The organism is Lentibacillus halophilus (assembly GCF_055395055.1).
Map to the genome: position 1 here is coordinate 1,439,964 of NZ_AP043750.1, position 230,686 is coordinate 1,670,649.

Annotated in this window: 214 protein-coding genes, 15 tRNA genes, 3 rRNA genes, 2 pseudogenes and 1 riboswitch (1 of these 235 running past the window's edge); of the genes and pseudogenes, 180 read left to right on the top strand and 54 right to left on the bottom strand. The window is 42.9% G+C overall.

Translation table 11 applies throughout. The annotated features are described in order from the left end of the window. Positions 1-191 precede the first annotated feature (191 nt). Together cyoE and ACZ5Q7_RS07025 are read left to right on the top strand one after the other, a co-directional pair. Positions 192-1,133, top strand: coding sequence for a heme o synthase (gene cyoE / locus ACZ5Q7_RS07020; RefSeq protein WP_343752544.1), 942 nt, complete (start codon positions 192-194; stop codon positions 1,131-1,133). 70 nt (positions 1,134-1,203) lie between these two features. Continuing rightward, complete coding sequence (locus ACZ5Q7_RS07025; RefSeq protein ID WP_343752543.1) at positions 1,204-1,485, top strand: GNAT family N-acetyltransferase; 282 nt, start codon at positions 1,204-1,206, stop codon at positions 1,483-1,485. Positions 1,486-1,569: 84 nt separating this feature from the next. Here the strand turns inward: ACZ5Q7_RS07025 and ACZ5Q7_RS07030 are convergent, their stop codons facing one another. Beyond that, positions 1,570-3,039, bottom strand: a complete 1,470-nt coding sequence (locus ACZ5Q7_RS07030; RefSeq protein ID WP_343752542.1) for a helix-turn-helix domain-containing protein — start codon at positions 3,037-3,039, stop codon at positions 1,570-1,572. 333 nt (positions 3,040-3,372) lie between these two features. Between ACZ5Q7_RS07030 and ACZ5Q7_RS07035 the strand changes: the two genes are divergently transcribed. The 9 genes from ACZ5Q7_RS07035 to ACZ5Q7_RS07075 all read left to right on the top strand — a co-directional run bounded on the left by ACZ5Q7_RS07035 (position 3,373) and on the right by ACZ5Q7_RS07075 (position 17,905). Continuing rightward, positions 3,373-10,365: a Cna B-type domain-containing protein gene (locus ACZ5Q7_RS07035; protein ID WP_343752541.1), complete on the top strand. Its 6,993-nt coding sequence runs from the start codon at positions 3,373-3,375 to the stop codon at positions 10,363-10,365. Positions 10,366-10,386: 21 nt separating this feature from the next. Further along, positions 10,387-10,968, top strand: coding sequence for a class D sortase (locus ACZ5Q7_RS07040; RefSeq protein ID WP_343752540.1), 582 nt, complete (start codon positions 10,387-10,389; stop codon positions 10,966-10,968). Between the two features lie 208 nt (positions 10,969-11,176). Next, a riboswitch (FMN riboswitch) is annotated at positions 11,177-11,328 on the top strand. 179 nt (positions 11,329-11,507) lie between these two features. Further along, complete coding sequence (gene ribD, locus ACZ5Q7_RS07045; RefSeq protein WP_343752539.1) at positions 11,508-12,614, top strand: bifunctional diaminohydroxyphosphoribosylaminopyrimidine deaminase/5-amino-6-(5-phosphoribosylamino)uracil reductase RibD; 1,107 nt, start codon at positions 11,508-11,510, stop codon at positions 12,612-12,614. Continuing rightward, positions 12,595-13,209 carry a riboflavin synthase gene (gene ribE / locus ACZ5Q7_RS07050; protein ID WP_343752538.1) on the top strand — a complete coding sequence of 205 codons (615 nt, stop codon included), beginning with the start codon at positions 12,595-12,597 and terminating at the stop codon, positions 13,207-13,209. The genes ribD and ribE overlap by 20 nt, the downstream gene beginning before the upstream one ends. 15 nt (positions 13,210-13,224) lie before the next feature. Further along, positions 13,225-14,418: a bifunctional 3,4-dihydroxy-2-butanone-4-phosphate synthase/GTP cyclohydrolase II gene (locus tag ACZ5Q7_RS07055; RefSeq protein ID WP_343752537.1), complete on the top strand. Its 1,194-nt coding sequence runs from the start codon at positions 13,225-13,227 to the stop codon at positions 14,416-14,418. A gap of 45 nt (positions 14,419-14,463) precedes the next feature. Then, a complete protein-coding gene (gene ribH, locus ACZ5Q7_RS07060; protein ID WP_343752536.1) occupies positions 14,464-14,946 on the top strand; it encodes a 6,7-dimethyl-8-ribityllumazine synthase in 483 nt (160 codons plus the stop codon). An 83-nt stretch (positions 14,947-15,029) separates the two neighbouring features. After that, entirely contained in the window at positions 15,030-15,227 is a 198-nt protein-coding gene (locus ACZ5Q7_RS07065; RefSeq protein ID WP_343752535.1) for a hypothetical protein, read from the top strand. A gap of 5 nt (positions 15,228-15,232) precedes the next feature. Beyond that, complete coding sequence (locus tag ACZ5Q7_RS07070) at positions 15,233-17,113, top strand: ABC-F family ATP-binding cassette domain-containing protein (RefSeq protein WP_343752534.1); 1,881 nt, start codon at positions 15,233-15,235, stop codon at positions 17,111-17,113. 120 nt (positions 17,114-17,233) lie between these two features. Beyond that, the gene (locus ACZ5Q7_RS07075) at positions 17,234-17,905 is read left to right on the top strand and encodes a hypothetical protein (protein WP_343752533.1); all 672 of its coding nucleotides are present in this window, start codon (positions 17,234-17,236) and stop codon (positions 17,903-17,905) included. Positions 17,906-18,372: 467 nt separating this feature from the next. Here the strand turns inward: ACZ5Q7_RS07075 and ACZ5Q7_RS07080 are convergent, their stop codons facing one another. Beyond that, entirely contained in the window at positions 18,373-19,713 is a 1,341-nt protein-coding gene (locus ACZ5Q7_RS07080) for a CoA-disulfide reductase (RefSeq protein WP_343752532.1), read from the bottom strand. Between the two features lie 297 nt (positions 19,714-20,010). Here ACZ5Q7_RS07080 and ACZ5Q7_RS07085 point away from each other — a divergent pair, with 297 nt between their 5' ends. The 11 genes and pseudogenes from ACZ5Q7_RS07085 (at position 20,011) to ACZ5Q7_RS07135 (ending at position 31,327) form a co-directional block, all read left to right on the top strand. Next, the gene (locus tag ACZ5Q7_RS07085) at positions 20,011-21,168 is read left to right on the top strand and encodes an aminotransferase class I/II-fold pyridoxal phosphate-dependent enzyme (RefSeq protein ID WP_343752531.1); all 1,158 of its coding nucleotides are present in this window, start codon (positions 20,011-20,013) and stop codon (positions 21,166-21,168) included. Between the two features lie 60 nt (positions 21,169-21,228). After that, positions 21,229-22,899: a thiamine pyrophosphate-dependent enzyme gene (locus ACZ5Q7_RS07090; RefSeq protein WP_343752530.1), complete on the top strand. Its 1,671-nt coding sequence runs from the start codon at positions 21,229-21,231 to the stop codon at positions 22,897-22,899. 26 nt (positions 22,900-22,925) lie between these two features. Then, the gene (locus ACZ5Q7_RS07095) at positions 22,926-24,422 is read left to right on the top strand and encodes an aldehyde dehydrogenase family protein (RefSeq protein ID WP_343752529.1); all 1,497 of its coding nucleotides are present in this window, start codon (positions 22,926-22,928) and stop codon (positions 24,420-24,422) included. Positions 24,423-24,426: 4 nt separating this feature from the next. Beyond that, positions 24,427-24,869: pseudogene (locus tag ACZ5Q7_RS07100) on the top strand (saccharopine dehydrogenase family protein); the annotation flags it as partial. A gap of 110 nt (positions 24,870-24,979) precedes the next feature. Beyond that, positions 24,980-25,768 carry an IclR family transcriptional regulator gene (locus tag ACZ5Q7_RS07105; protein WP_343752528.1) on the top strand — a complete coding sequence of 263 codons (789 nt, stop codon included), beginning with the start codon at positions 24,980-24,982 and terminating at the stop codon, positions 25,766-25,768. Beyond that, the gene (locus ACZ5Q7_RS07110; RefSeq protein WP_343752550.1) at positions 25,768-26,085 is read left to right on the top strand and encodes a DUF3870 domain-containing protein; all 318 of its coding nucleotides are present in this window, start codon (positions 25,768-25,770) and stop codon (positions 26,083-26,085) included. The genes ACZ5Q7_RS07105 and ACZ5Q7_RS07110 overlap by 1 nt, the downstream gene beginning before the upstream one ends. A gap of 177 nt (positions 26,086-26,262) precedes the next feature. Next, positions 26,263-26,946, top strand: coding sequence for a response regulator transcription factor (locus ACZ5Q7_RS07115; RefSeq protein WP_343752527.1), 684 nt, complete (start codon positions 26,263-26,265; stop codon positions 26,944-26,946). Positions 26,947-26,948: 2 nt separating this feature from the next. After that, entirely contained in the window at positions 26,949-27,950 is a 1,002-nt protein-coding gene (locus tag ACZ5Q7_RS07120; RefSeq protein ID WP_343752526.1) for a sensor histidine kinase, read from the top strand. Positions 27,951-28,085: 135 nt separating this feature from the next. Further along, positions 28,086-28,769 (top strand): ABC transporter ATP-binding protein, encoded by a 684-nt coding sequence (locus ACZ5Q7_RS07125; RefSeq protein ID WP_343752525.1) that lies wholly within the window; start codon positions 28,086-28,088, stop codon positions 28,767-28,769. Continuing rightward, the gene (locus ACZ5Q7_RS07130; RefSeq protein WP_343752524.1) at positions 28,766-28,972 is read left to right on the top strand and encodes an ABC transporter permease; all 207 of its coding nucleotides are present in this window, start codon (positions 28,766-28,768) and stop codon (positions 28,970-28,972) included. Before ACZ5Q7_RS07125 ends, ACZ5Q7_RS07130 begins: the two co-directional genes overlap by 4 nt. Then, positions 28,973-31,327 (top strand): ABC transporter permease, encoded by a 2,355-nt coding sequence (locus ACZ5Q7_RS07135; protein ID WP_343752523.1) that lies wholly within the window; start codon positions 28,973-28,975, stop codon positions 31,325-31,327. Positions 31,328-31,436: 109 nt separating this feature from the next. On the opposite strand, the gene ACZ5Q7_RS07140 is transcribed toward ACZ5Q7_RS07135, so the two are convergent. From ACZ5Q7_RS07140 to mreBH, 3 genes are all read right to left on the bottom strand, one after another. Then, the gene (locus tag ACZ5Q7_RS07140; RefSeq protein WP_343752522.1) at positions 31,437-32,639 is read right to left on the bottom strand and encodes an acyl-CoA dehydrogenase family protein; all 1,203 of its coding nucleotides are present in this window, start codon (positions 32,637-32,639) and stop codon (positions 31,437-31,439) included. An 87-nt stretch (positions 32,640-32,726) separates the two neighbouring features. Beyond that, positions 32,727-33,878: a CaiB/BaiF CoA transferase family protein gene (locus ACZ5Q7_RS07145; protein WP_343752521.1), complete on the bottom strand. Its 1,152-nt coding sequence runs from the start codon at positions 33,876-33,878 to the stop codon at positions 32,727-32,729. Positions 33,879-34,385: 507 nt separating this feature from the next. After that, positions 34,386-35,393 carry a rod-share determining protein MreBH gene (gene mreBH / locus ACZ5Q7_RS07150; protein ID WP_343752520.1) on the bottom strand — a complete coding sequence of 336 codons (1,008 nt, stop codon included), beginning with the start codon at positions 35,391-35,393 and terminating at the stop codon, positions 34,386-34,388. Between the two features lie 432 nt (positions 35,394-35,825). Between mreBH and ACZ5Q7_RS07155 the strand changes: the two genes are divergently transcribed. Beyond that, complete coding sequence (locus ACZ5Q7_RS07155) at positions 35,826-36,566, top strand: CAP domain-containing protein (RefSeq protein WP_343752519.1); 741 nt, start codon at positions 35,826-35,828, stop codon at positions 36,564-36,566. Positions 36,567-36,601: 35 nt separating this feature from the next. Here the strand turns inward: ACZ5Q7_RS07155 and ACZ5Q7_RS07160 are convergent, their stop codons facing one another. Next, a complete protein-coding gene (locus ACZ5Q7_RS07160; protein WP_343752518.1) occupies positions 36,602-37,771 on the bottom strand; it encodes an MFS transporter in 1,170 nt (389 codons plus the stop codon). Positions 37,772-37,972: 201 nt separating this feature from the next. Here ACZ5Q7_RS07160 and ACZ5Q7_RS07165 point away from each other — a divergent pair, with 201 nt between their 5' ends. The 5 genes from ACZ5Q7_RS07165 to ACZ5Q7_RS07185 all read left to right on the top strand — a co-directional run bounded on the left by ACZ5Q7_RS07165 (position 37,973) and on the right by ACZ5Q7_RS07185 (position 41,413). Beyond that, positions 37,973-38,968: a glutaminase gene (locus ACZ5Q7_RS07165; RefSeq protein WP_343752517.1), complete on the top strand. Its 996-nt coding sequence runs from the start codon at positions 37,973-37,975 to the stop codon at positions 38,966-38,968. Between the two features lie 47 nt (positions 38,969-39,015). Further along, positions 39,016-39,684, top strand: coding sequence for an SOS response-associated peptidase (locus ACZ5Q7_RS07170; protein WP_343752516.1), 669 nt, complete (start codon positions 39,016-39,018; stop codon positions 39,682-39,684). Positions 39,685-39,763: 79 nt separating this feature from the next. Continuing rightward, positions 39,764-40,234: a low molecular weight protein-tyrosine-phosphatase gene (locus tag ACZ5Q7_RS07175; protein ID WP_343752515.1), complete on the top strand. Its 471-nt coding sequence runs from the start codon at positions 39,764-39,766 to the stop codon at positions 40,232-40,234. Positions 40,235-40,253: 19 nt separating this feature from the next. Next, complete coding sequence (locus tag ACZ5Q7_RS07180) at positions 40,254-40,553, top strand: YtxH domain-containing protein (protein ID WP_343752514.1); 300 nt, start codon at positions 40,254-40,256, stop codon at positions 40,551-40,553. A 26-nt stretch (positions 40,554-40,579) separates the two neighbouring features. Then, complete coding sequence (locus tag ACZ5Q7_RS07185) at positions 40,580-41,413, top strand: YihY/virulence factor BrkB family protein (protein ID WP_343752513.1); 834 nt, start codon at positions 40,580-40,582, stop codon at positions 41,411-41,413. Between the two features lie 18 nt (positions 41,414-41,431). Here the strand turns inward: ACZ5Q7_RS07185 and ACZ5Q7_RS07190 are convergent, their stop codons facing one another. Continuing rightward, a complete protein-coding gene (locus ACZ5Q7_RS07190) occupies positions 41,432-43,369 on the bottom strand; it encodes a heavy metal translocating P-type ATPase (protein ID WP_343752512.1) in 1,938 nt (645 codons plus the stop codon). Positions 43,370-43,665: 296 nt separating this feature from the next. On the opposite strand from ACZ5Q7_RS07190, the gene ACZ5Q7_RS07195 reads away from it, so the two are divergent. The 10 genes from ACZ5Q7_RS07195 (at position 43,666) to ACZ5Q7_RS07240 (ending at position 53,862) form a co-directional block, all read left to right on the top strand. Continuing rightward, a complete protein-coding gene (locus ACZ5Q7_RS07195) occupies positions 43,666-44,529 on the top strand; it encodes a transporter substrate-binding domain-containing protein (protein WP_343752511.1) in 864 nt (287 codons plus the stop codon). Between the two features lie 3 nt (positions 44,530-44,532). Beyond that, on the top strand, positions 44,533-45,213 hold the full coding sequence (locus ACZ5Q7_RS07200; protein ID WP_343752510.1) for an amino acid ABC transporter permease: 681 nt from the start codon (positions 44,533-44,535) through the stop codon (positions 45,211-45,213). Between the two features lie 98 nt (positions 45,214-45,311). Continuing rightward, on the top strand, positions 45,312-45,704 hold the full coding sequence (locus ACZ5Q7_RS07205; RefSeq protein ID WP_464433191.1) for an OsmC family protein: 393 nt from the start codon (positions 45,312-45,314) through the stop codon (positions 45,702-45,704). Positions 45,705-45,818: 114 nt separating this feature from the next. Continuing rightward, positions 45,819-46,622, top strand: a complete 804-nt coding sequence (locus ACZ5Q7_RS07210; RefSeq protein WP_343752549.1) for a YfkD family protein — start codon at positions 45,819-45,821, stop codon at positions 46,620-46,622. A gap of 140 nt (positions 46,623-46,762) precedes the next feature. Further along, positions 46,763-48,073, top strand: a complete 1,311-nt coding sequence (locus ACZ5Q7_RS07215; RefSeq protein ID WP_343752508.1) for a Na+/H+ antiporter family protein — start codon at positions 46,763-46,765, stop codon at positions 48,071-48,073. Positions 48,074-48,131: 58 nt separating this feature from the next. After that, the gene (pdaA, locus tag ACZ5Q7_RS07220) at positions 48,132-48,929 is read left to right on the top strand and encodes a delta-lactam-biosynthetic de-N-acetylase (protein WP_343752507.1); all 798 of its coding nucleotides are present in this window, start codon (positions 48,132-48,134) and stop codon (positions 48,927-48,929) included. A gap of 687 nt (positions 48,930-49,616) precedes the next feature. After that, on the top strand, positions 49,617-51,749 hold the full coding sequence (locus tag ACZ5Q7_RS07225; RefSeq protein WP_343752506.1) for an ATP-dependent Clp protease ATP-binding subunit: 2,133 nt from the start codon (positions 49,617-49,619) through the stop codon (positions 51,747-51,749). A 141-nt stretch (positions 51,750-51,890) separates the two neighbouring features. After that, the gene (locus ACZ5Q7_RS07230; protein WP_343752505.1) at positions 51,891-52,751 is read left to right on the top strand and encodes a ComEC/Rec2 family competence protein; all 861 of its coding nucleotides are present in this window, start codon (positions 51,891-51,893) and stop codon (positions 52,749-52,751) included. A gap of 67 nt (positions 52,752-52,818) precedes the next feature. Continuing rightward, the gene (locus tag ACZ5Q7_RS07235) at positions 52,819-53,667 is read left to right on the top strand and encodes an SPFH domain-containing protein (protein WP_343752504.1); all 849 of its coding nucleotides are present in this window, start codon (positions 52,819-52,821) and stop codon (positions 53,665-53,667) included. 15 nt (positions 53,668-53,682) lie between these two features. Further along, the gene (locus ACZ5Q7_RS07240) at positions 53,683-53,862 is read left to right on the top strand and encodes a type II toxin-antitoxin system antitoxin (RefSeq protein ID WP_343752503.1); all 180 of its coding nucleotides are present in this window, start codon (positions 53,683-53,685) and stop codon (positions 53,860-53,862) included. A gap of 125 nt (positions 53,863-53,987) precedes the next feature. On the opposite strand, the gene ACZ5Q7_RS07245 is transcribed toward ACZ5Q7_RS07240, so the two are convergent. Further along, positions 53,988-54,404 (bottom strand): helix-turn-helix domain-containing protein, encoded by a 417-nt coding sequence (locus ACZ5Q7_RS07245; protein WP_343752502.1) that lies wholly within the window; start codon positions 54,402-54,404, stop codon positions 53,988-53,990. 108 nt (positions 54,405-54,512) lie between these two features. On the opposite strand from ACZ5Q7_RS07245, the gene ACZ5Q7_RS07250 reads away from it, so the two are divergent. After that, positions 54,513-54,716: a hypothetical protein gene (locus ACZ5Q7_RS07250; RefSeq protein WP_343752501.1), complete on the top strand. Its 204-nt coding sequence runs from the start codon at positions 54,513-54,515 to the stop codon at positions 54,714-54,716. 279 nt (positions 54,717-54,995) lie between these two features. Here ACZ5Q7_RS07250 and ACZ5Q7_RS07255 read toward each other — a convergent pair whose 3' ends face one another. Continuing rightward, positions 54,996-55,883, bottom strand: a complete 888-nt coding sequence (locus ACZ5Q7_RS07255; protein ID WP_343752500.1) for a TIGR01777 family oxidoreductase — start codon at positions 55,881-55,883, stop codon at positions 54,996-54,998. Positions 55,884-55,934: 51 nt separating this feature from the next. On the opposite strand from ACZ5Q7_RS07255, the gene recX reads away from it, so the two are divergent. After that, a complete protein-coding gene (gene recX / locus ACZ5Q7_RS07260; RefSeq protein WP_343752499.1) occupies positions 55,935-56,747 on the top strand; it encodes a recombination regulator RecX in 813 nt (270 codons plus the stop codon). 46 nt (positions 56,748-56,793) lie between these two features. On the opposite strand, the gene ACZ5Q7_RS07265 is transcribed toward recX, so the two are convergent. Further along, the gene (locus ACZ5Q7_RS07265) at positions 56,794-57,453 is read right to left on the bottom strand and encodes an SDR family NAD(P)-dependent oxidoreductase (protein ID WP_343752498.1); all 660 of its coding nucleotides are present in this window, start codon (positions 57,451-57,453) and stop codon (positions 56,794-56,796) included. A 91-nt stretch (positions 57,454-57,544) separates the two neighbouring features. On the opposite strand from ACZ5Q7_RS07265, the gene ACZ5Q7_RS07270 reads away from it, so the two are divergent. Beyond that, entirely contained in the window at positions 57,545-57,880 is a 336-nt protein-coding gene (locus ACZ5Q7_RS07270) for a YfhH family protein (protein ID WP_343752496.1), read from the top strand. A gap of 87 nt (positions 57,881-57,967) precedes the next feature. Here the strand turns inward: ACZ5Q7_RS07270 and ACZ5Q7_RS07275 are convergent, their stop codons facing one another. Then, positions 57,968-58,954: a metal-dependent hydrolase gene (locus ACZ5Q7_RS07275; RefSeq protein WP_343752495.1), complete on the bottom strand. Its 987-nt coding sequence runs from the start codon at positions 58,952-58,954 to the stop codon at positions 57,968-57,970. A gap of 146 nt (positions 58,955-59,100) precedes the next feature. Here ACZ5Q7_RS07275 and mutY point away from each other — a divergent pair, with 146 nt between their 5' ends. The 4 genes from mutY (at position 59,101) to ACZ5Q7_RS07295 (ending at position 63,019) form a co-directional block, all read left to right on the top strand. Beyond that, positions 59,101-60,171, top strand: a complete 1,071-nt coding sequence (gene mutY / locus ACZ5Q7_RS07280; RefSeq protein WP_343752494.1) for an A/G-specific adenine glycosylase — start codon at positions 59,101-59,103, stop codon at positions 60,169-60,171. A 160-nt stretch (positions 60,172-60,331) separates the two neighbouring features. Then, the gene (locus ACZ5Q7_RS07285; protein ID WP_343752493.1) at positions 60,332-60,508 is read left to right on the top strand and encodes a gamma-type small acid-soluble spore protein; all 177 of its coding nucleotides are present in this window, start codon (positions 60,332-60,334) and stop codon (positions 60,506-60,508) included. A gap of 126 nt (positions 60,509-60,634) precedes the next feature. Beyond that, positions 60,635-61,162, top strand: a complete 528-nt coding sequence (ntdP, locus tag ACZ5Q7_RS07290) for a nucleoside tri-diphosphate phosphatase (RefSeq protein ID WP_343752492.1) — start codon at positions 60,635-60,637, stop codon at positions 61,160-61,162. Positions 61,163-61,267: 105 nt separating this feature from the next. Continuing rightward, positions 61,268-63,019: an ABC transporter ATP-binding protein gene (locus ACZ5Q7_RS07295; protein ID WP_343752491.1), complete on the top strand. Its 1,752-nt coding sequence runs from the start codon at positions 61,268-61,270 to the stop codon at positions 63,017-63,019. Between the two features lie 103 nt (positions 63,020-63,122). On the opposite strand, the gene ACZ5Q7_RS07300 is transcribed toward ACZ5Q7_RS07295, so the two are convergent. Then, positions 63,123-64,418, bottom strand: a complete 1,296-nt coding sequence (locus ACZ5Q7_RS07300; protein WP_343752490.1) for a glutamate-1-semialdehyde 2,1-aminomutase — start codon at positions 64,416-64,418, stop codon at positions 63,123-63,125. 181 nt (positions 64,419-64,599) lie between these two features. Here ACZ5Q7_RS07300 and ACZ5Q7_RS07305 point away from each other — a divergent pair, with 181 nt between their 5' ends. The 5 genes from ACZ5Q7_RS07305 to perR all read left to right on the top strand — a co-directional run bounded on the left by ACZ5Q7_RS07305 (position 64,600) and on the right by perR (position 67,813). Continuing rightward, on the top strand, positions 64,600-65,043 hold the full coding sequence (locus tag ACZ5Q7_RS07305) for a potassium channel family protein (protein WP_464432682.1): 444 nt from the start codon (positions 64,600-64,602) through the stop codon (positions 65,041-65,043). Between the two features lie 32 nt (positions 65,044-65,075). Next, on the top strand, positions 65,076-65,543 hold the full coding sequence (gene bcp / locus ACZ5Q7_RS07310) for a thioredoxin-dependent thiol peroxidase (RefSeq protein ID WP_343752487.1): 468 nt from the start codon (positions 65,076-65,078) through the stop codon (positions 65,541-65,543). A 127-nt stretch (positions 65,544-65,670) separates the two neighbouring features. Then, on the top strand, positions 65,671-66,621 hold the full coding sequence (locus ACZ5Q7_RS07315) for a D-2-hydroxyacid dehydrogenase (protein WP_343752486.1): 951 nt from the start codon (positions 65,671-65,673) through the stop codon (positions 66,619-66,621). A 2-nt stretch (positions 66,622-66,623) separates the two neighbouring features. Continuing rightward, a complete protein-coding gene (locus ACZ5Q7_RS07320) occupies positions 66,624-67,184 on the top strand; it encodes a cob(I)yrinic acid a,c-diamide adenosyltransferase (RefSeq protein WP_343752485.1) in 561 nt (186 codons plus the stop codon). Between the two features lie 179 nt (positions 67,185-67,363). After that, positions 67,364-67,813: a peroxide-responsive transcriptional repressor PerR gene (gene perR / locus ACZ5Q7_RS07325; RefSeq protein ID WP_425542369.1), complete on the top strand. Its 450-nt coding sequence runs from the start codon at positions 67,364-67,366 to the stop codon at positions 67,811-67,813. Positions 67,814-67,926: 113 nt separating this feature from the next. On the opposite strand, the gene ACZ5Q7_RS07330 is transcribed toward perR, so the two are convergent. After that, positions 67,927-68,313, bottom strand: coding sequence for a DUF2614 family zinc ribbon-containing protein (locus ACZ5Q7_RS07330; RefSeq protein ID WP_343752483.1), 387 nt, complete (start codon positions 68,311-68,313; stop codon positions 67,927-67,929). A gap of 129 nt (positions 68,314-68,442) precedes the next feature. On the opposite strand from ACZ5Q7_RS07330, the gene ACZ5Q7_RS07335 reads away from it, so the two are divergent. From ACZ5Q7_RS07335 to ACZ5Q7_RS07430, 20 genes are all read left to right on the top strand, one after another. Further along, a complete protein-coding gene (locus ACZ5Q7_RS07335; RefSeq protein WP_343752482.1) occupies positions 68,443-69,309 on the top strand; it encodes a nucleotidyltransferase-like protein in 867 nt (288 codons plus the stop codon). A 516-nt stretch (positions 69,310-69,825) separates the two neighbouring features. Next, positions 69,826-71,394 (top strand): 16S ribosomal RNA (locus ACZ5Q7_RS07340). A gap of 149 nt (positions 71,395-71,543) precedes the next feature. Next, positions 71,544-74,468: ribosomal RNA gene (locus tag ACZ5Q7_RS07345) — 23S ribosomal RNA — on the top strand. 156 nt (positions 74,469-74,624) lie between these two features. Then, positions 74,625-74,740, top strand: a 5S ribosomal RNA gene (gene rrf / locus ACZ5Q7_RS07350). Together the 16S, 23S and 5S rRNA genes with 14 tRNA genes alongside form the textbook arrangement of a ribosomal RNA operon. Positions 74,741-74,757: 17 nt before the next feature. Further along, a tRNA-Asn gene (locus tag ACZ5Q7_RS07355) sits at positions 74,758-74,832 on the top strand. Between the two features lies 1 nt (position 74,833). Beyond that, positions 74,834-74,925: transfer RNA gene (locus ACZ5Q7_RS07360), tRNA-Ser, on the top strand. A gap of 15 nt (positions 74,926-74,940) precedes the next feature. Then, positions 74,941-75,012: transfer RNA gene (locus ACZ5Q7_RS07365), tRNA-Glu, on the top strand. A 63-nt stretch (positions 75,013-75,075) separates the two neighbouring features. After that, positions 75,076-75,151, top strand: a tRNA-Val gene (locus ACZ5Q7_RS07370). Between the two features lie 12 nt (positions 75,152-75,163). Next, positions 75,164-75,240 (top strand) — tRNA-Met (locus ACZ5Q7_RS07375). 14 nt (positions 75,241-75,254) lie between these two features. After that, positions 75,255-75,331 (top strand) — tRNA-Asp (locus tag ACZ5Q7_RS07380). Between the two features lie 36 nt (positions 75,332-75,367). Beyond that, a tRNA-Phe gene (locus ACZ5Q7_RS07385) sits at positions 75,368-75,440 on the top strand. A 16-nt stretch (positions 75,441-75,456) separates the two neighbouring features. Further along, positions 75,457-75,542, top strand: a tRNA-Tyr gene (locus ACZ5Q7_RS07390). A gap of 10 nt (positions 75,543-75,552) precedes the next feature. Beyond that, positions 75,553-75,626: transfer RNA gene (locus ACZ5Q7_RS07395), tRNA-Trp, on the top strand. Positions 75,627-75,640: 14 nt separating this feature from the next. Beyond that, a tRNA-His gene (locus tag ACZ5Q7_RS07400) sits at positions 75,641-75,713 on the top strand. A gap of 17 nt (positions 75,714-75,730) precedes the next feature. After that, positions 75,731-75,805, top strand: a tRNA-Gln gene (locus ACZ5Q7_RS07405). 6 nt (positions 75,806-75,811) lie between these two features. Continuing rightward, positions 75,812-75,886 (top strand) — tRNA-Gly (locus ACZ5Q7_RS07410). 22 nt (positions 75,887-75,908) lie between these two features. Then, a tRNA-Cys gene (locus ACZ5Q7_RS07415) sits at positions 75,909-75,982 on the top strand. 15 nt (positions 75,983-75,997) lie between these two features. Next, a tRNA-Leu gene (locus ACZ5Q7_RS07420) sits at positions 75,998-76,079 on the top strand. A 127-nt stretch (positions 76,080-76,206) separates the two neighbouring features. Then, a complete protein-coding gene (locus tag ACZ5Q7_RS07425) occupies positions 76,207-76,410 on the top strand; it encodes a phosphatase PAP2 family protein (RefSeq protein WP_425542364.1) in 204 nt (67 codons plus the stop codon). 17 nt (positions 76,411-76,427) lie between these two features. After that, positions 76,428-77,639 carry a DUF4317 domain-containing protein gene (locus tag ACZ5Q7_RS07430; protein ID WP_343752401.1) on the top strand — a complete coding sequence of 404 codons (1,212 nt, stop codon included), beginning with the start codon at positions 76,428-76,430 and terminating at the stop codon, positions 77,637-77,639. A gap of 262 nt (positions 77,640-77,901) precedes the next feature. Here the strand turns inward: ACZ5Q7_RS07430 and ACZ5Q7_RS07435 are convergent, their stop codons facing one another. Both ACZ5Q7_RS07435 and ACZ5Q7_RS07440 read right to left on the bottom strand, forming a co-directional pair. Then, on the bottom strand, positions 77,902-78,744 hold the full coding sequence (locus tag ACZ5Q7_RS07435) for an aldo/keto reductase (protein WP_343752400.1): 843 nt from the start codon (positions 78,742-78,744) through the stop codon (positions 77,902-77,904). Between the two features lie 77 nt (positions 78,745-78,821). Then, positions 78,822-79,694: a LysR family transcriptional regulator gene (locus ACZ5Q7_RS07440; protein ID WP_343752399.1), complete on the bottom strand. Its 873-nt coding sequence runs from the start codon at positions 79,692-79,694 to the stop codon at positions 78,822-78,824. Positions 79,695-79,944: 250 nt separating this feature from the next. Here ACZ5Q7_RS07440 and hpaI point away from each other — a divergent pair, with 250 nt between their 5' ends. The 14 genes from hpaI to nhaC (ACZ5Q7_RS07510) all read left to right on the top strand — a co-directional run bounded on the left by hpaI (position 79,945) and on the right by nhaC (ACZ5Q7_RS07510) (position 93,803). Then, complete coding sequence (gene hpaI, locus ACZ5Q7_RS07445; protein WP_343752398.1) at positions 79,945-80,877, top strand: 2,4-dihydroxyhept-2-ene-1,7-dioic acid aldolase; 933 nt, start codon at positions 79,945-79,947, stop codon at positions 80,875-80,877. 32 nt (positions 80,878-80,909) lie between these two features. Then, entirely contained in the window at positions 80,910-82,424 is a 1,515-nt protein-coding gene (hpaE, locus tag ACZ5Q7_RS07450) for a 5-carboxymethyl-2-hydroxymuconate semialdehyde dehydrogenase (protein ID WP_343752397.1), read from the top strand. A 28-nt stretch (positions 82,425-82,452) separates the two neighbouring features. Further along, complete coding sequence (gene hpaB, locus ACZ5Q7_RS07455) at positions 82,453-83,928, top strand: 4-hydroxyphenylacetate 3-monooxygenase, oxygenase component (protein ID WP_343752395.1); 1,476 nt, start codon at positions 82,453-82,455, stop codon at positions 83,926-83,928. A gap of 13 nt (positions 83,929-83,941) precedes the next feature. Beyond that, positions 83,942-84,931, top strand: a complete 990-nt coding sequence (hpaD, locus tag ACZ5Q7_RS07460; protein ID WP_343752394.1) for a 3,4-dihydroxyphenylacetate 2,3-dioxygenase — start codon at positions 83,942-83,944, stop codon at positions 84,929-84,931. 42 nt (positions 84,932-84,973) lie between these two features. Next, entirely contained in the window at positions 84,974-85,792 is an 819-nt protein-coding gene (locus ACZ5Q7_RS07465) for an FAD synthetase family protein (RefSeq protein ID WP_343752393.1), read from the top strand. A 22-nt stretch (positions 85,793-85,814) separates the two neighbouring features. Then, positions 85,815-86,288 (top strand): flavin reductase family protein, encoded by a 474-nt coding sequence (locus tag ACZ5Q7_RS07470; RefSeq protein ID WP_343752392.1) that lies wholly within the window; start codon positions 85,815-85,817, stop codon positions 86,286-86,288. Positions 86,289-86,394: 106 nt separating this feature from the next. Then, positions 86,395-87,183 (top strand): fumarylacetoacetate hydrolase family protein, encoded by a 789-nt coding sequence (locus ACZ5Q7_RS07475; RefSeq protein ID WP_343752391.1) that lies wholly within the window; start codon positions 86,395-86,397, stop codon positions 87,181-87,183. Beyond that, positions 87,183-87,941 carry a fumarylacetoacetate hydrolase family protein gene (locus ACZ5Q7_RS07480; RefSeq protein WP_343752390.1) on the top strand — a complete coding sequence of 253 codons (759 nt, stop codon included), beginning with the start codon at positions 87,183-87,185 and terminating at the stop codon, positions 87,939-87,941. Before ACZ5Q7_RS07475 ends, ACZ5Q7_RS07480 begins: the two co-directional genes overlap by 1 nt. 30 nt (positions 87,942-87,971) lie before the next feature. Next, the gene (locus tag ACZ5Q7_RS07485) at positions 87,972-88,352 is read left to right on the top strand and encodes a 5-carboxymethyl-2-hydroxymuconate Delta-isomerase (protein ID WP_343752389.1); all 381 of its coding nucleotides are present in this window, start codon (positions 87,972-87,974) and stop codon (positions 88,350-88,352) included. A gap of 246 nt (positions 88,353-88,598) precedes the next feature. Further along, complete coding sequence (locus ACZ5Q7_RS07490; RefSeq protein ID WP_343752388.1) at positions 88,599-89,246, top strand: GntR family transcriptional regulator; 648 nt, start codon at positions 88,599-88,601, stop codon at positions 89,244-89,246. 221 nt (positions 89,247-89,467) lie between these two features. Beyond that, positions 89,468-89,866 carry a thioesterase family protein gene (locus ACZ5Q7_RS07495; RefSeq protein WP_343752387.1) on the top strand — a complete coding sequence of 133 codons (399 nt, stop codon included), beginning with the start codon at positions 89,468-89,470 and terminating at the stop codon, positions 89,864-89,866. A gap of 360 nt (positions 89,867-90,226) precedes the next feature. Continuing rightward, the gene (locus ACZ5Q7_RS07500) at positions 90,227-91,234 is read left to right on the top strand and encodes a thiamine pyrophosphate-dependent dehydrogenase E1 component subunit alpha (RefSeq protein WP_343752386.1); all 1,008 of its coding nucleotides are present in this window, start codon (positions 90,227-90,229) and stop codon (positions 91,232-91,234) included. Then, a complete protein-coding gene (locus tag ACZ5Q7_RS07505; RefSeq protein WP_425542365.1) occupies positions 91,144-92,244 on the top strand; it encodes a dihydrolipoamide acetyltransferase family protein in 1,101 nt (366 codons plus the stop codon). The genes ACZ5Q7_RS07500 and ACZ5Q7_RS07505 overlap by 91 nt, the downstream gene beginning before the upstream one ends. Positions 92,245-92,390: 146 nt before the next feature. Then, positions 92,391-93,803, top strand: a complete 1,413-nt coding sequence (nhaC, locus tag ACZ5Q7_RS07510; RefSeq protein WP_343752384.1) for a Na+/H+ antiporter NhaC — start codon at positions 92,391-92,393, stop codon at positions 93,801-93,803. A gap of 270 nt (positions 93,804-94,073) precedes the next feature. Here nhaC (ACZ5Q7_RS07510) and ACZ5Q7_RS07515 read toward each other — a convergent pair whose 3' ends face one another. Genes ACZ5Q7_RS07515 through ACZ5Q7_RS07525 form a run of 3 tightly spaced genes read right to left on the bottom strand, consistent with a single transcriptional unit; the run spans position 94,074 to position 96,941 of the window. Next, complete coding sequence (locus tag ACZ5Q7_RS07515; protein WP_343752383.1) at positions 94,074-95,372, bottom strand: TRAP transporter large permease; 1,299 nt, start codon at positions 95,370-95,372, stop codon at positions 94,074-94,076. Then, positions 95,369-95,872, bottom strand: coding sequence for a TRAP transporter small permease (locus tag ACZ5Q7_RS07520; RefSeq protein ID WP_343752382.1), 504 nt, complete (start codon positions 95,870-95,872; stop codon positions 95,369-95,371). The genes ACZ5Q7_RS07515 and ACZ5Q7_RS07520 overlap by 4 nt, the downstream gene beginning before the upstream one ends. Positions 95,873-95,891: 19 nt before the next feature. Further along, positions 95,892-96,941: a TRAP transporter substrate-binding protein gene (locus tag ACZ5Q7_RS07525; RefSeq protein WP_343752381.1), complete on the bottom strand. Its 1,050-nt coding sequence runs from the start codon at positions 96,939-96,941 to the stop codon at positions 95,892-95,894. Between the two features lie 442 nt (positions 96,942-97,383). Between ACZ5Q7_RS07525 and ACZ5Q7_RS07530 the strand changes: the two genes are divergently transcribed. From ACZ5Q7_RS07530 to ACZ5Q7_RS07615, 18 genes are all read left to right on the top strand, one after another. Next, positions 97,384-97,962: a TetR/AcrR family transcriptional regulator gene (locus tag ACZ5Q7_RS07530; protein ID WP_343752380.1), complete on the top strand. Its 579-nt coding sequence runs from the start codon at positions 97,384-97,386 to the stop codon at positions 97,960-97,962. A gap of 334 nt (positions 97,963-98,296) precedes the next feature. Further along, the gene (locus ACZ5Q7_RS07535) at positions 98,297-99,667 is read left to right on the top strand and encodes an aminotransferase family protein (RefSeq protein WP_343752379.1); all 1,371 of its coding nucleotides are present in this window, start codon (positions 98,297-98,299) and stop codon (positions 99,665-99,667) included. A 158-nt stretch (positions 99,668-99,825) separates the two neighbouring features. Then, complete coding sequence (locus ACZ5Q7_RS07540; protein ID WP_464432688.1) at positions 99,826-100,743, top strand: DMT family transporter; 918 nt, start codon at positions 99,826-99,828, stop codon at positions 100,741-100,743. Between the two features lie 38 nt (positions 100,744-100,781). Continuing rightward, positions 100,782-102,260 carry an aldehyde dehydrogenase family protein gene (locus ACZ5Q7_RS07545; protein WP_343752377.1) on the top strand — a complete coding sequence of 493 codons (1,479 nt, stop codon included), beginning with the start codon at positions 100,782-100,784 and terminating at the stop codon, positions 102,258-102,260. 331 nt (positions 102,261-102,591) lie between these two features. Further along, positions 102,592-103,815 (top strand): ROK family protein, encoded by a 1,224-nt coding sequence (locus ACZ5Q7_RS07550; protein WP_343752376.1) that lies wholly within the window; start codon positions 102,592-102,594, stop codon positions 103,813-103,815. A gap of 93 nt (positions 103,816-103,908) precedes the next feature. Beyond that, positions 103,909-105,366 carry an NAD-dependent succinate-semialdehyde dehydrogenase gene (locus ACZ5Q7_RS07555; RefSeq protein ID WP_343752375.1) on the top strand — a complete coding sequence of 486 codons (1,458 nt, stop codon included), beginning with the start codon at positions 103,909-103,911 and terminating at the stop codon, positions 105,364-105,366. A 58-nt stretch (positions 105,367-105,424) separates the two neighbouring features. After that, on the top strand, positions 105,425-106,813 hold the full coding sequence (locus tag ACZ5Q7_RS07560) for an aminotransferase family protein (protein ID WP_343752374.1): 1,389 nt from the start codon (positions 105,425-105,427) through the stop codon (positions 106,811-106,813). A gap of 149 nt (positions 106,814-106,962) precedes the next feature. Beyond that, positions 106,963-108,411, top strand: coding sequence for a Na+/H+ antiporter NhaC (nhaC, locus tag ACZ5Q7_RS07565; protein ID WP_464432689.1), 1,449 nt, complete (start codon positions 106,963-106,965; stop codon positions 108,409-108,411). Positions 108,412-108,577: 166 nt separating this feature from the next. Beyond that, positions 108,578-109,414, top strand: a complete 837-nt coding sequence (locus ACZ5Q7_RS07570) for an MBL fold metallo-hydrolase (RefSeq protein WP_343752372.1) — start codon at positions 108,578-108,580, stop codon at positions 109,412-109,414. A gap of 92 nt (positions 109,415-109,506) precedes the next feature. Continuing rightward, complete coding sequence (locus ACZ5Q7_RS07575) at positions 109,507-110,601, top strand: TAXI family TRAP transporter solute-binding subunit (RefSeq protein WP_464432691.1); 1,095 nt, start codon at positions 109,507-109,509, stop codon at positions 110,599-110,601. Positions 110,602-110,677: 76 nt separating this feature from the next. Then, on the top strand, positions 110,678-112,648 hold the full coding sequence (locus ACZ5Q7_RS07580) for a TRAP transporter permease (RefSeq protein WP_343752370.1): 1,971 nt from the start codon (positions 110,678-110,680) through the stop codon (positions 112,646-112,648). Between the two features lie 115 nt (positions 112,649-112,763). Then, complete coding sequence (locus ACZ5Q7_RS07585; protein WP_343752369.1) at positions 112,764-113,987, top strand: ROK family protein; 1,224 nt, start codon at positions 112,764-112,766, stop codon at positions 113,985-113,987. Between the two features lie 157 nt (positions 113,988-114,144). Further along, positions 114,145-114,795 (top strand): YczE/YyaS/YitT family protein, encoded by a 651-nt coding sequence (locus tag ACZ5Q7_RS07590; RefSeq protein WP_343752368.1) that lies wholly within the window; start codon positions 114,145-114,147, stop codon positions 114,793-114,795. A gap of 82 nt (positions 114,796-114,877) precedes the next feature. Beyond that, the gene (locus tag ACZ5Q7_RS07595; RefSeq protein WP_343752367.1) at positions 114,878-116,278 is read left to right on the top strand and encodes a tetratricopeptide repeat protein; all 1,401 of its coding nucleotides are present in this window, start codon (positions 114,878-114,880) and stop codon (positions 116,276-116,278) included. Between the two features lie 183 nt (positions 116,279-116,461). Continuing rightward, positions 116,462-117,610, top strand: a complete 1,149-nt coding sequence (locus ACZ5Q7_RS07600; protein ID WP_343752366.1) for an NAD-dependent epimerase/dehydratase family protein — start codon at positions 116,462-116,464, stop codon at positions 117,608-117,610. A 68-nt stretch (positions 117,611-117,678) separates the two neighbouring features. Beyond that, the gene (locus ACZ5Q7_RS07605; RefSeq protein WP_343752365.1) at positions 117,679-118,833 is read left to right on the top strand and encodes a glycosyltransferase family 4 protein; all 1,155 of its coding nucleotides are present in this window, start codon (positions 117,679-117,681) and stop codon (positions 118,831-118,833) included. A 185-nt stretch (positions 118,834-119,018) separates the two neighbouring features. Beyond that, positions 119,019-119,480, top strand: a complete 462-nt coding sequence (locus ACZ5Q7_RS07610) for a GtrA family protein (protein WP_343752364.1) — start codon at positions 119,019-119,021, stop codon at positions 119,478-119,480. A gap of 110 nt (positions 119,481-119,590) precedes the next feature. Then, the gene (locus tag ACZ5Q7_RS07615) at positions 119,591-120,544 is read left to right on the top strand and encodes a cation diffusion facilitator family transporter (protein WP_343752363.1); all 954 of its coding nucleotides are present in this window, start codon (positions 119,591-119,593) and stop codon (positions 120,542-120,544) included. Positions 120,545-120,611: 67 nt separating this feature from the next. Here ACZ5Q7_RS07615 and ACZ5Q7_RS07620 read toward each other — a convergent pair whose 3' ends face one another. Further along, a complete protein-coding gene (locus ACZ5Q7_RS07620) occupies positions 120,612-120,776 on the bottom strand; it encodes a hypothetical protein (RefSeq protein ID WP_343752362.1) in 165 nt (54 codons plus the stop codon). Positions 120,777-120,808: 32 nt separating this feature from the next. Beyond that, entirely contained in the window at positions 120,809-121,924 is a 1,116-nt protein-coding gene (locus tag ACZ5Q7_RS07625; protein WP_343752361.1) for an NAD(P)/FAD-dependent oxidoreductase, read from the bottom strand. 107 nt (positions 121,925-122,031) lie between these two features. Between ACZ5Q7_RS07625 and ACZ5Q7_RS07630 the strand changes: the two genes are divergently transcribed. Continuing rightward, positions 122,032-122,532 (top strand): hypothetical protein, encoded by a 501-nt coding sequence (locus tag ACZ5Q7_RS07630; RefSeq protein WP_343752360.1) that lies wholly within the window; start codon positions 122,032-122,034, stop codon positions 122,530-122,532. 302 nt (positions 122,533-122,834) lie between these two features. Next, positions 122,835-123,779, top strand: a complete 945-nt coding sequence (locus ACZ5Q7_RS07635) for a manganese-dependent inorganic pyrophosphatase (protein ID WP_343752359.1) — start codon at positions 122,835-122,837, stop codon at positions 123,777-123,779. An 85-nt stretch (positions 123,780-123,864) separates the two neighbouring features. Here the strand turns inward: ACZ5Q7_RS07635 and menC are convergent, their stop codons facing one another. Continuing rightward, on the bottom strand, positions 123,865-124,974 hold the full coding sequence (gene menC / locus ACZ5Q7_RS07640) for an o-succinylbenzoate synthase (RefSeq protein WP_343752405.1): 1,110 nt from the start codon (positions 124,972-124,974) through the stop codon (positions 123,865-123,867). A 321-nt stretch (positions 124,975-125,295) separates the two neighbouring features. Between menC and ACZ5Q7_RS07645 the strand changes: the two genes are divergently transcribed. The 8 genes from ACZ5Q7_RS07645 (at position 125,296) to ACZ5Q7_RS07680 (ending at position 131,648) form a co-directional block, all read left to right on the top strand. After that, on the top strand, positions 125,296-126,081 hold the full coding sequence (locus ACZ5Q7_RS07645; RefSeq protein ID WP_343752358.1) for a TatD family hydrolase: 786 nt from the start codon (positions 125,296-125,298) through the stop codon (positions 126,079-126,081). A gap of 12 nt (positions 126,082-126,093) precedes the next feature. Then, positions 126,094-126,648, top strand: coding sequence for an SLOG family protein (locus ACZ5Q7_RS07650; protein ID WP_343752357.1), 555 nt, complete (start codon positions 126,094-126,096; stop codon positions 126,646-126,648). Between the two features lie 303 nt (positions 126,649-126,951). Beyond that, positions 126,952-127,587 (top strand): YczE/YyaS/YitT family protein, encoded by a 636-nt coding sequence (locus ACZ5Q7_RS07655; RefSeq protein WP_343752356.1) that lies wholly within the window; start codon positions 126,952-126,954, stop codon positions 127,585-127,587. A gap of 71 nt (positions 127,588-127,658) precedes the next feature. Next, on the top strand, positions 127,659-127,811 hold the full coding sequence (locus ACZ5Q7_RS07660; protein ID WP_343752355.1) for a small acid-soluble spore protein P: 153 nt from the start codon (positions 127,659-127,661) through the stop codon (positions 127,809-127,811). A gap of 159 nt (positions 127,812-127,970) precedes the next feature. Continuing rightward, on the top strand, positions 127,971-128,753 hold the full coding sequence (locus ACZ5Q7_RS07665; protein WP_343752354.1) for an ABC transporter ATP-binding protein: 783 nt from the start codon (positions 127,971-127,973) through the stop codon (positions 128,751-128,753). Between the two features lie 35 nt (positions 128,754-128,788). After that, a complete protein-coding gene (locus ACZ5Q7_RS07670; protein ID WP_343752353.1) occupies positions 128,789-130,504 on the top strand; it encodes a putative ABC transporter permease subunit in 1,716 nt (571 codons plus the stop codon). 61 nt (positions 130,505-130,565) lie between these two features. Continuing rightward, a complete protein-coding gene (locus tag ACZ5Q7_RS07675; RefSeq protein WP_343752352.1) occupies positions 130,566-130,757 on the top strand; it encodes a hypothetical protein in 192 nt (63 codons plus the stop codon). Between the two features lie 90 nt (positions 130,758-130,847). Then, positions 130,848-131,648, top strand: a complete 801-nt coding sequence (locus tag ACZ5Q7_RS07680; protein ID WP_343752350.1) for an HAD family hydrolase — start codon at positions 130,848-130,850, stop codon at positions 131,646-131,648. A gap of 74 nt (positions 131,649-131,722) precedes the next feature. Here the strand turns inward: ACZ5Q7_RS07680 and ACZ5Q7_RS07685 are convergent, their stop codons facing one another. The 5 genes from ACZ5Q7_RS07685 to ACZ5Q7_RS07705 all read right to left on the bottom strand — a co-directional run bounded on the left by ACZ5Q7_RS07685 (position 131,723) and on the right by ACZ5Q7_RS07705 (position 137,515). Further along, entirely contained in the window at positions 131,723-132,142 is a 420-nt protein-coding gene (locus ACZ5Q7_RS07685; RefSeq protein ID WP_343752349.1) for a universal stress protein, read from the bottom strand. Between the two features lie 18 nt (positions 132,143-132,160). After that, positions 132,161-133,198 (bottom strand): YeiH family protein, encoded by a 1,038-nt coding sequence (locus ACZ5Q7_RS07690; protein WP_343752347.1) that lies wholly within the window; start codon positions 133,196-133,198, stop codon positions 132,161-132,163. A 146-nt stretch (positions 133,199-133,344) separates the two neighbouring features. Continuing rightward, positions 133,345-134,928: a phosphoglycerate dehydrogenase gene (serA, locus tag ACZ5Q7_RS07695; RefSeq protein WP_343752346.1), complete on the bottom strand. Its 1,584-nt coding sequence runs from the start codon at positions 134,926-134,928 to the stop codon at positions 133,345-133,347. A 2-nt stretch (positions 134,929-134,930) separates the two neighbouring features. Next, a complete protein-coding gene (locus ACZ5Q7_RS07700) occupies positions 134,931-136,085 on the bottom strand; it encodes a pyridoxal-phosphate-dependent aminotransferase family protein (protein WP_343752345.1) in 1,155 nt (384 codons plus the stop codon). 257 nt (positions 136,086-136,342) lie between these two features. Next, the gene (locus ACZ5Q7_RS07705) at positions 136,343-137,515 is read right to left on the bottom strand and encodes a D-alanyl-D-alanine carboxypeptidase family protein (RefSeq protein WP_343752344.1); all 1,173 of its coding nucleotides are present in this window, start codon (positions 137,513-137,515) and stop codon (positions 136,343-136,345) included. A gap of 287 nt (positions 137,516-137,802) precedes the next feature. Here ACZ5Q7_RS07705 and ACZ5Q7_RS07710 point away from each other — a divergent pair, with 287 nt between their 5' ends. Continuing rightward, positions 137,803-138,405: a superoxide dismutase family protein gene (locus ACZ5Q7_RS07710; protein ID WP_343752343.1), complete on the top strand. Its 603-nt coding sequence runs from the start codon at positions 137,803-137,805 to the stop codon at positions 138,403-138,405. Between the two features lie 57 nt (positions 138,406-138,462). On the opposite strand, the gene ACZ5Q7_RS07715 is transcribed toward ACZ5Q7_RS07710, so the two are convergent. Then, positions 138,463-138,906, bottom strand: a complete 444-nt coding sequence (locus ACZ5Q7_RS07715; RefSeq protein WP_343752342.1) for a DUF5392 family protein — start codon at positions 138,904-138,906, stop codon at positions 138,463-138,465. 221 nt (positions 138,907-139,127) lie between these two features. Here ACZ5Q7_RS07715 and ACZ5Q7_RS07720 point away from each other — a divergent pair, with 221 nt between their 5' ends. The 10 genes from ACZ5Q7_RS07720 to ACZ5Q7_RS07765 all read left to right on the top strand — a co-directional run bounded on the left by ACZ5Q7_RS07720 (position 139,128) and on the right by ACZ5Q7_RS07765 (position 148,831). Further along, positions 139,128-139,460: a tRNA-binding protein gene (locus ACZ5Q7_RS07720; protein WP_343752341.1), complete on the top strand. Its 333-nt coding sequence runs from the start codon at positions 139,128-139,130 to the stop codon at positions 139,458-139,460. 69 nt (positions 139,461-139,529) lie between these two features. Continuing rightward, a complete protein-coding gene (locus ACZ5Q7_RS07725; RefSeq protein WP_343752340.1) occupies positions 139,530-140,894 on the top strand; it encodes a sigma-54 interaction domain-containing protein in 1,365 nt (454 codons plus the stop codon). A gap of 224 nt (positions 140,895-141,118) precedes the next feature. Next, the gene (locus ACZ5Q7_RS07730) at positions 141,119-141,814 is read left to right on the top strand and encodes a CoA transferase subunit A (RefSeq protein WP_464432701.1); all 696 of its coding nucleotides are present in this window, start codon (positions 141,119-141,121) and stop codon (positions 141,812-141,814) included. Positions 141,815-141,836: 22 nt separating this feature from the next. After that, positions 141,837-142,511 carry a 3-oxoacid CoA-transferase subunit B gene (locus ACZ5Q7_RS07735; RefSeq protein ID WP_343752337.1) on the top strand — a complete coding sequence of 225 codons (675 nt, stop codon included), beginning with the start codon at positions 141,837-141,839 and terminating at the stop codon, positions 142,509-142,511. A gap of 73 nt (positions 142,512-142,584) precedes the next feature. After that, a complete protein-coding gene (locus ACZ5Q7_RS07740) occupies positions 142,585-143,361 on the top strand; it encodes a 3-hydroxybutyrate dehydrogenase (protein ID WP_343752336.1) in 777 nt (258 codons plus the stop codon). Between the two features lie 22 nt (positions 143,362-143,383). Then, entirely contained in the window at positions 143,384-144,562 is a 1,179-nt protein-coding gene (locus ACZ5Q7_RS07745) for a thiolase family protein (RefSeq protein WP_343752335.1), read from the top strand. Positions 144,563-144,583: 21 nt separating this feature from the next. Next, positions 144,584-145,867 carry a GntP family permease gene (locus tag ACZ5Q7_RS07750; protein ID WP_343752334.1) on the top strand — a complete coding sequence of 428 codons (1,284 nt, stop codon included), beginning with the start codon at positions 144,584-144,586 and terminating at the stop codon, positions 145,865-145,867. A 174-nt stretch (positions 145,868-146,041) separates the two neighbouring features. Continuing rightward, positions 146,042-146,434 (top strand): VOC family protein, encoded by a 393-nt coding sequence (locus tag ACZ5Q7_RS07755; RefSeq protein WP_343752333.1) that lies wholly within the window; start codon positions 146,042-146,044, stop codon positions 146,432-146,434. A 29-nt stretch (positions 146,435-146,463) separates the two neighbouring features. Then, entirely contained in the window at positions 146,464-147,846 is a 1,383-nt protein-coding gene (locus ACZ5Q7_RS07760; protein ID WP_343752332.1) for an FAD-binding oxidoreductase, read from the top strand. Between the two features lie 109 nt (positions 147,847-147,955). Next, positions 147,956-148,831, top strand: coding sequence for a cytochrome c oxidase assembly protein (locus tag ACZ5Q7_RS07765; RefSeq protein ID WP_343752331.1), 876 nt, complete (start codon positions 147,956-147,958; stop codon positions 148,829-148,831). Positions 148,832-148,917: 86 nt separating this feature from the next. Here the strand turns inward: ACZ5Q7_RS07765 and ACZ5Q7_RS07770 are convergent, their stop codons facing one another. The 4 genes from ACZ5Q7_RS07770 to ACZ5Q7_RS07785 all read right to left on the bottom strand — a co-directional run bounded on the left by ACZ5Q7_RS07770 (position 148,918) and on the right by ACZ5Q7_RS07785 (position 152,875). Further along, positions 148,918-149,136 (bottom strand): Spo0E family sporulation regulatory protein-aspartic acid phosphatase, encoded by a 219-nt coding sequence (locus tag ACZ5Q7_RS07770; RefSeq protein WP_425542363.1) that lies wholly within the window; start codon positions 149,134-149,136, stop codon positions 148,918-148,920. A gap of 325 nt (positions 149,137-149,461) precedes the next feature. Further along, complete coding sequence (ald, locus tag ACZ5Q7_RS07775) at positions 149,462-150,580, bottom strand: alanine dehydrogenase (protein WP_343752330.1); 1,119 nt, start codon at positions 150,578-150,580, stop codon at positions 149,462-149,464. A gap of 108 nt (positions 150,581-150,688) precedes the next feature. Then, the gene (locus tag ACZ5Q7_RS07780; protein WP_343752329.1) at positions 150,689-151,933 is read right to left on the bottom strand and encodes a PucR family transcriptional regulator; all 1,245 of its coding nucleotides are present in this window, start codon (positions 151,931-151,933) and stop codon (positions 150,689-150,691) included. Positions 151,934-152,167: 234 nt separating this feature from the next. Beyond that, on the bottom strand, positions 152,168-152,875 hold the full coding sequence (locus ACZ5Q7_RS07785) for an NAD-dependent deacylase (protein ID WP_343752328.1): 708 nt from the start codon (positions 152,873-152,875) through the stop codon (positions 152,168-152,170). A gap of 175 nt (positions 152,876-153,050) precedes the next feature. Between ACZ5Q7_RS07785 and ACZ5Q7_RS07790 the strand changes: the two genes are divergently transcribed. Then, positions 153,051-153,977 carry a DUF4349 domain-containing protein gene (locus tag ACZ5Q7_RS07790; protein ID WP_343752327.1) on the top strand — a complete coding sequence of 309 codons (927 nt, stop codon included), beginning with the start codon at positions 153,051-153,053 and terminating at the stop codon, positions 153,975-153,977. A gap of 231 nt (positions 153,978-154,208) precedes the next feature. Continuing rightward, positions 154,209-155,615, top strand: a complete 1,407-nt coding sequence (locus ACZ5Q7_RS07795; RefSeq protein ID WP_343752326.1) for a hypothetical protein — start codon at positions 154,209-154,211, stop codon at positions 155,613-155,615. A gap of 138 nt (positions 155,616-155,753) precedes the next feature. Here ACZ5Q7_RS07795 and ACZ5Q7_RS07800 read toward each other — a convergent pair whose 3' ends face one another. Beyond that, the gene (locus ACZ5Q7_RS07800) at positions 155,754-156,374 is read right to left on the bottom strand and encodes a DUF3298 and DUF4163 domain-containing protein (protein ID WP_343752325.1); all 621 of its coding nucleotides are present in this window, start codon (positions 156,372-156,374) and stop codon (positions 155,754-155,756) included. A gap of 232 nt (positions 156,375-156,606) precedes the next feature. Between ACZ5Q7_RS07800 and ACZ5Q7_RS07805 the strand changes: the two genes are divergently transcribed. Further along, the gene (locus ACZ5Q7_RS07805) at positions 156,607-157,773 is read left to right on the top strand and encodes a hydroxymethylglutaryl-CoA synthase (RefSeq protein ID WP_343752403.1); all 1,167 of its coding nucleotides are present in this window, start codon (positions 156,607-156,609) and stop codon (positions 157,771-157,773) included. Positions 157,774-157,842: 69 nt separating this feature from the next. On the opposite strand, the gene ACZ5Q7_RS07810 is transcribed toward ACZ5Q7_RS07805, so the two are convergent. Together ACZ5Q7_RS07810 and ACZ5Q7_RS07815 are read right to left on the bottom strand one after the other, a co-directional pair. Next, on the bottom strand, positions 157,843-158,802 hold the full coding sequence (locus tag ACZ5Q7_RS07810; RefSeq protein WP_343752324.1) for an SCO family protein: 960 nt from the start codon (positions 158,800-158,802) through the stop codon (positions 157,843-157,845). 238 nt (positions 158,803-159,040) lie between these two features. Next, positions 159,041-160,435 (bottom strand): alanine/glycine:cation symporter family protein, encoded by a 1,395-nt coding sequence (locus ACZ5Q7_RS07815; RefSeq protein WP_343752323.1) that lies wholly within the window; start codon positions 160,433-160,435, stop codon positions 159,041-159,043. Positions 160,436-160,737: 302 nt separating this feature from the next. Between ACZ5Q7_RS07815 and ACZ5Q7_RS07820 the strand changes: the two genes are divergently transcribed. Both ACZ5Q7_RS07820 and ACZ5Q7_RS07825 read left to right on the top strand, forming a co-directional pair. Continuing rightward, positions 160,738-161,109 carry an ArsR/SmtB family transcription factor gene (locus ACZ5Q7_RS07820; protein WP_343752322.1) on the top strand — a complete coding sequence of 124 codons (372 nt, stop codon included), beginning with the start codon at positions 160,738-160,740 and terminating at the stop codon, positions 161,107-161,109. A gap of 33 nt (positions 161,110-161,142) precedes the next feature. After that, the gene (locus ACZ5Q7_RS07825) at positions 161,143-163,584 is read left to right on the top strand and encodes a heavy metal translocating P-type ATPase (protein ID WP_343752321.1); all 2,442 of its coding nucleotides are present in this window, start codon (positions 161,143-161,145) and stop codon (positions 163,582-163,584) included. Between the two features lie 182 nt (positions 163,585-163,766). On the opposite strand, the gene ACZ5Q7_RS07830 is transcribed toward ACZ5Q7_RS07825, so the two are convergent. Then, positions 163,767-164,093: a hypothetical protein gene (locus ACZ5Q7_RS07830; protein ID WP_343752320.1), complete on the bottom strand. Its 327-nt coding sequence runs from the start codon at positions 164,091-164,093 to the stop codon at positions 163,767-163,769. Between the two features lie 289 nt (positions 164,094-164,382). On the opposite strand from ACZ5Q7_RS07830, the gene ACZ5Q7_RS07835 reads away from it, so the two are divergent. The 3 genes from ACZ5Q7_RS07835 to ACZ5Q7_RS07845 all read left to right on the top strand — a co-directional run bounded on the left by ACZ5Q7_RS07835 (position 164,383) and on the right by ACZ5Q7_RS07845 (position 165,478). Then, positions 164,383-164,514: a hypothetical protein gene (locus ACZ5Q7_RS07835; RefSeq protein WP_343752406.1), complete on the top strand. Its 132-nt coding sequence runs from the start codon at positions 164,383-164,385 to the stop codon at positions 164,512-164,514. 49 nt (positions 164,515-164,563) lie between these two features. Continuing rightward, positions 164,564-164,758 carry a YwbE family protein gene (locus ACZ5Q7_RS07840; RefSeq protein WP_343752319.1) on the top strand — a complete coding sequence of 65 codons (195 nt, stop codon included), beginning with the start codon at positions 164,564-164,566 and terminating at the stop codon, positions 164,756-164,758. 285 nt (positions 164,759-165,043) lie between these two features. After that, positions 165,044-165,478, top strand: a complete 435-nt coding sequence (locus ACZ5Q7_RS07845) for a universal stress protein (protein WP_343752318.1) — start codon at positions 165,044-165,046, stop codon at positions 165,476-165,478. A gap of 211 nt (positions 165,479-165,689) precedes the next feature. Here ACZ5Q7_RS07845 and helD read toward each other — a convergent pair whose 3' ends face one another. The 3 genes and pseudogenes from helD to ACZ5Q7_RS07860 form a co-directional block, all read right to left on the bottom strand. Further along, positions 165,690-168,005: an RNA polymerase recycling motor HelD gene (gene helD / locus ACZ5Q7_RS07850; protein WP_343752317.1), complete on the bottom strand. Its 2,316-nt coding sequence runs from the start codon at positions 168,003-168,005 to the stop codon at positions 165,690-165,692. A 194-nt stretch (positions 168,006-168,199) separates the two neighbouring features. Beyond that, positions 168,200-168,346, bottom strand: a pseudogene (locus ACZ5Q7_RS07855) (NRDE family protein); the annotation flags it as partial. Between the two features lie 145 nt (positions 168,347-168,491). Beyond that, positions 168,492-168,914 carry a general stress protein gene (locus tag ACZ5Q7_RS07860; protein ID WP_343752316.1) on the bottom strand — a complete coding sequence of 141 codons (423 nt, stop codon included), beginning with the start codon at positions 168,912-168,914 and terminating at the stop codon, positions 168,492-168,494. Between the two features lie 303 nt (positions 168,915-169,217). Here ACZ5Q7_RS07860 and ACZ5Q7_RS07865 point away from each other — a divergent pair, with 303 nt between their 5' ends. The 9 genes from ACZ5Q7_RS07865 to ACZ5Q7_RS07905 all read left to right on the top strand — a co-directional run bounded on the left by ACZ5Q7_RS07865 (position 169,218) and on the right by ACZ5Q7_RS07905 (position 176,228). Next, positions 169,218-169,820, top strand: a complete 603-nt coding sequence (locus tag ACZ5Q7_RS07865; RefSeq protein ID WP_343752315.1) for a short chain dehydrogenase — start codon at positions 169,218-169,220, stop codon at positions 169,818-169,820. Between the two features lie 75 nt (positions 169,821-169,895). After that, positions 169,896-170,888, top strand: coding sequence for a signal peptide peptidase SppA (gene sppA / locus ACZ5Q7_RS07870; RefSeq protein ID WP_343752314.1), 993 nt, complete (start codon positions 169,896-169,898; stop codon positions 170,886-170,888). 12 nt (positions 170,889-170,900) lie between these two features. Beyond that, on the top strand, positions 170,901-171,365 hold the full coding sequence (locus ACZ5Q7_RS07875) for an RDD family protein (RefSeq protein WP_343752313.1): 465 nt from the start codon (positions 170,901-170,903) through the stop codon (positions 171,363-171,365). 89 nt (positions 171,366-171,454) lie between these two features. Beyond that, positions 171,455-171,595 carry a small, acid-soluble spore protein L gene (locus tag ACZ5Q7_RS07880; RefSeq protein ID WP_343752312.1) on the top strand — a complete coding sequence of 47 codons (141 nt, stop codon included), beginning with the start codon at positions 171,455-171,457 and terminating at the stop codon, positions 171,593-171,595. A gap of 63 nt (positions 171,596-171,658) precedes the next feature. Beyond that, positions 171,659-171,919, top strand: coding sequence for a sporulation protein (locus tag ACZ5Q7_RS07885; RefSeq protein WP_464432708.1), 261 nt, complete (start codon positions 171,659-171,661; stop codon positions 171,917-171,919). 388 nt (positions 171,920-172,307) lie between these two features. Beyond that, on the top strand, positions 172,308-173,453 hold the full coding sequence (locus ACZ5Q7_RS07890) for an AI-2E family transporter (RefSeq protein ID WP_343752309.1): 1,146 nt from the start codon (positions 172,308-172,310) through the stop codon (positions 173,451-173,453). 95 nt (positions 173,454-173,548) lie between these two features. After that, a complete protein-coding gene (locus ACZ5Q7_RS07895; RefSeq protein WP_343752307.1) occupies positions 173,549-174,100 on the top strand; it encodes a GNAT family N-acetyltransferase in 552 nt (183 codons plus the stop codon). 36 nt (positions 174,101-174,136) lie between these two features. After that, positions 174,137-175,138, top strand: coding sequence for a phosphotransferase enzyme family protein (locus ACZ5Q7_RS07900; RefSeq protein WP_343752305.1), 1,002 nt, complete (start codon positions 174,137-174,139; stop codon positions 175,136-175,138). 127 nt (positions 175,139-175,265) lie between these two features. Then, on the top strand, positions 175,266-176,228 hold the full coding sequence (locus ACZ5Q7_RS07905; protein ID WP_343752304.1) for an alpha/beta hydrolase: 963 nt from the start codon (positions 175,266-175,268) through the stop codon (positions 176,226-176,228). Between the two features lie 79 nt (positions 176,229-176,307). Here the strand turns inward: ACZ5Q7_RS07905 and dat are convergent, their stop codons facing one another. Further along, complete coding sequence (gene dat / locus ACZ5Q7_RS07910) at positions 176,308-177,171, bottom strand: D-amino-acid transaminase (protein WP_343752302.1); 864 nt, start codon at positions 177,169-177,171, stop codon at positions 176,308-176,310. Between the two features lie 150 nt (positions 177,172-177,321). Here dat and ACZ5Q7_RS07915 point away from each other — a divergent pair, with 150 nt between their 5' ends. From ACZ5Q7_RS07915 to ACZ5Q7_RS07960, 10 genes are all read left to right on the top strand, one after another. Further along, positions 177,322-178,011, top strand: coding sequence for a Crp/Fnr family transcriptional regulator (locus ACZ5Q7_RS07915; RefSeq protein WP_343752300.1), 690 nt, complete (start codon positions 177,322-177,324; stop codon positions 178,009-178,011). 255 nt (positions 178,012-178,266) lie between these two features. Further along, positions 178,267-178,340, top strand: a tRNA-Gly gene (locus tag ACZ5Q7_RS07920). A gap of 149 nt (positions 178,341-178,489) precedes the next feature. Then, the gene (locus ACZ5Q7_RS07925; protein WP_343752298.1) at positions 178,490-180,196 is read left to right on the top strand and encodes an ABC-ATPase domain-containing protein; all 1,707 of its coding nucleotides are present in this window, start codon (positions 178,490-178,492) and stop codon (positions 180,194-180,196) included. 24 nt (positions 180,197-180,220) lie between these two features. Further along, positions 180,221-181,363, top strand: a complete 1,143-nt coding sequence (gene queG, locus ACZ5Q7_RS07930) for a tRNA epoxyqueuosine(34) reductase QueG (protein WP_343752296.1) — start codon at positions 180,221-180,223, stop codon at positions 181,361-181,363. 27 nt (positions 181,364-181,390) lie between these two features. After that, on the top strand, positions 181,391-181,903 hold the full coding sequence (locus tag ACZ5Q7_RS07935) for a methylated-DNA--[protein]-cysteine S-methyltransferase (protein WP_343752295.1): 513 nt from the start codon (positions 181,391-181,393) through the stop codon (positions 181,901-181,903). 62 nt (positions 181,904-181,965) lie between these two features. Then, positions 181,966-182,814: an amidase domain-containing protein gene (locus ACZ5Q7_RS07940; protein ID WP_343752294.1), complete on the top strand. Its 849-nt coding sequence runs from the start codon at positions 181,966-181,968 to the stop codon at positions 182,812-182,814. Positions 182,815-182,868: 54 nt separating this feature from the next. Next, positions 182,869-183,342 carry a tRNA (cytidine(34)-2'-O)-methyltransferase gene (locus tag ACZ5Q7_RS07945; RefSeq protein ID WP_343752293.1) on the top strand — a complete coding sequence of 158 codons (474 nt, stop codon included), beginning with the start codon at positions 182,869-182,871 and terminating at the stop codon, positions 183,340-183,342. A gap of 458 nt (positions 183,343-183,800) precedes the next feature. Beyond that, a complete protein-coding gene (locus ACZ5Q7_RS07950; RefSeq protein ID WP_343752292.1) occupies positions 183,801-186,668 on the top strand; it encodes a 2-oxoglutarate dehydrogenase E1 component in 2,868 nt (955 codons plus the stop codon). Next, positions 186,655-187,941, top strand: a complete 1,287-nt coding sequence (gene odhB, locus ACZ5Q7_RS07955; protein ID WP_343752291.1) for a 2-oxoglutarate dehydrogenase complex dihydrolipoyllysine-residue succinyltransferase — start codon at positions 186,655-186,657, stop codon at positions 187,939-187,941. The genes ACZ5Q7_RS07950 and odhB overlap by 14 nt, the downstream gene beginning before the upstream one ends. Positions 187,942-188,257: 316 nt before the next feature. After that, positions 188,258-189,340 carry an undecaprenyldiphospho-muramoylpentapeptide beta-N-acetylglucosaminyltransferase gene (locus tag ACZ5Q7_RS07960; protein WP_343752290.1) on the top strand — a complete coding sequence of 361 codons (1,083 nt, stop codon included), beginning with the start codon at positions 188,258-188,260 and terminating at the stop codon, positions 189,338-189,340. Positions 189,341-189,496: 156 nt separating this feature from the next. Here ACZ5Q7_RS07960 and ACZ5Q7_RS07965 read toward each other — a convergent pair whose 3' ends face one another. Together ACZ5Q7_RS07965 and ACZ5Q7_RS07970 are read right to left on the bottom strand one after the other, a co-directional pair. Next, the gene (locus ACZ5Q7_RS07965) at positions 189,497-190,057 is read right to left on the bottom strand and encodes a beta-class carbonic anhydrase (RefSeq protein ID WP_343752289.1); all 561 of its coding nucleotides are present in this window, start codon (positions 190,055-190,057) and stop codon (positions 189,497-189,499) included. 23 nt (positions 190,058-190,080) lie between these two features. Further along, the gene (locus ACZ5Q7_RS07970) at positions 190,081-191,121 is read right to left on the bottom strand and encodes a TDT family transporter (RefSeq protein ID WP_343752288.1); all 1,041 of its coding nucleotides are present in this window, start codon (positions 191,119-191,121) and stop codon (positions 190,081-190,083) included. 254 nt (positions 191,122-191,375) lie between these two features. Here ACZ5Q7_RS07970 and ACZ5Q7_RS07975 point away from each other — a divergent pair, with 254 nt between their 5' ends. Beyond that, a complete protein-coding gene (locus tag ACZ5Q7_RS07975; protein ID WP_343752286.1) occupies positions 191,376-192,185 on the top strand; it encodes a S1C family serine protease in 810 nt (269 codons plus the stop codon). 187 nt (positions 192,186-192,372) lie between these two features. Next, on the top strand, positions 192,373-193,125 hold the full coding sequence (gene sigI, locus ACZ5Q7_RS07980) for an RNA polymerase sigma-I factor (RefSeq protein ID WP_343752402.1): 753 nt from the start codon (positions 192,373-192,375) through the stop codon (positions 193,123-193,125). Between the two features lie 16 nt (positions 193,126-193,141). Here sigI and ACZ5Q7_RS07985 read toward each other — a convergent pair whose 3' ends face one another. Continuing rightward, a complete protein-coding gene (locus ACZ5Q7_RS07985; protein WP_343752284.1) occupies positions 193,142-193,378 on the bottom strand; it encodes a YhdB family protein in 237 nt (78 codons plus the stop codon). A gap of 160 nt (positions 193,379-193,538) precedes the next feature. Here ACZ5Q7_RS07985 and ACZ5Q7_RS07990 point away from each other — a divergent pair, with 160 nt between their 5' ends. The 12 genes from ACZ5Q7_RS07990 (at position 193,539) to ACZ5Q7_RS08045 (ending at position 203,961) form a co-directional block, all read left to right on the top strand. Next, entirely contained in the window at positions 193,539-194,252 is a 714-nt protein-coding gene (locus ACZ5Q7_RS07990; protein ID WP_343752282.1) for a YhcN/YlaJ family sporulation lipoprotein, read from the top strand. A gap of 135 nt (positions 194,253-194,387) precedes the next feature. Further along, positions 194,388-194,861 carry an S-ribosylhomocysteine lyase gene (locus ACZ5Q7_RS07995; protein ID WP_343752281.1) on the top strand — a complete coding sequence of 158 codons (474 nt, stop codon included), beginning with the start codon at positions 194,388-194,390 and terminating at the stop codon, positions 194,859-194,861. Between the two features lie 135 nt (positions 194,862-194,996). Then, positions 194,997-196,367 carry a dipeptidase gene (locus ACZ5Q7_RS08000; protein WP_343752279.1) on the top strand — a complete coding sequence of 457 codons (1,371 nt, stop codon included), beginning with the start codon at positions 194,997-194,999 and terminating at the stop codon, positions 196,365-196,367. Positions 196,368-196,454: 87 nt separating this feature from the next. Beyond that, entirely contained in the window at positions 196,455-197,213 is a 759-nt protein-coding gene (locus tag ACZ5Q7_RS08005) for a (S)-benzoin forming benzil reductase (RefSeq protein ID WP_343752277.1), read from the top strand. Between the two features lie 84 nt (positions 197,214-197,297). Continuing rightward, on the top strand, positions 197,298-198,050 hold the full coding sequence (gene map, locus ACZ5Q7_RS08010) for a type I methionyl aminopeptidase (protein ID WP_343752275.1): 753 nt from the start codon (positions 197,298-197,300) through the stop codon (positions 198,048-198,050). A gap of 408 nt (positions 198,051-198,458) precedes the next feature. After that, positions 198,459-199,364 (top strand): DMT family transporter, encoded by a 906-nt coding sequence (locus tag ACZ5Q7_RS08015; RefSeq protein WP_343752273.1) that lies wholly within the window; start codon positions 198,459-198,461, stop codon positions 199,362-199,364. Between the two features lie 46 nt (positions 199,365-199,410). Next, entirely contained in the window at positions 199,411-200,127 is a 717-nt protein-coding gene (locus ACZ5Q7_RS08020) for an AzlC family ABC transporter permease (protein ID WP_343752272.1), read from the top strand. After that, the gene (locus tag ACZ5Q7_RS08025; RefSeq protein WP_343752271.1) at positions 200,124-200,417 is read left to right on the top strand and encodes an AzlD domain-containing protein; all 294 of its coding nucleotides are present in this window, start codon (positions 200,124-200,126) and stop codon (positions 200,415-200,417) included. Before ACZ5Q7_RS08020 ends, ACZ5Q7_RS08025 begins: the two co-directional genes overlap by 4 nt. A 112-nt stretch (positions 200,418-200,529) precedes the next feature. After that, a complete protein-coding gene (locus tag ACZ5Q7_RS08030) occupies positions 200,530-201,729 on the top strand; it encodes an MFS transporter (RefSeq protein WP_343752270.1) in 1,200 nt (399 codons plus the stop codon). Between the two features lie 84 nt (positions 201,730-201,813). Beyond that, positions 201,814-202,047, top strand: a complete 234-nt coding sequence (locus ACZ5Q7_RS08035) for an IDEAL domain-containing protein (protein ID WP_343752269.1) — start codon at positions 201,814-201,816, stop codon at positions 202,045-202,047. 160 nt (positions 202,048-202,207) lie between these two features. Further along, positions 202,208-203,593, top strand: a complete 1,386-nt coding sequence (gene fumC / locus ACZ5Q7_RS08040) for a class II fumarate hydratase (protein WP_343752267.1) — start codon at positions 202,208-202,210, stop codon at positions 203,591-203,593. A gap of 158 nt (positions 203,594-203,751) precedes the next feature. Further along, positions 203,752-203,961: an alpha/beta-type small acid-soluble spore protein gene (locus ACZ5Q7_RS08045; RefSeq protein WP_343752266.1), complete on the top strand. Its 210-nt coding sequence runs from the start codon at positions 203,752-203,754 to the stop codon at positions 203,959-203,961. A 192-nt stretch (positions 203,962-204,153) separates the two neighbouring features. Here ACZ5Q7_RS08045 and ACZ5Q7_RS08050 read toward each other — a convergent pair whose 3' ends face one another. After that, entirely contained in the window at positions 204,154-205,560 is a 1,407-nt protein-coding gene (locus tag ACZ5Q7_RS08050) for an IS4 family transposase (protein WP_464432720.1), read from the bottom strand. Positions 205,561-206,048: 488 nt separating this feature from the next. On the opposite strand from ACZ5Q7_RS08050, the gene ACZ5Q7_RS08055 reads away from it, so the two are divergent. After that, complete coding sequence (locus ACZ5Q7_RS08055) at positions 206,049-206,411, top strand: YlbF/YmcA family competence regulator (protein WP_343752066.1); 363 nt, start codon at positions 206,049-206,051, stop codon at positions 206,409-206,411. Between the two features lie 128 nt (positions 206,412-206,539). Here the strand turns inward: ACZ5Q7_RS08055 and ACZ5Q7_RS08060 are convergent, their stop codons facing one another. After that, the gene (locus ACZ5Q7_RS08060) at positions 206,540-206,725 is read right to left on the bottom strand and encodes a YhzD family protein (RefSeq protein ID WP_343752064.1); all 186 of its coding nucleotides are present in this window, start codon (positions 206,723-206,725) and stop codon (positions 206,540-206,542) included. 121 nt (positions 206,726-206,846) lie between these two features. On the opposite strand from ACZ5Q7_RS08060, the gene ACZ5Q7_RS08065 reads away from it, so the two are divergent. The 7 genes from ACZ5Q7_RS08065 (at position 206,847) to ACZ5Q7_RS08095 (ending at position 215,224) form a co-directional block, all read left to right on the top strand. Continuing rightward, positions 206,847-207,746: an ABC transporter ATP-binding protein gene (locus ACZ5Q7_RS08065; RefSeq protein ID WP_343752063.1), complete on the top strand. Its 900-nt coding sequence runs from the start codon at positions 206,847-206,849 to the stop codon at positions 207,744-207,746. Continuing rightward, positions 207,739-208,989: an ABC transporter permease gene (locus ACZ5Q7_RS08070; protein ID WP_343752062.1), complete on the top strand. Its 1,251-nt coding sequence runs from the start codon at positions 207,739-207,741 to the stop codon at positions 208,987-208,989. Before ACZ5Q7_RS08065 ends, ACZ5Q7_RS08070 begins: the two co-directional genes overlap by 8 nt. Before the next feature lie 122 nt (positions 208,990-209,111). Beyond that, positions 209,112-210,338 (top strand): metallophosphoesterase family protein, encoded by a 1,227-nt coding sequence (locus ACZ5Q7_RS08075; protein ID WP_343752060.1) that lies wholly within the window; start codon positions 209,112-209,114, stop codon positions 210,336-210,338. Between the two features lies 1 nt (position 210,339). Further along, positions 210,340-213,291, top strand: coding sequence for an ATP-binding protein (locus tag ACZ5Q7_RS08080; protein ID WP_343752059.1), 2,952 nt, complete (start codon positions 210,340-210,342; stop codon positions 213,289-213,291). Between the two features lie 103 nt (positions 213,292-213,394). Beyond that, positions 213,395-213,955, top strand: coding sequence for a GbsR/MarR family transcriptional regulator (locus ACZ5Q7_RS08085; protein WP_343752068.1), 561 nt, complete (start codon positions 213,395-213,397; stop codon positions 213,953-213,955). 47 nt (positions 213,956-214,002) lie between these two features. Then, positions 214,003-214,950, top strand: coding sequence for a 3'-5' exoribonuclease YhaM (gene yhaM, locus ACZ5Q7_RS08090; RefSeq protein WP_343752058.1), 948 nt, complete (start codon positions 214,003-214,005; stop codon positions 214,948-214,950). A gap of 73 nt (positions 214,951-215,023) precedes the next feature. Further along, the gene (locus ACZ5Q7_RS08095) at positions 215,024-215,224 is read left to right on the top strand and encodes a sporulation YhaL family protein (protein ID WP_343752056.1); all 201 of its coding nucleotides are present in this window, start codon (positions 215,024-215,026) and stop codon (positions 215,222-215,224) included. A 64-nt stretch (positions 215,225-215,288) separates the two neighbouring features. Here the strand turns inward: ACZ5Q7_RS08095 and ACZ5Q7_RS08100 are convergent, their stop codons facing one another. The 4 genes from ACZ5Q7_RS08100 to ACZ5Q7_RS08115 all read right to left on the bottom strand — a co-directional run bounded on the left by ACZ5Q7_RS08100 (position 215,289) and on the right by ACZ5Q7_RS08115 (position 218,128). Beyond that, a complete protein-coding gene (locus tag ACZ5Q7_RS08100; RefSeq protein ID WP_343752054.1) occupies positions 215,289-216,212 on the bottom strand; it encodes a peptidylprolyl isomerase in 924 nt (307 codons plus the stop codon). A 97-nt stretch (positions 216,213-216,309) separates the two neighbouring features. Then, positions 216,310-216,501: a hypothetical protein gene (locus ACZ5Q7_RS08105; RefSeq protein WP_343752052.1), complete on the bottom strand. Its 192-nt coding sequence runs from the start codon at positions 216,499-216,501 to the stop codon at positions 216,310-216,312. Positions 216,502-216,810: 309 nt separating this feature from the next. After that, positions 216,811-217,353 carry a DUF3267 domain-containing protein gene (locus tag ACZ5Q7_RS08110; protein ID WP_343752051.1) on the bottom strand — a complete coding sequence of 181 codons (543 nt, stop codon included), beginning with the start codon at positions 217,351-217,353 and terminating at the stop codon, positions 216,811-216,813. Between the two features lie 304 nt (positions 217,354-217,657). Next, positions 217,658-218,128 (bottom strand): GbsR/MarR family transcriptional regulator, encoded by a 471-nt coding sequence (locus ACZ5Q7_RS08115; RefSeq protein ID WP_343752050.1) that lies wholly within the window; start codon positions 218,126-218,128, stop codon positions 217,658-217,660. Between the two features lie 431 nt (positions 218,129-218,559). On the opposite strand from ACZ5Q7_RS08115, the gene ACZ5Q7_RS08120 reads away from it, so the two are divergent. From ACZ5Q7_RS08120 to ACZ5Q7_RS08130, 3 genes are all read left to right on the top strand, one after another. Then, the gene (locus tag ACZ5Q7_RS08120; RefSeq protein ID WP_343752049.1) at positions 218,560-219,777 is read left to right on the top strand and encodes a quaternary amine ABC transporter ATP-binding protein; all 1,218 of its coding nucleotides are present in this window, start codon (positions 218,560-218,562) and stop codon (positions 219,775-219,777) included. Further along, positions 219,770-220,609, top strand: a complete 840-nt coding sequence (locus ACZ5Q7_RS08125) for an ABC transporter permease (protein WP_343752047.1) — start codon at positions 219,770-219,772, stop codon at positions 220,607-220,609. The genes ACZ5Q7_RS08120 and ACZ5Q7_RS08125 overlap by 8 nt, the downstream gene beginning before the upstream one ends. Positions 220,610-220,694: 85 nt before the next feature. Continuing rightward, positions 220,695-221,654: a glycine betaine ABC transporter substrate-binding protein gene (locus ACZ5Q7_RS08130; RefSeq protein WP_343752046.1), complete on the top strand. Its 960-nt coding sequence runs from the start codon at positions 220,695-220,697 to the stop codon at positions 221,652-221,654. A gap of 135 nt (positions 221,655-221,789) precedes the next feature. Here the strand turns inward: ACZ5Q7_RS08130 and ACZ5Q7_RS08135 are convergent, their stop codons facing one another. From ACZ5Q7_RS08135 to ACZ5Q7_RS08145, 3 genes are all read right to left on the bottom strand, one after another. After that, the gene (locus ACZ5Q7_RS08135; RefSeq protein ID WP_343752045.1) at positions 221,790-222,155 is read right to left on the bottom strand and encodes a YtxH domain-containing protein; all 366 of its coding nucleotides are present in this window, start codon (positions 222,153-222,155) and stop codon (positions 221,790-221,792) included. Between the two features lie 131 nt (positions 222,156-222,286). Beyond that, positions 222,287-222,808 carry a tryptophan transporter gene (locus tag ACZ5Q7_RS08140; protein ID WP_343752044.1) on the bottom strand — a complete coding sequence of 174 codons (522 nt, stop codon included), beginning with the start codon at positions 222,806-222,808 and terminating at the stop codon, positions 222,287-222,289. Between the two features lie 126 nt (positions 222,809-222,934). Then, positions 222,935-223,360 carry an HIT family protein gene (locus ACZ5Q7_RS08145; protein ID WP_343752067.1) on the bottom strand — a complete coding sequence of 142 codons (426 nt, stop codon included), beginning with the start codon at positions 223,358-223,360 and terminating at the stop codon, positions 222,935-222,937. A 620-nt stretch (positions 223,361-223,980) separates the two neighbouring features. Here ACZ5Q7_RS08145 and ACZ5Q7_RS08150 point away from each other — a divergent pair. Further along, positions 223,981-224,724, top strand: a complete 744-nt coding sequence (locus tag ACZ5Q7_RS08150; protein ID WP_343752043.1) for an ABC transporter ATP-binding protein — start codon at positions 223,981-223,983, stop codon at positions 224,722-224,724. Beyond that, on the top strand, positions 224,717-225,931 hold the full coding sequence (locus ACZ5Q7_RS08155) for an ABC transporter permease (RefSeq protein WP_343752041.1): 1,215 nt from the start codon (positions 224,717-224,719) through the stop codon (positions 225,929-225,931). The genes ACZ5Q7_RS08150 and ACZ5Q7_RS08155 overlap by 8 nt, the downstream gene beginning before the upstream one ends. A gap of 80 nt (positions 225,932-226,011) precedes the next feature. Here ACZ5Q7_RS08155 and ACZ5Q7_RS08160 read toward each other — a convergent pair whose 3' ends face one another. Both ACZ5Q7_RS08160 and ACZ5Q7_RS08165 read right to left on the bottom strand, forming a co-directional pair. Continuing rightward, positions 226,012-227,181, bottom strand: a complete 1,170-nt coding sequence (locus ACZ5Q7_RS08160; protein ID WP_343752040.1) for a M20 family metallopeptidase — start codon at positions 227,179-227,181, stop codon at positions 226,012-226,014. A gap of 132 nt (positions 227,182-227,313) precedes the next feature. Continuing rightward, the gene (locus tag ACZ5Q7_RS08165) at positions 227,314-227,751 is read right to left on the bottom strand and encodes a ferritin-like domain-containing protein (protein ID WP_343752039.1); all 438 of its coding nucleotides are present in this window, start codon (positions 227,749-227,751) and stop codon (positions 227,314-227,316) included. A gap of 152 nt (positions 227,752-227,903) precedes the next feature. Here ACZ5Q7_RS08165 and ACZ5Q7_RS08170 point away from each other — a divergent pair, with 152 nt between their 5' ends. Continuing rightward, complete coding sequence (locus ACZ5Q7_RS08170; protein WP_343752037.1) at positions 227,904-228,548, top strand: phosphatase PAP2 family protein; 645 nt, start codon at positions 227,904-227,906, stop codon at positions 228,546-228,548. 82 nt (positions 228,549-228,630) lie between these two features. After that, positions 228,631-229,137: a thioredoxin family protein gene (locus ACZ5Q7_RS08175; RefSeq protein ID WP_343752036.1), complete on the top strand. Its 507-nt coding sequence runs from the start codon at positions 228,631-228,633 to the stop codon at positions 229,135-229,137. Between the two features lie 88 nt (positions 229,138-229,225). On the opposite strand, the gene ACZ5Q7_RS08180 is transcribed toward ACZ5Q7_RS08175, so the two are convergent. Further along, entirely contained in the window at positions 229,226-229,723 is a 498-nt protein-coding gene (locus ACZ5Q7_RS08180) for an antibiotic biosynthesis monooxygenase family protein (RefSeq protein WP_343752035.1), read from the bottom strand. Between the two features lie 164 nt (positions 229,724-229,887). Between ACZ5Q7_RS08180 and ACZ5Q7_RS08185 the strand changes: the two genes are divergently transcribed. Next, positions 229,888-230,686 carry the beginning of a transglycosylase domain-containing protein gene (locus ACZ5Q7_RS08185; protein WP_343752033.1) on the top strand. Its footprint extends 1,355 nt past the window's final position, so the window shows 799 of its 2,154 coding nt (coding positions 1-799); it begins with the start codon at positions 229,888-229,890; its stop codon lies off the right edge, out of view.

Consider the following 230,686-nt stretch of genomic DNA (forward strand, 5'->3'; position numbering starts at 1 on the left):
CAAACGACGTAAATACTCATGTTCATGGTCGTTTCATCAAAACGACGTATGGTATGAAAGAAAAAGGATATATTAAAACGGAATACCCTGTTTAGGCATTAACAATTCTTTCTGCTTACATAAACGGATGAAACGGTCTATAATAGACGGTAGTGTGTTTATTAGCAACGAAAATTAAAGGGATGAATCAAATGAGCAAACAAATGATGACGTCATCAACCATGAATCAAGCCGAATGGGTGCCTGATAAAGATAGTGAAACATCACTCGCTGCTGATTTAAAATCTTTGTTTAAAATCACGGTTTTGGTAGCGAATGTCGTTCCTGTTTTTGCTGGTTTCTGGCTGGCTGCGTATTTTACCGAAGCCTCTTTTGCTGCAAATATTGATATATTTCTGCTCGTCATGATTGGGAGCACACTGGTTATGGGCGGGGCCCTTGTTATTAATAATTGGTACGATGCCGATATTGATTTGATTATGTCCCGAACACAATCCCGGCCAACCGTGACCGGGAATATACCTCCCCGAACCGCTCTGCGGATTGGTGTTGCAACCAGTATTGCCGGATTTATTTTGTTGATGTTTACGACGGCTGAGGCAGTGCAATTTGCTTTTATAGGCTGGTTTGTGTACGTCGTGTTATACACGATGTGGTCCAAACGCAAATATACGCTGAACACAGTTATTGGCAGCATTTCCGGTGCTGTGACACCGCTAATTGGCTGGGCCGCACTCGCTCCGGTTTCGCATTTTGCTCCCATTGCTCTGGCACTCATCATTTTCATTTGGCAAATGCCGCACACGTTTGCCATCGCCATTCGTAAATATGATGAATACAAAGCAGCGGATGTGAAAATGTTGCCGGTCGTTCACGGTATTGAAATAACGAAGCGGCAAATGATTATTTATACCGCCTGCCTCTTGCCGCTGCCGTTTTACTTGTTTTCACTCGGAACCGCTTTTGTCGTCATCACAAGCGTTCTTAATGTTGCCTATATCGTCCTGGCTATCAGTGGGTTGTTCGCTAAAGATAATGTGAAATGGGCGCGCAATATGTTTCTTGTCTCGGTTAACTATTTATTGATTATTTTTGTGATGGCGATTGTTGCCACGCTTCCTTGGTCAGGATGATGGGCTGAATGATTATGTTTTGGCCGGAACGGGAATACTTATTTCAAGTGATAATCTATAAAGGAGGCCGATGTTGGTGGAAATTAAAAAAGGCGACGGCAAATTTTATATCGGGGATAATGAGCAAAACCCGACGGCAGAGATTACGTTTAAGCCAATCGGGGATGATAAGCTGGATGTGGATCATACGTATGTAGCTGAAGAACTGCGTGGGGAGGGAATTGCCGGAAAACTGACGGAAAAAATGGTGTCCCACGCAAGAGATGAAGGAAAGACAATTAAACCAACATGTCCGTACGTAGCGGATAAAATGGAACAAACACCGGAATATCAAGACATGTTGGCTGACTGACAGCTGTGCGCCAGGGTTGAACCACCTTGGCGTCTGTTCGTATCGGATGAAAGCGCAAGATTGTAGAACCAAAACGCCAATTGTCTAATGAAAAACGCCAAATTCACGATCATGAAGCGACTGTGAAATTCGGGAAAGAAATTGACCTTTTTTCCGTTGAATGACATCATCAATGGCCTGTGCTATTTTTTGAATGGTTTTATCCGAAATGATTGGCGTGATCAATATAACCTCCTTATCAGGTGTGTTTAATGAATGGGGTGAATCGGTAATAATTATATCCGTTTCGGCAGGTATATCGTCGTCACTTGTTATACGAGATGCATCCCTTGTTTTAAAATAGGCTTTGCCCTCAAAATGTGTTTTTAATATCCCGTTATTATCCTTAACAAAGAACGACCGTGACGTTAATACTAAAATGTTGGCTTTTAACGCTTCTAAATTGTGGAGGTGACGATTTAATAAAATAGCCAACGAAATCATATTGCTTTCATGAAAAACGAAACCTGCTTCCTTGGACCATTCATGACATAAGCAATGCACCATTGTGTAAACGTGTTTTGCGTTATTCTTTGCTGAGCGCAAAATGGATTCCTGTGGTACATATTGAATATCAGGAGCTACGCTTCGCAATAGGGAAACTTGGTATAAGTTAAAAATGTCAAACAACAGATCTTTATCATCCCATATCGCAATTCCTAAATGCTCCTCCAAAAACTGTATGAACGTTTTGAAAGCATCGTGATCTTTATGGGTTTGAAGGATCTCGTTTCTGTTTTCGGCAAAGACAATCGTGAATTGAAATTCCGTATAAAGAAGACCAAGGTAAATATAGATTCTTTCATGCAGAGGAAATGCAGCATTCATTAATTCCTCCAGATAATCAAAAAAATCCTGCATATCGATGAACAACGATTCTTGTTGGACGTTGCTGCTGATGGAGAAGGGGAGTTCATCTGCGGGAAAGCCGTCTTCAGAACGGTTTATGCATAACATCAAAAAATTATAAAATGCATTCAAACCGTAATTCGTTAAACGGATACCGTAATGGTTTTCCAAATAATCTTTAGCGGGTTGTATGTGCGAATAGTGAGAATGAATAGTGTAGTGATCAGAAATTCCTTTCCTTGATAAGTTAATTTCAAATAATAATAATCGTTTCATTCCTTCACTTCCAATAATTTGATAAGGATTGCGTTTCATCCTCAGAAAAAACGACTGAACAAATGACTCGGCGGAAGAGATCAATTGTAATGCAGTGTTTCGACTTACATACATGTCCTCGCATATCGCTTCCAATGAATAGGATTGATATGTAAGCAACAATTCCATAAAGTTAAATAACGTATCGTTCTCATCATGCGAAAAAATACTGGAAACGGTTTCGCTTGATGGTTGAATTAAATAAATGCCAATGCCTTTTTCGGTCGGTATTGACCAGCCGTTCGGCAATTCCTCTCGTAGCGTAATCAACTCATTTTGGACGGTTTTGTACGAACAATCAATTGTTTCTCCAACCTCCTTTAACGCTATAGCGTTAATGCTCTCCTCCAAGCATTTTAAAATATCATATTGTCTTTGAGAAATAGCAATCTTTTCAGTAATAGAACCACCCCTTATGGGTCATGACACATATGCATCATGGCAATCGTTTTATAGGAATATGGTTTGAATGAATAGGTAAAATCTATTATAGCACATTTCCATTACAGTGGAAAAAATAAATATTGTTGTCGTTATCATTGCAGGTTAAAATAATAGATTGAAGGAATGAAAATTGTGCAATTGGGGGTGTGAAGCATGTTTCGTTTATCCGATATTGCTTACTGCTCTGTATAGATTCTATTTTATTTTGAAATTTTGAAGGTAGAGGGAGGTTAAAGGAAGTTGCAGCGAAAACTATCAATCTTATTTACTGGCATGCTATTGTTTCAAGTGATCTTTGGTAATTTACCAATGATGGCCCAGGTCAACGCGCAATCTGAGGATTCTAATTTATTCAAATCAGTAACGCTCGTTGATAGTAAGGAAAACTCTAAGGATGCAGACGTCAGCCCTCCCTATTTAAACATTGAATGGGGAACGAAGGACGTTAACCTTGAAGACAACCCATCCTTTTCAACAACAAATGTTGTCCCGGACGGTTATCAAATTGCTGAAAAGCAAGAGGGAACGCTGACAGATGAGGAAAACTTGGGCACATATACAGCTGCGAAAGATAATTCGATAACTGCTGAAGTGAATGCCGACGCTAAAGATGCCAGTGGTGCGTTCAAGGTAAAGGTGCAAGCGACTGACACCAAGCAAGAGTCAAATCCTACCAGTAATGAAGACAACACGTCTGGCACAGATGAAACAACGGGTGAAGGATCTGACGACGGGTCAGCCACGAATAACAGCCAAGATAAAAACCCGGACAAAGGGCAATCTGAGGAACAGCCAACAGGTGATTCATCAGCTGGCGATGACCCCAATAAATTTGATGAAAACAATCCATCAGACAATTCGTCAACAAACGGACCGAAGAATGAAGGATCATCCTCTGAGGGTGGCAATCAAGACACAGCAACTGAGGAGCCAGGTGGGTCTGGAGATGGTAGCGGATCTAACTCACCGGGAGATAAGACAAAAGAAGATGACAGTAATACTGATGGAAACAATCAATCAGGTAATGCGCCATCAACCGATACAGGGAATGAAGAGCAAACTGACACAGGAAATAAAAATACTGATATAAAAGAAAATATTATTGATACATTCACTCTAGAGACCAAAGATGGTAAAGCTGTTGAGGATATCGAAGGAATTGATTTAGAAGAAGTTGGAAAACTGGAATTAGCCCTTGATTGGTCATTAGACAATAACCATGGATATACGAATGGTGCGCAATTTGAATTTCAATTGCCAGAACAATTTGCGGAACTTAGTTTACCAGACGGAAAATTAGATGGCTATGGAGATTATTCCGTAAACAGTGATGGATTAGTTACCTTTACATTTAATGAGAAAATCGAACAGGAATCAAACATCGAGGGATACTTCGACATTGAAGTGGAACTGGACGAACAAACTATCACGGTAACTGAGGATGAACTACAGTTTATTGTGAACGATGAGGTTGTTAAAAGAATTCCAGTTAACTATGAACCCACAGGCGGTCAGGCGATCAATAAAAGGGGATCGCATGGCGAAGGTGGCAAATTCAATACAAAATCCATTGATTGGGAAGTTGATATTAATACGACCTTGGAGTCATTGAAAGGTGCTACTATTAAAGACGCGATCAATGAGAATCAATCTTTAGATATGGATTCTATTGAACTTTATGAAGCTGACGTTGATATTGAGGGTAATATTACCAGTCTTGATGATACGCCAGTAACTCTCGGTGATGATAATAAATCAAGCGAAAATGAACTGAAATTAGATCTGGGAGACACGGATAAGGCTTATCGGCTAGTATATACCACCGATATCACAGATGATGAGGGCACTGAGTATTCGAATGAAGCCGTTCTGTCATCTGATGGAAAAGACAATGCTTCGTCTGGTGCTACTGTCTCGGTTCAACGTCAAGATCATTTGAATAAGTCATCTGAGGATTTCAACAAAGATAATCACAGTGTTGATTGGGAAGTCGAATACAACTTTGATGAAAAACAGCTGGATAAGGGGAACAAATTGACTGATGAGTTTACCTTTACATCTAAAGGCGACGACTTGAGTGAAAGATTTGAAGTGACAGACATTCAAATCGAACAAGTTGATTCATTTAATGGGGATGGTTCGGTTAATGAAACGACTCCAGCTAATGATGCGTTCGATAAAAACATCGATGGTAATAAAGTCACTTATACACTTAACGAAGACACAAATAAACCATTTAACATCGAATATACGACACAATTAAAAGACGATAAATACATCACGCATGATGGCGAGATTTCCAATACTGTTACCGTAGACGGTGAGACTAAGAAAAGCAGTCAAGGTGTCTATCAACAAGTTGGAGATAAGAGTCATTCTGATATTAACTATGAAGACAAAACCATTGAATGGACGATCAAAATCAACCAGGATAATCGTACTTTAAATAACTTCAATCTGGAAGATGATTTCAGTGGTTCTGGTCAGAAGCTGGATGGCTCAATCAATATTTCACCGGAAAAGTCTGACGCAACAATAACCAAGAAAACAGATTCAGATGGCCTTGTTGATGGATTTGATATTGACTTCGGAACTATCTCAGAATCATACACAATCTCCTATACAACGAAATTCACGTATGATTTTGCCAATAAGGATCCAGAATTAGCGAACAAATTGGATTTGATATATGAAACAAGTAATGGAACAGAGTATACTTATGAAAAGCAGATAGGCGATACACCAAATGACGAAACAACAAGTAATGGAGCAAAAAGCGGTAACGTTGATAACGATTCAAAAGTAATCACTTGGAAAACGGACATTAACTATAATCAGCTCGACTTAAAGAATGCTAGTTTTACAGACCCCATTGAAGATAATCAATCCTTAATAGATGGTTCGGTTGAAATCTATAAAACATCAGTTGATAGCAGTGGAGATATTTCAAAAGGTGAAAATGTAACAGATGACTACACGATTAAAACTAACGATGGCGAAAAAATTAGTATAAACTTTGGTGAGATTAATCAAAGTTACCGTATTGAATTCAAAACAAAAGATAAAGATGATATCTACAATGATGATGAGACATATGGAAATACGGCTACCTTTGAACCCAGAAATGGTGAATCACACGAACTTAAAGCACACGTGACAATCCCTCATCAAGGCGAATTCGTGGGCAAAAATGGAACTCACAATAAAGACGAGTGGACCGTTGATTGGGAAGTCGATATTAACAAGTCAGAGTCTGCGTTAACGGACGTTATAGTAACAGATGATCTAGGAAGTGAAGATGCTCAAAAACTATTGGAAGACTCATTTGAGCTAACAAAGAATGGCGAACGGTTAGAGGAAGGAACAGATTATAATCTCGATATAGCAGACAACGGGTTTACCCTAGATGGACTCGGGGACATCAATGAACATTATGTACTAACCTATTCGTCTTATATCCTGACAGAGGAAACGGCGAATCTAACCAATAACGCACATATAAAATCAAATGAGGAAGTTACAGGTACAACTGAAAAAGAAAAATCCATCGAAGTGAAAATTGGCTCAGCATCAGGCGGTGCCACGGGAGAAACAGCAACACTCGCTGTGAACAAAGAAGAAAAAAGAACTAACACACCTGTAGAAGGCGTTCAATTCCAGCTTGAAAAAACTGTTCAAGGTCAAGACATCATTGTCCGGGAAGGAAAGACCGATGAAAATGGAGAGCTTAACTGGTCGGGCTTGAAATATGGTGACTACACCCTGCACGAAAAAGTGCTTGATAACTACTTTGCAGACCCGGATTATTCAGAAGGTTCTAAGGATGGCTATGTTTCTAAGGATATAACAATTGATAGCGAAAATATGACAGATAACAATGTTCAAACAGAAGAAGTGAAGAACGAACGCAAGACAGGAACAGTTAAACTAATCAAAAAAGATTCCGTTACCAATGAATCTTTGGGTAAAGCAAAGTTTAAGATTACGAACCAGGAAACCAGGCAAACATTTGATTTAGAAACGAACAGCAATGGAGTTACCGGGGAAGGTGTACCATTTGGTACGTATTCTATTGAGGAAATCAATGCACCCGATGGATACAAATTGACTTCAAATATTGATGATTTCAAAATTGAACCAGCAAAACTTAAAGAAGTAGAAGTTCCAAATGATGCTGTTATTAACGTAACAGTTGATAAGATATGGGTTGAGGTCAATGATAAATATCGCCCGGATGCCGTTACAGTTCAAGTGAAAGATGATGATGGCGTTGTTAAAGAAAAAGAATTAACAACAGACAATGACTGGCAGCATACGTTTAATGGCCTTAGGAAGTATGATGATAATGGCAATGAAATAGAATATAAGGTAGCAGAGAAAAATCTCGAAGGTTATGAATCAGAAATCAAAGAGCCAGAAGACAATAGCTACGAGATTACAAACACACAAAAGACAACGGATATAAGCGTAAAGAAGACATGGTATGATAACAATGATGCAACAGGGGATCGTCCGGAGTCTATCACGATTAAATTAATGAATGATGGTGAATTTGTTGAAGAGCAAGAGATCACAACAAATGGTGACTGGGAATATACGTTTAAAGACTTAGCCAAGTATAACAAAAATGGCGATAAGATAAACTATACAGTCGAAGAAGTAGATGAGGACTACTCAGACAAGTATAAAACGGACATAAACAAAGCTGAGGATAATGAGAACATTGATTTTTATATCAATAATACACGAGTCGGTGAAACGTCCGTTAATGGCGAAAAGATTTGGAAGGACAACGATGACGAAACAGGCGATCGTCCAGACTCCATCACAGTTAAATTACTGCAGAATGGTAAAGAAGAAGCTTCCAAAGAAGTAACTGCTGAAGACAATTGGGAGTATAGCTTCAAGGACCTGGAACGTTTCGATAACAGCGGTACCGAATACGGATATACCATCGATGAGGAACCTGTTGACAATTATGAAAAATCACTTGACGGAAATAACCTTATTAACGTTCGTACAGGTAAAACGAGTGTATCTGGCACGAAGACCTGGAAAGACAATGAAAATGCACAAGGCGACCGTCCGGATTCTATCAAAGTGAATCTGATGCAAAACGATACAGTTTTCACCGCTCAGGAAGTCACAAAAGAAGATGGCTGGGACTACGAGTTCACTCATTTGCCTAAGTACGATGATAAAGGTAATTCCTATGAATATAAAATCAAAGAACAAAACGTCCCAGGGTATGATTCAGAGGTAAATGATTTTGATCTTACTAATACACGTTCTGAAACGACATCGTTTGAAGTTACTAAATCATGGCTAGATGATGATTCCAGCGACAGACCTGAATCAGTTGAAGTTGAATTATTCAGAACTCCTGCAGACGGAGAAAAAGAATCTGTTAAGACATTCCAACTTTCAGACAGTAATAACTGGTCACGAGAGTTTGAAGATTTGCCAGCCTTCACTGATGATGGTAAAGCTTACAAGTATAGTATTGTTGAGGAACCAGTCGATGGTTATGACACTACGGTGAATGGTTTTGACATCACAAACACGCGTACTGGACTAACTGAAGTTAATGGTGAGAAGACATGGGAAAATGATTCATCTTCAGACAGACCAGAAACCATCACGGTCAATCTGCTGCAAGATGGTGAGGAAATTGATTCTCAAGATGTAACGGCTGAAGACAACTGGTCCTACAGCTTCACAGGATTGGCTGAATTTGATGAACAAGGATCACCTTACAACTATACGGTCGAAGAAGAAGCAGTCGATGGTTATGAAACAACTGTTGACGGTTATGACATTACCAACACGTATGACGACTCCTCATCCGAAGACGACGATTCCGGTGGTTCTAACGGCGGAGGAAATTCCGGCGAACCAACCGGCTCAGGTGATTCTGATGACGATCGCGTTGACGTAACAGGAACCAAGACATGGTTGAATGATGAAGCGTCCAACCGCCCGGATTCCATTACCGTTAATCTTCTTCAGAACGGAGAAACGATTGATTCGGTCGAGGTTTCAGCTGAGGATGATTGGGAATACAGCTTCACCGACCTTGATGAATTTGACGATGAGAATGATGCGTACGACTATACCGTCGAAGAAGAAAAGGTCGCTGGCTATGACACAACCATTGACGGTTACGACATTACGAACCAGCGTGTCGAAACAACCGACGTCACGGGAACAAAAACGTGGGAAAACGACGAAGCATCCGATCGTCCAGAAACGATTAAGGTCAATCTGCTACAAAATGGCACCGTTATTGACGGAAAAGAAATCAGTGCAGACGATGATTGGACGTACAGCTTCACTGATCTGGAGACATATGATAATCAAGGTGAAACGTATGATTACTCGGTGAAAGAACAGGATGTGCCAGGATATGATTCTGAAGTCAATGGCTATGACATCACCAACACGAAAGTCGAGACTAAATCGATTAACGTAACGAAATCGTGGTTAGATGATAATGCCAACGACCGTCCGGAATCTGTAACCGTTGATTTGCTGCAAAATGGCAATGTTCTTGACACTGTTGACGTCACAGCCGATGATGATTGGAGTTACACTTTCAATAATCTGGAAGCTTATGACGACAATGGCATTGCGTATGAATACAGCATTCAGGAAAATAATATCGACGGCTACAAAACAACAATCGATGGTTATGATATTACCAACACGCGTGTAGGTACAACGACCATCGATGTATCCAAACAGTGGGAAAATGATGCGCCAGAAGATCGTCCGGAATCCATCACGGTCGAATTGCTGCAAAACGGCAACGTGATCGACACAGTGGATATGACGGCTGATCAGAACTGGACGCACACATTCACAGAATTGGATCAATACAATGATAAAGGTATTGCTTATAACTATACCGTTCGCGAACAGGATGCAGCCGATTATCAATCGAGCATCAATAAAACGGATAATGGCTATACCATCATTAACACGCTAGAAGATACGCCAGAAGAAGACGAATCTGGCGAGCCGGGAGGTTCCGATGAGTCGGACGAACCAACAACTCCCGACGATTCTGATGGTACGGACGATCCCAGTGATGATAGCGGCCAAGGCAACTCGGATGACACCCTTCCACAAACTGGTGAAGAGTGGATGAGATATCTGCTGATCGCTGGATTGTTAGCCATAGTTACAGGCGGTGTGCTTCTGTTCAGCAGCCGTAAGAGAAAATTGGACTAATGACACGAAAGGGTGAGTTCAATGAGAAAAACTAAAAAAACAGCAGGTATATCGTTTATTATCATTGGACTCACTCTCTTGGCTATCCCGTTGTATTATGAATGGGATAAACAACAGGAGACTAAGGCGATGGAAGAGGCAATGACGCTGATATCCGAATCGGACAACGGTGATGTAGATTTGTCCTCTGTTGACAATTTAACGGTTCCGAAAGAGCAATTGGAAAAAACGTTGAAACTGGAAATACCAGCGATTGATCTGAAGCAAAAGGTGCTTCCTAAGACAACGGAAGAAAACTTGAGTATTGCACTGACCCAGATCAAATCAGAACAAACTCCCGGGGATGGCAATTTTACCATAGCCGGGCATCGGGGATATCGCGGCGACCGCCATTTTCGGAATCTGCCGGATGCCCCGGTTGGGTCTGAAGTGATTTTGCATCAAGGTAATGAGGAATTCACGTATACCATTACAAGCTCGAATGTTATTGAACCAACCGATGTTGACATTTTAAAAAGTCAACAAGATCAAGATCAAATCACGCTAATCACCTGTACGATCGATGGAAAACAGCGAATTGCCGTTCAAGGCACTTTAAATTAAAGTCGTATAAAAACCCGGAGCACTCAGCGTCTTCCGGGTTTTTTTACGTATGAGTGGGTGTTTTGTTTTATTTTAATGATAAATTTTTGACGACAACCGTCCGTAACGAGTAGAATAAGTGATAATAGGATTAACATTCGTCTTCCGAAAGCTGATTGTTTGCGCTCATTTCGGAATTCCGTTATACCTAAACGATCATAAGGCATTCATATTCCTTCGGGGCAGGGTGAAAGTCCCGACCGACGGTGATAAGGTACAACCTTAAAGTCCGTGACCCGTGCGGTTAGAAACCATAACCAAGCGGTGGACCCGGTGTGAGTCCGGGACCGACAGTGACAGTCTGGATGGGAGAAGGAATTTTTCAGGTCATAAGCAAGCAGGTAAGCGGTATCATATCATGCTTGTGTTGTTTATATATAGAACACACCTGTAAAATTCAGCTCATCCACCTCTGAAGGGACATTCAGGGGTTTTTTTATGTGTTGAAAACAAATGAAGCCAAACCATAAAGCTGTTTTGGCTTGCGGAGGTATACAGCGATGGACGATGAATACTATATGACATTGGCCTTGAACTTGGCCAAATCAGCGTCAGGGCAGACCAGTCCGAACCCTCCTGTTGGAGCCGTTGTCGTCAAAGACGGTGAAATCCTGGGGATGGGAGCTCATCTTCAGGCCGGGGAGGCTCATGCGGAAGTACACGCGCTCCAGATGGCCGGGGAAAAAGCGAAGGGTGCAGACATTTACGTCACGCTTGAGCCGTGCAGTCATCATGGAAAGACGTCGCCGTGTGCTGATCTCATCGTGGGAAAAGGCATCAAACGTGCCATCGTTGCTGTTATGGATCCAAATAAAAAGGTCGCTGGACGCGGATTGGAAGCATTGCGTGCAGCAGGCATTGACGTGAAAACCGGCGTTTTGGAAGAGGAAGCCGCAAACGTCAATCGCGCATTTTTTCATTATACACAGACCTCGACGCCATTTGTAACAGTGAAGACGGCCGTCAGTCTTGATGGAAAAACAGCGACAAAGACAGGGAAAAGTAAATGGATCACCGGTGAAGAAGCTCGTATGGATGTGCACCGGCATCGCCACAGTCACGATGCGATTTTAGTGGGTGTGAATACGGTAATAGCTGACAACCCAAGTCTGACTGCTCGCCTGCCCAACGGTGCGAAAAATCCACTCCGCATTATTCTTGATTCCAACTTGCGCACGCCGCTTGAATCGTTGGTTGTAACCGATCAAGAAGCGACGACATGGATCATCACCGGCAATCAAGTGAGCGATGAAGTGATTAAGCCTTATAATGAATGTGGTGTAAGGGTTATCCCGCTACGTGCCACAGAACCCGACACCGTTCTTCCCTATTTGGGACGTCACGGTGTCATGTCGCTGTTTGTGGAAGGTGGTGCAACTGTCGCGGGATCCTTTTTGCTGAGCAGACGGATCAACCAGCTCGTGCAGTATATGGCCCCCAAATTGATTGGCGGGGTGGAAGCCCCCGCATCCGTGGGTGGACAAGGGTTTGAGTCCATCCAGAATAGCATGCCAATGACAATAACATCTATGGAAAAGATAGGGGACGATATGAAACTTATTGCGGAACCACAGGAGGACGATGCCAATGTTCACCGGAATTGTTGAAGAAATGGGGCGAATCGGTCAACGGGATGTTATTTCTGAAAAAGCAGTACGGCTGACCATCGAAGCAAAGGTTGTTATTGAGGATGTGCATATCGGTGACAGCATCGCGGTCAACGGTATTTGTCTGACGGTAACAGATGTCGACAACAACTCGTTTGGCGTGGATGTCATGCCGGAGACGATCAACGCGACGTCCCTTCGCACGCTGGACGAAGGGTCACCTGTCAATCTGGAACGATCGATGCCTGCTGATGGCCGGTTTGGCGGACACTTTGTCACCGGTCACGTGGATGATACAGGTACCATTATTCAGACATCCAAGCAGGAGAATGCGATTTACTATACGGTTTCCATCCCGCCGGAACTCACCGCTTACGTTATTATGAAAGGCGCGGTCGCTATTGATGGGGTAAGTTTAACCGTTTTCGGCATTCAGAATCGACAAATAACGCTGTCTCTCATTCCCCACACGGTATCGCAAACAGTGTTGGGTTCCAAAGGTGAAGGCGACAACGTTAACGTGGAATGCGATATGCTGGCGAAACATGTCCACAACCTATTGAATCATCAGCAAAAGCCAGACGAAACTAGATGAAAGGGAGCGAGTCGCGTGTTTCATACCATTGAGGAAGCAATAGATGACTTGAAAGCTGGAAAACCAATCATTGTCGTGGATGATGAGGAGAGGGAAAACGAAGGAGATTTGGTTGCACTGTCGGAAAAGATAACACCGGATACAATTAATTTTATGATTACACATGGGAAAGGGCTTGTGTGCACATCCATCACATCGGATCAGGCATATCAAGTAAATCTTCCATTTATGTCCGATGACAGCAGTGACCCATTTGAGACAGCCTTTACCATCAGTGTTGATCATCGAGAAACCATGACAGGCATCAGTACACAGGATCGGGCCAAAACCATACATGCATTGATTCAATCAAACGCAGAAGGGGCGGACTTTAAAAAACCCGGCCATGTTTTCCCGTTGATTGCCAAAGATGGTGGTGTACTGGAACGTCCGGGTCACACAGAAGCATCCCTTGATTTGGCAGAATTGTGCGGGGCTAATCCGTCCGGTGTGATTTGTGAAATCATTAAAAACGATGGAACGATGGCACGGGTGCCTGATTTGCAACAAATGGCTCAAACGTTTGATTTAAAACTGATAACCATTGCTGATTTGATCGCATACCGGAAAATGAATGAGGTGCATGTAACCAGGGAGGTAGAGACGAATGTGCCGACGGAATACGGATCGTTTCGCGTGTACGGATATACCAACGATCTGGATGGAGAGGAACATATCGCGCTTGTCAAAGGAGACATTCACTCGGGAGAACCGGTGCTCACCCGAATACATTCGGAGTGCCTGACCGGTGATATATTCGGGTCTTACCGTTGTGACTGCGGATCGCAGCTGCATGAAGCACTCGATCAAATCAATGCAGCAGGCGCAGGTGTACTCATTTATATGCGCCAGGAAGGCCGGGGTATCGGACTTTTAAACAAATTGCGCGCCTATAAGTTGCAGGATAACGGGATGGATACCGTGGAAGCGAATGAACAACTTGGATTTCCCCCGGATATGCGGGACTACGTTCTAAGTGCTCATATTTTGAAAGACTTGGGCATCACCCATGTGAAACTGTTGACCAACAATCCGGAAAAAATGGATGAGTTGCAGTCTGATGGGATTCAAGTGTACGAACGAATACCGATTGAGACGAATGTCCGGAAAGAAAATGAACATTATATTCATACAAAAATAAATAAAATGGGACATATGCATCAAAGGTGAGAAACCATACCGTATGGGAAACCACGGTTTAATAAGGAGATGGTAATGGTGGGAAACGTTTTTGAAGGAAACCTTGTTGGAACGAATTTAAAAATCGGTATCGTGGTGGCGCGGTTCAATGACTTCATAACTGAAAAATTGCTTGATGGAGCGGTAACCACCTTCAAACAGCACGGTGTGAAAGAAGCCGATGTGGATATAGCCTGGGTGCCGGGAGCCTTTGAAATTCCGGTCATTGCTCAAAAAATGGCATTGAACGCGGACTATGATGCGGTTGTGGCGCTCGGGGCGGTCATCCGCGGATCAACGCCTCATTTTGATTATGTCTGCAGTGAGGCAGCGAAAGGGGTATCCGCCGCTTCGTTGGCATCCGGCAAGCCGGTTATTTTTGGGGTTTTAACGACGGAAACCATTGAGCAGGCTATCGAGAGAGCAGGAACGAAAGCCGGCAATAAAGGCGCGGAAGCAGCAGCGGCCGCTATTGAAACGGCGAACGTTGCTGGCGAACTGAATGCATCATCTCAATGATGGTGAGGGTTTATAATGGAAAAGGGACGGCTATATAAGATAGACTATAAGGACAGTATGCCTATGTCTGGAGGAAACGGAACATGAAAATCATGGTTTATCAAATTATCGGAATAGGTATTATTTGGACTGGTATGGCCTTCTTTTTCCAGGATATGGACCAATTGAGCAAAATTATATTTTACGTCGTCACATCATGGCTGTTGTTTTTAATTGTTCTTCTGATAAAACAGTTTATAAAAGGGAATGAGGACGATGATGAATCCTCAATAGGAAGGTAATCGATATGCTGACAGTTGATCATTTATATAAATCTTACGGCGACAAGACATTGCTGAACGGGGTAAGTTGCCTTATTAAACCACATGACCGCATTGGTTTGATCGGTGTCAACGGAACAGGGAAATCGACGTTTCTAAAAATTCTCGCCGGTATTGACACTGCAGAGCGTGGCTCCGTCAGTCATGCCAAGGATTATTGGGTGGAATATTTGGAGCAAGAGCCTGATCTTAATCCGGAACTGACGGTTATGGAACAAATTTATTATGGTGAAACCCCCATCATGAAAGTGATGCGGGAATATGAACAGACGCTTCTTGACTTACAGGAGTCCCCTAATAACGAACAGGTTCAGGAACGGCTGCTCACCAAACAACAACGGATGGATGAATACGAAGCTTGGGAAGCCAATACAGCCGCTAAAACTATCCTCACCAAACTGGGGATCACCGGCTTCACCCGTCCGGTGCGGGAGCTATCCGGTGGTCAACGCAAAAGGGTGGCCATTGCCAAGGCATTGATCCAGCCGGCCGATTTGCTAATTCTGGATGAGCCGACCAACCATCTCGATAACGATACGGTCGAATGGCTGGAACAATATTTGGCATCGTATAAAGGCGCCCTATTGCTTGTCACACACGACCGTTATTTTTTAAACCGTGTCACCAACCAGATTTTCGAACTTGATGACGGGAACTTGTACACATATGAAGGCAATTATGAGTTGTTTCAGGAGAAAAAAGCCGAACGGGAAGCATTGGAGGAACGTTATCAAGAGAAACACCAGAGCATGCTGAAAAAAGAAATCGCTTGGATGAAAAAGGGACCGAAAGCGCGCGGAACGAAACAAAAAGCACGCATTGACCGAATTGAACAAATGAAAGAAAAGCAATTCACTTCCGAGTCCCATGATGTATCCATTGATGCAGGGTCCGTCCGACTCGGGAAAAAAGTCATGGAACTGGAGAATATCACGAAATCGTATGACGACAAACAACTGCTCGATGATTTTCATTTTCTGATCGTCCCGGGTGACCGTCTCGGAATCGTTGGCCCTAACGGCTCAGGCAAATCAACACTCTTGAATATTATGGCGGGATTTGTTGAACCGGATAACGGGCATGTGGAAACCGGTCCGACCGTCAAAGTCGGTTATTACACACAAACCGATGAAAATTTGGATGACAACAAGCGTATCATTGAAGATATTCGCGAAGTAGCCGAAGTTATTCGGACGAAAAATGGAGACGAAATAACAGCGGAACAGATGCTGGAACAATTTTTGTTTTCCCGGTCCCAACAGTGGAATTATATTCGCAAACTGTCAGGCGGTGAAAAGCGGCGTCTGTATTTGCTGAAAATCCTGATGACCGAGCCGAATGTGTTGCTTCTCGATGAGCCCACCAATGATCTGGATACACAGACGTTAAGTGTCCTAGAGGCGTACCTTGATCAGTTTCCGGGCGTTGTCATTACAGCTTCACACGATCGTTATTTCCTCGACCGGGTCGTTGATCACATGCTTGTCTTTAAAGAAAATGCCCAGGTGGACCATTTCCATGGCAATTATCATGATTGGCTTGAACGGGAAAAACAACAGGCGCAGGAGCAAAAGGAGACAAAGTCGAAACCGGCTTCCAAAAAATCTGCCCCCAAAAAAATGTCCTATCATGATAAAAAGGAATGGGAAACGATTGAGGATGATATAACGGAATTGGAGTCACACATTGATGAACTTCAAGAACGTATCGCCAATGCCGGTAGTGATGCGGGTGCTGTCCATGATCTATACGAAGAACAAAAAGAACGGGAACAGGAATTGGAAGCCAAATTGGAGCGCTGGGAAGAGCTGTCATTACTAGTGGAAGAAACCGAAACCAAACCCTGATTGGTAAACGAGAAACAAACAATAGAGAAACATTTGTGTTTTTGTGGAAATTATGTTTAATTTATATGGTATGAAGGAAACTAAAAAAGATATAATGATGGTAAAGAAGGAGGTATTACTGTGAAGTTATTTCAAGTCAGGAAGGGACAGTTCGTCTATTATAAAAATGAACTTCATAAAGTATATTCCGTTAAGCCGGTTTTTAAACAATCCATCCACTTGTACCGTATGAAAGACATGCAGCAGGATTTAACAAGTGCGAATAACATCGAACCATGCCGACCGAAACATAATGATACATTTATATTTTACGGACGGCGTTATACGATTGATAAGAATAAAAAGCCGGAAACAGGCGACTATATTCTCATTACGAAACCGACACCCGATTTTCTCGACCATTATTCGCTAAATGAAATTGAAAAAGTGGACAGCGTGGAAGACGGAAACGTGGTGACGACAAGAGATAATGGTGTGAAACATAGTGAATATGTCGTCATGGTCCCTGGCAAAACCGAGGACAGCGACGATATAGCTTACTTTGACAAAGCGCTTGTATCGGATGCTCAGTTGCAGGAAGATGAATCACCCGGACTGCCGGAAGAAACGGATAACTTTGATGGCCCGGTCGTCGGTGATATTTACTATGATGTCGAGAATGACTTGAAGGCCATGATTGTTGCTATGACAGATGATGAGGTCATCTTTGGTCATCAAGTTCGAGTGCACATGAAAGATTTAATGGACGAGAACAAATACCGAATGATCTATCGATTTGAAGAAGGCTTTTAAGTATAGCTCCTGAAGGTTTTGCTTTCGGGAGTATTTTTTGCGAAACGTGAATGCAAGCTGTCATACAGAATAAACCGGGGCTGGGACAAGACTGAACAAATTAATTCTAAATACGAACGATATATTTAAGGCGTGGCCATCGCTCCGGAAAAACACTGCGCTTTCACCTTGCCAGGCACAAGCGCGACATCTGTTCAAGCTTCCTTTGGTCGCTTTCACAGTGTCTTCTTTGCCGCGGGCGCTGATAAGCCTCCTCGTGTTCGTCGCGTTGCATTCTTATTCGTCGAAGCCTACTCATGGAAGCTTTGCCTTGTGCTTATCGCACTGTGGGGTCTTATCTAGGCTTTTCATCCCGCAGGAGTCTCCGTGTTTTTCCTACGCTAAACGAAAAATCCGAACTTATTCAGATCTTTAGCGAATCATAGTTCGGATTTTTATTTAACCAAACGTCTTTTGTCCCAGCCCCATCACTCAAGCATGCTGGAAGCTTTGTACCCAATAATATTGACGGGGTCTTTCGGTGACGAGTACGGCGGTGCGTAAGCAAGCTCCAGGTCAGGCAAGTCATGAACGGTCAAACGCCCCTTCATGGCGGTTGTCAGGACAGCGAGCCGTTTATCAGCACCGTCTTCGCCGATGACCTGTGCTCCGTACAATGTTCCATCCTGTGGGCTGACTAGAAGCTTTATGGACACTTTTTCCGAACCTGGATAATAACCAGCATGGGAGCGCGATTTGTGAGTTACTTCCTTGTACGTCATGCCCAATGCATCGAGTGATGTTTTATTCAAGCCGGTTGCCCCGACCGTCAGATCAAAGACTTTAAAAATGGCTGACCCTTGTGTGCCATTATACGTGTCATTGGCTCCTTGCAGGTGGCTGGCGATAATGAACGCCTGGCGATGAGCCGGCCAAGCCAGTGCAATGTGTCGCGGTGTCCGGACAAGGCGATCATGGGTCTCCACGGCATCCCCTAAGGCGTATATATCCGGATCGGTTGTCTGCATAACATCATTAACCTGAATAGCGCCTGTATCCCCAATGGCCAGTGAGCTGTCGACAGCCAGTTCCGTGTTGGGTTTGATCCCAGCGGCCATTAATGTCATATCAGCCTTGACTGTTTTCCCGCTGGACAAATGCAAGAGAGATCCATTTTCTGAAAACGACGCAAGTTCTTCATCGAGCATAATCGAAACCCCTTGCTCCTGCATATGCTGTTCGATCACGGTTGCCATGTCACTGTCAACCATTTTGGAGACGTGTTCGGATCGGTCAATGACTGTACAGTCGATGCCAATCGCCTTAAGATTTTCCACCATCTCCATACCAATAAATCCGGCTCCGACAATGGCGCACGTTTGGGGCTTATGGGTTTGAATGTATGTGTGTATCAGATCCATATCCGGAATGGTATGCAAGGTGAATGTCCGGTCTTTATTCATTCCTTCAAATGGAGGCATAACGGCCGAAGCCCCAGGTGAAAGGATCAGTTTATCATATGGTTCATGGTACGTGCCTGTTGTGTGTCGACACATAACCTGTTTTTGTTCGCGGTCAATGGATGTAACCATTGTGTTGGTTTGAACCTGCACGTGATACGTTTGGGCAAAAGATTCTGTATCGACAAGCAAATCATCCCGCTTGTTGACGATGCCGCCAATATAGTAAGGCATTCCACAGTTGGAAAATGCAATATGTTCCCCTTTGTCTATGATAAGAATATCAGCATCCTTATCCTGGCGTCTCAGTTGTGCTGCAACCGTGGCACCACCGCCGACCCCGCCGACAATAACCACTTTTCTTGACATTCAAATCGTCCTCCTTCTCTTGTTACTTATTCCCTTTTCCTTACGTTTTTAACCTGTATGCTGACGAACCTTTTCTAAAACGTTACAAGAGTCCAAGAAAGTATAGGAACACAACAATAATGCTGACAGGGGTCGGCCAACGCATCATGTGAAAGCAGATTTTAAAGAAATAATAGCAATACATCATTTTTACAAAAATCTATTGATTAAAAACAATTGAAATTTTTTAACGTTTATTTTATACTTGTAACTGAAAGATGAAATGCCGTTTTAATTAATGAAATGGGAGGAGATGGAATGGTCTTTACCTCGGATAAGGTGAACCAGTTGCCGCCTTATTTGTTTGCTTCGTTTCAGCAAAAAAAGAAGCAGATGGAAGCCGATGGTGTGGATGTCATTGATTTAGGGATTGGTGCCCCTGATCTGCCGACACCGTCATTTATTGTTGAGGAGTTGGCGGAGGAAGTGAAACATCCGTCCAACCATCGTTATTCCACGTACAGCGGATGTGCGGCATTCAGAGAAGCCGTCGCTCATTTTTATAAAAACCAATATGGGGTTAACGTGGATCCCGAGACAGACGTTCTTGCCCTTATTGGGTCTAAAGAAGGGATAGCCAATCTGATGCATGCGGTTATCAATCCCGGCGACAAAGTGCTGGTTCCGGATCCGGGTTACCCGGTTTACAAGACGGCAGTCCATCTGGCCGGTGGTGAAAGTTCCTGTCTGCCACTGGACGCTGAAAATGGCTATGTTCCGTTATATGAGCAGGCAGATCTGGATCAGGCAAAGGTGATGTTTTTGAATTATCCAGCCAATCCGACGGCGGCGACCGTAAATTACGACACTTTCTTGCAAGCGGTTACAAAATCTGCGGAACATGACATGCTGCTTGTGCACGATGCGGCTTATGACATGGTTACGTTTAACGGCTATCAATCACCAAGTGTGTTGCAGGTGCCGGATGCCAAAAAGCATGCTGTTGAATTTGGCTCTTTGTCGAAAAGTTTTAGCATGGCCGGGTGGCGGATCGGCTATGCGGTCGGTCATCCAGACGTTATTCAGTCTCTGGCTACGCTCAAGAGCAATATGGATACAAGTCAATTTTTGCCGATTCAAAAGGCTGCTGCTGCGGCGTTAAAGAGTGACTTTGCGGTTGTTCATGAGTATAACCATATTTATCAGAACCGAATGGAAACGTTGTACACAGGCTTTCAACAATTAGGCATTCATGCAGATAAACCGAATGGCACTATTTTTCTTTGGGCAGAAGTTCCTGAGGGGTACTCGTCCATGGAATTTGCCGACAAATTGCTGTATGAGGCAGGGATCATTGTGACGCCCGGCCATGCATTCGGTTCCCGCGGCGAAGGTTTTTTCCGCATAGCGCTAACGGTTCCGGAAGAACGTCTGGATGAGGCGATCAACCGAATGAAACAGCTGGATATAACATAAACGTCTTTAATTGGGACGATTACTATCCCATTAATGCGCGAGAAAAGGAGGCCATTCGTAATGGATACAACAAAAGCAACACAAACATCAAGCACGATGACAGCGGCACAGGCGATTGTTGAATGTATGAAACGGGAAGACATACCTTTCGCGTTCGGTGTCCCTGGGGAAAGTTACTTGCCCTTATTGGATGCTATTGGTGATGAGCCATCGATTCATTTCATTTCTGCAAGGCATGAAAGCGGTGCATCGTTTATGGCGGAAGGATACGCCAAATCAACGTTGAAGCCGGGTGTTGTAATGGCGACCAGGGGGGTTGGCGCGTCCAATCTATCCATTGGCGTGCATACAGCTTTTCAGGATTCAACGCCAATGGTTGTTTTTCTTGGTCAGGTGCACAGCAAGTTTCGCAACCGGGAAGGATTTCAGGAAGTCGATCTGGACCGTTACTTTGGTCATATTGCTAAATGGGCGGTGGAAGTCCAGGATGCTGATCGGATCCCGGAATTGGTACAGCGGGCATTCCTCACGGCGCAGTCCGGGCGTCCAGGACCTGTCGTTGTTTCATTGCCGGAAGATGTTCTCCCCGCAGAGTCGGATATGGTGTTCGGTCCGGCTACGGTTAAACCAAAACCGGCACCATCACCAGAAGATGCTGATGAGGTTGAGCAACTGCTTGCAGAAGCGGAAAAGCCGCTTATTATAGCAGGAGGAGGTGTGAAAAGTTCTCAAGCAGAAGACACACTCGTGACGTTTGCCAATCGATATCACGTGCCGGTCATGGCTGCATTTCGCAGACATGATGTCTTTCCGAATGATCATCCATTGTACGCGGGCCACTTAGGACTTGGCACCAATCCGGCTATCCTTGAAACTGTAAAAGAAGCCGACCTGATTATCGCTCTGGGAACCCGTCTATCAGAGGTGACGACGCAGGATTACACCATTATCACAACGAATAAACAGCTGGTTCACATTGATATCAACATGGACACCATTGGCAAGGTTTACCGTCCGAATGTCGGCATTGCGGCGGATGCGAACGAAACGTTGAGGACGTTGTTGACAATGGACATCCATCCTCGCTGGAAAGGATGGGCCGACACACGCCATCAAGAATACGAACGTGTTAGCCGTTTGAACGTTTCGCATAATGATGGAATTCATCAACATATAATGGCAATGTTGAACCGAACATTACCAGCAGATGCGCTTCTGACAAATGATGCCGGCAATTTCGCAGGATGGCTGCATGCGCATTACCCTTTCACGAAAAAACATACGTATGTCGGACCGACGTCAGGGGCGATGGGGTACGGCATGCCGGCAGCGCTTGGGGCAAAACTGGCTTTTCCGAATAAACCGGTCGTCGCCCTTTCCGGTGATGGCGGTTTCATGATGACCGTGCAGGAACTGGAGACGGCTGTTCGGAATCACATTCCCGTTATATGCGTCGTTTTTAACAACAACATGTACGGAACGATCCGTATGCATCAAGAACTGCAATACCCGGAAAAAGTCGTTGGTACGGATTTAGGAAGTGTTGCGTTTGCTGATTTGGCAGCCAGCGTCGGAGCGGATGGGTATACCGCAGAATCATCCGAGGCGTTTGCCGAATCACTTGAGACAGCGATGCAAGCTGATCGTCCGACCGTTATTGAGGTGTTTACAGATAAGGAACAAATCTCTGTTTCGTCCACGATTACGCAAATTCGTAACCGTGCTAAGTAAATAAACAAATTTAGGAGGTATGCTGTATGGCTAGTACATTGCTTAATGCAACAACATTGAACCATTTCATTGGTGGAAACTGGGTTGGGGATAATAAGTCTGCTGACGTAACGAATCCGGCGAATGGGGAAACGATCGTCCATGTTCCCCTTTCCGATGGTGGTGCTGTAGATACGGCGGTTGAAGCGGCGAAAAAAGCTCAAAAAGAATGGGCAAAGGTTCCAGCACCGCAGCGGGCGGAAGTGCTGTTTGAAGCCGGCAATAAGATGAAAGCACGAAAAGAACGGCTTGCACAATTGTTAACGATGGAAAACGGAAAAGTGTTGGAAGAAGCGCGTGGAGAAGTACAGGAAGGCATCGATATGGCTTTTTACATGGCCGGAGAAGGGCGACGCTTGTTCGGTCATACGACGCCGGCAGAACTTCCGAATAAATTTTCCATGAGCCAGCGCTGTCCGGTTGGTGTGGTTGGCATTATTACGCCATGGAATTTCCCGATTGCCATTGCTACTTGGAAGTCATTCCCAGCTATTATTGGAGGTAATGCTGTTATTTGGAAACCGGCAACAGAAACGCCGATTATGGCGCATGAACTGGCTAAGATCTTGGAAGAATCTGGTCTGCCAAAAGGCGTCTTGAACGTCGTATACGGAAAAGGATCAACGGTCGGGGATGCGATGGTGCATCATGATGATATTCGTGTCATGTCGTTCACCGGATCCAATGACACTGGGCGCAATATTGCTAGTGAATGCGGAAAACAACTGAAAAAAGTGTCCCTTGAAATGGGGGGGAAGAACGCCATCATTGTTATGGATGATGCCGATCTTGACCTGGCCGCAGAAGGCATTGTCTGGAGTGCATATGGCACAAGCGGTCAGCGTTGTACAGCGGCTAGCAGGGTGATTGTACATGACGATGTAAAAGAGCGTTTGGAAGAGCGGCTGCTTGCTAAAATCGAGGAATTGACAATCGGTGATGGGCTGGATGAAACGAACAACGTCGGTCCTATTATTAATCAAGCCGGCATGGAAAAAATTCAATCGTATATCCAAATTGGCCAGGACGAAGGAGCCAACCTGATTGCCGGTGGATATGTGTTAAACGATGGTGATTTAGGCAAGGGGCATTATGTTGCACCGACATTGTTCACAGATGCCAAACCGGAAATGCGTATTTCACAGGAAGAAATTTTTGGACCAGTTGTCTCTTTGATTCCTGTAAAAAGTTTTGATGAGGCCATTGAGGTGAACAATGGCGTATCGTATGGGTTGTCGAGTTCCATTTTTACGACGGATGCCAACCGTGTGTTCCAGGCACAGCGCGACCTTGACACGGGTATTGTTTACGTAAATGCCGGTACAACCGGGGCAGAAATCCATCTCCCATTCGGTGGCACGAAAGGTACAGGCAATGGTCACCGCGATTCTGGTGTGCAGGCATTGGACGTGTTCACTGAATGGAAAGCTGTATATATTGATTACAGTGGTAAACTGCAACGCGCACAAATCGATACGGAATAAGAGAGCAAACCAATTAGATAAATGTGATTCTATTAAATTGTATGTCGGTGGTAATCCGTTCGTCCGGAACCACCGTTGGCATACAATTATATTTTTCCATGGAGGGGTTTTTGATCATTACACTGACCCGGCGTTGATTATCCGTAATGGTGTTAAACAAAAATGACGTCATTAATTGAAGTGGAACAGGTTCGTTTTGCAAATTTCGGCCCGTTTAAGGCCTTACACATATCGGGCGGTCCATCAACTCTATCCTTAACCTATCCCTATCTGAAAACACTTGAGTATAAAACAAACCGTTATCCGAGCCATGCAGAAAAATGTACTTGTTGATTTGAATTTGACACGGACAGATTATACGGTAGACTTAAATGGAGAACAGGTTAACCCGCGTGAGGTATGATTAAGGTGCTTGATCCGATTGTGGATCTTGGTGACAAAGATGATGGCTCGATGTAGTGTCACCATTCATGACGATCTATCAATCTGAAATTTGACACGTCCCCGCACCCTTTTAGTTCTATTGAGCGGCTGAGGCAGGCAGAGGAGAAATAGGGATGAATCAAAGTGTATTAAAAGCATTGCAACTACTGAATTACTTTTCGACAGAGACACCGGAGTTGACATTGAAGGAACTCACCCAAAAGTCAGGGATGCCTAAACCAACTGTGTATCGCTTGTTGACGGCGATGGAGCATCAACATGTATTATCCAAAACAAAAGAAAATGAACACGACAGCAAGTATCAATTAGGACTCAAATTACTGGAACTCGGTCAGCTGGTTTCCGATCAATTAGAGGTGCGCACGATTGCATTGCCTGATATGGAACGTTTGGGTACGGACATTAATGAAGCTGTCCATTTGGTTATTGCTGATCAAGGTGAGGCTGTATACATTGAAAAAGTGGATAGTTCGCGAGCGCTTAGATTGAATACACGCATCGGAAAACGGTCTCCGCTCCATCTTGGTTCCGGTCCTAAGATGCTACTGGCAAATATGGCTCGGGAACAGCAGCAAGACATGGTGAATAAAGCTGAACGGTTTTACGCTGCGGATCATCAGCCCATTAATAAAGACCGATTGCTTCAGGAGCTCGGGGCGATTTATAAAAACGGTTATGCATACAGTATTGGCGAACAGGACCCTGACACAACAGGGATTTCTTACCCTATTCATGATTACAATAACCAAGTCATTGCTGCACTCGCTGTAAGCGGCCTGTCCAGTCATTTTGACGGGGAAAACCTGGACGTACTGAAAGCCAAAACACGTCAAACAGCCGGGGCGATATCCAGAAAGCTGGGTTATCGCGGACCGACATGGCAACAGGGGGATGATGATTGATGAACACGGTTTTTATCGCCGGTCATGCCAGACTTCCATCCGGAATGGCCGCCAAAAGCATCTATGAAACATTGACGATTACTGCGGAAATCGACAAAACGTATGGCGTTATTGTAACTGCCAATTGCACGCTGGCAACCGAACACGGCAGGGATTTCGTCCATCATCTATTGAAGGGGCACAGTCTCCAGGACGGTATTGATACGCCGGAACACATAATGAAAGAACACTACTTAGGAAAAGCCGGCAATGCTCTTGTGTCTGCTTTAAACGATTTATACCGGCAGTATGAACATTATCAGGAGAATCACGGGTAGAGCCGTTCCGTTGGTTTTGCTCTGGGCTCCTTTAAGTAAATCGATTTAATAGGTGCGTTGGATATCCGAATGGTTAAGGAAATTTGGATATCTATGAAGAAAAGCTTATAATCCTTACAGTACGGGGCAAAGGACATCCTCTGTGCCCCGGATTTTTGTTGCTTCGGAGGATGAGTTATGCGTATTTTATTTGTTGAAGATGATAAAACGATTGCATCGGGACTTGAGTATTCGTTGCAGCAGGAAGGGTATGACACAGTCGTGTGCCACGACGCGCAATGTGCCAGAGACGTTCTCTCCGGACAGCTCGACACCATTACTCTCTGCCTATTTGATCTATCTCTTCCCGACGGCAACGGCTATGATTTATGCGAACGCGTTAAACAGCAACGTGACATACCGGTCATTTTTTTAACTGTCGTTGATGATGAAGGCAATGTTGTTAAGGGACTTGATATGGGTGCAGACGATTATATTACGAAACCATTCAGACTTCGTGAGCTGATGTCTCGGATCAAATCGGTCCTGCGCCGGTACCAGCAGAAGGAGCCGACGAAGTCTGTCCTGACAATCGGAAATATACATATCAAAACCGCTCAGGCTACGGTATATAAGGATGGAGACGAGATCCAGCTCACAGGTTTGGAATACCGGCTCTTACTGACGTTTGCTAATCACCCCGACCAGGTGCTTTCAAGAGATCAACTGCTTGACCATATTTGGGATGTCGCGGGTGACTTCGTGAACGATAATACACTGACCGTCTATATCAAGCGGCTGCGGGACAAGCTGGAAGATGACCCACAACAACCACGACTGATTAAAACGGTCCGCGGTTTGGGTTACAAGGCTGGTGATTAACCATGTTCCGAAACCGTGAAATGAGACGCTTGTTCATGACTATGGTGACTGTTGGAATCGTTGCCGTCGCCATTGCTGCTTTTCTATCTACCATGGCCATAATACTTGTTACCGTCCTGACGCTCCTTTTGATCGGCACCACACTTTGGGCAACCATGTGGCGCTACCGGGAAATCGGGAAGCTTTCTGGGTATTTACGTGATATCTCCAGTGGCAACTATTCAATGGATGTGCGCGATAATGAAGAAGGGGAGCTGAGCATTTTAAAAAATGAAATTTATAAGGTTACAAGTATGCTGGCCGAACATAAAAGCTCGCTGCAGGCAGACAAAACCCATTTGACTGATGCTATTTCTGACATTTCCCACCAGTTAAAAACACCGCTCACATCGATGCGGGTGATGACCGATCTCTTGGAGGATCCCAACTTGCCGGAGTCAAAACGGATAGAATTCACACATAATATCCATGTCCAACTTGAGCGTCTGGATTGGCTCGTCACATCGCTTTTAAAACTGTCCAAAATCGACGCTGGTACTGTGCAGTTCAAGCAGGATGTGATTCTGGTCAGGGACCTTATTGAAAAGGCCTTAGAATCGCTCCATGCCCCAATCGATGTAAAAAATCAACGCGTATCCATACAAGGGGAAGATACTGTCTCGTTTACCGGTGACCTCAACTGGACAGCAGAAGCACTGGTTAACATTCTGAAAAATGGTATTGAGCATACACCGGAAGAAGGCAGCATGTCGATCCGTTTTTCCGAAAATACCCTGTTCACCGACATCGTTATTACTGACAACGGACCAGGCATCCCAAAAGAAGACCTTCCATATATTTTCAACCGGTTCCATAAAGGCAAGCATAACAGCGAAGAAAGTGTCGGTATTGGCCTGGCAATGGCTCACGGCATCATTGCTAACCAAGGGGGGACCATCGATGTTGACAGCGCGGAAGGTCAGGGCACCCAATTCCATGTCAAATTCTATAAACACAATATTTAACATGTAAAGGAGTAGAGTTAGATGTGGGTGAATGCTGTGCCTTCCCTTAAGTGACTAAATTGTCATGAAGTCAATCACTTGTCTGTCACTTTGGATGTTTAGACTGGAATTAAGAACCGACATGGAGGTATTCATATGGAGATATTAAATGCCAGCAATTTATCCAAAGTTTATGGACAAGGCGCAACAGCTGTTAATGCACTTGATGACGTCTCCTTTGCCGTCAATAAAGGGGAGTTTGTTGTTATTATTGGTCCGTCCGGTTCCGGGAAATCGACGCTACTGCATTTACTCGGTGGGGTGGATAGGCCAACGGATGGAAGCCTGTCTGTTGAACATACGTCTATTTTTGATTTGAATGAAACGCAATTGGCGATTTTTCGGCGCCGTCAGATTGGGCTTATTTATCAGTTCTACAATCTGATTCCCGTTCTGACTGTGGAAGAAAATATGACGTTGCCACTTCTTCTGGACGGGCATAAAGTAAACAAGAAGCAATTTAATGACATTGTGACGGCATTGGGTTTAAACGAACGTTTGAACTATTTACCTAATCAGCTCTCAGGTGGGCAGCAGCAACGGGTATCCATCGGCAGGGCACTCATTAGTAACCCGGCGTTAATGCTTGCCGATGAGCCAACAGGGAACCTCGACAGTAAAAACAGCAATGATATTATGGACCTACTCAAGATGTTTAACAAAACGTATAACCAAACACTTATTGTGATTACCCACGATGAGCGGATTGCCCTGCAGGCGGATCGGGTCATTTCCATTGAAGATGGCCGGATTGCCAAAGACGAGGTGACCCGTCCATGAACATCATCAACAAACTGACGCTGCGCAATTTGAAGAAGAACAAAAGCCGAACGCTCGTGACCATTATTGGCGTCATTATCTCTGTTGCCATGCTGACAGCGGTGTCGACACTAACCGTTTCATTCATGAATTTGCTGCAAAAACAGGAAATGGCCAACAACGGTGAGTGGCATGTGTTATATAAAGATGTCAACGCTGAATAGGTGGAGGCTATACAAAGTGATGAGGAAACGGAAGATGTCGTCCTGTCCAACAATCTTGGCTATGCCCGGTTGGAGGGCAGTGACAACGACTATAAACCCTATGTATTCGTCAAAGCGTTTAATGACCAGGCTGAACGAACATTTCCGACCGAACTGACGAAGGGTGAACGCCCGGAAAATTCCAATGAAGTGGTTGTTTCGAAGCATATAGCAACGGACGCAAATGTGTCTTTAAACATTGGAGATACGCTGAAACTTGGGATCGGTAAACGTGTTGCCGGTAAAAGTGCGCAGCCTCTGGATCAAACAAATCCTCTCCAAACAACAGAAGCTGGAAAAAACATCGAAACGCTGAAAAATAAACAAACGAAAACATTCACTGTTGTTGGTGTCATGGAACGGCCGTCGTGGGAACCACTTTCCGCACCCGGCTACACCGTGATGACTCATCTGGATAAAACCAGCATGGAAGATAATGAAACAGTTAATGCTTCTGTTATTTTGAAGGACGTTAACCAGTCACTGTTTGACCATGCACATGAATTGGCAGCCAATCAAAATATTAAGGACGTTCAATTTAACAATGGCCTACTCCGTTATTATGGCGTAACAGACAATCAGGGTCTTCAAACAACGCTTTATTCGCTCGCTGCCATTATTATCACGATTATTGTTGTCGGGTCCGTCTCACTGATTTATAACGCATTTGCCATTTCAGTGGCTGAACGTTCGCGGCATTTGGGCATGCTGTCCAGTGTCGGCGCCACAAAAAAGCAAAAACGGAATTCTGTCTTTTTTGAAGGTGCCATTATTGGCGCGATTGGGATTCCGCTCGGCGTTGTCAGCGGAATAGTAGGCATTGGCATAACGTTTCACTTTATCAACTCACTTATTCAAAATGTGTTTGATTTCGATCAGAATATGACCGTAGTTGTGACGCCATGGTCGATTATCACGGCCTGTCTGGTGTCGATTTTGACTATTTTCATATCAACGTATATTCCGGCAAGGCGCGCATCAAAAGTGTCAGCCATTGATGCGATCCGGCAGGCAGCCGATGTGAAATTGTCCCGCAAAAAGGTTAAAACATCCAAGCTGACACGTAAGCTTTTCGGGATTGAGGCGGAGATTGGCCTAAAGAACCTGAAGCGCAATCGCCGGCGTTATCGGGCAACCATCTTTTCACTTGCCATCAGCATCGTACTGTTTTTGTCAGTGTCATATTTCACGGAAAATTTGCAGAAGTCATACGATCTATCGCAGGCAGATATTGATTACGATATTAAAATGTTTACAAGCAACGGATTTTCCGAGCCGTTTGTTGATGGCGTGAAAGCGTTGGACACGGTATCAGAATACACTCGCGTCAAGGAATTGAAAACCCGGTCTATGGTGGCTAAAGAAAAAACAGGTGAAGAGCTCCAAGGGGGTAACCATGCATTTGAAGATGGCAAGTATGAGTATATCATCAGACTTCACGCCTTGGATGATGACAGTCTCAAAGCCTATGCCAAAAAAACCAAAGCAGATTTTGCCCAGTTAACAGATCCTGACAGCCGCTCAGGTATTGTCATTGATACGATTGACTACCGTGATCCGGACACAGGCAAATTCAAAGTCACAAAGGTCATTCATGCTGACATCGGACAGACACTTGAATTGACATCAGAAAATAACGATGATCTGGGCGATATTCAAATTGCAGCATTAACCAATACCGCACCAACAGGCATTAAACCATCGAATGCCGGTGTGCTTAATATTGTTGTCAGTCAACAAACGATGAATCAGATACTCGAACATGATTCCGTGGGTAATGTCGATACAAATATCTATTTGTCAAGCGATGATCCACTCAAAACCCAGAAACAGCTTGAGAAAATAAAGAAAAGTAACTTTCCGATTTATAATGTTTATCAGCGTAGACAGCGGATGGAACAAATGACTCTGCTCATGTCGGTGTTTGTATACGGCTTTATCGCTTTGATTACCGCGATTTCCGTCGCCAACATTTTCAATACGATTTCCACGAGCATATCGCTTAGAAAACGGGAATTTGCCATGCTGAAATCAGTCGGCATGACACCGAAAAGCTTTAACAAAATGATCAACTATGAAAGCTTGTTCTACGGCATCAAATCGCTGCTGTATGGACTGCCTATCAGCATCGGTATCATGTATTTGATTCACCAGTCACTTATGAACACATTTGACTACGCTTTTTCACTGCCGTGGATGGATATACTGTTCGTTACCATCGGCGTCTTCATCATCGTTGGATCGGCCATGCTCTACTCAAGTGCCAAAGTGAAAAAGGAAAATATCATTGATGCACTGAAGCAGGAAAATGTTTAGAAAGATATGAAAAAAAGCCGCATGGTTTCCTTTAAATGCGGCTTTTTCATGTCTTAGTGTCGATATTCGTTGATATCGATGCTAAGCTCAGTACCTTTTTGTAACTTTTTTATACTGTGGCATGATTGCCTTCCCAAGCCGGAAGCATGTTGTTTAATGGTTTATCCTGACGATAGCCGAGTGCATAGTCCGCTTGCATAAGGGTGTGAATTTCTCGCGTTCCTTCGTAAATAACCGGAGCTTTTGAGTTCCGCAAATAGCGTTCGACTGGATATTCATCGGAATAGCCATTGGCACCGTGAACTTGGACGGCATCATCGGCCGCCTTATTGGCAAAATCACATGCTTGCCACTTGGCCATTGACGTTTCTTCGGTGTTACGTTTTCCTTCGTTCTTCAGCTCGCCGGCCCGATAAACCAGCAGGCTGCTCATTTCCAATCCTGCTTTCATGTTGGCGATCATCTGTTGAACAAGCTGGTGTTGGCCGATTGGTTTGCCGAATGTTTCCCGTTCGTGGGCATAGTTGACACTCGCTTCCAAGCATGCTCGGATTTGTCCGACGGCGCCAGCAGCAACCGTGAACCGACCGTTGTCGAGGGCGGACATAGCGATTTTAAATCCTTCCCCTTCGTCGCCCAGCATGTTTTCTTCCGGTACTTTGACGCTGTCGAAAAATATTTCACCAGTGTTGCCGGAGCGTATGCCGAGTTTTCCTTTCGTTGCCTTGGAGTCAAAACCTTCCCACTCCCGTTCCACAATGAATGCTGATATGCCTTTGTGTTCGTTTTTCTTATTGGTATAAGCGAAAACAAGGAAGTGATCGGCGGAATCACACAGGGATATCCATGATTTGGATCCATTCAGTATATAATGATCGCCCTGTTTGACCGCTGTGGTTTGCAGGGATGTGACGTCGGAACCGGCGGCAGGCTCCGTCAGTCCGTAAGCACCGATTTTCTCTCCCTTTGCTTGAGGAACAAGGTATTTTTGTTTCTGTTCTTCGGTGGCCCATTGCAGAAGAGTCATGCTGTTTAAGCCGGTATGGACAGAGACGGCTGTGCGGAAAGCCGTGTCCCCACGTTCGAGTTCTTCACAGACAATGGCCAGCGCGTTATAGTCCATACCGCTTCCTCCGTATTCTTCCGGGATGCAGACACCCATCAGTCCAAGATCGGATAGTTTCTGCATGATGGATGGGTCAAATTTGCCTTCCCGATCCCATTCGGCAATGTAGGGAATAATTTCGTTGTCCACGAAGTTCCTGACGGTTGTTCGCAGCATATTTTGTTCTTCTGAAAAATGAAAATTCATTTATTCAACGCCTCCTGTAATAGATGAAATTTTTGGATGACAGCGATTTTATGGCTTTTGCACTCAAATCAGAATGTCCGTCACGGATCATTTGATCATGCCGAGTTGCTTAAGCAATTCCTCATTATGTTCGCCGGCATCGGGCGGATGGTGTTTGGTTTGAACAGGTGTCCGTGACAATTTCAGCGGACTGCCGATCATACGGATGTTACCCGCGGTTGGGTGTTCGGCGTCGACAAACATTTCCCGCTCGTTCAACTGCGGGTCATCGGCCACGTCGTTCATAGACTGAATTGGCCCGCACGGAATGTTATTTTGTTCACATTGCTGTTGCCAATAGGCGGTGGACCCGGTCAAAAAGATGCCCTGAAGTAGTGGAATCAGGTCGTTCCGGTTGGCCACACGGTCCGGATTTGTTCGGAATCGCTCATCGGATGCATACGCCGGTTTTTCCAAAATTTTGCATAAGTTTTGGAACTGATGATCGTTGCCTACTGCAATCACCATCTCCCCATCGCTGGTTGTAAATGTCTGGTATGGGACAATATTGGCATGCTGATTCCCGAGTGCTTCGGGAATTTTCCCTGCCATTAGATAGTTGCTTCCGACATTCACGAGAGCGCTGACAGCTGAATCATACAGAGAAAGGTCAAGCTTTTGGCCTTTACCTGACTGTGTCCGCTCCAACAGGGCACCCTGGATGCCAATACAGGCGTACAGCCCCGTCAAAATATCCGTAATGGCGACTCCGACTTTTTGCGGACCGGATTCCTGATCACCGGTAATGCTCATCAGGCCGCTCATCGCTTGAATGATAAAGTCATAGCCGGGCATGTTCTTGTATGGACCCGTTTCACCGAACCCTGTAATCGAGCAGTAGACCAAACCGGGGTTGATCTCGGACAGCGTTTCATAATCAAGCCCGAGCCGTTCCATGGTTCCGGATTTAAAATTATTAATGACGACGTCGCTGTCACGGATGAGATTTTTAATGGCTTCATTGCCTTCCTCGGACTTTAAATCAAGCGTAATGCTTTTTTTGTTCCGATTGGCACACAAATAGTACGCACTGACCCCGTTTTGAAAAGGCGGTCCCCATTTCCGTGTCTCGTCACTGCCGCCTGGTGCTTCTACTTTTATGATTTCAGCACCAAGGTCTCCGAGAATCATAGTTGCATAGGGACCGGCTAGGACTCTGGATAAGTCAAGAATTCGAATATTTTCAAGTGCTCCAGCCATCATGTCACCCCTTTCTAAATTAAAATAAGCCACTCCAAAAAGACGACAGATTCACTGTGGCAGTTGAGATAACCAACTGCATAAGTGCAACTAAGGCAATCGCCTGCACCTAAAAGGCTTGGCGCTTACCAAGTTTTCTTTACTGTTCGTCGATTTGAACTGGCTTTTATCTGTTGAAGCAGAACTGGAATGGAACTGCAAACAGATTGAACAGTTATAAACGGATTTGTCATGATTTCAGGCACCTGTGAGGCAATGATATGTGTTATTCACCCCTGAGGTGTCCTCATTCTATCATGCGGTGCAGCGTGGAAGCGCTTCAACATGATTAAGGTCATTATATACTATTCTGAACAATTTGTAAACCATTTTTTTCACTATTCATGGGCTGTCCTATCCTTATTTCCAAACGTGGATCAGTACATGCGTGAAGGTGGGCTACAAACGGAAAAAAACCGCGCCCATCATAGGAATGGATCGCGGTTGGGATAGCTGTGTCATTTATACTTATTTAGCCGCTTTCTGCAGTTTGGTGATCATTTTCAATGAACGACCGGTTCCGATCGCAACGGATTCCAGTGGATTGGGTGCGATATGAACGGGGACGAACAGTTCGTCGGAAAGCCAGTCCTTCAATCCGTTCAGCAATGCCCCGCCGCCGGTCAGTACGATGCCGTGGTCAACGATGTCACCGCTCAGTTCCGGCGGGCAGTTTTCCAGCGTGGCACGAATGTTTTCAAGAATTTGATCAAGCGATTCTTTCAAGGCAGAGTAAACTTCCTTGGAAGAAACCGTGACCGTTTGCGGCAAGCCGGAAACCATATCACGGCCGCGGATATCCAATGATTCTTCAGGATGGTTTTCATCGGCATGTCCAATTTCCATCTTAATATTTTCGGCTGTTCGTTCACCGATTAATATGTTGTACTTCTTACGGATGAAATTGACGATTTCGTCATCCATAGTGTCGCCGCCGGTGCGGATGGAACTGCACGAGACAACGCCACCGAATGAAATGATGCCCACCTCGGACGTGCCGCCTCCGATATCAACGGTGACGTTGGCAATGGGTTCATCGACCGGTAAATCAGCACCGATGGCAGCTGCCACAGGTTCTTCAATCAAATGAACATGTTTGGCCCCGTAGCTGCTGACAGCATTATGAATCGCACGCCGCTCAACCGTTGTGCTTCCGGATGGGGTGCAGACGACCACCGTTGGCTTACGCATGGACATTCCGATGGTCTTACTTACTTTTTTTAAAAATTCCTTCAGCATTTGTGCCGTTACATCATAGTCGGCGATCACACCATCTTTTAATGGTCGGATCGGGACAATGTTTTGCGGGGTTTTGCCAACCATTTCTTTTGCCTCAGACCCAACAGCGACGACATTTTTTGAGTTCAAGTCAATGGCAACGACGGATGGCTCGTTGAGAACAACCCCTTTTGTTTTGGAATATATCAGTATATTTGCGGTACCAAGGTCAATTCCGATTTCTGCAGTTGATAACATCCTATGTTCCTCCAATGATGATAAATTAAACATCTATGTGATAAATGTTACATACAAATTCTCTTATACCATTATTCTACTATAGCACAGTTTACAGGGGTTATAAATAACGAGAAAATAATGGTTTATACTCGAATTTTCTCCATTATTGGAGGGGATTTCAAGTAACATTTTGATTACATATTATCAGTATATGTAACATAATCGAAGGGTGTAGAAAGCTGTCAATATGTCATCTTGTTCAATTATTTCCAGTATAAAATATACCTTCCAGTGATGGTACTGAATAAAAGTAAGCCAATCCTATGATGAGGCGGTTTTCCTGAAAAGCATATAAGCTTGTCACGGCTTATGGAAATATATTGCATAAATATTACACTAATCGTATGCTACGATAATGACGAAACAAAAAACACAGGAGAGGTGCTATACATGCGGAATAAATTAATGACGGGGACGTTAACGATCGCACTATTGTTTGGCGGAGCTTTTCAAATGACAGCGGATGTCTCGGCAAATTCAGCTGATGTACCAAAACAGAACAATCAGGAAATAGTTTATTCTACCATTGAGGATGATGGTTGGAGTGAATTGTCATCAAGTAATTTCCAGGATGTTATAAAGCAATATTTCCCGCAAGCCAATTTTGACTCAAACAATCAACAGGATACCAACGAAAACGATCAAGAACAGAAAAAACAGGATCCGAACAAGCAGACCAACCAACCGGCTGAACAACAGCCAACGGAACAACAGCAAAAGCAGCACCAGCAAAACGCTTCCCAATCACAGCAACTTAGTGAATTTGAACAGCAAGTGGTGGAGCTGACAAATCAGGAACGGACGTCACAAGGTCTCGATCCGCTGAAAGTGGACACCGAGCTCAGCAAAGTAGCACGAAAAAAATCACAGGACATGGCGGACAATGGCTATTTCGCACATAATAGCCCAAATTATGGATCACCGTTTGATATGATGGAACAATTCGGTATTTCTTATCAGACAGCCGGTGAAAACATTGCAAAAGGGCAAAGTACCCCGCAACAGGTCGTGGATGGATGGATGAACAGTGAAGGTCACCGTGAAAACATTATGAATCCTGATTTCACACATATTGGTGTTGGCTATGTCGAACAAGGCAACCACTGGACACAACAATTTATTGGGAAGTAAATAGGATGATACCAATGGACTGATCTTGCGTAAGGTCAGTCCATTTGTTTTTCGATTATGCTGGAACGATCATCTCCGTATATTGACACAATCGCCGCACCAACAGCTAAGACAATCATTGACCCGCCGACAACGGCATTCATCTCAACCGAAGCCCGTTCAATAACCAAACCGCCAACCAGTGACCCGACCGCGATACCAAGATGAAGCGCCGAGTTATTCAAGCTTTGCTGGATGTCGGATGTTTCCGGAGATAGTCCCATCAAATAGCTTTGAGTGGCCGGTGCCAACGTCCAACTCAGCATGCCCCAAATGACAACGATAGCCAGGAAAGCCGGCCATGCAACGGTTGCCCCTGGTATGCTGAACATAATGAGGGTGAATAGCAAGGTTGTCAGCAGGATGGTCCGTTTAGAACCAATGGTGTCGGATAAAAAGCCACCAACGCCACCACCGCTGACGGCAGCCGCCCCGAAAATTAAATAAATAACACTGACCCATGTTCCACTGGCATCCAATGTTGTTTTAGCAAACGGGGTTAAGTAAGCATAAAGCGTTGTATGTCCCGCTAAAAATAGAAAGGTCACCGTTTGCCCAAAAAATATTTTCCGGTTTTTCAAGGTCGCCAGTTGCTTCCGGAGTGGGTAGGACGGATTTGGTTGCACACGGTCCATTAACATAGACACACCGACTGCTGAAAGGACCGTCAGAAACGTAATCAGCACAAAGGGAGCGCGCCAGCCAAATGCGTTTCCCATAAGCAGTCCCACAGGCAACCCCAGAACAATGGATGCGCTGATGCCCATGGACACAATTCCGATCGCCCGTCCGCGGTATTTCGGATGAACGATGGATGGTGCGATGGTCAGACATAAAATGACTAACAGTGAACCGCTCAATGCCAAAATGACACGTCCGATAAATACGACCGCATACGATAAGCTGAATACGGTTACGACGTTGCCTGTAAAAAACACAGCAAGGGATATAAGCATCAGCCGCTTTCGTTCCATGGATGCTGTCCATACAAGAAGCAACGGTGAGCCGATAGCAAAGATAAGGGAAAATATCGTAATCAGGAATCCAACTTTTCCAAGCCCCACGTTCAGATCATCGGCTATTAAATCAAGTATGCCACCAATAATCAATTCAACCATTCCGACGACGAATGCGACAACAGTTAAAAAGTATACTTGTTTATTCATAACAGGACGCCTTCCTCATAATAGTGATATCATTTGTCTATCATTAATGGTAAATCCGTCCATAATAAAATACAAGGTCATGGTTCACCCTAAAAAGCAATCATAATATCTATTTCTATATAATGGAACAATTTATGAATGGAAAAACAATAGTCAAACATATCAACATCATAGGTATACGATTTACAAAGGGGTGATAAGATGGTTCAAGGGATGGCAAACTGGAATACGGGACAGACGCAGAAATGGCTGCAACAGTACGTGGATGACTGGGTTGCGTTTTACCGGAAGCGTACGAACGACGGGGACGTTGCCTCCTATATTCCGGCTTTGGCGCAGGCGGATCCAGATGATTTAGGTATTTCAATTATTGGTAAAAGCGGTATGACCGTTCGTTCCGGTGATACCGACATGTCGTTTACCCTGCAGAGTATTTCCAAAGTCATCAGTTTCATTGTTGCCTGCATGGAATGCGGTGTATCTTATATGCTGGACAGAGTTGATGTGGAGCCGTCCGGTGAAGCGTTTAATTCCATCATGCATTTGGAGATGCAGCAAGTGGAAAAGCCGTTTAATCCATTGATCAACGCCGGAGCGATTACGGTGGGATCTATTTTACCAGGAAAAACGTCGGACCAACGTCTGGAGCCAATATTTCAACTGCTTGAAAACATGGTGGGATACCGGCCGAAACTGAATGTGGATGTGTATGAGTCGGAGAGGGATTCATCGATGCGGAACAGGGCGATAGGCTACTATTTACTGGAAACCGGCTTTTTGGAATCGGATTTGAATGTCACACTGGAGACGTATTTCAAGCAATGTTCCATCGAGGTGACGATAGATGACCTTGCCAACATAGGCATGGTGCTTGCCAATGATGGAATGAATATAAAAACAGGTGAAGCGATTATCCCGAGACAAATTGCCCGGATTGCTAAAGTGCTCATGCTGACGTGTGGTATGTACGATGCATCAGGAAAATTTGCCACCTATGTCGGCATTCCGGCTAAAAGCGGGGTTTCAGGCGGGATCGTTGCAGCAGTGCCGCCGAGGGTCAGAGATGAGCCTATGCCATTTACGGACGGTTGTGGTATCGGGGTTTACGGGCCGGCGCTGGGGGATGAAGGAAACAGCATTGCCGGCATTCGTTTGTTGCGGCATATTGCCAACCAGTGGGATTTGAGTATTTTTTAGTTGGGAATGTGTAGGGTTATTTTTTCAAAGAGGAGAGGAGTGGCATTATGTGTGGACGATATACATTGCTGGCGGATGAAGCGGAGATTTTGGACAAGTTTAGCATTGAACAGTCCATTCCCGATTATGAACCCAGCTATAATATTGCACCGGGACAGCAAGTACTGGCGGTGATTCATGATGGGGACAAAAAACGGGCAGGCTATTTACGCTGGGGGCTTATTCCTTCATGGGCAACGGATGAAAAAATTGGCTATAAGATGATCAATGCCCGCAGTGAAACAGCTCATGAAAAGCCCAGCTTCAAACACCTCATGACCCGGAAACGTTGTTTAATTGTCGCTGATAGTTTTTACGAATGGAAACGGGTCGGAAACGAAAAACAACCGAAGCGCATTCAGTTGAACGATAGGAAATTATTTGCGTTTGCCGGTTTGTGGGATAAATGGGAATACGGTGATCAGAAACGGTTCACGTGCACGATTCTGACTAAAGCAGCTAATCGATTTATGCAGACCATTCATCATCGCATGCCGATTATTTTACCTAAAAGTCATGAGGATGCGTGGATTACAACAACCAATCAGTCGGCGGATGAGGTGCATCAATTTCTGCAAGAGGTGGAAACAGAACCGTTTCAGGCGTACGATGTGGCCAGCTACGTGAATGCAGCGAAAAATAATGATGCAGGGTGTATTGCTCCGTTGCATAAATAGAAGATAGTGGCCTTTCCAACTGTTGGATAGTATAATAAACTCAGCTATACGAATTCATACATCGGACAGGGGTGAGCGGATGATACGTGTGTTATTTATATGTCTCGGTAATATTTGCCGGTCACCGATGGCGGAGGCTATTTTCCGGGATTTGGTGAAAAAAGAAGAATTATCTGATAAAATAGCAGTGGATTCGGCTGGAATTGGTTCATGGTACAGTGGGAAAATGCCCCACGAGGGGACCATGCACATTTTGGACAGAGAACACATCCCTTATAGTGGCATAGCATCCCGGCAAATACATACGGATGACTGGCACAGGTTTGATTATATGATTGCCATGGATGACGAGAATATAAGCGCTTTACAAGACATGGCAGGTTTTGGGGATGGTGTCGAGCCTCGCAAACTTATGGATTACGTTGATGGAGCAGACACCTCCAATGTAACGGATCCGTTCTTTACGGGTCATTTTAACGATACGTATGATTTGGTTTCAGAGGGTTGCAAACAGTTTCTTCAGCATATCAAGGAAACGAATAACATATAACGAAAAAGGAGCGATTTAAATGGGTAAACAAAAATTATGTTTAGGAATGATTATTGGAACCATAGCGGGTGGGCTTTTGTCTTTGTTGGACCGTGATGCGAGAAACTATACCAAAGAGAAATTGGCAGATGCTAAATACGAATCATCGTATTATGTCAAACACCCGTCAGCAGCAGTGAAGCGTACGAAAAATAAATTCGACCGATTAAATACGCAACTATCGGCAAGTACAAACAACGCCATTAATGCGCTGGAGCAGGTGGAAAACACATTGGATCAGTTCACTGATGATAGAGGAACGAAAAGACTGGGGCAATAAGTTAATAATAACGTGGGGTTGATAGAATGTGGGAGGAGATCAAGGATTTTATCCAAAAATTGTACAGGCAAATCACGAATCATGACATTTTTGGACTGGGTGCACAGCTGGCTTATTTTTTCCTTCTTTCTTTATTCCCCTTTCTATTGTTTCTGATGACTTTGGTAGGCTATTTGCCGCTCAATGACTTGGATATTATAGGCTTTATCGAAACATACGCACCCGGTCAAATAGCGGATATGATTCAACAAAACGTTCATCAGCTAGTCAATAATCAAAATGGGCAACTGTTGTCCATCGGCATTATTGGGACGCTGTGGTCTGCATCCAATGGAATAAATGCAATTATGCGCGGTTTTAACCGGGCGTATGACGTGGATGAAAATCGTTCGTTTATTGTTACGCGGTTGATTGCCATCGTTTTGACGATTGCTATGATTCTTGTCATTTTTATCGCATTTCTACTGCCTATTTTCGGAAAAGCCATTGGTGCCTACATTTTCACATTCTTTGGTGGGTCCCAACAATTTTTGCAAATATGGGAAGGTATGCGTTGGGCCATATCGTCAGCCGTTTTCTTTATCGTACTTGTGGCATTGTATAAAATGGCTCCCAATAAACGGATTTATTTTAAAAATGTGGTGTGGGGGGCCTTGTTTGCGACCGTTGGCTGGCAATTGACGTCGCTGGCATTCTCCTTCTATGTCAACTCTATTGGTGATTACTCGGCAACGTATGGAAGTCTGGGAACCGTTATTGTGTTGATGATCTGGTTTTATTTATCCGGTATTATCATTATGATCGGCGGTGTCATCAATGCCACATTGCGGCAAGAAACAATTACAGACGAAGAAAAATAGCTGTCACTCGGGTGACAGCTATTTTAGTAATCGGAGTCCGTTCAGGATAACAAGTATCGTGCTTCCTTCATGCCCAATGACACCAAGCGGCATATCGAGCAACTGTGTGAAATTGGAAATAATCAGGACAGCGATAACCGTTAAAGAAAAGATAATATTTTGCTTAATAACGCGGTTCATACGACTGGAAAGACGTAAAGCTTTCGTGATTTTAGGCAATTCGTTTTTCATCAGAACGACATCGGCTGTTTCCAATGCGACATCTGTTCCTTCTCCCATAGCAATCCCGGAATCGGCCGATGCCAACGCCGGAGCATCATTGATACCATCTCCGACCATCGCGACGTACTTATACGTTTGGCGAAGGTCTTTGATATGATCCACTTTTTCCCCGGGCAAACATTCTGATCTGAATTCATCGACGCCTGATTCGTTCGCGACCGCACTGGCCGTCTGCTCGTTGTCACCGGTCAGCATAATGGTGTGAATACCCTGGCGTTTTAATGCTTGAATCATTTTTTTGGTGTCGGTACGAATCGTGTCTTTCAGGGCATAGAGTCCCACAATTTTTTCGTTCGCTTTCACGAAAATGACGGTTTTTCCTTCGCCGGCTAAACGCTCAGCGACACCATTATGAAACAGGGATGCTTGTTCATCGCCGACAAACGATGCTTTACCGATTGTCCATGTTATACCGTTAATAACGGCTGTGACGCCTTTTCCACTTTTTGTCGTCGCTTCCTGAACACGAATGGATGACATATCCGTTTGTTTTTTGGCATGTTCGGTAATAGCCAGTGCCAGTGGGTGAGTGGATTCATTTTCAATCGCTGCCGCGGCTGTCATGATGTCTTCGCGGTTGTCGCCCGGCAGAGTCAAAAATTCTGTGACGACCGGTTTTCCGTTTGTTAGTGTACCGGTCTTATCAAAGGCGACAGTATTCATGTTGCTGAGATTTTCCAAGTGGACGCCACCTTTAAACAAAACCCCCCGTTTGGCGCTGTTGGAAATAGCAGATAACGTTGCAGGCATAATGGATGCAACGAGTGCGCATGGTGATGCTACAACCAATAAAATCATGGCCCGGTAGATGCTTTCAGAAAGCGGCCATCCGAATATGAGCGTTGGTAAAAACATCATGGCTGCCACGACGGCCAGAACGACTTTGACATAAATCCCTTCAAACCGCTCAATAAACAGCTGGGAAGGGGATTTTTCGTCCTGTGCATCCTGGACGAGTTGAATGATTTTTTGGAACAGGGTTTCGCTGGCCGGTTTCGTGATTTGGACCGTGATGGATCCATCAAGTGCCATCGTACCGGCAAAAACGTCATGGTTATTCGTTTTGCTGACAGGCACTGATTCTCCTGATATGGCACTTTCGTCGATGGCAGTGGCCCCTTTGACAATTCTGCCGTCTGCAGGGATTCGTTCGCTAGCACGGACGAAAATGGAATCCCCCGGTTGCAGCTCGGAAACAGGAACCAATTCTTCATTGCCCCCGGTGATACGAACGGCTTCTTCCGGCTGTATTTGCATCAGCGACGATATTTCACGGCTGCTTTTGTTCATCGTATACGTTTCCAGCGCCCCTGACAAAGCAAAGATAAATATAAGAATGGCGCCCTCTGTCCAGTAGCCGATAGCAGCTGCCCCGATAGCCGCAATAATCATTAATAATTCTACATTCAAATCTTTATGATGAATGGTTTCCAGAATGCCTTCCTTCGCTTTCGCATATCCGCCGATGATAAATGCGGATAAGTGAAGCGTAACCCACCATCCATTACTGATATTATTTTCAAGTAGCCATGCAGTTAAAATGAGCAATCCACTGAAAAGGGCTGCTATTATTTCAATATGCTCATGGATGCTTCTCATCTTGTCAGTGATGGCCTGTTGTTGTTTTTTTGGCGTCGATTGCTCGCATCCAAGTGTTTTTGCCTCCATTTTCATCCTCCCCGAGTAATTGATAACAATAGTCAATTTCATTAGACGGATACGATGTTTTAAAATTCATCAGTACAAATACTAAATAACAATTTAAAATAATTATTATTTAATATTAATTTTAATTATAATGTTGTTGTTATTTAAATGTCAATGATTAAGTCATAAATTCCGCTACTGATTAATGCAAAAACTTATCACATTCATACAACAATTCGTAATATTGAAGTGGGCTTGTTGCACTGTTATAATCAAGTTGAATTTTTGAAATATAACAACAGTCGGGGAAGGAGAGCAGAGTTATGTGCGTCAGGAAATGGACTGTCATACTGCTGACAGTCATGTTTGTCTTAAGTGCGTGCGGTAATAATGAGGCAGAGAGCGGAGACAAGGATAAAGAGGGTAAGAAATGGAAGGAAATCCAGGACGCCGATGAAATCGTTGTCGGCACACCGGGCACGTTAGTCGCTTCCTCATACTATGAAGGAGAAGGCAAAAGCAAAGAACAGCTGACAGGGTATGAAGTGGAAGTGATGCGGGAAATCGGCAAAAGGCTGAATTTGGATATTACATTTGAAATCATCGGCTTTGACAGTGTGCTGTCTGCTATCAAGAGTGGACGAATTGATATGGCAGGGATGGGCATTACAGATAAGCGAAAAAAGACATTTAATTTCACGAATCCTATAAAATATTCGTATACGACCATGGTGGTTAGAGACGATAACTACTCCGGCATACATAAACTGGAGGATTTAGAAGGAAAAGTAGCCGGGGGAGCGTCTTCCACCGTTTACAGTCAAATTGCCCGGAAATTCGGCGCAAAGGTGAAAACCTATGGCAATGCACCCAATGAAGCTTACCTCCGGGATGTGAATAATGGTAGAACCGATGTCGTTATTAACGATTATTACCTTTCCAAATTCGGTGTTGCTGCTTTTCCGGAATTCGATATCACGCTGCACCCGGAACTGAAATTTCACCCGACAAGGAAAGGGATCGTTATGAAGGATGGTGCCGATAAACTTCAGGAAAAAGTGAATCAAGCCATAGCGGATATGCGGGGGGATGGGACCCTGACAGAATTGGCCAAAAAATTCTATGACGAAGATGCTTCAAAAAAACCTGAAGGCAATATCCGGGAAATAGAAGGATTGGATTTTTAAACGATGAACGGATTGGATTTTGGCGGTGTTTTTGACGTACAATTGGCATGGGAAAGCCTGCCATTTATACTGCGAGGATTGCCAGCAACAATTGGTATTGCAATGGCCGGGATGGCACTTGGCATGGTTTTGGGACTGTTTCTCGCTTTAGCCCACAGCTCCAGACACATCGTTTTACGGTGGCCGGCACGCCTTTACATTTCGTTTATGCGCGGAACGCCGATTTTAGTGTTTTTGTTTATCCTTTATTTTGGTCTTCCGTATCTTGGAATAGAGTTGGGAGCGATAATGGCGGCATCGCTCGGTTTTGGATTGAACAGTGCTGCCTATATTGCAGAGATTGATCGTTCCTCCTTGAATAGTATTGATGATGGCCAATGGGAGGCAGCGACATCTCTTAATATAGGATACTGGAAAACGTTATGGTTTATTATATTGCCACAAGCTGCCCGAATCGCCATTCCTCCATTGACCAACGTGTTTATGGATTTAATGAAAGCAACGTCACTGGCGGCGGTTATTACGGTTCCGGAGTTGTTTCAACGGACACAGATTGTCGTCGGCAGAGAATTTGATGCCATGACACTGTATATAGTTGTTGCCTTAATTTATTGGCCGATCTGTGTGCTTATATCGTTTGTGCAAGATCGCCTGGAAGCCAAGTATAGCAAGTTTGTTTCGTGAAGGTATGGCGGTCAATACAAAACGTTTTTAGAAAACAAGAATGTCGTGTACGATAAGAAAAAGAGAACATAAAATTGGTTGATAAAGGAGCGAAAACTATGGAACTTTATTCAAAAGACGAGGGTATGCGCATTGATCTTGGTTACGGACAATTGGACATATCCGGTGATGAAACATATGGATTCCGCCCATTTCAGTTGATGGTTGCATCCATTGCCGGGTGCAGTGCGTCCGTTTTCCGTAAGATACTGGATAAACAACGGGTAGACGTTGAGGAACTGGTCATTCAGACTGACGTGGAACGCAACCCGGATGAAGCGGATCGGATCGAGAGAATTGATCTGCACTTTGTTATTAAGGGGCAGCATTTGGATGACGACAAACTGTATAAAAATCTAGCTCTCGCAAGGAAAAACTGCTCCATGGCACGTTCGGTTGAAGATAGCATCACCATCAATGAAACGCTGGAGACCATTGAACTGAGCCGCTGATAATAATGAAGTATAATAGTCATGTGTCCGTAAAAACTACCATTATCATGTCAATCGTCTGAATCCGTGCACAAGGCAATCATTGAGAAAGGGATGAGACACATAATGGGACACATGAAACCATGGACATACGTCATCATGGCATTAACTGTTGTACTTGTATGTCCTATTAGCAGCGCAGCCGAAGAAAAAAATGATGAAACGTCGGAAGAAAAATCGGAAGTCGACGTGCCCAGCCACGTGTTGACCATTTCCAAGGAAAATACACACCCGAACGTGATTGAAGAGCAAAAAGTCGTGGAACCGAGTAGTCTGACAAAAGAATTAATTGAAGACTCGGACGTGACGATTACCAATCCTGACTTGATCAAAATGGTGAATGAAACATCGATCAATCCTTCCCCATTGGCTTTCGGCTATCGGGGAATGGTGTATATCGGTCGGTGGCCGCTGCACTACAAGTCAACAGATACAACTATGAATTGGGAGTACCAGCCCATTAATACGAATGAATTAAACAATCTGAGCGGCGATTCGGAAAAAACATTGCATTATAATCAAAAGGAACAGAAGAAAGTAAACGGCGCCCTGACGAACAAAATAGCCAACCCGCACGATATTAAGAAAATGATGCTGCTGAAGGCGAAAGAAAAGGTGGAGCTTCCGCTGGCTTTTTCCACAGTCATCGGACAAAACACGAAGAAAGATGACCCGTACCGTGTTCCATCGAAAAAATTGGGTAAATTGCAGGCTTATGCACCGGCCGTAAGTGAAAAGGGACAAGTAACATTCGGCGAGGTGTACGTTCAATTGAAAGGGCATGACAAATCGATTGTCGTTAAAAATGTGACCAAGCAGGATATAGGTGCCTGGGTGCCGGTTCAGGATTATATTTCTCTCTCTTTTCAGTTGCAATAAGTATGAAACCCCTCGGGTAACACATCCTGTGGGGTTTTTTCGATTCAAAAATGAAAAAATCGACAGATGGGTTGATTTTGCCACTTCAATACTTTATCATGATAAAGTATTAGAGAAAAGACTGGAGAGGGGAAATACAGATGGCGTGGGTTGTTGTTATAGCCGTATTAGTGCTAACGTTTCTTAGTTTGCTGAGAGTGAATGTCATTATTTCTATTATTATGTCTGCCATAACAGCAGGACTGCTATCCGGGCTTAATGTGATTGACTCGATTGAGTTGATGGTAAACGGTATGGGGGATCAAGCGAAAACAGCCCTAAGTTATATTTTGCTTGGCGCGTTTGCTGTCGCCATTAGTTATACAGGAATTACAACTATATTAGTCAATTTTATCATCAGAGTGTTAACTGGTAAGAAAACGATGATGGTGTTGGCTATCGCTGGAATTGCGTCATTATCACAAAATCTCGTTCCGGTGCACATCGCATTTGTGCCAATTTTAATTCCACCGTTATTAAAACTGTTTGATGAAATGAAAGTGGATCGCCGGGGTGTGGCGACGGCATTGGCGTTTGGGTTGAAAGCGCCCTATGTCATGATTCCATACGGGTTTGGCCTGCTTTTCCATGAAACAATGGTGGAAGGAATGACTGAAAATGGGGTCAATATAACGACTAGCGAAACGGCACTTGCCATGTTGATCCCGGGATCCGGTATGGTCGTTGGTCTCTTAATTGCCATTTTTATTACATATCGAAAAGACCGCGAAGCGATCCCTGGAGCAGGTGGCTCTGAATCGAATGTTGCTGTTCCACAGGCAGAAAATGTCACGTTTAATAGAAAACATGGCTTGACACTGGTGGCCATTGTCGGGGCGCTGGCTGTGCAGATTGTTGTTAAAAATTTAGTTGCTGGCGCACTGACAGGACTGATTCTCATGTTCGTGCTGGTCGCTGTTCCATTCCGAAAAGGTGAGCAAGTCATGGCTGACGGAATTGCCATGATGGGGCAAATCGCTTTTGTTATGTTGGTCGCTGCAGGGTTCGGCAATGTTTTAACTGAGACCGGTGCGGTGGATGCACTTGTGAAAGCGACATCCGGATTTTTGGACGACAACCAGGCGTTAATCGCCATTATATTACTTCTCGTTGGACTGATCGTCACAATTGGTATCGGTTCGTCGTTTGGAACGATTCCGGTTATAGCTGCGCTTTATGTGCCTATCTGTTTGGCAGCCGGATTTTCCACGATGGCAACAGCCGCACTGATTGGCACAGCTGGCGCGCTTGGCGATGCTGGTTCACCCGCTTCGGACAGCACACTCGGACCGACATCGGGTCTAAACGCCGACGGAAAACATCATCACATATGGGATACATGTGTTCCGACATTCATTCATTTTAACATTCCATTAATTCTGTTCGGCTGGGTTGCTGCAATGGTTTTATAGGAAGAATAAAAACGATTGTTTCAGGTGAAAGTAAGGAAAAAGTGAAATGGGGTGCGCTATGCAAAACTGGATGGCTGCGATTATAACCATTATGGTTTTCCTTGCCTTTTCGCCTTATCAACCCGGTGTCCATGCCCAGAGTGGGTATGGATGGGGGTTTAATAAAAATGATGATCATGAACTTCCTGATATCGGAAAATACAAACAGATGCTCGAGGGAAATGATGCGTATTATGCGGATGAATCCGGAGAAAAGAATATATATCTCACGTTTGACAACGGATATGAAGAAGGCTACACCGATGATATTCTTGATGTATTAAACAAACATCATGTCCCAGCAACATTTTTCGTAACCGGACAGTATGTGGACAGTGAGCCGAACCTTGTTAAACGAATGGCGAACGAGGGCCATATTATCGGAAACCATTCTTATCATCACCCGGATTTCACGACTGTCACCAAAAAGACGATGCGCAAGGAACTCGAATCAGTGGAAAAGGAAGTGGCGAACGTTTCCAACCAGGAGGAGATCAAATACTTGCGTCCACCTCAAGGGACGTTCAATGAAAAGACGCTCAAGTGGTCAAACGAACTGGGTTACATTAACATATTTTGGTCATTGGCATTTACAGATTGGGATACCGATGATCAACAAGGATGGAAATACGCGTATGACAAGATTATGGAACAAATACACCCGGGAGCGCTCATCCTTCTTCATACCGTATCGTCGGATAATGCCAAGGCTTTGGATAAACTGATCACCGATTTAAAAAATGAGGGATATCAATTTAGAAGTCTTGATCATTTGGTGTTAAAAACGATGCTTCCACGTCCCATTTATGGTTATTGATTTTTTAAGAGGAAAACCAAAAATGGTCGAATCGATGATCAAACAGAAATGAAGAAATAACAGAGGGGTTGGGACAAAAGACGTTTAGTCAAATAAAAATCCGAACTATGATTCGCAAAAAAATCTGAATCAGTTCGGATTTTTCGTTTAGCGTAGGAAAAAACACGGAGACTCCTGCGGGATGAAAAAGCCTAGATGAGACCCCGCAGTGCGATAAGCACAAAGCAAAGCTTCCATGAGTAGGCTTCGACCTGCGAGGAGCGTAGGCTTCGACGAATAAGCTTGCAACGCGACGAGCACGAGGAGGCTTATCAGCGCCCGCGGCAAAGAAGACACTGTGAAAGCGACCAAAGGAAGCTTGAACAGATGTCGCGCTTGTGCCTGGCAAGGTGAAAGCGCAGTGTTTTTCCGGAGCGGTGACTACGTCTTAACTATATTGTTCGTGTTTAGAAGTGATTTGTTTAATTATGTCCTATCCCCATATCCGCTCTATGTTTTAATTCGCGTGAAGAAAGGGAAACATGAAATACAGCACTTCTCAACATGTAGCAAAATTTTTTTATAAAAAATAAGCAAAACCTCTTGAAAGTCAAAGAAGGTCAGAGTACAATAACAATTGAAAGGTCAAAGAAAGTCAAAGTCAAAGTTTCATATAATGACCTTTATACCATAAGGGAGGAATCAGATATGCAATGTCAAAATTGCGGTATTCGCCCAGCAACAATAAATATGTCTATGCAAATGAATCAACAACGTATGACGATGCATCTATGTGAACAATGCTTTCAGGAGATACAAAATAGTATGATGAGCGGTGACTTTAGTCAAGGTCAGCAAGGAAATAATGCGGCAAACTTCTTCCAGGGCAATGGCAATCAAGGTCAAGGATTCACTGGAACGAAAACGAAACAGCAATCCGGTAACGAGGACAGTCTACTGGAACAAATGGGGAAAAATGTTACCCATGAAGCCAGACAAGGCATGATTGACCCGGTCATCGGGCGCGATAATGAAGTGAAACGTGTGATTGAAACATTGAATCGCCGCAATAAGAACAACCCGGTTCTGATCGGTGAGCCTGGCGTAGGTAAAACCGCTATTGCGGAAGGACTTGCACGACAAATTACCGAGGGCCAAGTTCCAGCCAAATTAATGAACAAAGAAATTTATTTGCTGGATGTGGCATCTCTTGTTGCTAACACGAGCATGCGCGGACAATTTGAAGAACGCATGAAGCAACTCGTTTCAGAATTGCAGGAGCGTGACGATGCTATTGTGTTTGTCGATGAAGTACATCTGCTGGTCGGCGCAGGCACAGCGGAAAGCTCCCAAATGGATGCCGGCAACATTTTGAAACCAGCCCTTGCACGTGGTGATTTGCAGCTGATCGGTGCAACGACATTGAAAGAATATCGTGAAATCGAAAAAGATGCCGCTCTTGAACGTCGCTTTCAACCGGTAATGGTGCACGAACCATCCGAAGACGATACGGTTGCCATCCTTAACGGTATTAAAGATCGTTACGAGCAATTTCATGAGGTGCGCTATTCCGACGAGGCTATCCGTTCATTCGTCATTTTGTCCAAGCGTTACATTCAAGACCGCTATCTGCCGGATAAGGCGATTGACTTGATGGATGAAGTCGGCTCACGATTGAACCTGGACAATGCGGAGAAAGATTCGGACTCCATTCAGAACCGGATGAACGAGATTGTCCGTGAAAAAGAACAAGCAGCAGAACAAGAAGATTATGAACGGGCTGCCCATTTACGTTATCAGGAAATTCAGCTACAGAAACAGCTTGATAAAGCAAAAGACGAACAGCAGGATATCGATGTCGACATTTCTGATATTGAATTGATTGTGGAAGAAAAAACGGGCATCCCGGTCACCAAACTGCAAGCGGATGAACAGAAGAAAATGCGTGATCTGGCAGAACAACTTGGGTCAAAAGTTATCGGTCAGGACGAGGCTGTACAGAAAGTAGCCAAGGCCGTTCGTCGCAGCCGTGCTGGACTGAAATCAGCATACCGTCCTATCGGTTCGTTCCTGTTCGTTGGACCAACCGGTGTCGGAAAAACCGAATTGACCAAAGCTCTTGCTGAGGAACTGTTCGGCACCCGCGACAGCCTTCTCAGACTTGACATGAGTGAGTATATGGAAAAACATGCCGTCTCGAAAATCATTGGTTCGCCACCCGGATATGTAGGACACGAAGAAGCCGGTCAATTAACGGAAAAAGTTCGCCGCAATCCGTACTCCATTATTTTGCTAGATGAAATTGAAAAAGCCCATCCGGACGTACAAAACATGTTCCTGCAAATTATGGAAGACGGACAACTGACCGACTCGCAAGGTCGTACGGTAAGCTTTAAAGAAACCGTGCTTATCATGACAAGCAATGCCGGAACCGGCGAAAAACAAGTGAACGTTGGCTTCAATCGGGATGAGCATGACGCTGTTTCAACAATGGAAAACTTAAGTGCATACTTTAAACCAGAATTTTTGAACAGGTTCGACAGTATCATTCAATTCAACGAACTGGAAGAAGACAGCTTGCTGCATATTGTAGATCTGATGCTTGCCGATCTTGAAAAAACAATCGAAGAAAATAACATCTCCATTACCATCACGGATGAAGCGAAACACGAACTCGTCAACCTTGGCTATGATCGCCGTTTTGGAGCACGTCCATTGCGTCGTGTCATCCAGGATAAAATTGAGGATCAGCTAACAGATTTGATTCTGGAAAACGATGACATCAGTTCTGTTGAAGCATACGTTGATAATGGTGACATTGTTGTTGCGAATAACACCTAATAGGTTACAACATGGAAAGCCGCTGACTCGTTCAGCGGCTTTTTGTATAGCCTGTTTAAAAATCTTATATGACTGCGTTGGTTATATAATACGCAAATCGTGAAAAAATAAACGAAACAGCTATTAAAGGATGCCTCTATCATGCAGCGAAACGTATTCATGATCATTGTTATTATCGTGTCAACGATAACCATACCTATCCCTTTGCACGCACAAGAATCAGATTTGGATGTCCATTTCATTGATGTGGGTCAGGGAGATAGTATACTGATTGAAACGCCATCCGGTAAAAACATTCTCATAGATGGTGGGCGTCCCAAAGCCGGCAAAAAGGTCGTGACCTTCCTAAAGAAACAAGGTGTCGGCAAAATCGACTTAATGGTTGCAACCCACCCGGACATTGATCATATTGGCGGACTGATTACGGTTATGAAAACATTTGAAGTCAAGCGAATGTTGGATATCGGGAAAATAAATTCAACCAAAACCTATGCTAGATACGTCAGCCAAATCATCAGACAGCAAATTCCCATCGAAATTGCCGAACGGGATGATCTTATAAAAGTCGATTCGGAGCTGAAAGTCCGCATTTTAAACAGCCATACCGGATCGAAAACAGCAAATCAATCATCTATTGTTATGAAAATGACATTCGAGGAAACTGACTTTCTGCTTATGAGTGATGTGGAAAAAAAGCAGGAAAAAAAATTAATGAAAAACTATAATCTCGATTCAGACATATTAAAAGTAGCGCATCACGGTTCCCATACAAGCACAGGATTAAAATTTTTGCGTGAGGTGACACCAGAAGCAGCCATTCTCACTTATGGTCAAAAAAATAAGTTCGGCCATCCGGTGGACCGTGTTATGGACAACTTACGCAAAGTGAATACAGCTATTTACCCGACGGCGATGTTTGGAACCATCACGATTCGCACTGATGAAAAAGGATTTGTCATTATAAACGAAAAAAGCCCGACTAACTGGTTAGAGACCGGTTGATCAAGCATTTACAAAAATAGACAAATCTGATATCATTTTTATATTAAAAATGGAAAGGTGTGTCGGGATGGTTCGTGAAAAAGAAGCGTGGATGATGAATGGGTTTGTGGGGATTTTGGCTATTATAGTTCTGCTCGTTGTTACGGTTTTGAGTTTTTTTGAGACGTTTTTTATTCTGGGTGCTATCAGTTTGATCATTGCCATTGTACTAGCCAGTGGTATAACACTCATTCAGCCGAATCAGTCTGTGGTTGTTATTTTCTTGGGGCGATACATGGGAAGTATCCGTCGGGAAGGTATGGTCATTACTGTACCCTTCTCTTTAAGGCGGACGGTTTCGTTGCGCGTCCGGAATTTTAACAGTAAACTTCTTAAAGTCAATGATGTGAATGGCAATCCGATTGAAATCGCTGCTGTCACCGTGTTTAAAGTGGTCGATGCTGCCAAAGCTGTTTTTGATGTGGAGAATTACGAAAGCTTTGTCGAAATTCAGAGTGAGACAGCGGTTCGTGCTGTTGCCACGAATTACCCCTATGATACCTTTACAGAGGACGAAATGTCGCTGCGTGGCAATGCGGATGAAGTGTCCCATCAACTGGCCAAAGAACTGCAGGAACGACTGACGGTTGCAGGGGTTGAAGTGATGGAAACCCGCTTGACACATCTTGCGTATTCAACCGAAATCGCCCAAGCGATGCTGCAACGTCAGCAGGCAAGTGCCATTATAGCGGCACGAAAACAAATCGTCGACGGGGCTGTTGGCATGGTGGCGGATGCCATTGCACAGCTGGAGAAAGATGGCGTGGTTGATTTGGATGAAGAGCGGCGTGCGACCATGGTCAATAATTTGATGGTATCGATTGTTTCTGACAATGGTACACAGCCGGTTATCAATACGGGATCTCTGTACCAATAATGAATGAGGGTTTGGATGGCTAAAAAAAAGAATTTCCCATTAAGAATCGATCCGAAACTGTACGACATTTTACAAACGTGGGCGAAAGATGAATTTCGGAGCGTTAATAGCCACGTGGAGTTTTTATTGCGGGAATCGGCCAAACAAGCAGGCCGCCTCCCTGAATCACAAGATAAAAAAATAGGCGAAGATTAGAGAACCCCCGCACATAATAAACGTACGGGGGTTCTCTGCGTGTGTTGAATTTTAATAGCAAAAATCATTTCACCGGCATGAACGTACTGTGGTTATCGTCATTTATCGTTGAGAGCATTAATCGATTACATTCGTTCCAGCTCATCAATGAAGGTTCCGAGCATATTATGTACGGAATGCTGTTTCTGGACAGGCAAGGTTCGCATTCGAAACAAGTATTGTTTTAATCGGGGATTTTCCATTATATATTGAACAAGCTCCACAGCTTCTTCATCGAATGATTCTGTTTTTGAGCTGTACATGCGCTTGAAGTCTCTCAACAAATCGTCCCGAAAAGAATGATGTCCGACAAGATGATCAATCGTCACTCCAAAAAGGTTACTCAGTTTCAACAATGATTCCAAATCCGGGGTGACTTTGTGCGACTCCCAGCGAATAATGACGTAACGGGAAATGTGGAGCTGATCAGCCAGATATTCCTGTGTCCATCCATTCTGTTCGCGTAAATATTTAATATTATAAGCAATCTTTTCCAAATTCATAGTATCACACTCTATAACATGATGAACCAATAGTCCACATCATGGTGGATACATAAATCCTATCATGATTGAGAGGCGGAAAAGTCTGGTGGAGACGTGGTAAGCTGCTTGCTTTTGTATCATCAAACGGTGACATGCCTAACAAAAGTAATGATCCTTCGGGCTATGTTTTATGAAGAAGACTTTGAAATTGAGATTCTATTGGAAAATACCGTGATTATTTATGTCTGGAATATTGGAAAAAAACAAATTTGGCAGGCTGCACTGGAATTTGAAACAGCTCGTATACGAGTGGGATACGGGTTTGGGTAAGTACAAAAATGACGTAAGAACAAAGGCATATGAGGTATTAAGTTATACACAGGATTATGAACATAATTAAGGTGCGCCGTATAAGTCATCAACAAACTTGTACACATTATCCACAGAATTACCGATATTCACCCACATAAACATTGTGTATAATTCGAACTGATACATACCTATTCATGGCATTAATCCACAGTTGCACACAAGTTTGTGGATAAATTGTGTATAAAACAAACAAGGGAGTCACAAAACACCATGTGACTCCCTTGTTAAGAGGCCTGGTTATGCTTCTGTTTCCCGCAGTGCTTCTTCCAGGTGTGGATAGGAAAAGTGGTATCCATGTATTTCAGCTTTTGACGGCAGCACGTATTGTCCATGCGTGATCAACATGCTCATGTCACCAAGTATGGTGCGAATGGCTGGCGCGGGAGTCGGTAGCCAATAGGGACGTCGCATCACATGGGCAAGTGTACTCGAGAAATCCTTATTGCGTTTGGGATTCGGAGCTGTAACATTGATCGGACCATTAATGGATGTGTTTTCCAAACAAAATTGAATCATGCCGACGACATCGTCTATATGAACCCAGGATAGCCATTGATCACCGCTGCCAATTTTCCCACCGGCAAATAATCGGACCGGAAGCTTCATAAGTGGCAGAGATCCTTCTTGGCCAAGCACAATCCCAAACCTGGTATATACTGTGCGTATGCCAAGCTGCTCTGCTTGCTTCGCGGTTTCCTCCCATTCATGAACCACCCCGGCGAGAAAATCGTCGCCCGGTTGATCCGTTGCTTCGGTAAAAATCATCTTTTGTGACGTTCCGTAAAACCCAACCGCCGAACCGTTAATAAAAACGTCAGGCTTTTGTTCCATTTGTCCCATCATGTGGATAACGTTTTGCGTCGTGTTGATACGGCTCTTGTGGATGGCCGCTTTTTTCGCTTTGGTCCAGTAACCGAACAGGGAATCACCAGCAAGATTAATAACAGCGTGAATAATCGGCAATTTATCCACAGGGTTGTCATAGTTGATAAAAGACACCATCATCGTATTTGTGTGCTTATCCGGAGATCTAGAGACAATATAGACAGCGTGTCCCTTACGTGTTAATGCTTCGGTTAAATGTCGTCCGACAAAACCAGTTCCCCCGGCAATTAGAATATTCAAATCCATCACCCCATTCATGATATAATATGTCGGGAAAGGAGAGAGACACTCTTGGCGAAAATTTCCCGTATTACGACGCAAAAAAAACATACAGACCGTTATAATATTTTTCTGGACGATGGGCAAAAGGAGACGTATGGCTTCAGTGTTCATGAATCAGTACTGGTCGAACACCGTCTGCATAAAGACATGGAATTGAGTGAAGCACTCATGACAACACTCATCAAACAAGATACGTTCCATAAAGCCTATTCCCTAGCAATCCATTATTTAAGCTACCGGATGCGGACAAAACAAGAAATCCGGGACTATCTGGCAAGAAAGGAAACCGATGATGATCATATCGATGCCATTATGGAAAAACTTGAATCCCATGGTTTGACAGATGACAAGCAGTTCGCTGATGCGTTTGTCCGTACCCGTATGAACACGTCCAACAAAGGGCCCGGGCTTCTGAGGCAGGAACTGTTGGAAAAAGGGGTGGAAGGTGCCATTGCATTAGATGCCGTCGGTCAATATACGTATGAACAGCAATTCGACAAAGCTATGAAACTGGCAACGAAAAAGCGGAAGACCACTGGCAGTAAATCGTTTAGCAGCCAGCTCCTCCAGCTTAAGGGAACGCTGATTCAAAAAGGATTTTCCCACGATGTTGCTCACGACGTCATAAGTGAAATTCAGGATGACAAAGACGATGACGCTGAATGGCAGGCACTGGTAACGCAAGGTGAAAAACTGCTCAACAAGCATCGAATCAAGCTGGACGGGTTCGCCCTTCGTAATAAAATGAAGGAAGCGTTATATCGAAAAGGTTTTACAATTGATATGATTAATCAATTTATCGAGCAGGAACTGGACGGATGAACGATGATGATTCAGCTGCATAAAAAAGCGTCTGCCCTGTCTTATGTTATGAGTCAATCGTGATGTCTTTTCTGCCGTTATCTTCATTAAAAATTTGTCTGGCAACAACATTCGGGTCTTTTAAACGTGACGGGTCGTCCACATGGCTGGAGTTATTCCAGAATGGTGTGTTCATGCCGCCCACGTAAACTGCTGTAATGGCGATCGGGTCATTTTTCCATTCGTTTTGCAGGCTTTCCGTGAAGCCTTTAATCGCAAATTCACTGGCACTGTAAATGGATTCATGATTTTTTCCGGTCAGTCCGGCAGTGGAGATAATCGACAGAATACGACCTTGGCTGGCGCGAATGAGCGGCAATGCTGATTGAACACACAAAATGGTGCCTTTCACATTCGTTTTCAACGTTTTGTCGATATCATTAATGGTGTAATTTTCAACAGGTCCGAAAAGACCGATGCCCGCATTGTTAATCAATATATCCAGCTCACCGATCTGCTGAAAAGCAATGCTGACGGATGCAGGTTCCTGCACATCGCAAAGGATTACTTCCGCATGTCCGCCTTGTCTGATAATTTCAGTCCTGACTAAGTGTAAATTGGTATCGTTGCGACCCAGCAAAAACACTTTGCAGCCGTTCGTGCTGTATTTTAGGGCTAGCGCCCGTCCCAAACCGCTTCCGGCTCCGGAAATGGCTACTGTTGTCATGTTTTTTCCCCTCCTTGAGCAAAGTGTTATTATTTTTATTTTGCTGGATAATTGCTAAAATGTAAACTGAAAATGGAAGGAGAATACGTAAATGGATGTACGATATAGTGATTATACAATTGAACAGCTGCGTGCGGAAGTTGGGAGACTGAAAGAGAAAGCGCAAAAAGCAGAACAATTTGGAAATATAAGTGAAGTGGCGATTAATGAACGGAAAATGCAAATGGCCTTGGCGTATATGCTGAATCCGGATGACTTTAAGCCATACCACGTTTATGAATTACAAGGAGATCCGGGTCATTCTTTTAAAATTAATTATATTAATGGTGTGTTCGCGTGGGGGCATCGGGTTAATTTGCTGAATGACGTATATGAAAAGGAAGAGGCATTACCGATTTCCCTGCTTGGAGACGAGGTGACGGAATAAACGTCCGCAGCATTGGAAAACAAATGAAAAACCGGCCATACAGCCGGTTTTTCAGTCGTCATCCTCTGAAGAAGATGACCGATCGTTTCAAACGGGATAGTCACCAACGTCCAGTTTGTTCTGTAGTTTTTGTTCGGAAAAAATCCATCCTGTATAGGAATTTAAGACACGCGAGTTATCATCAATTTGTACGACGGCAACAAATGGATAGCGTTCATTGGACCGGTAGCGCAGATCAATAAAGCGAACTTCTGTATAGTCGTCATACTCATTGACCTCCCATCGATATACCGGGGAAAATGACAGGAAAGCCGCAATGTTTTTATCATTTTGGGCTAGCCGGAAGAGTTGAGTGTCCGGCAGTGGAATCCGTTTGAACTCATCGAGTATTTCAATATGGCCATCCTGCACGGTCCCGACGTAAAAGTCGTTTGTCGTGGTGATGGCAACCCGCCAATGGTTTTGTTTAATGGTGGGTGATGTGACAATTTGTATGCTGTCCGGAAAGTGATCCTGAATTTTTTTGACAATTTCCCGTTTATCCATATACCGCTTCACATAGTACAAAATAATGACCGCATAAATGATGGCCCAAGTATAACCGGGATTGGACCCGAGCAGCCACGCAACGATTCCGCCGATGTGAAGAAGAAAAATGTATGGATCGAATGTGTTGATGGCACCGTGAGCCACCCATTTTCTTGTAAAAGGTCGATACGCTTGGGTTCCATATGCGTTGGGGATATCGACAAGGACATGCAATACGACAGCCAGCGCTGTCCACGCCCATAAGTGAAGCAGGCTGACACTAGGTGTAAACAAATGAATGATGCTTGCGAGAACGATTCCCCACATGATCACAGCGGGAATGGAATGGGTAACGCCGCGATGATGCCTTATATACGTCGCATTATTTTTAAGCTTTAAAACAGTGTCAAAATCAGGGGCATGGGAGCCTATGATGGTTCCAGCCAATACAGCCTGAAATAGTATAGGATCTTGCTGCACGGTGGGGTCTAATGTTGCCAGACCGCCCAGCGCCACTCCCATGACGATATGGGTTGCTGTGTCCATGAGCGGCAGCCCTCCTTGTTCTGCGTCGGAATAGCAAGTACGTTCGATGTATGGAAAAATTGATAACTGACATATCATTCAGTGGGGATTCTTTTCATCCCCTTGGTCAAGGAATATTTTAATTGTAACATAGAGGATGTATCAAAATGACTGATAAAACTTTACTATATTTTAACATATCCGGTTTTCAAAAAGCATTGATTGAATGGTATCGCGCCAATAAACGGGATCTGCCGTGGCATGCAGACAGGGATCCATATAAGATTTGGGTTTCAGAAATTATGTTGCAGCAGACTCAAGTCGATACCGTTATTCCTTATTTTCAACGGTTTATGTCGAAATATCCGACGGTCCAGGATTTAGCAGAGGCGGACCAACAGGATGTGTTAAAAACGTGGGAAGGTCTGGGATATTATTCCCGTGCCCGTCATCTGCAAAACGCTGTTCGTGATATTGTCACAAATTATAATGGCAGAGTTCCAGATGATCCGAAAGAATTGGGATCGCTGCAAGGTATTGGACCATACACAAAAGGAGCTATTTTGTCGATTGCATTTCATCAACCCATACCTGCTGTGGACGGAAATGTCATGCGTGTTTTGGCACGCATCCTTAATCTGGACGATAATATAGCCAAATCAGGAACCAAAAAGAAAATGGAACAATATGTCGAACCCCTTATTTCTCACGAGGATCCATCGTCCTTTAACCAAGGAATGATGGAACTGGGAGCCCTTGTATGCACACCGAAAGAACCGTTGTGCATGTTCTGCCCGGTGCAGGAGTATTGTCGCAGCTTTCATGCAGGCACCCAACACGAATTGCCTGTCAAATCCAAACAAAAAAGCAAGAAAACCATTCCTTATGTTGTGCTTCTTATTCAAAATGGCAATGGTGAATATGTGATTGAAAAGCGCCCCGATCATGGATTGCTTGCCAACATGTGGCAATTTCCCATGGTACCGATGAATGATGTTGGATATGATCATATTGAGCAATGGTTCCGTATGGAGTATGGTATGGACTTGACACTGCATAGGAAAAAAGGGGCACAGAGTCATGTGTTCTCGCATCGTATTTGGCAGATGGAAGCGTACACGGCTTCAACAGGCGATTTGCAAACAGCAGATAAACGGATTCAATTTATCAGCCATCAAGCGCTGAGTGACTACCCGATTCCTGTACCACATCAAAAAATGATGGCATATATGGATTAATGTAGGAACCAGGAGCCTGTCCAAAATTTTTTATATTATATGCGGCGATTCGGTTGTTCATTCGATTCCATCTGATTCCTCCGACAGTTAATTTTAACAATATGATTGACGGATAGTACGTTCAGTTACGGGCAAATTAATGGACGTGGAGGTGATACAAATGGCTCAAAATCAACAGCCAAACAAAACGGTTTCTGGCACAAACGTACAGCAAGTAAAAAAGCAGAATCAAAAAGCACAACAAGGACAAAGCCAGTACGGTACTGAATTTGCTTCCGAGACGGACGTACAGGAAGTAAAGAAACAAAATCAACAATCTCAGCAGAAGAAAAAATAACGCAGCCACCCCCCAAATTTTTAGAGCTTCCTTTTCAGGGAGCTCTTTTTTCATATCTCTTTCTTATATGTTGCATGAAACGTATAATAGGGCATAGCAATGGAACGGAATGAAGGAGCGATATGGATGGACGGACCTCACGCAGGAGAAACAATACAGATACATAGCTATAAGCATAATGGTCAATTGCATCGAGTTTGGGAACAGACGCTTGTATTAAAAAGTACAGATATGGTTGTCATTGGGGCTAATGACAAGACAACCGTACGAGAGGGTGATGGGCGCTCATGGATAACGAGAGAACCTGCTATTTGTTATTTTCACTCGAATTATTGGTTTAACGTGATCGGTATGTTGCGAACAGACGGCGTTTATTATTATTGCAATATCAGCTCCCCTTTTGTTTATGATACCGAAGCATTGAAATACATTGATTATGACCTTGATGTCAAAGTGTATCCGGACATGACGTTCGATTTATTGGATGAGGATGAGTATGCTGAACATAAGGAGCAAATGAATTATCCCGTTGTCCTGGATCGCATTCTTAAACGAAATGTTGACCATTTATTACGGTGGATCCGGCAACGGCATGGGCCATTTGATCCCGATTTCATCGATCAATGGTATGAACGATATTTAACCTACCGTTGATGAGTTCAATTGATTGAACAACATTGATTAAGGACTTATAATGCATGAATGGCCTAGTTACGATGGCAGCAAGGTTTTAACCATAGATGTAAGGAATTGACGTGTATGAGCAATATTAAACAATATTTGCAGTTTGTATGGCCCTATAAGTGGAAGATTTTGATTACCGTTCTCGTTGGTATTGTAAAGTTTGGCATTCCCCTTCTTATGCCGCTCATTTTGAGATATGTTATTGACAACATTATCAATGCGGAAAATATGACGGATGCAGCTAAGCTAGAACAATTGTTCTGGCTCATGGGCGGAGCGTTTGTTATATTTATTATCGTACGTCCGCCGGTTGAATACTTTCGACAATATTTGGCGCAATGGATAGGTAACACAATCCTTTATGACATCAGGGATAAACTGTTTGACCACATACAAAAATTGAGTCTCAGGTTCTATTCTCAGACAAAAACCGGCGAAATTATTTCCCGGGTAATACATGATGTCGAACAAACGAAAACATTTGTCGTAACTGGACTAATGAATGTTTGGCTGGATATGATCACAATTTTGATTGCTGTCGGTATCATGCTTACAATGGATGTTAGTCTAACCATTGTCGCCATTATTTTGTTTCCATTTTACGGCTTTTCGGTCAAGTTTTTTTACGGAAAACTCAGGCGTCTGACACGAGAACGCTCCCAGTCACTGGCTGAAGTACAAGGGCATTTGCATGAACGTGTGCAGGGCATTCCAGTGACGAGAAGCTTTGCACTTGAAGATTATGAACAGGATCAATTCGATTCACGAAATGAAAATTTCCTGCAAAAAGCATTAAATCATACCGATTGGAACGCAAAGACATTCGCAGTTATGAACACGATTACCGATTTGGCGCCATTATTAGTAATCGCGTTCGGCGGGTATCAAGTGATCAACGGACATATCTCCGTTGGTGACATGAGTGCATTCGTCCTCTTTATGGAAAGGGTGTATAGTCCGCTTCGCAGGTTGATTAGTTCGTCCACGGTATTGACACAATCCGTGGCCTCAATTGATCGTGTCTTTGACTTAATGAATGAATCGTATGATATTGTCGATAAACCGAATGCTGAAAAGCTTGACACGGTTGAAGGTCAAATTGATGTGGATCATGTATCATTTAAGTACGAAGACGAAGATGCTGATGTATTAAAAGATATATCCCTTCATATTAAGAGCGGTGAAACGATAGCCTTCGTCGGTATCAGTGGCGGTGGGAAATCAACACTTGTGAGCCTGATTCCCCGATTTTATGATGTGAGCAGCGGCTCCATTAAAGTGGATGGAACCGATATTCGTGACGTGCAGGCACGTTCGTTGCGTAACAATGTTGGGATGGTTTTACAAGACAACATCCTTTTTAGTGAATCAATTGCTATGAATATCCGCATGGGGAATCCTGATGCAACCGATGATGACGTTGTCACTGCAGCAAAAGCAGCCAATGCGCATACGTTTATCAAAGAGCTTCAGGATGGCTATGACACACAGGTTGGCGAACGTGGAGTCAAGCTCTCCGGTGGTCAGAAACAGCGTATTGCGATTGCCCGCGTGTTCTTGAAAAATCCGCCAATTTTGATTTTTGATGAGGCAACATCCGCCCTTGATCTGGAAAGTGAGCATATTATCCAGGAAGCTCTCGAGCGGCTTGCCTCGGACCGGACGACCTTTATTGTGGCACACCGGCTGGCAACGATCACCCATGCTGACCGGATTGTCGTCATTGAAGAAGGTGAAATCAAGGAAATGGGCTCTCATTCGGAATTGATGGGCCAAAAAGGTCATTATTATAATTTGTATCAGGTTCAGAATTTGGATGACCAATGATAAGGACACACAAGACAAATGTATGAAATCAAAAAATCCGAACGATGATTCGTCTTGAATCAGTTCGGATTTTTCTTGTTGTAACGCATTGACGATGTTACGTTTATCTTTTTGCCATGGCCCTGAATGCTTTCCCAGCTGCTTCAATCGTCTGATCAATATCGCTTTCGGTATGTTCGGTCGTAAGAAACCACGCCTCAAATTTAGAAGGAGCCAGATTGATCCCCTGCTCCAGCATTAGATGGAAAAATTGTGAAAAGGCTTCACCGTTACTGGCGTCAGCCTGTTCGTAATTTTCAACCGTTTCATCACCGAAATAAACGGTCAACGCTCCACATTTCCTATTTATGGAAACAGGAATCTTTGACTCGGATGCTTTATCCAATAGACCGTTTTCCAAGCGCTCACCAAGCCGATCAAGTTCGTCGTAAACGCCATCTTCCTGGAGTACTTCCAGACAGGCGATACCAGCCGCAATGGATGCAGGATTCCCGGACATGGTTCCTGCTTGATAGGCTGCACCGAGCGGGGCGACGTGCTCCATGATGTCCGCCCGACCACCATAAGCACCAATCGGCAGCCCGCCGCCAATAATTTTACCCATTGCTGTCATGTCCGGCTCGACGCCGTATAGCTGCTGTGCGTTGCCATAAGTGAAGCGGAAGGACGTAATGACTTCATCGTAAATAACTAAAGACCCGGCATCATGCGCTACCGTGTTGATCCCTTCCAGGAATCCTTCTTTTGGCTCCACGATGCCAAAGTTGCCGACAAGTGGTTCAACGAGGACGGCAGCAATCTGGTCGCCCCAGTGCTCCATCGCCTGTTTGAACGATGCCAAGTCGTTGAATGGAATGGTGATGACATTTTCAGCAACTGTCTCAGGAATGCCCGCAGAGTCTGGTGTTCCCAGCGTCGCCGGCCCGGAACCAGCTTCCACCAGAACGGAGTCAAAATGACCGTGATAGCATCCGGAAAATTTAATGACCTTATCCCTTCCTGTATAAGCACGAGCGACCCGAACCGTTGTCATGACAGCTTCTGTGCCGGAATTGACAAACCGAATTTTTTCCAGGGACGGGATGGCCTCTTTCAACATTTTAGCAAACGTGTTTTCCAGTTTCGTCGGTGTCCCGTACAGAACACCGTTATATGCTGCGTGACTGATGGCCTCAGCAATATGCGGGTGAGCGTGTCCAGTAATGATAGGTCCGTACGCACCCAAAAAATCAATATACTTATTGCCATCAACATCCCAAAAATAAGCCCCTTTTCCTTGTTTCATGTAAACCGGTGTGCCGCCTCCAACACCTTTGTAAGCCCGTGATGGGGAGTTTACACCGCCGACAATATGGTCTTTGGCTTCATTGTGCAGCTTTTTTGATGTAGTAAAATTCATTGAAAATGCCTCCTCCTACATGACTTCCCCTCGCATGCATCAAATGGTTGGAAAAGTCATGCTATCTGTCTAACCACTCCACTATATCAAACATAAGAAACAAGTGGCATCATACGCAATTTGAAATTGGAAGCAATTTAAAATGTGTTTAAGCATAGAATATGGACAGGCGGGGGATATTATGGATATTATTTCGTGGATTATGATGATAGCCGTTATTATAATTATTGCAGGCAGTATAGGTGCCTTTATTCACAGTGGAAAGCTCCGCAATATGCGTGACAGCCGCTTTTCAGCAGAGGTTTTTTATACGCTTCTCATTATTTACTTGATTGTCATTGTCGGTTTTGCGCTCATTTATTTTGTGTTATCGATGAATCATGTTTTGTTAGTTGAGAACGGAGAGTTGAGGGAAGTCAGTGTCATCGGATCCCTCGTTCATTCCGTTTATTTCAGTGGAGTCACGCTTCTGACAATCGGGTATGGTGACATTGCGCCGGTTGGTATTGGACGTTTGATCGCACTGATACAGGCATTAATCGGCTATATTTTACCAGCGGCGTTCGTTTTAAAATTAGTGCAGTCTAATCATAAAGATGGAGACAGGCATTCGGATATGCTATAATAAAAAAACAGAGTCTTTTGAGGAGGGTTAGAATGAGTACAGAGGTAGGCAAACAAGCACCGGATTTCACACTTCCAGATCAAAATGGAAATAAAGTAAGTTTATCTGACTTCAGAGGAAAACATGTTGTCCTCTATTTTTACCCGAAAGACATGACCCCGGGTTGTACGAATGAAGCCTGTGACTTCCGAGATGCTGAGGAGTCGTTCAGTGAACTGGATGCGGTTATCATCGGTGTAAGCCCGGATGCGGAAGAAAGCCATCAAAAATTCATCGATAAGCATGATTTGCCGTTCACACTGCTGGCGGATGAAGATCATCAAGCAGCAAAGGCTTACGACGTGTGGAAGTTGAAGGAGAACTTTGGCAATGAATTTCACGGCATGGAACGGTCCACGTTTATTATTGATAAGGAAGGCCAATTACAAAAAGAATTCCGTGATGTGAAAGTGGACGGCCATGTTGACGAAGCTCTCAACTTTTTGCGTGAAAACAGCTGAATTAAAAAAGGCAGTCCAGCAGGGGCTGTCTTTTTTATTCAGAGGGTAATAAAGGGTTATGTATGAATGGCGTTCTTAGCCAAAACCATTTACGATAGACATAGTTGCAAGGCAGAGGAGGATCCTGATGGTTATTTTGTCATCGGCAAAAATTTCGGAAAAGCATCGGATGAGACTTCGCGAGCATTACCCGGATGAAACATTTATTTTTTGCACAAATATGGATGAAGCGAAACCAAATATAGACCGAGCAGACATTTTAGTAACCTACGGAGAAGATGTGACAGCTGAGTTAATTGATGAGGCTGCACAGCTGCAATGGATAATGGTGCTCTCGGCGGGAATAGAAGCCATGCCGCTTGCCGCGATCCAGGAGCGGGGGATCTTTGTAACGAATGCAAGCGGGATCCATGGAGTGCCTATGGCTGAATATGCTATGTCCATGTTGCTGCAGGTCCTCCGCCAGCAAGAACAGATAATGGCGAATGAATCTGTACATAAGTGGGACCGGTCCGTACGAATGGATGAATTGGCCGGAAAGACACTTGTCATTGCAGGCACAGGAGCGATCGGGCAGGAGGTGGCCCGTCTGGCTCAAGCATTTCGTATGTCGGTCTATGGTGTATCAAGAAGCGGCCGGGATGTGGATTATTTTGACCGAAATGTCACGAATGACCAACTTGGAGATTTGTTGTCCACTGCGGATGTTGTCGTTTCCGTTTTGCCCAGCACCCCGGAGACACAAGGTTTTTTTACATATGAACAGTTCCAACGAATGCCGGATCATGTCATCTTTTTGAACATGGGACGAGGGGATGCTGTTCCTGAAGAAGATATGTTGAAAGCACTTCAGGAAAGTGAAATTGCCCATGCCGTTCTGGACGTGTTTGACCAGGAACCATTGCCGGAGGACCACTCATTCTGGGAAATGGATAATGTGACGGTTACACCCCATATATCTGGTGTCTCACCGCATTATCAAAAGCGAGCTCTGGCCATATTTGAAGAAAATCTGCAACGGTATCGGGAAAAACAGCAGAACTTTGTAAACATGATTGATGTCAATAGGGGGTATTAATGATGCGCATTTATACTAAAAAGGGTGATAAAGGGCAGACGTCGCTTATTTCAGGCAAACGTGTCGCGAAAAATGATCTTCGCGTGGAAGCATATGGAACGTGTGATGAAGCTAATTCCATGATCGGTCTGGCAATCAGTTTTCTTTCGGATGAAAATCGGTTGGAGAAGGAAGCCTTTTTGAATAAAATGCACCGGGTTCAGACCATTTTGTTTCATGTCGGTGCTGAATTGGCGACACCGGATGATAAAGACGTAACATGGGAATTGAAGAACGATCATATTCAGGAGTTGGAGGACCAGATGGATGCATGGGATGAAGAGCTGACGCCATTGCGCAACTTCATCCTCCCGTCCGGACATAGAGCGTCGAGCGCGTTGCATACAGCAAGAACCATTATACGACGAGCAGAACGTCAAGTTATCACATTAAATGAACAGGAGAACGTCAATCCATTGGTCGTGACTTATTTAAATCGATTGTCTGACTTTTTGTTTGTTGCCGCCCGCTATATCAATCGAATCCAGAATGTTGACGAAATACCTTTGAAAGCTGATTTGTAGACATTGCAAGGCGTAGTTATTCCTTTATGATGAATACTCATTTTTCGTGGGTTAATATTATCGTCACATTTATAATATACGTATATTGACAGAACAGTGCTTATACAGGTACACTTTAATTATAAGAATTATAATATAAGAATATTATCAAACGCCGAATATATGGGAAAGTGGGGTGCATGACGGTGTCTGACGAAAGATTACAGGAAGCCATTAATACACTTAAGGAATCTGGCGTGCGTATAACACCACAACGTCATGCGGTTCTTGAATACCTTCTTCATTCAACGATTCATCCAACAGCTGATGATATTTATAAAGCCCTTGAAAGTAAATTTCCGAACATGAGTGTCGCTACTGTTTACAATAACTTGCGCGTACTTCGGGAAACGGGGCTTGTCCGAGAGTTGACATATGGTGATTCATCAAGCCGTTATGACTACAATTCAAGCGAGCATTATCATATTATCTGTGAAACGTGCGGAAAAATCGTGGATTTTCATTATCCGACCTTGGATGAAGTGGAGTCTCTCGCGGAGAAGATGACCGGATTTAATGTTACGCACCATCGAATGGAAATTTACGGTAAATGTGAAAACTGTCAACATGCTACTACAGCGAAACAGTAATCATGCAAAAAATCCAGCCTTTTTAAGCAGGGCTGGATTTTTTCTTCAGGGTCAGCAATATTTTGTTATGTTCAAAGTTGCCTGAGCGAATCCTATTTTCCTTATTCACGTTGTTACTCCTCGTTGTCGGCTTTTGCTTGTCTACGAAACTTTCGGTTGTTGTATCGTTCATCAAATATTTTTCCTTCCAAATCTTTATCAAGGGTTAGCGGTTGTTTGCAATGCATGCACGCATCAACACGACCGAGCATTTTTGTTCGCTTCTCACAGCTCGGACATACAATGGGAACAGCCCTGGTGGATAGCATGCCGATCCACAAATAAATCACGCAACTTAATAAAATGAACATAAGTCCCAGCAAAAATAATGCGAGCATCAGCCATTCGATTTTTTTAGCCAGGATCCCTCCATACATAACAGCAAATCCGACAAAAATCAGAATAAGAGCAAATGAGCGGATTTTGTTTATTTTACTGGTATAAGCCAGTTTGCCAGCCATTGCTATGACCTCCTTAACGTCCTTCATAAGGTAGTATAGCATATTTTAAAGGATTTTTTGATCCGGAAAAAAGGATTTTACATCATCATAACGAAATAGACAGTATTCACGTTTATGGAGGATCAAGCAATGGAAAAGTTATTCAAACCGATATACGAAGAATACGTAAACCATGTCGATACATTAGGGGTTATTTTAATAGAAAAAACAAAACCGTACAGTCCGATTACCGCTAATTTTGATGTTATCATACTTGTTATTGTCAAAACGCCGGATAAAGACTGGCATGAAAGACATTATGAATGGCATGATAAGATAGCGGCCACGTTTACTATTTCAGAACTTTCACTGAATAAATGGATTGATACAAACATCAACCGTAAAGTAATTGAATGGATTTTTGCTGGCACGGTAGTGTTCGATCGGGATGATCATATAAAAGCATTAAAAAATCGACTAAGATGTTTTCCATATGAAAAGAGAGATTTACGTAAAACAATGGAGTTTGGTAAGTTGTTAAGAAGCTTCAATGAGGGCAAAGATCTTTATGCATCTGAACAATATAAGGATGCTTTCATTAGAATGGTGCACACTCTACACTATTTAGCAAGACTTGCCGTGGTGGAAAACGGATACTATCCGGAAGTGACGTTGTGGAATCAGGTGAAACGGATCGATCCGGAAATATATAAATTGTATGACGAGTTGATGGAAAGCGATGAATCGATTGCGAAGCGTATACAGTTGATGATCCTGGCTTCCGATGTGGCGATCAGTAAAAGAGCAACGGTTTCCGCGAAGCATCTTTTGGATATCATTAATGAAAAAAATGATGCATGGGCTTATGATGAACTTAAGACTCATCCGGAAATCGCTCCGTACGCCATGAATTTGACCGCAATATTGTCTTATCTAACGAAAAAGAATATATTAAAAACAGAAAAAGGGAAAACAAAGGTTGCCGATGTATACAAGCGAAAATATCGGATAACGTGAAGATATGAATGATTGGAAACGTATGTGATCCGAGCATAAATGGCAACTGTATATTGTATTGAATGGCCACTTTTCGCTATACCGTGCTTGCGATAAAAAAGTTATTGACGCATGATTTTACGCATGGTATATTAAATCTTGTCGCAAAAATTCCTTTTGAATTGAACCGACAAAAATTCATTTAAAATTATCCCTTGTTTAATTGAGGGAGCCATGTTATATTAGTGAGCGTCGCTTTAAAGGCGATGCACACTTCTTTCCGAAAAAAGTACAAAAAAGTTATTGACTTTAATCTTGGAAGATGGTACACTTCCTTAGTCGCCATTTGAGAGGCGGCAGGAAATAAACATTCGTTGCTCCTTGAAAACTGAACAAAACAGCCAGTATGACAGATGGATGTCATAGGCAGGAAGTCGGAATGCTGATGTGTATATCAGCTGGATGGCTTACCCCTTGAAATCCACAAAATAAGCGAAGCCAATGAACGGCTGATCGGTGTCAGTCGTATTCCAAACTTTTTTGGAGAGTTTGATCTTGGCTCAGGACGAACGCTGGCGGCGTGCCTAATACATGCAAGTCGAGCGCGGGAAGCAGACAATCGCCCTTCGGGGCGTGCGTCTGTGGAACGAGCGGCGGACGGGTGAGTAACACGTGGGCAACCTGCCCGAAAGACCGGGATAACTTGCGGAAACGTGAGCTAATACCGGATAATGCCTTTCCCCGCATGGGGGAGGGCTGAAAGACGGCCTTTGTGCTGTCACTTACGGATGGGCCCGCGGCGCATTAGTTAGTTGGTGAGGTAAGAGCTCACCAAGGCGACGATGCGTAGCCGACCTGAGAGGGTGATCGGCCACACTGGGACTGAGACACGGCCCAGACTCCTACGGGAGGCAGCAGTAGGGAATCTTCCGCAATGGACGAAAGTCTGACGGAGCAACGCCGCGTGAGTGATGAAGGTCTTCGGATCGTAAAACTCTGTTGTCAGGGAAGAACAGGCGTGGTTCGAACAGGGCCATGGTTTGACGGTACCTGACCAGAAAGCCCCGGCAAACTACGTGCCAGCAGCCGCGGTAATACGTAGGGGGCGAGCGTTGTCCGGAATTATTGGGCGTAAAGGGCGCGCAGGCGGTCTTTTAAGTCTGATGTGACATCTCGCGGCTCAACCGCGAGCGGTCATTGGAAACTGGGAGACTTGAGTACAGAAGAGGAGAGTGGAATTCCACGTGTAGCGGTGAAATGCGTAGAGATGTGGAGGAACACCAGTGGCGAAGGCGACTCTCTGGTCTGTTACTGACGCTGAGGCGCGAAAGCGTGGGTAGCGAACAGGATTAGATACCCTGGTAGTCCACGCCGTAAACGTTGAGTGCTAGGTGTTAGGGGGTTTCCGCCCCTTTGTGCTGAAGTTAACGCATTAAGCACTCCGCCTGGGGAGTACGGCCGCAAGGCTGAAACTCAAAAGAATTGACGGGGGCCCGCACAAGCGGTGGAGCATGTGGTTTAATTCGAAGCAACGCGAAGAACCTTACCAGGTCTTGACATCCTCTGACAGCGGCAGAGATGCCGTGTTCCCTTCGGGGACAGAGTGACAGGTGGTGCATGGTTGTCGTCAGCTCGTGTCGTGAGATGTTGGGTTAAGTCCCGTAACGAGCGCAACCCTTAATCTTAGTTGCCAGCATTAAGTTGGGCACTCTAAGGTGACTGCCGGTGACAAACCGGAGGAAGGCGGGGATGACGTCAAATCATCATGCCCCTTATGACCTGGGCTACACACGTGCTACAATGGATGGAACAAAGGGACGCGAAGCGGCGACGTGATAGCCAATCCCACAAAACCATTCCCAGTTCGGATTGCAGGCTGCAACTCGCCTGTATGAAGCCGGAATCGCTAGTAATCGCGGATCAGAATGCCGCGGTGAATACGTTCCCGGGCCTTGTACACACCGCCCGTCACACCACGAGAGTTGGCAACACCCGAAGTCGGTGAGGCAACCATTTTGGAGCCAGCCGCCGAAGGTGGGGCCAATGATTGGGGTGAAGTCGTAACAAGGTAGCCGTATCGGAAGGTGCGGCTGGATCACCTCCTTTCTAAGGACGAATGAGAAAACGGATGTCATACATGGCTGTTTGGTTCAGTTTTGAGGGAGCAACCCTCATGAATCAGCCACCTTTGGTGGTTGTTGCACCTTGAAAACGGAATAAGAGCCATCCATTTCAATGATTAATAATGAAACGATGGTTAAGTGACCAAGGGCGCACGGTGGATGCCTTGGCACCGGGAGCCGATGAAGGACGGGACCAACACCGATATGCCCTGGGGAGTCGTAAGCAGACGTTGATCCGGGGATTTCCGAATGGGGGAACCCGCTGTCCGTAATGGGACAGCATGCGTATCTGAATTCATAGGATGCGCACGGCACACCCGGGGAACTGAAACATCTCAGTACCCGGAGGAAAAGAAAGCAAACGCGATTTCCCGAGTAGCGGCGAGCGAAACGGAACCAGCCCAAACCGGAAAGATAGCTTTCCGGGGTTGATAGGACACTCCATGGGAGTCATCAAGAAATGACTTAGACGAAACGGTCTGGAATGACCGGCCGGAGAAGGTAAGAGCCCTGTAGTCGACAAGCCATTTCCTCCGGAGTGGATCCTGAGTACGGCGGAACACGAGAAATTCCGTCGGAATCTGGGAGGACCATCTCCCAAGGCTAAATACTCCCCGGTGACCGATAGTGAACCAGTACCGTGAGGGAAAGGTGAAAAGCACCCCGGAAGGGGAGTGAAAAAGACCCTGAAACCGTGTGCCTACAAGTAGTCGGAGCCCGTTAATGGGTGACGGCGTACCTTTTGTAGAATGGACCGGCGAGTTGCGTTCGTATGCAAGGTTAAGTGGCCAACACGGAGCCGTAGCGAAAGCGAGTCTGAAGCAGGGCGCATAAGTATACGGGCGCAGACCCGAAACCGTGTGATCTACCCATGTCCAGGGTGAAGGTCAGGTAACACTGACAGGAGGCCCGAACCCACGTATGTTGAAAAATGCGGGGATGAGGTGTGGGTAGAGGTGAAATGCCAATCGAACACGGAGATAGCTGGTTCTCTCCGAAATAGCTTTAGGGCTAGCCTCAAGGCATGCGTTCCGGAGGTAGAGCACTGATTGAACGAGGGGCCCTCATCGGGTTACCGAATTCAGTCAAACTCCGAATGCCGGCAACGTAACACCTTGGGAGTCAGACCATGGGTGATAAGGTTCATGGTCGAGAGGGAAACAGCCCAGACCGCCAGCTAAGGTCCCCAAGTATACGTTAAGTGGAAAAGGATGTGGCGTTGCCCGGACAACCAGTATGTTGGCTTAGAAGCAGCCATCATTTAAAGAGTGCGTAATAGCTCACTGGTCGAGTGACGCTGCGCCGATAATGTAGCGGGGCTAAACGTATCACCGAAGCTGCGGATTGTTCATGCGAACAATGGTAGGAGAGCGTTCCGGGTGCTGCGAAGTCGGACCGTGAGGACCGGTGGAGCGTCTGGAAGTGAGAATGCCGGTATGAGTAGCGAAAAAAGAGTGAGAATCTCTTTCACCGAATGCCTAAGGGTTCCTGAGGAAGGTTCGTCCGCTCAGGGTAAGTCGGGACCTAAGCCGAGGCCGAAAGGCGTAGGCGATGGCTAACAGGTCGATAATCCTGTACCACCTCGTGAGCGTTGGAACGATGGGGGGACGCAGAAGGATACGGAAAGCGCACCGATGGATGTGTGCGTCCAAGCAGCAAGGGTGTTGGGCAGGCAAATCCGCTCAACGCATCCTGAGCTGTGACGGGGAGGGAAATCAAGTACCGAAGTTCCGGATTTCACACTGCCGAGAAAAGCCTCTAGTGAGTTCACAGGTGCCCGTACCGCAAACCGACACAGGTAGGCACGGAGAGTATCCGAAGGTGTTCGGGAGACCTCTCGTTAAGGAACTCGGCAAAATGACCCCGTAACCTCGGGAGAAGGGGTGCTCACTTACGTGAGCCGCAGTGACCAGGCCCAAGCGACTGTTTACCAAAAACACAGGTCTCTGCAAAGCCGAAAGGCGATGTATAGGGACTGACACCTGCCCGGTGCTGGAAGGTTAAGGGGATGCGTTAGCGCGCTCGGCGCGCGAAGCGTTGAACCGAAGCCCCAGTAAACGGCGGCCGTAACTATAACGGTCCTAAGGTAGCGAAATTCCTTGTCGGGTAAGTTCCGACCCGCACGAAAGGTGCAACGACTTGGGCACTGTCTCAACGAGAGACCCGGTGAAATTATACTATGCGTGAAGATGCGCATTACCCGCGACAGGACGGAAAGACCCCGTGGAGCTTTACTGCATCTTGATATTGAATGTTGGTGCAGCTTGTACAGGATAGGTGGGAGCCGTCGAAGCGTGAGCGCCAGCTTACGTGGAGGCATCCGTGGGATACCACCCCGGCTGTACGAACATTCTAACCCAGGGCCGTGATCCGGTCCGGAGACAGTGTCAGGCAGGCAGTTTGACTGGGGCGGTCGCCTCCCAAAAGGTAACGGAGGCGCCCAAAGGTTCCCTCCGAATGGTTGGAAATCATTCACAGCGTGCAAAGGCATAAGGGAGCTTGACTGCGAGACTGACACGTCGAGCAGGGACGAAAGTCGGGCTTAGTGATCCGGTGGTTCCGCATGGAAGGGCCATCGCTCAACGGATAAAAGCTACCCCGGGGATAACAGGCTTATCTCCCCCAAGAGTTCACATCGACGGGGAGGTTTGGCACCTCGATGTCGGCTCATCGCATCCTGGGGCTGTAGTCGGTCCCAAGGGTTGGGCTGTTCGCCCATTAAAGCGGTACGCGAGCTGGGTTCAGAACGTCGTGAGACAGTTCGGTCCCTATCCGTCGTGGGCGCTGGAAGTTTGAGAGGCGCTGTCCTTAGTACGAGAGGACCGGGATGGACACACCGCTGGTGCACCAGTTGTTCCGCCAGGAGCACGGCTGGGTGGCTACGTGTGGTCAGGATAAGTGCTGAAAGCATCTAAGCATGAAGCCCCCCTCAAGATGAAACTTCCCATCACGTTCAGTGAGTAAGATCCCTCCAAGACGAGGAGGTAGATAGGTCCGGGGTGGAAGCGTGGCAACACGTGAAGCTGACGGATACTAATCGATCGAGGACTTAACCACACATTTCACATTGGAATGGCCTAATGTTCTTATTCCGTTTTCAGGGTGCAATTGAAAAAAACCCTTGCATTTTTCGACGATAACGGCTATAATGATCCTTGGCCTTGATAAATATCGGGTTTGGGCATCCATTATCGTTGATTGTCACAACTTAGGTCTGGCGGTATTAGCGGAGAGGACACACCTGTTCCCATGCCGAACACAGCCGTTAAGCTCTCCAGCGCCGATGGTAGTTGGGGCTTTGCCCCCGCGAGAGTAGGACGCCGCCAGGCGATACCATTTGGATTATTCCACAGTAGCTCAGCGGTAGAGCTATCGGCTGTTAACCGATCGGTCGCAGGTTCGAATCCTGCCTGTGGAGCCATGGAGAGCTGTCCGAGTGGTTGAAGGAGCACGATTGGAAATCGTGTAGGCCGTTATCACGGTCTCGAGGGTTCGAATCCCTCGCTCTCCGCCATTACAATTTAATTATGGCCCGTTGGTCAAGTGGTTAAGACACCGCCCTTTCACGGCGGTAACACGGGTTCGAATCCCGTACGGGTCATCTTTCACTTAAATGTTTTAGATGAAGGCATAAGTCTTGTAACATTTGCACTTATCGTGCATCGGAGGATTAGCTCAGCTGGGAGAGCACTTGCCTTACAAGCAAGGGGTCGCAGGTTCGAGACCTGCATCCTCCACCATAGTTCATACATCGCGGGGTGGAGCAGTCTGGAAGCTCGTCGGGCTCATAACCCGAAGGTCGCAAGTTCAAATCTTGCCCCCGCAACCAAAGTTATTCAAACTGGTCCGGTAGTTCAGTTGGTTAGAATGCCTGCCTGTCACGCAGGAGGTCGCGGGTTCGAGTCCCGTCCGGACCGCCATTTAAATAATTATTATTACATAAAATTGTTGTTTGCGGCTCGATAGCTCAGTCGGTAGAGCAACGGACTGAAAATCCGTGTGTCGGCGGTTCGATTCCGTCTCGAGCCACCTTCTTAATCAGTATGGAGGGGTAGCGAAGTTGGCCAAACGCGGCGGACTGTAAATCCGCTCCCTCAGGGTTCGGGGGTTCGAGTCCCTCCCCCTCCACCATATATTTAATAGGGGTATAGTTTAATGGCAAAACGAAGGTCTCCAAAACCTTTGATGCGGGTTCGACTCCTGCTACCCCTGCCATAATATACATTATGGCGGTCGTGGCGAAGTGGTTAACGCACCGGATTGTGGCTCCGGCATTCGTGGGTTCGATCCCCACCGGTCGCCCCTTCACTTTATAATATTGGGCTATAGCCAAGCGGTAAGGCATCGGGTTTTGATCCCGTGATTCGCTGGTTCGAATCCAGCTAGCCCAGCCATTATATGCGGAAGTAGTTCAGTGGTAGAACACCACCTTGCCAAGGTGGGGGTCGCGGGTTCGAATCCCGTCTTCCGCTCCATTTTTTCTTTTATTTCCCTTTTGGCGGTATAGCCAAGTGGTAAGGCAGAGGTCTGCAAAACCTCTATCACCGGTTCGAATCCGGTTACCGCCTCCATGAATTGACCCATATGCCGGTGTGGCGGAATTGGCAGACGCGCACGACTCAAAATCGTGTTCCTACGGGAGTGTGGGTTCGAGCCCCACCACCGGTATCGATATAAAGGCTTACTGACGGTATTTAGGCGACTAGATACCGTCTTTTTTACGTTCAATTATGGGTAGACGTCAGGAGGCTAGTCGTTTAACCACCCGCGCTTCCCACGAAGGAAGTGCTTTTTTATGGGGATAAACCGACGGGAACACCAACTAAACCCGCGAAAAACAGAAAAGCAATTCAGATTGTACGTGGGGCATCATTATCCAACAGACGTCATAGCTGGAATTATTGTTGGAATTGTATCGACTTATCTTTGTCCAGGAGTATATAATAGAATTTCACATAACAAACATCAGCGTACTTCTGCAATATATATTGATCACTAGCTTAGGAGTGAACACTATTGAACAAAAATGATATCGCACACTTTCGAAAACAATTCAAAGTGAATAATGACTTATTAAAAATTAGCGAAATATTTAATGTGTACATTATGAAAGAATCGAGTGACATTTATCACCAGGAAAGTTCATCATTTGATTTGCTGGAAGATGAACAGAAAGAGTTATTTTTAGACAACTTTAAAAAAGTACTATCAGGCCAGTTGGATCAAAAGTTATTTGAATTGAAGTTCCAAAGCGATGTGGAAAATAACAGTCAGCTCATTCTCCACCACGGTCTCTTAAGTAATGATACGGAAGAATGGAAGCGTCATATGCTTCAACTGGTCGAGAAAATGCTGAAAGACAAGCAATATGAAATGGATGTTGTTGTAACCTTTATACGAGGGGAATATATGAAACCAATGAAACGAAATGAAGAGGCGGAAGAAAATGAGCGCGACACGGTTTATTCCCATCCCTTTATTTTATGTAGCATGAATAAAACACAAGATCCGAAAAAGGAATTACTGTTTGATTATGTTGAAAAGGAGTTCAAATATAATGTCGTCGTAGATCCCATTATTAACCTGAAGGCTCCTATATCAGGATTTCTATTTCCCAGTTTTACGGATAATGCTACGGATGTTAATCACGTACTTTATTCGGCAGGGAAAGCGAATGAACCGAATTATCATTTCATAGAAGACGTCTTAAATGCGGAAGAGGTCGTAACTGCCGAAGAGGATAAGCTTGTTTTTGAGGAAGTTGTCAAAAAGGTAGCGGGTGACCAAATTAATACATCAACACTTTCAAATGTCTATGAAGAGATTCATCGGGCTGTGGAAGAAAATGAAGAGGAAGATGATGTAGCGAAATTAGACTACAAAGATGTAGAAAATGTTTTAAAAGTGAGTGGCGTAGAAGATGTCAATACAGAAAAAGTGGAGTCAGCATTTAAAACAGTGATTGATGATGAGTCGTATGAGTTAAAAGCAAGTAACATTGTCCCAAAATATTCTTCCAAGTCGATTAAAATAAAGACAAAAGTAGCGGATATCTCCATTGGTCCGCAAGACTTAAGCTATGTACGTCAAGTTGAATGGAATGGGAAACGCTGTTTAATGATTGAAGTGGAAGAAAACACGGTGATTGAGGGTTTCGAAATGATTCCGGAAGCTTTATTCCAGAAAGCCAATGAGAACGAAGAAGAAGATGGGACCGATAATAAATAATTAAAGCCTTTTGAGGTAATATGCCCACCTTTTTAGGTGAGCATATTACAATGAAACAGGTTCTACTAAACACTTGCCCTGAGTTAAGAACGATTCCGGCGGTGTCGTTCTTTACCGCCTTTCATATCATTTAATTCTTCTTTGCTTTTATTTTTTTTCTTCTTGCCTTTATCAGTACTCATCTTATTCCTCCTTTACTCATAGTCTGGCTTAAATGCCGAATATCATGTAAAGGTGGAACAGTTTGTTTGAATCCATTGGCTTAAAACTCTTCGTACACAGCTGGATTTTGGTCATTCATGCGGCCATCTTCACGTGTCAATTTGTCCAATGCCGTCATATCAACATCATCCAACACAAAGTCAAAAATAGCGATGTTTTCCAATTGCCGGCTGATTGATGCTGATTTCGGGATGGCAACAGCACCATGCTGAAAGTGCCAGCGCAAAATAATTTGTGAAGCGGACTTGCTGTGTTTGGCCGCAATATCGTTAATGGTTTTGTTATTAAATATGTTATTCGTCCGGGCTAAAGGACTCCATGATTCTGTTACAACACCATGTTGTTCATGCCATGTCCTCTGTTCTCTTTGATTAAAGAAAGGGTGTAATTCAACTTGATTGATACTTGGCAGCACGCCTGTTTCCTTTTCAAGCCGTTCAAGATGCTCCGGAAGAAAATTGCAAACACCAATGGAGCGGATCAATCCCCATTTTTTTGCATCAATCAAAGCTTGCCACGCCTCCACGTACTGATCTTGTATTGGGTTGGGCCAGTGAATTAAGTATAAATCATAATAATCAAGGTTTGCTCGATAGAGTGATTCCTGAATCGTCTTGATTGCTTGATCGTAAGTGTGATAACGACCAGGAAGCTTTGATGTAATGCGTAATTCCTCACGAGGTATAGATGTCCGCTGAAGCGCCGCACCTACTGTTCCCTCATTTTCATAATTGTAGGCTGAATCAATTAAACGGTATCCATGATTGATGGCGCTTGCGACGGCAGCCGCACCATCATTGCCTCTCAATCTGAAGGTGCCGAACCCAATCGAAGGTATTTGAAAGCCATCATGCAAGGTGATTTCTGGTATTACTTTAGACAATATACCACTCCTTATAAGGTTTGTTGGAAAATTCCCTATCCCGAAGTTCGTTAAACATTAGAAAATGGAATTCGAAATTAAAATAGGTCAATAAAGCTTCTGACACTTTTTGAAATATAGCGATCTTTTAACCAAATGATGGAGGACTTAGAAATGATCGTTGTATCCTTAATTTGTAACTTTCTTATGTTGTCCTGATGTCGTTCCTTAATAGCGGACTCCGGAATAATGGTTGCACCAATTGCCTCATGGACCAGTCCTAAAATCATATCAACATCAGGACATTCACCAACAATATTTGGTTCTAGTCCTTTATTTTCAAATTGGTTCATAATGACTTCGTATTGCCCTACACCAGTAATTCGATGAAGGAGTAAAAGTGGTAAACCGGCCAGTTCATTCAATGAAATCTCATTTTCGTAATTACCTAAATGCCAAGACTCGGGAGCAATAACGACGTAATCTTCATCAGATAAATCGTGCGATGAAAACGATTTCATTTCTAACGGATGTCGCACAACAGCAAGATCGATCTCTCGATTATGAAGCAATTCCGTAAGCCGGGACGTATCTCCTTCCCGTAAATCGATATTAACTTCCGGGAACTGACTCCGAAATTCTTTTATGGGGTGAACTACTTTTGAAAAACAAGATTTTACACAGCCAATGGAAAGTTTTCCTTTAAAGCCTTTGCCTGTTTCTTTTACTTCCATTGCCGTTTCATCCAAAAAATGAAATATATTTTCCGCCTTTTCATAAAGAACCATCCCAGCCTTTGTCAATTCCATTTGTCGCCCATTTCGTTCAAGAAGTGTAACCCCCAATTCATCTTCCAATGATTTTAACGTTTGGCTGAGCGGTGGTTGTGCCATATGGAGCTTCTTTGCTGCACGGGTAATTTGACCTTCATTTGCAATGGTATAAAAATAATTCAATTGACGTATATCCATGGATGACACCTCATTGTATATGAAAAATATATAAAATAATATCATCAGATATTTATAACATTATATAAAACATCTTTTATTTTTTCAATGTTCACATGCAAAGACGAACATATGATACTAAAAATCAAAACATTATGTATACTTTTTTTATATGTTAGAATAATATTTTAGATATTTTTAATATATTTTCTAATGTGGTATTATTAACTCAGAAATAAAAATTCTAATTATTTCAAAGGAGGCAAATCGAATGGAGAATATTGACGCTGTGAAACAACGTATTCGGGGAGCTTCTGTTGTTCCTGTTATTACACCTTTTCATGAAAGCGGATCCATCGACTTTGATGCATTGAAAAATATGATAGATTGGCAAATTAAAAGCGGTAGTCATGCTATATCCGTTACAGGGACAAGTGGTGAACCGAGCTCTTTAACCACCGAAGAACGGGTGCAGGTTATGGAAACAGCGATAAAAGCAATCGACGGCAGAGTTCCATTTTTACCGGGCACAGGTTCCACTAACCACGATGAAACAATGTATTTAACGAAAAAAGCTTATGAAATTGGAGCAGATGCGGCACTCGTTATCGTTCCATATTACAATAAACCAAACCAAGAAGCCTTGTTTAAACATTATAAAACGGTTGCGGATTCAGTAGACCTTCCGATTATCGTTTATAATATTCCGGGTAGAACTGCGGTGAACTTGCACGTGGATACGCTGGCTAAATTAAGTCAGGAATGCCCGAACATTATTGGTGTTAAAGAGTCCAATAAAGACTTTGAACATGTCAACCGTGTATTGCTCAAATGCGGTCGGGACTTCCTGCTGTACTCTGGTATCGAACTGTTATGCTATCCAATGTTAGCTATTGGTGGGGCGGGGTCGATTAGTGCAACCGCTAACGTTGCCCCGACAAAAGTTGCCGAAATGCATAATGCATGGAATGAAGGCGATATCAAACGAGCGCAAGACTTGCACTATGATTTGATGCCATTAAATGATGTCCTGTTCAAGGATACAAATCCGGCACCGGCCAAGGCAGCGTTGGGCATGTTAGGAAAGATCAACCCGACATTGAGAATGCCGATGGATGTTCCGCCAAAAGAAGTACAAGACGAGATCAAGAGTGTACTGGACAGCTATGGTTCCGAACTAAAAGATGCCGCCGCAAACAAATAAACGAATTACCTGATTAAGGAGTGAATGTGCACATGACACAACAACCAGTCAAACAAAAACTACCTGAAAACGTGGATATTAAGGATATCAAACTTTATATCAATGGTTCATTTGTGGATGCGGAATCGAAAAAACAATTTGAAAACGTCAGTCCTTACTCGAATGAAAAAATTAACCAGGTAGCTGAAGGTGACAAATCGGATATTGACAAAGCAGCGGCAGCCGCTGATGCAGCATTTAAAGGTGAATGGGGCAAGATGAAAGTGGCTGATCGGCTGGAGTATATCAAAAAAATTGCTGATGTTATTGATGAAAATATCGAGGATATTGCTCCGTTGGAATCTTATGATACAGGATTGCCGATTAGTCAAACGAAAAAAATGGTTGCCCGGGCCGCCCGGAACTTTCGCTTTTATGCAGAAATGGTCGCAAGTCGTTTGAACGGGGAAGCCTATCAAGTGGATGACCAATTTATTAACTATACGATTCATAAACCGATTGGTGTCGCAGGTTTAATCACACCATGGAATGCTCCATTTATGTTGGAAACATGGAAACTTGCTCCAGCACTGGCAACTGGAAATACCGTTGTATTAAAGCCGGCGGAATGGTCTCCGCTAACAGCTAATAGATTAGCAGAATTAATCGACTCAGCCGGGCTTCCGGACGGTGTATTCAATGTTGTTCATGGCTTTGGCGAAACGGCCGGAGCGTCTCTGGTATCCAATGAAGATGTCAAACTGATTTCGTTCACTGGTGAAACAGCCACTGGTTCCGAAATTACCAAAAACGGAGCAGACACATTAAAACGGTATTCCATGGAGCTGGGCGGTAAATCCCCGATAATCGTTTTTGACGATGCAAACTTTGAACGTGCATTGGACGCTTGCACATGGGGGATATTCTCATTCAATGGGGAACGTTGCACGGCCAACTCGCGCTTGTTCCTGCATGAGTCCATTTACGAGGATTTTGTATCAGCGTTGAAGGAACGTATTGAAAATATTGTGGTTGGAGACCCAATGGATGAAACAACACAGGTTGGACCGCTAATTTCAACAACACATTATCAGAATGTTAAACGTTATTTGGAAATCGCTGAAGAAGAAGGAGCGGAAGTCGTGAGTGGAAACGTTCCCGAAAGCATGAAAAGTGGCAACTTTATTCCACCAACCATGATTTTGAATGCAACAAATGATAAAACTGTTGCTCAGGAAGAAATATTTGGACCGATTTTAACGGTAATGACATTTAAAGATGAAGATGAAGTGATCGAGTTGGCTAATGATATTGACTATGGCTTGGCAGGTTATGTATGGACACAGGATATTCAGCGTGGTCATCGGGTTGCTCAGGGGGTTGACGCCGGAATGCTTTGGATTAATTCCCAAAACGTCCGTGACTTGCGTGTTCCATTTGGAGGCTCCAAATCAAGTGGTATTGGCCGAGAAGGCGGGCATTATGCATTTGATTTTTATACAGAAGCACAAGTTGTTCATGTGGCGCTGACTGATCATCATATACCCCAATTCGGCAAGAAACAATAATGAAGAACATTAAAAGGAGGAAAAATATATGCCAGCAAAGACAGGACAGCAATATATTGATCGGCTAAAGAAAGCGAATAACAATGTGTACATTCATGGTGAAAGAGTAAACGATGTCACTGAGCATCCTGCATTTAAAAATGCTATTCAATCAATGGCTAAATTATATGATTTGCAACATGAAAAACCGGAAAAAATGCTTTACACTAATCCAAATACTGGAAATAGCGTTGGCAAAACCTTCATGACACCAAAGACAATTGATGATTTAATCCAGAGACGTGAAGCAATTATGGAATGGCAAAGCTTGTCTAACGGATTAATGGGTCGCTCACCAGATTACTTGAATGCTGATGTAATGGCCATGGGTGAAGCTAATGAATTTTTTGCTGAGGGCGATCCGATGTTTGCGGAGAACGCTAAAAACTATGCGGAATATGCACGTGAGAATGATATCAGTTTGACGCACACACTGATCCATCCGCAAGTTAATAGAGCTAAAATGCAAGCTGAGCAAAATGATGCGAATGTGGCGCTTCATCTTGAAGAGAAAACTGACGAAGGAATTATTGTTGATGGTATCAGACTATTGGCAACGCAAGGCGGTATTACGGATGAAATTCTCGTCTTCCCGTCTACTGTTAAAAAGTCAGGCGAACTCGATGACCCGTATTCCCTTGCCTTTGCGATTCCTAATAATGCGCCAGGACTGAAATTCTTGTCACGTGAGTCATTTGACCAAGATAAAAATAACTTTGATCATCCATTAAGCTCGAATTTTGAAGAAGGCGACACCATTGTATCTTTTGATCATGTATTAGTACCTTGGGACCGTGTATTTATATGTGAAAACTCGTCCATTTGCAACCGTGCCTTTGGCGAAACAAATGCTGTTGCTCATATGTCTCATCAGGTTGTTGCAAAAGGCGTTAAGAAAACAGAATTCTTGCTTGGTGTTGTCCTGACACTGATGGATTCCATAGGCATTGATGGATTCCAGCACGTAAAAGACAAAGGCACAGAAATCATGCTTAATCTTGAAATTATGAAATCACACCTGTATCGTGCTGAGCATAATGCTCAAATCGATAAGTGGGGTATGATGACACCTGACTTTGAAGCACTGGATGCAGCACGTAATTGGTATCCACGTATTTATCCACGGATGGCTGAAATCATTCGAATTCTCGGCGCATCGGGATTAATGAGTTTACCGACGTATGACGATTTTAATAATGATGAGATTGGTCCAATTCTTCACAGAGCCATGCAAGGTAAGAATGTGGAAGGGTATGAGCGTGTACAAATCTTCCGTCTGGCATGGGACTTGACCATGAGTGCTTTCGGAAATCGTCAAACGCATTATGAGTATTATTTCTTTGGTGATCCAATCAAAATGGGTATGACCTACTTTGATAACTATGATAAACAACCGTATAAAGATAGAGTTCAAGAATTCCTAAATAGCATGAACGTCTCAAAGCCGGGAACGGTTCAATCGTAAAGGAGGGAAATGAATGAGCCACTCATTTAACATCGTCCGTGCAGCACGTGCGATTATCAATGTAACAGATTTGGATGCTTCAAGAGATTTTTACGTCAATGGACTGGGGTTTATTGAAACTGAAGCGGACGAACGGCATATCTATTTAAGAGGATTGGAAGAACGGGGACACCATAGCTATGTTTTACAAAAGTCGAATGAGCCAGGTGTCGAAGTCATTAGTTATAAAGTTTCCCAAGAAAACGATCTTGATGAATTGGCCGCCTTCTTTGAGACTAAAGGAATGGAGCCTGTATGGATGGAAGAAGGAAGTCAGCATGCGGTGGGCCGCGCCCTCCGTGTGCAGGATGTTTCCGGTATTCCGGTTGAATTCTTTTATAAAATGGATAAAGTTGAACGCATGCTGCAACACTTTGATAAATATCAAGGCTCCAAGATGCAGCGGATTGACCATTTTAATTGCATGGTTCCGGATGTGCAAAAAGCGTATGATTTTTATACCAACGAATTAAACTATCGTTGTTCAGAATATACGGCAACCAATGACGATTCCGTTTGGGCAGCTTGGTTATATCGAAAACCAACTGTTCACGATGTAGCTTTTATGAATGGAAAAGGACCACGCCTGCACCATACTGGCTTTTGGCTAAGTGATCCTATGTGTGTTATTAATACGTGTGATGTGCTCGGATCACTGGGATATGCGTCTAATATTGAGCGCGGACCCGGTCGTCACGGTCTATCAAATGCCTTTTTCCTTTATTTACGGGATCCTGATGGCAACCGTGTGGAACTTTATACGGGAGACTATTTCACAGGAGATCCTGATTTTGACCCTATTCGCTGGGATTTGGATGACCCGCAGCGTGCCACATTCTGGGGACATGAACCACCGGAAAGCTGGTTTAACGAAGCGATGCAATTTCTTGACGTGAAAACGGGCGAGAAAATGAAAGTTGATGAAGGCACATTGTCACAAAGAATGCCGAGCTTTATGAATTAAATCATGACACAGTACCAGTACTGACTTAGGAGGAAAACAAGGATGCAAATCGTTTATTTATCACACCCGATAGAGCAAGCATTTACAAATGAGCAAGTCATGGCAATTGGTTTTTTTGATGGGATTCATCTGGGACATCAGGAATTGCTTCATCACGCAAAGCAGGTGGCGGAAGAAAAGAAGATTTTGTTTACAGCAATGACATTCAGCCCGCATCCGGATGAAATCATTAAAGGAGACAAAAATCGAAAATATTTAACGCCTTTGCCCCAAAAAATTAAAAAAATGGCTGAATACGGTGTGGAAAAATTATATGTTGTTACATTTGATAAACGATTTGCATCATTGCCTCCAATAGAATTTATTAATCATTATATTATAGGGACCCATTCAAAACATGTTGTCGTTGGATTTGATTTCACTTTTGGATTTAAGGCACGAGGTGACACACAATTTTTGAGAGATAAGTCACAATCTTGTGGTTATGAATTGAGTGTTATTGATAAAAAAACCTATATGGGTGAAAAAATAAGTTCCACACTTTTAAGAGAACTTTTAATGGAAGGAAAAGTTGCCAGTATTCCCCATTATTTGGGTGAAAATTACTGCGTGAATGCCAACGTAACAAGGGAAAACGGCGACTTTGTAACAGTTGCTGCTTCCGAACGTTACTTGCTCCCCAGCCACGGTGAGTATTATGTGAATATTATAGTGGGAGAAAGCGTTTACAATGGTGTGTTTTACCGAAATAAGCTTACTGAAAATGAATGTTTAGTAAATGATTCAGGGATTAAACAGGGAACAGAACTGACAATTGAATTTCTGGAAAAAGTGCATGTTGAGAGTATGGTTTCTTCATGAAAAACAAGAAAGGAGAATGGTGATGGATAAAAGAACATTTCGGAATGCAATGGGAAAGTTTGCGACGGGCGTTACGGTGATTACAACGAAAGTAGAGACAGAGACTCGTGGGATGACCGCCAATGCATTTATGTCTGTATCAATGGATCCTGAATTGATCACGATATCTGTGGATAATAATGCAGTTATGCTTGATAAAATTAAAGAATCCGGAAAATTCGCCGTTAATGTGCTGTCTAATGAACAACAAAAGATCTCGATGCATTTTGCCGGTCAAAAAGAATCGAACGAAGAAATTGATTTCGATACGATTAACGATGTGCCAGTCATAAAGAATGCTTTATCTTCTGTTGTATGTGATGTTGATCGAACCTATGTGGTTGGTGATCACACGCTGTTTATTGGAAAGGTCATGGACCTGCAACTTGAGGAAGGCGATCCATTGACATTTTACTGTGGAAAATATGGAAGCCATCAACCAGTAGAATATGCATAATAGAAGTCAGTTTAATAGAATTCCGTTTTTTTGGACCAGTTTAACTGCTGGTCTGTTTTTCTTGCATGTTACGAATAAATGGTTGCATATGAGGGAGTGATTTTTGGTGAGTAATGTTACAACGAAATTAAAAGGGATTCAGCAATGGTATGATGGAAGTGTATCATGGAAAGATAACACGATTAATATAAAAAACAAAACATACAACGTGGATGAGCTTCCATTGGATGTACCATTAAATGGCACAGTTTACGGCGCACTGCTTAATGATAAAGGAATGTACGACAAATTTGAACCGTCAATGAATCAAGATCCATATAAAGCTCCTCCCAAAGCTCCTGTTTTATATATAAAACCTGCTAATACCATTATTGGTTCTAAAACTGAGATACCACTGCCCAGCCATGTTTCTCAATTGCAAATGGGGGCTGCCTTGGCTGTTGTTATGGGAGAGCAGGCAACCAAAGTCAAGGAGCAGGACGCGTTTGATTATATAAAAGGCTATACTATTGTCAATGACGTAAGCATTCCGCATGAAAGTGTTTATCGTCCGGCTATAAAGGAAAAAGCACGCGATGGCTTCTGTCCCGTTGGTCCTTGGGTGGTTGATCGGGACTGTATTGACAACCCAAATGATTTAAATATACAAGTTTATGTCAATGGCCAATTAAAACAAGAAAATAACACTAATAACCTTATCAGGGATATCGGAAAACTTATTGCTGACGTCACATCGTTTATGACCCTTTATGCCGGTGATGCACTATTGGTTGGTATTTCAGACGAAGCCCCGCTTGCAGAAGAGGGTGATACCGTCACCATCACTATACCCGGTGTCGGAACATTGGAAAACTCGATACAAAAAGAAGAACTCGCGCTGGGAGGGACAACGTAATGAAACATGCCCGTGTCGTTTATAAGGGAACGATGTATCACGCTTTTGAAAAAAATGGTTCCGTTCAATTGAATGACGGCAGACTTGTGAATGAACATGATGTTGAATGGTTACCACCACTGACGCCAAGGACTGTATTTACGCTGGGGTTGAACTACGAAGATCATGCAAAAGAACTTTCCTTTAATTCTTCGCCAAGAGAACCCTTAGTATTTCTGAAAGGTCCTAATACGTTTACAGGCCATTTTGGTCAAGCGTATCGCCCGGAAGATGTCACATTTATGCATTATGAATGTGAGCTGGCGGTGGTCATTGGAGGTACAGCAAGAAATATTGATAAAAAAGATGCTTATCAATATGTAGCAGGTTATACCGTGGCCAATGATTATGTTATTAGGGATTATCTGGAAAATTATTATCGTCCCAATCTTTGTGCCAAAAACCGTGATTCACTTACCCCATTGGGCCCATGGTTTGTGGATGCTGAAGACATCGAGGATCCGATGCATTTGCCATTACGAACATATATAAATGGTGAATTAAAACAGGAAGGAAATACATGTGATATGATTCTTGGTGTACCTGAACTAATCGAGTATTTAAGCAGTTTTATGACGTTAAACACTGGAGATATTATTCTTACAGGGACGCCGAAAGGATCGGTTGACACAAACGTTGGCGATGAAGTGGTGACAGAAGTAGAAGGCGTTGGCAGACTGGTTAGTACCATTATTGGTGACGAAGCTTTTGTGAAATAATAGGCTGAAACACAAAAGGAGGCATAGACATTGCCACATTTTTATTTAGAGTATTCCGATAACATAAAAAATGAAACAAATATATCTGATCTGCTTCAGAAATTAAATGATGTATTCCTTTCCCATCATCATATTATTCCTGCTGGTGGTTTAAAAATGCGGGCAATGGAGTTTTCGGAATACGTTATTGCTGATGGTAAAGCAGATGATGCATTTGTCCATGCAACTCTGAAACTTGCCAAAGGGCGCACAGAAGAAGATAAAAAAGCGCTTTGTGAGGATCTTTTTGAAACAATGGAAACCCATTTTGACGAATTGCTTCAAAAACGTTATATAGGATTGTCTATGGAGTTTTACGAATTTGCCACACCCACGTACAAAAAAAGCAATATCCATACCCGTTTTAAGTAAGGACAAGGCGTTATTAAAATAAAACAGATTATTATAATACTAGGGCTAAAGAAGGGATCAACACCTTTTTAAGCCCTTTTTTTACTTCTTCATAAACAAAGTTATATACGTGTATTGTTATCCTCATTTTTAAAATCCAAGTTTGCTTGATTTCAACTAACTGAGGATTTTTCTTTTGGTATTTATATGATACAATAAATCCTCAATAGATAGAGTTTTTAATATTCGTAACTCTTGGAGGTTACTATGGATAAAATTGTTAAAAATGAGTCACTTCATCTACAAGCATACAATATCATAAAAGAAGGAATTTTAAAGGGCGATTATGAACCTTCGAAACGTGTGATCGAGGCAAAATTGGCTGACCGGATGGGGATAAGCAGAGGTCCTGTCAGAGAGGCTATTCGAATGCTCATTCAAGACGGCTTGCTCATCTATAACAATGGCTTCGTCCGTGTATACGAACCTACTATGCGGGATGTCGTAGAAATTTTTCAATGCCGCGAAAATCTTGAGACTTTATCGATTTCTTTGGCGATAAAAAACATAACAGATAATCAAAAAGACCAGATTGCAGATAATTTGGAGGAAACAAATAAAGCATTTGAACAGAATGATGGTGTTGAGTTAGGTAGATTGGATCAGCAATTTCATGACATTATTATGCAATCATCAAATAATAATCAACTTATCCAGTTATTAGGAGCTATTCGGACAAAAATACATTATATGCGAAACAGTATGGTGAACGGTGACTTTTATCCCTCATTTGTTGAGGAGCATAATCGAATATATGAATTAATATTGAAAGGGGAGGAAGAAACAGCAGAAAAAATAATGAAAGAGCATATAAGAAAAGGGTTGGAAGGGGTGTTAATGCACATTAACCATTAGCCATCCATTTTTTAAGCAGGTGCTGGTTTGTTTCATTCATCTGCTTATTTTTATTCATTATAAAGTCAACAGTTAACTGTTGACTTATATTTTAGGAGAGTGTATTATCCATTGTAGACAGAATATTTGATTTAAATATAATATTATTATTCTTAGGATTTATTTTTTTGTTCTGTCTTTGAAAGCGCTTTATAGACATGTTGGAATATGGAGAGGATTTGATGAAAAAAGGCTTGCATATGGGGAGTTCGACTTTTTTAACCGATACCGTAACACAGGATATGGTCGCTCAATTTGGCGGGGAGGTCGTTCATCCGGTCTATTCAACCGTGGCTATGGTCTATCACATGGAATGGACATCACGATTACTGGTTTTACCATTTCTGGATGAAAACGAGGAGGGTATGGGAGCGGAAGTATCCGTGAAACACATCGCCCCAACCGGACTGGGAACACAAGTCAATATAACCGCTACGGTAACTGATATGACAGATCATAAAGTTATAACGGAAGTACTGATAGAGAACGAACAAGGTCTGATTGGAAGGGGGGAAGTTAAACAAGCCATTCTTCCTAAAAAAACAGTTGAACTAAAAGTGAAAAAAAGTATGAATGAATGATTTAATGATGTTTAGCGAATGTGCCAATAGTGCGAAAGTGGAGGAAGGAATGATACTTATATAACATATCTTGAAAAAACACAACCTTTGGAACAGGACTTATTTCAAAAAAATGGCTAATCATGAACAGGTTATGTTCTGCAATGACCCATATTCCGGATTACATGCTATTATAGCAATTCACGATACAACACTTGGTCCGGCGCTAGGTGGCATATGAATGTACATTGGAAGCTGCCAAACAAAAAAAGTGAATTGAAGTTAAATGAACAATGTCATCTTAATAATTTCTTTTCACGAAAATGCAGGCCAAAAATGGGTCGTTAAAGATTAATAATGATCGGAAAGGTGAGGTGTTAAATGATGGAAAAGTACCCTTTGTTTCAAATAATTGATAAAAACGGCCATATCAGCAGTGATGACTATCAGACTGAAATAACAGAAGAAAACGTAAAATGGTTATATTATCACATGTTACGAATCCGGACGTATGATCGAAAGGGTGTATCGTTGCAACGTCAAGGACGAATTGGAACGTATGTACCGTTCTATGGCCAGGAAGCTTCGCAGGTCGGCAGTGCAGTTGCAATGAATGATGGGGATTGGTTGTTCCCAACATATCGGGATCATGGTGCATCACTGGCGTTCGGTGCTGATATGGATAGAATGCTTATGCATTGGAATGGTCGGCTTGAAGGATGCCTGCCCTCCAGAAATAAGCATATCATGCCGGGGTCGATACCGATAGCTACGCATCTTCCCCATGCCGTCGGTGTAGCTATGGCGGAAACATATAAGAACGCTGGAAATGTCTCCATTGCGTATTTTGGTGATGGTGCAACCTCGGAAGGAGACTTTCATGAGGGTCTAAATATGGGAAGTACGTTTAGCGCACCTGTCGTATTTTTTAACCAAAATAATGGATTTGCTATTTCCATGCCTGTGGAAAAACAAATGAATTCCGAAACGATTGCTCAAAAAGCAGAGGCCTATGACATTCCTGGAATCCGAGTTGATGGGATGGATGTATTTGCTGTATACATCGCTGTAAAAGAAGCCATTAACCGGGCGCGCAATGGTAAGGGTCCAACCCTGATTGAATCCGTAACATGGCGATTTGGTGCACATACGACAGCAGATGATCCATCAAAATACCGTGATCAAGAACAAATGGAACAGATTCAAAATAGTCTGGATCCGGTTTCACGATTGGAACGTTATATGCAAAATCATGACTTATGGGATAACGAGCGCTTATTGAAGTGCAAACAGATAAAATGGTTGCTGAAATCCCTGCACCAGCAGGAGGAACAATACAATTCATTCATTTCGATACCGGTAATACAGTGTCAGTCGGAGAGGTATTAATGGAAATCAATACGGGGGAGGAAAAAAAGGAGCCATCTTATACAGAGGAATCAAAACAGGTAGAAACAGGCGTTTCTTCGAATAAAACCGAAACAAGTAAGAACACAGCAGCTGTTTCTTCACCGCCCCGACGCATCAGAGCAGCACCGCATACAAGACGAATCGCCCGTGAAATGGGGGTTAATATTGAAAAAATTGATGGAACTGGACCATCTGGGCGAGTCATTGATGATGATGTTTATCGCTTTGCACAAGGAGGCGATTCCGTTAATGACACGTTTCCGGACAGCGATGCAGCTGTAAATAGTACGTCACAAGAAAAAGAAAGCGTTCCATTGACAGGTGTCAGAAAACAAATTGCTAAAAAGATGAGTGACTCTTGGAACACCATTCCACATGTTACCCATTTCGATGAAGCTGATATCACAAACCTGCTTAATTTTCGAGATGAGTTAAAGCAATCCGATGAAACTATTTCCGTCACATCCTTTTTTATTAAGGCTATAGTTATTTCATTACAGGATTATAAAGTCTTTAACGCTCGTTTGGATGAGGAAAATGAGATGATTGAACTGTTCAAAAGCTGTCATATAGGATTTGCGGCTGATACAAAAGAAGGTGTCATGGTTCCAGCTATACAGAATGCTGATAAGAAGACGATTAAAACAATCAATAAAGAAATGAAAGCACTGACTGAAAAAGCTCAGGAGGGAAATTTGTCCCCTTCTGATATGAAAAATAGCACATTCACCGTCAATAATGTTGGACCATTGGGAGGAACAGCAGCAACGCCGATCATCAACAAACCGCATACGGGTATTATTTCCTTCCATAAAACTAAAAAAAAGCCTGCCGTGATTGAAAATGATGAAATAGCGATACGATCTATTATGACGATTTCTTTCTCATTTGATCATCGTGTAGCAGATGGAGCACGCGCTATTGAATTTATCAATCGGTTTATAGACCTGATTGAAAATCCCAAAAAGCTGTTTTTGGAACTAGCCTAAAGAAACTGTCTTTATGGAAGAGGAAGGCGAATCATTATATAGAAAAAGTATCTTAAATTCCTAACTTGGACTGGAAAAAAGCGTGGCAAGGTAATATAGTTAATGTGGGGTTAATGAACGTAAAAATTGAGTAAGGGAGCGTTTACATGTATCGGATTCAGCCTGTTCAAAAGCCTTCTTTCATAGAGGCATTTCTTTTAACCGTTGCCATTATAGCGGTTATTAGCGCTAGTATTATATTTTTGGACGCAGCCCCACATGTTCCTTTGGCGATTGTGCTTTTGGCACTTGTGCTTTATGGACTTATGAAGAATGTATCTTATAAAATACTTGAAGGAGGTATTGTCGAAGGAGCTAAAAGTGGCATGGGAGCCGTATTTATTTTCTTTTTCATTGGTATTCTCGTGGCGTCCTGGATGTTGGGCGGGACGATTCCAACTTTGGTTTATGCAGGATTTAATTTAGTTACGCCAAATTTTTATTACGTCGTTGTTTTTGTTGTGACATCGTTTATTGGTTTCTTTATTGGCAGTTCGCTTACAACCATAGCTACTGTCGGTGTAGCATTTATCAGTATTTCAGGTGCTGTTGATGTATCATTAGCAATTACTGCGGGAGCTATTGTATCAGGTGCTCTCTTTAGTGATAAAATGTCACCGATATCGGATACAACCAACATGGCTTCAACGACATTAAATGTAGATTTGTTTACGCATATTAGAAATATGATGTGGACAACGGTTCCCGCATTTATTGTTACATTGATTATATTTGCTATTATCTCGCCGCAATTGCAAAATGCAAATTTTGAGCAAATGAAACATTTTCAAGCTGGCCTTTTGGACACGGGTCTGATTCATTGGACTAACGCTGTCATCCCTCTTGCCGTGTTGTTTATATGCTCGATTATCAGAATGCCGGCTATTCTTACACTTGCCGCGGGCTCATTAAGTGCAATTATCCTCTCATTTATTAATGGCTCCACATCGATTCAACATTTGTTTGATGTTCTTATGGGAGGCTTTGTGTCGGATACAGGGGTGGAACAAATTGACTCATTGCTAACCCGGGGCGGAATTGAAAGCATGCTATTTACTATTGGTATTATTCTGCTGGCATTGAGTATGGGTGGTTTGCTGTTTTTATTGGGCATTATTCCAACATTGCTTGAATCCATTGAACATCTACTGAGGAAAACGTATCAAGTTATTACGGCATCAGCTCTTACAGCCATCGCTGTCAACGTATTAATCGGTGAACAATATCTATCAATTTTGTTAACAGGTGAAACATACCAGAATCAATATGAAAAAGTCGGCCTTGCCAATAAAAACTTATCAAGGGTGGCAGAAGATGCTGGTACAGTGATTAACCCATTGGTTCCCTGGAGTGTGATCGGTGTTTTTACGGCAACGACGTTAGATGTTTCCACTCTGGCTTATTTACCTTTTTCCTTTTTCTGTTTAATTTCTCCGATTTTAACAGTATTTTTTGGGTATACAGGATGGACATTGACATATAATTCCTCGAGCGATACGGAAAACGGATTAACTAAATAAAGGTAGTATGTATGAATCCGGAACAGTCAACTTTTTTCAGGCATCATTCCGTTGTTTGTTTTAATACTTGCAGCGGCACTCTCGATAGTTGCTTTTGCAATGGAATTCTATCAATTTAATAACATAACGAGCATTATATTTAAATAAAATAAGAACTAGAAAAGAGCCACATACGGAAAAATCGCATGTGGCTCTTTGAAATAATCGGTCGGTAATAGCAGTATGTTATTCGCTTTATTTGCATTGTTGTTTTCAACCTTTTTCCGTTTTTTACATCAATTTGGGCAGGAATGTGACAATCTCTGGAAAGATGAGAACCAAAGCAAGGCATAGAATCATCATAAATAGCATAGGAATGACACCTCGGAAAATACGCTGAATGGGTACGTCTTTCGCGACACCACTAATAATATAAACACTTAATCCGAGTGGAGGCGTGATCAATCCAATGTTCATGACCAAAATCATAACAACCCCAAACCAGACGCCATCAAAACCAAGTGTTGTTATTAATGGATAAACGACTGGCAAGGTAAGTACAAAAATCGCAATCCCCTCTAAAAACAGTCCCAATACAAAATAAATCAGTAAAATAAATATCATAATGAGAACGGCCGGCATATCCAAATTCGCAACAAATTGTGTAGTGGCTGAGGGAATCCGGCTCAGTGCCAAAAATTTACTGAAAACATCCGCACCAATTAAGATAAAAAAGATGGTTGCCGTTAAATGGGTCGTTTCATTTAGTGATTTTTTAAAATCACTCCAGCTTAATCGTCTTGTCAGAATAGCTAGGACGAGCGCACCGAATGCACCTACGCCTCCAGCTTCGGTCGGTGTAAAAAATCCAAAATAGATGCCGCCGATACTGAGTGCAAACAATGCAAAAAAAGGCCATACACTTTTCAGTGACTTTATTTTCACCATCAAACCTTTTTTATCACTTACTGGGGCCAGTTCCGGATTTCGCATAACCATGACGTAAATAACAATCATAAATAAGCCCATCTGTAATAGTCCAGGAACAAGCCCTGCAATCAAAAGTTCTCCAATCGGCTCCATTGTCAAAATGCCGTATAATACGAGGATAACACTTGGAGGAATTAGAATCCCCAATGTTCCACCGGCAGCTACACAGGACGTCGATAATGCATCGTCATAGCGATATTTTTTCATCTCCGGAAGGGAAATACGGGCCATTGTTGCCGTCGTGGCATTAACCGATCCTGAGATGGCTGAAAATAATGCACTGGTACCAATCGTGGTCATAGCCAGTCCGCCTTTAATGTGTCCAATCCAAGCATCAACGGCTTTGTATAAGTCATGGCCGAAACCACTATAAGACAAAAACATTCCCATTAAAATAAACAGTGGGATAACACTTAATGAGTAAGAACTTGCAGTGGAAAACGGCGTTGTCCCCAATTGAACAAGTGCCGAATCCCAATCACGTATCATAGCAAGTCCAATGACCCCGACAAATACCAAAGAAATACTGACAGGAACCCGCAATAAAAACATGGCAAATAATACGATGATTCCAAGTAATCCGATCATTTCTGGGCTCATTTTTTATTCACCGCCAATCCGAAGTACGTTAATGCTTTGAATATCGCAGTTAAGGCAAAGATGATAAGCGCGAACGTAATGACAAAGATAAACGGGTGAATAGAAATAGCCAAATCAGTCGTTGTCGCTTTTCGTTCCATTGTGCGGACACCATTTTCATACATATAGAAGGACATGAAAAACACAATACAGGCTATCAGTATTTCCACTAAGCCATTAATAACATTCCGAACTTTTTCAGAAAAGCGATCCACAAGAAAATCAATTGTAATATGATCGTCTTGTTTATGTGTTACGGCTAAAGCAAAAAATACTAGTAAAGCTGCCCCGAGTTCTGTCATTTCAAATGTTCCTTTTAATGGTTGATTGAAGATATTACGACCGAGTACATCAATTGTAATAATGGACATAATAAAAACTAGAAATATATTTGAAATGAACTGCTGTATACGTACAATTTTTTGTACGAACCTTTCCGATTTCTCGATCATTTTCGACATATTGTATTCCCTTCTCTATCTATTTGTTACTCAATTCGACAGCACGGTCATAAACTTTCTGACCGGGCAGACCACGATCTTCTACATCGTCAATCCAATTTTGGATGGTTGGTTCAATATACTCTTTCCAATTATTCAGCTCGTCGTCGCTCAGCTCGTATATTTCAACACCTTTATCTTTTGCTTGCTTAACAGCATCTTTGCCGAATTGGTCGAAACGCTCACCTGTTTTTTCCGCCATTCGTTTGCCGGTCAGTTCATTGATTGCTTCTTGATTTTTTTTGCTCAGATCATCCCAGACTCCTTGGTTCATAACAACAAACATGGTCGTGGAATAAAAATTTCCAATTGTAGCATAATCGACAACTTCATCCAATCCCCATGTTTTGACAGCTTCCCAAGGTGCGATGGTGCCATCGACAACGCCTCTTTCCAATGCTTCAAAGTTTTCATTCATCGGCATGGAAACCGGTGTTGCTCCCAGCGCCTCAAGCCATTCACTTGTTTCCGGGGAAGGGGAGCGAATTTTCATACCTTCCAGATCCTCTACACTTTTCACTTGTTTTCCAACAGTGAAGAGTTGCCCTGGATCGGTGGTGTATAGCCATAAAGGTTTGGTGCCAGCGTATTCATCATCAAATTCATCAAATTCATTGTAAATTTTCCATAAATTTTTGGAACCTTCAACCGCATTTTCCGACATAAACGGCAATTCCATGACAGAGGTCAACGGAAACTGATTCGGCGTATACCCATGAACACTCAAGGCTATATCAACAGATCCTGTTGCTGCAGCGTCATAATGTTTATCCGGTTCAGCCAAAGAAGCTCCTGGATACGATGTGATGCTGACGTCTCCATCGGTTTTATCCTTAAGATCCTTGCTGAATTGCTTTATTTCTTCTTCCATAAAGTGCGAGGAAGGGAAAAAATGGGAGAAATCCAAATTCTTTGCCGCATCACCACTTGCTTCCGACGTATCATCGCCTCCACACGCAGTGAGTGCAATCAGTATTCCAGTTAACAGTAGACTGAAAAATAGATTGGTTTTAGAAAACACATGTCGCATTTTGTCATGACTCTCCTTTTCTATTGGGATTGTAGGTGAAGCGGAACCACACGTCGTCATGTGCAAACGCTTACTGTTACAGAAACATTAACAAAATTATATAAGATTTCTTATAGGATGACAAGTACTTTTGATTCTATTATTAACTTTTTAAATTGATAAATATATGTTAATAGTGCTAATAAATCGATGACACCCCTGACTCAAATGTAATCTAGTCCTCTTTTTTGTTATTTGCCTAATATTCTTTTCACTATTATACTTTCAATGCTGCGTTTCTATTGTTTAAGGATGTGATATGTAATTCGATCCTTGTAAAATTCAATAGATTATTTAAGAAGCAAACCATCGAATGCTGCATACATTGGAATAGCATGTCGAAATGAAACACCAGTTGTAAGATATACATAAAAGTCATTTACCGTCTGGAAGGAGTTCAGAAATGAAATTAACAGAAACAAAAATTAGGGAAAATGCATTGAAACTTTTTATTCAAAAAGGCATTAATGATACGTCACTCAGTGATATAGGGGAAGAGGTTGGAATAAAAAAACAATCGATATATACACACTTTAAAAATAAAAATGAATTGATTTTGACTGTTATGAATCAGGTTGTTCAAGAAGAGGTTACCTTTTTAAATGATTATTTTGATAAATCTAAGGATCACTCATTATATGAAATATTGTACAATTTTATCAACAAATTAAAGAGCCGGTTTATATCACATGGTGAAGAAAATATTAAATTTTTATTAAGAATGATGTTTTTACCGCCGAATAATATTGAAAACACTGTTATTGTAAAAGCATTTACTTTCTACAATCAGATACAAAGTCATATAGAGGAAACCATTACAAGTCATCAACAAACAATAAATATAGAAGCAGAAAAGGCTAAGTTATCTTATATGAACTTATTTGATGGCCTTCTTGTCGAACTTGTGTATGTAAATATAGAAAACTTTGAGTATAGGTTTCAGCATTCATGGGATATCTATTGGAGAGGGATAACGCAATAGTTGATAGCTACTTTCAGGACACACGTATTTTACGACACGATTTTTTAATAATTCCGACTTGCGTTAATTAGTTGAATTGGTTATAATATCAATAACTTACGAACGTTCGTAAGGATAAATGGAGGTGATTATTTAAAACAGTTATCAAGCTACTAAAAGATGGATATTAAAAATCATTGTATCATAAAGGAAAAATGAGGATATCAAATTAGACTCTTGAAGTTTCATTTTGCCAAGTAGATAAGTAATGTGAGCGCACTGAATGGTAAGATTTTATTCCATTCTTTGAACGTTATGACATTAAAAAATACCACTACGCACGGAGGTTTTATTAATGAAAAATTTGGAATCTAAAGTTAATGAACTTACTGAATTGGATAAAGAACACTATTTACACCCTTTAACACCACCGAAAATGCAATATGAGCAAGGACCGCCGATCATTGTTTCGGAAGGTAACGGAGTTTATGTTAAAAATGAAAGCGGTGACACTTTCATTGATGGCATGTCCATGCTTTGGAATGTGAATCTGGGACATGGTCAAGAAGAGCTTGGAGATGCGGCAAAAGAGCAAATGAAAACGCTGGCATTCAGTTCTTCCTTTAATGGTTATTCCCATGAGCCGGCCATTCGTTTATCCCAAAAGATCGCTTCGATGGCGCCTGAAGATATGAATGTAGTATTTTTTACATCTGGTGGATCCGAGGCTAATGATACCGCCTTCAAACTAGCGAAATATTACTGGAAGCTTAAAGGGCAGTCAAGCCGTAATAAAGTCATTAGTTTAAGCAGGGGTTATCACGGTGTTGCACAAGGTTCGACAAGTGCCACCGGAATAACGGAGTTCAATAGTTTGGTCGGTCCCAAATCTCCGGACTACCTTCATGCTGAGCCGCATCTTCTTGATTGCGAACTTGGCGATAGAAGTCATGAAGATTACCATAAAAGTGTCAGAGGTATTATTGAACAGGAAGGGCCAGAAAATATAGCCGCCATTATTCTGGAACCGATCATGGGAGCGGGCGGTGTATTCACGCCTCCTGAAGGATATTTACAGGCACTTCGGGACTTATGCGATGAGAAAGACGTTTTAATGATTACAGATGAAATCATTTGTGGATTCGGCCGTACAGGTAAAAACTTTGGCGTGGATAATTGGAATGTCACACCGGATATGCTGACATTCGCAAAAGGAAGCACAAGTGGATATATCCCTCTTGGTGGTGTTGTGATGCGTGAGAAAATTCGTGATGAGATGGTTAAAACAGATGATGTTTTATTCCACGGATTTACGTATAGCGGTCATCCAACGTCCTGTGCCGTCGCTCTAAAGAACCTCGAAATTATTGAACGTGACAATGTTATGGATAATGTCAATAACATGGAACAAGTATTCAAAGCGGAGTTACAAAAATTAGAAGATAATCATCCGCATGTAACCAAGTCAAGAGCTGTTGGATTGCTTGGGGCGTTCGAATTATATGCAGACCGTGATAAAGAAAAACCTTTTGATCCGGAAACAGGAGCTTCTTTTCAAGTAGTTGATGAGTGTTTTAAACGAAACTTGATTTTGCGGTCTATTGATTGGAATGGATCAAATATCGTGGCCATTGCCCCCCCATTAATTGCCAATAAAGAAGAAATAGAAGAGATCTTCAAAATTATTGATGAAGGCTTAACGGCATTTGAACAATCTTTAAAATAGTACTTTAGTATGAAAAAGAGCTGGGCAGGTAAACACATGTAAAGAAAAATTTGTTTCAATAACCTGTTTGCCTTCCTGGCTTTTCTCATAAACAATAATCTGAATGTTATGTATTTATAACAAAACTGGAGGTTATCATTCATATGCGTCAAGGGGTTTTGCTTTTTGTTATTAGCATGATGTCTATTGGTATGAGTATCCCAATCGGAGACGTCATGATGGTCGATTTTCCAGTTCTTTTATTCACGTTCATAACGATATTGATAGCCAGTATTATTCTGATTCCTTTCGCGACTATAGTTGAAAAAACAAAATGGAGTCACATAAGCTGGAAAAACTATTTCGGTATATTTATGCAGGCTTTACTTACAGTGACATTGTATACCGTTTTTCAATTATACGGATTGACTTATGCGGGGCCTGTATCTGTTGGGATTATTACTAGTATAACGCCTGCTGTTGTATTGGTGCTGTCATTGTTTTTATTACGGGAACGGTTAAATCTAAAGAAAATTTCTGCTGTTGCATTAGCAATCCTTGCAGTCCTGATCATGGAAATTGCCGGTGTTGATCCCGAAGGTGGAGGATCCAGTATTGGTATTCTCTTTATGCTTCTTGCGGTGATTTCACTATCCTTATTTTTTATTTATGCAAAGAAATTTACTGTGGAACTTCCACCATACACATTAGCAGCAGGTTTGTGTTTTTTTGGGATGTTGCAAACGCTTCCAATAGCTATCTATCAGTTCAACACAATTGATGTATCGGTGTTTAGTGGTATGGAGACCTGGTTGGGGATTTTAGGATTTGCGTTTACAGCTTGGATATTTGCTTATACGTTCACATATTTAGGGTTAGCAAAAATAAATGCAAGTACAGCAGGCATGGCATCAGCTGTTATACCAATTGTCGCAACTACTTTTGCAGTTGTCTTTTTCGGTGCGGCACTCCGGATTGTTGACATGGTAGCACTAGTTTTGGTCATTGCGTCAATCGTTATCGCAGAATACCAGGAGAGGACGAAAGAACCGACGGATGACACATTATGGGATTCTGAAGATGTTAAAGCGAAATAAAAGACGAAAAAAATATGATAAGTGAGGAGAGTTTTAGCATGCAAAAGACAGAGGATAGGACATGGATCAATCGATTAAATAAGAGTTACGTAGGTGGTCAATGGGTAAATGGTCAAAGTGGAAGAGATTATGACATAAAAGACCCGTATGATGATTCAACTTTATCCACGGTAAGCTTGGCAACCGACGAACAAATCCATGAAGCATTTGAAACAGCAAGAGTAGCACAGAAAAAGTGGGCAAAAACGACTGCTGAAGAAAGAAAAACTGTACTGACGAAAGCTTTAAATTATTTGGAAAAAGAAAAAGAAAATATTTTACAATTAATTATGCGGGAAACTGGAGGCACACGCTTAAAAGCCGAAGTGGAATTTGGTTTTGGCATCAATGATATTAAAGATGCTATTACAATGGTGAATGAAGTGTACACACCCAGAGAATATTCGTCTGTAACACCCAATAAAGTCAACCGGGTTTATCGATTGCCGCTTGGTGTTATTACGTCCATCACACCATTTAATTTCCCATTTAATATGGCCACAAGAACGATTTTTCCCGCAATTGCTTTAGGAAATAGTGTTGTGCATAAACCGGATGTCCAAGTTGGGCTCATTGGTGGACAACTGTTTGCAAAAGCTTTTGAAGAAGCGGGACTTCCGGCTGGTGTATTCAATTCATTATTGACGGATTTGGAGGAATCCGGTGATGCGTTTATAACCAATCCAAACGTTGATTTTATCAGCTTTACCGGATCCAACGCTGCCGGCAGACATATAAAAGAAACAACGGCTTCATCGATGAAACAATTAGCATTGGAGTTGGGCGGAAACAATCCCTTGGTACTATTAAATGATGCCGATGTGGATTATGCTGTGGATATTGCTACATTTGGCAAATTCATGCATAACGGACAAATTTGCGCGATAACAAACCGTATTATTGCTAACAAAACTATTTATGATGAATTTGTCGAGAAATATGCTGAACGCGTAAATTCACTTAAAGTCGGTGATCCAAAAGATCCGGATACCATAATAGGACCAGTCATCAATGAAAAACAAGCCGATAAAATCATGGGCATTGTTGAAAAAGCGAAAGAGGAGGGACTAAAAACAGTTGTTGAGGGCGAACGTAACGGAAATGTTATTTCGCCGTATGTTTTCGTTAATGTTCCCAATAGTTCAACACTTGCTTCAACAGAGGTTTTTGGCCCGGTTGCTCAAGTTATTCCTGCTGAAGACGATGAAGAAGCCATTCGTATCGCAAATGACACAGATTTCGGTTTGTCAGCAGCTATTATTACGGACGACCTTGAAAAAGGGGAACGACTGGCACTTGATATTGAATCAGGCACAACACACGTCAATGATATGCCCGCCGTTTTGGAAAGCAACGTTCCATTTGGTGGGATGAAGAATAGTGGTATTGGACGTTTTGGCCATGATTGGGCTATTGAAGAGTTGACTACCACAAAGTGGGTGTCGGTCCAGAAAGAGAAAATGGAGTATCCATTTTAATAACAGCGACCATAACAAATTACACGAGTAAATAAAATTGTCGGTCAATTACGTATTACGTGTTTTAAAAGTATATTCCCTATGGTTGTTCAGTGAGAACCTTTCGAATAATTTTCGAGAGGTTCATTTTTGTTATAAAGCAAATATGCATATTAGAATTTTCTATCTAGACAGAAATGGTTCATTCTAACCAAAATGAATTCAACTTCTGTTTTTAACCCTGATAAAGAATGGATTATTTTTCTTATAAAATAAAATATAAAAATCTTTTGACTAAATTGAATAGATGTTTTAAACTAAAAATTACATTATTTAAAAGAGGGAAGCACAAATGCTTAAAGATCTCTTCCAAGTGACAACACAGAAAGGGATTAATTTAAAAGAAGTCTATAAGGCTGTTAAAAATGAAAACGGTTTAACAAAAGTGGAAATAGCTGAGAAAACAAATTTAAAATTCAGCACATGTGCCAGATTGATTGAAGAGTTATCCGAAAATGGGCTTTTATATGAAAGCGGGGAGGCTCATTCAAGTGGTGGAAGAAAAGCGAAAGAATACAGCATTACGCCAGATGCAAATTATGTCGTTGGAATAGATATATCTCGTACATTCTCTAAAGTACTTTTAATGACTCTGGATTTAAAACCAGTTGAAGAAAAACGCTTTGATATGGATGGAAAAAGTACTCCTGACGTTATGATTGAAGCCTATGTTAATGCAATTAGAGCGATGTTGGAGAAGCAATGTTTGAAAGAGTCGTCTTTGCTTGGAATAGGTATCAGTGCAATAGGCCCTCTTGATACAATAAAAGGCATTATTAACAAACCATTATCTTTCCCGGCCTCCGGTTGGGAAGATGTCCCGATTGTAGATAGGATAAAAGAACACATTGAAACTGAAGTTGTACTGGATTATGGAGAAAACACAGCATTAAGTGCTGAACATAGGCGGGGAGCGGCGCAAGAGGACCGGGACACCTTTTACATTAACAAAGGAATTGGTATCAGAGTGGGAATTATGTTAAATGGTGAGATACTTCGACCGCGTGGTGGGAGTAGTGGGGGTGCATTCGGTCAGGGACATATGGTTGTGGATCTCCATGGAAGAAAATGCATATGCGGCAATTATGGTTGCTTGAATGCATACTCAACTATACCGGCATTGGTAAATGAAATGCAAAAACATTTAAAAAGAGGAAATGATTCTTTACTGAATGATCAAGTTAGTGACTTGTCGGACATTACTTTTTCCCACATTGTGTCAGCACTGGAGTCGGGCGATCAGTTATGTGAGCAGGTTGTTAAAGACACAGCATATTATTCAGGAACTGGTCTTGCCAATTTGGTTACGATTTTTCAACCCAGTAAAATCATCTTAAATGGTCCAATGTATAGAAAGCTTAACCTATTTTATAATACGTCCATTGACACAGCGATAAACAGATATAAAAAGCTTTTTCCTGATTTGGATGTGACATTCACACAAGGTGATTTAGGAGAAAATGCTGCGGCTACCGGAGCAGGGGATCTTGTATTGGATTGGCTGTTATCATCTTGACGATTGATGATACGTTTACTTGGTATTGGTTGATCTATCCACTTATTAAGCAATTAAAATACCTATTTAACACACAAGGGAGGATCTATTGGTATGACAGTTTTAAAATCGAAGAAGTCTTGCAAACTTTATATAGACGGCAAATGGCTGGAGGCAAAGGGTGATTCCACAATTGAGGTTATTAATCCAGCGACGAATGAAAATATTGCACAAATAAGCAGTGGTGGTCAGGAAGAAGCGGAATTGGCAGTAAACGCCGCGGCAAGTGCTTTTCATGATTGGTCAAATAAACCAGCGAAAGAAAGAGCTGATTTATTGTGGGCATTATATAATAAAGTATTGGAGAATCAAGAGGAACTTGCAAAGGTGATGACACTGGAAGCAGGAAAACCATTAGCGCAAGCACGAGGCGAAGTGAGAAACGGAGCCGAATATATTCGTTGGAATGCGGAAGAAGCCAGGCGCATTTACGGAACAACAGTGGAATCAACGGATGCACAAAAAAGACTGCAGGTCAAAAAAGGGGCGGTGGGGCCCGTAGCCGCCATTACACCATGGAATTTCCCCTTTGCCATGGTTGCGCGTAAACTAAGCCCCGCTCTTGCAGCAGGGTGTACCGTTGTTCTGAAACCGTCTGAAGAAACACCGATTTCAGCTATGAAATTTTTTGAGCTCGCTGAAGAAGTTGGTTTTCCAAAAGGCGTTATGAACTTGGTGATCGGTAATCCTCAGACGATTGGTGACGTATGGTTGACAGATAAACGAATAAAAAAGATTACATTTACCGGTTCAACGAATGTAGGGAAAATGCTTTATCAAAAAGCCGCAAACCAAGTGAAACGTATTTCGATGGAATTGGGCGGGCATGCACCTATTATTGTTTTTGACGATTGTGATATTGACAAAGCCGTTCAACAAATTCTGAGGAGTAAACTTAACAATAGTGGACAGACATGTGTTTCGCCCAATCGTATTTATGTTCAAGAATCAATTGTTGATCAATTCACGGAGAAATTAGGTCAAATGGCGAAAAATGTCAAAGTTGGAGACGGGAACAAAAATGACAGTGAAATGGGTCCTGTCATAAACCAAGTAGGTCTTCAAAAAATTGAATCCCATGTGAAAGATGCGATTGATAAAGGTGCTGAAGTAGTGGCAGGTGCAAAGAAATATGAGGAAGACGGCTGTGAAAATGGATTTTTCTACTCCCCCACTGTGCTTAAGCATGTTGATGAGTCAATGACCATAGCCAACGAAGAAACATTCGGTCCTGTTGCACCAATTCTTTCATTTACGTCTGATGAAGAAGTTATTGAAAAGGCAAATGACACCGATTACGGTCTTGCGGCTTATATATTCACTACTGATTTGTCTCGTTCACACCGTGTTACTGAAGGTCTTGAATATGGAATGGTCGGTGTGAATGATACCGTATTGGCGCAGGTGGAAGGCGCTTTTGGCGGCGTGAAAGAAAGTGGGTTCGGAAGAGAAGGCGGTCCGGATGCATTAGACGATTTCTTGGAGGAGAAGTTTATTACCACTATTATATAGGGTTTATTTCTATTTTGATTTGCAGCATAAGTAAAGACTAACAAGGAGGAAGCGCTTTATGGTTATGGATGAAGTGAAAAATCAAACGTCGATAGAACAATTAAAAGAATGGGACCGGAATCACTTTATGCATCCGACGTCCTCTGTCCGTGATCACCAAGAAAACGGAGCTGCGTATACATTCACGAAGGGTGAAGGTATCTATTTAACGGATATTGATGGGAGGGAATACGTGGATGGATTATCCTCTTTGTGGAATGTGAATTTAGGGCATGGACGAAGTGAGTTGGCAGAAGCAGCAAAGGAACAAATGGAAACACTACCATTTTCTTCTTCCTTTAATAATTATTCAAATGAACCTGCTATTAAACTATCCCGTAAAATAGCTGAATTGACACCTGGAAACTTAAATGTAACATTTTTCACTTCTGGTGGATCGGAATCAAATGAAAGTACCTTTAAAATTATTCGGGAATATTGGAAATTAAAAGGACAGCCCCAACGTACGAAAATTGTCAGTCTGCAAAAAGGTTATCATGGGGTGACATTAGCAGCTACTAGAGCAACAGGAATGGATAACTTTAATTCCTTTGGAACGTCGTATGCACCTGGTTTCTTGAATGCAGAACCATATTTAACCGGATGTGAACAGGGGGATAAAACGCATCCAAACTATGAAAATTCAATTCGTGGTGTGATCGAACGTGAAGGTGCCGATACAATTGCTGCAGTTATTATGGAACCCATTCAGGGAGCCGGGGGGCTAAATGTTCCACCTGAAGGTTATTTACAATCGGTCCGCGACTTGTGTGATGAATTTGGTATTTTTATGATTGCTGATGAAATTGTTTGTGGATTTGGACGGACAGGTAAGATGTTTGGTGTCGAAAATGACGGTATCATTCCTGATTTTATGACAGTAGCTAAAGGTATTACAAGTGGCTACATTCCGTTGGGGGCTGTCATTATGAAAGACTCATTCAGAGATGAACTGGCTGAACTGACAGGTGGTGTATTGTTTCATGGTTTTACGTATAGCGGACACCCCACTTCCTGTGCCGTAGGATTAAAAACGCTGGAAATCATTGAAAAAGAAAACATTGTTCCCCATGTAAAGAAGATGGAAACAGTTGTTGAAAATGAATTCAGCAAATTAAAAGAAAAACATCCTCATGTTACAAACGAGCGATGTGCAGGCCTTCTTGGTGCATTTGACGTATTCAAAGATCCTGAAGAAAATATACCATTTAAGCCCGAAGAAGCTGCAGCTCCGACATTAAGTAAATTATGCGGTGACCTCGGACTGATAGTTCGGCCAATCATGTATAAGGGTGCTAATACAATTGCTTTCGCACCACCGCTTATCAGTTCAAAATCTGATATAGAGGAAATATTTAATATATTCTCCCAAGCTTTAACCAGATTTGAAAGACAAGTGAACAGCTGAATTTTCATGGAAGAATGGGATGCAGGAACGTGAATAAGCCTGTATTCCATTAACCAAATAAACGTTATGTAAGCGATTACCCCCAATCAGATGCTTATATGAATTTAATTCACATATCCCGGTAAGAAGTTCCTTAATGAAAGGATGTTATGATGCATAAAAAACCGACATTCACACAAGCCCTTCTGCCACTGTTTGCATTGATTATCACAACTTTTTTCTCCATCTCATTCTGGGATACAGGAATGCAAATCCCACTAATTGTTGGAATTACGGTTGCTTGTCTGCTTGCTAAATATTTAGGGTTTTCATGGTCTGAACTTGAAGAACATATGGTTTCTGGTGTTAAACTTATTATTCCGGTAGTGTTTATTTTATTTCTAATTGGATGTCTTGTAGGAGCTTGGGTTGTTAGTGGAGTTATACCTACACTGATTTATTATGGATTGGACCTTCTAAACCCTTCCATTTTTGTGCCAACGGTTGCGTTAATAACAGGTATCTTGACGATTGTACTGGGAAACAGTTTAACAGCACTGGCAACAATAGGTGTTGCATTTATGGCGGTTGGACATGGATTAGGGTTCCCTGGTCCTTTGGTTGCAGGTGCTATTATTTCTGGAGCAGTAATGGGCGATAAAATAACACCATTATCGGATACAACAGTCACCGCACCAGCAATCGTTGATACGGATCTATTCAGCCACATTAAACATATGATGTGGGATACAATACCAGCATTTTTAATCGCTTTGATTCTTTTTTGGATAGTCGGGAATCAATATGCAGGAGATGCATCTGATATTGGTCGAATTGACAGTATATTAAGCTCTTTGCAACAACAATTTAATATTCATCCTCTATTATTAGCGTTACCAATCTTGACGGTCATTTTTATGATGAAAAAACTTCCAGTTATTCCAACACTTGTGATGCTATCTGCTTTAGGAGGTATCGCCGCTTTTATTTTCCAAGGCAGTAATCTTGCTGAAGTGGTAGAAGTTATGACCAGTGGTTTCAGTGTCAATACAGGTCAGGAATTAATGGATTCTCTTTTATCGCAGGGTGGTATAACGTCCATGACCGGGATTGTTATTATTGTTGTTTTAGCGACAGCTCTGGGCGGACTTTTTGACGGAGTAGGCCTATTTGATTCATTAGTTAGTTCCATGTTAGAGCGTGCGAATTCCACTGGAAAATTGATGCTTACAACTGCATCTTCGTCATTCTTGGTGGCTGCTGCAAGTGGTGCTTTGTACCTTGCCATTATTTTACCAGGGCAGGCCCTGGTAGGGAACTTTAAGGAGAGAGGGTTGGATACCAAAAACCTTTCCCGTTGTTTGGAAGCTTGTGGAACTGTTGGAACATTTTTGATTCCATGGGGTGTACCAGCTGTTTTTGCTGCATCCGTTCTTGGTGTTAGTGCATACCAGTTTGTTCCTTTTATTTTCTTTGCCTTCTTGGTTCCTATCATTAATGTCATATATGGATTCACAGGCATTTCAATTGCAAAGAAAGACTATTCTGGAACCATCAAAGTCAAGCCGGTAGATTATGAAAATAGTCAAAAGGATGCTGTGATGACTAATACAAACTGAGTATAAAACCAAAATTGTCTGAATATAGGTCATATAAAAATGATTGACATCATATAAAATATTATATAAAATTTAATAATCAAAAATATCTATTAACTATGGATTATTTTTAATAACTTCTAACAAAAGTGGTTAAAAGTTAAACTAATATAGGGAGTGACTAATAATGAGTGAGATCAAGAATGGAATTACCATGTTGGGAACAGGCAGTCCGAGACCGGATTTAGAAAGATCAGGCCCTGCACAGGTGTTACACATAAATGGAATGCCTATTTTAATTGATTGTGGTGAGGGCACGACTGCACAGTTGCTGAAAGCTAATATTCCACCAGAAAATGTAAACGTTTTAATGTTTACGCACCTGCACTCTGATCACTTTTTTGGATATGGACAGTTTTTATTAGGTGGCTGGGGAAGAGGGCGTAGAGAACTTACTGTCGTTGGCCCTAAAGGTATTAAAGAATTTCATGAAACCGTGATAAATATGTTCAAAGATGACATCGCTTACAGAGTTTCGCTTGGTAGACCGGAAAATGGTGTTTTGGATGTCAATATTATTGAATTTGATGAACCTGGTGAAGTCTCTGTCGATATTCCGGCAAAAGTCTCCATAGATGAAATGGTTCATAATGTACCGACTTTTGGATTCCGTTTTGAAATGGATAATAACGTTATTGTTTTTTCTGGCGATACAGCGCCTACTCCGAATATCGTCAACTTGGCTCAAGGGGCGGATATTCTTGTACAAGATGGATGTCTTGCCAAAACAGGAATTTATCGAAATACGACTGATCCCGAGTTATTAAAGATTTGGGAGAACTTGCAAAAAGAGCACTGTACACCGGGGCAAGCAGGCGATATAGCTCAGGAGGCAGGTGTTAAAAAGTTAGTAATGACGCATTTCCTGCCCAATGTAATTCCGGAAGAAGTGAAAGAAGAAGCAGAGGAACAATTTGATGGTGAATCGATTGTTGGGGAAGATTTGATGGAAATATCTGTATAATATTTAACACTCATTATCTGGGTTAACATTGGTAAAATAGATATATTCAAAGGAGATCAAAAAAGATGAAACGAAAAAAACAGTTTATGATATTGTTGTTTTTCATTCCTTTTATTCTAGCATTAGTTGCATGTGGAGCGGGAAATACGGGAGGACAGTCTTCGGGAGATTCCAGTGATAAAAAAGAAGCAGGATTGGACTCAATTAAGAACGATAGTAACAGTAATCCCGATGGGGACTCTATTAATTTTGGTGCGCATCAGCCTGGGATTGCTTATCATAGCGCAGCATCTGGTATCTCAAGTGTCGTTAGTGAAAACATCGACGGAAATTTAACAGTTAAGCCTTATTCTGGTCCAAATGCTTGGATGCCTGCTTTAAACAGCGGCGAACTGGATATGGGGATACTGTCTTATGCTGATATGGCATGGGCTAAAGACGGAAAAAATGGCTATCCCAAAAAAAATCCTAACATAAGGATGCTAGTAAGAGGCAATACCATTGTAACGACAGGTTTAACTGTTAGAGTGGAAGATGATATACAAAATGTTGCCGATTTAAAAGGAAAAAGAGTTGCATCCGAATACTCTGGTAATCAAATTTTACAGCAAATCACAACAGCTCAGCTGCAAGCATCAGGTCTGTCATGGGATGATGTGGAGAAAGTGCCAGTGACAGATGTGGATTCCGGAGTGGAAGCGTTACGTGACGGAAGAGTGGATGCTGTATTCACTGGAACTCCTACTGTGGCCACATTTACAGAAGTGGATACAACAAAAGATATTAATGGATTAAATTGGGCCGGGGTTCCACCGGAAGACATTGATCAATATCCGGAAGAGACAGTGAAAAAAATGGAATCTTTCGTTCCAGGCATTCAACCTGCTACGTTTAAAGACGGTTTTTTGAATAAAGAAAAAACATTGGTTTCCTACCCAATTGGGTTGGCTGCGAATGCTGATTTATCAAATGAAGAAGCTTATACCATTGTAGAAGTATTGTGGAATAACTATGAGGATTTGCACGCCCAGTTTAGCTGGCTGGAGACTTGGGCGCCTGAGCAAATGTTTGACCCTGAACCTCCTATTCCTTATCATCCTGGTGTTGTCGAATTTTTTGAAGATGAGGAGATTTGGACCGAAAAAGCTGAGAAACATCAAGAAGAATTATTAAATGAAATGGAATAAAAGATTGTCCGGTTGAAGAAATGCGGATTCTTCTAGGCTTTGGAATCCGCTTGTATGCCGGAGGGAGGGGGAAATAATGGCCGAAAAAAAGAATGAACGATTTCGACAACTGCAAGGTTTTTCGTCTGTTGTTTGGAAAATCGGGTTGCTCCTAATTCCCATTTCTGGAGTTCTCTATATATTAGGCATTCATCAAAAACTGGGTTTTTCCGTTTTTAAGGAACAATATTCTGGTTTGTTTTTGGGATTGGTATTAGCCGGAATTTTTATCGGAGTGCCTTCTTCCAAAAATGAAGATGGAACAAAGGTACCGTGGTATGATTGGATAATGGCGTTAATGGGCTTATTCGCCGGCTTATTTATAGCAGTATATTATCCGGTTATAGTTAATTATTTCGGATACGTGACACCGGATAGGGTTGTTATCAGTATAATGGCAATCCTTTTAATCCTTGAAGCGTTACGGCGTACATTTGGTTGGTCTTTAGTCTGTGTCGTTGGGGTTTTTTTAATCTATGCTTTTTTCCCTTCTATCTTCCCGGGTCCTCTCCAAGGTGAACGAAGTGCAATTGATGACCTGTTCAATTATTTATATTTAGATACAAACAGTCTTTTATATATGTTGAATATTGCGGCCACAGTTGCCCTCGCTTTTATTTTATTTGGACAGATATTGTTAAAGTTTGGTGGCGGAGACATTTTTAATGATTTAGCCTTTTCATTTTTCGGTAAATTTCGCGGCGGCCCGGCAAAAGCATCGGTAGCTGGTTCAAGTTTGGCAGGGAGCATTTCCGGCGGGCCGGTTTCCAATGTTATGCTCACAGGAAGTATGACGATCCCTTTGATGATACGGAATGGATATACCCGCAAGCAGGCTGGAGCGATTGAATCCGTAGCATCGACTGGTGGAATGATTATGCCACCTGTCATGGGGATTGCTGCCTTTATTATTGCAGAAAATCTTGGGGTTCCATACGGGGAAGTTGTTATAGCGGGAATCATTCCAGCGGTACTTTATTATTTGTGTGTATTTGTACAAGTGGATTTAAAAGCTGCAAAACAAGGAATCTACGGAATAGATAAATCGGATTTGCCCAATGCGAAAGAAATTTTAAAAATTGGGTGGATTATTATTCCAATTTTCGGGGCGTTACTTTACTTCTTGTTTGTTGTCGGTTATTCACCAACAACAAGTGGTGTATATGCGGCTGTTGTAGCAATTCCTTTTCTATTGATTCAACGATCGGTTTGGAAAAGTGTTGGAAATCGACTTATGAATGCGCTTCTTGGCACTGGTCAAAGCTTGTTGGATATTGGAATAATCTTAGCAGCAGCGGGAATTGTTACAGGAATCGTTAGTATTACCGGTTTAGGATTTAATTTGGCATTGGCACTTACTCAAATCGGAGAGACTAATTTGTTGTTGCTTTTAATTACAAGTGCAGCTGTCTGTATTATTTTAGGAATGGGTATGCCTGCTGTTGCCGCCTATGCACTTGTTGCTACTTTAATAGCACCCGCTTTGGTCGAATTGGGTATCCATCCTATGGCAGCACATTTATTTGTATTCTACTTTGCTAATATGTCCAGTTTCACGCCTCCGATAGCAGTTGCCAGTTTTGCAGCCGCAACGATTGCAAAAGAAAACCCTTACAAAATTGGATTTTCTGCAATGGCCTTTGGAGTTGTCGGTTTAATCGTTCCATTTGTATTCGTTTATTCTCCGCATCTGTTGTTAGGTGTAGGAGAGAACAACATTGGTACAGCAATGATAATGAATTTTGCAGCAATACTGGGATTTATTATGTTATCGATAAGTTTCGTGGGTTATTTATTTAATGATTTAAAGGTTGGAACACGATTGTTGTTTGCAGTTGCCGCGTTTCTTCTATTGTTCCCGATTAATCAAGGTTTCGCCTTTCTCTGGTCTTTAAAAGGAATTGGGCTCATCCTTAGTGCAGCTTTGGTTTTTTGGGAAATTAAATTCAAACATAAATCTGGAGAAAATAAAACATTTTATTCATCGGAAACTATGAAAAGTTTATAATGAAAGGTGTTGATCAATTAAATTTGTTCATTCTGACATATATACTTAATTGACAGCCACTTTTATCAAGAAAAGTCAAAAGCTTTATAAGTGGAAAAACCAAAGAGGGAATACAATGATAAAACGATTTAGATTCAGCGAGTCGGCTTCCTCCAAAATGAAAAGCATGAAATATCTATATAAACTTATTCGTAAACAAGGTCCTGTTACAAAAGGTATTCTAGTTGAACAAACCGGATTTAAACAAACAACCTGTGCAAGGATTATTGATGACCTTCTGCGGGAAGGGTTAATCATTGAAAGTGGCGTTGGGACATCAAGCGGTGGCCGTAAACCGATTATGTATACTATTAACCATCAGCTTTATTACAGTATCGGCATTGATATATCACGTACGTTTACGAAAGTGTTGTTGTTGGATCTTCAACTTAATGTGATAAGTGAAATTAGATTTTCAATGGATAAAACAAGTACCCCACAAAAGACGCTAACCTTCATTCAACATGCGATCGAGCAGATGTTGGCCGAGCATCAAATCGGGCAGGAACAGTTGCTGGGAATAGGGATTGGAGCGGTGGGGCCACTCGACAGACATAACGGGATTATGGTTAACCCCGTTAACTTCCCAGCTGATTATTGGAATAATGTGCCGATAGTCGATGAGCTGGAGAAGACATTTTCCACGAAAATATTATTGGATAAAGGTATCAATGCAGCGGTGGTTGCAGAGCACCAGCTGGGATTAAATGAAATAGTGGGAAATTTATCGTATATGATAGCAGGTGTCGGAATTCGTTTGGGTATCATGACAGACCATCGTCTTTTAAAAAGTGATGCCGAACGCTTTGGGAAATTTGGTAGTGGCCATATGATCATTGATACAAACGGAAAAAAATGTATATGCGGTGATTATGGTTGTTTTCATACATGCTCCACGATTTTATACTTGCAGGAAGAAATTGTCCATCAATTGAAACGGGGGTACGCTTCCATACTGACTGAAAAAGTCGATGATCCGGATGATGTTTCATTTGAGGATATTTGCGCTGCAGTAGAAGCAGGAGACAGTATGTGCATTCAAGTTGTGAAAGATTTTGGTTTTTTTACTGGTGTTGCTGTATCAAATATTATAACACTGCTTCATTCTGATTATTGGGTGTTGAGTGGACCGATGTTCAACCGTTTGAACTTGTTTTATGAAACGGTGGTTTCGACCGCTGCCAACCGTATTAGTAGGCTTTATCCCGGATATGATGTGAAATTCAGAAAAGCGCAGCTCGGGGAAAATGCTGGAGCAATTGGTGCAGGTGGTATGATTGTTGACTATTATCTTGGTTAGGCGGATTTCGTACCAGGTTGATTTCCTTTATATTTATTGCAAATGTTCTAGGATGAATCAGTTTCAAACAGTTCAAAAGGGTTTTCATGCCATGTCCCCAATCATTGTATGATATAATGACATTTCCGAAAGTTTTAATGGAAAGAAGGATGATGGCATGGTCCACGTATTTCGCTGGTGTATTTATTTGCTTGGAGTGTTGTTTTTTAGCCTTGGCATTACAATCGCCGTGAATATGCAGTATTTAGGTATTCACCCGTGGGATGTGCTAAATGTTGCTCTGTTTGACTTGGTGGGATTGTCGATTGGATCATGGCAAATAATAGTCTCATTTGCCCTGATCGGTATTTCATGGGTACTTGACAAGTCATACATTAGAATTGGAACGTTTTTAAATGCTGTGTTAATTGGGGTGTTTGTCGATATATACATGTGGCTTGATTTTTTACCAACAGCGACAAACACATGGACAGATATTGTTGTCATTATTGTTGGTATTGTCATTATGGGATTAGGTGGCGGCATCTATAATTCAGCGGGAATCGGATCAGGACCGCGTGATGGGTTTATGCTTTCCATTTCTGATAAAACAGGAGCTTCCATTGGGAAGGTGCGCATTATTACGGAAAGTGGTGTGTTGGTTGTCGGGTTGCTATTGGGCGGTCCGGTTTTTATTTTCACGTTTGTTTTTACATTTATTCAAAGTCCGTTGTTCCAGTTCAGTTATCATCAGATGAGCCGTGTTGTGGACACCTTCTTGCTGTCTCGTATGAATAAGCAATACTCCAGGTTCAACAGCATGGGATGAAGTGTTCCCATGGCTCGCTCGTGTATCGCGAACCCCAAATGTGATATAGTGATAGTGAATGAAAAAGCAAGGGGGCTCATGTATGACTGAAGACCAATTTCTTATATATAATAGTCAGCAAAAGCCAATACGCGTAAAGCCTGAAAGAATGGTGTTCTATCGACAAGCGGAAATAATCGAAGCTGTTAATGAAAGCCAAGAGATGTATTATTTGTTCTTCTATAACTATCATTTTCTAACTGCAGCCAAGGCAAAAAAGCTGAAACGCGGTTCATTTATTGCATCGGCCTTTAAACATGGTATGGTGTTCCATGCGCCGCATCCATTTATTAATCTTTTGTTCTCATTTAATCATTCACCAATCATCAGACATTTTGATACGTTAATGAGCACGTTGAAGAAACGCTACACCCTTCCAGAAAATGCGTTTATCCTCACATTTTTTGAATCATTTGTCTCCAAGAAAAGACTTTTTCAAGAAATAAAGGCAATGTTTTATGTTTACCGTCGCAGCGGACAAACGTTTCAAGGTTATCGTATTATCCGCATCCTCATGGAATTTGCACCCGAACACCGTTTTGTCAGGGAAATGTCCGATGACAAAAGTTTCACCCCTTATCCGGATCGTTATAATAGTTATGATAACGAAATAATTCAAGCAGACAGCATCTTTGCGGAAAGAACATACTATGCCCACAGACATGACACTTCCTATTATCAACCGCTCATCACCTACTTGGAATCGTATTCTCGATGGATGGATCTGCTGGCGCTATACAGCGAGCAATTAGCCATAAACCCTTCGACTGCTCTCTATCAATCGTTTATTAGTCTAGCTGAACACCACTTGGATACCTGTCAGATCATACAAATTCTTGAAGGATTATATTATTATATATTGGATTTTCCTCCCCTTACATCGGATTTATTAAAACGTTATGCGGATTCACAGCGTGTGGAAAAAACATTAATACTGTTGAACAGACTTGATATGGTCCCACAAGATGCACCAATTGACGCGATTAGGAAGATGCTGTCACATTTGGATTTAACGTCCCATTCATTGCGGGTGGAATTGCTTCATACACTTATTCAAACTGTCGCTCGTTTCTGTGCTGAAGAAGAAGCAAGAAACATATTTCATCATATTTTATCCGTCTTGCTGGTCACCCACGAACCTGAATTTATCAAATCTCTTCTGAAACCGTTTATGGATAATCGGAGTGTCCACCCATTTTATGTCAAAATGGATCGAATGGAGACATTCTCTGATGATGTTGAGCAAATGCAGCCACTTGGAGAACTGTATGAAGAATTTGATCAACTTCCCAAAGCAATGGAATGTTTCAGCTGGGAGATGGAGCTGAATCCATATAACCCGACACCTGTTAAAAATGTATCCAATATCTATAAGAAATGGGGGTATGAAAAGGAAGCAAAAGCCTATCGGGAACTTTTAAAAACCATGCAGAAACAATCCTGACCCATGTCTTCGTTAAGAATGAAAATTTGGCTGTTTGACACCGGAATGGTTGTAAAATAGCACGTAACATGATAATTTTTGTAAGAGGAATATGCTCGCTGCAAATGCGTGTATCGACGTACTTGGTTTATTATGGTAGATGGTTGGCATAATAAGCTGAAAAACAAAATGGGAGGTAGAGACGTGAATATAATAGTAGCAGGGGGAGACGGCTTTTGTGGATGGCCGACTGCTTTGTATTTATCAAAGCAAGGTCATGATGTTTCCATTATTGATAATATGATAAGAAGAGAGATGGACAATGAACTACATTCCAATTCGCTCACACCCATCGCATCACTTAAAGAGCGTGTAGCAAAATGGAAGGAATTAACGGGTAAAGAAATTCGGACATATGAAGGCGATTTGAACCATTATGACTTTTTGCGTCAGGTTCTTATGACGGAGGAACCCGATGCGTTTGTGCATTTTGCTGAACAACGCTCGGCTCCTTATTCCATGATCGACCGAGAACATGCTGTATTTACGCAAACCAATAATGTTGCAGGAAATTTGAATGTTCTTTATGGTATAAAGGAAATCGTACCGGATTGCCACTTAATCAAGCTTGGCACAATGGGTGAATACGGAACTCCGAATATTCCTATTGAAGAAGGGTATATTGAGATTGAGCACAAAGGAAGAAAAGATGTTCTTCCATATCCGAAACAACCGGGATCGTTTTATCACCTTTCCAAAGTGCATGACAGTCACAACATTACCTTTGCCTGCAAAATCTGGGGCATACGGGCAACTGATTTGAATCAAGGTGTTGTTTACGGTCTTGACACGGATGAAACAAAAATGGACCCGATTCTTGCCAATCGATTGGATTATGATGGTGTGTTCGGCACGGCTTTGAATCGTTTTATTATCCAATCCGCCACTGGACACGATGTAACCGTTTATGGCAAAGGTGGTCAGACTCGCGGCTTTTTAAACATTAAAGACACAGTTCGCTGTATTGAAATTGCTGCGGAAAACCCTGCCGATAAAGGGGAATTCCAAGTGTTCAACCAGTTTACGGAGGAATTTTCTGTTGGCGAGCTCGCTGACAAGGTGAAAAAGGTTGCACAGGAAGAAGGTCTTACCCCCAATGTGGCTTATCTTGACAATCCGAGGGTTGAACAGGAGGAACATTTTTTTGAGGCGGTTAACACGAAGCTTAGAGACCTCGGTCTTGAACCGCATTTGTTGGACGATGGTGTGATCAGAGAGATCCTGCATACCGTCATGCAGCATAATGACCGTGTCATCCAGGAAAATGTCATGCCACAAGTATCGTGGAAGTAACAATCAGGTTTTTAAAAGACTTGCTTGCGGCAAGTTGTTGCTATATGGATGAAGAGGAAGTGTCGTAATTGAAAATTGCCATTATAACAGAGACATTCGTACCTTCCACTGATGGGGTGGTCACCCGTTTAAAAGCGTGTATTCGCTATTTTAAGAAGCAAGGTCATGACGTTCGGGTTATCGCTCCGGATCTTGGTGTTCATGAATTCGAAGGAGTGGAAATAAAGGGTGTTCCAGCCAGAACACTACTGCTCTATCGCTCGAAAAAATTTGCGCTGCCCACCAGGAAAGTGAAAAAGCTGCTTGAGGAATATGATCCGGATGTCGTCCATGTGGTCAATCCGGCTTTGGTTGGCATGTCCGGCGTGCGTTATGCCGAAAAACTCGGTTATCCTTTGCTTGCTTCCTTCCATACGCAGGTTCCCAAATATGCGGATTATTATAATGTTCCAATGTTTAAAGGCTTCCTGTGGTGGTATTTTCGCAAGTTGCACAACAAAGCGGATCTGAACTTATGCACGTCTGAGGCTGTAAAGGAAGAGTTACTGGAGCAGAATTTTCACAATGTGCATGTATGGAAACGTGGTGTGGATACAGAATTGTTTGATCCGGATAAGTATGACAAAGACATGCGGGACAAACTTTCGAATGGACAACCGGATAAAAAACTGCTTCTGTTCGTCGGGCGTCTTGCTCCGGAGAAAGAAATTGAAAAAATCAAATCCGTATTGGACACGTCCGATGAGTTTGCACTGGCTATCGCCGGCGACGGTCCGCATCGTCAATCGCTTGAGAAACATTTTGCCGGGACAAATACGGTGTTTACCGGATTTTTGCATGGCGAGGAGTTGGCTAAAGCGTATGCATCCTCTGATGTGTTTGTTTTTCCATCAACTTCCGAAACACTCGGACTTGTTATTACTGAAGCGATGGCATCGGGACTTCCACTTGTCGCTGCCAAAAGCGGCCCGACGTGTGAACAGATTGAGGACAACCGGACTGGATTGCTTTATGACAAGGATAAACGGAATGATTTCACCAATACTGTTTTGCGCTTTGGCGATGAAACATTACGTAAACGGATGGCGAAAAATGCCCGTCGTGACATCGCGGAAATGAGCTGGGAGGCACAGTCAAAGCAAGTACTTGATTATTATAAGGCTATCGCGGGAATAGAAGGCATGACTTTGAGGCAGGATAGTGCCAATCATTCCAGCCTGTAAACTGAAAATGAAAGAAGAGAGCTAATAATGAATAATCTGCTTGCAATTAAAGGACGGTTCATTAACAACCTTTAAAAGGTCAGCGTTCCGGCTGTTCTTGTTTCACCTGGGATCAGCGTGTACACGTGACTGATTTAACTCGCCGGAACAACCTGACAAGACAGGCATATGAAAAGGATTATATCATGGCACAGAATAAACAAAAACGAGGTCCCATGCAATTTTTGCAGTTTGGTGTTATCGGTTTTGCCAACGCAGCTATTGATATTGGGACACTGAATCTGTTACTGCTTTTATTTCATACGGACGCTAAAGGGTTGCTTTTATTGTATAACACCATCGCTTATACGTTAGCTGTGGCAAACAGTTATTACTGGAATGTCATTATAACGTTTAAGCGTTCGGCTGAAGGAAGCAATCGTCAACGAATATTGTTTATCGTTCAAGGGTTGGTCAGTCTCGGTGTGAATAATTTGATTTTTCTTGGTGTTAACGAATTATTGCAGTTAATTGGCATTAATAATTGGCTTCAATATAATGTTGCCAAAGGGATGGCCATGTTCCTTTCATTTTTGGCAAGTTTCTTCATGGTGAAGTACGTTGTGTTTCGGGATTACGGGAAGCGCTATATCGATGAAAAGAACTGAGCTATTTTGGCTTGGTTTTTTTTGTTGTTTATGCAACGATGACACGTATAGAATCCTGTTATAAACGAATCCTACGTGGTAAGAATATCATCGTCTCAGGAGGAACAGTTATGGGATGGTTAGAACGTGTCAAAAAAGGGAACACATCTTCAGGTGTCGCTGCTATTGGCAATACATTTCTGGCTGCTATTAAAGGAGTGGCGGCTTTTTTCAGCGGGAGTGGGTCCATGTTTGCAACGACGATGCATTCATTGGCCGATGCCGTTAATCAGGGATTTGTGTTTTTTGGAAGTGTTTTGGCGGAGACACCGCCGTCCGAGCGGTTTCCGACAGGCTTCGGGCGGGTCATTAACATATTTTGTATGATTGCCGTTGTGGTTGTGACCATTATGGCGTATGAAACATTCAAAGAAGGCTGGCACCTGTTTTGGAATCCATCCAGTTCAGGAAATATTTGGTTGAACATTGGGGTGTTGGTTACGTCACTCGTCGTTGATGGTTATGTTCTGATAAAAGCAATGAAAGAAATCACAAAAGAAACTGATCAAAATCATGACGGATTTTTATTAACACGGGCTTTTAAAAGTGCGCAAAAGTCGGCACCCGCAACACGTCTTGTGTTTTATGAGGATCTTGTTGCTACATCCGGTGCGGTATTTGCTCTGTTTGGTGTGCTTTTGGCACAAGTATTTGGCATTCTTCGGGCGGACGGTATTTTTACCATGTTGATTGGTATCCTCATGTCTTTTGTCGCTTTCCGTGTCGGTTATGACAATATGGTCGGGCTAATTGGCGTTTCAGCGCCAGACGAAATTAGGAAGAAAATTACTGATATGCTGCTGGAAGACGAAAAAGTCGTCGATATTGATGAGATACGCGTCGTTCAGGAGGGCCGAAGCTATCATGTAGAAGGTACGATTGAACTGGAGAAAGGGCTGTCATTGGCCACAGCGGATGATATAAAAGCGCGGTTAAGTGATAAACTCTTGCGTTCGTCCGAGGTGGATGATGTCGTGCTCGGAATTATAGAAGATGATGATAAGCAGGAAAAGAAACAGCAATAATCGTTATAACGACCGGCCCGGGGACCTAGACAAAAGGGAATCAGCGACGTACTGATTCCCTTGTTTTTTAAATGGTATCCGTAATAATGGTTTCTGCTTCAGACTGAATATGCCGGGATGCATCCTTATCCACGTCAAAGTTGATCATCACATTTTTCAAAAAGAACCAGCCGAAAATCAGTACAGCCAATGTAAAGACAATAACAAGGATAGCCGCTTTTTTGCCGCTCACAACGATCCCCCCATTATTCTGATTTTGTTTGTTTAATCAGCGATGGCACCAGCTACGTCATAATCAGTCAGCTGGATTTCCGTCTCTTCACCAAGGGCAAGCTTTGCTAATTGTTGTCCGATGAATGGACCGGTTGTCATTCCGGATGACCCCAAGCCATTAGCAGTCAGCAGGCCATCTACACCAGGGACTGGACCGATAACCGGCAAAAATCCTGGAGTATACGGGCGGAATCCGGCACGCGCTTCCAAATATGTGCTGTCGGTCAAGCCAGGTGCAACCTGCAATGCTTTTGTTAGAATTTCATGCATTCCACCGGCCGTAATACGATTGTCAAATCCGGCTTCATGTTCATGTGTTGCACCAATCAGGGTCCGGTCATTCCACGTCAGCATGAATTGATCATTGGGTGGCATGACGACGGGCCAACTGGATGTATCTCTGTCAGGTGTCTGCAAATGTAAAATTTGCGCTTTGGACGGCGTCACATTAAACTTGATATGGAATGGTTTCAAAAGTTCACTCATCCATGCACCGCATGCAGCGATGACTTGATCGGCTTCAAATGTTTCGCCATGAACGATGGCACCGGTTACGACGGATTTGCTGTGCAACAAAAGAGCGTGGCCATATATTATTTTTGCACCATGTTTTTGTGCACCGCGCAGAAGAGCGTTCCGAATGGCTCGCCCATTCACCCGTGCTCCGCCACTGACATAGACCGCTCCATAGTCATGATGCAGGTGGGGGAACATGGTTTTCGTTTCCTGAGGTGTCAAAAGGTTGATTTCCCCGATTTCAGGTGCATTTTCCCGGCGTTTCAGCGCCCGTTCTTTCATAGCAGCCAATTTTTCCTGACTGGTATGGATACTGATGGCACCGGTTTGCGCATAGCCTGTTTGAGTTTCACCATCCGCAGCCAGTTCTTCAATAAGGGATTGATAGATCCGTGCTCCGCCTTTAGCAAGTTGATACCAAGCTTTGTTTCGACGTTGGGACAACCAAGGGCAGATAATACCTGCCGCAGCATCAGTCGCTTGGCCAGTATGGAACTGATCGATAATGGTCACATCGGCTCCGGCTTTAGCTAATTGGTACGCTGTGGATGTACCGAGGATGCCTCCTCCGATAACGATATATTTTTTCATGAAAAAATCCTTTCTGTGCTCTTCCTCAACTATATAAAAAAAAGATTTGAAAATAAAGGGATACTTCGTTATATCATCGAATCACCAATGAAAAGGAGACGATAAGTATGTATAACAATCAAATAGCAAAAATATTGTTTGTGATTGGGTTAGCGTTAATGGGGGCCGGAGTGATCAGCGGACTGCTTCTTATCAATATGCCCGGCACAAATTGGTCGACCTTTTTTAGCTCTGCCTTGGGCGGTTTCGTGTCTGGGATGCTATTTATCGGTTTTGCTGAAAATATCCGCTTGCTTCAAAGCATTCATGATCGACTAACCCCGGAAACAGAAACCCGGGAATCGGAAACTCTAGAGAAGCAAAACATAAATGATCGTGTTGTTCAATGGACACTGGAGGATAGTGAGAAGGAAAAAATATCCGACTATTACCGGGATGAAGTCGTTGACATTATCCCATCCCCGAAAACTCACTATTGTTTGGTTCAATTAAGAAATGAACAGGAATACTATGTAAAAGTTGTTTATATTGGAGGCTTTGGAGTGCAGGAAACAGAAAATGCCGCAATCAGGCACGACGTTATTGCGTGGTACAATGCAAACGACTGATAGTTTATCGGCATTTAGAGCACGGGAAATGGTCAGCAAGGAATACAACAATACTGACGCATTTATTTATACAAAGGTTAGTTGACACAACGGCTGGTGAAAAAGGTAACAGGTCATGTCCACGATCTTTATCGCATGTTTCATGATTGGGATATTGCCTTAAATAACTACGGCGCATATGATAAAATATGGAATATGACAGAAACACTAAAAACGACAAATTAGTGTTCAAAAGACCTGTTTATATGATAATCTAAGGTATGGATGGCAGAAGAAACCACGTACAAAAAGGAGTAATGGATATGGCCAAAACATTAATCTTTGGACACAAAAGTCCTGATACAGATACCATTTGTTCAGCGCTTGTTTATGCAGATCTGAAAAAAGAGCTTGGTACGGATGCGGAACCAATGAGACTCGGACCTGTTAATAAGGAAACACAGTATGCGCTTGACCACTTTGGTGTGGAAGCACCGGCGTATATGGAAAAAGTGGATAAAGATGTAGACGATGTTATTCTGGTGGACCACAATGAATTTCAGCAGAGTGTCGATAATATAAACGATGTCCGTATATCCGAAGTAATTGACCACCATCGTATCTCCAATTTTGAAACGAAGGAGCCGTTGTATTTCCGTGTTGAACCGGTCGGCTGCACGGCTACCATTTTGAATAAGATGCACAAGGAGAATGGTGTGGTTGTTTCTAGGAAAAATGCCGGGCTTTTGCTATCGGCCATTATGTCGGATTCCCTGCTGCTCCAATCACCAACCTGTACTCAAGTTGACGTTGACGCGGCTCATGAACTGGCCGATATTGCCGGTGTGGACCTCGAGACGTATGGCTTGGAAATGCTGAAAGCAGGTGCTGATGTCAGTGACAAATCCGCCCATGACCTTATTACCTCAGATGCGAAAGAATTCGCTATGGGTGATGCACAAGTCCAAATCGCACAAGTTAACACCATTGAACCGGGAGAGATTTACAAAGATCAGACGGCAATTGAAGAGGAAATGAAGCAGGTTATCAATGATAAAAATCTTGATCTGTTCCTGTTTGTTGCCACTGGTATTCTAAGTAATGACTCCGATGTACTAGCCTTGGGCAGCGCAAAAAGCAATGTTGAAAATGCATTTGATGTTACACTTGATGCAGATAACCGTGCCATTCTCAAAGGTGTCGTCTCCCGTAAAAAACAAATCGTAACGAAACTTACGGAAACATTCACAAGTTCTCGTTCGGCGTAACCATGATATGTAGAATCCAAAATGGTATATAAAATAGCTGAAAGCCCTGCACGCTTTATGTGTCAGGGCTTTTTGCCATGCATGATTATAAATAGAAAGTCTCCACGCTGACGGAGAACGATTCAAGTGCGTCATCGTCAATGAAATACCCAATACCGGGTTTGTCCGGTACAGTGATCATACCGTTGGAAACGGTTACTTCAGGTGTAATGATGTCTTGGTTCCAATAGAGAGAGGAGCCTGCTGTGTCACCCGGCAAAACAAATTGCGGCAATGTTGTTAAGGCAATGTTATGCGCTCGGCCGACTCCGGCTTCAAGCATGCCGCCACACCAAACTTGGATGCCCTGTTCTCTGCAATAGTTATGTATTCGTTTCGCTTCTGTTAAGCCGCCGACTCGGCCAATTTTTATGTTAATAATTTCACAGCTCTCCAGTTCAACCGCCTTTCTAGTGTCCGCCAAGGAATGAATGCTTTCATCCAGGCAGATCGGTGTCGTTAAGGAAGCCTGCAATTGCGCATGATCAACAATGTCGTCGTGGGCAAGCGGTTGTTCAATCATCATCAGATTAAGTTCATCGAGCTTTTTTAAATGGTCTATATCTTCCAAAGTATAAGCTGAGTTGGCATCGGCCATGATCGGAATGTCAGGAAAATGCTTGCGTACGTCCTTAAGTACCTCATAATCCCAGCCAGGTTTGATTTTTATTTTGATTCGTTTATACCCTTCACGGATATGATGGTCGATGGTCTGGAGTAAATCGTTCTTATTCGGTTTGATTCCGATGCTAACGCCAACCTCAATGTTCTGTTTGGTACCGCCGAGGGCTTCGGCAAGCGGTATGTCTTTCTGTTTGGCATAAAGATCCCAAACAGCGCCTTCGAGGGCTGATTTAGCCATAGGATGGCCCTTGATCGGTTTGAACACGTCTGTTACGTCATCAGGATGGTTGATGGTGTTTTCCCGAAGCAAATCGATAAGAAAATCCTTGATCACGTGATGGTTCGTTTCCACCGTTTCTTCGCTGTACCATGGGCTTGTAAATGCAACCGATTCGCCAAATCCGCGTCCTCCGTTGTCATCAAGTACTTCTGTAATGAAAAATTCCTTTTCTTGAAGGGATCCGAAGCTGGTGGTAAACGGATGATTCAGCATCATACGCAACCGTCTCAGTCTTACTTGGTTCATTGGCATAGCCATGTTATCTCTCCTTATTAGCAGTTCCTTGGATTTTGTGAAATCTATTTGCGTAAGCTGTTTAATCGTAAAAGGCGTTGTCATGGTTGATATGGCTTCCTTTTATCGGTTTTGAGCCTCATATTAAGGTGGGAATACGACTATGATATCTGAAAATTTGTTATTGATCCAACTATTTAATGTCTGTAATGCTATCAGAGTCAATAAGGCCTTTAAAGATTGTCGGAGTGAACAGTTGGCATGCATCGTGTAGAAACTGATAGTATTAGAAGTGTCGATGATGTTGTCGCATAAAACATTTTCAAGGGAATGATAACAATGTCTGATCGGATCATTGATGCACATATACATTTGGATAGGTATGCACCGGACGATCGTTCGCTAATTCTTAATAATATGAACGATAACGGCGTAGATGCTCTTGTTTCTGTTTCCGGTGATCTGGACTCCGCACAAAAAAATTTACAGATGTCTCGTGATGACAGTCGGGTTAAACCGGCTATCGGTTTTCACCCGGAACAAGAGCTTCCAACGGATGAAGATGTTGCTGATCTTCTGGCGCTTATGGATCGTCATCGGTATGACATGGTTGCTGTCGGGGAAATCGGACTGCCTTACTATTTGGAACAAGAAGGCAGGATAGCCTCTCGAGAAGCGTATATGGAAGTGTTGGAGGCTTTCATACAAAAAGCGGTTGAGCTGGATAAACCGATCGCTTTGCATGCGGTTTTCGATGATGCCCCGATGGTGTGTGATCTTTTGGAAACATATTCGACAAGCAAGGCCCATTTTCATTGGTTTAAAGGCGATTGGCGAACGACGGAGCGTATGTACCGCAATGGTTATCTTGTTTCCGTTACACCGGATATTTTATATAAGACGAAGACCCGAAATCTGGCCGCGACGTACCCATTGGAAAAACTAATGGTGGAGACGGATGGGCCATGGCCGTTTGAAGGCACTTTTAAAGGGAAAATGACGCACCCAGCGATGATCCACCAATCTGTTCAGGAAGTAGCAGCCCTTAAACAAATGTCGGTCGGGGAAGTTTATGATGAGTTGTATAATAATACGTGTCACTTTTACGAGTTAAATACAGGGTGAGTGGGGGATCCTATGAAAGTACTGGCAGTGACTGGCTATAAACCGATGGAGTTGAATATATATAAACCGGATGATGATAGGATCAAATATATTAAGGCCGCTTTGGAAAGCCGTCTGGTTGGTTTTATTGAAGACGGCCTTGAATGGGTAATCATTTCCGGTAAAATGGGCGTCGAGCAGTGGGCTGGAGAGGTTGCGCTCAGCTTAAGGGAATCGTATGATCTTAAACTGGCGGTTATTCCGCCATTTGAACATCAGGATGAGCGGTGGCCAGAACATATTCAGCACGTTTATCAGGAGTTGATTTCGAGCGCTGATTTTTTCCGCCCGCTTTATAAAGGCCGATACAGCGGCCCATACCAATATCGAACCTGCAATCAATGGCTGATTGACAAAAGCGATGGTTGTTTGCTGTTATTGGACGATGAATTTCACGGGAGTAACCGCTATTTTTATCAGGAAACACAGTCGCATGCAGACGATTACCCGATTTATTTGATAACACCATCTGATTTGGAAGATGCGGTGGAGGACATTCGGATGACGAACCCGGATTATTGGGAATAAGTGGATGCTTTAAAAATAACGTTCAAATAATGGATTTGTTAACGTTGAGTGCTCAAATTGACGCTCGTGCAACGGATGCACCCTAACTCTAACTAGGATGCATTCGTTTTTAGTGATATTACCACAAATTCTTAATTATGTCGTTCTGAAAGAGGTTTGTATCAATAAAAACGTTTATATTTACATATATATCAAAATTTGATAAATTTAAATAATGGCAATTTATAAACAAAAGTGACTTATCGCCATTACCGAGGTGATAAGCCGTTTCTTGTATCATCGTTTGGAAAGGAAGTGGTCATCATGCGGCTTGTTCGCGCCGGTATCCATTTTTATCTGATCGGTATTTTTATTCTGACCCTGGGTATAGCATTGACGATTCAATCAACACTTGGTGCTGCGCCGTATGATGCACTTTTGGTCGGTTTGAACCGGACATTTGGCCTCACTGTCGGCACGTGGGAATATGTCGTCGGACTTACCATGATTCTGGGTAATGCACTCGCTGAGCGGAAGAAACCGGAATTTTTTGCGTTGATCACTTCTTTTGTGACTGGATTAGCGATTGATTCCTGGCTTTTTTTGCTTCGCGGTCTTGTTGAGCCGGTTACATGGGTTGGCGCATGGGCGATTTTGCTGTCGGGAATTGTACTGATGGCGTTAGGTGTCGCCATTTATCTGCAGTCGACGATAGCCCCTAATCCATTGGACCGCTCCATGATGGTCGTTTCGAGATTGACCGGCTGGAACGTTGCCTACGCAAGGGCATCCATTAGTACGGTCCTCGTCATATTTGCGTTTTTCCTTAGCGGCGCAATTGGCGTTGGAACGTTTATTAATGCTGCGTTATCAGGGGTCATGATTTCGTTTTTAATGTCTTATATACAAGTGCTGAAAAAAAGTGTTCTTTGCAAACGTGGAGAGGGATTGGCTTCCTAATACGGTTTCTTTGTATAGACTTTTCGTTTTCGTCAAAAGCTATACGTGAAACGGCAAAGGAGGAAAGATCTATGGGTGGAAAACCTAAAGGACCAAAACAGCAGAAGCAACCTGATTTGCCGCAAAGCCCAAAACAGCCATACGGCGAGCCACTCCAAGGATCCCACAAAGTTAAACAACAGAATCATTCGCGGCAAAAACAGAAATCGCATCATGATATGTAAAAAAGGCAGCGCTATGCTGTCTTTTTTTTTCGTCAGCCGGGAAGGGAAACGCCAAAGTCAGGTTTTTTTACGATGATTCCACCCAGTAAAATTCGGGGCATATTTTGTCATAAAACTCTGTTACAATGGGTTAAGCATGTATGCAAGAGGGGGATCGTGATGGTAGAAGCGGCAATCAAACTGACGAATCTAACGAAATCATACCGCAAACAGGAAGCAGTGAAAAATTTGGATCTCACTGTACATAAAGGTGAATTATTTGGGTTTCTCGGTCCGAATGGCGCCGGAAAAACGACAACCATCAAAATGCTGACAGGGCTGCTGGAACCAACGAACGGATCAGCTGAAATCAAGGGTGTTGACATTTGGAAGCACCCCATGGATGCTAAAAAGAAAATGGCTTATGTACCTGATCAACCGAATGTTTATCCAAAACTGACTGGATGGGATTATCTTGAATTTATTGCGTCTGTCTTTCAAATTCCGAAAAATCAATTTCAATCCAAGTCGAACGAACTGTTGCAGGTGTTCAATCTGACCGATCAGGCGAATGATCTGATTGAAAGCTATTCGCACGGGATGAAACAGAAAATCGCGATTTGCGGTGCTCTCATTTCCAACCCGGATGTGTTGTTTATGGATGAACCGACTGTTGGATTGGATCCGAAAAGTGCACGACGTTTGAAAAATTTGCTCCGTGAACTTTGTGATCATGGTATGACGGTTTTTCTGTCAACTCATATTCTGGAGATAGCCGAGCAAATGTGTGACCGGGTCGGGATTATTTTCGAAGGTGATATTATTGCGATGGGTACCATGGATGAACTGAGATCGGGCGATGATTCTGGTCAAAGCCTGGAAGATATTTTCCTCGAATTGACCGGCGGCGAGGAACAACAAGCGATCATCAGTGAAATCTCTGACAACGGTGATGCGACATGATGAAAGCTCTTTTGCGCAATCAGTGGAGAATATTAATGAATACAGCTAAGTCACAGCCTGGTAAAAATTATATCAGTTATCTGGTGATATTTGCCGTATTTGCTGTTCTGTTATATTGGCTGTCTTCAGGAATCTGGGCTATTGCTGACGCCATTACAGAACCGATTTTGGCCGGCATTTTATCCTATGGGTTTTTGCTAGCCATCGGGTTTATTATTTTGATGGGATTGCCGCAAGTGTTCAAACATCTATATTCCGCAACGGATTTAAATTTGCTGTTTACGATGCCGATTCCGACACGATACATTTTTTGGGTAAAATATATCCAAAGTTTCGCCGGTGTGCCATTATTGGTGTTTGTTCTCGGTATTGTCCCATTAGTCGTTTATGGTGTGTTCATCGACGCTAATTTGCTGTTTTACCCGGTCACATTACTTGTTCTGCTCTCTGTGATCATCATCGGCTTGTCGATTGCATATTTGTTTAATCTGTTGCTCGTGCAGGTGGTTCCAGCGAGTAAGGCGAATGAATTCATGACTGTGATGAGTATGTTATCAGGTTTGTTTGTTTACTTGTTATTCATACTTCCGGATGTGGTCAACGACCGACCTTTAACGGAAACGATTTTGGATGGGCTGCCGTTATTTCCGGAATGGATGCCGATCACGTGGGCGAGTGATGCGATTGTTCAAGCGAGTGCCGGATCTATTGATTTTCTTCTGCCGTTTATCATGATTGTTGTGTTGTCGATCGTCTTCTTTTTTCTGACATCAACGCTGGTGGAACGAGGTTTCCGCACCGGATGGGTGAAGTTAAGCGAAGGCAGTGGCAAGAAACGAAAGAAAGCAGCAACAAAATCCGGACCGAAGTTGCATCACCCTGTGATTGCAGTTGGCAAAAAAGAGTGGTATGCCGTTAAGCGAGATATACGTGAATGGCTCGTGTTTATGCCAATTATCGTATTTCTGGTGTTCGGTGTTCTTGGTGCCATGTCGGGCGGCGCACAGCTCAGTGACCTGAGAGGACCAAACGAGATAACCTGGCCGATTGCGCAGGCGGTGCTTCTGTTCCTTTATGCGATGTTCAACGGGCAAATCGCCAGTGCGACCATTGCCCGAGAGGCGACATCGTTGTGGATATTGCGCGTTCTTCCGTTATCTGGAAAAACGATTGCGTTCGGGAAACTGTGGATTAGTTGGCTGCTTCCCATCGGGCTATTGACGCTGATTGAAGTCGTTATCGGCGTTTTTCTTGGATGGACCCCATGGCAATTGATTATAGGCATTGCCATGAAAGCCGTGATTACGATTGGCATCAGCAGCATTGGTATGTGGTTCGGTGCCATCGGAGCAAAATATAATCCGTCCAATCCGCAAAACAGGCTGAAGTTTGGCATATCCATTTTATTGCTGGTTACGTCATACGTATATCTTTTCATTGCGTTGATTCCATACGTTATGCTGATAATACCGACTGAAGCAATGGATTTGGCACAGGAAGTCAGTCAAACGACTGGTGGCTTTTTTGGTATGCTCGCAAGCCTTGTTTATGCGATATTGTCCTGGAAAGCAGTGAGCCCGGTTTCCGTTGTCATTGCCGGTGTTGTGCTGATGCTCATCATTTCCCTTGGTACTGCTTATCTGTTTGCCATGATGAGTGCACGCAAAATAGATCGAGGCATTGAAATTGAAATGGTTCAGGATACCAAAACAAAACCATCGCTTGGCAAAAAATTTGGTAATTTGAATTGAAAAAGGAGGTATCCCTCTTTTTCCTGCATCATGGCCGGAATACTCAAGTAGCATGAAATACATGGAGGAATTGATTATCGGACTGCTTATTAATGTAGCATTTTTCGCATTATCTGCTTACATTGCCTACCTTGTCATAACCATAGCTGTTCGTCATGGGATTGACAGTTCTGAAGTTGGAAAGATGTTGAAGAAACAGAATGGATACCAAGAGGAAACATTTCACCCCAAAGATGACCTCGATAAGGACTAGGGAAACATAAAACGGTATACGCCGGTGTAAATAAGTGATACAATTTAATTTATCATTTTGAATTTTTTCATATATAAGGGGGATATTCGAATGCTTCAAGCAATTATGTTCGATTTGGATGATACATTGATTTGGGATAAAAAAAGCGTGGATGAAGCATTTAGAGTTGCTTCCGAGCAGGCTGCGCAACACTATTCCATTGACCCGGACGTGCTGACAAATAAGGTTAAGGAAACGGCCCGCAAGCTTTTTTCGTCTTATGATACATATAGCTTCACGGAAATGATCGGCATTAGTCCGTTTGAAGGGTTGTGGGGGGTGTTCGATGACGAAGGAGACTCGCTTCAAAAACTGAAGGAACTTGCCCCTGGATACCGAAAAGAGGCGTGGACGAAAGGGCTGACGGAACTAGGAGTGGATGATCCACAGCTGGGTTCTCAATTAGCTGATACGTTTAAGCGGGAACGCAGCACCAAGCAGTTTGTGTATGATGAAACGTTTAATGTGTTGGATCAGCTGAAAGGAAACTATCAACTTCTGCTGCTTACGAATGGTTCCCCGGATCTCCAATGGACTAAATTGCATGTAACGCCGGAGCTTCAATCTTATTTTGATCATATTGTTATTTCGGGAGCCTTTGGAAAAGGAAAACCGGATCCTTCGATATTCCATCACGCATGCCATCTTCTGGGCGTTGAAACAGATGAAGCCCTGATGATTGGGGATAATTTGTATTCCGATATTCTGGGTGCGTCTCGTGCAGGTGTGTCGTCGGTATGGATTAATCATCATAACACGGACAATAACGATGTATTCCCGACGTACGAAATAGACCGGCTGGGTGCACTCTCATCGATTATTGATGCGCATCATAAAAAGACCGGACGGTAACACAAACAAGCCTGATATTGACACACAAAAAGGTCAGCCACTGAATGATGTGCTGACCTTTTTGATCATTGCAATTAGCGAACCACAAGTACCGGAAGTTCCGAGCGATTCAGTACGGCATGCGCAACACTTCCAAGGAGTGCCCGGTCGAAAAACCCGCGTCCATGACTGCCGACAACGATTAAATCAGCATTCTTTTCATTGGCGACATCACAAATGGTTGTACTCGGATGGCCCACTTTGTGTACAAAATGGACACGATCTTTACACTCTGTATACATTTGATTTTCGACGGTGTTTCGTATCTCTTTTTTTATTTGGTCTTCGTGACGATCAACGACATCTGGAATATAATCATAAGCATAATTTTCTTTAGAGGTTACGTAAAGCACGTATAGCTCTGCTTCCGGCCAGGCCGTGAGATAGTCCTTAACCATTTCTCCAGCATTCTCTGATGATTCCGAGCCGTCAGTGGCGAACAGAATAGATTTCACAGGAAAATCCCCCTTTTTTTAAACAATAAAGTAGACAATAACGGACAATGCTACCGATGTAACAGTCATTGCTGCCAACGGACGTAAAGCACGTGTGCGCAGATCCTTCAAGCTGACGTTCAGACCAAGACCCACCATGGCAGCTGTTAATAGCCATGTTGTCAGTGTGAAGACACCTTCCATGACATTGTCCGATACAGGGATGGATTCCCCAAATACATAGCTTCCCAAAATACTTACAATGATAAATCCGACGAGAAACCATGGAAATTCAATGTTGGTATCTTCAGCTTCATTTGTTTTGTTTTTGCGCTTCATAAAGGCAATGAAAATAAAACAAAGTGGGACCAGCAAAAAGACACGGCCTAATTTTGCAAGCAGTGCGATGGCTAACCCTTCATCACCAGCAGGTGCTCCTGCCAAGGCAACATGGGCGACTTCATGCAGGCTGGATCCGGACCAGACGCCGTATTCAATGGCATCAAGCGGAAGCACAGGACGCAATATCGTATAAACAATTGCAAAAACCGTACCCATCAGGGCGATAATTCCAACGCCAATGGCTGTATCTTCATCTTTTGCTTTCACAATTGGAGCAACTGCGGCAATAGCTGCAGCTCCGCAGATCCCTGTACCGACTCCGAGTAATAGGGATATGTTCTTATCCGCTTTAAACACCCGTGCCAGCCAGATAGTTGCGAAAATAGCGAATACGATGACACCGGCGTCGCGCAGCAAAAGCCCGAGTCCATCACTCAACACCGTATCAATGCTGAGTTTCAGTCCGTATAAAATGATAGCCGCGCGCAGTAGACGTTTGGTTGAAAACGCAATGCCTTTTCGAATTGCCTCAGGATATCCGAAAATCTGCCGGTAAAATACAGCAATAATAATGGCGCAGGCCAGTTGTCCGACGCGGTCAAATCCAGGCACAAGAGCTAATAGATAGCCTAATAGTGCAATTAAAAACGTGAAGGCCACGCCGCCAATCCATGCTGCTTGTGGTGATAATTGTTTCGTTGATTGTGGGCTTATTTGTGTATTTGCTTCAGCCATTGAAACACCTCCTATATTTATCATAAAGGATGGTTATTTATAAGAAAAATAAATATTTATAATGATACCTATAAGTAAAGGGTTATGTAGGTATATAAAAAAACGCTTGAAGCGATTCAAGCGTTTTTCGGTCATATGCTTTTTTCCTATAAGTCAACAGCTGTTACATCACTGATTTCTTCCAATTGTTTCAATGCGGTCATTTCATCTTTATCCAAAAATTTATCCACGGTCAGAATCATGATGGCATCGCCACCGACGTTGGAACGGTCCACCTGCATGGTGGCAATGTTAACATGATACTGGGAAAGAAGGCTGCCCATATTGCCAATGACACCCGGAAGGTCCTTGTGGTGGATAATGACAAGATGCCCTTGTGGAACCACATCAACACTGTATTGATCAACTCGAACGATACGTGGCCCCAAACCATTCAGCAATGTACCGGAAACACTGCGCGCTCCCGAATTAGTTTTCACTTCAACGGTGAGCAGATTGGTGAAGCCTTTGGTGGTTGCCGTTCTGCTTTCGTTAATTGTTATCCCTTTTTGTTCGGCAAGGTATAGGGCGTTAACGTCGTTTACATGGCTGCCAAGGTGCCGTTGAAGCAGTCCTTTTACGGCATTCCGTGTGATTGGTGCCATTTTCACGTCCGATAACTCACCAGAATAATAGACGTTTACCTCTTCCGGTACATCCTCAGTCAAGTGAATAAGGAACGTTCCCAGTTTGTCGGCAAGATGAAAGTATGGTTCAATTTGGCTGAGAACATCGCTTGGGACAGATGGCATATTGACCGGATTTTGAGCCATCTCACCAGTCAGATGGTTTATAATATCACGGCAGACATCAATGGCCACATTTTCCTGGGCCTCGACTGTGCTGGCGCCAAGGTGCGGTGTGGCAATCACTTGGGGAAGCTGCAGCAATTTGTGATCCTGGAACGGTTCGTCTTCCAGTACATCAATGGCAGCGCCTGCTACTTTCCCGGATACAATAGCATCATATAAAGCATCTTCCTCAATAATGCCGCCGCGGGCACAGTTCATAATGTGGACACCGTCTTTCATTTTGGAAAAGGCGTCCGCATTAATCATATGATGGGTGTCTTTTAATAACGGTGTATGAACGGTGATATAGTCCGCTTCCTGAAAAACGTCTTCCAGTGTTCCGTATTCGATTCCCATCTGGTCAGCCTTTTCTTCCGTAAAAAATGGATCATAGGCTATGACATCCATGCGTTGCCCTTTGGCTCGGTAAGCGACTTCGGTACCGATGCGTCCGAGTCCGATAATGCCAAGCTTTTTGCCTTTCAGCTCAAAGCCGACGTATTTTTTCCGATCCCACTTGCCATTTTGCAGGGATAAGTGTGCTTGGGGAATCTGTCTGGAAAGCGCCATGGTCATAGCCATGGTATGCTCGGCTGCTGAATTCGTGTTTCCATTTGGTGCGTTGACCACAAGGACACCGTGTTCGGTAGCGGCATCTAAGTCAATGTTGTCCACACCCACACCGGCTCTGCCAATAATTTTTAACCTGGATGCCTTTTCGATAACAGAACGCGTTACTTTGGTTTGGCTTCGGACCAATAGTGCGTCGAATTGATCAATGCGATTTTCCAGTTCATCCGGAGACAGGCCTGTCTCGTCTGTAACGGTGACGTTCGGATCATGTTGTAAAACGCTCAACCCTTCTGTGCTGATCGGGTCAGCGGCCAGTATATGAAACAATGTTAATTACCCCCTTTGAGCAGGACTTCTTGCGCCGCCCGGGTTCCTGCGCCCAGTACAATTGATTTGCCGATTCTGTGCAAGGCTGTTTCGATGATGCTGATCGTCTGCAGCACATCAATCGGTGAGCAGTATCCCATATGCCCGATACGGAAAATCTGTCCCTTTAAATGCTGCTGGCCACCAGCTGCGGAAAGACCGAATTCATTTTTTAGAACTCCCCGCAGTTTTTCTGCTTCGAAGTCATCCGGTTTGATGGCTGTAACTGTGGGCGATGATACTTCGTCCGCAGTTAGAAGCGGTATATTCAATGCTTTGAAAGCGGCGCGTGTCATCTCTTTCATTGTTTGATGTCGTTGATAAACCTGCTCCAACCCTTCCTCTTCCAGCATGGACAGTGTCTGTTCGAGTCCTAGTAATAATGAAAGTGCTGGTGTGAAAGGGCTGGAGTTATTCGCTAATGAATCACGATAACGTTTGAAGTCAAGATAGAATGATGGACGCTCGTTTCTCTCAATGACATGCCAAGCTCGTTCGCTCACGGCGGCGAATGTCAGCCCGGCCGGCAGCATCATTGCTTTTTGAGAACCAGTCACCAGTATGTCAATCCCCCATTCATCCATCTTCGTCTGTACACCACCGACACAGGAAACCCCGTCTACAATAAATAGGGTGTCCGTTTGTTGACGGACAACCCGAGCAAGTTCCTCTATCGGGTTCAGGACACCGGTTGAGGTTTCGCAGTAAGTAGCAAACACGGCCTTGATTTCCGGGTGCTCTGAAAGATATGACGCAATGGCGTCGGGTGAAACAGCCTCTCCCCATGCCACATCATAGCGGTGGACAGAAATCCGGTATTCGTTACATATTTTAACAAAGCGGTCGCCAAAAGCACCAGTAACGATGACAAGAACGTCATCATCGGGTTGGACAGCATTGACAACGGCTGCTTCCAGTCCGGCGGTGCCGCTCGCGGAAAGAATAAGTATATCTTGCTCGGTTCCGAAGATAGGCTTTAATTTTGGGGTGATCGTTTTCAGAAGATCTTTCGTTTCCTGATCACGGTGGCCTATCATTGGCTGACTCATTGCCCGTTGAACACTGGGCGGTACGGGAGTTGGACCCGGAATACGCAACAACGTTTGATCTCGGAGCATGATGTGTTCTCCTTTCGTTTTCATAACTGAACTGTGATTTATATAGCATAGCAAACATATACATTATGTCAATAAATTCAATTAAATTTTATTTTCCAAATGTTTGATGACGACACTGAAACATTCTCTATTCTTAGTATCGACCTCTTCAATCCATCACATCTCATTTTATCACGCTTTAATGGGCTGTCCCACCCCCGCTTTTAAACGCATGTCGATCACATGAATGAGAGGAGGCGATAATATGTCCATATTGCTTAACGCGCGTCGAGGTATTCTTCAAGAGTCATATTCTTTGAATCAATCGTTTGTGCAGCCTTTTGGCCGACATAGCGAAGATGCCATGGTTCATATTGATAACCTGTGATGTTTGTCTTGCCTTTAGGATAACGGATAATGAATCCGTAGTTGCTGGCATGTTTCTTGACCCATTGACCTTCATCCGTATTTGCAAAATCTGTTGTCAGTCGGAAATTAATATCTGCGCTCGTAACATCCATGGTCAATCCAGTCTGATGCTCACTTTCACCGGGCTGTGCACTGAATTGGTTGGCAGCCTTTTTGCCATGCTTTCTGGCATTGGCGGCAAAAATGGCTTCTTGCCGGTCAAATGAACGGTATCCGGATTGTGCAAAAAGATCAACCCCATCTTTATCACCAGCCACAAACATTTGCTCAAGAGCATTTGCAGCATTCTTCCGCATTTGCTTTTTTGGTAAATCCGCATCAAATGGAAACCGGACATTTGGTATGACAAGCTGATTCGGGATATAGTCATTCGGAAGACGATGGTTTTTATTGACGAGAACAAGTATGTCAGATGGGTTGGAAACAATCGTGTAGTTTTTTTCCTGATCATCACGTTCCTGTTTGTCAGAATGGCTTTCCGAATCTTGAGATATGCCATTTCCCGGGTTGATGGTCAATTTTCCTTCGACCGCTTGTAGAAGCCGGTCCCGTGTGTTCGGTCCATATACACCATCCACATTCAATGTTTCAATTTGTGCCTGGAAATCTTTAATGGCCCAAGCAGTGTTCTGATCGAATAACCCATCTTCCGTTAATGAATATCCCAACTGATTAAATGTCTGCTGCACACTGCTGACATTATTACCACGGTCCCCTTGGGTTAATGTGATACTTGGAAGTACTTTGTCGTTGGTATTATCTGTCTGATTATTCCCGGAATTCTCGTTATCTTTTGCAGTGTCTTTGTTTTGTTCCTGGGATGAGGAATCCTGTTTTTGCTTTGATGGATTTTCCTCTTTATCTTTATGCGTTTGTTCAGGGTTGTCGATTAGTGTTTTGTTCTTTTCTGACTGTTCGGAGTTGCTTGCCGGTTCAGCTTGATTAACCGGGCTATTGTTGTCACATGCAGTCAGTGACAAACAGGATAATATTATTATAATTAATACGTTTTTGTAGAACACAAGTTATCCACCTTTCGTTGCGTATATCGTTAATGGTTACGAATAATATTCTATAAAATAGACGGAATGAATAGCAAAAATTATTCAATGTTCGGTTAAAAATTTTTAACTATCATCCTTCCTCCTCTTAAGAATGGGGAAATGGTTTCATTTGAATGAGCATATCGAAGGTACCAATTTCCTGAACAATCACTGGCACTTCAGAATGATTTCACTTATAACCCGTTTAATTCTTCGCTATTATGTGAAAAGTTATAGTGAAACGATATTGGAAAGGGGTTTTGCAAATGAAGCGCTTGGTTTTGCTTCTATTTCTATTAACTGTAGTTGCCACTCTAGCGGCATGTGGTGGTAACGAAGACAATGATAACACGAACGCGCAGAACAACGAGGATCAGGACGATGAAGTGACCGAACAGAACGATGATAGTGATGATTCGCAAGAGGTTCAAGTAGACTTGCAAAATGGTGATAAAGAATCTGTCGGCACGGCAACCCTGGAGGAAGAATCGGATGGCGTTGAAGTCACGATTGAGGGTAAGAATCTACCAAAAGGCACGCATGCGTTTCATGTACATGAAAAGGGCGTATGTGAAGCACCGGACTTTAAATCGGCAGGAGGGCACTTTAATCCAGAAGATACCGATCACGGATTCGATACCTCGAATGGGCCACATGTTGGGGACATGCCTAATATTGCAGTCGGCGAAGATGGTACCGTGGAACAGTCATTTCTTTTGAAGAACGCCACATTGAACAAAAACGACGATCATTCATTGATGGGAAAGAATGGGACATCGCTTGTCATACATGAAGGTGCAGATGATGGTGAATCGCAACCATCTGGAGATGCCGGCAGTCGACTGGCTTGCGGATCCATCAGCAAATAAAAGGAATAAATTCCATTAAAAGGACGAACGACCCAAATGGTTGTTCGTCCTTTTTTATCAGTCTTCCATTGTCTGTTTTCGTTTGTGTTCTTCGGACAGGAAATTAAAAAATGTTTGCATGCTGAATTTGGGTTTAGCTTTCACATTTGCAATATATTGATCTTTGGTATAGTCGTTTACGTGGTCACTTTGTTGGATCCGTTCGATAATGTGGTTCATCCCGATTTGTCGTATTTCTTTATTGACGTGTCTGGATTCCTTGTATAATGCTGCTCCAATGGCACCCAACAGGGCATAAACGCCAATGGTGATAAGCATATCCTGTGTGTAGCCATTGATGACAAGCATGAAAAACAGATTGATGATCGAAATGCTTAATAATGGGATGGAAACAACCATATATTTGGAGCTCTTTTTCAGTTTTGGTTTCACCAGCTCGTCAATAATTTCCAGTTCCCTTTCAATGAATGCAGGCATGCCTTTGGACATGAATTGGTTCATATAACTTATCCGCTCCTTAAAAAAGGATTATCATTCCGCCTGTACACGATTCAATAGGTTTATTTGATTATCTCAATTATATAACGTTAACGGGCAATTTGTCATTCAAACAGCTTTTTCAAAATATGTTTTCCAAAAGGGAACGCGTTTGCTTGTACAGGAATGAATAAATGCGAGACAATAATGTTGGAACATTTGATGAATAGATGGAGGGAAACATCATGGCAACCATGGATGACTTTAATGAACTGGATATGCGTGTTGGAACGATTTTGAATGCAGAACCATTTCCTGAGGCAAATAAGCCAGCCATTAAACTGAAAATACATTTCGGAAAAGAAATTGGCATAAAACAATCGTCAGCACAGATTACACGACGCTATGAACCAGACAAGTTAATTGGTCGACAGGTGATTGGTGTCGTAAATTTTCCATCGGTTCGGATTGCGGGATTTGCATCAGAAGTATTAGTGTTGGGAGGTGTTCCCGGGGAAGGGGATGTCGTGCTTTTGAACACTGATGATCCGGTTGACAATGGAACTCCGATTTCATGATCGCCTTTATCACCATATGATACTGGTTATTTATAGAATGAAAAAATACGTGATTCTGGAGGTCCATCCATGCTGTCAACCATCAAGGAGTACAAGGAAGAAGTTATTGAGACAGTGTTTGAAAAATCCCATTTTTGCTTTGTTGCTATTGATGAAAACGGAGTGATAACGTATTTGAATAACAGTTATTGCCACTTTCTTGGAGTGACCAAAGAAGAGAGTATCGGAAAACATGTTACAGCTATTATTGAGAACACGCGCTTGCATGTGGTAGCTGAAACTGGTCAAGAAGAAATTGCTGATCTGCAATATATACGGGGAAATCATATGGTTGCTAATCGGATTCCCGTTTTCTCCAACGGGAAGTCTGTTGGTGCTGTTGGAACGGTTTTATATAGGGACAAAAAAGAATGGATGAAAATGAACACCCACATTAAAAACCTGCTATTAGAGATAGAACATTATCGGAAACGGCTTAATGATGACCATGGCGCAACGTATTCCCTTCACGACATTGTAGGTAGTTCCCCCCAGCTATATGATGTCAAGGGAAAAGTCAAAAAACTGGCACCGGGTGACATTACCATTCTTCTGCAAGGGGAAAGCGGCACGGGAAAGGAATTATTCGCTCATAGCATTCACCAGCTGAGTGAACGCCATACTGCACCATTCATTAAAATAAATTGCGCGGCCATTCCAGAGGGGCTGCTGGAAACGGAACTTTTTGGTTATGTTCCGGGAGCTTTTACCGGTGCAAAAAAAGAAGGAAAACAGGGCAAGTTTCAACTTGCTGACGGTGGCACACTTTTTTTGGATGAAATTGGTGATATGCCATTGGATGCACAAGTCAAAATTCTTCGCGTTCTTCAGGAGGGGGAAGTGGAACAAATTGGCTCTGAAAAGTCACAGAAAGTGGATGTGCGAATTATTGCTGCTACGAACCAATCATTGGAAACATTGGTCGAGCAGCAACGCTTTCGAGAAGATTTGTATTACCGGATCAATGTTTTGCGACTCCGAATCCCGCCGCTCAGAGAACGAAGGGAAGATGTTCGCATACTTGCCAAATATATGATTCATAAAGTATCCAATCGCACTGGACAACGGGTAGTGGATGCCGATCCGGACGTTTTGCAGTTTTTTCAGCAATATGATTGGCCTGGTAATGTAAGGGAGATGGAAAACGTCATTGAATCAGCGGTTCATCTTTCTGATTCAGAAATGATTACAATGGATGATTTACCAGATCAAATGCAGTTGGATGGATATATAACCAATCAGGATATGACTTTGAAAAACATCTTGGAAAAAGCGGAACTGCAAGCAGTGAAACATGCATTGAACAAGACGAATGGTGATAAGCGAAAGGCGGCAAACCTTCTCGATATAGGCAAATCCAGTTTCTATGAGAAAGTAAAAAAATATGATTTGTAATGTTCCGGAATGTTGGAAATGAATCCAGTTTTCCGGAAAGCCATAGAATGATCTATTGAAGTCATTTTAGACGGTGTTTGCCAATAGCAAAAAAAGCCCGGATTCCGATTGAACGGAAACCGGGCTTTTTTTGTTAATTTAAATTTCCTGTCATATCCGTTGTGAAGGACAGTGAAAATGTTGGCATATTTTTTGCTTTATAATTGTTGAAGGAGCTGATAGAAATGAAAGCGATTTATACCTCGTTTGATGAGGCCGTAAAACAAATACAAAATGGTTCTACTATTATGGTTGGAGGCTTCGGGTTGGTTGGAATACCTGAAAATCTCATTCAGGCCCTTGTCAATTCAGATGTTCGTCATTTAACGGTTATTTCCAATAACTGTGGTGTTGATGATTGGGGGCTTGGGTTGCTTTTGCAAAATAAACAAATCGATAGAATCATTGGTTCTTACGTCGGGGAAAACAAAGAGTTTGAACGGCAAGTGCTGGCCGGAGAATTGGAAGTGGAACTGACGCCTCAAGGAACGCTGGCAGAAAAAATTCGTGCAGGCGGCGCTGGCATTCCAGCGTTTTACACCCCGGCAGGCGTTGGCACACCAATTGCTGAGGGTGGAGAAGTCCGTGTGTTTAACAATAAGGAGTATTTGCTTCAGACAGCGTTAACAGCTGACTTTAGTCTTGTACGTGCGGCTCGCGGTGATGTGGATGGCAACCTGATATACAATAAGACGGCACGTAACTTCAATCCCATAATGGCGGCAGCAGGTGGGGTTACGATCGCTGAAGTCGAACAACTGACGGAACGAGCTTCTATGGATCCGGACCACATTCATACACCAGGTATTTATGTTCAAGGTCTGGTTGAAGGGCAGCAGGAAAAACGAATTGAACGGCGCACCGTCAGACAAGGATCTTAAATGTTAGAAGGAGGTTTGAAAGATGGTTAAACAAATGGATAAAGCAGCAATGAGAGAACAAATGGCTAAACGTGCTGAGAGAGAAATAGAAAATGGTTTTTATGTGAATTTGGGGATTGGCATGCCAACGATGGTTGCTAATTTTATAGAGAACGGAAAACAAGTCGTCTTGCAGTCTGAAAATGGCTTACTCGGTATTGGCAAGTCCCCGTTGGAGGAAGAAGTTGATCCGGATTTGATTAACGCCGGTAAAGAAACGGTTACTGCTCAGGAAGGTGCATCATTTTTTGATAATGCGGAATCCTTTGCCATGGTTCGTGGCGGCCATCTTGATCTTGCCATTCTTGGAGGGATGGAAGTATCTGTTTCCGGTGATTTAGCCAATTGGATGATTCCGGGTAAAATGATCAAAGGTATGGGCGGTGCGATGGATATTGTGCATGGGGCTAAAAAAGTCGTCATTATCATGGATCATGTCAATAAGCATGGCGAGCCTAAAATTTTGAACGAATGCAAGCTGCCACTGACGGGCAAAGGCATCGTCAATCGCATCGTTACCGATCGTGCCGTTATTGATGTGGAGGAATCGGGACTGAAACTTTTAGAAGTTGCTGAAGGGTGGACCACGGAGGACGTTGTTTCCGCCACCGAACCGGAACTTCAGATCAGTGACCAGCTGGAAATGGGGACGTATTAAAACGAGAGAACCATTTTGTGAAAATCAGGAGCATTAAAGGCAAGAAAATGAATAGGCAGGAGGAATGATAAGAATGGCAGAAAATAGCGTCGTCTTTATTACAGGGGCAGCGAGCGGAATAGGTTATGAAATTGGTTTGGAATTTGCCAAAAATGGTGCAAACGTAGCTTTGTCAGATATAAATAAAGAAAAAGTGGAGAGTGTGGAAAAACAGTTGAAAGAAGATGGACATCACTGTATTGGCATTACATGTGATGTAACGAAAGAGGATGAGATTCAGCAAGCCATCAATCAAACCGTGGAAACGTTTGGCAGGATTGACGTTTTAATAAATAACGCCGGAATGCAGCATGTTGCATCTGTTGAAGCATTCCCAACAGAAACATTCGAGTCGATTACCAACATCATGCTTGTAGCCCCATTTATGGTCACCAAACATGTCTTTCCCATTATGAAAGATCAAGGGTTTGGACGAATTATTAATATGGCTTCGATAAATGGGTTGATCGGATTTGCTGGAAAAGCAGCCTACAATAGCGCTAAACATGGTGTGATTGGATTAACAAAAGTAACGGCTCTTGAGGGAGCTGACCATGGCATAACTGTCAATGCTATGTGTCCAGGGTATGTTGATACACCGCTTGTCCGCAACCAATTTGAAGATCTGGCTAAAAACCGCAACGTCCCAGTGGAAAAAGTGCTGGAAGAGGTGCTGTATCCGCTGGTTCCACAAAAACGGCTGTTGGAAGTAAAGGAAGTAGCTGATTATACGATGTTTTTGGCAAGTGATCAAGCAAAAGGGGTTACCGGTCAAGCTGTCGTTCTAGATGGTGGGTATACGGCTCAATAAGAATGGAATGGAGGCGAGTTAAATGGACCATGTATATATTTTGGAAGGGGCCAGAACCCCTTTTGGCACGTTTGGTGGCAGTCTGAAAGATGTTGATCCGACAGAACTCAGCGTAACAGTGAGCAAAGAAGCAATCCGGCGCAGCAGTGTTAATGAAGAAGACATTGATTTGACAGTCATGGGCAACGTCATTCATTCATCGCAGAATGCACCTTATATGACAAGACATATGGCACTTCAGGCGGGAATTCCGCTTGCAAGTCCCGCATTGACCGTTAATCGGTTGTGCGGCTCAGGCCTGCAATCAGTCGTATCCGCTGCCCAGTCCATCATGCTGGGAGACGGCGACGTGGCATTGGCAGGTGGCGTGGAAAGCATGAGTCTTGCACCACATGCATTACACGGCAGCCGTTTCGGTACCAAATTGAAAACACCACAGATCGATGACATGCTCTGGGCGGCCCTGACCGATGAATATATCGGTGCTGGTATGGGGGTTACAGCTGAAAATCTAGCTGCGGCGTATTCTATTACGCGTAAGGAACAGGATGAATATGCGGCATTGAGTCATCACCGTGCGGCAGAAGCCAGAAATAACGGAAAATTTGCTGAAGAAATTGTTCCAGTTGAGCGAAAGACAAGAAAGGGAATGGTAACGGTTGATACCGATGATCATATTCGAGAAGATACAACTTCTGATCAATTGAGCAAGTTAAACCCTTCCTTTAAGCAAGACGGGACAGTCACAGGAGGAAATGCCAGTGGCATTAACGATGGTGCGGGGGCAACCATTATTGCAGGTGAAGACTACGTTCAGCGACATGGTCTCAATCCTGCTGCCAAAATCATTTCTTACGGCATTGCAGGGGTGGATCCGTCTATGATGGGCATTGGCCCCGTTCCTGCTATCAAGCAGGCCCTCGCAAAAGCTGGCATGACTATCGACGAAATGGATTTGATTGAAGTGAATGAAGCATTTGCCGCCCAGTATTTATCCGTTGAAAGAGAATTGGGACTTGACCGTGACAAGACCAACGTCAATGGAGGTGCTATTTCGCTTGGTCATCCAATTGGTGCAAGTGGAACGAGGGTATTGTACACATTAATTCGGGAACTGAAGCGACAAAATAAAAGATACGGCATTGCTTCTCTCTGTATAGGGGGAGGACAGGGAATTGCAATGATTGTGGAAACACCTTAAAAATATTAACGGAGGGGTTTTATGTTTGGCATCCTTTTAGGGCTAGTTGTGTTAATGGTTTTGGCTTATTTGGGTTGGTCGATTATTTGGGTAGCACCGATTGCTGCCGGTGTAGTGGCACTCACAGGGGGATTGGATTTACTAAATGCATATACAGATACGTACATGAGTGGGTTTGTGGGTTTTGCCAAAAGTTGGTTCCCTGTTTTTATGTTAGGAGCGGTTTTTGGGAAATTAATGGAAGATACCGGGATGGCAAGATCCGTTGCTGTTGCTTTAACGAAGCTCATTGGAACTAAGCGCGCCATCCTTGGCGTACTCGCGTCTTCTGCAGTGTTGACCTATGGAGGTGTCAGCCTGTTTGTTGTTGTCTTTGCCGTCTATCCATTAGCTTTATCACTTTTTCGTGAGGCTAATATAAGTAGACGGTTAATTCCCGGTACTGTTGCACTTGGGGCATTTACATTTACAATGACAGCCGTTCCAGGATCACCACAGATACAAAATCTTATTCCGACCGATTATTTTAATACAACAGCCATGGCAGCCCCGGTGATGGGAATAGCAGCAACGATAATCATGGCTGTTGGTGGGTATTTCTATATGCGGTATCGTGAGAAACAGTTAACTGCCAATGGTGAGTACTATACGGAACCTCAGGATAAAAGTGTTATAAACATGGAAGGCGATACACCGAACTTTCTTTTGTCTCTTTTGCCATTATTGACAGTCCTTTTGACACTGAACGTATTGGGATGGGACATTGTTGTCGCATTAATGTCGGGTATTGTTCTAATTATGTTGTTGAACCTGCCGAAATTCAAAGGTTTTGTAAAAGCGATTAATGCAGGGGCCAATGGATCTATTGTAGCGATTATTAATACCAGTGCTGCTGTTGGATTCGGTACTGTTGTTCAAGCTGTACCCGGTTTTAATCGATTGACCGAACTATTAATGGGAATTAAAGGTAATCCGCTTATTTCTGAAGCAGTGGCGGTGAATATACTGGCAGGTGCAACTGGATCAGCCTCTGGCGGTATGGGAATAGCGCTGGAGTCATTGGGATCAAAGTATTATGAAATAGCTATGAATACTGGGATAAATCCAGAGGCATTTCACCGAGTCGCTTCCCTTTCATCTGGGGGTTTGGATGTCCTTCCGCATAACGGTGCCGTTCTGACACTGTTTGCGATAACGGGAATGACACACAAAGACAGTTATAGGGATATATTTGTTGTTGGTATCGTCATTCCGGTTATATCCGTCGCTGTTGCCATTCTGATTGCTTCCATGGGAATCTATTAAAGGAGAAATGTTCTTTTAAATTGACAGAATAGGAATAATTTTTTAATATTTAGATTATACCTGTTAAAATGCTGTCGTTGTCTATCGTGCAACCACAGCATTTTTTAATTTCATATGCATTGCATTAAAATCAGAGACAATTCCTGATATAATGGAATGGAATGGAGGTCGAACATGCGCATTAAAGTAACAAGTATATTTGTAGACGATCAGGAGAATGCACTTCAATTTTATACGGATATGCTGGGATTCCAAAAAAAGAAGGATATGTATGTGGGTAATGGTGACATGAAATGGCTCACCGTCGTGTCGCCAGAGGATCCGGATGGGGTCGAATTGCTTTTGGAACCAAATGATAATGAAGCGGCCAAAACGTATCAAAAAGCTATATACGAACAGGGGATTCCTGCCGCTTCGTTTGTAGTCGATGATATTTGGGCTGAATATGAACATATGACGTACTATGATGTGAACTTCACGCTCGAACCAACCAATGCAGGATCAATGACGTTTGCTATTTTTGATGATACGTGCGGAAATTTAATTCAGTTATCACAAGCTAGGTAACGACAGTATTTCGAAGGAGGCGCATGTAGATGCAAGATACCGGGAAACGTATAGAAGCCGTTGAAGAATTGCGAAAGGTTCTGTCAGAGGACCGAGTGACCATGAATGAAACCATGCTGGAGCAGCATAGTTCGGATGAATCGTATCACACCCCTTACTTGCCTGATGTCGTCGTATTTCCGGACAATGCGGATGAAGTGAGTGACGTTATGGAGGTTGCTGCCCGTTTGGATATGCCTGTTGTGCCTTATGGCTATGGTTCCAGTCTGGAAGCCAGTGTCATCCCGCATCAAGGCGGTATTACGATTGACTTTGCCAATATGAACAACATTTTGAAAGTACGGGAAGATGATTTTTTAGTCACCGTTCAGCCGGGTGTTACACGATCACAATTGGATAAAGAATTAAAAAAATACGGTCTGTTTTTCACCGTTGATCCTGGTGCGGATGCGACACTGGGCGGTATGGCTGCAACGAACGCGAGTGGAACAACATCGGTTAAATATGGCATTATGCGTGATCAGGTGCGCGATATGGAGGTTGTTCTAGCAGATGGATCGACCATACATACCGGCAGCATGGCAGCAAAGTCATCATCCGGCTATAATTTGAATGGGCTCTTCGTCGGTTCGGAAGGAACATTGGGCTGTTTTACGGAATTGACTCTCAAAGTTACCGGTATTCCCGAGCATATTATGGCGGCAAGGGCAGAATTTACCTCTGTTGATGATGCTGTGGAAGCGGTTATTGCTATCATGCAGGCGGGTATATCCATTGCAAGGGTGGAATTAGTGGACGAAGAAGCCATCCGGCAGATGAACCTTTACAGTGATACCAGTTATCAGGAAGTGCCAACCTTGTTTCTCGAACTGCATGGCAATGAAGCAGGATTGCAGCATGACACTCAGTTCATGGAAGAGTTGGTTGTGGATATGAATTGCCGCCAAGTGGAATTTGAAACGGATACAGCTGGCCGCAATAAGCTATGGGAGGCTCGTCACCATGCAGCCTATGCGTTTATTCACAATCATCCAGGCAGGCAACAAATGGTCACCGATGTCTGTGTGCCGATATCCGAGCTCGCCGGTGCGATCAAGGATGCACGGGGAGCCATTCAAGCATCAGGTTTGTCCGGGGGGATTGTCGGGCATGTCGGTGATGGAAATTACCATATCCTTCTTATGCTTAATCCGTCAGACCCCTATGAAATGGAAAAGGCTGATCAAGTGAACGAACAGATCGTTAACTACGCTCTCGAGCGGGGTGGAACATGCACTGGAGAACATGGCGTTGGTACGGGAAAGCAAAAGTATCAACAGCGCGAACATGGCGGTGCTCTGCAAGTTATGCGGAAAATCAAGCGCGCCCTTGATCCGGACGATTTGTTGAACCCTGGCAAGATCATCGAATAGTTGCCGGAAAGCAGAATAATGGGGCATAAGCCAATTTGTATCCAATTTCCACCACCCTTTGTTAAACTGACATATAGATGGTAAACCAATAAAGTGGGGTTGATACGCAATGAATTCGTTGTTATCTAATCATGCATGGTATGAGCTGATAAGTCCGGTTACGTTGATAATGGCAGTGCTATTATGTTATTGGTATTTCCATGCCATTATTAAGAAGCCACATTACGGTTTGACAAACACGCAGAAGACGTACTTTTTCACGTCAGTCAGTTTATTTTTTCTTGTGGAAGGAACACCTTTGGATGTGATCGCGGACGATTACTTGCTCAGTGCGCTTGTGCTTCAGGTGTCGGTTATGGCCTTTGTTGTGGTTCCATTGTTTATTCTGAGTTTACCGGCGCAGTATTTGTCCGTCTTTTTTTGGCGCCACAAACGTACCAAGTTTGCCAAAAAGCTATTTGCCTACCCGTGGATATTAGCGCTTATCTTTAATGGTCTTGTTACGATGTTTCTCATTCCTTCGTTCTTTGACGCCATTCATGCGAGTTCATTGCTTCAATTTTTATATGAGGTTGTTTTAGTTACATTTGCTTTCCTTACCTGGTGGATTATTATACAGCCATATGACGAAGTGGCTGACAACAGCTATTTTAAGCGGCTTGCGTATGTATTTTTTACCGCTTTATTTTTGATGCCGATCGGTATTTTTTTACTGGCAGTACAACAAACGCTATATACCTCTTATATGGATGTATCAGGTGATTTGATACCGGTATTGAATGTTGTTTATGATCAGCAGTTGGCCGGAGCGTTGCTTAAAATTCTTCAGTTATCCAGTTATTCCATTGCTTTGTTTTATTTGTTGAAAATGTGGGGCATTAGTGATAGTGAGCAAGAAGAACAGGACGATGATAAACGTGTTGTCCAAGGGATTGTCATTCAATTGAATGAACGCAACAGGAAAAACAAGGGGCGAAAAAGGTAATATCCGAAGAACATTCAGCGACTGGATTTGCGGAAACCAATCGAATATTAATGTGTTGAAGAGACACAAAAGAGGGACACATCAGCTTAAGCGCTGATGTGTCCCTCTTGCGTTAACATATTATAACGGAATAGATCCTCATCATAGTTATCATGGTTGTGTTGATTCAGGTTGTCAAAAAGGTTTAATAGCGTGTCCAGCTGTTGGCTACAAATGATTGTATGTTGATCTGTGAGACCATACGTTACGCCCAGCTTAATCATTTCTTCTTTTTTATTGGTAATAGCCATTTTTAGTATTTCCATGATACACCAGTCTTCCCTTCCAATATAAATGATATAGGTCATTTGTCATTTCTAACAAAATCGCACAAAAACTATTCTCTCCATTTTTATTAAACAATGCAACCATTTCGTCAAAAACAGTCAAAATATCTTACAGCTCGACAAAGCTTTTCTTAATTCCCCAAATCAGTAGATAAGGTGATAGAAGACTATGACTTAATAATAGTGCCTGACTGCGTTTCAAGCCCTATAGACAATGGCGATAAAGACATAGAAATAGTCAAGTAGTCCATTCCATTAAAAAAGACTGCCTGACGTTGCAGACAGCCTTTTTATTGGGTATCATTTAGTTTGAAAGAACGTCATCAACCGATTGATAATTATAGCCGAGATCACGTGCAACAGCTTCATAAGTAACGTTACCATTAAGTATGTTCACGCCGGACTTCATGGCAGGGTTGCTTGTGATAGCTTGTTCTACACCTTTATTAGCAACCTGCAGGGCGTAAGGGATCGTTACATTCGTCAACCCGATCGTCGCTGTACGTGGAACGGCGCCAGGTATGTTGGCAACGGCATAGTGCAGGACACCATGTTTCTCGTAGATTGGATCATCATGCGTTGTAATATGATCAACAGTTTCAAAGTTTCCGCCCTGGTCAATGGCAACGTCAACCATTACAGAACCGGGTTGCATGGCTTTGACCATATCCTCTGATACAAGTTTTGGAGCTTTGGCACCTGGAATCAGGACAGCGCCAACGACAAGGTCTGAATCTTTAACGGATGCTGCAATATTGGCCGGGTTGGACATAAGTGTCTGCACATTTCCGCCAAAGATGTCTTCAAGTTCGCGCAGACGGTTCGGATCCAAATCAACGATGGTAACGTCCGCACCAAGCCCCACTGCAATTTTCGCTGCGTTCATGCCAACGATGCCACCGCCAATAATGGTGACTTTTCCACGGTTGACCCCTGGAATGCCACTAAGCAGTACACCTTTACCTCCCTTGGCTTTTTCAAGATATTGCGCGCCGAGTTGGGATGCCATTCGGCCGGCTACTTCACTCATTGGGGATAACAGTGGCAATGCCTTATTGACAGTAATGGTTTCATAAGCAAGAGCTGTCACGCCATTTTCCGCCAGAGCTTTTGCCAGCTCAGGCTCTGCTGCTAGGTGAAGGAACGTAAATAGGATTAAATCTTCACGGAAATAGCGATACTCGGATGGGAGCGGCTCCTTCACTTTAAGAACCATATCCGCCTTTTCCCATACGTGCGAAGCGCTTTCAGATACTTCAGCCCCGGCTGCTTTGTATTCATCATCGGTAAAGCTGCTTCCGACACCGGCATTCGCTTCAACCAGCACTGTATGTCCAGCATTCACCAAGTTGTCCACCCCTGCTGGTGTGATCGCAACACGGTTTTCATTATTCTTAATTTCTTTGGGTACACTGATAATCATGTTAAAACTCCCCCTTATCAATACAATTTGTCTTATTCATTATAACTCTTTTATAGGAATTTTTCATTAGTAGAAAAACAAAAAAAGGATGAGGATGTTTGTTAAAAATCACAAATGCCCCTTATCAATGGATTCTATCAATATATCAAGATATATCGTCATTTTTTGATTAGGATTCTTTAAATTGATTTCCCCAATGGTACCGATGCGTTTCAATCGGTAATTCAATGTGTTGGTATGAACGTGCATTCGTTTCGCCGCGTTGTAAACATTGCCATCACAAGCCAGATAAGCATGCAAGGTTGCCACTAAGTCCGAGCCATTTTTCTTGTCATAGTCCTTAAGTCGTTCCAACGCATCATTTTGGTAGTTGTCACGGTTCCGAATGGCCCGAAGTTCATATAGAAACTGGTAAACACCAAGTTCATAATAACCATGAACATCATGTAATGTAGAAGGAAAGTGCTCTTTCAGTTCAAGAACATTTACAGCTTGTCTGTAACTGTCTTTCATCGATTCAGGTGTGGTATAGACCTGACCGAAACCCCCTTTCACATGATGGATGTTCAAGCGCTCGTGCATTTTTTTGGTAAAGTTCTGCACGAATGTTTTCAATGCTTCTCGTGCGTGTGTTTCTAGGCTGAGGAGAATAATCAACTGGTTTTGATCAAATAGTCGACAAACAGTATACGGCTGTTGAAATGTTTCTGTTAGATAGAAAGCATGTTTTTCGATGGTTTGGGATATGTCGGAATCAAATTCAATAATGGCGATGGCATGATAATTTCCGAATTTCAGTCCGAATCGGCTGGCTTGACGTTGAATTTCCGCACTCTGCTGTATGTGACCGGATAAGAGCTGACGGAAGAAATTCTGATAACTTTCTTCAGTTTTTTTATTTTTGAGGTGATGCTGGTGAAGTTGGTTTTTAACAAGTTTCGCTGCATCTTTCATAAGTGATAGTTTGTCATCGGTGATCGTGGCCTCATTAATTTGTGCCCATATAAACCCAAGCACTTCACGATGTTTATGTACAGAGATAGCGATGCGATTCCCAAGCCCCACTTTATCAATTTTTGGTACAATCACCGGTTCGCTACTTTCGAACAGACGTGTCATGACACCGCTTTCCCATAGGCCATTAATAACATTTTCCGGTACGCTTCGTCGTATAATCGTAGCCACCCGTGCATCATCGACATTTTCCTCATGTTTGCTATAGGAAATAATCCGATGATTAACGTCCTCGATGGTGACAGGGCATCCCAGAATGTCAGCAATGCGGTCGGCCAGCCCTTCCGGCGAATCGAATGTATCATAGAAATGGTTTTGATGATCGATTGAATGGCTCATGAGTAGGTCTCCTTTATCTGTGGAGGCTATCCTATATTATCATGCTTGTGATTAAGAAGAAATGTCCTGTTATGAATGATTATTGCACGAAGGGTCGATTGGATAACATTAACTGAAACAGGGGTCATTATATTTCATGAAGCTATCCATACGTGTGAAAGGCGTGTCACGCTAAAATGCGCGGCTATTATCGTTTGACAAAAAGGGGCGCATGTTTGTGTCCGGCTGATATGTTTAAAATGAATTCCATTCCTCAAGAACATCGCCAATTTGACGTCCGTGAATGACCTGGTCTGCAAATTTATCCAGTTCGGTCGGTTCACGATTGACAATGACGAGTCTTGCACCATTGTCTTTGGCGATGAGTGGGAATTGATTGGCCGGTGTTACACTCAATGACGACCCCAGTGCGATAAATAATTCTGCTTTTTCGGCTTCAGCGAGTGCCATTTGAAAATCCTGTTGTGGCAATGTTTCCCCGAACAGCACGATGGAAGGACGTAATATTCCTCCACAGTGGCAATAGTAGTCACGGTCAATGTATTCATGACTGTTATATTTTTCTCCGCACGATTGACAATGCAGTTTTTGCAAAGTTCCGTGCAGTTCAGCCACCAGCCTATTGCCGGCTTCTTGGTGAAAGCCATCGACATTTTGTGTAATAATGGACTGGATAATCCCGCGTTGCTCCCAATCAGCTAAGACATGATGTCCTTTGTGGGGTTGGTACTCTTTAACATGTTGAACACGAGTTTGGTAAAAATCAATGAATGCATCAATATTATTATTTAAGGCTTCTGTACTGGCAATTTGGCTCGGATCTTGTTTAGTCCACAGACCATGGCCTGTCGATCGGAAATCCGGGAGACCGCTTTCCGTAGACATGCCTGCACCAGTAAATATCACCGTGTAATTTGATTCCTTCAGCCAATCATGAATCATGAATCTACCTCCATATATAGACATTGCATTAAATGTATCACGTTCCAGGATATTCATAAAGTTTGACGATTTCAGGTTCGACTTCAGCATTTTTATCACAACTCTGACGTTTCACAAAATACATGTAACGTTTTTCGCTTCACACCGTCTGTAGTTGTAAAATGGGGGGTCAATCATGGAAAAAAAGCTTGTCATATGTATGGTTATGACTATTAGTGTGCTAATAGTCGGATGCAGCAATCAGCCGGGTGAAAGTGGTTCGACTGACCAAGCCGATCAGTCGACGGAAGAAGCCATAGAAAACAATGAATCGTTTACAGCTGCCGATGACAGCGTTACTGATAACGAGAGAGAAAACAGTGGTAATAAAGATAACAATGCTTCCTCACCGTCTGATAAGGCTGCCGACACGGATCGAAAAGTCATTTATAAAGCCGATCTGCATATCGAGGTGACCAATTATGAAGAGATGACTGCTGATATTCGAAAGCAGGTGAATGACCGGGGCGGCTACATCGTTGAATCAAGCATGCACGATAATTCCACCGATGGTTCTGTCAACGGGCAAATCAAGGCACGTATTCCGCAGAAGCATTTCCGGGAATTTGTTCAGCTTGTCGAGGATGGCGGTAAAAAAGTAGTGAACAGTTCGATTTCAGGACAGGACGTAACCGAGGAGTACGTGGATCTGGAGTCGCGTTTGGAATCCAAAAAGGTTGTGGAAAAACGGCTGCTTTCATTTATGGAAGATGCTGAGAAAACAGAAGATTTGTTGAATGTTTCAGAAGATCTTGCAAACGTCCAGGAGGAGATCGAGCAAATTACGGGACGGATGAAGTATTTACAGAATAAAGTTGATCTTGCCACCGTCACCATTCAAATGGAGGAAACGAATGTAACGTTAACGAGTGACAAGGATCTGAATACGTGGGAAAAAACAAAACAGCAGCTTATGAAAAGCGTTAATTTTCTTCTCTCAGCGTTCTCAGGGCTGTTTGTCTTCGTTGTTGGCAATCTTCCAGTATTGATTTTATTAGGGGCCATTGGTGTGGTTGTCTTTTGGATTATCAGAAAGCGAAGTAGGAGCAGGCGGGAAGAGTAAGATTGGTAGTGGACTGGGGCAATTTTGTAACAGTAAATTGTCCCGTAACTTTAGACCTTGAACATGAATAAGGGACCGCAATGGTTGGTGTTTTGCAGTAAACGTTGTTGATTTATTAAATATTGACTATTCCCAAAAGGCTTAATTGATCCATTTTCATTCGTGAAAGGTTTGCGTTATACTGATTGTCATGTCGTTTATTTTAATGTGGATACATGAAGGAGTATGAAAATGGTTCAATTTGTATCAAGAGGATTGCGGTTATCGATTTTTTTGTACGCTCTCTTACATTTCATCAATTATTTCTTTAATATTGAAAGTATTGCCTATATACATGCCGTCATTGGTTTTGTCATGTTAATTTTGTCCGCAGTGAATTTAACGTTAAATCGTTTTAAATTGCCCCTCTTTCTTATAACGGCTGGGGTTATCACCTTAGTGGTAACCGGTGGATTAAGTGCAGAACATATTAAAAACGGTTTGCTTCAAATGAGCGATATTATTGGTTTGCTCGCGATTGTTCCATTGATTGGCTGGGTGTTGCGCCAAGAGGCTTATATCAATGAAATGATCGGCCTCGCGCATAAGCTGCTTGATTCCAGCCGGAAGTTTTATTTCGTCATGATTTCATTCACCCATATTCTTTCGTACTTTTTACTATTCGGCGTTATTTCGCTAATGTATCAATTTGTAAGCAATATCCTGCAACATCAGCGAGGTGAAGCTTGGGAATATTTTAAAGGTACAGCACTTCTGCGCGGGTTTGCTTTATCAACGATATGGACCATCAGCATACCAAGCTTTGCCTTTGCGGTGGAAGCGTTAAATGCATCGTTATGGCAGTCTATTCTACAAGGTTTTTTTGTGGCGGTGGCTGGGATCGTAATGGCTGTCTTGTTTTCCCGTTTTGAAGAAAAAAGTTACGGAATTGATTTCACCTCCGAGATTAAAAAAGAAATTAGTTCGGTCCTTGAGCAATCATCTGATAAAAAAGACCAGTTACGCACTACAGGAGAATTTATTTTTCTCTTTATCACGTTATTTGGATCTATTTTTCTATTATATGAGATTCTTGCGGTAAAACTGATGCTGCTTATTCCGTTTGTAATTATTGTCTGGTCCGTTATATATTTTTTGGTCAAGCGAAAAATGAAACATATGGTTGCTGAAATGAAGAATTATTATGCGAATGGATTATCATCTCAAGCCTATCAGTTCAGTGTGTTGATATCGGCAGGCATTGTTATATTGGCCGTGAACCAGAGTGGAATCGGCAAGGCTGTTGTTAACCGTATTTACTCGCTTCAGGAAGTTCTGCCGTTTTTCAATATGTTGTATTTCCTTCCATTTATCGTTATCATTCTTGGCTTTATCGGACTCGGGCCGCTGACGGTTATGGTTCTGGTAGCAGGTATTCTAGAAAGCATTTCACTGCCGTATCCACCGGAGTTGATAGTGCTGGCAGTCACATCGGGAAGCGCCATATCGATTTTAGTGTCGCCATTAATTATGCCGGTCATTATTTTAAGTGGAACCAATGGATTAAGTCCATTTAAAAATGGTCTGGCGTTTAACTACAAATTTGCGATTGCTTTTTATATCCTTGTGCAATGCTATATTCAATGGATGGTGAGCTGAGGACAAGATGTCGTGAAAAAGATCATTCACTTGCCATACCCAGTATTAATGAACACGCTGACCTCATTTTATTCAGTGATAAATGTTGAGGTCAGCATCCAGATCAAACATAATACCTGCCCGGCCGGCTTTCATTAACTAATTGTTCATGGCCATACGACTGAGGGGGCTGTTTTCCGGGATAATATCCTGCAGCTCATAAACAGAAATCGGGAACGTTGGAATTCCGAATACATGTGGCGTGAACTCCAAAGGTTGGAAATAAATGACGAGCGTTTTGTCAGCTATATAAAACGATTGTTGTGGACTGATTCCGGTAAAGTTATGAATTGTGGGAATGTCACGTTCGGCTATCTGTTTCTGAATTATTGCTGAGATGCGTTGAGTATAGTTGCTCCTTGGTTTGAACAAATCACTGAGCCGGCATTCATTTCCGTTCATCAAATCAAATGTTAAGGAATTCATGTACGTCATGCCGTTTGCCGCCATATAAGGTATGGCATAGTTGGACAGGGTTAAGCTCAATACATTCCGCTGATTATTTTTCATCTCAAACCCGCCGACCATTTCCGCAATATTCCCTGACATATCGTTGGTTTGCATATCGATGAGTTGTTGCGTATTCCGTACAATTGATTGGTTAATAAAAGCTTGCAAGGACTGATTAGCCATATTGTAGACTTGTGGGTAAACCACATGCTTCCCGGGTCCGTCCTTGATCTCATATGGTTTGATGGGAACTGGTAGGGACATAGGCATATTCCCTTCCTCCTTTTTCGTGTTCTGAGCCCATTATATTCCGGAAAAGCAAATATGTGCTGCTGCCCCCTTTTATGGCACCGGATGAAAGTTCCGCTTTTTCAATGTAGTTTTTCATGGTATGCTATATTATGGTTGTTACATGTTAGGCATCATTATATAAAAATCAATCGCATGGATTAAGCTTTTTGATTATAAAATAAAAATCGATCCAAAAAGGAGTATGACGACGTTGCAGATAGGTATTGATAAGATAGGACTTTATGCCCCTCATTTATATGTCGATATGAATAAACTGGCTGTCCGACGTAATGTTGACCCTGAAAAATTTACGATTGGCATTGGCCAGGAAAAAATGGCAGTGGCCCCCATCACACAAGATGCTGTCACAATGGCGGTCAATGCAGCGCTCGAAATCGTCGATGATAAGGATAAGGAAGCGATCGATTTCGTTATTTTGGCAACAGAATCAGGTATTGACCATTCCAAGGCCGGAGCTATTTATGTCCACCACTTGCTTGGGCTCCATGAGCACGCTCGGTCCGTTGAATTGAAACAAGCTTGTTACGGTGCAACGGCGGCGATTCAGATGGCAAAAGGACATATAGCTTTGCATCCTGACAGCAAAGTGCTGGTGATCGGTTCGGATATTGCGCGTTATGGATTAGCCACAGCAGGGGAAGCGACCCAAGGTGCAGGTGCTGTTGCTATGCTTATCGGTGCTGATCCGGATATTTTGGCGCTGGAAGAGAACAGTGCGTTTAAAACCGATGAAGTGATGGATTTCTGGCGGCCGATTCACTCGGACAAGGCCCTGGTGGATGGCAAACTTTCCAACGAACAGTATATCGCTTTCTTCACTAACGTATGGGAACAGTATAAAGCGCAGTCGGGTTTGGGACTGGCTGATTTCGCAGCCATCACGTTTCATCTTCCGTATACAAAAATGGGCAAAAAAGCGTTAAAAGCAGTGATGGATGAGGGAACGGATGACGACGCGGAACGACTGATGACCAATTATCAAATTAGTGCCGAATACAATCGGATGGTCGGTAATATTTACACCGGTTCCCTGTACTTAAACGTGCTTTCGTTGTTGGAAAACAAGGAAGATTTGCAGCCCGGGACACGTATCGGTTTGTACAGCTATGGTTCCGGCGCAGTTGGGGAATTTTTTGCCGGTATCCTGCAACCAAATTACCGCAAACAGTTGCCAGTGAAACAACACAGTCAATCGCTTACTTCCCGGACAAAAATTAGTGTGGATGATTATGAGGCGATTTTTGAAGAAACGTTGCCAACGGATGGCTCCGAGGTAACACTGGATGTATCCGCTGATCCAGCAGAGGTGTGTTTGGCAGGCGTGAAAGATGATATGCGCCAATATGTTCGCAAATAAGTATCAGTAGGATAAGAACGTGTGTAACGAAAATGAAAAAGGCTGCTCGTCAACGTTGAGCAGCCTTTTTCATTTTTGGTTGTTGTTTTCTTCGTCGTTGCCGGCACCATCGCCGACCGTGATCGATTGTTTCGGCATGGAGTGCGTCCCATGAGCCGTGGTGTGGGCGAACATTTCATAAACGCCATCTTGATCCAGAGTCACGTCGGCCGTATAGGTTCCATCGCCATTGTTAGTCGATTCAACCATCGTGCTGTCATCCTTGTTTCCCTTTTTCCAGTATTCGAACTCCATTTCATCTGCATCCGTTACTTTTTTATCGCCATAGGTCACAGTCGCTTTTAACTGGACGGTTTTGTTTGCTTTAGTGGATTCCGGAACATCAAAGTTGACCTTTAGTTCCTTCAGTTCTTCTTCTTCATTTTCCGATGCATGCTCTGTGGAATTATCCTTACTGTTGTTGAGAACGATCTTTAAGTCGTCAATGATTTTTGGTATTTCCTCCGAATCGGTGCCGTCATAATATTTGATGACCTTTCCCTCGGGATTAACTAAATAGAACCGGGTGCCATGTGTAACCTGATCGGTCCCTTCTGGTGGCTTTTTTACAAGTGAATTAAACGACTTGATGGAAAACTCCTTAATCGTTTGAAAGTCGTACCCGGTTAAAAATGTCCAATTGCTAAAGTCAACTTGGAATTGGTTGGCAAACTCTTTCAGTGCTTCCGGTGTGTCATTCTTAGGTTCAACACTGAAGGAAACGAGCTGGGCATTCAGATCTTCTTCTTTCATTTTTTGCTGCAGTTCGGCCATGTTCATGGTCATGGGTGGGCAGACAGTGGTGCAGTTGGTAAAGACAAAATCCGCTATCCACCATTTTCCTTCTAAATCCTTGTTAGATAGTGTTTCATTGTTCTGTGTGGTAAAAGAAAAATCGCTCACTTCTTCTGATATATTTGTCTCAATTTCTTCCCTGCACGCAACAAGAAAAAGCGTAAGCAACAGTACCGGAATTTTGAATCGCTTCATCGTTTTTATCCCTTCCTTAACAACCCGGATGATATGTTAACACCAAAAACGGCGAGATGGCTTGCTTAATTCATACAATTCTACATTAATGATAACATATCAGGCGTGTGGATACGCGTGGATAGTATGACCTTTGTGTGAACAGAAATGGAATGGCTTATAAAAAGGGGGCTGGTGTATATCGGTACCGAGTCATAGAACCTGCTCGGTACCAACATTGGTGGGTGAAGCGTTAAGATTAAACGACTTTTTTCGTGTCTATATAAAACCTGCCAAAATAATCGTTTGTTTCACTCGCAACAACTTTATATAATAGCAAAATGCCAATAAGGTTAGGAATCATCATCAATGCGTTTGCCATGTCGGCAAATGCCCAGACGGTTGTCAGTTTAGCAATGGTTCCAACGAACGTGGCACCAACATAAATCAGGCGATAAATTCCCATATAGTTTAAGCCAAACAAATATTCAAAGCATTTGGATCCATATACATACCAGCCTAAAATAGTCGAGAATCCGAAGAAAACGACGGAGACCGACACCATGTATTCTCCGATGGCGCCTAATGACGAACCGAATGCTGCGCTTGTCAGGGCACCAGCATCAAGGCTTGCATCGTGTGTGACACCTGATAGCATTCCTCCCGTCGTATCCCAAAACCCAGTAACGATTAACACCAGACCTGTCATCGTACAAACGATTATCGTTACGATAAATGTGCCAATCATGGCTACTAAAGCTTGTTTGACCGGGTGGCTTGTCTTGGCATTTCCGGCAATTAATGCAACAGTACCCAGGCCGGCTTCGTTTGAAAAAATCCCTTTGGAAACACCGCTTTTGATAGCTTCGGAGATGACGATCCCGGAAAATCCACCAACTGCTGAAATGGGGTGGAATGCGTACGTAAATATCAAGTCAAATGCCGGAAGAATGCTATCATAATTTAATACCAGAATAATCAGTGCCGCAAAGATATAAAAAACAGCCATAATTGGTACAAATATTCCGGCTACGGAACTAATCCGCTGCAGCCCTCCGAAAATAATTAAAGACGTCAGAATAACAAGAATAATGCCTGTCGTTAATCCGCCTACACTAAAACTATTTTGCATTACATCGGCAATCGTATTGGATTGGACACTATTCCCGATACCAAGCGCCGCAAACGCCCCGAAAAAGGCAAATGCGATGGCCAGTGGTTTCCATTTACTTCCTATACCATGTTCAATATAATACATAGGACCGCTGGAATATTCGCCGTCTGCATTTTTAACACGATATTTCATTGCAAGTAATGCCTCGGAATATTTGGTTGCCATTCCAACCAGTCCGACGATCCACATCCAGAAGATGGCTCCTGGTCCTCCCAGTGTCACAGCTGTTGCAACACCTGCAATATTACCATTCCCCACCATACCGGCAAGGGAGGTCATCAAGGCTTTAAAGTTGCTGACATCCCCTTCCGTGCTGTCATCTTCTTTGTCCTTTGAAAAAGCTAGTTTGAAAGCATAAGGCAATTGCCTGAATTGTAATCCCTTAAGAATGAGCGTTAAAAATAAGCCTGTGCCAACTAATAGAATTAAACTCGGTGTTCCCCAGAGAATGTCATTAATAGTATGAAGAATGTTCAGCATATTTATCCTCCTGAAGTAAAATATCATGATGGTCATCAATGACAAGCAATATGGCCTGCCGGAAACCCCTTATTTATTGATGAGGATGCGTTTTCAAACAAGTAAAAAATAATACTTGCAAGCTTATAACACAACTATTAATACTAATAGATTTTTGCCATAATGTACACACATTTTTCCTGCTTATAACGTAACCAACTATGATTCAAACAATTATTTGAATTATACGTATTGACATTGTGTTTGCGGTAGCATACACTACAAATAAATATTCAAACAAATATTAGACTGAAGGTGATCATGTGAGTGAAAAGGTTTTGACGACGACAAATACAGATACATGTGACACGTTTTGTTACGATGAAGCGTTGGTTCAAAGAGTTCAGCCGGAAATGGGCAATGTTGATGGCGTGGAGTTGATCTTTAAGGCTTTATCAGATGCAACACGAATGAAGATCGCTTATGCCTTGACGTTGGAAAAAGAATTGTGTGTTTGCGATGTAGCCAATATTATCGGCTCAACGACGGCAACAGCGTCGCATCATTTACGGTTGTTGCGCAATATGAAATTAGCCACATACCGCAAAGAGGGAAAGCTCGTTTTTTATGCTTTAGCTGATGATCACGTCCAACAACTGGTATCCATTGCTTTGCTTCATGCAAATGAAGGCTAACATAATGTTCATTGTGTAACAGGAGGGATAGACATGCGACAAACAGATAATGCAGCACCATCAGGTTGTTGCGCCAGTGATCCGGATTCAACCAGTGAAGCCGATTCCTGCTGTTCGGCGAAGGAGACGGACGACGGAGAGCGGAAATCGCTTGGAACTGACAAACAAAACATGGTGGAATACGCCATTCACGGGATGGATTGTCCGTCCTGTGCAGCCACTATTGAAAAAGGTTTACGAAAAACGAGCGGTATTCAATCGGTGCAAGTCAGTTACGGAACGGGAAAAATGGCAGTAGGTGTAGAGGATGCTACCATTGATAAACAGATTCCTGGGCGAGTACAAAAATTAGGGTTTAAAGCGGAACCTCTGCATGCAACGCAAAGCACAGAAACCTATCAAATTGACGGTATGGATTGCGGATCCTGTGCCGTGACGATTGAAAAACACTTAATTAAAAATCCAAGTGTGCACGACGTGAGCGTCAATTTTTCGACTGGAAAAATGCACTTGGACCACACAACCAATCCAAAAGACATCGTCAAGGAAGTACAAAAAGCAGGGTTTAACGCATCGTTGGACACTCGTGAACAACAATCCGAACCATCATCGGACAGAAAAAAGAACGTGTTTTCCACGACGAGCCTGTCCGGCGTTTTCCTGGGTTTTGGTTTTATTGGATCATTCACACCTATCAGCCCGGATATAATGACAGCATTATATGCCATGGCCATTCTTATCGGAGGGGCTAAACCGGTAAAAAGTGGTTTTTATGCCATTAAAAGCGGCTCTCTGGATATGAATGTACTTATGGCCTCAGCAGCGATTGGAGCGGCTTTTATAGGCGAATGGCTGGAAGGTGCTATGGTTGTATGGCTTTTTGCATTAGGAAATACCCTGCAAAACAAGTCGGTTGAGCGGACACGGAATTCCATAAGAGATTTGATGAACCTTGCTCCGTCTGAAGCGACTGTTAAATCAGGAGAACAACTTGTCCGCAAAGCTGTGGAGGACGTAGCGGTTGATGATGTCATCGTTGTTAAACCAAGTGAAAAGATACCATTGGACGGGGAAATTGTGTCTGGATCATCCAGTATTAATCAAGCACCGATCACCGGAGAATCTCTACCAGTTGATAAACAGCAAGACGATATGGTTTACGCCGGTACGTTTAATGAAAATGGATCGCTGGAAATTCGAGTGACAAAATTGGTGGATGATACGACGATCGCCAATATTATCCATATGGTGGAAGAAGCCCAGGAACAGAAGGCTCCAACCGAAGCATTCATAGACCGATTTGCCAATGTCTACACGCCGATTGTTTTTGCTTTGGCTATTTCTGTTATGGTATTTCCGCCACTATTCGGGGTTGGTGCTTGGGGCGATTGGCTTTATAAAGGTCTTGCATTATTAGTGGTAGCATGCCCATGTGCCCTCGTCATTTCCACACCAGTGTCGATTGTATCAGCTATTGGGAATGCAGCTAAAAATGGCGTTTTAATTAAAGGCGGAACGTTTTTAGAAAAGGCCGCGTCTATAAAGGCCATGGTTTTTGATAAGACTGGTACTTTAACAGAAGGAAAACCCAAAGTGACAAACGTCATCAGTAATATGAACGATAGAAATGACCTTATTGCGATAGCACGGACCATTGAAGCGCATTCCACTCATCCGATTGCTCAAGCTATAACGACGTACGCAGACGAACGTGCCATTGGTATGAAGGAAGGGGGAGCGTTTAAAACGATCACTGGTAAAGGCGCTCAAGCCACCATTGATGGGATGGAGTATTTTGCGGGAAATCCTGCGCTATTTCACGATATGAACGGGTTGCCTCAGGAAATGGAAAAACAAATTGATGCATTACAAGAGAACGGAAATACACTTGTCATCATTGGCACCCGCTTCGACATTCTTGGAATCATTGCCGTTGCGGATACTGTTCGCTCGATTACGGTTAAGGCGATTCAGACGCTTAGGAGGACAGGAATGAAGGAGATGGTCATGCTGACAGGAGATAATGATGGTACAGCGAAAAAGATCGCCGACGAAACGAGTGTCAACCGGTACTTTGCTGACTTATTACCAGAGGACAAAGTGACGGCCATTAAGAAACTGCAAGGTGAGGGCCAACGTGTCGCTATGATTGGCGATGGGATGAATGATGCACCCGCGCTTGCCACGGCTGATCTAGGAATTGCCATGGGCGGTGCGGGAACGGATACAGCCATGGAGACCGCTGATATTGTACTCATGGCGGATAACCTGGAAAAACTTCCGCATACGATTCGTTTGAGCCGCAAAGCCCGTAACATCATTAAGCAGAATGTGTGGTTCTCTTTATTGACTAAAGTAGCAGCACTTGTTCTCATATTCCCAGGTATCTTAACGTTATGGATGGCTGTTTTAAGTGATACAGGTGCAGCATTGCTCGTCATTTTAAACAGCATGCGGTTGTTAAAGCAAACATAACGAAGCCGTTCTTTGGTACTTTATAATAAAATCACCTCAACTATTTCCCTATATAGTTGAGGTGAATGGTTATGAGGAGCAAATGAGCTATTGTCATTATCACTAAGTTAATCGATGCCTGACAGTATCGCTATTACTTAAAGCTTCAAATGTAGTAAGCGTTCATTCTTTTAAGACATCGGTTACTTATTTTTCTCTGCTTTAATATTTCTTTCCATTTTTGATTTTTCCACACGATAATGCATCATCACGTGTCTTGCTTTTTCTAACTTCTTTTGACTCACCTTTATATATACCGGGCTTTCTTTGTATCCGAATCGATAAAAATTTTCCCAGTTATATGGAATTTGCAGCCTAACCGGGATGTTATAATTTTTTAGAAGCCAATAATAGTCGTTCGCCTCACTCAAACTTGATTCAGTGCCACTGTAAACGGTCTCGTATCTATTGGTATCGCTGAATAAAATTATCAGAGTTAAGACAGATGTGATTAATATTATCTCAAACATGGCAGATCCCTCTTTACATATGATGTGGAATTGAAATCAGTAGCGCCATAAGAACGTCAACGTATTAAATACAGCTTTTATACTCCTACAACAAAGTATAATCAACTGGTCAGGTTGCTAAAACCTGTTAGGAATATTTATACGGACATATCTGCATTCAGTGTGTCCATCTGTTCAGTTATAACGACACCATTTCTTGCCTTCTCCCCTTCTCTAATGATATTCCATAGTCTGCACCCCCATTTTCTGCTATCATAGGCCTAGATTCTGTTAATGAAGGATGGGCGACATGGGACAATTAACACAGCATGAACTGGAATCCCACCTGTGGGAATCAGCGAATATATTGCGGGGGAGCATTGACTCGTCCGATGACAAGAATTACATTTACACTGATGGAATTGAAAGAAGTACATTATAAACATGTTGCGTATTGATAATAAAAGCAAGTCTAAGGAGTTAAAGGTAATATGCCCGGAACAAGAAGAGACCATATAAAAATAGGACAAAACGTGCGTATTGTACAAAAACAGGATCAGCGCTCCGGTAAATTGACGGAAGGAATCGTATCAAAAATACTAACCAATTCTGCGTCCCATCCACATGGGATTAAGGTTATGCTGGAGAACGGCACTGTGGGAAGAGTGAAAGAAATATTGAATTAAACACGGCTGTCGATTGCTCTTGCCTTGTGTGGTTAGTCGCTCAGTTTCTTCAAGTGGTGTTACACCAAGACTTTGCACAATGAGCGAAATGAATACAGCTGCAAAAGACAGAGATAAGATTATTTGCGGAATGAGAAACACGGACATTGGTGATAAGCAATCCAGTAATGGTATTCCACATTTGTCATAGAAAAGTTGCAATGATTAGCAGGGTTTGGACAATTTTTGTGTTATAGTGCAACTAGGAAGGAAATGGCTTCCTGAATTCGCAATAGGGGGATGTCTATGAAACGACGCATACTGGTTGCTTATGATGGTTCTGAATTTTGTCAAGAATCCCTGAATGAGGCAAAGCTCCAGGCAATGGGGGATCCCGAAACAGAAGTTTATGTTATCTCAGTTGTGACGCAGGCCGCGCCCAGTACGAATGCAGCGGTTGCACGGAACATTGAAATGGAGATGGCTGAAACATTGCGCCCTGAAATGGAAAAAATAGAAAAAGACTTTGAAACGAACGATGTAACGGTCTATACGGATGTGGTTATTGATACCACTCAGCGTAATGCAGGGGAAAAAATTTGTTCGTATGCTCATGATTATGATATTGATCTAATTATTATTGGAAGTCGCGGACTTGGCAACGTGAAAAGTATGCTTCTGGGCAGTGTGAGCAATCGAGTCGTACAACTCGCACAATGTCCGGTTCTAATTATTAAATGATTAGAGTCTTAAGTTAGATTTTGTGTTGTGAAAATGCTTGGAAGCACATCCAAGCATTTTTTAGTGCGCCAGGATGAGAGCCCATTTTCCGGTGGACCGGTATTGTTTGGTCATTCATCGGCATTATGAGAGCCCATTTCGCCGCTATCATGATGCAAATAAAAAAATGCAGTGCATGCACACTGCATTTTTTGCTCATTGCAACGATCGATTAACGCTCTTCTTCTAGGTATGTTTCCTGTGGAGCTTCCTTGATAAATGGGGATGGTTCATCTGTACTAATCATAACCAGCGCGTGCATGGCCCGTGTGCATGCTGTATAAAACAGTGTCCGGTCGGCTTCACTGGTGTATTTGTTTTTGGATGCGTCGGGAATGATGACAGCATCCATCTCGATTCCTTTGGCCAAATAAACGGGCAATATTAGCAGTCCTTTCGGTAGATGACCAGTGGACTCATCAATTTGTGTAAAAGCGATTGTGTCTTTCAAAAGCTCGGCAACGTGATGGCTTTCTGCTTGTGTTTTGCAAATGATACCGATCGTTTCAAGCCCGTTCTGACGAAGGTTGTTCGTTTCTGTCATGATTGTCTCAGTAAAATGCTCCTTGTTTTGCCGGATCAGCAGTGGCTTATTTCCTTCCCTGTTAAATGGTTCTACTCTTTCGTTGCTTGGTGAAAAAGGTATTGTGAACTCAGAAATTTGCTTTGTCGAGCGATAACTTTTGGTCAATGTAATTTTTTTATAGGATGATCGCATCGGACCTGCTTCAATCAACGGATTGTCATCGGCCATATAACGATATATCGCTTGATTGACGTCGCCCAATAGCGTCATTCTGGCATTCGGGAAAATGTGCTGAATACAGGCGAATCCAAATGCAGCATAGTCCTGTGCTTCGTCAATGACAAGGTAGCGAACGGACTGGTCATGAGGGGTGCCAAGCAAACAGTGTTGAAAATAAAGATATGGTGCTGCATCTTCCCATGGCAAAAAGTTGTTCTCCAGATTGGCGGTTGTAAAAGAACAAATCGCTTCCCAGTTTTCTGGAGATTTGTCGGGTGTCCAATGGGTAAATAGCATTTGATAGGTGGCTGCAGTGCGGATGAATGCATAGTTGTTTACTTTCTTTTTGATGGGGGCAAAAACCCGTTTAACCACCTTTTTCCTTAGTATGTTTTCCTCGTGGACGGTTTCGTTTGTTTTGTCTTCGGTCTGTTTTTGTACTTGGTCAAACGCATCTTGGTAGTCTTCTTTATTAAGTAATTCCGTTTTTTCAAATACCCAGTCTTTATCTAGTTCGTGGCGTTCTTGTTTTCGTATTTCCTGCAGCAGCCACCCGGCCACCAGTTCCAGTTTATTCGGGATGGAGAGGGCATCGTCCAATGAATAAAAATAATCATGCATCTGCTGTTTGGAAATAAGTATTTCATCACGGAATGTAATGTTGCGGAACTGCATGTCTTGTTTGTTTAAATGGTTGATATACGCATCGATAACATGTTTGAAATGGAGATTCGATTTGCAGTCGATATTCTTCATCCTACTCGATTGGCTCTCCTGTTTGGTTTCCGTCATGACATATTCCATTTGTTCGAAGGGTGATTCAATAGTAAATGGATGGTTTACCTCGTTCTCCATATACTCATGAAACGTGGTTTGTCGCACATTTGTTTCACCGAGCTCTGGGAGCACATTGGCGATATAGCTGGAAAACAACGGGTTTGGTGATAACAGCACAATATTCTCGGCGCTCAAAATGTCACGATGCTGATACATCAAATAGGCCACTCGCTGCAGAGCGGCGGATGTTTTGCCGCTGCCGGCTGCTCCTTGGACGATTAAGTATGGATGGCCCTTATGACGAATGATTTTATTTTGTTCTTTTTGAATTGTGGTGACGATGCTTTTCATTTTAGTGCTAGCGTTGGCGCCGAGTATTTCCTGCAGCAGACGGTCGCCGATTGTCACGCCTGTGTCAAACAATCCTTTCAGAATGCTCTCACGGATGATAAATTGCCTTTTTAGCGTTATTTCACCGTTAATGGTTTCATCCATCGTATCGTATTGTGCTTCGCCTGGTGCATAATCGTAATAAAGGCTGGATATCGGTGCGCGCCAATCGTATATCAGGAAATCGCCGTCATTGCTGTCCATCAGGGAGGAAATACCGATGTAGATTGGCTCCGGTGTCTGTTCCGTATCTTCGCGGAAGTCTATGCGTCCGAAGTAAGGCGATTCACGCAGGCGCTTTAACGTTTTAAGTTCATCGTCAAGTTTGCCGTGGGATTGCTCTTTTTGGGTAAGCAGTTCTGCCTGCTGTTTAATGCTGGCCTGAGTTTCAATCACATCATCCGGTTCGTCGATGTTGACGGTGACATCTTCCCAGAAATCTTTGCGCAGTTGAATGACACTTTCTTTAATACTGGAGGCTCTGTCAATTACTTTTTTGGCTTTTTGATCGATATGATAGGTGACACGATCAATTCGCTGTTGTTCGGTTTCATGTGTATGGTTGGTTGATGTCATAAAATCAGCCCCGATCTGTCAATGGTAAAGGTTTCAATGGTACTCTATGTTGTTGGCATGTTATATGATTGTAACGAGGATGACAGGGTGATTGCAAGGCGGTGGCTGTCCCTTTGTGTCCTGTCATACGTTTGATGTTTGGACTGGTAAACACGTATGGTCCGTCGTCAGTCAATGGAAAAAGTGAAGCGTCCTTCCAAGTCCCGTCCGGCAAGAATGTGCGGCTGATCTTTCCAAAATCCGGCTGGAGCGGTCGGGCGCTCGAAATATTCGTCCCGGTTTGCGGCCATTATCAGTTTGTATGTCGGATGATTTCCTATATGAAAATTGATGAGACACATATTGCATCAATCCTTTTTACTTCATTAGTATATATTGTAACGTGCTCATTCCATTTATGTGTTTGTTTATACATTTCCAGTCATATTCACAAACATAAAGAAAAAAGTAATCGGCGGTAGACCGATTACTTTTCGCAAGCTGTGTTCATTGATAAAGGTGTTTGACGTTTTCTGTCATTTTTGGTGTCTCACCGGTGGGATCATTTCCCATTTTTAATTCAGTTTGTGACGTAATAAGAATGTTCCCAGCTTCAATTTTCTTACTGTAGTCATTTGCCTGGCTCTCGGAAAGGCCTTTTTTTAACAACTGATCGTGGATATCGCTCGTTTTATAAATATCATTTAAAAATACTTTTTTAATTTTACTGAGAAATGTTTGGTCGTGTGTTTCTTCTTCCGATTCGAGACTGGTTACACTGACATCAGTTAGATCATTAATTTTGTCTGCATGATTACCGTGTGCAAATATGGTAATGTTTGTGTTGCTGTATCCTTCCAGTTCAAGTATATTGACCGTTTTTACTGTTTCTTCCACCGACTCAAAGGGTCCGAAAATTTCTTCTGCCAATGATGACACCTCTCTATCAGAATGTTTTGTCAACTAAATTCCCTGATTATGCTTTTATTAAACGTTATGCACCGGGATTTTAAAAAAGACTAAGAGAGGATTAATCACAAACATCGGTGGGGTAGGGCAGATCATCTCGGTTAAAAGCATTGTTTGCTGAGACTTTTACACCTTGGGACAGACATACAGGACAGGTGATTTGGATATATTTATATAGAAGTGGCTGGTTCAGATGTGATCAGAGTGGGTATGACTGGCACACTGAAACAATTATTTTCCAAAAAACAGAAAGGGGTCGTTAAGATGCGTATCTTGGTTGTAGGGGCGAGCGGCACGATTGGAGCGAATATTGTCAAGCAGCTGGAATCGAAACATGATATCATTCGGGCGGGAAGAAATGGAGCGGATGTTTCCGTGGACATTATGTCTCCTGACAGCATTGCTTCTATGTATGAAACTACCGGCCATGTGGATGCCGTTATCAATGCGTCAGGTGGAGCGAATTTCAGAACGGTTTCGGAGTTAACTCCAGCCTGGAATGAAAAAGGGATAGAAAGCAAGTTGAAGGGGCAACTTAATCTCGTTCTGATTGGTCAGGATTATATGCGTGATGGAGGCAGTTTCACGTTGACCACAGGTGTTATGATGGATGATCCGATACCAATGGGAGCATCTGCAGCCATGGCCAATGGTGGTGTTAGGGCTTTTGTAAAAGCCGCATCCATTGAAATGCCCAGAGGGATCCGTATCAATAGCGTGAGCCCCAATATCGCTGAAGAATCATGGGATAGGCTTGGCAATTATTTTCCCGGTTTCACGCCTGTTCCTGCCGCCAAAGTGGCTCGAGCGTATGTGAAAAGTGTGGAAGGCGCACAGACCGGTCAAAATTATGACGTTTATCAATAATAAATAACTGACGATGCAGCAGTCATTGTTGTAATATAGATGCAAATATTTTGTACATAGAATGGAGGAAACCAATTGAACAACAAACGTTGGCTTGCATTGGGAATAGCGGCGATTTTATTGGTCCTTTCGCTTGGCTTTCGATTTATGTCAAGTCTGTTCACGACCGATGTGGAATCGATGCTGGAAACGACGCAGAAGAAATACCAGGAAGAAGTTATCGAAAAGGGCTCCGGTAATAAAATTGCCATACTTGAGCTTAATGGCGTTATTCAAAACACGTCCACATCGTCGCTTCTAAATTCAAGCGGTTATAATCATGAACGCTTTCTTGAAAAATTAGAACATGCAGGAAAGGATGAAAGTGTTGATGGCGTGATTTTACGTGTGAATACACCAGGTGGGGGTGTCGTGGAAAGCGATGAAATCCATGATAAGGTCGTTGAATTACAGGAAGACTACGACAAACCTGTTTATGTATCCATGGGCAACACGGCAGCTTCCGGCGGCTATTATGTGTCTGCTCCTGCTGATAAAATTGTGGCCCATCCGGCAACACTGACCGGCTCAATCGGTGTTATTATGGAAAGCTTTAATTTTGCAGAATTAGCTGACGAATATGGTGTTGAATTTAACACGATAAAGAGTGGGGAATTCAAGGATATTATGTCCCAATCCCGAAAAATGACTGAAGAAGAACACAAAATTTTGCAGCGCATGGTGGATGATATGTACGCTGACTTTGTCGATGTCATTGTTAAAGGTCGTGACATGTCCGAATCCAAGGTTCGTGAACTCGGAGATGGACGTGTGTATACCGGGGAACAGGCAGCTGAAAATGGTCTGGTCGATGCAACTGGTTCAAAAGACGACACCATCGCCATGATGAAAAAAGATTTCGACTGGTCAAATGCAAAAGTCGTTGAATACAAAAGCGGATTTGAACTGAATCAATTTCTAGGCAGCACGGTGAAAAGCATGTTCGGTAAGGAAACCGACCTGATTGATATGAAGGAACTCTTGCGTCAATCCGAGGGGCCACGTGCGATGTATCTATATTCGAAATAGGGAGGTGCCGGAATGAATGAAAATCAGGAAACGACTACAGAAATCGTGACCTCGGATGGCGATCGTTATGCCGGGTTTTGGATGCGTTTTTGGGCGTATTTGGCCGATCTCGTGATTGTTTTCAGTTTAAACGGCATCCTGCTTAGTCCCTTGAAATTTATTGGTAATGGGGCGATTGATGTCGGGTTTTGGACGGTTACTGGAGTAGTCAGTGCTATCGTCTTTTATCTTTATTTTTTGCTGATGACTAAATATTACGCGAAAACATTAGGGAAAATGATCTTTGGTCTGCGTGTCGTGCGGCAAGACCGTGAGCCGCTGACATGGAGTGATTTGATTTTTCGTGAAATCATCGGCCGCTTTTTTTATCGGGTATTCTGGTTTATGTTCGTGCTATATTTATTGATTGCATTCACGGAACAGAAGCAGGGACTTCATGATTTGTTTGCTGATACGCGTGTTGTGTTGGACCGTTAATCATCCCCGGAGATCAGGAAGAACGTAGCAGCACAACTCAGGCATAAAACGCCTTTTGCCGAGAAACAGTATATGGTGGAGGTGTTATTATGGCTGACAAACAGGATAACTGGAAAAGCCGTCAAGTCAAGACAAGTATTAATAAACAAGGATTAAGCGAAGATGCATCTGATCAGCAGCCTGACAGCCAACTTGAGCAACGGGCCAAAAAGAAAAATACAAAAATATAGCTCTTTCAATCATAACCCTGTTTACGGAAACAGCTGAAATACTAACTTTAGATTGGCTGGGTGATGATGATCGATAACGATAACACACTGCATTTTTTACGTGAATCATTGGTAAACACAAGTGAAGACGCTATGACGCAACAAATCATCACAAGGCTAGAGACACATGACTACAAAAACGAACAGGAATTTGTCAAAAGCCTGAGTGAAGAGGAAACGGAATACCTCGATTCCGTCGTCGAAAAAGAATTAAATTATGCCCGAAATGCTGAGGACGATGTACGTGCTCAACAGTTAAATGACGTTTATGAATTGCTTATTTAAGTGTGTTTTGGCACATAAGCATATAGAAAAACGTAAAGGGTAAAATTCCCATTGATTTTACAGGTCAAATCCGTTAATATAAAGTTACAAGCTGCATTGTTCGTATTTAATTAAGTTTTAACCTCTAACAGATGAATAGGGAGTTTTATATCGGGATTCTAATGTCGTGCCTCCATTGTGTGGAAGACAGGACGATCCCTGCAAGCACCCACTTGGCGAAGTGGCGGTTTTAAAACTTTTTATTTTAAAATACGGCAATTGTGGCTGCTGATTAAGTAAAAGACAGACCAGTTCTCTCAGACGGAGCTGGTCTTTTTTTTCGTCCTGCTATTATGGAATTTTTTCGCCATTTGTCATATAATTTGAATAGCGAGGAGGACGTTTACATATGAAAATAAGCCGATTCATGCAATTTATCGGCGGCCGTGATTTGTTTTTCGGATTGGTTCTGATACTTCTACTTGGTGTCATTGTATTTATTTATACGAAGGTATCTTTTATTTTTGATCCAATTCTGACCATTGGTTCAACGGTTATTCCGCCGCTGATTCTTGCCTTTATTGCCTATTATTTATTGAACCCGATCGTTAATTTGCTGGAACGTGCGCACATCGATCGCATTTGGGGGATTGTCATTCTCATTCTGGGCATCAGCGGACTTTTTACTGGCGTTATTCTGCTCACAGCACCGGCCATTGAAACACAGGTAAAAGATCTGGCTTCCAATTTCCCATCATACTTAAATCAGATGGGAGCGGGAATTGATAATTGGATTCAACAGTCGTTTCTTGCACCATACTATGAACAAGGGTACGACTGGTTCACATCCAATCTGAGCAATTTAACGAACAAAGTCATGGAATACATAGGTGGTGCGGTTGAAGGGGTGCAGAATATTGCCAATGTGATTACACGTATTATAGTGGCACTGGTGACATTTCCATTTATCCTGTTCTTTTTATTAAAAGACGGTGATCATTTCAAAGCATTTTGTCTGAAGTTGCTCCCTCCAAGATACAGGGATGGTGCGGACGAGATCTTGAGGAATATGGATGTTCAGGTTGGCTCCTATATTCAGGGTCAGATTATTGTCGCTTCATGTATTGGTGTTCTTTTGTATATTGGCTACCTAATCATTGGTCTTGATTATGCCATTACACTTGCTGTCGTTGCAGCTGTAACCAGTGTTGTGCCTTATCTTGGCCCGATGATCGCTATTTCTCCTGCTATCATCATTGCCCTCGTTCAATCACCAGTCATGGTTCTCAAACTCGGAATTGTGTGGGCAGCGGTACAATTTTTAGAGGGAAATTTTGTATCACCAAATGTAATGGGCAAAACAATGCATGTACACCCACTTACCATTATCATTGTCTTATTAGTCGCCGGTAATTTGTTTGGTGTCGTTGGCGTAATTCTTGGCATTCCGGGATACGCTATTTTGAAAGTGATCGCTGTTCATGCATTTAAACGGTTTAAAATTCGCTATAATCGGTTTTACGGTGATGAATATGATCCTTATGAAGAAACGTAACGAATTAGCCTTTTGAACATTTTAGATGGCTGCCCGAAACGTCTTTATGAAAGTTCTTTACTCCCACGCCACGTTTTGGAATCATGCATGAATGAATGGTGACGATTCATATAGTTGATAAAAACAGGAAAAGGAGTGGGGCAGCCATCGATATTCGTTTATTGGGAATTCATGATGCTGAGGCCTATCGTGATCTCTGCCTGGAGGCCATGTTGAACAGTCCGGAATCCTACACCTCCAGCTACGGTGAAGTGAAAAAGCAGTCCGTGTATACGTTTAAAGTTCGATTGCAGTCGGAGAACATATTTACATTTGGTGCTTATTCAGGTGATGAATTGGCAGGTATGATAACACTCATGAGAGAGGTGAGACAAAAGACGGCTCACCGAACAGCGCTGTTTATGTTGTATGTCACACCATACGAACGCGGGAAAGGAATCGGGAGACAACTCATTCAGACCGCTGTTGATCATGCGAAATCATTGGACGGTGTGGAGCAAATTAATTTGTCGATCATTGTCAATAACAGTACGTTGAAACGGTTTTGTTATGCCATGGGGTTTTCCCCGATTGGCGTGCATAAACAGGCTGTAAAAGCGGGGGATCATTATTATGATGAAGAACATATGATCATGCTTGTGCATTAGAGAGTGCCAAGCAAATCGTTTTGGAGGAATGAAAGAGTGCAAGTAAAGGTGAAACACGCATTAATCGATACGCAAACGATTAATCAAATGGTTACCGAACACCATCTCCGGTCCATTGCAGACTGTCATTTGTTAGCGCGAGGATTGAATGACACCTATTATTTGGAAGACGAGCAAGGCTACCGGTATATCTTCAGGCTTTACCGATCAAGGTGGCGGGATAAACAAGCGATTCTTTTTGAATTGGAAGCGATCAATCTGCTTTATAGGCAAGGGTTTCGAGCATCCCACCCCGTCAAAAAGCGCAATGGTGATTACTTGTATGAAGCAGAGGCACCCGAGGGACTGCGTTATGGCGTGTTATTCAGTTATTCGGAAGGGGAGCGCCCGCCGATCAATATGGAAACGTCTGAGTTAATCGGTGCAACGCTTGGCCGCATGCATCAGTTAACAACTGGTTTTACATCGACGTATGAACGGGGGTTTGAGCTGGGGATAAATGATTTGTTGGATAATCCCGCTGACATCATTTCACCGGTTATCGACAACTATCTTGGTCATGGAGCGGTTGATCTATTACATACGGTTGTGAAAAACACAAAGGCTGATTTGGCCGATCTTGACTTGGAGAGAGACTTTTGCCATGGCGATTTTCACAATCATAATATGCATCTTTCCAGCGACGGTATGGAACTGTTTGATTTTGATGACTGTGCCATAGGATTCAGGGGATACGATATCGCTGTATCATGGTGGAATTTACTGAATAATTATAAAAACATGGAAAATGAATGCTGGGACGCGTTTTTAAAAGGGTATACGGCGAATCGGGATTTGGCGGACGACGATTTCCGTAGTATTCCACGGTTCATTACTGCGAGACGTATTTGGCTGATGGGCACGATGCTCGCTAATGACGATGTCTGGGGGACCAATTGGATCAATGAACGGACGTTGAAGCTGTTTATGGGGCAGCTGCGGACAGACCGGCCTGGCGATAAAGATTTGCAGGAGCTGGATGATGAGGGGATCATCTGATGGACAAGCCGTTTCGGATGAATCCAGCGCTTCTGAATTTCTAAGAAGTACCATGATGAAAATGGCCAAATTGCCTGCTTTTTTCTGTATAATGGCGTTGGAATGACAGATAGAAAGGAGGCATGGCATGAAACGAAAAAAGTGGTTGAAGATTGGTATAGGATTATTAATTGTCCTATTAATAATAGATATCGGTGCAAGTATTTATTTTTATCAGTTGGCTATTGACCGAAATGAAAAAGACTTTTTGCAGGGAAATGACGATTTGGAAGTATCCGCTGAAACGATGGAAGTACTAACGGAAGGAGACTGGCGGACATGGGTTGATCAGCAGGATTTTGATGAATGGACCATGACGTCCCGTGACGGCCTTGACATGAAGGGGTATTTCCTTGAAGCAGAAAAACCATCGAATAAAGTAGTTGTCATGGCGCATGGCTACCTTGGCAATGCGATGGATATGGGTCTGTTCGGTCAGTATTATTATGAACAGAAAGGCTATAATATATTTACAGCCGATGCACGTGGACACGGCGCCAGTGGTGGTGATTATATTGCATTTGGCTGGGATGATCGGCTGGATTATGTGGATTGGATCAAGCGCATTATCGAGCAATATGGAGAGGATACAGAAATCATTCTGCACGGTGTATCAATGGGCGCTGCTACGGTTCTGATGACGGCTGGTGAAGATCTTCCGGACAATGTGAAGGCTGTTGTTGCGGATAGTCCATATACAAGTGTTTATGATTTATTCTCATATCAATTGGGCCGCATGTTTCACTTGCCGGCTATTCCAGTTCTTCCGTCAACCAGTGTTGTTACCCAAATGCGGGCTGGCTATTCTCTGAAGGAAGCATCGGCGCTAGATCAGGTTAAGAAGGCGGATGTCCCTATTTTATATATCAGAGGAAGCGATGATACGTTTGTCCCATCGAGGATGTCGGAAATGTTATATGAAAATACGAAAAGCGATGCTGAAATGCTGACAGTAGAAGGAGCAGGGCATGGGGAACCATTCGTTGTCGGTAAGGACAAATATATTGATAAATTGAATGACTTTTTAACAACGTATACGGACTGGCAGTAGAATAAGAGACGCTTTCAAATGACAAGGCGTCTCTTATTTTGTCTCGTTCTTGTGCTGGTGTGTGAACGTTCATTGAAGGTTACATGTTCACATGCGGAATACCGGCATCCTGTTCATAAGCGTATTGAAGTTTTCTGGTGATAGTGCCTGGTTTGCTGTCAGCGATACAGATACCGTTGACTGCAACGACCGGCATAATTTCAGATGTGGTACTGGACAAAAACATTTCGTCAGCGTCCGGAATGTCGTCTATAACGAAGGCTTGTTGGACAAACGGAATGTCTGCTTCAGCTGCAAATGCCTCAACCCGCATGCGTATACAGCCGTGTAGAATACGATTTGTTGCCGGATGGGTATAGATGGTATGATTTTTGACAAGATAAATAGTCGATGAACTGTTTTCGGTTACTCGTCCATTTTGTTCGAAAATCGCCTCATAATGGCCGTTCTCCTGTGCTGCCTGCTTGGCGAGCACGTTTGGCAGGAGATTCAGACTCTTAATATAGCAATGTTCCCATCGGGTGTCACGCTCCGTCATGGTCGTGACGCCTGTGGACAGTTTATCTATGTTGCGTGGCAGGTCCTGTACATAAGCGTATGCATTTGCAGGCACATCACCGGGAAATGCGTGAGCGCGTGGCGCTGAACCGCGGGTTGCCTGCATATATATAATGCCATCGGACACCATGTTATTTCGTTCGAGAAGCTCGGTTAATTGATTCGTTATTTCCTGTATGGAAAAAGGCAATTCCAGTCTGATGGCTGCAGCAGACCTGAATAGACGGTTCATATGCTCTTGCAACAGATAAGGCTTCCCTTCGTAAATACGGATAACTTCATAAATGCCATCGCCAAATTGCAATCCGCGCTCGTTAAACGGATAAGTGAGCTGATCGCGATGGACAAAACCAGTTTGTGACAGTGTAACGGGATAGACAGCCACGGTATTCGCCTCCCTTGGAATATAACGATATTTTATACGTTTCATAAAAACCTGTAAAGTCATAGTTAGTAGTGATTATTATCACATAATGGACGTTTGTTATCTGGTATGATGCCTATACTATGAATATGAAAAGGAGCGTGATTATAAATGGATCCTATTTTAGAACGACTTTATCATGATGAATATCATTTATTGTTGACGTATGCTGAGCCGGCAACGTTTCGGAAACATGCTCATATTTTTAATGAAGGTGCTCCTGCTGAACATATGTTTTTTATTGCAAGCGGAAAAGTGCAAGTATATAAAACGATTGGATACCACAGCTATCTTACTGTATTTACACGTGGTGAAAACGATGGCGTCGGAGAAATCGGTGTCTTTGGAGGCGATCATTATCCGAATAGCGCCCAAGCCGTGGAGGACAGTGAACTGTACGTTCTTGAACGGGGAACGGCTGAAAATCTTTTATCTGAAAATGGTGCTTTGAGTCTGCGATTTTTACGGTGGCTTGCTGAGTCATTGGATGCAAGCGAGTCTCAGTTGCGTGACTACACAGCATTTGGTTCCGAAGGGGCTGTTGCATCGTTTTTTGTGCGTTACGCCAACATGTATGGTGTTGTAACACCATCAGGTATCCGCATAACTGAACCACTGATTATTCAGGATATCAGTAACCATATAGCCGTATCGCGGGAGACCGTCAGCCGAATTGTGAGTAAATGGAAAAGTCGAGGTCTAGTAGAAAATCACAATAAATATTTTATGTTGAAGAATATGGATTATTTTAATAGACTCCTCGCCTGTGATCAATGCGGTGTCGAAAACTGTATATTGTAAGTAAAATATCAAAAAATCGATTGCTGTTTTTTTACTGACATGATATACTTGTTTGTGTTATGACAAAAAACAACACATTTATACATCATTTGCGGTTATTGTTTAATGATAAAATGTACATTTTGAGCAATGTTTTCGATGCATACTTTCAGCAATTTGCAAGTTGTGAGGAGTGTAAGCTCCATCGAAACAACTTGTAACGTGACAAGCATATGGATCAATGAACGACCAAGCAGGATTTTCTTCATACAACTCGCGGGTGTAGTTTAGTGGTAAAACCTCAGCCTTCCAAGCTGATGTCGTGGGTTCGATTCCCATCACCCGCTCCATACATAAAAAGTCCCAACGCAGTGTTTCGCAGTCATCCGAGGCATTGCGTTTTTTCATATTTCAAGCTGTGGCGTTTTGACACATGGCTTGAAACTGTTTTGGGCAACATGTATTCTGAATTCGATACTACAATTAATTGAGGGATTTTATGAAACAATTAATGCAGACATTGCAGCAAATAGATGGAAAAGGATACAAAGCGTATAAAAGCATTCAAGGTCATTATAAATTTTCCGATTTTGATTTGTATGTTGATTACGTCCAAGGAGATCCGTTTGCCGCGCCATCTAAAATTCGGGTGGTTATCCCTGCGAGGAAACGTCCTATGAAGGAGGACTGGCTGCAATCACGGTTGCGCAACGTTGCAGTTGAGGATATCCTCGCACGCAAGGTAGGGTATGCCATCGCGAAAAGCAACTTTTCCATTAAAGGGTCCGGAAAAAGCGGCAGTATTCAGTTTGATCGCCCTGGTCAGGAAGTGTTGGAGCGAAGTGCCGTACAGGCTGACTCCAGCTCAATTACAGTGTGTATTTCAGTCGGTTTACCGGCAAATGGGCGAAAGATCAACGGCAAAGAAGCAGAGAAACTGTTCACACAAGCTGTTCCTGATATTTTACGGAATTCCATTTTTACGATAACGGATGATGACATCGAGCACGCGGTACAGCTGGCCGATCAACAGCAAGCCATTATCGAAGCCATGCGCCGTAATAATTGGATCGCCTTCATCGCCAATGGGTCCATTTTGCCGCGGGAGAGTGGTGTGAGCAATCGTCCGCTTAAGAAGGCTGTGCCGTTTCAGAGTCCAAAAGACAATGAAGTGGAAATCGAAGTGCCGCACCGGGAAGAGCCTATCACCGGCATGGCTGTTGAACAGGGCATTACATTGATTGTCGGCGGAGGTTATCATGGTAAAAGCACCATTCTGGAAGCTATGGAGCGTGGTGTTTACTTCCATGTGCAAGGCGATGGGCGTGAGTACGTACTGACAGATCCGGACGCTGTTAAAATACGTGCGGAAGACGGGCGGAAAGTAACAGGTGTTAATATTTCCCCGTTTATCACAAATCTCCCGCATCGTCAGGATACCACTTTCTTTTCAACAGACAATGCCAGTGGGAGCACATCGCAGGCTGCAAATGTGATGGAGGGACTGGAAGCAGGAGCGACCACACTTCTTATTGATGAAGATACAAGCGCCACCAACTTTATGATACGCGATGAGCGCATGCAGCAACTCGTCCATAAGGATAAAGAACCAATTACGCCATTCATTGATAAAATCAGACAGTTGCGTGATCAGCACCAAGTGTCAACGATTCTTGTTATGGGTGGTTCCGGTGACTACTTTGATGTTGCGGACAAGGTCATTATGATGGAGGCGTATGTCCCCTACAATGTCACCGATGAAGCGAAGTCCATTGTCCAGTCGCGTCCGATTAACCGGGAAGCCTTGGAGGATACTGCTTTTGGCGATATAAGCAGCCGAATTTTTCAGCAGAAATCGCTTCAGACAAGAAAAGGTAACAAATCCAAAACACAAGCCAAAGGACTGACGACTATTATCATGGGAGCGACGGATATAACGTTTCATGATACGGAACAGTTGGTGGATTCATCCCAGACACGAATGATTGCCGAGATGATTCAACACTTGGAGAGGACGAATGCGCTCGGGGAACGGACGCTTTACCAATTGCTGGACGATATCGAACAGCAAATGGATCAAAAAGGACTGGCGTCGTTTACCGCATTCCAGGATCAACACCCTGGTGATATTGCTCGGCCGCGGCGATATGAGATTGCCGCTGTACTGAACCGCATGCGTACGGCTTCTATCAAACAGACGCACTGACCCAGGATAACGAGGAGGGATAGGATGAACACGAATCAACTTCGACAGGAAATTATTGATTACAGCAAGGAAATTGGCGTTGATAAAATTGGATTTGCTTCAGCTGACGTGTTTGCAAGCTTGAAGGACCGGTTGAAACGACAGCAAGAGCTGGGGTATCAATCCGGCTTTGAAAAGGGGTCGGTGGCGGAACGGACGGAACCTGATCGGCTGCTTCCGGAAGCAAAATCCATTTTGTCTATTGCTTTGGCCTATCCTTCCCGGATGAAAGACGCTCCCAAAAGCACGAGAGACGAACGGCGCGGTATCTTTTGCCGTGCATCCTGGGGTGTGGACTACCATAAAGTCTTGAAGGAAAAACTGGAAAAACTGGCAGCCTTTATAGAGGAACATATGTCGGATGCCCGCACCAAACTGATGGTGGACACGGGTGAATTGTCCGATCGGGCTGTTGCGGAAAGGGCCGGTATCGGATTCAGTGGTAAAAACACGTCGATTATTACACCGGAATTCGGTTCGTATGTCTATCTCGGTGAACTGATAACGAATGTGCCGTTTGTGCCTGATACACCGCTGGAAGATGGCTGCGGATCCTGTACGAAATGCCTGGACGCCTGTCCGACTGGTGCTTTGGTGCAGGGCGGTCAACTCAATGCCCAACGTTGTCTCGCATTTCTGACACAGACAAAAGATTTTATGCCAGATGAGTTCAGACCGAAAATGGGCAATTTTATTTATGGATTTGATACGTGTCAGGCCGTCTGTCCATATAACAAACAGGTTGATGTTCATAACCATCCAGAATTCGAACCGGAGCCGGAAGTGGCCAAGCCGAAGCTTAAACCGATGCTCCGCATATCAAATCGGGAATTCAAAGAAAGATTTGGTCACATAGCTGGGTCATGGCGCGGGAAGAAACCGTTGCAGCGAAATGCGCTTCTGGCTCTCGGGCATTATAAGGATACAACAGCCGTTGACGACATGATTGCGGTTATGACCAATGATCCACGGCCCGTTATTCGTGGTACAGCTGCCTGGTCACTCGGCAAAATTGGGACAGATGAAGCATTTGCGGCCATCCGGAAAGCCAAGGATAAGGAAACAGATGACGACGTATTGGCCGAAATGGAAAAAGGTCTGGGGTTCGCTACATCACCGACAAATTAAAATCGTATGAAGGAAGTGCGTGTGGACATGGCACTCTATTATGATGAACTGGATTCACCCATTGGACGTATGATCATTATTGCAGATGAAGATAAAGTCGTACGAATCGACTATGCTACTGTATCGTCTGCGGACAGCAGAAAAGCTTGGTTAGGACGCTACTTTCCGAATGTCGATCTTATTCATTGGCCAGAACAAGTTAAGCAGGCGAAGCAGGAACTCCTGGACTATTTTCAGGGTATGCGTCAACAGTTTTCGTTTGCTTTTGCCTTTTACGGAACCCCATTTCAGAAACAGATTTGGCAATCGCTGATCAATGTCGCTCCGTACGGTGAAACAACGGCTTATAAAGCAATTGCAGAAGCCATTGGCAATCCGAAAGCTGTCCGTGCAGCAGGCGGCGCTATCAGTAAAAATCCTATTTCCATTGTTGTTCCGTGTCATCGCATCATAGGTTCGGACGGAAAAATGGTCGGCTATAATGGTGGATTGGATAAGAAAAATTTTCTTTTGACCCATGAAAAAAACTGTTGTCAATAACACAGAAGCTTGTGCTTGAGACAACCATTCCCCCCATACAGTGATAGTGGAGGGGATTTTTAATGGAAATGATAAAAGAAGCTTGGTTGCGTTTTTTTCAATCAGATGAACAAACCGATTGGTGGAAACGAAAAATAAGGTCTTGTCGTAACCGTGATGCGAACATAGTCCGTATTAACGGACACGGGCATGTTTATGAAATGATTCGGTATGGACGTAAGGAAACGTACCATTATTTGCTTCATTTAGCCTTGCTAATCAGGCAAAACAGTCAATTCATTAGAGAGGAGCAAGTCATTCCGTTTAAGATGCAGCTGGAAAACGACCGAATCACCGAGCACCGAAAGATGGAAACGGATCTTTCATCAGCTAAGACAGGGTACGCCCGTATGGAAGCAGACATTAGCGGCAGCAGATCTGAACAGCGGTTTGCTTATGATAGACGTGCTGCTGTTCAGTATGCTCATCGGTGGTGGAACAGTTATAACCCGGCGTACCGAACATTTGATGTAGACTGCACGAATTATGTGTCTCAGTGCATGCGTGCCGGAGGAGCTCCTATGCGTGGTGCACCGAACCGTGAGCAAGGTTGGTGGTACCAGGATGATAATTGGAGTTACAGCTGGGCGGTGGCACACTCGCTTCGTTGGTACTTAAGCGGGTCGACAGAAGGTTTGAAAGGGAAAGAGATGGAATCAGCAAGTGATCTTATTCCGGGCGATATCATTTGTTATGATTTTTCCGGAGATGGCCGGTGGGATCATAATACGATTGTCGTTGATAAAGATACTAATGACATGCCGCTTGTCAACGCTCATACGGATAACAGCCGTAACCGCTATTGGTCGTATGAGGATTCGCTTGCATGGACGTCGGATACACAATATAAATTTTTCCGGATTGGCGAATAATGCTATAATGTGTGATAAAGCTTGTAATGAAGAAAAGGAAAGAGGAGAAGCATTGTGGGTTTGCATATCGTATTATATCAACCGGAAATACCTGCTAATACAGGAAATATCGCCAGAACGTGTCTCGGATCAGGAGCCACATTGCATCTTGTTCGGCCTTTAGGGTTTTCGACAAGTGATCAGATGGTTCGCCGCGCCGGGCTGGATTACTGGCAATACACGGATGTCCGGGAATATGACGCGCTGGATGATGTTTATGCCAGTTATCCGCACGGCACTTTTTATTATATTGAAAATGTCGGTTCCAATTACTATACCGATTATGATTTTCGCGACCCGGAAGGCGATTTGCTGTTTGTGCTTGGACGGGAAAGCTCCGGATTTCCACCGGGTTTTCTGACGGGGAAAGAGGACCAATGTTTGCGTGTGCCGATGACTGATCATGTCCGATCATTGAATTTATCGAATACGGCTGCCATTATCTTGTTTGAAGTATTGCGGCAGCGCGGCTTCCCTAATATGGCCTGACGCACTGTTATCATAAGAAAGCATCGGCTAAAAGCCGATGCTTTCTTATGGTGTATGAGCATGAAGGGCGTTTTTATTATTGGTTGTTTTTCGGTGTCCCTGGTTTAGCTTCATATCCAGCTGTGAAGCAGGATACTAAGAACGTAACGATGACACCCATCAATAATACAAGTTTCATGGAATCCTCCTTTGTTCATGAATCATAGTGTATATGGCGTTTCGCATGGTTTCATTATACCTGATTATGATTGTGATGTGAAATGGAAACCCATGCTGTTATTGATGTCTTAATATGTGAATTGTTTTATTTTTTGAATCCCTTGTACGGCTGTTGTTTCCACTGATGAAATAGGTTATATTAGTTGATGAAGATCAGGCAGAGTTCTATAATAAGAGTTGGATATGAAAGGCCGTTGCATAACGGGGATAAAGTTAACTTCTTACTGGGGGTATATGACGTGACGCATAATGGAGAATCTCACGAAGGATTTTGGGAGAGTTTTCATGGTCCGAATATGGGTTATATCGAGGAACAATACGAATTATATAGGGAGAACCCCGACGCTGTTGATTCTTCCCTGAAAGAACTGTTTGACGAGCACGGTGCCCCTGACTGGGTATCAAAGTCTAAGGAAACAGCCCAACCGGAATCGCAATCAACAGCTACTCCATGGGATGTCAAAAAACTGACCTCAGCAATGAAACTTGTTGAGGCTATTCGTCGTTTTGGACATATGGAATCCGATATCTATCCGGTGGGTCGTGATGAACGCCAAACCAATTTGGTTAATCCGGAGACTTACGGGTTGACGGAGGCGGATTTGCGGGAGATACCGGCTTCCTGGCTATGGGAACAGGCGCCAAGCGGTGTTCAGGATGGGTTTGAAGTCATTGAGCGGCTTAAAACGTTATATTCTGGAACAATCACGTTTGAGTATGATCATGTTAACCAGGATGATGAACGGGCGTGGCTTCTTAATTACATTGAAACAGCCAGATACAATGAAGGGTTTTCTGATAAAACGAAAAAAGGATTGTTAAGACGTCTTGCAGAAGTGGAAGGATTTGAGGAGTTTCTTCAAAAAACTTTTGTTGGTCAAAAACGTTTTTCCATTGAAGGTTTGGCATCCATGGTTCCCATACTTGATCGTATTGTGAAAAACTCAAATGAAGACAACATTGAACACATTATGATGGGAATGGCTCACCGCGGACGACTCAGTGTATTAGCGCATATTTTAGGTAAACCATTTGATAAAATCTTTTCCGAGTTCCACCATTCACCGGATAAGGAATTGATCCCATCGGAAGGGTCAATAGGTATTAACTATGGATGGACGGGCGATGTAAAGTATCATCTTGGTGCAACGAAGGACGTTAAAGCAGATGATCAAACATCCGGAACTCGAATCACCCTTGCCAACAATCCGTCTCATCTGGAATTTGTCAATCCTGTTGTGGAGGGATTGGCACGGGCAGGCCAGGACACCCGTTCGCAAAGTGGCTATCCGGGACAGGACTTTAACAGCGCTCTCCCGGTGCTGATCCATGGGGATGCATCCTTCATCGGTGAAGGTGTTGTTGCCGAAACATTGAATTTCAAAGGATTGTCGGGCTACCAAACAGGCGGAACGTTGCACATCATTGCGAACAACCTTCTCGGATATACAACCAATCAACAGGATGGACGTTCCACTCGTTATGCCAGTGATCTGGCCAAAGGGTTTGAAATTCCAATTATTCATGTGAATGCCGATGACCCGGTTGCCTGTGTTTCTGCTGCGATGATCGCTTATGAATATCGTCAAACATTCCATAAAGACTTTCTGATTGATCTAGTTGGCTATCGTCGTTATGGGCACAATGAAATGGATGAACCGAGGGCAACCCAGCCGAAATTGTACAAACATATTGATAACCATCCGACAACATCCAGTGCTTTTGCTGAAAAACTTCAGCAGGAAGGTATTATCGGTCAAAATGATCTGAACACCATACAGGATGAGGTGATGGCTGGTCTGCGTGATGTGTACGAGAACATGAAAGAAAATGATGCTGCTGAAACGGAATCGAAAAAAATGCCGAGCGTTTTGTCAAATGGGCTGGATCGATTCAAAACAGCCATTCCTCTGGACAAATTGGAAATGCTGAACAAACAAATGCAGAAGCGTCCGGATGGTTTCACCGTGTTCAGGAAATTGGAGCGGATTCTTAAACGCCGCGAAAATGTTTTGGAAGAAGGCAACAAAGCCGATTGGGGTACCGGCGAAGCGCTGACCTATGCATCCATCCTTTACGATGGCACTCCAATCCGGTTGACCGGCCAGGATACAGAACGTGGTACCTTTGCTCATAGACATATGGTGCTTCATGATGCAGAAACCGGGGAAAAATACAGCCCTTTGCATGGGATTGAAGGTTCAGAGGCATCGTTCGACATCCGTAACAGTCCGCTTTCCGAAGCTGGCGTGTTAGGGTTTGAATATGGCTATAGTGTCCAGTCTCCTGAAACACTCGTTATTTGGGAAGCACAGTTTGGTGATTTTGCTAATGCGGCACAAGTGATCTTTGACCAATTTATTTCAGCGGCACGAGCAAAATGGGGAGACAAGTCGAATCTTGTTATGCTCCTTCCGCACGGGTATGAAGGACAAGGACCGGAGCATTCCAGTGCACGTTTGGAACGCTTCCTTCAGCTTGCGGCGGAAAACAATCTAATTGTTGCCAACGTCACATCGTCGGCTCAGTTTTTCCATCTCATCCGCCGGCAGGCAGCCATGCGCGGCCAAGAGGAAGCTCGCCCCTTGGTATTGATGACGCCAAAAAGTTTGCTGCGTAATCAGCGGGTTGCTTCGGAAGCGAAAGAATTTACTGAAGGCAAATTTGAACCATTGCGTCGGCAGCCGAATTTGCATGTGAATAATCAAGATGTCAAGCGTCTCGTGATTGGCAGCGGTAAAGTTATGGTGGATATCGAAGAAGAAATGGCCAATTCGGATGAAACATTCGACTGGCTGGATGTGCTCCGAGTGGAACAAATTTATCCTTTCCCGGTGGAAAAACTGGAAAAGGAATTACAGGGACTTCCGAACCTCGAGGAGATTGTCTGGGTGCAGGAAGAACCGCAAAATATGGGCAGCTGGGACTTTGTGGATGATTACTTGCGCGATCTTCTGCAAGAGGGACAGATCCTTCGCTATGCAGGACGCCCGCAACGTGCATCACCTGCAGTCGGCGAGCCAAATGCCGATAAGGCTGAACAGAGACAGATTATTCAAGATGTCATTACCCCGTCAAAAGGAGGAGATTCCAGTGAACGAAATTAAAATCCCGGAACTTGCAGAATCCATCACAGAAGGAACCATTTCGCAGTGGCTCGTCAATAAAGGTGATCACGTTGAAAAGGGTGACCCGGTGGTTGAGCTGGAAACGGACAAAGTCAACGTTGAAGTAAATACCGAGTACGGCGGTGTTATTACGGAAATGGTCCGTGAAGAAGGCGACGATGTGGAAATTGGCGACGTGATAGCCAAAGTGGATGAGAACGGGCAAGCAGCCAGTTCTGAGCCATCTGAAAAGCAAGAAGAATCGTTTGCTGCATCCACTGAGCCGAAAAAAGAAAAAGCGCCACAGGCATTATCTGCCGAACAATCGGATGCCTCAGATGACCAATCCGGAGAAGACGTAGCCGATCAGTCCGGTGTTATTGCATCCCCTGCTGCTCGTAAACGTGCACGGGAATTGGACATTGATCTGAATAAGGTGCAATCACGCGATCCATTGGGTCGTATTCGTCCGGAAGACGTTGATTCCCATGCAAACAGCAGCAGTGAGAAAAAAGAAGAGAAACCAGCAAAAAAAGAAGAGTCGAAACAGTCGGAAAAGACCACATTCGACAAGCCGGTTGAACGGGTGAAAATGTCCCGGCGCCGTCAAACGATTGCGAACCGACTTGTTAATGTGCAGCAGGAAGCAGCTATGTTGACAACATTCAATGAAGTCGATATGTCAGCTATTATGAATCTTCGCAGTCAGCGGAAAGAAAGTTTTGCGCAAAAACATGATATCAAGTTAGGCTTTATGTCATTCTTTACTAAAGCTGTTATTGGTGCTTTGAAAGACTTCCCACTTTTGAATGCGGAAATTCAGGGTAATGAAATTGTGATGAAGAAATTCTATGATATTGGAATTGCTGTTTCTACCGAAGAAGGTCTTGTTGTGCCGGTTGTCCGTGACGCTGATAAGATGGACTTTGCCGGCGTGGAAAAAGAAATTTCCAACCTTGGACAAAAAGCGATCAATAAACAATTGTCATTGAATGACCTGCAGGGTGGAACATTTACAATTACCAACGGCGGAACGTTTGGATCCATGCTGTCAACGCCCATTCTAAATTCACCACAAGTCGGTATTCTTGGCATGCATAACATTCAAAAACGCCCGATGGTTATGCCGGACGATTCAATCGAAGTTCGTCCTATGATGTATCTTGCGGTATCGTATGACCATCGAATCGTTGATGGAAAAGAAGCTGTTCAATTCCTTGTACGAATTAAAGAATTACTGGAAGATCCTTACGATTTGCTTTTGGAAGGTTAATATCTTCTCAAATCCCCGCATGGACCGTTTTGTTCAGCGGGGTTTTTGATTGGTATGGATAAGTTTTTTATTGAATATAATTCATATAGTTCTGGTCTTATGGTTGACGATTGATCAATGGTCAGGATAGTAATGGCTCATTTATATCCATAAGATGAGCCCTATTGAACGAAATAATTGAAGCAATGGTAACATATCAAGTTCAGTATTGATATTTCATACATCCCCCTTTTTTTCCATATCGTTTTCCATTAGGATAGAAAGGGTAATTGGAATTCAATTTGTTTTGTGCTGCGAAAGAAGGAGTGCGTGGGTTATGAAAACCAGTCGAATCCTGTTTACCGGCGGCGGTACTGCCGGACATGTTATCGTCAATTTGGCGTTAATTCCAGTGTTCCGGAAAGAAGGATGGAAAATAGATTATATCGGTTCCGAACAAGGAATCGAACGCAGGCTAATCGAGTCACTGGACGGTGTTGCCTATCATGCTGTTTCCACAGGAAAATTGCGCCGTTACTTATCCAAAGAGAATATAAAAGATCCGTTTAAGGTGCTGAAGGGGACGTTTGAGGCATGGCGCATCATCGGCAAACGGAAGCCGTCGGTCGTTTTCTCAAAAGGAGGCTTTGTCTCGGTCCCAGTTATTGTTGCTGCGAAACTGCGGGGAGTTCCGGCGGTTATACATGAATCCGACTTCACCCCGGGACTGGCGAATAAACTCGCTATGCCATTTGCTGAACATGTGCTGTCCACGTTTCCGGAAACGATGGACTATTTACCGGAAAAAAAGGCCGAATATGTCGGCGCTGTCATTCGCAATGAACTGTTTGAAGGCGATAAAACGCGCGGGCTCAGTTTGTGCGGTTTTACCAACGAAAAACCAGTCTTGATGATTATGGGCGGCAGTGGTGGTTCTGAAAAAATTAATCAGACAGTCCGCGAAAGCCTCGGTTCGTTATTATCCGAATTTCAAATTGCTCACATTTGCGGTTTGAATAAGGTGGATTCGTCTCTTCAACACGATGGCTATGCACAGTTTGAGTACGTGAATGACGATTTGAAGGACATGTTTGCTTCAGCCGATTTGGTTCTGTCGCGTGCTGGTGCTAACGCCATATTTGAGTTTCTAGCATTGCAAAAACCAATGCTGCTCGTCCCATTATCCCGATCGGCCAGCAGAGGCGATCAGATCATCAATGCTCATTCGTTTAAAGAAAAAAATTATGCCAATGTGCTGGAAGAGGAAGAATTGACAAGCGAATCATTGGTGCAGGCACTAATGACGCTGAAAAAACAGGCCCCGGTTATGATCGATCACATGAAAAACTACCACAGTGAACGTGCACGCAGTCGGGTGATAGAGATTATTAAAGAAGCAGCGGGCGTGAAGACGAACTAAATTACATAAAAGACGGGAAAGTTAATTAAATTGGGCACCGAAGGCCATTGGTGTGAAAGTGAAGAATATTACGGATGGGTCACTAAAAAAACCGGCTCCTTAAGCAAAGGGGCCGGTTTTTTAGTGACTATTAAGCCTACTAAAGGGGGCCAAGAATCATTGCCCTTTAGTGACGAGATCAATTTTGCCTGTTTCAGGATCAATGGTCAGCCCGTGAACGCCCACATCGTCTGGTATCAGCGGATGATTCTTAATCACGGAGACGCTTTCTTCCACGGATTCCTCCACTGAATGGAAGCCGGCAAATTCTCGGTCCAAGTCAATTCCAGCATGGTCAATGGTTTGCAGCGTCTCGGCGGATATGCCTCTATGCTTCATACCCTGTTTGAAAGCTTCTGTTTTCATATGTGACATACCGCAGTCATGGTGGCCGATAACGATGACTTGTTCTGCTTGTAATTCGTAAATAGCTACCAAAATGCTTTTCATAATACTGTCAAACGGATCACGTAGGATAGCGCCTGCATTTTTGACCATTTTAACATCACCGTTTTGGATGTTCAGTGCTTTCGGCAAAAGTTCTACTAGCCTGGTATCCATGCATGTAAAAATAACTGTCCGCTTATTGGGGATATTATTGGTCCGGTACGGTTCATAATCTTTTTTTTCTACAAAACGCTGGTTGTATGACAGCATGTCGTCAAGGTTCACGTTCATCAGTCCTCCCGATTATGTATCGTTTATGTCATTTCCCATTTTTCCCGATATAATGTACCCACTCTTGCTTTGATAAAAATAGCTATTTCCCAAACTAAAGCGAGCAGTACCACCCATGCCCAAACATCCATAAAGTTCCGCTGAAATGAAAATAACCAGTCGGGCATAGAATAAAACGGATTGGTCTGCATGATCAACGAAAATGTGTAAAACATGCCGAATGTAAAGTTTCTGGACCATTGTGTCACGTTATAGGTAAATAGGCCTTTATTCCATCCATATTGCCTGATCCGTTTAATGGCACGAATCACTTCGATCAATTCCACGGCGACAAGAAGAACAAACACCAGAAGCCAAAAATAGATAACAAATCCGGGCGTAAACGTGTTTGTCGTAACAATGGCCAAACCAGTAATGGACAAAGCACCGTGAATGATGCAGTTCGTGTTCGCCCAGTCATCTGTCAGGGTCCAATCATGGTGTTTAATGTAGCGATTAACGAGCAGAGTGGCACCTGCAAGGTAAAAAAGGATTCCGAGCAAAATAATGGATTGTGAAAAGTAGACCGGAAATTGAAAAAATACATTATTCAACAGAATGATAATGGATTGTGTTCCAACAGTCGAAAGCAGTATCGCACCATGAACGGGATAATCCCGGTGGTCGACTGTCAGTTGTTTAAAATTATAAATGCAATTCACTAAAAAGAAAAGCCATAAGAATGTGTTGAGAATACCCATAGCTTGTGTCAATAACAGTATTTCAGGAAAGTAGCGGAGAAACACATTGCATAAAACGGATACACCAGCAATCCATGTCCCGATCACAAACGAATGAACCGGATTTTGGATGAATGGGATTATAAAATCACGATGAAAAAACTGAATCGTTAAGTCTTTATAAATTATAACCCATGCCACGAGAAGAAAAAAAGCCAAATATTTACCATACACTTGATCAAGCGTTGGAAAAGCTTCAACAGCACCGATCAGGAATATACCATTTGCCATGATAATGGCACCGGAAGCAGGTTCAATTGTTTTGTAATTTCCTTTAAGAAACATATCTTATTCACTCATAACAAAGTATCATTTTAGTGAATTATAACATGTTTTTCTGTTTTCACAGAGTATGTAAATAAAAATGTGATACTTATCACTAAAAGGACATTGTTGAACAACATCCCGATTGACGATACCATTTGGAATTCTGTAATGACCATTCTTTATACGCATTGATCAATGATATAATAAAAGCATGAAAGCGAATATTTCTAACGGGATGAATAATACGGAAAAAATGAGTGGTGATGGTTTTCATGAAGGAATCCAACGATGATCGCGACATTATTGATGACGATTTATATGAAGAGCTTGATGAAGACGAGTTGAACGAACTTGTGGAACAAGAGCGCGAGAAGGCCATGGAACGGTCTGGGAAGGAAGCGACCCGAAAATCCAAACACCCATTTCCGAAATGGGTGTTTTGGTTGATTGCTATTGTCATGGTGTTAAATGTTACCGCTCTTCTTCCCAGAACATTTTCCATTCCGGCCATTGACTTTTTAATGACATCTGCTCAACTGTCAACCCAGGAAAACATTCAGACTTATAAAGAATCGGTCGTAGTCGTGGAAACGGATGACGGAAAAGGGACTGGGTTTTCCATATCCGCGGATGGAACGATTCTTACCAATCATCATGTTGTCGAAAATAAGGAAACGGTTACCGTAGCCTTCCCCGAAGAAGGACTGTTTTCCGGCGATGTCATGGAAACGTATCCAGATGTTGATCTCGCGGTACTCAACGTGGATGATAAAAATCTTCCGCATCTTGATCTGGCGACAGATAACGAATGGCAGCCGGCTGAACAGGATGTTTATTTTATAGGCAATCCACTCCGTTTCAATGGTATTGCCAACAAAGGAACGGTACTGGAGTATATTACCCTTGATGATTGGAGAAAGCCGGTTGTCATGATGGAAGCGCCGGTGTATCGGGGGAACAGTGGAAGTCCGGTAATTAATCAAAATGGTGATGTCATTGGAGTTGTATTTGCAACACTGCGTCATGATTCTTATGGCAGAGTCGGTTTATTCATTCCGATTAATTATTATCAGCAACGCTAAGATCAGTCATGGTTAAGCTTGGTAAAGCATTCTTAAATAAACTGTAATTATGCTGTGATAGCTGTTTGAGAAGCCAATGAGTTATGATGGGAGTGCCGGTGAATGGAACTGAGAACATGACGATTTAGAGTCCTAAAAATGATAAACAAAAGACGAATAGCATAATGCTTGGGGGTGCTGCAGGTTGATGCCTGAATATATTCCAAAACAAAGCATGCTTGAAGATATGGTTACTGCAGCCCAAAATGGAGACGATACGGTACAGGATTATTTGCTCAAAAGCTATAAGCCATTTATTGCAAAATGTGTTTCGGAAGTGTGTAAACGGTATATTAACCCAATGTTGGACGATGAATTCAGTATTGGTCTTATTGCTTTTTATGATGCGGTCATGACGTATTCATTTGAGCGGGGCGGCTCGTTTCTCTCCTTTGCAAACCTGGTAGTGAAGCGAAAGGTCATTGATTACATCCGTTACGTGCAAAAAACACCGGTGATAGCATCTTTGGATGAACATATAGACGAAGAGCAGTTAGAAAACCCTGCTGAGGTCATTGCTGTCAAAGAGATGCATCAGGAGAAACTGAAATCATGGCATTTACGCGAAGAAATTTATGATTTTAAAGAACAACTCCATGGTTACAAACTGTCACTTGCGCAAATTTCTAAAGCCGCACCCAAACATAAAGATGCACGACAAACATCGATAATGACAGCGAAAACACTTTATGATGATGCGGTTATGAGAGCGTATGTACAGCAAAAGAAAAAACTGCCTATAAAAGATTTGACACAAAAAGTGAATGTGAGCAAAAAAACATTGGAACGAAACAGAAAGTTCATTCTTGCGATATTTATTATACTGCTTGACGATTTCACATATCTTAAAGAATTTCTGAATGTGCCTTCGGAGACCAATGAAAAATGCACCAGCGATTAAACTGGTGCATTTTCGTTTATATTTGCATCGCAACAGGCGGTGTATATTGCATGGCATGGTCAATATAATACAGTAAACTGTCGTGAGATTCGACAATTTTTGTTTGATCAGGCGAATAATGGTAGGCATGCAGAAAAAGCTGTATTTTCTTGGAAAGCATATCATCATCTGTACGCACCATCAGAATAAGAAGTTCGTCCCATTGGCCCCACAACGTATAATACAAGGCTTTGTCATAGTCAGGGATTTCCATTTGTACCCTCCTCCAATCGAAAGGGATCCTTTTTAGCCTCCCCTGAATAACAGTTATATTTTCGAATTCATTAATGGTGCTCCTTCCAATTTTTGTGAGCGAATAAATAACGTATTCCGCTGCATACTAAGAATAAACAGGAAGGAGGATTCAATCTCAAATGAAATGGAAACTGTTAAGTATGTTATTTGCGGCCGTCGTTGTACTTGGCGCTTGTCAAGCGGACAATGACCCGCAAAACAACAATGACGGTGATGGGGACAATGTGGAACAAACCCGTTATGAAGGGGATCAGGATACAAATAACAGAAATGACCGCAACAACCGTATGAATAACAACCGGATGGGGGATAGAGACAATCCCGGCAATGACAACAACATGGGCAATAATAATGGTGAGAACCAATATGAATTGGCCGATGAAGCAGCTGATCAAATAAACCAAAAAGTGGACGGGATCGATAATGCCTATGTTATGAAGACAAATAACAATGCTTATGTCGCAGCAGAATTGGACAACGATAACAATGCAACCAATAATAATGATAATAACAACGGCATGAACAATAACAACGATGCGGACCAAAACAATTTCATGAACAATAATAACGATGCGGATCAGAACAATCTCACGAACGATTACAACAATAATGACCGCGGAGAAGAAGTAACCGATGACGTAAAAGAAGAGATATCCCGAATTGTGAAATCAGTTGATCCTGATGTGGATAATGTTTATGTATCCACAAACCCAGACTTTTTCGACTTGGCCGGCAACTATGCTGACGAAGCTGACAACGGTGAGCCGGTGGAAGGAATGTTCGATCAGATAGGCAACATGATTGAACGTGTTTTTCCGCAAAATAAAGACTAATCGATGAGCGAGTGCTCCCACATTGTGAGCACTCGCTTTTTTTATAAAATGGACCGAAAAAGCTTCTGTATTCACAAATGATGGGATATTTGCTATTGTGGAGGAAGGACGATAATCAGGAAAGGAGCGACTATAATGGCAGAAAAAATGAACGTGGAAAGCTTCAGTCTTGATCATACACAAGTAAAGGCGCCATATGTGCGGCTTGTTGGTGTTACCACCGGTGCAAACGGTGATAACGTGTATAAATATGACATCCGGTTTAAACAGCCAAATCAGGAACATATGGATATGCCCGGTTTACACTCAATTGAGCATTTAATGGCAGAGAATATACGCAATCATCTGGATAATGTACTTGACATTGGTCCTATGGGATGTCAAACCGGATTTTATTTAACAGTATTCAATAATGACAGTTATGAAGATGTACTAAATGCGCTTGAAAAAACATTTCATGATGTGCTTCAAGCCAAAGAAGTTCCGGCATGCAATGAAGAACAGTGCGGATGGGCGGCTAACCACAGCTTGGAGGGTGCTCAGGCCATTGCCGAAAAAATGCTTAATGGAAAAGATGAATGGCGACAAGTCTTTGCAGAAAAAGCCTGAGATGATTTTGATAAAAAGGACAGTCTGTGGTAAGGCTGTCTTTTTTAAGTCCGGAACGAATCCGGGCACTTACTTGATTCGTTTTTCATGCGTAATATGCTAAAATGGAGCAAAATGAATGGGAGGAATGGGAGCATGAGTGAACAGGCAATCAAGTATTTATCCGATAATCGTGATCAATTGCTGGACAAACTGCGTGACTTTTTGTCCATACCGAGTATCAGTACGGATCGTCTACATAATGAAGATGTTCAAAAGGGGGCGGATTTTGTAGTCTCCTATTTACGTGACATTGGATTTGACCGTGTTGAGCAACAGGACACGGGAGGCCATCCGCTTGTATATGCTGAACACCTTCAAGCCGGACCGGATGCGCCGACTGTTTTATTTTACGGTCATTACGATGTGCAGCCTGTCGATCCGATTGATCAGTGGAAGAGCGACCCATTTGAACCGGAAATTCGGGATGGCCGCCTGTATGCCCGAGGTTCAAGTGATGATAAAGGACAAGTTTTTATGCATCTTGCTGTTTTTGAAGCTTATATGAAAACAGAAGGGACATTACCGTTGAATGTCAAAGTGTGTATAGAAGGCGAAGAAGAAATCGGCAGCGAGCATTTATATGCCACGCTTCACGACAAAAAGGAACAATTTCAAGCTGACTTTGTCGTTATATCCGACTCAGGCATGGTTGCCCCGAACCAGCCGACGATTCTATATGGGTTAAAAGGGTTCACTGGTATTGAAATAAATGTAAGCGGCCCTGACCATGATCTGCATTCTGGATTGTATGGCGGTGCTGTCCGGAATCCAGCAATGGCTTTGAGTCACATTCTCGCCTCCATGAAAAACGATGATGAAGTGGTGACCGTAGATGGCTTTTACGATGACGTTGAACCACTGTCTGATCATGAACGGGAACTAATTGACCAAATACAAGGCGAAGATTATTTGAAATCAACAGGAGCCACCGAAACGGCGTCGGAAAAAGGCTACACGGTCAAGGAACATACCATGGCTCGGCCAACCTTTGAAATTAATGGCATTTTTGGCGGCTACCAGGGAGAGGGAACAAAAACGATTATTCCATCACAGGCAGGCGCCAAAATTACATGTCGTCTCGTCCCGGGACAGGATCCGGAGCATATCCAGTCACTGCTGGAAAAACATATCCATCATGCTGCTCCATCCGGTGTCACTGTTGATGTTAAAAAAGAAAAGTTGTCCGCTAAAGCCTATAAAGTGGATACGGACCATCCATTGATTCAAAAAGCAGCGAAAAGCTATACAGAAGCCTTCGGAAAAGAAACGGTTTATATGCGGATGGGAGGGTCAATACCTGTTGTTAAATGGATGGAGAGTATCTATAACATCCCGATCGTACTGCTTGGATTTGGAACACCGGATGACCGTCTGCACTCACCGAATGAAAGTTTTCCACTCGGCAGTTTCGATAAAGGAATGGAAACACTTGCTCGGTATTGGGCAGAAGTGAATCAACGTTGAGTAGCTATTTTGACATAAACATGGTTAAACATATTGAAATAAGAATGCAGTGACCATATCATATTAACAATTAGGGGGATCATCCGTATGCGTTTTGCAGTGGTAACCGGTGTATCAAAAGGATTGGGCGAATCCGCGGCCAAGCTTTTACTGGAATCAGGTGTACATGTCATAGGAATTTCTAGACGTTCGAACAATTCACTTAATGATTATGCGAAAACAAACAATGTAACCTATCAGCATTATGCCTGTGACTTGGGTGATATCGATAGAACGGAACAAACAGCAAATGAAATTAGTGAGTCCGTTTTTTCCCAGGATCCTGAAACCGTTTATTTGATTAACAACGCAGCAGTGCTTGAACCGGTCGATCAATCCATGAATCTGCCAAGTGACGATTTGGCATACCATATACAAGTGAACACGATCGCTCCCATGGTTATGATGAATGTGTTTTTGAAACAGGCTGCTGAAACCGATGTGCAATTTATCGGAACAACCATCACATCCGGTGCAGCGGAACGGCCTGTCTATGGCTGGAGTGCCTATTGCACTTCCAAAGCAAGTATGAATATGTTTACTACGACAGCCGCACTCGAACAGCAGGAGCTGGGGACAGAAAGTAAAGTAATCGCGTTCAGTCCCGGTGTGATGGATACCGATATGCAGGAAAAAATTCGTTCGAGTGACGCAGATGCATTTAAAGATGTCGACGATTTCCGGGAATACAAATGGAAGAATCTGCTTAAAGATACGGATGTCGTCGGTGGTGTACTTGTTGATATTCTGACCGATGAAGCGGCTATTACGAATGGTAAAATTTATTATGTAAAAGATTACTTGTAAGCGAAACATCTCACCTTATCCTGCTTTTTCGTCTGCAACAGGCGAAGCAGGATGAGGAACCCAGTTTCAGAAAGGACGACCGACATGATAACACGGAAAAGCAAACGTGAAATAGAAAAAATGAAAGCAGCAGGTGATTTGCTGGTCCAATGCCATAAAGAAATTGCTAAACGGATCAAACCGGGCATAACGACGATGGAACTTGATTCGTTTACGGAACGATTTTTGGCCGATCACGGCGCCACTCCTGAGCAAAAAGGGTATAGTGGATATCCATATGCGATTTGTTCTTCTATTAATGATGAAATTTGCCATGGTTTTCCGCGGGAAGAAACGTTGCAGGATGGTGATATCGTAACGATAGATATGGTCGTTAATCTTGATGGAGGACTGGCTGATTCGGCATGGACTTATCGCGTTGGTACAGTTGATGATGCGGGCGAGAGGCTGTTGAATGTATCGAAAACGTCGCTTTATAAAGGCATTGAACAGGCACAACCCGGTAATCGAATTGGTGATATTGGCCATGCGATTCAGACGTATGCGGAAGGAGAAGGGTTTTCGGTTGTGCGGGATTTCACCGGTCATGGAATCGGACCAACCATCCACGAAGAACCACATATACCGCATTTCGGCCTTCCGAACAAGGGCCCTCGGTTAAAAGAAGGGATGGTTGTTACCATTGAACCTATGATTAATGAAGGCACTTGGCAAAGCCAGATGGACAGCAACAATTGGACGGCACGAACGACCGATAACGGACGGTCCGCGCAATACGAGCATACGGTCGTGATTACCAAGGATGGCCCTATGCTGACAACCGATCAGGATAAGTAACCGTATTGAATACATTTTAAGGACCGCGTCAAGGAATAATCCGTTGGTTGAAGTGAAAGCTCATTTTACCATAAAAATCCGAACTGATTCGAAATTTTTTGTAGGAATTTTGAGTCATCGTTCGGATTTTTCTTTGATTAACATGGTTGTTTTTACGTTAAAATTTTGGTCGATAAATTCAGAAACCGGTTGATAAATTCAAAATTCGGTTGATATCTCGCTAATCTGGTTGATAAATTCAAAATTCGGTTGATATCTCGCTAATTTGGTTGATAAATTCAGAATCCGGTTGATACCCCTCTGATCCAGTTCGGATTTACCAGTCAGCAAGTCGCAATTAAAGAAAAGTAACGAATCGTCTGATATAATAATCATTCAGTAAGTTCAGAAAGCAAGGGGAGTTAATCGATGGTTAGGATCTATATGCTTTTATTATTGGTCATGTTGATATGGGGATTGAATGTGTCTGCGATCAAGGTGCTTGTGGAAGCGATTGACCCAATTGTGCTGCAATCATTTCGGGTAATGACAGCAGGCATTGCCGTCTTAGTGATTTCAGCAGTGATGGGTATATTCAGACTTCCATACAAGCACGAATGGCTTATCATTTTTTCCATTGCTATTTTTAATGTGATATTGCATCATACGTTTCTTGCAGTTGGTCTCGAAAAGACGAGCGGAATCAACGGGTCACTAATTTTGGGGATGAACCCGCTGATAACGGTGATGATGGCTTTTATTATTTTACGGCAGCGTGTGACGTGGCTGAGAGTTTTCGGGTTTATTCTAGGGTTTACAGGTGTGGTTGTTACAACATTGACTGGTAGCGGTGAGCTAACAGGTGTTTCGTTGGGGGATCTCATTGTATTTTCAGGCGTTTTTGTACAAAGTTTCAGTTTTGTTTTGATCAGCAAACTAAAACCTACATTTGATGCGAGGCTTGCGACAGGTTATATGCTTGTGTTCGGTTCAATCGTCATTTTTTTAACAAGCCAGGCAATCGGTTCCGACATACAGGAAATAACCCGTTTGTTTGATTGGCAGTTGATCGCTGTCTTCCTGTTTAGTGCTATCTTAGCGACAGCATTTGGCCATATGACTTATAATCACGCGATCAAACAAGTTGGCCCAGCTGAATCAGCTATCTTTATTAATATGAATACGCTTTTTGCCGTCACTGGATCGGCCATCTTTTTAAATGAAACGATTACCGCTAATCATGTGATTGGGTTTACTTTAATACTGTGCGGTGTGTTTATAGGTACTGGTGCATTGGAGTATGTGTTCATGAAACGAAAGGGGCAACGAGCTTGATGTGCCAGACATTTCAGTGCCCTAGTGGAATGCAGGGGGGTCGACAATGAAAATAAACCAATCGACGTCACCGACAATCTCCATGATTCGAAAAGGGATCGGTGTGGGATTCCCTATTATGCTCGGTTACTTGCCAATAGCTATTACATATGGGGTGTTGGCAAAACAATCCGGTATGTCATTGACGGACCTAACATTAATGAGTGTCATGGTTTTTGCTGGCGCCAGTCAGTTTATGGGAGCCAATATGATCGCCGTTGGTGCGGGAGCGATGGAAATTATTATCGCCACGTTTGTGCTGAATTTTCGGCACTTTGTCATGAGTATGTCGTTTATGAATCGTTTGCGGACGTTGAATTTGAAATGGAAGGCGCCTTTATCGTTAGGGCTGACCGATGAAACATTTGCTGTGTCTTCATTGCATACGAAGGAAGCGGAATCGGACAAAGGCGCTTACTTTTATGCAGCAATCATATTAACAGCTTACGTGGCCTGGATTGGAGGATCCTTTTTAGGCGGAGTGCTCGGAGATATTATTCCAGCTCCGTTAAGTCAAAGTATGGGCATTGCTCTGTATGCGATGTTCATCGGTTTGCTGATCCCATCAGTAAAGAAAGAGTGGCGAGTGGGACTGATCGCCGTTATAGCTATGCTGATCAATACTGTTTTCAGTCAATTTACAAGTGACGGTTGGGCCATTGTAGCCGGGACGGTATTAGGCGGATGGAGCGGTGTATTTCTTTTGAAGGAGGATGAATCATGATTGTAGCTATCATCATTGGCATGGCTTTAGTCACAATGGTTCCACGGGTTATTCCGGCATTTATCGTGGATAAGCTGCAGTTCCGTGATTGGATGAATCGCTGGCTGGACGCGATCCCGTTTGCTGCGTTGGGAGCACTTATTTTTCCTGGCATCATGACCGTTATTCCTGATGAACCATGGATCGGTCTAATCGGTGGGGCTGTGGCAACCGGGCTTGCCTATCTCGGTCTAAATGTTATTTTAGTGGTTGCCGGTGCTATTGTCACTGTGTTTCTCTTGACGATGTGACAAACGATAGGCTTCGGAAAAATGTGGATGGTTCCTGAATTGGATAAATCAACGTTCAATGTAAACATTAATGGTAGTGTTGATTATTCAGTTAAAGGAATGAATGGACGTTATGAAAAGTCGTTACAGTGGACAGGAAAAACGATGGATTGTCATGTCATTGGCATCCATCCCTTTAATTATGACGCTTGGAAATTCGATGCTTATTCCCATTTTGCCGGTGATGGAAAAAGAGCTGGATATATCCAAATTGCAATCAAGCTACATTATTACAGCATATTCCGTTGTGGCTATTTTCCTGATTCCGGTTGCGGGATTTTTGTCAGACAGGTTTGGGAGAAAGAATGTGATTGTGCCTGCTCTGATTATTACTGGCTTGGGCGGCCTATTGGCTGGCTGGGCGGCCCACGTAATGGATAATGCCTTTATTGTTATGGTCATCGGCCGGATTTTGCAGGGGATTGGTGCATCTGGTGCATTTCCGATTGTGCTGCCGCTCGTCGGGGATATATTTAAAGATGATGAGGAAGCGAGCACCACCTTGGGGATCATTGAAACGTCCAATACGGTTGGCAAAGTATTAAGTCCCATATTAGGTGCAGCATTGGCAGCACTCGTCTGGTTTATACCATTTTACTCCATTCCGGTATTCAGTGCTATTTCGTTGCTTATGGTATTATTTCTGGTTAAGGATAAGGGCGGAAAAGAAGATCAAACGCGTTTAAAAGAATATATGACGTCTGCGAAAGATGTCCTTAAAGAACATGGAAAATGGCTTCTGGCTGTATTTGCTATTGGTGCGATTTTAATGTTCATTCTGTTTGGTTTTCTATTTTACTTATCCAGCATTCTGGAAGAAAAATACGATTATGAAGGGATTTGGAAAGGGATGCTGCTGGCAATACCATTGCTTGCCCTTTCAATTGCATCGTTTGTAAGCGGTCGAAAGATTAAAGATAATCTGACCGTCATGAAATGGGTGACGTTTATCGGTATTATTCTTGCCGGTGCATCCGTTGCTGTTATTCCTTTCATGGATCACCCTGTTTATTTGTTGTCCATCTTTTTCGTTTGTGGTGTCGGAATTGGTATGTCTTTGCCATGTTTGGATGCATTGATCACAGAAAGCTTGGAAAAAAGTGTGCGCGGCGTTATAACCTCCCTTTATACAGCGATGCGTTTCATTGGTGTTGCCTCAGGGCCGCCGGTGATTGCAGTTCTAATGAGAGGAAACGTTATCTGGTTAGCCAGTTTGTTATTACTGTGTGCACTTGCGGCCGGTATACTCGGTTATCGAAATATTAATCCATAATAACGAATCATTTTTAAAACTTTCCCCTTGCAACTTTTCCGATTTTTTAGGATAATGGAAAAAAGGAGCAAGGGGGAGTGTTCCATGAATCAACAAAAAATGGGGTATCGGTTGTATCGTTACACTGGAAATGCACTTTATGCCAAACGTGAAATCTCGTATGAAATGCGTCTAACGGCACAGATGATGCTGGATGAATTGTGTTTCGAATGGAATAAAAAGCAGCTGAAGTCAGCGATCGATCAATCGATTGATGCAAACGATAAACAATGGTTTCTACAGCTGAGTCAATCTTATAGAAGTTATATTTGGGAATAAACGTGTAATAATAAAAAATGCCTTGCCGGCAGGAGGCAAGGCATTTTTGTGCTGACAGAATGGTCCGTTTTGCGATATCCTGTCTTTTCTGTTAACCATACTCAATCGTATTTTGTTATACTTAAGAAGAATGAGTCTGTTACATAAGGAGGTAACGCAAATGGAATATCGGGTTGAGAAAGATACACTTGGAGAAATGAAAGTCCCTGCTGACAAGTACTGGGGAGCACAAACCCAACGGAGTAAGCAAAACTTTCCAATTGGAAATGAAACAATGCCGGACGAGGTGATTAAGGCATTTGCTATATTAAAAAAAAGTGCCGCCCGTGCAAACCATGAACTGGATCTGTTGGAAAAGGAAAGAGCTGATGCGATTGCCCATGCGGCTGATCAAATTATCGACGGCAAGCTTGATGAACATTTCCCATTGGTTGTATGGCAGACAGGAAGCGGTACCCAGTCCAACATGAATGTCAATGAGGTAATTGCCCATGCTGGGTCAATGTGGCTGAAAGAGCAGGGCAGTGAAGCGAGACTCCATCCGAATGATGATGTAAACAAATCACAAAGTTCCAATGACACATATCCGACGGCTATGCATATTGCAATCGTCTTGAAATTGGAGGACATCGTGCTTCCAGCAATACAGACGATGAAACAGACACTGAATGAAAAAATGAATGCGTTTCAGGAAGTAGTTAAAATTGGTCGCACTCACTTGCAGGATGCAACGCCATTAACGTTGGGTCAAGAAATAAGCGGCTGGCATCGCATGCTTGAAAAGTCTGAGCAAATGATTGAAGAAAGCATGCATCATGTTAAACATCTTGCCATTGGTGGAACAGCTGTAGGAACAGGCTTGAATGCCCACCCGGATTTTGCTGAGACGGTCACGAAAGCTATAAGCCAGGTCACTGGTAAAGAATTCATTTCCGCGCCGAATAAATTCCATTCACTGACCAGTCATGATGAAGCGGTATTTGCCCACGGCGCCTTGAAAGGTTTAGCTGCCGATTTGATGAAAATTGCCAATGATGTCCGTTGGTTGGCGAGTGGTCCCCGCTGTGGAATTGGTGAAATTTCTATACCGGCCAATGAACCCGGAAGTTCGATTATGCCCGGTAAAGTTAATCCGACACAAAGTGAAGCCATTACTATGGCTGCAACACAAGTCATGGGCAATGATGCAACCATCGGATTTGCTGCCAGCCAAGGCAACTTCGAACTGAACGTCTTTAAGCCCGTCATTGCCTATAATTTTATGCAATCCAGTCAACTTCTTGCCGACAGTATTCAATCATTTAATGAGCGTTGTGTGCAAGGTATTGAGCCAAACTATGAACAAATTGACAAATACCTGCGTGATTCGCTGATGCTTGTAACAGCGTTGAACCCGTATATCGGGTATGAAAACGCAGCGACCATTGCTAAAAAGGCGTTCTCCGATGATTCCACATTAAAAGAAGCAGCCGTTAAGCTGGACCTTTTGACCGAGGAACAATTTGATGACTATGTGAATCCAAAAGAAATGACATATCCAAAATAATGAAGCAAAAACCCCACGGTTCCTGGAAGAGGACCGTGGGGTTTTGAATGCCGGATTATCGGGGCTTGTCTTTTCCTACTGAAGAAACAATTACCAACGGGAATCCGTGATAATATACCCTTTTTTGCTTACAATAATGCGTACAGGAGGTGATAAACATGGCAAACAACAACAGTCAAAACTCAAATCAGTTGGTTGTACCTGGTGCAGAACAAGCATTGAACCAAATGAAAACGGAAATTGCACAGGAATTTGGTGTGAACCTTAGTGCCGACACAACATCCCGCGCAAACGGTTCTGTCGGTGGTGAAATCACAAAGCGACTGGTTCAAACAGCCCAATCCCAGTTTAGTGGACAACAACAATAACAATGGCTTCTCAAAAGACTGAGATCTTTTGACATGACAGAGGGAAGTTGATCATGGCTTCCCTCTTTTTAAGATGTCGTTGGTATTTTTTACATAGAATTGATTTTATATACCATTTTTTCATGGTTCTCAACTTTCGCACCGCAGAATGAGCCTGTAACCCTTGATATGCCTTGATCTAAACCAAACTGACTATGCTGCTTGTGCGTTAAATTCCTCATTGCCAAGAAATGTTTTCTTTAAAAATTGCGGGAGGTTATCAAATAGCTCATCGATGATGGATTTGACTTTTTCTTCTGAAAGCACTGGTTCATTTGAAAGTGTTGACTTTAACGCATCTATGATCATCATGAACGCTTGGGCAAACCGAATGTCTTCCATTTCATCGCAGCACAAATAGAAGAGCTGTCCAATCGTTTTTGGATCTTTCTCTTCACGGGAGCTTATCGCAAGCATGATATAGCGTGTGAAGACGATTGTCGTATGGGCTACGAGCGCATCATAATGACGTGACTGGCATTCTTTCGCTAAACGTAGATGGGATTTGGCGACCTTGAAAAAGCACTCGATATCCCAACGCTTCCCATAAAGGCGAACAACTTCTTCTTCCGGCAAATCCAGATTTGTAGAAAGAAGCGCCAACCATTGTTTAGAGCGGTTTCGATCCCGTACAAAAACAATACGGGCTTGTATATCCTTACCATTGTCATCTAATCCCAGGCTGACAACAACAGAAGCAAGAATCTTAGCACGTCCCCGTTTTTTTCGCACTTTTTTATAGAGTTGGTTCAAGGTATATTTCTCGCCTTCGTAGGTGTAGTAAACCCGATGCATGCTTTTGAGCATACAGATGACATGAAGAGGATAGTCAGAAACAACGCGCTTAATCACTTTAGGAAAGGCAAACCAACTGTCAAACAACAAGGTTCTGGCACAAAGCTGTAACGGATTAACGTCATCCAAGAGATCAAACATCGCTTCAGTTGATTTTTGCAGGGCTTCCTGACGTCGCTTGTAGCCAACCGTGCGCTTGTCAATTTTGGAGTTTATCTCCTGAAACCGGTTCTTGCGCTGTTTGGAGCTTAATAACGAGAAAGCCAATGGAATGAACGTATTCCCATCTGACCAGCCAAGTGTAAGCATTCGAAACCCTTTGACAAACTGCCCTGTGGTATGGTCATGCACACGAGCAAGCAGTTCGACGGTCTTACTGCGAGCACGGCTGTATAAAGAATCATCGAAAATAAGGACGCGTTCACGGTCACTTGAGACCAGAGACAACAGGCTGGTTACAATCACATTCCTGCTCAACAACACAAGAAACTTTCGCCAGTTGTATCTGGGATTGTTGAGAAAACGGTGGACTGCATCTTTTCTTGGAGCATCTGAAACACGGTCCGAATCAAGAATTCGAAAAAGGTTCTTGCCGTGCAGGACAAGCGAAAAAATAAACTGGAGAAGGAACACGGGAGAAAATCCATCTTCTTTTCGAATGTTCGCCTGATTAAGCAGTGACCCCAGTTTATTTTCCTTGAAAAAGCGTGAAATATAAGAATTAGCCTCGTTTTTTGGTTCAGAATTTGGTAAAATAGTAGCCATAAATACATCCCTTTCTGGTTTTAGTTGTGGTGACTATATTTTACCAAATTGGGATGTATTTTTGTGTGATTTTTTAATATTGTTTTCCGGATTAGCTCAGTCATATCAAGGAATTATTAGCGTTTTTTAGATGCGAAAGTTGAGATGGTTTTTTTAATGACAATATTGTCTTAAACAGGCTAATTGCTCTCACAAGCTTTAACATGGATCAAATAAGCAGGTGATAAGCAGTTTGTGACCGCCAGATTTTTTTAAACTTTCCATGCAGGATCACAACATCCTGAAACCGGCATTAGAAGAGAGAAAAATCATTTTTGTGATCCAAAGAAGCATGAAGAAATTCTGTTTTCTTCACTGTTTGTTGCTTTATCGTAGTATTGCGATTAATAAAATCATGAATGACGGATTTTTTAGCGTTTTCTTGAAAGGTATACATGAAGCACAACGTTTGTTATAGTTAATTTAGTTAACATGAAGGAGGATCCAGTGTGTCCAATATTTACGATACTGCATACGATTTGGAAAAAGCCATTCGCAATAGCGAGGAATTCACGAACTTGAAACAAGCCTACGACAATGTCATGGCAGATCCACAAGCTAAAGAGATGTTCGAAAATTTCAGAAATACACAGATGGAGTTGCAAGATAAGCAAATGCAGGGCCAGGAAATTTCTGAAGAGGAAGTGGAAGAAGCGCGAAAAGTTGTTGATTTAGTGCAGCAGCATGAGGATATTTCCAAATTAATGGAAGAAGAACAGCGCTTAAACGTTGTTATTAACGATGTTAGCCGGATTATTACAAAACCGCTGGAAGAATTATATGGTAGTCCGGAGGAAGAAACAAACGAATAAACGACATTCTGCCCGTAGTGGAACAAAAGCTGCGGGCTTTTTTATGATAATGTGCCTGTTGTTCTTCCCCTGGCCTGCTGATAAGTTATAAATAGTAATACTTTCCAATGACAAATGAAACCGCTTGTTTACCGATGAAATAACACAAGTGTCGCATCCGGTGATACGCAGCGGTGCGTGTATTCGCTGTATCCTTTTTCGGCCAGCTGTTCTTGGCCGATTTTTTTGGCTTCATCGTTATTGGCTGCTTCAAACGACTCATCAAGCAGTTTTTCCCCGGATTTGTCAAACGCCGTCAATACATATGTTTTCATAGGGTCTTCCTCCTTGGAATTTGATTGGTATATGTGGTAGCCATTTCCTTTCAGAAGGTTCCGAAACATAAGGTTATGATATAATGAAATGTATCATAAAAGACGAAAGGAGAGAAGTGAAATGACTCTGAAATTGGAAAATGTGTCAAAACGGTTTGGAAGCACGATTGCGATTGACCATCTTTCCATTGAAATTCCGGAAAAAGAAATGGTTGGTTTTTTGGGCGGGAACGGTGCTGGCAAAACAACAACATTCCGTATGATATTGGGCTTGTTAGATATGACAGAGGGTGCTATTACATGGAATGATGCACCTATCGGTTATGACAGAAGCGATTTAATTGGGTATCTCCCGGAAGAACGGGGGTTGTATCCTAAACAAAAGGTATGGGAACAACTGGTCTATCTTGCCAAATTGCGAGGGATGAACAAAAGGACAGCTTTAACCGAATTGGAAGGATGGCTCCAACGTTTTGACGTACCTGAGTATAAGAACAAAAAGGTGGAAGAGTTATCAAAAGGGAACCAGCAAAAAATTCAATTTATTTCCGCTGTTATACATAAACCAAATCTGCTTATATTGGATGAGCCATTCTCCGGTTTGGATCCGATAAATGTAGAGTTGATGAAACAGGCTGTCGTAGATTTGAAAAACGAAGGAACGTCCATCGTATTCTCGTCTCATCGGATGGATCATGTGGAGGAGCTATGCAACCATCTGTGCATTTTGCATGAAGGGAAGCCGGTGGTGCATGGGAAATTAAAAGACATCAAACGATCATTTGGAAAAAAGAAAGTCATTGTCCATGCTGATTTCCCATTGGAATTTCTGAAACAGTATGCAGGTGTTCGTCAATATAAATCAGTCATGGAAGGCTGTGAACTGCAAATTGAAAATGAAGCTGTTGCTGAAGATATTTTCACGGACCTCAACGGAAAAGGGTTTGTCCGCAAATTTGAGCTGGAAGAGCCTTCGCTGAATGATATATTTATAGAGAAGGCGGGTGCTTCGTATGAATAAGTTTGGAACGATTATGGCCTATACATATATGACTCGCTTTAAAACGAAATCGTTTTTAATCAGTACCATTCTTTCATTGCTGTTTGTCTATGCCGTCGCAAACGTACAAACGATAATTGATGTGTTCACCAGTGATGAAGCAGAAGAAATTGCTGTTCTGGATCAAAGTGGAGAATTATTTCAGTCATTGGAGGAAAAGGTGGAAGGCACCAGCGACGATATGGATTTAGTTGCATTTGACGGTACGGAGGAAGCAGGCAAAAAAGCTGTTAAGGATGAGGGTTATAGCGCATTTGTTACGTTATCAAGGAATAGTAAACAGTTGCCCCAAGCAGCTTACTATGCAAATAACATAACTGAAACCGGCCAACAATCGGTTATTAAACAGCAATTGCAGCAGATGAAAATAGCGGTAGCCACTGAGCAGGCCGGTATCGATCAGGCGACGATTTCCGAAATATATGAACCTGTCACATTTAATACGATGTCCTTGGATGAAGATGCCAAAACATCGGAGGAATTAAATCAGGCAAGAGGGATTGTTTATGTGATGTTATTTTTGCTGTATTTGTCGGTGCTTATTTATGGAAATATGATTGCTACCGACATCGCTACCGAAAAATCATCCCGTGTCATGGAAATTTTAATATCCAGTGCATCGCCAGTTACTCATATGTTTGCCAAAATCATAGGAACAGCTTTGCTTGGATTGACTCAGATTGCTGCAATTGCAGGATTAGGCTATGTCATGCTGGTTGTCAAACGAGATGAGCTGACAGGTGGTATTTTTGACTATTTTGGTTTGCAGAATGCATCTGCCTCCGTTTTCATTTATGCCATTGTATTTTTCGTACTTGGATACTTATTGTATGCGACATTGGCTGCCATGCTGGGGTCGCTCGTCAGCAGGCTGGAAGATGTGCAACAGATGATGTTGCCGATGACATTTCTGGTTATGATTGCATTTTTTATTGCCATATTTGGACTGGGTATGCCGGAATCAATGATCGTCAAGGTATCTTCCTATATACCTTTCTTTTCACCGATGCTGATGTTTTTGCGTGTTGGCATGCTTGATATACCAGTGTGGGAAATAGCTATTTCCATCGGTATTCTAGTTGCAACGATTGCTTTATTTGCTGTGATAGGCGCTCGTATCTACAAAGGTGGTGTTTTGATGTATGGCCCCTCAGCAACTTTTAAGGATTTTAAAAAAGCAATAGAATTGTCCAAAAAAGAATAAATAAGATAACCGACAGAGATTCGATGTCGTTTATTTTTCGATCTCAACAATTCGAACGTGCATTCGCTTTTCGTTTTTGGTAACATGGAGGAAAGACGAACCATCACAGGGAGCGGAGAACAATGGGGCACTTATCATTCATTCATGCGGCTGATTTGCATTTGGACAGTCCATTCAAGGGGCTTTCAACTATCCCGGAATCCATCTTTCATCAAGTCAAGGAAAGTACGTTTGAAGCACTTGACCGTCTTGTACAGGCTGCTATCGCAAAACAGGTCGATTTTGTTTTGCTTGCCGGGGATGTATTCGATAATGAAAAACAGAGTCTAAAGGCGCAAGTCCGATTGCGGAATGCGTTTGAACAACTGCAGCATTATCATATTAAGGTATATATGTCCCATGGCAATCATGATTTCACTGCTGGTAATAGCAATCCGATCACCTATCCGGATAATGTCGTTGTTTTTCCGGATGAGACGGTGACCCACGTTACTTATAAAAAAAACGATGAAACGTTGGCCGCGATATATGGTTTCAGTTATAAAAATCGTGCCGTTACATCCAACAAGGCTAAAGAATTTGTTCCGGTTTCTGGAGGGGTCCCGTATCACATTGCCATGTTGCATGGAAGCGTGGACGGCAACAAGGAACATGATGTCTACGCCCCTTTCCATATATCAGATTTAACGGACAAAGATATGGACTATTGGGCACTTGGGCATATTCATCAGAAGGAAATACTCAAAGAAAATCCGGCCATTGTTTATCCCGGCAACATACAAGGTCGAAACAGCAAGGAATCAGGACAAAAAGGCTGTTATCATGTGGAATTATCGGAGAAGGGTGCAATATTGACTTTTCTCCCATTACAGTCGATGGAATTCAAAAAACAATCTGTGGACATATCCAGCTGTGATGAGCCTCATCAGCTGGAGCGCATTTTGTTAGAAGCTATTGATCGAACGGACAAGACTTGCCCGGAATTGGTCCATCTAACACTGAACGGAGTCCGGACACATCTCCGCAAATGGGAAGAGACTGCCGAGGAAGTAGTTCAGCTTGTGAACGAAGTGCTTATGCATCGCACGAACTGGACATATATTTACCGTTGTCAGCTGACAGCGGTAGAGAAGGAATCATTCCATTCGTTGAAGCAAAGTGGCCATTTTGCCGGCGAATTACTTAAATATGTTGATAAAGCTTCCATACAGCCGTATTTGGATGAATTGTACCGGCATAGGCAGGCTAAAAAATATGTACAGGCCATGTCATCGGAGCAGGAAAAGCGGGTGAAGGACAAAGCCAAACAGCTGTTGATCGATGAGTTATTGTATCAGGAGGGAGACTGACGTGCACATAAAAAAAGCCGTCATTTATGGCTTTGGTAAATGGGTGGATCATACCATAGATTTTACAGATGAGTCGTTCGTTTGTATGTATGGCAACAATGAATCAGGAAAAACAACCGTTCAACAATTTTTGTTATTTATGTTGTTTGGGATGCCTCCCCAAAAGCGGGCCGGATACAAACCGAAAACAAGTGGAAAAATGGGGGGGAGACTGACGGTTCACGATGCGGATATCGGTGCATTTGTCATTGAGCGGTTGCACGATGTGTCTAATGGGAAAGCCATTTGTTATACATCGGATGGCAAAGAACATGATGAATCGTGGCTTCAGAAGCAACTGAAAGGGATGACGAAAGAGATCTATCAGTCCATTTTTTCATTTTCGGCACTTGATTTGCTCGATATTCGAAATATGCACGAAGAAGAACTGGGAGAGGTGTTGCTTGGCATTGGCATGACCGGGTCCAATCAAATACACACCTTAGAAAAAAAGCTTGATGATCAATTAAATAAACTGTTCAAACCCTTTGGCAAAAAACCGGAAATAAATCAGCAACTTGCATCTTTGGATACACTGGATCATGCTCTGAAACACTATCAAAAGAATGAACAGGATTACCGGACTAGCAAGGAATCGCTTCATCAGCTGGACAATGAATTAATTTTGCAACAAAGACGACTAGATGAGACGCGAGATGCCGTGTTTCGACTGAATCAACAACGGCAGGCTCTTCCCATTCTGAAAGACTACCACCGGCTGAAGAATCAACATCAGACATTCCCCGATGGATTCTCGTTTCCGGAAGACGGTATAAAACGGATGGAACAGGTTGATGAAAAACTGCTTCCGTTAAAAAGCGAATGTTCCGTGCTTCAGAATAATAAAGACGCGTATGTTACCAAGCGGAATGACCTCCAAAATGACCTTTATGATGAGACAGTATATGAACAACTGGCCGCCTTTTTAGAAGAAAAACAAACCTGGCTGGACAGACAAAAACAGATCGACGAGTATGCAAAAACCATTCAAAAATCAACATGGCAAATAAATGAGGAACTAAAGCAGCTTGATGCCGGTATAACAATGGACGACCTGTCATGGCTTCAGCTGCCTTTTTCCGCAGAAAAGACGTGGAATCAGCTTAAAAATGAGTGGGATCAAGTCGAATTGACCAAAGCAACGTTGAATGAGGAGCATAGACAGCTGTTGAAAGAACAGGAATACTTGCATGTGCAAAAAGAAACATTGCAGGCATCGCTGATGACCACCGAACAAGAATATGACTTGCAGGAAACCGTTCGTCAGTACTACCGTCAGAAACAAATACAGGACGATGTGACGGAGCAAGCAAAAAATTGGTATCAACTGAAAAATAGACAAAAATCACAAACGAATATATGGGTTATCGGTGGTATTGTCGCATCCGCTCTGATTAGTATTGTCGCTCTTGCAATAGACCGGATGCTGCTATTGAGTGCAGCGGGAGTTATTCTGGTTGCATCTGTCGGACAATGGGTGCTCGGAAAACGATCTGTTCTGGAGTTGGACGAAATGATTGCATCAACGAATACCGATTCTATTTCTGTAACAGAAGAGGAGAAACAAGAAGCCGAACAGCTTTTGAAATCAAATGATGACAACAAACAGGAATGGTCCATTTTGCAAGACAAATGGCGCTCCAATGACATGGCTTTTTGGAAATGGGAGGAGAAACAATCCGAATGGAATCATCGAAATAACCGTTTGCAGAAACAAGTGGCTGAACAAATCAGACAATATCCATTTCTCAAACAAATAGATCTGTCACACTGGCCAGCTCTTTTTCATTCGGTTAAACATGTACTGGACGAGCAACGTCATAAAAAGTGGCAAGAACAACAGTGTGAAGAATTGCTTCAGGAAAACCGTCGTTATGAGGAAATGATCGACCAATTTTTTCATGACAGTGAATGGATCACAACTAATCGGTCGACCATGGATCAATTGACGGAGATGGAGAACATCCTACACGAATACCGAAAATCATTGTCCCTGATTGATCAATATAATGAATGGATTGCTGATACAGAAGCCAAAAAGAATAACATACAGGAACACATGCGTCTCTATGAGGATGAGTTAGCGCATCTTCTGTCCATTGCAGGGACTGATACAAAGGAAACCTTTTTAGCCAAGGGAAAGCAACTCCAGGAAAAGCAAGAATGTGCGATGAAAATAGCTGAGCTAGATGATCGATTGGTTCAACTTCTGTCCGGAGATGATTATGAAACATTAATTGTCAACGAGCCCCCGGATGAACGTGCACTCGAATCGGCCTATGAAAGAGAAACGGACCGGATCAGCGACATCGAGCATTTTATGGAACAAAAACGACAGGAACGTGCAGATGTGAAGGCATATTTGGCCAGCTTGGAATCATCCGAATCGTACTCAGACACATTGCATCGTTACACTGCGGAACAGGAAAAATTCGAAAATATGGCGGAGGAATGGGCCGTTCTAAAATCGGCCAAAGCGATGTTGGCTGACACCAAACGTCATTATCGTCAAACGTATTTACAGCAGGTTATGGAAAAAACAACACACTTTTTCCACTTGCTAACAGAGACGTCTTATTGTAGAATTTATCCGCCTGAAGAAAATAAGTCATTCCGTGTTGAGTCCTGTGATGGTATCAGATATGATGTTCATGAACTATCACAAGGGACAATTGATCAATTGTATGTATCCTTAAGATTAGGTATAAGTGACGTCATGAGCCGGGAACATAGGCTTCCATTTATTATTGATGACGCATTTGTCCATTTTGATCCGGTCCGTACGAAACGGATTGCCGAATTGTTGTCTTCTGTCTCCAATAAACAACAAGTTATTCTGTTCACATGTAAACCGAATGTCACAGAAGCTACAGCGAATGTGACAACCATTCATGGTCGCATTCCTTTGGTATAAATGATAAACTGATTTCAGATAAAGACAAGGTTGTCCCGCAGCATTTATAATATTGTAGAAGCATATGGAGGGAATTCCAGTGCAGAACGATGAAAATAATTCCATGGAAAATTTGAAATATGAAGAGACGATTGAAAAATTCATCCAAGTGATGGCCAAAAATATGAACTTATACGGTATTACTTCCTCTGTGGGACGGTTGTATGGCGTTCTGTATTTTTCGGATGAACCGATGACGTTGGATGATATGCGCAATGCCCTTGAAATGAGCAAAACGAGTATGTCGACTGGCGTCCGTACCCTGTCGGATATGCGAATGGTTGAATCAACGTTCCGAAAAGGCATTCGCAAAGATTTATATGAATCGGAAGAGGACTGGTATAAATCGTTCACGTCCTTGTTTGCCAATCGTTGGCGCCACTATACGGAAACAAATATAGAGGAAACGGATGAAACGATACGGGAACTTCGGAAAATTGCCAGGCGAACGGATGATGAACAGCTGAAGAGCAAGATTGCACGCGATATCGACCGACTGGAATACGCTAGAAACTATTACAAGTGGCTGATGGATTTTATTCAACTTGTTGATTCAGGAAAGATATTTGAATACTTGCCAAGACATGATGAGGATGAAAACAGTGACCATGATGCAATGGATTGACGAATTTTAATTTTCATTCATTGCTTTTAATTGGGGGAGGAGATGCATTGAAAAAAGGGATAGGAAACTACAGTATCGGGGATGCATTTGACGATTTTATATTGATAAAAATGTCTTCCAGAGGAGTCGCGAGCAATGGTAAACCGTTTCTGACATTAATTCTGAGAGATGCCTCGGGTGAGATTGAAGCAAAACTTTGGGATACGACGAAAGAGGATGAGGATGTATTTGTTGCAGAACAGATTGTCCGGCTTTCCGGAGAGGTCAATCAGTTCCGCGGTAAGCCACAATTAAAAATTTTTTCCATCCGGGCCGCCGGTGAGGCTGATGGTGTCCAAGTATCCGATTTTATTGCCAAGGCGCCGGTGGAAAAGGAAGTCCTTTTGGAAAAATTAACAGAGGCCATTTTTGAAATGGAAAACTCATCCCTGCAACGAATTGTGCGGGCATTGGTTAAAAAACATCAAGAGAAGTTGTTGACATATCCCGCTGCATCTAAAAACCATCATGACTACGTGTCTGGACTGGCCCATCATATTGTCAGTATGCTGGAACTGGCAAGGAGCATGCATGCCCTGTACCCGGAAATCAACAAAGACATGCTGTATGCCGGTGTGATTCTTCATGACCTGGGCAAATTAAAAGAGTTGTCCGGCGTTGTTACAACCTCTTATACGCTGGAAGGAAAATTGGTCGGCCATATTCCTTTGATGGTGGAAGAAATTGGAGATATAGCGAAAGAGTTACAGATTGAAGGGGAAGAAGTTTTGGCTCTTCAGCATTTAATTTTGTCCCATCACGGTAAGGCTGAATGGGGAAGTCCCAAACCCCCGCTTATCCGAGAAGCTGAATTGCTCCACTTGATTGATTTGGCTGATGCGCGGATGCACATGCTAAATCGGGCACTTGCCAAAGTGAATCCCGGAGAATTCACAGAACGGTTATTTGCCTTGGACAATCGATCTTTCTATAAACCATCGTTTGAACAGAATTAAAATTATTTCATTCGCATATATCGGCCCGTTTGTTCATATACATCAAACAGATTGATGGACAAGGGGGCTGATTATGATTTTTGGAGTGCCTTGGTGGGTGTTTATGATGATTCTATTTATATTTTTGAGCGGAACAATGGCCTTCCGTGCAATGCGTGCAGAGCAGAAACTGGAACATCATTATATTGAACAAGAAGGAAAGGTTTATATTGATCGGATAAGACAAGAGCGTCAGCACCGTGAAAATAAGAGACAGCGTCAACTCTCTCAATAAAGGGAAGCAGAACCATAAAACGACGAACCCATTTGCAGTTATGAGTTCGTCGTTTGTTTTATGCTTATTTGTCTTTTTCCTTATCTTTATTCTTATCCTTGTTGTCAGATTTATCTTCAGACGTCTGTTTTGCAAAAATACCTTTCAGTTCTTCTGGTTTTACGTCAATATCTGCGTCTTTCATCAGTCCGTTAACTTTTTCACGTGCTTTTTGAACATTCATCCGTTGGTTAATGATGTCACGACGGATACTACTCTTATTTTCCTCAAACGAGCCGATATCTTTTTCTTTCTTTTTCCTATCCGTCACTTTAATAATGTGATAGCCTTTTTTGGTTTTAACAGGGTCACTGACCTCCCCTTTTTCCATGCTGTAGACTTTATCTTCAAAAGGGGGAAGCATTTTTCCGGTAGGAACAGAATCAAGTTTACCGCCTTGCTCAGCCGATTTTTTGTCTTTGGAGTACTCTTTGGCCAATTTGGCGAAGTCGGCACCGTTATCCAATTTTTTCTTTATTTCTTTTGCTTTCTCTTCCTTATCAACTAAAATGTGACGAGCCTTCACCTCGGTTTTCATGCGGTCATATTTTTCTTTCAGTTCCTTTTCTGAAATATCCATATCCTCAGCTACAGCCTCTTCCTGCAGAAGGCTTAATTTGAGCATACGGCGGAACGCTTCCTCATTTTTGAGTCCTTGTTGTCGCAGAGCGGCCTTGAATTGACCTCCCAGCTTGTCTTTCGCTTTTTTCACTTCTTTATCAATTTGGTCATCGGTCACGTCGTATTTACTATTCAGAACTTCGACAGTCACCAATTCCCGGAGAACTTTTTTCCCGTGGCGATCCTTTAGTTCCTGGTAAAATTCATCTTTCGTAATGTTGCCTGCATTTGTTTCCGCGACCACTTCCGAATCGCCACTGCCGGAATCGCATGCCGTTAAGGTGAAAATGCCTGCTGTCAGCGTTGCAGCAATTGCAATTTTTTTCATCCATGAACACTCCTATACTATTGGTTGCTTGATTAATCGCTATTTCAATGTAACATAAAATGCGTTAGAAATTGTGGTATAAATGTGTAATCCAATGCTATGTTGTCACATTCAATACTTTCATATAAGAGGACACCAATAATATTAAAATCATGATATTGATAACACGGAACATGGTCGATTGCTTTTTATCTTTCATTTCCATTTTTATACAAAAACGATACGTCAATGAATTAAAAATAAGAAAAATAAATACCGCATAAAATAAAAATGGTAAGATCATCGTCATGCAAAAACCCCCTTACAAGACATCTATAACTTAATAATTGTCCATTATTATCCTTTCCCCAAATATAAAAGACTAAGGAAGATGGCAGATAACAGACTACCATCATGACGACACATTTTTGACAAAGAAAAGTCATTTTCAGTGAGTGATGTGGTATCGAAGCTTTCTTTGTCCTGTGCGTCAAACTCTAAAGTATAACGTTTCTCTATATACTGTATCAAAAGTTAACTGGGATGAACAGAGTAAAATGTGTGAAGAGAAAAATCCGGGCATCTACCCCTTTTGGAAGTGGGGTTATGCCCGGTGACGTTAGAATGATTTGATTAAAATGGCAATTTCATTATTGCTGTTTTCGATATATGCTTCCTTTGGTGCTTTAGCTATATACAAAATATATAGGAAGTCGGTAAAGGTCATCCCGATGTGAATGGATGTGAAAATCAAAAAGTATACATAGTAGTCGCTGAAAGAATAGGCTGCTATCATACCGGGAATGGTAATGAGCAGCGTTGGTGCAAGTGCAGCGAGCAATGATACGTTTTTGGATACATATTTTTTTGTATAATAATTAATATTTGAAAAGAGAAGCATATTTTGTTTATAAATCAGTTTTGCTTGTTTGTTCATCATTATCAAGGGAAGCATGTGCATGAATACATGTAAAAACGGCATGAAAAGAACTGCTAGTAAGAGTGGGAAAATGCCGAATTCATCCATAGCTGACATGTCATGCTTGATGGAGACAGGGACATACATAATCACAAAAGCTAAGAGGCCGGTCAAAAATGATTGCAAATATAATCGGTTCCATCCATACTGTTTATTCAAATTAACGATTCTTACACAATTCATTTTTGAATCCCTCCCCTATTTGGATTTTCCTATAAGATAATAGTACGGAAATACTTAAAAAGCAATAGGTTTATCGAAAAAATTATATTCTTTTTTATGAAGCTGGAAATACTGTCACAACAATCGTCAAGAATCGTGGCAACATAGGGGTGTTGGGTAGATGAAAGCCGGTTTATAATCTTTTGACGGCATAAAAAAAGAAGGAACCGATCCTTCTTTTTAATGAAAAACGATATACTCAATTTAGGAAAGTGACGGTGAACAGGCAGGATGGCTTTGAAAACGGCACGGGAGAAATCGAACGTTAATCATTATTCAAATGGCGAAATGATGATTCAATTTGTTTATGAAAGTCAATAATCTCATTTAAATGATCGGCTAATGTTGATGTATCCGTTTGAAAAATTTGAAGTTCTTTTTGTATATCTTCGAGAGCATCTTTTTGAAGGCTGGATGCTTCCAGCCATTTATTCACATAGTAGTGCATAAATGTTTTATATAGCTGGGTATTGGCCTCATATAAATCTTTGCGCACACCTTTTTGCCATACGCGGTTGACAAGGTTGGATTCAGATAAACTCCGGATACTTGTACTCATCGATGTCTTGCTTTTTCCCAGTGCTTCAGCCATTTCATCCAGTGTTTGAGGATCTTCCTGAAGATACAGATGAACAAACAATCTTGCCTCAGCAGGAGTAAGACCGAACATTTCAATCGTTTTGGCGAATTCGATAATAATTTTCTCGGTAATATTTTCCATTGTGGACCCGCACATAAAATCCTCCTACAATTCCTGGTAGTATAAAGGTTACATGAAAATGCTCAGTAATTAAAATTATGAGTGGACAAGAAATCCCGCGAAAAACAAAGAAATTAAGCGAAAAAAGCTGCACATCTTCATACAGAACAAACTGAACAAAAAAAACGTACAAAATCAACGGTGTTTATTATTTGAAATATATAAGCTATTCGGTATATAGTATAAAGAGTGGATGACGAAGCGAGGATTCTTTACTATAAAACTATTATCCTCGTCATGATAATGATATACCAAAAGGGGGAAAATGGTGTGACTGACAATTCCACGGAACCAAACCTCCCATTTCATTTATGGAAGGTGCCCGGGTTATCCGCAGACACCGAAATTATTTCCACAGCAAAGAATCAACAGACGAAAGCATTTTTAAAGTTAAGTGAGGTGAGGACATGACCAGTATAATAAAAGTAGACAAATTAACAAAGATTTTTGGCAGACGGCCTCGACAAGCCATTAACTACTTGGAAGAAAACAAATCCAAAGAAGACATTCTTGAATTGACTGGTATGACAGTAGGGGTTAATCAGTCTTCCTTTGAAGTTCAGGACGGAGAAGTGTTTGTTATTATGGGTCTTTCCGGAAGTGGAAAATCAACACTCGTCCGTATGCTGAATCGGTTAATTGAACCAACATCGGGAGAGGTGTGGTTGGATGATGAAAACATTACCGATATGGATAAAGAACAACTTCGGCAATTGCGCAGAAAAAAAATGAGCATGGTTTTCCAAAACTTTGCGCTTCTCCCGCATAAAACGATTCAAAAAAATGCTGAGTATGGTCTTGAAATCCAAAAGATTGATAAAGAAGATCGGGCTCAAAAGGCAAAGGATGCGCTTGAATTAGTTGGTCTGGGTGGTTATCTGGATAAATATCCAAGCGAATTATCCGGCGGAATGCAGCAGCGTGTCGGTTTGGCCAGGGCACTCGCTAACGACCCGGAGATCCTTTTAATGGACGAAGCCTTCAGTGCGTTGGATCCGCTCATTCGTAAAGATATGCAGGATGAATTGATGTCTCTGCAGCAATCCGTTCATAAAACCATTGTTTTTATCACACACGACTTGAATGAGGCTCTTCGTATTGGTGATCGGATTGCCTTAATGAAAGACGGAAGCATTGTGCAAATCGGCACAGCTGAGGAAATTCTTATGGAGCCGGCGAACGATTATGTTGAGCGCTTTGTGGAAGACGTTGATTTAGCAAAGGTTCTGACAGCTGGCCATGTTATGAAACGGGCAGAAAGCGTGTCCGTTGACAGAGGTGTCAATGTTGCTCTTCGTTTGATGAAAGATAGTGGCATCTCCACAATTTATGTGGTTGACAAAAAGCAAAAATTGCTTGGCTATGTAACGGCTGATCAAGCAGCGGAAGCCTCCAAAGAAGATAAACGTTTGGAAGACATACTTACATCCGATATACCGAAAGTTACATCGGATACATTGCTCACAGATATGTTTGAACCAATGACCGGTGACAAAGCCCCACTTTCTGTTGTTGATGAATCTGATAAGCTCCTCGGAATTGTGGTACGTGGTTCTGTGATTGGTGCACTTGCTGGTGACAATCAAGTATTGAATGACAATGGGGGTGAAGTAATCGATGGATAATTCCGGTACTCTTTTACCAAAACTGCCGCTTGCGGAATGGATTGAAGCATTAGTTGAATTTTTAAAAACCTATTTTTCGGCACTTTTTGATGCTATTTCCACAGTCATTGAATTTGTAACCGAAAACTTTGTAACAATAATGGAATGGTTTCCACCATTGGTGTTATTGATACTTATTGCATTGTTGGCATGGTGGGTGGTAAACTGGAAAATGGGTTTATTCGCACTCATAGGACTTGGTCTTATTAATAATTTAGGCTATTGGCCAGAATTGATTGAGACGATTTCATTAGTTGTCGTATCCGTTGTGATTTCGATGATTATTGGAATTCCATTTGGTATATGGATGTCACAAAAAGCACCTGTACAAGCTATTATTACTCCTGTTCTTGACTTCATGCAGACAATGCCCGCGTTTGTTTATCTGATTCCGGCCGTTGTCTTCTTCAGCCTTGGTATGGTACCTGGGGTTGTGGCAACGATTATCTTCTCGATGCCGCCGACAGTCCGGCTTACCAACCTTGGTATTCGACAGGTCGATCAGGAACTTATTGAAGCATCCAATGCATTTGGGTCATCGACTGGTCAAAGGCTGACAAAGGTACAAATACCGCTTGCTATGTCAACCATTATGGCAGGTATTAACCAGACGATTATGCTTTCATTATCGATGGTTGTTATCGCCTCAATGGTAGGCGCACCGGGCTTAGGAACCGTTGTGTACAGAGCTGTAACACAAGTTGCCATTGGACCGGGCTTCGAAGGTGGTTTATCTCTTGTTATACTAGCAATGTTGCTGGATCGTATTACACAAGGGGCAAGTAAAAACTAGTATGTTGACAAGCCTGTTGCATCTATACGATGCCTCGGCTTGAGCAATATAAATATAAATTATTATTAGAGGAGGGTCTGTTCTTATGCTTAAGAATCTTAGATTTATAGCCTTGGCCGCGGCACTGCTCTTAGCCGTTACATTGGTAGCTTGTGGCGGTGGAGACGATAGTGAAGGAGATAATGGCAACTCCGGTGACAGCGGTAATGGTGACGGTGGTGACAGCAGCAGTGGTGTGGAACTCGGTGAAAAAGAATTGACAGTTCCATATGTCGCATGGGCTGGCGCCATTGCTCGGACACCACTGGTTAAACAGCTGTTGGAAGAAGTCGGTTATACGGTTGAAACCAAGCAAGTTGAAGCAGGTGCGATGTGGTCGGGTGTTGCCGAGGGCGATGCATCATTTATGACAGCCTCATGGCTTCCTGCAACACACCAGAGCTATCAGGAGAAATATGGTGATAAAGTAGAGGAGGTTGGCATTTTTGTTGATAAAGCCCCCCTTGCACTCACCGTTCCATCCTATATGGATGTTGAATCAGTTAAAGATTTGAAAGGCAACAAAGACCTCGGTGAAGCTGTTGATTGGACAATCAATGGTATTGATCCTGGTGCCGGCATTATGCAGAATACACAAGATGCTTTGAAAAAATATAATCTTGAAAAATGGGAGCTGCAAGAAGCATCAGAAGGTGCGATGATTTCCGCATTGCAAGAAGCTATTGATAACGAAGAAAAAATTGTTGTACCACTCTGGAAGCCGCATTGGGCATTTGCCAAAATGGATCTGAAAATGCTTGACGATCCTAAAGAAATCTACGGTGGTGAAGGAGACCGTATCGGCGCCGTAGCCAAGAAAAGTTTCAAAGATGATTCACCAGCGGCATATAAATTCCTTGAACGTTTCACGGAAGATTATAATCAGGAAATTGAGAACGTCCTGCTTAAAAAAGGCAGAGAAATGGAGCCTGAGAAAGCAGCGAAAGAATACATTAGCAACAATCAGGAAAAAGTTGATGAGTGGACAAAAGGTCTCGGCAACTAACTATCGAAAAAAAGCTGTCTCATAGAATGAGGCAGCTTTTTTCGTTTGTAGGCATGGTGTTTACTTTTTATGTCAAAGACTCAAAAATAAATAACAAGCCCTCCGTTCCGTTAAAGTGGAATAGAGGGCTTGTTATTAGTTGGTTTCGTTTTGAACTTTGTCTTCAAGTTCTTTAAGGCTCGTTTCGATTTGTTCGAGGTATTTCTGAATGTTTTTTTGGTGTGGTTCTACCGTCGCTTTCCATGCAGTAACAGAACTCTTCATTTCTTGAGCCCATTTTCTAACGAGCACGACACTCTCTTTTGATGTTTCCACCATTTGTTTTTGTAATTGAATACATTCATTTTTCAGTTTTTCCAATCGTTCTTCCCATTCCAATTGCTGATCTTTGACTCGGTTACGTATATCCTGGCCAGATTCTGGTGTCAGCAGTAGTGCTGCAGCAGCACCGGCCGCTCCACCGGTAACGATGCCAAGAACAAACGATTGTTTGGTTGCCATAGGTTTATGCTCCCTTCAATGGTTTACTGACTTATTATTTCAGTCAATGAGATCCTGTTTGGGATCAGGTTAAAAATCCCCTGGACTTTTGATATGCCAGGGGATCAACCATTACTGTCGCATGCTGTGCATTAAGCTGTCATCAGTGGCTGTGATCGTTTCAAAATGGACTGGACAATAGGATAAATAACTATCATGAATACGGTATTCAATGCAGCTGCTGGAAGAACAATCGTTGCAAACAGCAGTGGGAATGCGCCGTTCATCAGTCCTATGATATATAGGGCAGCCATCAAAAAGACAGCACCACTGATCATTGTTCCGGCTGCGGTCAGTACTGGCACATGTATTTTGCTGTTCATACGATGTTTTATAAGAAGCAGCAGTCCGAAAAATAGGATGCCGGTGATCGGTTTATCAATCATGTTGGCAATTTGTCCCCCGGGTGTCTGTGTTGTCAAAGCTGAAATGACACCGGCTGCCACTGACAAGACGACAACATATTTCGCTCTGGGAAACAGCAATATTCCCAAAAACATCATCGACAGCAGCATGTCAGGTTTCATTCCGTAAAAGAATGGCGGAACGATAAAATGCAGTACAGCACCCATTCCCAGCAACAGTGATAAAAGCACCAAAACTCTTGTATTCATTTCTGACCTCTCCTCTTCTCATCTAAGCTCGTTTGGTTTTCCAGCTGTGCGCGTCGCCAACTGCGAAAACGTATTAACATTATACCAAAAAATCGGGCAAATAAACAGTAGTAATTTTCTAAAAGGCTACATGGATGCATTTATTTTCTGAGCAATTGACTGCAAATCGGCTTGAGTATAGTCATCCGCATGTGCGGCCCAGTTAGAGGAAAAACCGTCATTGTCCCCGTAGCGCGGAAGCAGATGAATATGTAAATGGAACACGGATTGATCAGCTGGTTTCTCATTGTTGTTCAAAAGATTCATACCGATGGGCTGATAAGCCTGTTTGATTGCGGCGGCAATTTTCGGAACGCGTTCAAACAATTGGCTTGCTATCTCTGGTGGTGTTTCATAAATATTTTTTACATGTGTCTTTGGAATAACAAGCGTATGTCCTTTTGTCACTTGGGAAATGTCCAGAAATGCATACACTTCTTCATCTTCATAAACGTTCGCGGATGGAATGTCACCGTCAATTATTTTACAGAAAACACACTCGTCATGCGTCATATTAATCATCACCCCATACCTGTTTTTATCCATTGTAAATAAAGAATAAGGAAGAAGTAAAGCAATCTGATAAAAGAAAAGCAGACCGGATTCACGGTTGTGAACCGGCCTGCTTGAATGAAGCAAGAGGATGACTACATCTAACGTTGGGGACTTTTGTAATATGGTTAAATAACATTTGTATTTAACGTTCATTACAAGAAACCGCTTTGTCAGTATCCCAAGAAAATTGAGACGTTCTGACAAATTGGTTTTAATGTTAGATGGTACCTGTTGATCTTACGTGTGCTATATGCAGACGCTTAGCTCAATCAGAAATGTCAATCACTTAATTATCGATCGCCAACACCTCATTTGTGTTTATCACGAAATTAATGATATTTTGCATTCCAATAGAAGCAATGGCTTTAAGCTTTTGCCAAATCATTTAATTGCTTTTCGCCAACACCTCATTTGTTGTGCATCACGAAATTACATGATTTTGTTCATCCCCTTGGCTTCATTCATTAGTATGGACCGGAAAATCTTTTTTAATACACATTTTTTGTCGATGAGTTTATTTTGGATTGGTTCCCGAAACATGATAAAATTTATAGGAGTGATGACGGGAGGGACAAGTTGTGGAACCTTTGCTGCATATCGACGATCTGTATGGTGGATATACACATAAAAACATATTACATGGCATCTCTCTTGATGTTTTTCCAAGCGAAATTGTCGCGCTTATTGGACTCAACGGTGCAGGAAAAAGCACTACCATTAAACATGTTATAGGCTTAATGCAGGCCAGAAAAGGAACCGTTGCCGTTAATGGCAAAACGTTTCAGGATAATCCGAATACCTACCGACAACAAATGGCCTATATTCCAGAAATGCCTATTTTGTACGACGAATTAACACTTTATGAGCATCTAAGGCTGACAGCCATGGCTTATGATATACCTGAAGAAACGTTCGAGAAAAGACTTGATCCGTTACTAAAGGCATTTCGAATGGAAAAAAGACTAAAATGGTTCCCGACGCATTTTTCCAAAGGAATGCGCCAAAAAGTGATGATAATGTGTGCGTTTATGATCCAACCGCCGTTATATATCGTGGATGAGCCATTTGTCGGGTTGGATCCGCTTGGCATTCAATCGTATTTGCAATGGATGGATGACATGAAAGCGAATGGATCAGGTGTGTTAATGTCGACACATATCCTTGCAACAGCGGAGAAGAACTGCGACAGGTTCGTTATTCTAAATGATGGTAGAATCAAAGCGAATGGTACCCTTGCTGAATTGAGGCGGGATTTTAACATGCCGGATGCATCTTTGGATGATTTATATGTGGCATTGACAAAGGAAGATAGCCATGTTTGATGCGCATAAATTTTTTAAAGAGCGATTTGCCGCACATATGAAGGAGACCAGCCGCTATCTGCGGTATATTTTCAATGGGCATATCGCTTTTGCGATGCTGTTTTTTATTTCTGCTGCAGCTTATTATTATCAGCGATGGTTGGCAGAACTTCCGGAACAGTTTCCAACTGCGGCGATTATAGGCATCATATTTGGTTTGCTCGTCAGTTACAGCCCGGCCCGGACGTTGCTGAAAGAGCCTGACCTTGTCTTTTTAATTGCTGCCGAACATAAGATGGGGCCTTATTTCCGGAACACACTGATATACAGTTTTGTTGTCCAACTTTACTTAGTGCTGCTTGCCGGTGCAGCATTCGGTCCGCTGTATGTTACGTCGTATCCGGACAGAGACGGCAGTATTTATTTATGGACGTTATTGGTCGTGCTTATTTTCAAGGGATGGAATTTGATGGCCACCTGGTGGATGATGAAAGTTAGGGAACCGGGCGTGCGTCAAGTGGATCAGACGGCCCGCACATTATTGAATATGGCTGTGTTTTATTTTGCGGTGCGTGGTGAAATGCTGTGGGCATCGATCACAACAGTGCTATTTGCGTTTGTTTTTATTTATGATTGGCGGAATTCCGTTAAACAACCGGGGATTGCGTGGGAGTTACTGTTGGAAAAAGACCGAAATCGCATGCAGACGTTTTATCGGATTGCTAACATGTTCACCGATGTTCCGCATTTGAAAAATCAGGTAAAGCGGCGTCATTGGCTGACTGGACTTGTAAAACGTGTGCCCTTGAACCAGGATTATACCTTTGACTATTTGTATCGTGTCTCTTTTGTCCGCAGTGCTGATTATTTAGGAATGTATGCGAGACTCCTCGTTATCGGTGGTCTGTTTATTTATTTTGTCCCGAACATATGGTTGAAGCTTCTGTTTGCGCTATTGTTTATGTATTTGAGTAGTTTTCAAATGGTATCTCTGTACCGCCATCATCGTACCATCATGTGGTTGGATTTGTACCCTGTTGGACTCGACGTGCGGCAGCGATCATTCGCCAAACTGTTGTATGAGCTCGCTATGATTCAAACGGTTCTGTACGCCCTTCTGTTTGTCTTCATGCAGGATTGGGTTGGCTCGCTGGGTGTCATAGCTGCAGGGGTATTGTTTATTTACATGTTCGTACGAGGTTATGTTCAAAGGACGATCATGGTTTAATGCTTCTATCGACCGTTTCAATCGTCATAAAAAAAGCATGCTCATCAGTAGATATTGGATGGGCATGCTTTTTTTAATCATTACTGCTTCTGGTACTCTAGATAAGTAGCGATCAGTGTCTTGGCTGCGGTGGGAATAGCCCGCTCGTCAATGTCAAACATAGGGTGGTGGTGCGGATATGGACTGTCTTCTTTGCGTGCACCGGTAAAAAAGTAGGCTCCTGGCTTTTCCATCGTGTAATAAGCGAAGTCTTCCCCGGCCATAACCGGCTTTACTTCTTCGCTTGTGTGGATAGCACTGACATGATTGGCCGCTTGAAAAACCAATTCTGCGTCCTGTTCGTTATTCACAAGCGGGGGATAGCCTTTTTCATAGTTAAATGAATACGATACGTTATGGCTTAAGCAAATGCCTTTAATGATTTTTTCCATTTCTTGAATCACTTGCTCTTGAACATCGTTGTCAAGATAGCGGACGGTACCAACAAGTCTTGCCTTGTCAGCAATGACATTGAAGGCATTGCCCGCTTCGAATTGACCAACAGAGACGACAGCGGTTTTCAATGGATCGAGCCGCCGGGAAACAATTTGCTGGAGCTGGGTTACCATTTGTGCTCCAATCGTGATGGCATCTTTCGTGTCATGTGGATAACCGCCATGTCCGCCTTGCCCCTGAACGATTATTTCAAAACGGTCCGGACCAGCCATAAAGACATCTTTGGACGTCTGCAGGACACCGAGTGGTGTTGGAGTCCACAGATGGGTTCCGAATACCGCATCCGCATTATCCAAGGCGCCGGATTCGATGATTGGCTTGGCGCCGCCCGGAGCATATTCTTCCGCATGCTGATGGAGGAACAGGATGGTCCCGGGCAATTCGTCCTGAAACTCTTTCATGGTTTTCGCAAGTGTCAGGAGGGATGCCGTATGACCGTCATGGCCACATGCATGCATAACGCCATCGACTTTTGATTTATACGGAACATTTTTTTCGTCTTGAATCGGCAAAGCGTCAAAATCAGCTCTGAGCGCAACAGTTTTACCCGGTTTTCCACCTGTTAGCGTAGCGATGACGCCATTGCCGCCAACATTCGTTTCATAGGGGATACTGAGTGTTTTATAATAATTGGCGATGTATTGGGCTGTTTCGGTCTCCTGGAAAGACACCTCAGGATACTGGTGTAGATAACGGCGTATATCAACCATTTCCGGATATAACTCATCCAATTTACTATGTATCGCTTGAAGCAATGAAAAGCCCCCTTTAACTGTTTCCATCTATTGTAACATTAATTCAGCTTGAGAGGGCAGAAAAATTGCAAAAACTCAGGATCTATATGCAGTAAAAAGAACTGCCCGTCACGAGCAGTCCTTGTTTTCTTATTAGGCATGTACTCTTGAATCACTCAGTAGTCGTTCGATTTCTTCTTTGTGACCTGTTTCGTCGGCAATCATATCTTCCAGCTTGACAACAAGGTCGGTGTAGCCGACTTTTTCAGCTTGCTGTTTGCGTGTTTCATATCGGTCAATGGTCGCTTTTTCTGATTCCAGGGAAGCTTCCAGCAATTCTTTTACTTCTGTTGGTTGCGGAATATCAGCGGCTTTCGTTGTCGGTGTTCCGCCCAATGCCTTTATTTTTTCAGATAAATATAGTGCGTGTCCCATTTCATCATTAATTTCGCTTTCGAAAAAAGGTTTTAATGCCGAGCGATAAAGCCCCGAAACGACTGCTGCGCTATACGTGTATTGAATAGCAGCTGCATATTCGTGCGCCAAATCGTCATTCAAACCTTCAATGAGCTTTTGTACCTCTCTATCCATTATTTAACCCAACCTTTCGTAATAATGTGACCACATACTTATAATTCCACATTTTATTTTTTTAAAACATCTGCGAACGGTAAAATATAAAGAAAATGACGATTGTTTTATCAGCCATGAAAAGCTGGAAATAGGAGGCGGGAGGCAGGGTTATGTTCAACAAATTAAACGGTGTGACCATCATGTTACTATGCATCATCTTGATGACAAGCGGCTTTTGGATCGTTCGTATCAGTCTGGGACAGCCGCTTTATCTGGATCAATTGACACGTGTTTATGTCAATGGATTAGCAGGCAGTGCTGTATACATCTTTTTCCGCTGGGTGACGGAGTTAGGATCGGGCACATTTTTGACACCATTTGTTGTGGTGATGTCCGTTGTACTCTGGCGACAATTCCGGGACTGGCTGCCGATTATCTTTTTTTCCATGGGCACACTGACGGCAAATGGGTGGAATGTTCTGATTAAACAGCTTGTTGAACGGGAGCGACCGAGTATTTTCGTGGCAGCCAATGCGGAAGGATACAGTTTTCCATCCGGTCATGCCATGATTCCAATGGTCTGCTACGGATTTCTTGCATATCTGTTAGCCCGGAAGCTGCGTTCGGATAAAAAAGCCATTGCCATTCGGTCCGGTTTTGCCTTGCTTATTTTTTTGATCGGCATTAGCCGCTATGTGATTAACGTCCATTATTTAACCGATGTTCTGGCCGGATTCATTTTTGGATTTGTATATTTAATGGTATTGATTTACGTTTATGAATGGCTGGGTAAAAAAAACATGAACGTTAATTGATTGATTCAAAAACCGAGCTTTGTGTATACTTTAAACGTTATGATTTATATATAGTTATTTTGAAAAAGTGGGAGGAATTGATGTGAAACAGAAACTGTTGATGATATTAGGCCCGATTGTTGTACTGCTTATCGCTCTGTATTTTGTTACAGATTTTAAAAGCCAGCAGGACACTGACGATCAGAAAAACCCTTATGGAAAAGATAACCTTGACCAGGCAACAATTGATCAGCTGGATAATCCGGACTATCAAAATCAGATTGTACCGAATGAATTGGACGAAAAACTGGAAAATGGCAAGGATATGTTCGTTTATTTTTATCATCCGGAATGCCCGCATTGTAAGAAATTGACACCGAGGTTAGTCCCGTTGGCACAGGAGATGAGTGTCGATATGAAAAAAGTGAATCTTTTGGAGTTCAAGAATGCTTGGGGCGCATATGGGATTGAAAGCACGCCGACGCTTGTGTACTATGAAGATGGTAATGAAGTGAACCGCGTCAATGGTGCACAACCGAATGATATGTTCCGGGACTTTTTTAATGAATATGCCGTTGATGATTCTGACGAAAATGATCAAGCAAGCTAAGGAGATAGGCTCGGCTTGCTTGATTTTTGCTGAATGAGCGAGAATCTCCACTCTTTGTTTAGAAGTGGAGAGCAGTTCATACGATATGTTAATCGGCTTCGATCATATGGTAACTCGTCACGAAAGGCTGATCTAAAAAATAGGCAGGAGGTTTGGCATCTGAGCCGTGTTTATGGGCTTGTTTAAATGCATCAGAGTTCTTCCAGTTGTCATAGTCGCTTTCTGAGGTCCACTGTGTCATAACGACATACGTGTTCCCTTGTTTTGGCCGGAGTAGTCGGAATGCTTGAAATCCCGGCATGGATTCTACGCTCTGCTGACGTTGCTTGAATGCATCTTCAAAGGTAGGCTTGCCGTCATCAGCGACAGGAATGTTATTCATAACGACGAAGCCATTCTGATGCATACTGCCATTTTCGATGACGATATCATAAGTCCTTCCGGAAGCGAAAACGTTTTTTCCTTCCCCTTCATAATACACAAGCGTACTAGTACCTTCCCGCATAAAATAAAAGGTGATATCGGTGTGCTTGGCGGGAATTTTTTTTAAAAAATCGAGTGTTCCATTTGTCATATACGCATTCATAGCAATGCTCCTTTCAGTGTCCTTACACTAATATACCATACCCGAATGACAGGTTACGTACCCTTTTTGCCATTACTGCCGCTGTCAATAACAGTTATCAACTAATAAGACGTATTATTTTCTTTCGTTAATGTAAAAATTGTCGTATACTGAGAAAGAGGTGAATGGATAAAACGATGAAACGATTAAAATGGCTTCTTCTGTCGCTCCTGTTTCTTTTGGTTATCGGAATCATTGGCTATGCTGTTATTCTGTTCGGCGGCCGATTTGTTGTGGATGAGGACGATTTGATCCTTGATGCCACAACAACGTTAGAGACACGCAACGGAGAAGTCATTGGTAAATTATATCATGAAAATCGGATACCCGTCACGCTTGAATCCATACCGGACCATGTGCAGGAAGCGTTTATAGCGACGGAGGACAGGCGTTTTTATGATCATGCAGGGATTGACTTCCAATCGATTGCCCGCGCTGTTTACCGTGACATTATTGCTATGGACAAAGTGGAAGGTGCCAGCACCATTACGCAGCAACTTGCGAAAAACTTATTTTTAACAAATGACAAAACATGGATGCGCAAAACGAAAGAAGCTATGGCTGCTATTCATTTGGAACGCCGTTTCTCTAAGAATAAGATCCTGGAACTGTATTTGAATGAGGTGTATTTCGGGCACGGTGTATATGGAATTGAGGCAGCATCCAGGATGTATTTTAACAAATCGGCACAAGATCTCACTCTTTCCGAAGGGGCACTTCTGGCAGGTCTTGTAAAAGCCCCAAATGGCTATTCCCCCATCAGACACCCGAAAAAGGCTGAAACACGCAGAAATGTGGTTTTGGAGGCAATGGAAGATACCGAAAACATTGCAACACAAAAGCGTATGCAGGCACAGGGTCGGACGCTTGGGCTAAACATACAGACATACGAACCTAAACCATGGGCAGCCGGTTTCATTGATT

Excerpts from the sequence above, each read along its gene's own strand:
- ACZ5Q7_RS08130 (WP_343752046.1), top strand. The coding sequence starts at position 220,695 with ATGCTTAAGAATCTTAGATTTATAGCCTTGGCCGCGGCACTGCTCTTA.
- ACZ5Q7_RS07625 (WP_343752361.1), bottom strand. The coding sequence starts at position 121,924 with ATGAAAAAATATATCGTTATCGGAGGAGGCATCCTCGGTACATCCACA.
- ACZ5Q7_RS07720 (WP_343752341.1), top strand. The coding sequence starts at position 139,128 with ATGGCAACCATGGATGACTTTAATGAACTGGATATGCGTGTTGGAACG.
- ACZ5Q7_RS08165 (WP_343752039.1), bottom strand. The coding sequence starts at position 227,751 with ATGGATAGAGAGGTACAAAAGCTCATTGAAGGTTTGAATGACGATTTG.
- ACZ5Q7_RS07680 (WP_343752350.1), top strand. The coding sequence starts at position 130,848 with ATGCTTCAAGCAATTATGTTCGATTTGGATGATACATTGATTTGGGAT.
- ACZ5Q7_RS07490 (WP_343752388.1), top strand. The coding sequence starts at position 88,599 with ATGGATAAAATTGTTAAAAATGAGTCACTTCATCTACAAGCATACAAT.
- ACZ5Q7_RS07105 (WP_343752528.1), top strand. The coding sequence starts at position 24,980 with ATGAATCAAAGTGTATTAAAAGCATTGCAACTACTGAATTACTTTTCG.
- ACZ5Q7_RS07130 (WP_343752524.1), top strand. The coding sequence starts at position 28,766 with ATGAACATCATCAACAAACTGACGCTGCGCAATTTGAAGAAGAACAAA.
- ACZ5Q7_RS07025 (WP_343752543.1), top strand. The coding sequence starts at position 1,204 with ATGTTGGTGGAAATTAAAAAAGGCGACGGCAAATTTTATATCGGGGAT.
- ACZ5Q7_RS08145 (WP_343752067.1), bottom strand. The coding sequence starts at position 223,360 with ATGACGCATGACGAGTGTGTTTTCTGTAAAATAATTGACGGTGACATT.
- ACZ5Q7_RS08115 (WP_343752050.1), bottom strand. The coding sequence starts at position 218,128 with ATGTGCGGGTCCACAATGGAAAATATTACCGAGAAAATTATTATCGAA.
- ACZ5Q7_RS07555 (WP_343752375.1), top strand. The coding sequence starts at position 103,909 with ATGACAGTTTTAAAATCGAAGAAGTCTTGCAAACTTTATATAGACGGC.
- ribH (WP_343752536.1), top strand. The coding sequence starts at position 14,464 with ATGGTGGGAAACGTTTTTGAAGGAAACCTTGTTGGAACGAATTTAAAA.
- ACZ5Q7_RS07745 (WP_343752335.1), top strand. The coding sequence starts at position 143,384 with ATGGACCATGTATATATTTTGGAAGGGGCCAGAACCCCTTTTGGCACG.
- ACZ5Q7_RS07080 (WP_343752532.1), bottom strand. The coding sequence starts at position 19,713 with ATGTCAAGAAAAGTGGTTATTGTCGGCGGGGTCGGCGGTGGTGCCACG.
- ACZ5Q7_RS07875 (WP_343752313.1), top strand. The coding sequence starts at position 170,901 with ATGAATGAAAATCAGGAAACGACTACAGAAATCGTGACCTCGGATGGC.
- ACZ5Q7_RS07265 (WP_343752498.1), bottom strand. The coding sequence starts at position 57,453 with ATGACAACAGTAGCCATTTCCGGAGCCGGAAGCGGTTTGGGACGGGCG.
- ACZ5Q7_RS07800 (WP_343752325.1), bottom strand. The coding sequence starts at position 156,374 with ATGCCTATGTCCCTACCAGTTCCCATCAAACCATATGAGATCAAGGAC.
- ACZ5Q7_RS08095 (WP_343752056.1), top strand. The coding sequence starts at position 215,024 with ATGATTTTTGGAGTGCCTTGGTGGGTGTTTATGATGATTCTATTTATA.
- ACZ5Q7_RS07170 (WP_343752516.1), top strand. The coding sequence starts at position 39,016 with ATGTGTGGACGATATACATTGCTGGCGGATGAAGCGGAGATTTTGGAC.
- ACZ5Q7_RS07740 (WP_343752336.1), top strand. The coding sequence starts at position 142,585 with ATGGCAGAAAATAGCGTCGTCTTTATTACAGGGGCAGCGAGCGGAATA.
- ACZ5Q7_RS07915 (WP_343752300.1), top strand. The coding sequence starts at position 177,322 with ATGGATCCTATTTTAGAACGACTTTATCATGATGAATATCATTTATTG.
- ACZ5Q7_RS08045 (WP_343752266.1), top strand. The coding sequence starts at position 203,752 with ATGGCAAACAACAACAGTCAAAACTCAAATCAGTTGGTTGTACCTGGT.
- ACZ5Q7_RS07520 (WP_343752382.1), bottom strand. The coding sequence starts at position 95,872 with ATGTCGAAAATGATCGAGAAATCGGAAAGGTTCGTACAAAAAATTGTA.
- ACZ5Q7_RS07815 (WP_343752323.1), bottom strand. The coding sequence starts at position 160,435 with ATGCTGAACATTCTTCATACTATTAATGACATTCTCTGGGGAACACCG.
- hpaE (WP_343752397.1), top strand. The coding sequence starts at position 80,910 with ATGACACAACAACCAGTCAAACAAAAACTACCTGAAAACGTGGATATT.
- ACZ5Q7_RS07190 (WP_343752512.1), bottom strand. The coding sequence starts at position 43,369 with ATGAAAATGGAGGCAAAAACACTTGGATGCGAGCAATCGACGCCAAAA.
- ACZ5Q7_RS08025 (WP_343752271.1), top strand. The coding sequence starts at position 200,124 with ATGATTGTAGCTATCATCATTGGCATGGCTTTAGTCACAATGGTTCCA.
- ACZ5Q7_RS07440 (WP_343752399.1), bottom strand. The coding sequence starts at position 79,694 with ATGGATATACGTCAATTGAATTATTTTTATACCATTGCAAATGAAGGT.
- ACZ5Q7_RS07285 (WP_343752493.1), top strand. The coding sequence starts at position 60,332 with ATGGCTCAAAATCAACAGCCAAACAAAACGGTTTCTGGCACAAACGTA.
- ACZ5Q7_RS07225 (WP_343752506.1), top strand. The coding sequence starts at position 49,617 with ATGCAATGTCAAAATTGCGGTATTCGCCCAGCAACAATAAATATGTCT.
- ACZ5Q7_RS07630 (WP_343752360.1), top strand. The coding sequence starts at position 122,032 with ATGTATAACAATCAAATAGCAAAAATATTGTTTGTGATTGGGTTAGCG.
- ACZ5Q7_RS07865 (WP_343752315.1), top strand. The coding sequence starts at position 169,218 with ATGCGTATCTTGGTTGTAGGGGCGAGCGGCACGATTGGAGCGAATATT.
- ACZ5Q7_RS07205 (WP_464433191.1), top strand. The coding sequence starts at position 45,312 with ATGGAACTTTATTCAAAAGACGAGGGTATGCGCATTGATCTTGGTTAC.
- ACZ5Q7_RS07690 (WP_343752347.1), bottom strand. The coding sequence starts at position 133,198 with ATGGCTGAAGCAAATACACAAATAAGCCCACAATCAACGAAACAATTA.
- pdaA (WP_343752507.1), top strand. The coding sequence starts at position 48,132 with ATGCAAAACTGGATGGCTGCGATTATAACCATTATGGTTTTCCTTGCC.
- ACZ5Q7_RS07830 (WP_343752320.1), bottom strand. The coding sequence starts at position 164,093 with ATGTTTGAGATAATATTAATCACATCTGTCTTAACTCTGATAATTTTA.
- ACZ5Q7_RS07230 (WP_343752505.1), top strand. The coding sequence starts at position 51,891 with ATGCAGCGAAACGTATTCATGATCATTGTTATTATCGTGTCAACGATA.
- ACZ5Q7_RS07425 (WP_425542364.1), top strand. The coding sequence starts at position 76,207 with ATGGGGATAAACCGACGGGAACACCAACTAAACCCGCGAAAAACAGAA.
- ACZ5Q7_RS07765 (WP_343752331.1), top strand. The coding sequence starts at position 147,956 with ATGAATTCGTTGTTATCTAATCATGCATGGTATGAGCTGATAAGTCCG.
- ACZ5Q7_RS08060 (WP_343752064.1), bottom strand. The coding sequence starts at position 206,725 with ATGAAAACATATGTATTGACGGCGTTTGACAAATCCGGGGAAAAACTG.
- ACZ5Q7_RS08020 (WP_343752272.1), top strand. The coding sequence starts at position 199,411 with ATGAAAATAAACCAATCGACGTCACCGACAATCTCCATGATTCGAAAA.
- ACZ5Q7_RS07515 (WP_343752383.1), bottom strand. The coding sequence starts at position 95,372 with ATGAGCCCAGAAATGATCGGATTACTTGGAATCATCGTATTATTTGCC.
- ACZ5Q7_RS08000 (WP_343752279.1), top strand. The coding sequence starts at position 194,997 with ATGAGTGAACAGGCAATCAAGTATTTATCCGATAATCGTGATCAATTG.
- ACZ5Q7_RS07175 (WP_343752515.1), top strand. The coding sequence starts at position 39,764 with ATGATACGTGTGTTATTTATATGTCTCGGTAATATTTGCCGGTCACCG.
- ACZ5Q7_RS07495 (WP_343752387.1), top strand. The coding sequence starts at position 89,468 with ATGAAAAAAGGCTTGCATATGGGGAGTTCGACTTTTTTAACCGATACC.
- ACZ5Q7_RS07790 (WP_343752327.1), top strand. The coding sequence starts at position 153,051 with ATGGAAAAAAAGCTTGTCATATGTATGGTTATGACTATTAGTGTGCTA.
- ACZ5Q7_RS07660 (WP_343752355.1), top strand. The coding sequence starts at position 127,659 with ATGGGTGGAAAACCTAAAGGACCAAAACAGCAGAAGCAACCTGATTTG.
- ald (WP_343752330.1), bottom strand. The coding sequence starts at position 150,580 with ATGATTATCAGTGTACCCAAAGAAATTAAGAATAATGAAAACCGTGTT.
- ACZ5Q7_RS07990 (WP_343752282.1), top strand. The coding sequence starts at position 193,539 with ATGAAATGGAAACTGTTAAGTATGTTATTTGCGGCCGTCGTTGTACTT.
- map (WP_343752275.1), top strand. The coding sequence starts at position 197,298 with ATGATAACACGGAAAAGCAAACGTGAAATAGAAAAAATGAAAGCAGCA.
- ACZ5Q7_RS07885 (WP_464432708.1), top strand. The coding sequence starts at position 171,659 with ATGATGATCGATAACGATAACACACTGCATTTTTTACGTGAATCATTG.
- cyoE (WP_343752544.1), top strand. The coding sequence starts at position 192 with ATGAGCAAACAAATGATGACGTCATCAACCATGAATCAAGCCGAATGG.
- ACZ5Q7_RS07965 (WP_343752289.1), bottom strand. The coding sequence starts at position 190,057 with ATGAACGTGAACCTTGACGACATGCTGTCATACAACCAGCGTTTTGTA.
- ACZ5Q7_RS07530 (WP_343752380.1), top strand. The coding sequence starts at position 97,384 with ATGAAATTAACAGAAACAAAAATTAGGGAAAATGCATTGAAACTTTTT.
- ACZ5Q7_RS07940 (WP_343752294.1), top strand. The coding sequence starts at position 181,966 with ATGGAAATGATAAAAGAAGCTTGGTTGCGTTTTTTTCAATCAGATGAA.
- ACZ5Q7_RS07315 (WP_343752486.1), top strand. The coding sequence starts at position 65,671 with ATGGTTATTTTGTCATCGGCAAAAATTTCGGAAAAGCATCGGATGAGA.
- ACZ5Q7_RS07835 (WP_343752406.1), top strand. The coding sequence starts at position 164,383 with ATGGGACAATTAACACAGCATGAACTGGAATCCCACCTGTGGGAATCA.
- ACZ5Q7_RS07880 (WP_343752312.1), top strand. The coding sequence starts at position 171,455 with ATGGCTGACAAACAGGATAACTGGAAAAGCCGTCAAGTCAAGACAAGT.
- ACZ5Q7_RS07935 (WP_343752295.1), top strand. The coding sequence starts at position 181,391 with ATGGCACTCTATTATGATGAACTGGATTCACCCATTGGACGTATGATC.
- ntdP (WP_343752492.1), top strand. The coding sequence starts at position 60,635 with ATGGACGGACCTCACGCAGGAGAAACAATACAGATACATAGCTATAAG.
- ACZ5Q7_RS07925 (WP_343752298.1), top strand. The coding sequence starts at position 178,490 with ATGAAACAATTAATGCAGACATTGCAGCAAATAGATGGAAAAGGATAC.
- ACZ5Q7_RS07670 (WP_343752353.1), top strand. The coding sequence starts at position 128,789 with ATGAATACAGCTAAGTCACAGCCTGGTAAAAATTATATCAGTTATCTG.
- ACZ5Q7_RS07795 (WP_343752326.1), top strand. The coding sequence starts at position 154,209 with ATGGTTCAATTTGTATCAAGAGGATTGCGGTTATCGATTTTTTTGTAC.
- nhaC (WP_343752384.1), top strand. The coding sequence starts at position 92,391 with ATGTATCGGATTCAGCCTGTTCAAAAGCCTTCTTTCATAGAGGCATTT.
- ACZ5Q7_RS08105 (WP_343752052.1), bottom strand. The coding sequence starts at position 216,501 with ATGACGATGATCTTACCATTTTTATTTTATGCGGTATTTATTTTTCTT.
- fumC (WP_343752267.1), top strand. The coding sequence starts at position 202,208 with ATGGAATATCGGGTTGAGAAAGATACACTTGGAGAAATGAAAGTCCCT.
- ACZ5Q7_RS07770 (WP_425542363.1), bottom strand. The coding sequence starts at position 149,136 with ATGGAAATACTAAAAATGGCTATTACCAATAAAAAAGAAGAAATGATT.
- ACZ5Q7_RS07840 (WP_343752319.1), top strand. The coding sequence starts at position 164,564 with ATGCCCGGAACAAGAAGAGACCATATAAAAATAGGACAAAACGTGCGT.
- ACZ5Q7_RS07125 (WP_343752525.1), top strand. The coding sequence starts at position 28,086 with ATGGAGATATTAAATGCCAGCAATTTATCCAAAGTTTATGGACAAGGC.
- ACZ5Q7_RS07960 (WP_343752290.1), top strand. The coding sequence starts at position 188,258 with ATGAAAACCAGTCGAATCCTGTTTACCGGCGGCGGTACTGCCGGACAT.
- ACZ5Q7_RS07650 (WP_343752357.1), top strand. The coding sequence starts at position 126,094 with ATGAAAGTACTGGCAGTGACTGGCTATAAACCGATGGAGTTGAATATA.
- ACZ5Q7_RS07905 (WP_343752304.1), top strand. The coding sequence starts at position 175,266 with ATGAAACGAAAAAAGTGGTTGAAGATTGGTATAGGATTATTAATTGTC.
- ACZ5Q7_RS08005 (WP_343752277.1), top strand. The coding sequence starts at position 196,455 with ATGCGTTTTGCAGTGGTAACCGGTGTATCAAAAGGATTGGGCGAATCC.
- ACZ5Q7_RS07550 (WP_343752376.1), top strand. The coding sequence starts at position 102,592 with ATGCTTAAAGATCTCTTCCAAGTGACAACACAGAAAGGGATTAATTTA.
- ACZ5Q7_RS07560 (WP_343752374.1), top strand. The coding sequence starts at position 105,425 with ATGGTTATGGATGAAGTGAAAAATCAAACGTCGATAGAACAATTAAAA.
- ACZ5Q7_RS07245 (WP_343752502.1), bottom strand. The coding sequence starts at position 54,404 with ATGAATTTGGAAAAGATTGCTTATAATATTAAATATTTACGCGAACAG.
- hpaI (WP_343752398.1), top strand. The coding sequence starts at position 79,945 with ATGGAGAATATTGACGCTGTGAAACAACGTATTCGGGGAGCTTCTGTT.
- ACZ5Q7_RS07465 (WP_343752393.1), top strand. The coding sequence starts at position 84,974 with ATGCAAATCGTTTATTTATCACACCCGATAGAGCAAGCATTTACAAAT.
- helD (WP_343752317.1), bottom strand. The coding sequence starts at position 168,005 with ATGACATCAACCAACCATACACATGAAACCGAACAACAGCGAATTGAT.
- ACZ5Q7_RS07235 (WP_343752504.1), top strand. The coding sequence starts at position 52,819 with ATGGTTCGTGAAAAAGAAGCGTGGATGATGAATGGGTTTGTGGGGATT.
- ACZ5Q7_RS07215 (WP_343752508.1), top strand. The coding sequence starts at position 46,763 with ATGGCGTGGGTTGTTGTTATAGCCGTATTAGTGCTAACGTTTCTTAGT.
- ACZ5Q7_RS07985 (WP_343752284.1), bottom strand. The coding sequence starts at position 193,378 with ATGGAAATCCCTGACTATGACAAAGCCTTGTATTATACGTTGTGGGGC.
- ACZ5Q7_RS07480 (WP_343752390.1), top strand. The coding sequence starts at position 87,183 with ATGAAACATGCCCGTGTCGTTTATAAGGGAACGATGTATCACGCTTTT.
- ACZ5Q7_RS07585 (WP_343752369.1), top strand. The coding sequence starts at position 112,764 with ATGATAAAACGATTTAGATTCAGCGAGTCGGCTTCCTCCAAAATGAAA.
- ACZ5Q7_RS07110 (WP_343752550.1), top strand. The coding sequence starts at position 25,768 with ATGAACACGGTTTTTATCGCCGGTCATGCCAGACTTCCATCCGGAATG.
- ACZ5Q7_RS08135 (WP_343752045.1), bottom strand. The coding sequence starts at position 222,155 with ATGGCAACCAAACAATCGTTTGTTCTTGGCATCGTTACCGGTGGAGCG.
- ACZ5Q7_RS07655 (WP_343752356.1), top strand. The coding sequence starts at position 126,952 with ATGCGGCTTGTTCGCGCCGGTATCCATTTTTATCTGATCGGTATTTTT.
- ACZ5Q7_RS07040 (WP_343752540.1), top strand. The coding sequence starts at position 10,387 with ATGAGAAAAACTAAAAAAACAGCAGGTATATCGTTTATTATCATTGGA.
- ACZ5Q7_RS07305 (WP_464432682.1), top strand. The coding sequence starts at position 64,600 with ATGGATATTATTTCGTGGATTATGATGATAGCCGTTATTATAATTATT.
- mutY (WP_343752494.1), top strand. The coding sequence starts at position 59,101 with ATGACTGATAAAACTTTACTATATTTTAACATATCCGGTTTTCAAAAA.
- ribD (WP_343752539.1), top strand. The coding sequence starts at position 11,508 with ATGGACGATGAATACTATATGACATTGGCCTTGAACTTGGCCAAATCA.
- ACZ5Q7_RS08075 (WP_343752060.1), top strand. The coding sequence starts at position 209,112 with ATGGGGCACTTATCATTCATTCATGCGGCTGATTTGCATTTGGACAGT.
- ACZ5Q7_RS07785 (WP_343752328.1), bottom strand. The coding sequence starts at position 152,875 with ATGATTCATGATTGGCTGAAGGAATCAAATTACACGGTGATATTTACT.
- ACZ5Q7_RS07180 (WP_343752514.1), top strand. The coding sequence starts at position 40,254 with ATGGGTAAACAAAAATTATGTTTAGGAATGATTATTGGAACCATAGCG.
- ACZ5Q7_RS08125 (WP_343752047.1), top strand. The coding sequence starts at position 219,770 with ATGGATAATTCCGGTACTCTTTTACCAAAACTGCCGCTTGCGGAATGG.
- ACZ5Q7_RS07155 (WP_343752519.1), top strand. The coding sequence starts at position 35,826 with ATGCGGAATAAATTAATGACGGGGACGTTAACGATCGCACTATTGTTT.
- ACZ5Q7_RS07275 (WP_343752495.1), bottom strand. The coding sequence starts at position 58,954 with ATGGACACAGCAACCCATATCGTCATGGGAGTGGCGCTGGGCGGTCTG.
- ACZ5Q7_RS07145 (WP_343752521.1), bottom strand. The coding sequence starts at position 33,878 with ATGGCTGGAGCACTTGAAAATATTCGAATTCTTGACTTATCCAGAGTC.
- ACZ5Q7_RS07185 (WP_343752513.1), top strand. The coding sequence starts at position 40,580 with ATGTGGGAGGAGATCAAGGATTTTATCCAAAAATTGTACAGGCAAATC.
- hpaD (WP_343752394.1), top strand. The coding sequence starts at position 83,942 with ATGAGCCACTCATTTAACATCGTCCGTGCAGCACGTGCGATTATCAAT.
- ACZ5Q7_RS07890 (WP_343752309.1), top strand. The coding sequence starts at position 172,308 with ATGAAAATAAGCCGATTCATGCAATTTATCGGCGGCCGTGATTTGTTT.
- ACZ5Q7_RS08120 (WP_343752049.1), top strand. The coding sequence starts at position 218,560 with ATGACCAGTATAATAAAAGTAGACAAATTAACAAAGATTTTTGGCAGA.
- ACZ5Q7_RS07710 (WP_343752343.1), top strand. The coding sequence starts at position 137,803 with ATGAAGCGCTTGGTTTTGCTTCTATTTCTATTAACTGTAGTTGCCACT.
- ACZ5Q7_RS07500 (WP_343752386.1), top strand. The coding sequence starts at position 90,227 with ATGATGGAAAAGTACCCTTTGTTTCAAATAATTGATAAAAACGGCCAT.
- ACZ5Q7_RS07580 (WP_343752370.1), top strand. The coding sequence starts at position 110,678 with ATGGCCGAAAAAAAGAATGAACGATTTCGACAACTGCAAGGTTTTTCG.
- ribE (WP_343752538.1), top strand. The coding sequence starts at position 12,595 with ATGTTCACCGGAATTGTTGAAGAAATGGGGCGAATCGGTCAACGGGAT.
- ACZ5Q7_RS08085 (WP_343752068.1), top strand. The coding sequence starts at position 213,395 with ATGGAAAATTTGAAATATGAAGAGACGATTGAAAAATTCATCCAAGTG.
- menC (WP_343752405.1), bottom strand. The coding sequence starts at position 124,974 with ATGCCAATGAACCAAGTAAGACTGAGACGGTTGCGTATGATGCTGAAT.
- ACZ5Q7_RS07195 (WP_343752511.1), top strand. The coding sequence starts at position 43,666 with ATGTGCGTCAGGAAATGGACTGTCATACTGCTGACAGTCATGTTTGTC.
- ACZ5Q7_RS07090 (WP_343752530.1), top strand. The coding sequence starts at position 21,229 with ATGGATACAACAAAAGCAACACAAACATCAAGCACGATGACAGCGGCA.
- ACZ5Q7_RS07505 (WP_425542365.1), top strand. The coding sequence starts at position 91,144 with ATGGTTGCTGAAATCCCTGCACCAGCAGGAGGAACAATACAATTCATT.
- ACZ5Q7_RS07160 (WP_343752518.1), bottom strand. The coding sequence starts at position 37,771 with ATGAATAAACAAGTATACTTTTTAACTGTTGTCGCATTCGTCGTCGGA.
- ACZ5Q7_RS08030 (WP_343752270.1), top strand. The coding sequence starts at position 200,530 with ATGAAAAGTCGTTACAGTGGACAGGAAAAACGATGGATTGTCATGTCA.
- ACZ5Q7_RS07595 (WP_343752367.1), top strand. The coding sequence starts at position 114,878 with ATGACTGAAGACCAATTTCTTATATATAATAGTCAGCAAAAGCCAATA.
- ACZ5Q7_RS08070 (WP_343752062.1), top strand. The coding sequence starts at position 207,739 with ATGAATAAGTTTGGAACGATTATGGCCTATACATATATGACTCGCTTT.
- mreBH (WP_343752520.1), bottom strand. The coding sequence starts at position 35,393 with ATGTTATCAACTGCAGAAATCGGAATTGACCTTGGTACCGCAAATATA.
- ACZ5Q7_RS07070 (WP_343752534.1), top strand. The coding sequence starts at position 15,233 with ATGCTGACAGTTGATCATTTATATAAATCTTACGGCGACAAGACATTG.
- ACZ5Q7_RS07735 (WP_343752337.1), top strand. The coding sequence starts at position 141,837 with ATGGTTAAACAAATGGATAAAGCAGCAATGAGAGAACAAATGGCTAAA.
- ACZ5Q7_RS07330 (WP_343752483.1), bottom strand. The coding sequence starts at position 68,313 with ATGGCTGGCAAACTGGCTTATACCAGTAAAATAAACAAAATCCGCTCA.
- ACZ5Q7_RS07895 (WP_343752307.1), top strand. The coding sequence starts at position 173,549 with ATGGTGACGATTCATATAGTTGATAAAAACAGGAAAAGGAGTGGGGCA.
- ACZ5Q7_RS07730 (WP_464432701.1), top strand. The coding sequence starts at position 141,119 with ATGAAAGCGATTTATACCTCGTTTGATGAGGCCGTAAAACAAATACAA.
- ACZ5Q7_RS07065 (WP_343752535.1), top strand. The coding sequence starts at position 15,030 with ATGAAAATCATGGTTTATCAAATTATCGGAATAGGTATTATTTGGACT.
- ACZ5Q7_RS07750 (WP_343752334.1), top strand. The coding sequence starts at position 144,584 with ATGTTTGGCATCCTTTTAGGGCTAGTTGTGTTAATGGTTTTGGCTTAT.
- ACZ5Q7_RS07665 (WP_343752354.1), top strand. The coding sequence starts at position 127,971 with ATGGTAGAAGCGGCAATCAAACTGACGAATCTAACGAAATCATACCGC.
- ACZ5Q7_RS07825 (WP_343752321.1), top strand. The coding sequence starts at position 161,143 with ATGCGACAAACAGATAATGCAGCACCATCAGGTTGTTGCGCCAGTGAT.
- ACZ5Q7_RS08110 (WP_343752051.1), bottom strand. The coding sequence starts at position 217,353 with ATGAATTGTGTAAGAATCGTTAATTTGAATAAACAGTATGGATGGAAC.
- ACZ5Q7_RS07570 (WP_343752372.1), top strand. The coding sequence starts at position 108,578 with ATGAGTGAGATCAAGAATGGAATTACCATGTTGGGAACAGGCAGTCCG.
- ACZ5Q7_RS07635 (WP_343752359.1), top strand. The coding sequence starts at position 122,835 with ATGGCCAAAACATTAATCTTTGGACACAAAAGTCCTGATACAGATACC.
- ACZ5Q7_RS07760 (WP_343752332.1), top strand. The coding sequence starts at position 146,464 with ATGCAAGATACCGGGAAACGTATAGAAGCCGTTGAAGAATTGCGAAAG.
- ACZ5Q7_RS07335 (WP_343752482.1), top strand. The coding sequence starts at position 68,443 with ATGGAAAAGTTATTCAAACCGATATACGAAGAATACGTAAACCATGTC.
- ACZ5Q7_RS07095 (WP_343752529.1), top strand. The coding sequence starts at position 22,926 with ATGGCTAGTACATTGCTTAATGCAACAACATTGAACCATTTCATTGGT.
- ACZ5Q7_RS07715 (WP_343752342.1), bottom strand. The coding sequence starts at position 138,906 with ATGAACCAATTCATGTCCAAAGGCATGCCTGCATTCATTGAAAGGGAA.
- ACZ5Q7_RS07270 (WP_343752496.1), top strand. The coding sequence starts at position 57,545 with ATGGATGTACGATATAGTGATTATACAATTGAACAGCTGCGTGCGGAA.
- ACZ5Q7_RS07755 (WP_343752333.1), top strand. The coding sequence starts at position 146,042 with ATGCGCATTAAAGTAACAAGTATATTTGTAGACGATCAGGAGAATGCA.
- hpaB (WP_343752395.1), top strand. The coding sequence starts at position 82,453 with ATGCCAGCAAAGACAGGACAGCAATATATTGATCGGCTAAAGAAAGCG.
- ACZ5Q7_RS07085 (WP_343752531.1), top strand. The coding sequence starts at position 20,011 with ATGGTCTTTACCTCGGATAAGGTGAACCAGTTGCCGCCTTATTTGTTT.
- ACZ5Q7_RS08050 (WP_464432720.1), bottom strand. The coding sequence starts at position 205,560 with ATGGCTACTATTTTACCAAATTCTGAACCAAAAAACGAGGCTAATTCT.
- ACZ5Q7_RS07545 (WP_343752377.1), top strand. The coding sequence starts at position 100,782 with ATGCAAAAGACAGAGGATAGGACATGGATCAATCGATTAAATAAGAGT.
- ACZ5Q7_RS07240 (WP_343752503.1), top strand. The coding sequence starts at position 53,683 with ATGGCTAAAAAAAAGAATTTCCCATTAAGAATCGATCCGAAACTGTAC.
- ACZ5Q7_RS07470 (WP_343752392.1), top strand. The coding sequence starts at position 85,815 with ATGGATAAAAGAACATTTCGGAATGCAATGGGAAAGTTTGCGACGGGC.
- ACZ5Q7_RS07675 (WP_343752352.1), top strand. The coding sequence starts at position 130,566 with ATGGAGGAATTGATTATCGGACTGCTTATTAATGTAGCATTTTTCGCA.
- ACZ5Q7_RS07615 (WP_343752363.1), top strand. The coding sequence starts at position 119,591 with ATGGGATGGTTAGAACGTGTCAAAAAAGGGAACACATCTTCAGGTGTC.
- ACZ5Q7_RS07590 (WP_343752368.1), top strand. The coding sequence starts at position 114,145 with ATGGTCCACGTATTTCGCTGGTGTATTTATTTGCTTGGAGTGTTGTTT.
- ACZ5Q7_RS07200 (WP_343752510.1), top strand. The coding sequence starts at position 44,533 with ATGAACGGATTGGATTTTGGCGGTGTTTTTGACGTACAATTGGCATGG.
- ACZ5Q7_RS07645 (WP_343752358.1), top strand. The coding sequence starts at position 125,296 with ATGTCTGATCGGATCATTGATGCACATATACATTTGGATAGGTATGCA.
- ACZ5Q7_RS07995 (WP_343752281.1), top strand. The coding sequence starts at position 194,388 with ATGGCAGAAAAAATGAACGTGGAAAGCTTCAGTCTTGATCATACACAA.
- ACZ5Q7_RS07845 (WP_343752318.1), top strand. The coding sequence starts at position 165,044 with ATGAAACGACGCATACTGGTTGCTTATGATGGTTCTGAATTTTGTCAA.
- ACZ5Q7_RS07780 (WP_343752329.1), bottom strand. The coding sequence starts at position 151,933 with ATGAGCCATTCAATCGATCATCAAAACCATTTCTATGATACATTCGAT.
- queG (WP_343752296.1), top strand. The coding sequence starts at position 180,221 with ATGAACACGAATCAACTTCGACAGGAAATTATTGATTACAGCAAGGAA.
- ACZ5Q7_RS07120 (WP_343752526.1), top strand. The coding sequence starts at position 26,949 with ATGTTCCGAAACCGTGAAATGAGACGCTTGTTCATGACTATGGTGACT.
- ACZ5Q7_RS07115 (WP_343752527.1), top strand. The coding sequence starts at position 26,263 with ATGCGTATTTTATTTGTTGAAGATGATAAAACGATTGCATCGGGACTT.
- ACZ5Q7_RS07970 (WP_343752288.1), bottom strand. The coding sequence starts at position 191,121 with ATGTTTCTTAAAGGAAATTACAAAACAATTGAACCTGCTTCCGGTGCC.
- ACZ5Q7_RS08100 (WP_343752054.1), bottom strand. The coding sequence starts at position 216,212 with ATGAAAAAAATTGCAATTGCTGCAACGCTGACAGCAGGCATTTTCACC.
- ACZ5Q7_RS08065 (WP_343752063.1), top strand. The coding sequence starts at position 206,847 with ATGACTCTGAAATTGGAAAATGTGTCAAAACGGTTTGGAAGCACGATT.
- ACZ5Q7_RS08155 (WP_343752041.1), top strand. The coding sequence starts at position 224,717 with ATGTTTGATGCGCATAAATTTTTTAAAGAGCGATTTGCCGCACATATG.
- ACZ5Q7_RS07725 (WP_343752340.1), top strand. The coding sequence starts at position 139,530 with ATGCTGTCAACCATCAAGGAGTACAAGGAAGAAGTTATTGAGACAGTG.
- sigI (WP_343752402.1), top strand. The coding sequence starts at position 192,373 with ATGCCTGAATATATTCCAAAACAAAGCATGCTTGAAGATATGGTTACT.
- ACZ5Q7_RS07810 (WP_343752324.1), bottom strand. The coding sequence starts at position 158,802 with ATGAAGCGATTCAAAATTCCGGTACTGTTGCTTACGCTTTTTCTTGTT.
- bcp (WP_343752487.1), top strand. The coding sequence starts at position 65,076 with ATGAGTACAGAGGTAGGCAAACAAGCACCGGATTTCACACTTCCAGAT.
- ACZ5Q7_RS08140 (WP_343752044.1), bottom strand. The coding sequence starts at position 222,808 with ATGAATACAAGAGTTTTGGTGCTTTTATCACTGTTGCTGGGAATGGGT.
- ACZ5Q7_RS07700 (WP_343752345.1), bottom strand. The coding sequence starts at position 136,085 with ATGCTCCGAGATCAAACGTTGTTGCGTATTCCGGGTCCAACTCCCGTA.
- ACZ5Q7_RS08035 (WP_343752269.1), top strand. The coding sequence starts at position 201,814 with ATGAATCAACAAAAAATGGGGTATCGGTTGTATCGTTACACTGGAAAT.
- ACZ5Q7_RS07320 (WP_343752485.1), top strand. The coding sequence starts at position 66,624 with ATGCGCATTTATACTAAAAAGGGTGATAAAGGGCAGACGTCGCTTATT.
- ACZ5Q7_RS08015 (WP_343752273.1), top strand. The coding sequence starts at position 198,459 with ATGGTTAGGATCTATATGCTTTTATTATTGGTCATGTTGATATGGGGA.
- ACZ5Q7_RS07210 (WP_343752549.1), top strand. The coding sequence starts at position 45,819 with ATGAAACCATGGACATACGTCATCATGGCATTAACTGTTGTACTTGTA.
- ACZ5Q7_RS08170 (WP_343752037.1), top strand. The coding sequence starts at position 227,904 with ATGTTCAACAAATTAAACGGTGTGACCATCATGTTACTATGCATCATC.
- ACZ5Q7_RS07140 (WP_343752522.1), bottom strand. The coding sequence starts at position 32,639 with ATGAATTTTCATTTTTCAGAAGAACAAAATATGCTGCGAACAACCGTC.
- ACZ5Q7_RS07165 (WP_343752517.1), top strand. The coding sequence starts at position 37,973 with ATGGTTCAAGGGATGGCAAACTGGAATACGGGACAGACGCAGAAATGG.
- ACZ5Q7_RS07975 (WP_343752286.1), top strand. The coding sequence starts at position 191,376 with ATGAAGGAATCCAACGATGATCGCGACATTATTGATGACGATTTATAT.
- ACZ5Q7_RS07535 (WP_343752379.1), top strand. The coding sequence starts at position 98,297 with ATGAAAAATTTGGAATCTAAAGTTAATGAACTTACTGAATTGGATAAA.
- ACZ5Q7_RS07295 (WP_343752491.1), top strand. The coding sequence starts at position 61,268 with ATGAGCAATATTAAACAATATTTGCAGTTTGTATGGCCCTATAAGTGG.
- ACZ5Q7_RS08180 (WP_343752035.1), bottom strand. The coding sequence starts at position 229,723 with ATGAATGCGTATATGACAAATGGAACACTCGATTTTTTAAAAAAAATT.
- ACZ5Q7_RS07525 (WP_343752381.1), bottom strand. The coding sequence starts at position 96,941 with ATGCGACATGTGTTTTCTAAAACCAATCTATTTTTCAGTCTACTGTTA.
- ACZ5Q7_RS07610 (WP_343752364.1), top strand. The coding sequence starts at position 119,019 with ATGGCACAGAATAAACAAAAACGAGGTCCCATGCAATTTTTGCAGTTT.
- ACZ5Q7_RS07300 (WP_343752490.1), bottom strand. The coding sequence starts at position 64,418 with ATGAATTTTACTACATCAAAAAAGCTGCACAATGAAGCCAAAGACCAT.
- nhaC (WP_464432689.1), top strand. The coding sequence starts at position 106,963 with ATGATGCATAAAAAACCGACATTCACACAAGCCCTTCTGCCACTGTTT.
- perR (WP_425542369.1), top strand. The coding sequence starts at position 67,364 with ATGACGGTGTCTGACGAAAGATTACAGGAAGCCATTAATACACTTAAG.